Here is a 230686-nt window from a genome sequence, read left to right on the forward strand (position 1 = left end):
ATGAGGAATGGTTTTAATTTGTATATTTGGTTTTATTTAGAATAAATAAAAATATAATTTAAAGAAATCATTAATGAATACAATTTTGTCCATCTAATCCACATTTTCATTAAAAACTATGAAACTACAAAACAAAAGAATCCTTACTCTGGATGTAATAAAAGGTATAAGTGTCATCGGAATGATCATTATACATACCTTATTGGTGTATGCCAATGTAAAATCACAATATGAAACAGCTGTCGGCAGTTTTATTGTTTTTCTTGGAAGGGGAACTTCTATTTTCCTGATCTGTATGGGAATTACTTTCATGACTTCCAGTCATCAAAGTCTTAAAAGTGCTTTAAAACGGGGTGCTTTACTAATATTTGCAGGGTTGTTCATGAACTTTATGAAGTTTATGATTCCTGTCATTTTTAATTTTGCTCCCGATAATTTTATCCAAAAATATGGCTGGGGCGCACCTATAGAACAGCAGTATGTATATCTGGTACAGCTGGGTGATATTTTACAGCTGGCTGGGATGTCTTTATTATTTGTTGGATTTATCAGGGCGTATGTGAAAAATAAATATATCATTCTGGCAATAGGTTTATTCGTTGCGCTGGTATCCAGGGAAGTAAGCGGAATTAACCTGGATTATCCTGTGATCAATTATGTTCTGGATCTCCTTTTCAATACCGATTATCCGGCATATGTCTATTTCCCTGTTTTTCCATGGATGGCCTTTATCATCATCGGAATGTTTTTCGGGAAATGGTTTCAGGAGCTGAACTACAATACCCAACAGATATTTAGAAATATGCTGTATGCCGGACTGTTATTTATTGCCATAGGAGCACCGCTGGTCTTTCTGTATGGTGATTATCATTACAATGGTTTTTATCATATGGGCCCCGGAGGTGTTCTTTATTTTGCAGGCTGGACACTACTGTTTTTATGGCTGATTAATACGTTTATGGCAAACGCCAAAGAAAATGGTTTTATACGTGTTCTCAAATATTGCAGTAAAAACCTGACCTCAATGTACATGATTCAATGGATATTAATCTCGTGGGGAAAAGGAATTTTCGGATATCGGCAACATGAAATTGGATACGTGTGTATGCTGATCCCGTTGTATATTATTCTCACCTTTTCAGTACAGACTATGGTGGATGTCATAAGAAAGAAAAAAACGTTAATTGACTTCATACTGATATCACCTGATGAAACAGTTTTAAAATAATAATTCCATCCTCTTTAAAATTCATAAAAACCACGGTAAAAATTACCGTGGTTTTGTTTTGTAATCAGCTAAGAATTTCCACTTCTTCCGGTACAACAAAAAGAATGGTACAGCCATGTTCAGATTTCACGGAATGTTTGAAATCAGGCGGAGTATATAGATAATCTCCTTTTTCAAGCCGGGCTCCTGCAATAGTTGCATCACCTTCCAGTATAAATAATTCCTCTCCTGCAGGATGGTTATGATAAGGATAGCTGGCTCCTGGTTCAAATTTTAAAAGAATACTGGTAGAACGTTTTTTTTCAGGATCAAATTTTAAGGATTTTACAAAAATACCTTGATAATGAATTCCTTTTTCAATCAAAGGCTGCCATTCTTTCTGTTCTGTTTTTACGATGTAATCGTGGATGTTGGTGTTCATGTAATATAAATTTTAATTGTTATTGATGTAAGAAATGGTCAAAACTCCATTTATAATGGGAAAATGTACTCAGAAGAAATGCCCCTGCACTGAATGCGAAGACTGAATAGTCCAGAGGTTCTTTAATTCCAAAAGAAATGCTCATGGCTATGGCAAAAAATAAAGTGAGCACAGAGGCGTACCTTGCTGTTCTTTTTATCTGAAAACCCAGAAGAAGCATAAAGCCTATTGAAACTTCAGCTGCCGTTGAAAATAGGGCAATACAAGGTGCCCACGATGGTGGTAAAAATGAATTGGTTTCAGCGGTATAATGAACAAAATTTTTCCAGCCTGAAGATTGAGCCCCCCAAAGATTCAGCCTGCTTGCTACTGCTGATAAAAATCCGGCAGCCAGAGCAATTCTTAATAAAAAAACGGCGGTATCCTGTTGCGTTTTCATACGTATAATTTTTAGGTTTTAATTACAGTACAAAGTTCAGCGAAAGCCGCCGCCTAAAGAATAGACAATTCCGGGAAAAGCATGTAATATTGAAGAAGGAAGCTGAAAGTTTTTAAATTTCCTTTACCACTTTCTGATACTCTTTGGGAGACTGTGAAGTATGTTTTTTAAAGAAATTTGAAAAATAGAAAGGATCATTGAAACCAAGCTGGTAGGCAATTTCCTTTACAGTCAGCTTTTCATATAATAAAAGTCTCTTAGCTTCAGAAATAATGAGGCTGTAGATCACATTCTGGGCCGTTTTGTTGGTATGAAGTTTTGAAACCTCATTCAGTTTGGCTTCAGTGGTTCCGAGAAGATCAGCAAAATGAGAGACCTGATAATTATTTTTAAAATTTGCCCTTACAGTTTCAAGGAACTTTAAAAATAAAGCATCGGGTTTCCATATTTCATCGCCGTGGACAATTTTACTGCGGTTGATTTCTACCAGAAGCAATTCCACCAGAGAATGTGTAGAGATCAGATACTGGTAAGGCTGTTGCTGAATTTCTTTTTCAATAGTGTTCAATGTTTCAGAGAAAAATTCAGGGTGCTGTACAGTGATCATTTCATTCATTCCAAAATGACAGAAGAGACCATTGTGGAAGATAAGTTCAATATCACTATCACTTTTACAGAAAAAATCCAGCGTAAATTCCAATGCAGTCAATTCTCCTTCCACTGATTTTAACTGATGGAATTGTCCTGAAGTAATGGTTACAACCTGACCGGTTTTCATCATAAAAATATTTTCGTCAATCAGAATTTCTGCATTTCCGGATTGGCACCAGAATAAGGTGTATCTGATGACCCGTCGCGGTTCAGGATATCCTGCCTGGTTGGAGTATTTTCTTATTTTAATCATTTCAGATCTGTTAAAAGGTGGATATCAAATTGAACAGATAAGTTTTAGTTTGATTTTTTATTATCAATTTCTTCTAAATGCTTTTTAACTGAATTGACATTTTCTTCTGTAAGCTTGCCATAGCCATGGTCTCTGATTTGGCTTAATTGTAATTTTGACATTTCATCTTGCTTATCTTTATTTTTCAATAAATGATCCCGCAACGAAATATAATCCTGGGCAGAGTATACTTCATCTTTTAAAAATTCTGAAATATTTTTATTTTCTCCGACACATCCCAAAGTATATTTCATCATTAAAGGATTGTTATAATAGAAAGTATAGATAACTAAGAATCTTTTATCATTTCTTTTAAATAGCTCCTTGGCGGAATAAACCCTTAACGCATTGCTGCCATTCATCGCATAGTAATAGAGCTCATCATTACTTGCTGTTTTAGCAATTTTTTTAAATTGATTATAAATTTTACTTTCTTCACCTCCATAGCCAATATGGGAGGACTCAGCATAAGAAAGAGTACTTAAAGGCTGTGCCAGTTTTTTTACTGTATCAGAAACCTGGGCATTATATCCTGTGTAAATAAAAGTGATTAAAAATCCATAAAAATATTTATTCTTCATTATTTATAAATAATATCTAAAGTTAATAAAATAACTGAAGATATATTATTACAGAATATTTCTCAACGAAAACCTTCCGGATCTTGCAGGATGGGAAGTTGGTTTCTGAGTTAATAATTAAAAAATAAAAATGTAGCTACAATTATTTATAAGAATATTCAATATTGCTCCATAAAACCTGATCTCCTGTTTTGATCATTTCAGAAGGTTTGGAGAATATATTACCGAAAATATTTTCGTATTGAGTTGTTCCAAAATGAGAACTTTTGGTAATTAATAGTGCGTCCTGGTCATCTCGGGAAACTTTTTTAACGTATCGGTATGTTCTTTTTAAGGTGAATGAAGAAGTGTCTTTATGGAAATCACCAATGTAAGTTGGTTTATTATTGTTGTTCTCTTTGATCAGTACAGAATCATTCGCGATGGTAAAGCTGTAAGCAAAATCTGTAGATGAGGTTTCTGAGAATAACCTGATCGTTTTGTTTTTAAGATCAAGATTTATTTTTTCCCATGCAGGTTCCTGGTATAGGCTCCAGTAATCGGTAAGGTAAGATTCATCCGGAGTAGATTTTTCTCCGTTTGATCCTTTGTACAAAACCGTATTTTTTACAGTATAACTTTTAAATTGAAACGAGTAAACATTTTTATCAACAGGTCTCGGATCATCAATTATATTGTCGTTGTTTTCACACGATATTAATGACAATGCCATTATCAGGGCATAAAAAGAGTATTTCATGGTATATTTTATAAAAAGAAGTTTCACACCTATTTGTGAAACATATTAGAGTGGGAGTTATATCGATCAGGAATGAAAAGGCGAAAAGGTAAACGCGTATTTACCTTTTCGCTTTTTGACTTAATTTATTTCCCAAAATATATCTGATCCTGCTTCTGTTGTTCATTATAAATGATCTGGAAGCTGACAGGCATATATTGGTAAAGAAGTTTCCAATGTTGGATCTTTGCGTGTTTCTTGAAGCTTTCGAAAGATCTTACAAACAGGTTTTCAATCATGGTTCTTACATAAGAATTCCCGTTTCTGTAGATCCAGTCCATCAACTTGATGTGATGGGCAATGATATTGATCTTCGATTCCTGCAGCAGGTGCTTCAGATAATTTACGGTAGCCTGCATGATCCCGGCGAAATTGTCCTGTACAGACAGCTGGGTGATTTCATTGCGAAGTGGCGGATAGAAAAATTTTAAGTATTCAACAGCTATTTTTTGATTAATAGTTTGCATTTGTACTTTCATCATAATTAAGAATTTTTCAAACACTTTTTAGTGCAGCGAAATGTATACCAAAATTTAAAGACAGGCTGCAAAAATAAATACTCCGACGATCACAGCAATGTGAGTGAGTAATATCTCTGCATTGTGCCTGTTAGTCGTTGTTTTCCAGGTTTTCCAGTCTGAAATTTTTCTGATTTTGTTTTTCATAATCTATTGATTGTGAGTTATTTTTAATTTTGTTTAATTTAAACACTTTGTAATGAAACGGATAAAAAATGTAACAAAACGTTTATATGCCATGACTGTAAATTTGTCTTGAATATACTTTCTGAAGGTTGGCAGAAATATGACTAAAAATCACTTTTCTGTATTCCTCAGTGCAGAAAGCAGTACAATTGTCCAGAGAATAGATAAAGGTTGTCTCAATTGCATTCTTTAATACTGTATCTCCGTCAGTGTAAATTTTGTCCATTTTCTGTAAACTCCTGAACAGCAGATTTCTGTCATTCTGTCTGATCATATTTTTAATACGTTCCGTAAAAGTGCGGATAATGCTGTATGAGTTTTGAATTTTGATTTCCTGTACATCTTTTTCAAAGTCGGGAACCACGTCGGTGATTTCCTTTACGGCTTGTAAATAGTTCATCGTATTATATTTTAATGGTGATAGTGTTCTAGCATTTTGATGAAGGCACCAAAAATGAAAATGGTTAAAAAAGCAAAAAAGAGCATATGATAGGGTTTAAGCCATTTCGGAGTTGCAGGTCCTTTGCTTTTTAACCTTCTGAGCTTGTCGAGTCTGTTTAAAGTCTTTAAGTCCATTTTTCTATGTTTTCAAATCATGATGCCAATGGTATTCCGATGAAAATGGAATATGATTAAAGTGTTGATATATAATGTGTTGTGATTTTATGATTAAGTTTTTTAAACAGAAAAGCTTGTCAAAATGATAAGGTTCTTATCAATTTGGAAAAAATAAAAAGACAAAAATTGCTGCTATCACACCTTATTACTAATCTGAGGACTGATAATTCCCATCCTTTGGAGGGGGGCGAAAATTCAAAGAATTTTTGACGGGGTGGTTAAAAGAGAGTGTTATAAAATGACATTTTTTAAGTTTCGCAGAAAGAATAAGAATGAATATCTTTGCAGTCCAAATATTCAGAAAATGTTTTCAAAAATAATAGTACACAGAGTCGGAAATAAGATCAACGGAGATTCGCTGACACTTTCCCAGGAGGAGTTGAAGCTGGAAGAAGGAATGGCAGAAATGCTTGAAGACTACTTTTTAGGTTCTTTTAAATCGGAAGAAACCTTCCATTTTTACAGTGACACTTATCTGGTGAATAATCCGGTTTACAGTGCAGTATCTGAAATTTTTGATGATAAATCCAAGTTTATCTGGGAATCTGAGAATATTGCCAAACATCTTTTCGAGGCTGCTGAGAACCCGAGAGTTCAGAGTGGAGAGCTTTTCATCGTACTTTTCGAAGATGAAAGCGACCGTCCGGACAGAGTGGATAAAATCGGGATTTTTAAAACGGAGAAGAGAGAATCTTTCCTGAAAATCAATCCTGCTGAAGAGACATTTGATATTGAAAAAGATCAGGGAATAGGTTTGTCTAAAATTGATAAGGCTGCTTTGATCTACAACAACAATAAAGAAACAGGATATGTACTTTCTGTAGTTGATAACAACAAAAACGGGGATATGTACTACTGGTTCGAAGATTTCCTGAAAGTAAAACAGCGTGATGACGAATATTTCCACACGCAGGAAGCCCTGATGGTGTATAAAGATTATATCACCAAACAACTTCCTCAGGAATTTGAAGTTTCCAAAGCAGACCAGGCAGATTTCCTGAATAAGTCGATCAATTTCTTTAAGGAAAAAGAAGAATTTAAGCTGGATGAATTTGCCAATGAAGTATTGGGTGATGAGCATGTAATTGAAAGTTTCGTGAACTTTAAAACAGACTACGAACAGGACATGCAGGTGAATATTGCTGAAGAGTTCCCGATCAGTGAAGCGGCGGTAAAAAAGACTCAGAGACACTTTAAAAGTATTATTAAATTAGATAAAAACTTCCATATCTACATCCACGGAGACCGACAGAAAATTGAAATGGGTGAGGATGATAAAGGAAAATATTACAGACTTTATTTCGAAAAAGAGGTATAAAAAGAAGTCTCCGGTTCCATAATAATATCATAACTTTATTGCTGATTACAAAATAACAGCTATGAAATTGATGATCATTTTCTGGGGAGCTTTTCTCTTCTTTTTCTGTGTTCCTTTTCCAATTTTCATTTACATGATGACGGAGGAGCTGGCAACAGAACCGAGAAATTCATTAGCGGTGAGCTATGGGTATCTCGGTTTTTCTTTGTTAATATGGGGATATGTGATTATTTTCTTTATCAACAAGCTTTTCATTACAACTTTTAAAGAGAAAAATACGATCCGGTCCATTGTACAGAACGGAATTCCAAGAGAAGCGGGAATCATTGATTATAAACTCCTCAAATACATTCCTAAAAAAAACATGAATCTCATTCAGGTCGGGCTTTCATTTCCCAATCTCAGCAATACGGTGATAGAACATACAATGATGTTTCATGATTCCAGACCGCAGGAGAGAAGATTTGATGTAGGAAACAAAATCAAGGTACTGCTGAATCCTAAGGTATCACAGGAACCCTATTTTATTTTAAGTGATCAGAAAGTAGGATTCAATACATCAGGAATGATTTTACGAATCGTATTTCTTGTATTACTGATTGCTTATGTTATTGGCTTATACTCTTATTTCTATTGGAGAGAATCTTTTGATTTCGGCTGGAGGTTTCTGACATTCATGCACCCGATTATTTTCAGCGGGGTGATGACCATTATTTATGTCCTGGTTTTTCAGCTTATTTTCGGGAAGTTTTTAAAAAATACAAAAGAAGAAGGTATTCTTTTTTCAGGAAGAAATGCTGAAGCCAATATTATCAGTGTAAGCCAGACAGGCCTTACAGTGAACGATCAGCCACAAATCATGTTTCAGGTAAGTTTTAAAGATTTCAGAGGGACTGAACATATTGCTGTTTATAAGAAAATTGTGAGCCTTTTAAAGCTTTCTTCCATTCCTCAACAAGGAACTATTGAGATCATGTATGATGAGAATGATCCGAAGAAGATTGTGATTCCCAGAGGGTTGTAGAGAGTAAAAGACAAAACAGCAAAAAGCAAAAACGCTAAATCTGATAATAATACATCAGAACAAATACATATTTTCAGACTTTAGATGTAAAGTTTCTGTTTGACATTGACTATTTAACATATAAAAAAATCTCCAAATGCATTTTTTTAATAAATGCATTTTGTTTAAGTAACAGGATAAAAATCAATTCAATTTTATACAGAAATTTTTAAGCAAAAAATATTTTTTTAACAGATAAACAACTACTTAACATAACAAAAAATATCCTTCAGATGTGAGTTATTTGTATATATTTGAGACTCAATTAAAAAAACATATTTTATGAAACAATTAAAAAAATTGACTCGTGAAGATCTTAAAACTGTAAAGGCAGGCCAAGTTTGGTATGCTGAAACTTCATGTGGAGTAAAAGCTACAACTACTCAAGATTGGACCGCTGAGCAAGCAAATGCTTGGATTGATGCTCTTGAAGCAAATTATTGTAAGCCAGCTTCTCATTATGGACCTAGTAATAATCTAGCCTAATTAATGTAAATGCACTTATAGTAAAAGTTAATACTATAAGTGCAATTTATAATGAAAATATCTCTTATGCATTACCACAAAAAACTAATACAAATATTCATTTTATTTTATAGTGTTTTATTTTATACACAATCATACAAACAGGATACTCTGCGTGGGGAATTTACCTATCAATTAAAAGCAAAATTCGATACACGGACTGATTATCGGCATGAAGAACAATTCTCATTACAGATAGGAGATAAACGTGCATTTTTTGCAAGTGTTATATCGCTAAAAGGTGATTCGGTAATGGCCACTTCAGGAACAAGCACAAAGAATGCTGATGGCAGTATAACTCTTGGCTGGAAAAAAGGGGTAGTGATTCCAAAAACAGGTTTATCTTTTACCATAATTCAATCCAACGAAAATATACAATATTTTAGATCAGCTGGAATGTCTTTACTTACCTATAAAGAACCAATAATAAAGAATTGGAGGCTTGTGGATGAGACCAAAGTAATCAATACAATTATTTGTAAAAAAGCAGAAGTTACTTTTAAAGGGCGGAACTGGATAGCATGGTATGATCCCGAAATTCCGTTGCCTTACGGTCCATATAAATTTAGCGGATTACCAGGACTGATTGTTAAAATAACAGATGATAAAGGAGATTTTGATTTTGAATTGGTAAAATCTATACCTGCATCTAAATTAAATGGTAAATTAATTACCATTAAAAAGAGCAGATATACAGATGCGATAGAAACCACACAACAAAAATTAAAGCAAGCAGTTAGAAATAATGAAGCCAATGCCGCTGCTGTACTCGCAAGTTATGGAACAACCATTATACAAGGTCAAGAAATGATAAGACAAAGACAAAAAGAACGAGAAGAAAACAAAAAATATGAAAACCCGATAGAATTAGAAAACGATCAGTAATGGCTAATCTTTTTTTCGTTTGCTACTATCTATTCGTTTTTTTGCCTTATTCATTATCTTTGTCTTCTTAGCTAAATCATATGAAAACAACACTTGTCGATTTAACAAAGCCGATTCAGTATAATGCAGGAGACCCATGGTTCATGAGGGTGAAAATCAAACATAAAGCCCATAGAAAATCGCATTGGTTGATTCGTCTGGCATTGAGGCTTCCGTCAAGGCTTTTTCCTAAAAACTGGATAGGCTGGGCAGATGACACGATCAAAAATATGGGACTTCATGCTACAACACATATTGATGCTCCCTGGCATTATGGCCCTGTAGTAGAAGGAAAGCCTGCTAAAACGATAGACCAGATTCCGCTGGAGTGGTGCTACGGAGACGGAATTGTGATTGATTGTACGCATAAAGAAGATTTTGTTGCTATCACTGTTGAGGATTTGAAAAAAGATCTCGATAAAAACGGAATTACCATTCAGGAAGGAAATATTGTTCTGATCAGAACCGATCGTGATAAAATGATGGGAACTCCGGATTTTGTGGAAAAAGGAACGGGAATGAGTAAAGAAGCTACAGAATGGCTGATTGACCAGGGCGTAAAAGTAATGGGAATCGATCAGTGGGGCTGGGATCTTCCCCTGAAATATATGGCTCAGAAAGCCAAAGAAATGAATGACCCTGAATTCTTCTGGGAAGGTCATCGTGTAGGAATCGAAAAAGAATATTTACACATCGAACAGCTTACAAACCTCAGTGCATTACCTCCATCCGGATTTAAAATCTGTGTATTTCCGTTAAAAATTGTTGGCGGATCTGCAGCTCCGGCGAGAGTGGTGGCCATGATAGAATAAGAAATAAAAGGACGAATTTGAATTTACAAATTCGTCCTTTACTTATGATCATCTTTGTTTTCTCAGATTAATTTTTCTTTCTGAAAAACAAAGCTCTGTTGTATTCAAAATTCATTCTGGCAATATTCAGGACAGAAATTCCCTGAGGACATTCTACTTCACAGGCTTCTGTATTGGAGCAGTGCCCGAATAATTCCGTATCCATTTGGGCTACCATATCCAGTACTCTTTTGCTTCGTTCTTCTTTCCCTTGAGGAAGAAGCGCCATATGAGTGATTTTTGCAGAGGTAAATAAAGCTGCACTTCCATTTTTACAAGTGGCAACACACGCTCCACATCCGATACACGCAGCAGAATCAAAAGCTTCCTCAGCCGTCTGGTGAGTCACCGGAATTGCTGTGGCATCAGGAGCCTGGCCTGTATTCACAGATACAAAACCTCCTGAAGATATAATTCTGTCAAAAGCAGAACGGTCTACTTTTAAATCTTTCTTCACCGGAAATGCTTCAGCTCTGAATGGCTCTATCAGAATCGTTTCCCCATCTTTAAAGGATCTTAAATGAAGCTGGCAGGTGGTTGTATTTTTCAAAGGACCATGGGCAATACCATTAATCATCATTCCACATTGTCCGCAGATCCCTTCACGACAGTCATGATCAAACTCAACAGGTTCATCACCCTCAATAATCAGTTTTTCATTTAAAGTGTCCAGCATTTCTAAGAAAGACATGTGTGGATTCAATCCTTTCAGGTCGTAACCTACCAGTTTTCCTTCACTTTTTCTGTCTTTCTGTCTCCATATCTTAAGATGTAAATCCATAATTTTCTGTTTTTATTTGTAACTTCTTACCGTTGGCTGAATTTCTTCAAAGATTAAAGGTTCCTTAATCAATTCAGGTTCACCATTTTCACCTTTCCAGGCCCAGGCAGAAATAAATTGGTATTCCGCATCATTTCTCATGGCTTCCCCGTCCGGGGTCTGAAATTCTTCTCTGAAGTGAGCACCGCAGGATTCGTTACGGGTTAATGCATCATAGCACATCAGTTCTCCGATTTCGAAATAATCGGCTACACGGCCTGCTTTTTCCAGTTCGGTATTCATTTTATCTCCCTGTCCGGAAACCCTTACGTCTTTGTAAAATTCCTGTTTCAGTTTTCGGATTTCCTGAATGGCGTATTTCAACCCTTCTTCATTTCTTGCCAGTCCGCAATAATCATAGAGGAGCTTTCCTAAAGTTTTGTGGAAGTAATCAACGGTTTTGGTTCCTTTAATATTGATAAAATCGTTGATCTGATCTTTAACGGCCTTTTCAGCCTGTTCAAATTCAGGAGTATCCGGTGAAATTTTTCCGGTGTGAATTTCATCTGCCAGATAATTGGCAATCGTGTAAGGCGCAATGAAATATCCGTCTACAGACGCCTGTAAAAGAGAGTTGGCTCCTAATCTGTTGGCTCCGTGATCGGCAAAATTAGCTTCACCCAACGCAAACAGTCCGGGAACAGTAGTCATCAGTTCATAATCTACCCAAAGTCCACCCATTGAAAAGTGGGCAGAAGGAGAGATCATCATGGGTTCTTTATACGCATCATATCCTGTTATTTTCAGATACATATCGAATAAATTTCCATATTTTTCTTTGATCTTATCTTTTCCCTGTTCCTGTATTGCTTTTGAAAAATCAAGATAAACGGCGTTTTTCAAAGGCCCGATTCCGAAACCGGCATCAATTCTTTCCTTGGCTGCACGGGAAGAAATATCTCTTGGAGCAAGGTTTCCGAAAGCCGGATATCTTCTTTCAAGATAATAATCCCTTTCATTTTCAGGAATGTCATTGGGAGGTCTGGTTTCACCTTCCTTTAATGGTACCCAGATTCGGCCGTCATTACGTAATGATTCAGACATTAAGGTCAGTTTAGACTGATAATCTCCGGATTGTGGAAGTGAAGTAGGGTGTACCTGAATCCAGCTTGGGGAAGCCATTAAAGCTCCTTTTTTATGGGCTCTCCAGATGGCAGAACCGTTACATCCCATGGCAAGGGTTGACAGATAATAAATTTTTCCGTAACCTCCGGTTGCCAATATTACAGCGTGTGCTGCATGTCTTTCAATATCTCCTGTGTCTAAATTCCTTACGATAATTCCTCTGGCTTTCCCATCAACAGTAACCAGATCCAGCATTTCATGTCTTGAAAATAATTGCACGGAACCTTTTCCAACCTGTCGCATTAAAGCCTGATAAGCTCCCAGAAGAAGCTGCTGCCCCGTTTGTCCTCGCGCATAGAAAGTACGGCTTACCTGAACTCCTCCGAAGGATCGGTTGTTCAGATATCCGCCATATTCTCGCCCAAAAGGTACACCTTGTGCAACAGCCTGGTCGATGAGGTTCAAAGAACATTCTGCCATTCTGTAGACATTGGCTTCACGGGCTCTGAAGTCTCCTCCTTTTAAGGTATCTACAAACATTCTGTAGACACTATCACCATCATTTTTATAGTTTTTGGCGGCATTCACACCTCCCTGTGCTGCCACAGAGTGTGCTCTTCTCGGGCTGTCCTGAAAACAGAATGATTTGACATTATATCCCATTTCCCCTAAAGAAGCTGCGATTGAACTTCCCGCCAATCCTGTTCCTACAACAATCACATCCAGTTTTTTACGGTTGGCAGGGTTTACGAGTTTTGCTTTCTTTTTATAATTTTCCCATTTATGTTCCAATGGGCCTTGTGGTATTTTTGAATCTAAAATCATGATCGTTCCTTTTAATGATAAGTGAAGAATACATACACAGGCATCAATGCAAAACCTACACAGATAATGATTGAATACGCAATCCCGATAGTTTTGAACCATTGTACAAACTTAGGATGATATAATCCCAGGGTTCTTACAGCGCTGTGTATTCCATGAATCAGGTGATAGCACAAAGCGATCATTGATACAACATAAATGATAACGTACCACCATTCTTTAAAGACATTCACTACCAGAATGTAGAGGTCTTTATTTCCGTTTTCATCCAAAGGAGGATTTCCGAATTTATAGATATACCAGAAGTTCTGGAAATGGATCACCAGGAAAATCAGAATTAATGTTCCCAGGATTCCCATATTTCTGGAAGCCCACTTGCTAGCTCTTCCACGTCTGTCCGTTTGATAACCGCCTCCTGATTTTTTATTTTTTAAAGTAATCATCAGTCCGTCTACTGCGTGCAGAATAATACTGGCATATAAAACGTAAGAGACTATTTTGATAATGATATTTCCTGATAAAAAATGCGAATAAGCATTAAACTGCAGGTGCGCTTGTTCTTGTGGAAGAAAAAGCTGAAGATTTCCAAGGAAATGAATCAACAGGAAGAATCCCAGAAAGAGTCCTGTAAGGCACATCAGCATTTTTCTTGACAGTGTTGATAACATATTTTTGATGTATTGGTTAATAATATCCTAAGACTTTCATCCACAATCCTCCTACAACCATATAAATGATCAATAGAACGATTCCAATTTCAAGACCTCTGAGCCACCAGACTTTCAGGTCAACATATCCGCTTCCGAAGAATACCGGTGCAGGACCGTGGCCGTAATGAGTAAGTACCCCGTAAATTGAACCCATGAAACCAAGCATCATTGCCAGCAGCATTGGTGGGATTCCTAAAGAAACACCGACACCCAGCAAGGCAGCATACATGGCCGCTACGTGAGCAGTAGCACTGGCAAAAATATAGTGACTGAAGAAATATACTACAATAATAACCGGGAAAGCTACCTGCCAGCTCAAACCTCCAATCTGTACTTTGATAAGATTACTGAACCATCCAATGAAACCTAATTCATTTAAAGAACTTGCCATCATCACCAGTACGGCGAACCAAACGATAGTATCCCATGCTCCTTTTTCACCTTTTACGTCTTCCCAGGTTAGTACTGAGGTTAGTAGTAATAATGTTAATCCGATAAAGGCTGTAGTAGTAGCATCAATAGAAAGCGCTCCACCGAATATCCAAAGGGCCAGCAGAATGAAGAATGCCAGCAGCATCAGCCATTCGTTTCTGGAAATAGGTCCCATTTCTTTTAATTTCTCAGCTGCCATTTTCGGAGCATCACCTGTTTTTTTCAATTCTGGCGGATATAATTTGTACAATACCAAGGGAACGACAAAGAACGCTACTGCACCAGGAATGAACCCTGCAGCAGCCCATGACATCCATGTAATATCAATACCAAGGTTGGCTGCAAACTTCTGACACATCGGGTTACTGGCTGTCCCGGTAAGGAACATGGAAGAGGCGATGAGGTTCATGTAGTAGCTGTTCAACGTTAAAAATGAACCTAATTTTCTATGAGTTTCCGGTTTTTCAGGAACGGAATCAAAACTTATCGCCATAGATTTCATGATAGGATAAATAATCCCACCACCTCTTGCAGTATTACTCGGAATAGCAGGAGCAAGACAAACGTCGGCAAGTCCTAACCCATAAGCCAGTCCCAGTGAGCTTTTTCCAAAAACTCTGATGAATAAAAAGGCAATACGGTTTCCCAATCCGGTTTTGATAAATCCTCTGGCAATAAAGAATGAAATCCCAATCAGCCAGATTACTTTGTCTCCAAAACCGGAAAGCGCTTTGGTAATGGATTTTCCCGCGTCTCCCGGAGCTACCACTTGCGTAAGGGCTGTAAAACCAATGGCCATCATACACATTGTTCCCATTGGTGCTGCCTTAAGAATGATTCCTAAAATGGTTGCCGCAAAGATGGCAAACAGATGCCAGGCATTCTCTGCAACACCTTCCGGAGCAGGAATGAACCATATGATCAACGCAACAACAAATGTGATCGCTACGTTTTTAATATTAATTTCTTTCATGATACTACTATTTAATCGTTAAAATCTACTTTGTACCTGTACAATGAATAGATTATTGTTGTATTGTGATGTATTTTCTATCTGATGTTTATAGCGGTCAAACTGAACTCCCAGCTGAATTCTTGCCCCATAATTTTTCAGGAATTCCAATCCGAACATCGGGGTGATCGTCTGTCTTGGGTTGGAAGCCATTCTGAAATTGGTATCAAGGTATTCGTAACGGCAGGATAGTTCGAAGGCGCTGAGGTTTTTGTGGTTGATCTCATATCTTAGATTCGGAAGAAAATAGGCACCACGGATCAGATATTGATCTGGGTTTTCAGGACGAATTTCAGGAGCAATAGAATTGTACAGAACATGGTTGGTAGCCTGCTTAGCTTCCAGCTGCATATCAAGGCTCCATTTTGGATCAAACTGAATCAGTGAGCTCAGATCTACGCCCAGCGCATATACTTTTTTGCTGAAAACTTCCCCGATACCGCCATTCAGACCTACATTGAAATTGTATTTTTTTGATAATCCGAAAACAAGGCGGGTAGAATACTGTTTTCCGTTGTCATTATCATTAACCTGGTTTTTTCCGTTTCCGTTCACCACTGAAACCGCATATTGGAAAGGAATTTCTCCCAGCTGAAGCTGTCCTGTAGCAGACATTCCGATCTGGAAACTTGTCCAGCCCAGCTTTCCGAATTCCGTATACTGGTTAGACCAGTCTAAAGATTTAATAATATCAATAGGGTAAGTCTCTTCAATACCGAACCAGGGTCTGAACTGTCCTACAGTAATCGCTAATTTGGGATTGAAAGTATACTTCAGGTAAGCATTTTCAAGAACTCTGCTTTTGGGATCATTTTTAAAATCGGCAAGGTTGGCCAAAACTACAACTTCAGTACGTTTACTGATCTGCGCGCGAACCTGAACCCTCATGTATTTGAGCATGAAATTATTGTCAGTTCCGGAACCATCGGTGTGATGAAGTCCGTTTACGTCTACATCTTTACTCATCCCAACAAGGTAACGTGCCTGAAAAAGACCTTTGATCTGCAACTGCGGATATTTAACATCATTTTTTTCCTGTAGAGCAGAGGTGGTCTTAAGAGAATCCTGATTTTGTGCATAAGCAGATAACCCACAGGCCAGCATACACAGAATCAGGCTTTTCTTTTTAATCGAAAAAAAGGCCATATCTATTTTGTTTTTTTAATTGTGAATTTTATTTTACCACATGTATCTGATGCATTTTGAATGATCATACATTCACTCATAGTGCGGAATACTTAGGTCTTCATCTGCAGGGACCAGATTTACTTAAGCATAAGTAGTTTGTGGTGAAATATCTATTTTAATCCTAAGAATGTGAACGGAGCAGATTCTTTAAATTCTGCATTGGATTTTCCGTTGTAGGTGCGGTAATTACTAAGATCCAGTTTCATTACTTTACCTTTTGGACTTAAATCAAATTCTTTAAGATCTACCCAAAAAGTGTTTGGAGTAAAGACTGTTTCAAAATAATACACAAGGTTTTTCTGATCTGAAACCGAACGCCATCTTGTAGAAGAAATATTAGGCTCTGTGGCAGAAGTGATCCCGTAAGGAACGGAACAGTTTCTGATTACGCTGAAAACACTGGCTACAGCTGTGCGGGTATCTGCAGTCTGAGGAATCGCGTTGATATAGTAAGAAGCTCTTACGAAGCGGTCTGCTGCCCGGTTGGTTCCCGGAAGCATAACGGTCCCCGGAATACCTTTCCAGTAATTGTTAAGGGCAAGCTGCTCCTCAAAAATAGGAGAATTGGTCATTACCGTGTAAGACGGGTCATGATGAATGACAAGCTTTCCGTCAATATATTCAAATACTGCATTGTCTCCTGAAGCATCGGAAATGGAAAGATGGACGGTGGTAAATCTTTCTGTTCCCGGAATATAATCACTAACAATAACGAAAGGCTCTTTGCGTGAAAATTCTACGGCTTCTTTTACTGTGGCAAAGTTATCAAGATAATATTGGGCCCATAATGAAATGGCAATACCTTTTTTACTACCTTTTCCATCAAATTTAGGATATTGAGATTCTCCCAGCCAAAGCAGGTTGGCAACCAGCCCTTTTTCGTTCATGCCGTCAGCTGAAGCAATATCCCATGAAGAGCTTACAAGGCTTCCATATTTGGCGGTCCATTTCACAGATTTAGAGCCTACCAGTCCATTTCGTTCTATCCCTTTTGGGAGAACCCAGAGATTGACAGGGATTTCGTCACGCCAGTCCATGGAACGGGCTGTAATAACGGTATTCTGGGGACCTTTGTACACTACTCTTGTACATGCTTCAGAAGGATTCCATAATCCTATAGAAAGGATCAGAGAAAATAAAATTAATGGGAACTTTTTCATAATAGTATTATTTGAATTTAAATTTTATATTGAATTTGTTGTGAATAATTCAATGTATTTTAATCATATTCATTATTTAGTGATATAAATTTAGCAAAATTTGTTTAAATAAAGTAATCATTTGGATTAATAATATGTAATTTATGTTATGAATCATGGTTAAAGAATGATAATTGGATAGTTTAATTTTTTTTTGTATATTTTAATGATATGATATAAAAGGGATGAAAAAATAAAGAATGTTTTAATGTTTTTTTTCTTCTGTATTTTCACTGTTTTGTGTTGTAAAGTGTTGGTATTGTGTGTTTTAAAATTAGATACCACAAAATAGAAAGCTGTTCAGAAAAATCGTTATATTTGATTAACAGACTGAAAAGATATATGAGTTTTATAGAATGCCATGAAGAGCCTATCCATATTCCGGGTTCTATACAAAGTTTTGGCTATTTGATTGGCATTGACGCAGAGTTTCGTACCATTACTTTTTTTAGCAGGAATATTTCGGATCTATTTAAAATTGAGCGCTCAGAGGAGCTGTTCGGAAGAAAGATTACTGACTTTCCGGAAAGTTTTCAGGGCATTATTGATTCAGAAATCTATACTTCACTGGATAAGTTTACCAGACGTAAGAATGAAACTTATTTCGATAAGATTTTTATTAATGGTACAGAATATCATTTCTCTGTTTTCAGAAGTGAACTTTATATTTTTCTGGAGTTCGAAGAGGTTATCATTAATCCCAATAAACGAATTTCCAATAAATATGATAACTTTTACATCATCGATAATGAAAAGGAACTCTGGAACCATCTTCTGGAAACTCTTTCAAAGGTGGTGAATTATGATCGTATGATGGTCTATAAATTCATGATGGACGGTTCCGGAAAAGTAATCGCAGAAAAGAAAAACGAAAATATGGAAAGCTTTCTGGGGCTTCATTACCCGGAGTCTGATATTCCGAAACAGGCCCGCGATCTTTATCTGAAAAAAAGAAAAAGAATCTTCAGCAATGTATATGCGGATACGGTTCCTATTTTAAGCAGAAGCCCTGAAAATATTGATCTTACTTACTCCGCATCCAGGGGAATGTCACCGGTTCATGCACAGTATCTGAAAAATTCGGGAGTGGCGTCCAGCTTCAGTGTTTCCATTATTATTGATGATCATCTCTGGGGCCTGGTAACCTGCCAGAATGTTGAAGCTAAACATATTGATCTTGAAGATAGAGTACAGGCCGGAATTTTTACGGCTCTGGCAGCGAATGCCTATTCTTCTTTTAAATCAAAAAACGAACTGAATTACCGGTTGGAACTCAATGAGAGAATGTCTCAGCTGAAAACGGAATTTTTAAAGCATAACAATCTCTTTAATTCTCTTATTGAATGTAAAAAAGAAATCAGAAACTTACCGGAAGCTGATGGTCTTGCCATTGTTTCTGATGAAAATATAATAACAGACGGAAGTACTCCTGATCATGAAAATATTGGACGAGTTGCAGCATGGGCTCTTAGTAATACCAATGAACGTATTTATGTGAGCCGAAACTTCCTTAAAGATTATGGCAAAGAACTTGAACTGACTGAAAATGCAGCAGGAATTGCCATCTATTTTATTGAAAGGGATAAAAATGAAATGCTGATCTGGTTCAGAAAAGAGTTTGATGAACATATCAACTGGGCCGGAAATCCGGAGAAGAAAGTAAGTGTGTTTTCTCAGAACGGAGAGGAAAGACAAATGATATCTCCCAGAACTTCATTCCGCATTTTTACAGAAAATATCAAAGGGCATTCAAAAAGATGGAATTCCAGAAATGTAAGTGCAGTACAGGCTGTAAGGGATCTGATCTTAGAAACTTCCCATAAAAATTACAATGCGATTAAAAGGCTTAATGATGAGCTTAAAAAAGTAAATGAGGAACTTGACAGTTTTTCATACACTATTTCTCATGACCTGGGAACACCTCTCACCGTGATGAAACTGAATGCACAAATGCTTCTGGGAAATCTTGCTGATAATTCTGAAAAAAGTAAAGCCAAGATCAATGCAATTATTGAAGAAATTGATAATATGGCTGAAATGATGCATGACGTCCTGCAGCTGAGCCGTGCCAAGCACAGCGAAATTCAGCTTGAAAGTCTGAAAACAACGTATACTATTGAGAAGATATCTGAAAATGCCAAGATGACCTACGGAAGTGCCAACAGTGAGATTATCATCAAAGAGTGTCCGGATGTACTGGCTGATAAGACAATGCTTCATCAGGTGTTTCTGAACATCATCAACAATGCTGTGAAATATTCTTCCCATAAAGATCTTCCAAAAGTAGAAATTGAAGGGACAGAAGACGGGCAAACCATTATTTACAGGATCTCAGACAACGGTATTGGTATTCCTGTGGAGGAAAAACATAAAATGTTTAAAATCTTTAACAGGATGGATAATGCCAAAAAATTCAAAGGAAACGGAGTGGGACTATCTATTGTGCACCGCATTATGCAAAGACTTGGAGGAAATGTTGATTTTGAGAGTAATAATGAGGGGACTTCATTTATTTTAACGTTCAAAAAGCCTTACATTTGAGAAACTTTTAAAACGCTATTTATGGTATCAGAATATCTTAAACAGAATACAGCAGAGTATCACGATGCAGCAGAAAAACTTTTTAATTCTGAGAAGATTTTCAACAAAACCTTCACTTTAGAGGATTATAAAAAAATCATCCATACCAATTACCTGATGCTTCTTCACAGCGAAGATAAAATATTCAGCAGTCTTTCAGACAAGTATGCAGAAAAACTTCAGCTTGAGGAAAGAAAAAAGCTTTGCCTTATTGAAAAAGACCTGAAAAGCCTTTCCCTGAAAAATCAGGAAGCGTCCCACGACCTTGAATTCATTAATGAACATGAAGCGCTTGGAGCGATGTATGTGATTGAAGGGTCTACGTTGGGAGGAAATGTTATTGCTAAACAGCTTTCTAAAACGGAAGGTTTTGACGACGTTACTTTCAATTTTTTCGGATGTTATCAGGAAAATACAGGCCCGATGTGGAAAAATTTTAAAGAAGTTCTGGATACTGAGGTGGCAGAAGAAAGCTACAATGAAGTGCTTTCCGGTGCAAAAAAACTGTATTCGTTTTTACTGAATGTCAACTAATTATTTTAATTCTAATTAAATTCCTGAAAAATTGCGCAATTTTTCAGGAATTGTTAAATTTGGGGAGTTTCAAATTAAAATTTAACTAACAAAAAAATAATTTAAAAAAGTAACAATATGAAAGTAACTGTAGTAGGTGCAGGCGCTGTAGGAGCAAGCTGTGCAGAATACATCGCAATGAAGAACTTCTGTTCAGAAGTAGTTTTGGTAGACATTAAAGAGGGGTTTGCTGAAGGGAAAGCAATGGATTTGATGCAGACAGCATCTCTTAACGGATTTGATACAAAAATTACGGGTACAACAGGAGATTACAGCAAAACTGCAGGTTCTCATGTAGCAGTAATCACTTCAGGAATTCCCAGAAAGCCTGGAATGACAAGAGAAGAATTGATCGGTATCAATGCTGGTATCGTGAAAGAAGTTACTGAAAACTTAGTAAAACACTCTCCGGAAGTAATCATCATCGTGGTTTCCAACCCAATGGATACTATGGCTTACCTTGTTCACAAAACTTCAGGTCTTCCTAAGCACAAAATCATCGGAATGGGTGGTGCATTAGACTCTGCAAGATTCAAATACAGATTGGCTGAAGCATTAGAAGCTCCGATTTCTGATGTTGACGGAATGGTAATCGCTGCTCACAGTGATACAGGTATGCTTCCATTATTGAGCAAAGCAACAAGAAACGGGGTTCCTGTAACTGAGTTCTTAAGTGATGAACAACAAAAATATGTGATCGAAGAAACTAAAGTAGGAGGAGCTACGCTTACAAAATTATTAGGAACTTCAGCTTGGTATGCTCCAGGTGCTGCTGTTTCTGTAATGGTTCAGGCCATTGCATGTGACCAGAAGAAAATGATTCCTTGTTCTTTAATGCTTGAAGGAGAATACGGGCAAAACGATATCTGCTTAGGTGTTCCGGCTATTATCGGAGCGAATGGAGTAGAATCAATTGTAAATGTAACTTTAACTGCTGAAGAGCAATTGAAATTTGCTGAAGCTGCTAACGCGGTAAGAGAAGTGAATGGAGATCTTAAATTTTAATGATTTACCCGCTTTTAAGCAGGAATTAAAATAGATATAATCCGGCTGTTTCAAATTTGAAACAGCCGGATTTTGTTTGAATATTTGAATGGAGGAAGTTTTTGGCGCGGCCGGAGGCCGCGCCAAAACTGATTATAAAAATAAACAGCTGCTATTAATTCGTTGTTTTTACAAAATGAGTAACAGCCTTCACAAATTCTTTATTTTTCTCGTAGTACAAAAGATGTCCGCCATCAATAGAAACTACTTTCTGATTGGGAAACTGGAAAGTTTTATAATGCTGAGTTCCGACTGCTTTATCATTTTTTCCGGTAATGATAAGTACCGGAACACGAATGTCCCTGGTGATGGGTGCATAATCGGCATAATATTCAGGAAATTCTTTGGGTTTTGAGATCACTGCCATTCCAAAGTCGATGATGCGGGGATGAAGAGAATCTATTTTATCAGACTCTTTTATGGTTTCAATATCTTCGGTCAGGAATTTATATCCGATTCTTTTCTTTCTTAAAGCGCTGCTGACTTTTGAAAGCTCTGAAGAAAGACTGTCTTTAGGAATCACTCTGTTTTTTAACTGTAAAAGGCTGTTTCCGTATTCAATCTGTTCTTTGACAGATTCATCATTCAGAAAATGAAGGGTAACGTTCGCAAGAATGAGGCCTTTGGTATACTCTGGATATTTTTTTGCATAACCGACAGCAATGATTCCACCAAAAGAATGAGCCAGTAAAAATACTTTTTTCAATTTCAGATGCTGTCTCAGTTCTTCTATATCCTGAATCATTGTATCGAGATGATAATTTTCCGATGTACCGGATTCACCGGAACCCCGCTGGTCCATATAGATCATCTGTAAGTTTTTTTCCAGATTATTTCCACCCATCAGCTCAAAAGATGGATATCCCTGTCCGGGGCCACCTGGAATATAAATACAAGCTTCTCCTTTTCCGGAGACTTTATATTTGATCTTTACGTGATCTGAGGTTTCAACGAACCCTTCTGATGATTTATTCTGAGCGGAAACGACAGTCAGGAAAGTGAGAAAAAAGAGTAGGATAGCAATTGTTTTCATACCATTATAACAATTGTAAGGGGTTGTTTATTACTAAAATACCAAACTATCTTCCTTTGCTTTATCACCTCTTAATTCTTATGGTATTAAAGTTCTGCAATCTTTTCAAACAATTCAGGGTAGCTGGTGACTAATCCACTTTCATCCACCGAAATTTCAGCTTTAAAATCGGTTTCGATATTTTCATACAGGTATTTATTAACAGCTGTCCGGGTATATTGTTGTTGAACAGGTTTGATATTATGTTTTAACACGTCAATATATATAACATTAATCTTTTGAGAACCGCTCTCTGAAAGTTTTAAATTGTTGATTGGTAGAGTATTGGTGAACGGACTAAGAGGAATGTCTATGAAATTGAAATGATCAAATTCAGGATTTACAACACCATTAATTTCCCATTGGCCTTGATTTCTTTTGCCCGAAGAAATTCTTTTAATTGTATTGATCTCGGATTCGATCAGAAAATCCTGAACGATCCAGTTTTTATCAGTATGGATTTTATACTCTACATTGTATATTTTATCTTCAATACAACCGATGATTTTTGATTCAATAGTGTAATTTTTATCATTGGATAATAGATTGAAATATTCAAGGGACTGATAATAGATTCCTTTCCAGATTAATGTCTTCATAATGATATTCTTTGATGTATTATTAAGAGATGCAAGTTAATGAATGCTATGGCTGATTGCAAAAAAAGAGCGGTAAACACCGCCCTTCCAAAATTTTATCTAACAAAATGCATTTACATATAAACACATCCACATCCTGTTTCCCATTCCTGGCACAGACGCATTGGCTCATTACATCCGGGATTACCGCCACCACCCGAAACTCTGTAACAGGTACCATCACTGCAATAGTAGGAACCTATTGTCGGAGGGCAGTTGCCATCCAGATCACATAAAGCATAGGGAGTGTCACCACCACTGATCAGCACCAGCTGATTTCTCTTTAATTTTTTTAAATTTTTCATAGTAATCATTTTTAATTTGTTGATTACTAATGTAAAAAAAAATTAACACACCAGCAAGTGTTTTAATGAATGTGGTAAAATTACTCTATATCTAAAGTCATGAAAAGCGCAATTTCCTCTGGATTTTCATAGAATCTTGTATTCAGTCCGGTAATATTGAATCCCATTCTTCTATAAAATTGTATTGCAGGATAATTGGTATTCTGTGTTTCCAGTTCAATCACTCTGGAATTCAATTTTCTGGCTTCTTTAATGGCGCTTTTAATCAATTTAATTCCGATTCCCTGTCGTCTGTATTTTTCGTTGACCAGGATATTTTCAATATAAAAACTATTGTTCCATGTTCTTTGTTCACAGATAATCCAGCCTGCCAATTCTTCATTAACAAAAGCACCGAAAGAATTTCCCTGTTCAATGATGGTATTCAATTCTTCAAGATCTTCAGAAGTCGTTTCCCATATTTTGTGGTAAGGCAAAGACTTCTCTTTTAAAATAAACTCAAAAGAACCTCCAAACTCAATAGAGGAAACCACATATCTTACATCCGTTGTATACCCGTTATGTCCCCAATCCATACTTGGATTAGAGGTTAGTTTTTGTAATTTTTTTATTTCCACCCTTCCATATTTTTATTTTAGTGAATTTCAGTACAGATTTCTATTAGATAATTGTTGGGATCTTTAATATAAGCTGTTTTTTGTCCCCATGGTTTTAAAGCAATATCTTCATAAAGAACAGCGCCGTTTTGTATTGCCTTTTCTACCAAAGCCTCTACATTATCTGTCGTAAACCCAAGTTCCATTCCGAAAGGTTGGTCTTCAGTTTTTGCCGTTATAAATCCTTTTTTAATATTGGACTGAGCCAGGCTCACAGAAGCGAATGAGAGACTTGTTTCTCCGGTCAGGAGCTCACCATAATCTTTTTCGGGAGTTATGAATTTTATTTCAAAGCCAAAGGTGTTTTTATAAAAACTCATAGACATTTCTACATCTTCTACATAGAGAATGACATACTTGAATTTGATCATATGATTGAATTTAAATGTTTTTATTTCTTGTTGATAATATATTCTTCATCTATCATCAGTTTTATATGAGGCCCATGTAAAGGATACTCTTTAAAACTTCCAAAATGACCGAAATGAAGAGGGTATTTCTGGCTAAGCTGCCGCACTTTACGTCCAAATGAATTGATGTCAACCTTTTGAATGGTTTCTTTTTTCTGTCTGCCATTGGTGAAAAAGAGCATCAGATTACAATGATTTTTATAATCAAAATCATTATAATAAAATACATGGAGGTTTTCTTCTCTGGAAATCCGGGTCAGGTCATCAATCAATTCTTTTTTATGCTGTAAAGGCAGATTACAATCTATTCTGGCTGCATAATTTTCTGCATTACTTTTTTTGAAGTCAGAACCCACCATCTGAATGAAACGGTGCTGTATATTTTTGAATTCCTCTCTTTCCGGAGGATAGTTTTTGCTGGATTGAATGGCAAAAGGAAGACTTGCATCCAATAATACTGCATTTTCACGGATCAATAGCTCTTCAACCAATTTAGCAAACTGAAAATGAAAATCAAAAAGCATATGGTCTCCAATATTGATGATGATTTGATTTCCATCGATATTCAGGTGTAAATATGTTTTCTTGAAATCTGATTTTAGTGCTTCCAGTTTAGGAATAAAATCATCTGTATTTTCCACTTGTACTCTGGTTGTCAGTTCAGCAGGAGTATCGGCATGTCCTCCAAGTCCAGGAGAAAATTTGAAAAATTGAAAGTCATATAATTGTTCCGGAAATTTGAAATACCAGTATACGCCTAAAATCATAGAAGATTGGTTGATAATTGTACAATAATCAAAATTAAATAAAATTTCACACTCCAAAACTTTCAAAACCCTTAAATTTGTCATCAATAAAAATTTTACTTGGATGCTTAGGAACATTTCAATTGCGGCAGCTACTTTATTCTCCGTAGTTACAATCAATGCACAGAAGAACAGAAATACTCAACTGGAAAGACCCAAATTAGTCGTTGGTCTGGTAGTAGACCAGATGCGTTGGGACTATTTGTACCGTTTTTATGGTAAATACGGGAATGACGGCTTCAAAAGGCTTTTAAATACAGGATATTCTTTAAATAATGTACATATTCCTTATGTTCCCACCATTACGGCTCTGGGGCACACGTGTATCTATACGGGATCTGTACCTGCTATTCACGGTATTGCCGGAAATGACTGGACAGATAAGGAAACAGGTAAAGGAGTTTACTGTACCGCAGATGAGAACGTTCAGCCGGTAGGTACTACCAATACAAAAACAGGAAGCCATTCTCCGAAAAACCTTTGGTCTACCACAGTAACTGACGAATTGAGACTGGCAACAAATTTCCAGGGAAAAGTAGTCGGTGTCTCTTTGAAAGACCGTGCTTCCATTCTTCCTGCAGGCCATACTCCAAACGGAGCTTTCTGGTTTGATGACAGCACAGGAAATTTCATTACCAGTACATGGTATATGAATGATCTTCCACAGTGGGTAAAATCATTCAACTCTCAGAATCTTCCTGAGAAATTAGTAGCCAATGGCTGGAATACATTACTTCCAATCAATGAATATACAGAAAGCGCACCAGACAATTCACCTTGGGAAGGCTTGTTGGGAAGTGCAAAAACACCTACTTTCCCTTACAGTAATTTAGCAAAAGATTACCAGACTAAAAAAGACAATATCCGTTATACACCTTTTGGAAATACATTGACTTTAAAACTGGCAGAAGCTTCTGTAGAAGGTGAAAAGCTGGGTGGAGATAATATTACAGACTTCTTAGCGATTAATCTGGCATCTACGGATTATGCAGGACATAAATTCGGGCCGAATTCTATTGAAGTAGAAGATGTATATATCAGATTAGATCAGGATTTAGCTGAGTTTTTCAAGTATCTTGATTCAAAAGTAGGAAAAGGCGAGTACACGGTTTTCCTTTCTGCTGACCACGGTGGAGCACACTCTGTAGGATTCCTTAAAGAACATAAAATCCCTACAGGTTTCTTTGGAGAAGATGCGGAAAAGAATCTGAACCAGAAACTGAAAGAAAAATTCGGAACCGATAAACTGGTCAACGCCATTGATAACTATCAGGTTTATTTCGACAGAAAAGTATTGGCAGACAACAAGCTTGAATTGGATGATGTTAGAAATTTCGCTGTAAAAGAAATTGAGAAAGATCCTACTGTTTTATATGCTGTTTCTGTAGACAAAATTCAGGAGTCAAGCATTCCGGAGCCAATCAAACAAAGAATTATTAACGGGATCAACAGACAGAGAAGCGGAGATATCCAGTTAATTTCTCACGATTCTATGCTTCCGCCATATTCTAAAACAGGAACTACGCACAGCGTATGGAATTCTTACGATTCTCATATTCCATTGATCTTTATGGGTTGGGGAGTGAAGCAGGGAGAAAGCAATAAAGAATATCACATGACGGATATTGCACCTACGGTATCTTCTTTATTGAAAATTCAATTCCCGAGTGGAAATGTAGGAAACCCAATTACCGAGGTTATTGGTAAGTAAATTGAAAATTATAAAAAAACATTCCCAACCGGGAATGTTTTTTGTTTTTTACAGCTTATGATGTTCGTATCATTTGCTGTATCTCATGATGAAACTTCTTATTTTGCTTTCTGATTTTTATAATAAGATATAACAGTAGAATTATAAGAATACCTCCCAGGAAAACAGAACCTATTTTAATATAACGATCATCAGATTTTAGTTTCTCACTTTTTAAAACGGTTTCCCTGTTATGATTGTCGATCACCTGATTAATAGACTTCAGTTCATTCTGCTTTCTTTGAAATCGCATTTCCAGGTATTTTTTATTATACTGCTGATAAAGATCCTGTTGTCCTAAAGCAAGATAATTTTCTGCCAATTCCTTGTAAAGCCCTTCATTCAGGATGATATCTCCGGTATTTTTACAAAGTTCCCCGGCTTTTAGTAAGAGATCTATTGCGGCTTGATTTTCATGCTTTTGTTTGTGTATTTCAGCAATTCCTTTCAAAGCAAATGCTTCCAGACTTTTACCATAATTCTTCCGGGCATAGCTGACAGACTGTAAAAATGACTCTTGTGCTTTGTCAATCTCATTAAGGTTCAGATAACAGTATCCAATATTGTAGTATACCACACTCATATTGGAGTAAGTGGTTTTCTTTACAGGAACCTTTTCATAATTCTGTATGGAAATCAGGAACTTTTCCAAAGCAATTTCTGAATTAGACTGGCTTTTGTAAACCATTCCTCTTATCGCATAGCTTGCTGCAGTCTCACTATATTTTTCAGGATTTTTTTCAGGAATTTTTGCAATATACTGTTCAGCCTCATTCAGTGTTTCAAGACATTTGTTAAAAAGTTCCATTTGCTGATACTGGATAGCGACTGAAATGAGAACCCCGGCTTGGCTTCTGGGGTCATTGGTTTTTTGTAGAAGTTCTTTTGCTTTTAAAATATATTGTAAAGATTCCTCAAAATTTCTTTTAGCAATATTGGCTGTTGAAAGCAGCATATAGAGATCAATGGAGGTTTTTATATCATGAGATTTTTTTAATAATTGTTCCCCGATTTTGATGGTGTTATCGGGGTTGTCATAAATTTCAAGTTTTGCTTTTTTTATTAAGACACTATCGGGTGTCTTTTGGCCTTTCACACAATGACAAAAAACAGCCAGCAGCAGTACTATTTTTAAAATTGATTTCATAAGACTTTTGTTTTACTGATTTCCTGAATATAGGTGTTGGGAGACATGCCGGTAACAGATTTGAAAACAGTTGTAAAAGCACTGTGTGAAGAAAACCCGGAATATTCTGCAAGATAGCTCACTTTATAATTAAGAAAAGTAGAATCAGTTCTTAATAGCTGTACAATATGATTGATTCTAAGTTTATTAATGTATCCATTGAAGTTTTTTTCCTTACTGTTAATAATTTCGGAAAGGTACTTTGTATTGATTTCCATTTGAGAAGAAAGCAGCGACAGAGACATGTTTTTATTGAGAAACCTATCGGATTTTTCAAATTCTTCTAGCTTTTGGAGAATTTCATCTTCTTTTTCCTTCGATATTTTTGGCGTCCCGTTATCTTTTATTGTATTTGTTTTGTTTGAAATAGCCGGCTGAGTCTTTTGGCTGGTCTGCTTTTCAAAGAAATCAAACTGTTTTTTTAAATCTTTATTTTTACCTCTAATGACTAAAAAATAGGCAAGCAAGCCCAGGATTATCAAAGATAAAATGAAGATTAAAACCGAGGAAGATCTTAAAAGCATATACCTCTGAAATTCAATGTTTTTATTCTGATTGGTTTCCACAAGCTTCACCAGATATCGTATCCCTTCTTTTGAACCGGAATCTGTTTTTGTTTTTAAATCAGTGTAAAGTTTATTGTACTGATGATATTTTGCATCATTATGTACCGCGTAATAATTACGGGACAGTGATTCGTAAATTTTAATTTTTAAATTATTAAACGGAAGATTCTCGATCAATCGAAGACCTGCCTCCAATTTTTGAATAGAGGTTGCATAATCCTGCTTCAGAAAATAGTATTGGGACAGATTCTCATAAGCCAAACCTAAAAGAAACGGCTGGTTTTTCTGAGATTCAAGATCAGCAATCACATTTTCTATAAGTATTTTATATTCTATTGATTTATTCTGCTTCAGCAGATAAGAAGAGCGAAAAATTCTGTTTTCTATTTTTAAAATTCTGTTCTCTTCATTATGATTCCCAAGGTATTGGTTGCTTTTATCAAGATTTTGTAAGGCTTCAGGATAGTTTCTGTTGATTCCTGAGTTTAATGCCTGAAGCTGATACAATTTTGCAGTGGTGATTCTTAAGGAACGATCATTACTTTTAGGAAGTTTCTGATCGGATAAAAGATTGGTAATAATTGTCTTTGACTGATTGTATAAACCCAGATTCTGATACTGATCAGCAAGATTATAACCACTGAAGACCTGCATAAAATATGAAAGGTTATTTTTCTGATCAATATCTTCTTTTTGAGCAAAAATATTGACAGACTGTACATAGTCTCCCTTCAGGGCAAAAGCTTGTGAAATAATATTTTGAAGTACAATTTTGTGTTCCGCGTTTTGATCACTCACAAGAATTCCCTGGGTATAACTGATGCATTCGTCGGGATTCTGATACAATTTCAGAAATGCTTTATCTGCTAGCATATTGAAGTCGGGGCCGGACTGTCCTTTGGTAATAAGGAAGCAGAAAATAAACAGTAAGATTTGAAATAATTTTTGTCCTGATAAATTGTTTTTTGTGTTTTTTTGAATAATTCCGGTAAAATCCATATTCAAAATATTGTTTTATATCTATTTGGTTATTAGTATTTTAAAAATTAAACTCTTTTAAAATTCACGAATTATGAAAGTCAATTTCTTTTAATTGAGTGAATGTTGTATTAATATTGTTTTCACCAATTCAAAACGCTAAATATAATAAAATATGAAAAATTTTTACAGAATGTCAATGAAAATATTGATAGCTTATCTTTTCTTGAAATTTGGTTTTGCAGAAGCGCAGCTTACTGTAATCGGCTTGGGAAATTATAATGTAGGCGCAGTATCGGATAATGGAGTAGTAAGCTTGCACACCAGTGCAGGAAGTATATATAAATGGAATGCTGCAGGAGGACTCGTACAGATAGGTTCTATAACAAACGGATATCCGGCTGCAGGCAGAACCATTGTTTCGAATGACGGAACCAAAATATCGTCGTCGGTTACCAATGCCGCAACAGGATTCAATGAAATATCTACTTATGATGTCGCTACGGCCACATGGGTAAACAGAGGCGGGCTTGTACCTACAGGATGGGATGGCAGCGTAAGCTCTACCTGGGGAATGTCGACTGATGGAAATACTATTGTTGGTCTTGGTTTTCTCACCGCAGCGAATGCGCATGCTGTGAAATGGGATGAAGTAAACGGCGTGGTAGATCTGGGAAGTATAGTTCCCGGACGCAGCTCCAGAGCAAACGCAATCAATGCAGCAGGAACAGTGATTGTAGGCTGGCAGGATGAATCAACCGGAACAAGAAGCGGAGCAAAATGGCAGGATGGAGTGGAAAGTTTTATTACAGATAATAATGGGAATCATGTAGGAGAAGCAGGAGGAATTTCTGCTGACGGAAATACAATAATAGGTTCGGCAAATCCTAATCCTTATGTATGGAATGCTGTGAGCGGACTTACTTATATAACGCATCCTAATGCTTCTTTCAGCTTCAAAGGAGGTGCCACCGGGATTTCTGCTGATGGGAAAAAAGTGATCGGGTATTACAGAGCATTTGGGGCTCCTCCCATGTCAGGAGAAGGCTTTATCTGGACCTCTGCCGCCGGGAGAATTAACCTGAATGATTATGCGGCATCTTTAGGAATTGCCACTAATGGAGTAACAATGGGACTTCCTCTTGCAATTTCACAGGACGGAAAGAAAATTGCCGGGTCAGGGACGAATGCTTCAGGGCAGATGATTGCTTTTTACCTGGATACTTCTGAATTTTTATCGGTGAGTGATGCTGTGAAAGAGAAAAACAATACAAGTATCTATCCTAATCCAGTGGCTGACATCCTGTATTTTAAAGGAAAAGGAAAAATAGAGAAAGCAGAAATTTATAATATGGTTGGACAAAAGGTAAAATCATTGGATACTGTAGAAGGACAGATTGATGTTTCATCCCTGTCAAAAGGAGATTATATTTTACAATATTCCGTAAAAGGAGTACAACAGGAGTCTTATAAATTTATTAAAAAGTAACATATATAAATAGTAAAGTAGTGGGATGAATGGCTGTTTTCAATATTGAAAGCGGCCGTTCTTTTTTGTGTATATAACAAAAGGATAGCATATTTTGTATAGAAAAGTCTGGTTTTTGGCAAATACATATAAAAAACTATCTTTGCAAAAATTTTGGTTTCCAGTATTTTGGAATGAAAAGGGAATCGGGTGTAACTCCCGGACTGTCCCCGCAACTGTAAATCGCAACACAAGTTTCTGCAAAACGCCACTGTGTAAAAACGGGAAGGAGCAGAATGCGAAAGTCAGGAGACCTGCCAGGATTATAATTAAAAACATATTGCTTTCGGAGGAAAAGTAAAAAAGTATGGATATAAAAAGATCTTTAGTACTGCTTTTTTCATCTTATGGGTGTTTTCTTTTTGGACAAGAGAAAACTATTGACACTATTTATGTCTTCGACAACCAGATGAACAGGGTGAAACTTTTTCATCCCGTAAAAACAATTACAGCAGAAGATGCTGAAAAAAACTCCGGTAATCTTTCGGAGCTTCTGAGGTTTCAGTCGCAGGTTTTCATTAAAGAAAATGGCCGTGGTGCTGTTTCTTCGCCTTCTTTCAGAGGAACAACTGCCCAGCAGACTGCATTCGTATGGAACGGAATTAATATCAATTCTAATTTTTTAGGCCAGGGAGATATCAATAATATTGCTTTGTTCGGCTATGATCAGATCGGTATCAAAGCGGGTGGAGGAAGTGTAGTGTACGGAAGTGGTGCCATCGGGGGAAGTATTCACCTGAATAATACTCTTGATTTTAATAAAGGCTTCCATGGTTCTTTATTCTCTGAAGTGGCTTCCTTTAATACCTATAATAACTTTGTAAAAGGTTCTTACAGCAATGATAAGTTCAGTTTTAAAGCCTCCGGAAATTATTCTGTAAGTGAAAATGATTATAAGGTAAGCGATCTGAATTACATCAACAGAAACGGGAATTATTACAATACGACGTTCAATGTAGGAGCATCCTATAAAATTACAAACGATCATAAGGTTTCGTGGCAAAGCCAGTTTTTTGATTCTTCACAGCATTATCCTGTATATGAGGAAACGGGAACAAAAACAAAATATACAACTCAAAGTGTAAGAAGTCTTCTTTCTTGGGACTGGAACAAAGCGAAGTTCAGTAATTCCCTTAAAGCAGCCTATACGGAAGAGAATTTTCAGTATTTCGGTTCGTTAAACCAACCTAAATCCAGTGGAGGAACCGGGAAAAATTATATCTTTAAAAATGATTTTAATTATTTCCTGAATTCAAAATGGAATTTTAATATCATCGGAGAATTTCAGATTAATAAAGGAGAAGGGTACGAGAGCGGAATATCCAATGTCAGCAGGAATATAGGTTCTGTTTCAGGATTATTGCGGTATTTTGCAACAAAAGATCTGCGTTTTGAAGGAGGATTCAAAAAAGATTTTGTAGAAGATGTAAAGTCTCCTTTTATGTATTCATTCTCCGGAAAATGGAACGCCGCAAAATGGTATGATCTGAGTATTAACGTATCCAAAAACTTCAGATATCCTTCATTTAATGATATTTATTATGAACCGGGAGGAAATAAAGATCTGAGACCGGAAACCTCTACTCAGGTGGATATGACCAATGAGTTCAAAGTGGGAGATTTCAAACTTACTCTGTCTCCCTACTATATGAACATCACAGATCTTATTGTATGGCTTCCAACGGCTATGGGATACTGGCAGGCATACAATGTCAATAAATCCGAATCTTACGGGCTGGAATCCCTGTTGTCTTTCAGCAAGCAGTGGGGAAATCATAAATTCAGAGCCAATGCAGCATACTATTATGCAAAAGCTATCGATAAAGAAACGAAGATGCAGAGACCTTACGTTCCCATGCACAGGGGAAATGCCGGTATAGATTACGAATATGGTTTCTTCAGGTTTTATGCACAGGGACAGCTGAACGGTGTTACCTACACCACAAGTGATGAAAAGAGATCAGAAGCTATAGATCCTTATTTTCTTTTAAATATGGGAGTTTCTGCCACCTTAGCAAAAAAATATACCTTAGGGTTTAAAGTGAATAATCTAACCAATACCTACTATAAAACCGTTTCTTTCTATCCTTTACCAAAAAGAAACTATAGTGTGTATGCAGCAATAAATTTTTAATAAATTAAAATTGAATAAATTATGAAAATAACTAAACTTTTAACTGTCTTATTTGCAGTTGTACTATTGTTTAATATGTCTTCATGTACAAGTGACTCTGCCGAGTTTGAAATTTCTCCGATCACTTACCAGAACGGATATTTTATCTCTAATGAAGGTAATTTTAACAGCCAGGGTGCTAAAGTAACATTCCTGACAAGAGATTTAAGCTTAAAGCAGGATGACGTATATGGGTACAATAACAATAAAGAAATTCTGGGTGACGTTCTTCAGACCATTGGTCTTAATGGAAATAAGGCTTATCTTGTGATCAATAACTCAAACAAAATTGTTGTAGTAGACCGTTATACATTTAAGAAATTAGGAGTAATCACTAATCAGATTGATAACCCGAGAGGAATTGCTTTTGCTAATGATTTTATCTATGTTGCTAATCTAAACTTCTCTACGAATGCAACAAGTGTAACAAAATATAAGGCTTCCGACTATTCATTTGTAAGCAAAATCACGATGACAGGCGGGGCTGATAAAGCAGTAGAAGCAGGTGGAAATATTTTTGTGCAGAATGCTACTTCCGGATATGGAAATATGATTACTTATATCAATACTTCTAATGACAGTAAAACTGAACTTACTGTTCCGAATGGTAAGATTAACAGTACTATTTCATACAAATCCAATGTATATACAATTTCTTCTACAGCTACTGATTCTTATATCTATAAAATCTCCGGCACAGGGGCTATGACACCGGTAGTTACGTTGACAGGAATTCCAAGTGCTACCAATCTTCAGATTGATAATGATAAAATCTATTTCAGTTCTGCCAATAAAGTGTATACAACAAGTTTAGCTACACCAACAGTTCCTGCAAGCCCGCTATTAACAGCTGCAGATGGTGGTCCTTATTTTACGCTTTATGGATTTAATGTTATTGATGGTAGAATTTTTGCATCAGATGTTAAACAATTCACTCAGGAAAGCGAAATGACTGTATATTCAGCAACTACGGGTACCAAGCTTACTTCCCTTAAAACAGGTGGTCTTGGTGCTAACGGAACTTTCCTTAACCCGCAATAATTATTACTTCTAAAAATAATTTTTTATTTTTTCATCATTTGTGTTTTTTTCCGGCCGGTTTCGAAGAAACCGGCCGGCTTTGTTTCCTTAAGAAAAAAAATCCGGCGGGATGGAACATCCCGCCGGAATTTTTAATATTTTTCTAAATCGAATTATAAGGTTAATCCCAGTTTCTCAGCTTCAGCAATGACAAATTTCGTCGCTTCTTCTTTTTCATTGGGAATTTCACCTTCAAGAATAGCTTCTTTCACTTTCTCTTTCAGGATACCAATTTCACGGCCCGGCTTAAGATTAAACATTTCCATAATTTCTTCTCCGGTGATCGGCGGCTGGAAGTTTCTTACCTGATCTTTTTCTTCCACTTCCTTGATCTTGACCGCTACATATTCAAAGTTTCTTTTGAATTTCTCCTGTTTTTTAGAATTTTTAGTGGTAATATCTGCCTTGCAAAGGGTGAAAAGGTCTTCCAGATCTTCTCCTGCATCAAATAAAAGTCTTCTTAATGCAGAATCTGAAGCATCATCCGTAATCAGCGCAATTGGCCTTGATGAAAGCTTGACCATTTTCTGAACATATTTCATGTCACTTCCCAAAGGTAATTTCAATCTCTGGAAAAGTGTTTTTACCATTTTTGAACCTAAAAATTCATGCCCGTGAAAAGTCCATCCTGTTCCTTCTACAAACTTTTTCGTCGGAGCTTTCCCAATGTCATGAAGAAGGGCAGACCAGCGAAGCCAAAGATTATCGGTATTCACAGAAATATTATCCACTACTTCCAGCGTATGGTAAAAGTTATCCTTATGAGTTTGTCCTTCCACTTCTTCCACGCCTTTCAGTTCGATCAGTTCAGGAATAACAAGCTTCATAAGACCGGTTTGTTCCATCAGTCTCAATCCGATAGACGGTTTTTCAGACATCATGATTTTGTTAAACTCTACCATGATTCTTTCCATGGAAACAATCCTGATTCTTTCTGCTTCCTGTTGGATCGCTTTCAGAGAATTTTCCTCAATTTTAAAATTTAAAGTGGAAGCAAAACGTACTGCTCTCATCATCCTTAACGGATCATCAGAATAGGTTTGTGCTGGTTCCAGGGGAGTTCTTAAAATTTCTTTTTCAAGATCATCAATCCCATTGAAAGGATCAATCAATTCTCCGAAATTATTTTTATTTAAAGAAATAGCCATCGCATTGATGGTGAAATCTCTTCTTTTCTGGTCATCTTCAAGACTTCCGCCTTCCACTTCCGGCTTCCGGCTGTTTTCTGTGTAGCTTTCCTTTCTTGCTCCCACAAACTCAAGTTCAAGTTCTTTATACTTGATCATAGCCGTTCCGTAAGTTTTGAATACGGAAACCTTCAATTTCGGATCTATATCCTGAGCTACATGCTGAGCAAGCTCAATACCGCTTTGTTCCGTTACAAAATCTATATCGGTAGATGCTTTTCTGTTCATCAGCAGATCTCGCACATAACCACCCACAATGTATACGGACTGGTTATTCCTTTCTGCTGCTTCAGAAATGATTTTAAATAGTTTTAAATTCTTATTTTGATTAAGATTAATTTTCATCGTTGATAATAGTGACAATTTCTACGTATGTTACCCATTAATCATAATGAGCATACATTCTACTAATTTTTCCCTCTTCATTAAAAAACATGACTTCAACGGCATGTTTATCCATAATCGACTTATAAAATAATGCTACCGAATCTACTCCTGCTGTGGAATGGATCAGATCAAAATGGAGGTCAGGAAATTTATCCAATGCCTTTCTCCAATATTCACGAACAGCTTCTTTTCCTTTTAAAGAACTTTCTTTACCGCCCGTAGCCAGTGCAATCATAGGAGTTGTAATCTCAATATCATCTGAATAGTGGGAAAGTATATCCTCCAGATCATGAGAATTCCACGCATTGATCCACATTTGGGCAAATTCGTGATGATTCATAGCAAATAGTTTATGAGTTGAGTTTGCAAAGATAGAATTAAAAAAAAGAAATCCTGCCGATATGAACTGACAAGACTCTAAAAAGTAAACATAAAAGTTCAGAATTCTTATTCCCGAAGAACTTTTATTCTGTTGTCATTCCATATTTTGATCACCGAAGAACCTGAGTATTTTGAAACTTTTTCTCTGTCTTCTTCCACTGCATAATCTACAAGGCTGATTATTTCCTCAGAAATATCAGAGAATTTCAATGGACTTTTTTCACCGCTGAAATTGGCAGAGGTAGATACCAATGGTCTGTTCAGTTTTGTAATCAGTTTTTTACAGAAATCATTTTTTACAAGACGAATTCCGATACTTCCATCCTCTGCAAGAAGTTCTTTGGGTAAACCTCTTGGGTTTTCGTAAACGATAGTTACCGGTTTTTCACTGAGATCAATAATTTCCCAGGCCATTTCAGGAACATCCACAAGATCCTGAAGTCTTTTCTCAGATTCCACAAGGATGATCATGGATTTGTTTTTTTCGCGCTTTTTAATGTCAAAAATCTTATTGACTGCTTCTATATTGGTGGCATCACAACCAATTCCCCAGATAGTATCAGTAGGGTAAAGAATTGTTCCGCCGGATTTTAATATTTCGATAATATGTTCCATAATTGTAGTGAATTCAAAGAATGGATAAAGGTAGAAAATATAAGAATTTCAGGCAAAAAAATGGGGTTTAAATATGATTTTTCAGCTTGATTATTATGACAAGATGCAAAGATTATAATCCATGAAAAAATGAATTAAAATAAGTTGTACGCTTAATAGGCTCAATATAATCAGGATGTAGTATTTTTTTGAAATCTTTTTTGGTAAGATGTTGTGAAATCAAGACAGGGAAATTTGATCTTGAACCTTCTTTAATTAAAGTATAAAGAATCGCATTGTTTTTAAAAAATACAATGGTTGTCTGTTCATAATCTTTACCCAAACTGTAGAGATCTGTCGGTTCATTAAGGAAAATCAGATTCCCAGAAATCTTTGAAATTCTATGATGATGTTTTTTTCCATACTCAATGATTCTGCTTTTAGCTTCTTCTTTAGGAATTTCAAACTTAATTTCTTTCAAATGTTTTTCGGTGTATTTACAATACAGCACATATACGCTACAGATGAATAAACTTATAAGAATTGCACACTCGAAGCTGTTATTAAAAGAAAAATCTACTTCTTTTAATAACAGCAGAGAAGCTCCTGCCAATGCAGAAAATCCAAAATAGATCGAGATCGTATCAAACTTATCGTATGAACTTTCTTCAAAAACTAATTTTTCAGTTTGAATACTTTCTGTGATTCTTAAATTTTTTATAGATCTCATTGCACATCAGGATGAGAATTTATGATTGATAAATTTAGATTTTATGGATAAATATAATGAGCCAGCTATTAAAAATGCAATAGAAGCTATCCACAAAAAATAACCTGTTTCCAAGCTGTATATTCTTCCCATTCTTCCATTTTCTGCAGCCAGAATTTCCTTCCAGAAAAAAAATGTTCCTGCAATTAAAAAAGCTTTTGCAGCCAATATCATAGAAATTAAAAAATATTTTTTATAACAGAATACCACTGCAATAAAGAACTAAATATTAGCTGTCCATACCAGAAATTCAAATAAGCCCCCGCCTAAAAAGCTAATCGAACCTATAAGAAAAGTTTCAAATGATTTATAATCTTTAATCTCTCCCATATCTTCAACTTTAAAAGCTGTAAAACAAAAAGAAATTATGAAAATTAACAGGCTGGCAAGGGGAATTCGTTTTCTTACATCCATCCCAATTTCGATAAATACCTTTCCTCAATAATATTCAGGTGGTGATAATTGTGACCTATAATCAGTTTTCCGATAGTTTCTACAGATATTTCATGGCCATTGGCTGTTCCTGTATTCTGTAAAGCAGAAGGTTGAAGAGTTTCTAATAAAATCTGTGAAGATTTTCTCACCAGTTTGTATTCTTCCAAAAGAGATTCCAGGCTTCTTTCACCTGCAAAAGAATTTTCTGCATATTCATTTTCATCAAATCCGGGAAGATTGTTTTTTTCTCCTCTCGCAAAAGCTAATATTCTGTATTGGAAGACTCTTTCTGTATCAGATAAGTGGAGTAGAAGACCTTTTAAAGTCCATTTTCCTTCTGCATAAGCAAAATTAGATTGTTCTTCGGTAAGGTTGGAATAAATTCCGATGGTTTTGTCTGCTGATATCTGCAGTTCATTGATCCAGTTTCCTGATGGAATCTGATCTAAATATCTTTGGATGTATTTTTGAAAGTCGGTCATATTATTTTTTGTTTGGGTTACGGGTTTTCGGGATTCGGGGTCTTGAGATTCGGGATGGTGAGTGTAACGCATCAATTACTCATTAATCATGATTCGTCCACTCGTAGAAATTTACAGAGTCATAAAGCTCAAAACCGCTGGCTGGATACAATTGGTTTCCAATATCATTGCTTTTTCCTGTTTCTAAAAGAATTCCACATGCTTTTGAGGAACGGCAGAGTTGCTTAGATTCTTCAATCAGTTTTTTAGAGTATCCTTTTCCTCTGTGACTTTCATTTACATACAGGTCGTTCAGCAGCCAGTAACGCTGCATTCTTGTAGATGAAAATATAGGATATAGCTGTACAAAACCTGTCAGGTTACCATTTTCTTCCGTAACAAAAATTTCGGAATCTTTGTTTTCAAGTCTGTCCTGAAGAAAGGTTGTAGCAGCAGGAATATCTGATTCTTTGTGATAAAATATCCTGTACTGATCAAATAATTCTACGAGTTGTGGTAAGTCGGAAATAGTTGCTTTCCTTGAGTTTTTCATAATATCAGTTGGTGTTATAATAAATGAGAAGGATTATCAAAACCCTTCTCATTTAATGTATTGTATGTTAAGAAAAAGCTTTCTCAAGATCTGCAATAAGATCCTCTGCATCTTCAATGCCTACGCTTAAACGAACAAGGTCGTCTGTGATTCCCAGTTCAGCACGTTTTTCTGCCGGGATTGAAGCGTGAGTCATCAACGCAGGGTGGTTAGCCAAAGATTCTACACCTCCTAAAGATTCCGCAAGGGTAAATACTCTTACTTTTTCCAAGAATTTGACAGCATCTTCTTTCTTACTAGATTTAAAAGTGAATGAAACCATTCCCCCTGATTCCTTCATCTGGGATTTTGCCAGTTCATACTGTGGATGAGATTCCAATCCCGGATAAATTACCTTATCCACAGCTGGATGTGTCTCAAGGTACTTCGCTACAGCAAGACCATTGTCCGAATGTCTCTGCATTCTTAAGGCCAGTGTTTTAATTCCTCTCAATACAAGATAAGAATCGTGAGGACCTAAAATACCACCGCTTGCAAACTGAATAAAGTGAAGTTTTTCTCCCAGTTCGGCATCTTTAGCAATAAGAGCTCCTGCAATCACATCAGAATGGCCTCCTAAATATTTCGTTGCGGAGTGCATTACAATGTCAGCTCCCAAATCAATAGGTCTCTGGATATAAGGCGTAGCAAAAGTATTGTCTACTGCTACCAGAATATCTTTCCCTTTTGCAACTTCTACTACTGCTTTGATATCTACTAATTTCATCAAAGGATTCGTAGGAGTTTCTACCCAGATCAGTTTTGTTTTATCTGTAATGACATCAGCAATTTTAGAAACATCGTCAAAATTTACGAATGTGAATTTCAGCTGATATTTTTCGAAAAGTCTCGTGAACATTCTGTAAGTTCCTCCGTAAAGGTCATCTACAGCAATCACTTCATCACCAGGGTTTAATAATTTCAAAACACAGTCGATGGCTGCAAGACCGGAACCGAAAGCCAGACCTCTCGCTCCGTTTTCAATACTTGCCAAAGAATCTTCCAATGCCTGTCTTGTAGGATTGGCAGCTCTTGAATATTCGTATCCGGAATGTACTCCCGGACTCTTCTGTGCAAACGTAGAGGTTAAAAATACAGGTACATTTACAGAACCTGTTGCAGACTCGTGGTGCTGCCCTCCGTGAATTACTTTTGTATTAAAATTCATAATTTTTTGCTTTAGGCTTAGCATTAAACAATAAAGTATATTGCTTAAGCGGATTGTTTTATTAAAATTTGCTCTAGCTGAATACAAAAAGCTTACCGCTTACTGCCTGCAGCTTACTGCAATTATATTTTTTTACTTAATAGCAGATTTTACCGCAAATTCTTCTGCAATTTCTTCCATCCACTGCGCTACATCTTCTTCTCCGGTTGCTCTCTGATACGTATTTCCTAGAGATATTAAAATCTGGTGGATAAACATCTTCATCTGGTCTACAGGCATTTCTTTGGTCCAAAGATCAATTCTTAACGCTTCTCTTGTTTTATCATCCCATACGGAAATCATGGTTGCTTTGGTATCTTGTTTTTCAATACCGCCATCCTGAGCGTTCCATGTAATATTTTCCGGTACGTGATTTTCATCAAGCTCTACATCTATCGTAATCTGAGTCTTTCTCATTTTTCTATTTTTTCTAAATTCTAAAATTTCTATTATTTAAGTTTCGGTTTATAACCGGATTGATTAAAAATTGTGGTAGCATCCATTTTCAGGAACTCTGTTAACTTTGTTTCAGGCTTTTCTTTAAAGTATGCTTTACAGATCTGCCAGCCTGTAAAAATCCCGATTTGTGGTGAAGATTCATTGTCAATTTCTGTATAAAACTTCGAGAATGGGCCTGGGGAAATAAAACGTTCTCCCAGTCTCGGATCATCGCCGAAGATCAGATTACTTTCTACAAAATAATTCCAGATATTCGCCTCATTACTGGTTGCCCATTCATACTGCTTTTGAGTATAATTCATTTTCAGATAATCGGGAGTATCCGGAAGAAAAGCATCCTGAAGAATCATTACTTTTCCGTTCAGAATCATCTGATCAATGAATTTCTGATGATCAGGAGATTCCGTTACAATATTTTCTGCAAACAACTGTGATACTTTAGGAACAATATTCTGTGGATTCATTGATTTTTGGAAATACAACTCCAGCCCTTTGTAATTAGGATTTCCATCACCCATAAAACCGGTTACATCTATGAATAACAGATTGCCTTTTTCATCATAAAATATAGGATCCTGTACCATCTGTAGAGCAGATGAGAACAGATATACTTTTGGATTTTTAAATTGAGGAAAGTAATATTTGATATGAGAAAATAAGCTCTGAAGCTCATTTTGCAGCTTTGCCTGATCTATTTTCCCGATAGCTTCCTTGTAGATTTTTATCTCCTCAGCATCTGCTCTTCTTTTTTCGAAATCAGCATCAGAAACACTTCCCTGGAACCAAGGAAATTGAGCTTTAAACTGATCCAATGGAATGTTCTGATTATAGAATTCTTTGGAAATATCTGTAATGTCAACTTTTTCGGCAGTTTGTTTGACTTCGACCTTCCATTGATTTTCAGGTTCTTTTTTGCAGGAAACAAGCCCGGCAGCTAAAACGAAAGAAAGCGCAATATATCTAAAAATCTTCATTATTTTTACATGGAATTTAAGTTTACAAAAATAAGGATTAAATACACAATTCATGATGAAAATTAAAATATTTACAGCGGGTTGCCTTATTTCCGGGCTTTCTTTTTTCTGCGGGCAAAACCTTGAATTTAAAGATAAAAACTTTGAAAAAGCAGTGCTGGAAAATTTTGATCTGAATAGAAACGGAATACTTGAATCTCCGGAAGCAGGTAGGGTTACCAATCTGTTCCTGGTTCAGAAAGGAATTACTTCTGTAGAAGATCTGTCACTTTTTAAAAACGTGAAAATGGTTATTCTCGATGATAATAGAATTTCCAGCATTGTACTTAATGATTTGTCTCAGCTTGAATTATTTTCATGTACGGGATGCAAAATTTCTTCATTCAAAGCCGAAAACCTTAAAAATTTAAGTTCATTATATCTCGATAATAATTTGTTGGAAAGTATTTCGCTGATGGAGATTCCGAAAATTGATCAATTAACATTATCTTTAAATCAATTAAAAATAATAAATCTGCTTCAGTTTAAAGTATTAAGAAAGCTGAATGTACAGCATAACAAGCTTCAGAAAATTGATATTTCCGGCAACCCGGCTTTACAAACCCTTAATATCATGGGGAATAAGATAAGAGAAACAGATATAAAGAAGGGTGCTAAAACTAACGTAACCATTTTTGGAGCTGAAGAATAGACTAATATTATGATGATAGAAACAGAACGACTGATTTTAAGAAAACTCGAAGATGAAGATTTTGAACGCATATTTTTGCTGGATTCCAATCCTGAAGTTATGAAATACATTGGTGTACCGGCTTTGACGGATATCAATGAATCAAAAAAGGTCATCAGCATGATTCAGAAACAGTATGAGGAGAATGGAGTAGGAAGGCTTGGAGTAGTAGAAAAAGAGAGCGGACTTCTGATAGGATGGAGCGGCTTGAAACTGCTTACCCATGAAACCAATGGTTATAAAAATGTGCTGGAACTGGGATATCGTTTTCTGCCGGAATCATGGGGAAAAGGATATGCTGTGGAATCCGGAAAAGCTTCTCTGGATTATGGTTTTAATGATTTAAATGCAGAAGTCATTTATGCCTATGCCCATTCTGAACATGATGCTTCCAATCATATTCTAAGAAAATTAGGTTTTGAAAAAACCGACGAGTTTGAAGAACCCGACGGAATCTGTTTCTGGTATGAACTGAAGCGTGAAAAATACAGTAAAAAATGATAACAATACGAAAAGAAGAAAAAGAAGATCATCAAAAGGTCTTTCAGCTGACGGAAGAAGCTTTCAGAGAAATGGAATACAGTAATCATCAGGAACAGTTTCTGGTAGAAAAACTAAGACGTTCAGAAGCTTTCATCCCGGAATTATCATTGGTGGCCGAAGATGAAAAGGGTAGAATTGCAGGACATATTCTGTTTACTAAAATTAAAATTGTCAATGAAGAAAAATCGTTTGAATCCCTTGCACTGGCACCTGTTTCCGTAAAACCTGAGTTCCAGAATCAGGGAATCGGAACGAAACTGATTCTGGAAGGACATCGAATTGCCAAAGAATTAGGATATGAATCTGTAATCCTTATCGGACATGAAAAATATTATCCGCGCTTTGGTTACAAAAAAACAAGTAATTTTGGAATTTCTTTTCCATTTGATATTCCGGAAGAAAACGGAATGGCTGTAGAATTGGTAAAAGACGGATTAAAAGATAAAAAAGGAGTGGTAAAATACCCTCATGAATTTGGAATAGACTAAAAAATATAAATAATGCAGACACAAAAAGTAATAGATCATATTGTAAGCTGGTTAAAGGATTATGCTACAAATGCTAAAGTAAACGGATATGTAATCGGAGTTTCCGGAGGTGTAGATTCCGGAGTAGTTTCTACTTTAGCAGCAATGACAGGCATGAAAACATTACTAATCGGAATGCCGATCCGTCAGAAAGCTGATCAGGTAGATCGTGCACAGGATCATATGAATGATCTTAAATCCAGATTTCCCAATGTAGAAACAATATCTGTAAATCTGACCCCGGCCTTTGAAGAGATCTATAAAACCTTCCATGTAAATGATGAGGTGTATCCCAATGAGAATTTGACTTTTGCCAACACAAGAGCACGTCTCAGAATGCTTACACTTTATTATTACGGACAGCTGAACGGGCTTCTTGTTTGTGGAACAGGAAACAAAGTAGAAGATTTCGGAATTGGATTTTATACAAAATATGGAGATGGTGGGGTAGATGTTTCACCTATTGCAGATCTTTATAAAACTGAAGTATATGAACTTGCTAAAGGATTAAATCTTATCAAAAGCATTCAGGAGGCTATTCCTACCGATGGACTTTGGGATACGGAAAGAACAGATGAACAACAGATTGGTGCAAGTTATCCGGAACTGGAAAAAATCCAGAAAGAATACGGAACGAAAACGGCTGAAGATTACGAAGGGAGAGATAAGGAAGTGTTCCTGATCTTCGACAGAATGCATAAAGCTGCCAGACATAAGATGGATCCTATCCCGGTTTGCGATATTCCTGAAGAATGGAGAGCATAACAATACTATTCATTGGTAAGCTGACTAATACATCATATAGTAAATAATAGTTATGAACGGAAAAATAAGATCTGTATTTTTTATATGTCTGGGACTCCTTTTCGGAATGTCTGTAATGTATGTCTACAGAAACTTTATTGAAAATAAGAAAGATCGGTCAGATTCTGTAAAAAAAGAAGCAGTGAGTTACGGAAGTACTTCTTCCGATGGAAGTTCATCTGGTCAGGTTTCTATAGATCAGCTTACAGAGGAGAAAATGGTAATCAGCTATGTAAAGCAAAATCATAAGCTTCCGGATTATTATATCACTAAAAAAGAAGCAAGGAAACAAGGTTGGAATCCTTCTCAAGGAAATCTTTGTGATGTACTACCTGGAAAAGCTATCGGCGGAGATCATTTCGGAAACAGAGAAGGACGTTTGCCGGATGGAGAACGATACTTTGAAGCAGATGTAAACTATCATTGTGGTGGAAGAAATGCTGACCGTATCATCTACACTCAAAATGGCGATGTATACCTTACCAAAAACCATTATAAGAGCTTTGAAAAGCAATAACGTCATTGCGAGGAACGGAGTGACGAAGCAATCTCTATAAAAGAATCACAGATGAAAGCAGGTTTTGTCTACATTATGACGAATAAAAATCATACTACTCTTTACACAGGAGTGACTTCAAATCTGCCTAAACGTGTTCAACAGCATAAAGAATCATATTATTCTCAAAGCTTTACTTCAAGATATAATTTATATATATTGGTATACTGGGAATCCTTTCAGGAAATAGGTGATGCTATATATAGAGAAAAACAAATAAAAGCAGGTTCCAGGCAAAAGAAACTGGATTTAATCAATAGTATAAACCCTGATTGGAATGGTCTTGCGGAGGATGTGGAAGATATTATGGATGTTTTCTGAGATTGCTTCGTCGCTAAGCTTCTCGCAATGACTAGTGCATAATTTGTATTTAAGGGGTGATAAGTCGTAATTTTGAAAAATAAAATATTGTATGAGTGGCTCTGAAAAGATCCGCAAAAATGCAAGACTTTTTTAATCAATAAAAATTGGAAATTTAATTCAATATGAAGACAGTATATATAGATTTTACGGACATAGGTGACTATGAAGATTTTTACGCCCAGCTCAAGGAGAAAATTCAGCTTCCTGAGCATTTTGGGGATAATCTTGATGCCCTTTTTGATACCATCACCGGTAGTCTGGAAATGCCGCTCCATTTAGAATTCGTCAACATGACTGTAGATCAGCTTGAGATTTTTGAAGATCTTCTGACGACGCTGGAGGATGCGGAAGAAGAAGTTGAAGAATTTAGTTTTAGCTACTATCTTGAGCAGTACGAAGACGAAGATGATGATGTAGAATCTGAAGAAGAATAAAAAAGAAAGGTTGTCCCAATACAGGAGACAGCCTTTTTTATGCTGATCCTTATTCTATAGTATTCAAATCTTTATTCCTTATCATACAAACCTAACAGGTTTTCAAAACCTGTTAGGTTTCTTATTTTATTTCACTGTAACGTTTATTCAGGATGAGCCGATGTGAACTTTTTGCTTCATAGCCTGTCAAAGTTTCAAACCTGGGCAGGGAGCTAAAATCAGGTTTCATCTGGTTACAAAAACGTAGAATCAAAATAAAAAGGAAGCAGATCTTTCACGGCATGCACTTTTACAACCTCCTCATTCATGCTTGAGAAATAAAGGTCGATATTTTCATTCTGCTTGGTTTCATACTCAATTAAACTCTGGCGGCATGCTCCACATGGAGGTATTGGTGGGTTTTTCTCATGAAACTCTTTCGGACCTCCTACTACAAAGATCTTTTTTATTTTCACATCCGGAAAATTGGCAGCTACCCAAAAAACAGTCGTTCTTTCTGCACACAATCCTGACGGATAGGCTGCATTCTCCTGGTTGTTCCCGGAATAGATTTCTCCGTTTTCCAGTAATACGGAACATCCTACCAAAAATTGAGAATAAGGTGCATAAGCATTCTCACGAGCTTCTTTGGCTCTTTCAAATAATTGTTTTTCTATATCGCTCAGCTCACTGCTATTTTTAAAATATTCGTAACCGATCTGTATGTCTTTTTTCATATATTGTCAACTAAAAAAGGGGGGTAAAATTAGTTCTTTTTAATGAAGTGGGCAATATTTATTCTTCCCCTGAAAAGTTCAATTTTTTAATGTTTAAAAATGTTATACACACCGATAAAATTCAGAAATATAGAGTTGAAAAACAGATGGGTAATGTCACCCATGTGTATGTATTCATGTGAAAACGGAGAGGCTAACGACTTCCATTTTGTACACTACGGAAGCAGATCGCAGGGCGGTACCGGTCTTTTGATGGTAGAAGCTACAGGAGTAGAACCGAAAGGAAGAATTACCAATCACTGCATGGGAATCTGGAATGATGAACAGGCAGGAAAGCTGCAAAGAATCGTAGAATTTGTACACAAAAATTCAGAAAGTAAAATAGGAATCCAGCTGGCCCATGCCGGAAGAAAAGGATCAACATGGAATAATATACAGATTCCTGTGGAAGAAGGTTGGGAAACTGTAGCTCCAAGCCCTATTCCTTATCACCCTACGGAAAGAATTCCGCATGTACTGGGTACAGATGAGGTAAAGGAGATTGTTCAGAATTTTAAAAAAGCAGCCCGAAGAGCCGTAAAAGCAGGTTTTGATGTCATCGAAATTCACGGCGCTCACGGATATCTGATCCATCAGTTTCTGTCGCCGCTTTCCAATATCCGAACGGATGAATATGGAGGAAGTTTTGAAAACAGAATCAGATTTCTGCTCGAAATTGTAGATGCTGTTAATGAAGAACTGGACGAAAATACAGCCCTTTTCGTCAGAATTTCAGGAACGGAATATGCTGAGAATGGCTGGGATATTCAGAGTAGTGTAGCGCTGGCAAAAATTTTAAAAGAACATTCCGTAGACCTTGTAGATGTATCCAGTGGTGGAAATATTCATGGAGCTAAGATCCCGGTTTTCGATGGTTATCAGGTTCCTTTTTCTTCGCAGGTGAGAAATGAGGCTGAAGTGAAGACAGGAGCGGTAGGATTGATTACCAAGGTAGAACAAGCCGAAGAAATCCTTCAGAAAGGGGATGCTGATCTTATTTTCGTAGCAAGGGAGATTCTTAGAAATCCTTATATTGCTGTTCAGGGATCTTTTGAAATGAAAGAAGACTGCTTTTTCCCGCATCAGTATACCAGAGCCAAAATCTCTTCTTAGTGAAGTCATTAATCTGTAAAACCACAGAAATGAACATTGATGATTTCATGCTTACCTGCCCCAGTAAAAAATTCCTTGGGGTAGAATGTCTGGGATGTGGTGCTCAGAGAGCGATCCTGTTGGTATTTGAAGGAAAGTTTTCGGAAGCGTTTCAAATGTATCCGGCTGTATACACTTTATTGTTATTCTTTTTGATCCTTGGGGTAAGTTTTATCGATAGAAAAAGAAAATACAGTAAAATTTTAATGATTATGGTGGTCGTTAACCTGATTATTATGGTAATCGGGTATATGTACAAACACTGTTAACTATTAGAATTAACAGTAACCGTTTGATTATTAGTTGTTTTTGTGTTTTGATCTTCTTTGGTGTTATGTAGAAAAATTTTAATAAAAAATATAATTTATTAGATTAAAATTCCTGTATTGTTTTGTTGTGTAGAATTTTAAAATGTCGTAGAACTACTACAATTTATGAAACAGTGCCTTAAAAACTTTTTAAATTAGAACATGAACTTTATCTTTGTTATATAAATCCTATAGCAGGGATCTCGTTAATGATTAAAATTTAAGAATATGGCAGGAAATTCAAGAGGAATCTTAAAATTCAATGGAGGTGAAGGTCAGAAGTTGTTAAAGCTTAACTATAGTGTGTCAAGATCTACAGATGTTTCAGGACGTGTAGCCTCTGACCCGTCAAACGCATTGATCAAAGTAACAATTGAAGCAACAGAAAAATCTGATGTTTTAGAAAGTTTATTAAACAGTAAATATAAACCGACTAGCGGGGAAATCAACTTTAATAAATCTCACGAAGAAGGAACATTGATCTCTCTGAAATGGGAAAACGGATATGTAATCCAACATGAAGTAGACTTTGATGCCATTGATAGCAATAATATGCTGATCAGCTTTGTAGTAAGTGCTGAAAGCATCACATATGGAAACTCATCTTATGACGGACTTTGGCCGATGAGCTAAGTCTTTCATGAGCCAGAAATAAAAGACTGTCCTTACAAGACGGTCTTTTTTTACCTAGGACTATATTCTGCAGGATTTTTGTTTTTAATTTTTAAACTCTCTTTCTGTTGGATAATCGTTTAAAAAACAAATCAAATCACTAAAAATATGTCAAATACACCTGGAAACTCACAAGCGGCGTCTTTTCGTCCGACGCAGAATGCAGATGGTATTTCCGAAAACCATCACACAGGTATCAACCGTCTGGTAAAGCTTTCTCTTGTCATAGAAGGGAAAATTATCAAGTACTACAAGCATTTCAAGCTTAAACAAAGTACCAGACGACATCACGAATTTACACTGACACTGGCACACGATACCCTGGGAGACAGACAGACCCACTCACTGGAGGAAGCTAACAAGTTTCTCGGAAAAAGACTTACGGCGGTTATTTCCTATAAAGATATAGATAACAGTCCGGAACGAACTTTTGTAGGAGTGATTACCGGAGTAGGATTCAGTCAGGAGCATATGAGTCTGGGAAATATTGTACTTACAGGTTACAGTCCGACCATCCTTCTTGACGGAGCACCACACATCCAGAGTTTTGGAGGAAGCCAGCCGGTTAATATCGGAATTATTGCAGAAGAAGTGATCAAACAAGGGATTGATAAAAGCCGTTTTGATATCAGGGTAGATGCCAATAATTTCTCTCAGATCATCTATAGCAGCCAGTATGATGAAACCCATTATAACTATCTGGCAAGAATGGCCGAAGCATACGGTGAACAATTCTACTACGATGGTGAAGTTTTACATTTCGGAAAACTGCCGGCTCAGAATAAACCTATTACCCTTACTTACGGAAGCAGCGCCAATGAAATTAAAGTTGAGCTGAAAGCGGTACACACCAAACCACAATTTTACGGTTATAACAGTAATAAAAATGAAAAGCTGACTTCTGGGTCTACACCCATCAAACATGTGAGTGATCTTGCAAAAACAGCATACAGCCATAACGAAACTATTTATAAAACACCGGCTTTACAGATTGCTCCTATCAAAGCTGCCACACACCTGGATGTGGAGTATTCGCAGAAAAGCGCTTCAGGAAGTGAGGCGGTGAATGTTTTTTCCGTTTCAGGAAATACAACGGTTCCTTTCCTTCACCCGGGGTGCGTAGCAGACGTCCAGATGCGTAAACAGGATTCCAATGAAACCTCTTATTTCACCAGAATCATGATTACAGAATCAGAACATGAAATTGACACCATCGGTCATTATAAAGGAAGCTTTGTAGGAATAGCGGCAGATACAGGGTTTCTTCCAAAGCCGGAATACACCATTCCGAAGGCCGAGCCACAGACAGCCACAGTAATTTCCAATACAGATCCGGAAGGACAGGGAAGAATACAGGTAAGATTCGACTGGCAAACGAATGACACCACTCACTTTATCCGTATGATGAGCCCTGATGCCGGAGGAACAGATCAGATTACCCAAAACCGTGGATACGTAGCTATTCCGGAAGTGGGAGATCAGGTGATGGTTAATTTTGTGCACAGCCATCCGGACAGACCTTTCGTAATGGGAGGAATGTTCCATGGTGGAGTAGCGTTGGGAGGTGGCGTAAACAATCACCTTAAGTCTATTCAAACCAGAAGCGGAATCAGGATCCTGATGAATGATGAAGAAGGAAGTGTAACGATCCTTGATCCAAGCGGGAACACTTATTTTATGGACGGACAGGGAAATATCAGTATGAAAGCCCCTAAAAATTTTACGTTGAATGCGGGTGATAATATCAACATCACTGCAGGAAAAGAAATTTCTATAGGCGCAGGAGCAAGTATTACCAGTACCGCAAACGATAATATTGTTTCCATCGCAGGAAAAGATATGAAACTTACGGCTTCGGGAGATATTACGGAAACTTCCGATACCAGAACGGAAATGATTGAAAAAGAATTCAAAAGACAATCTGAAACCTCCAATGAAATTGCAGGTGAAATTTCCATGTTCAGCGAGCTGGAAAATATGACCATGCAAAGCGGAAAGATTGTAGAATTCAACAGTGCTGAAAAATCAAAACTTTTCTGATATGGCGATCATCAAAACAGCAACCAACCTGCGCATAACAGTTAAAGATTCTTACCATCTGAGCGTAGGAAAAAAGGTTGAAAAAATAGCAAAGAAAATCAATGTGGAAGCACATAAGGAAAATCTGGTTTTAGCGAGTAACAAGAAGATTATGTCCCATGGTCATAAGTAAATGTAACCTGCTGATTCTTTTTATATGGTGTTTTTCATTAACGAATTGTCAGAATAAAAAAATGGAAGAAAAATACAGTTGGCTGGGAACCGTTTCCGCTCCGGAGGAATACCCGATGGAAGTATATGAAGGAGCTATTGTTGCAGATGGTTTTACTTACAGTTTTGATGCCATCTGGGGAACACAGAATACAGGTTGGGGTAAAGAAGGCGGTACCATGAATGTCAATACCGAAAGCATGAGTGCTCCCCATAAACTGGAATTTACATGGTACTCTTTGGTAGAAAATAAATTCTATACCGGAAAATGGGACCTGGATAAAGAAAAGATCAAAAAACTTTTGGATAAGGGGTTTGTAGACCAGGACACAAAAAAGAAAGCCACTTACAATTCCTTTGTGGTAGGATTAGCTCCACAAGGAAGAGTTGTGCTTTGGATGAAAGGTCCGGGAAACCAGAAAGAAGTAGGTGCTTTTCAGGCTCATGATACCATTATCACCAAAGAAAAAGCATACGAGAATGCTCAGTATATGTTGAATGAAGGCTTTGCAGAAAGAATGCTGAAAGATCCGTCTTATAAGACATTCAAGCCGGAAATTCGTGAGAAAATTGAAAAAGAAGGCTATCCGCCAGCAGATATTTATAACGTTTATCGGGAAAGATACAGCTGGAAACCTTCCGTGATTCTCCCTGAAGGAGCCGCCTGGATAGATTTTGGTTTTACCAGTTACAACGGCGAGCAGGAAAATCTTTTTGACCAGAGTTTAAAAGAGAATACCTACAAAAGCAGGGCTATACCACGATTCTGCGGTTTTTACTGGAAAGATAAAAACAACAACAGGTATGCAGTATGGATAGACGCTTTTGATGATAAAGAGATATTTGATTTGTTTCAGAAATCAGGAAAAGACAAAAATATTGATCTGACCATTAAAGTAAACGAAGACAATACAAAAGTTTTGATCTCTTTAGAATCTGAAAAAGAAAAACTGGCAGTTACCAAAGCAAAAATAAGGGTATCCCGAAAGATAGAATGATAATATTCACTCAGTCAATTTAAAAACAAGAACGATGCACAACAATCAATTTGGAAGTTATACACCATCTGTATCCAAAGAGGAAGTACTGGATATTACCATTGGGATTTTTTTTGACGGAACCCTGAATAATAAAACCAATACAGAGGAAAGAAAAAAGGGAACAGATGCCCATAAAAAACATGGTGGTGGAGCTAAAGACAATACCAGTTATAATAATGACTGGAGTAATGTAGCCCGCATGTGGGATAACTATGATAAAAACTTCGGAATTTATATAGAAGGTATCGGTACATTGGATAAAGAAGGAGATGCAACGCTCGGATACGCTTTCGGGACCGGAGAAACCGGGATCAGATCAAAAGTGAGAAAAGGCTGCGAAGAAATTGTAAAAAAGGTGAAAACCATTAAAGCAGAAAAGAAAGCCGATAAGATTGCTGTTCTTACTTTCGATGTATTCGGATTCAGCCGTGGAGCTGCTGCAGCACGTAATTTTGTATACGAAATCGGAAAAGCAAAATATAAAGCCAGTTCACGCACCGTCGCAAACGAAGCTGTTTCAGTGACCACCTATTCAGATGATGATGGGAAAAATGTTGATTCCGAAGAACTTCCAAAATGGGGACATCTTGGCCTTAAGCTTGAAGAAGCAGGATTAAAGGTAGATGTTTTAAAAGTAAGATTTCTTGGAATCTACGATACCGTTTCTTCCTATTCAAAATATCTGTCACCAGTTCCCAATTTCAGCAATGATGTAGAAGAATTAAGCCTGAATGAAATCGGAAAAGCCCAGACTGTAGTTCACTTCATCGCAGAAAATGAGCATAGAGAAAACTTTGACCTGACAAGGGTACATATCGGAACTGAAAAAACTTTTCCGGGTGTACACTGCGACGTGGGTGGTGCCTATGAAAACGGACAGGAAACGTGGGAGGAAGTGGAAACATCCTGGACAACCAGTTCCAAATTAGAAGCATTAAAAGCAGAACTCGTATCAGAAGGTTGGTATGAAAAAGATATGCTTACCATTACCCCCGGATTCTATTTATCATTGAGAGGGTCCCGTTACCTGCTGAAAACTTACAGCTATATTCCTCTACATTTTATGGCTGAATACGGCATTGAGAAAAATCTTCCTATCACCTTGAAAAAAATGACTGATGATAAATATTCCATTTTGAATGATCAGTTTTTAATAGGAATAAAAGACCGTCTCAGAACTTATGTGATGGGAAATGGCAAACCTTATGCCTTCAAACATTTTAAAGCGCTGCGTGATGCTTATGGTGGAAACGAAGTCCCGGAAGACCGTCAGGATGCTTATCAGAAAGAAGTAAAAGAACAGAACGATTTGAGATTCCTTCGTCTTCATTACCTTCACTGGTCAGCAAGAAGAGAAAAAATAGGTATGGATCCGAGACCGAACAGAACAAGAGTTATCCATTAAATATTTAAATAAGAGTATTATACCAAGAAAGAAATTGAAGCAGGAACATTTATGCAGAAATATAATATACATACCGTTCAGAAAGATGAAACTTTAAAAAGTATAGCCTCGCTGTACGGGCTGGATAAAGATGCATTAAAACTCTTCCATAATAACCACTGTGCTGTGAAAGATATGATCCTGATCAATCTTAACGGGCAGAAAGAGCTTTTTGTTCCGAGAACAGCGGTTGCTGATCAAAAGAGTCTGGTTAAATTCGGAAAAGGAAACAGCCTTACTCTTCAGCCTGAAAACAAAGTGCGAAGATACAGTGTCGTTATTACCATTGAAAAAGGAGAATCGAAAAACGAATTAAAATATGAAACATCAGTTCGCTGGCTGAAAACAGAAAAAGGGCATCATTTTTTTGAGATAGACAGAACATCAAAACTCTATCTCAACGAAGAAGAAGTGAATGAAATTGCAGATCTGCTCGCTTACAGAACCTCCGGGATCTTATATCCTTTACAGATCAGTACAGATGAACATGGAAGGTTTGAAACCGTAGAAAATGCAGAGGTATTTTCCAAAAGATGGCCAGCTGTAAAAGAAGAACTCTATAAAGAATTTGATGGCGAAACGGTAGACGAATACTGCGGAAAGATTGAAAAAGTGATCAGCCAGCCCGAAGCAATCAATCTGTATATTAAAAATGATTATTTCATCCGCTCATTATTTTTTGGAATATACCAGCGTTTCGGAAATGAATATAGAACTGAGATGACAGAAACCTTTCCGGTAACAGATAATGCCATTGAACCTGCATATAAACTGACACTGGAAACAGATCCGGTGAAAGGAGAAACCGGCCTGATTACCATAGAAGGATATGGAAAGTTATATGAAGAAAGAAATATTGATGATTTTATAAGAAAATCACCTTTTTCATTGATTATAGAAGATCATCCTGTGATGAATGAAGAAGGAACTTTCAGACTCATAAGCTATCTGAAAGGAGAAACTTCACTTCCGGAATCTCTTTACCTGGAATGCAGTATCATGCTGCAGGAAGAGAAAAAGATTTCAGTATCAGTTTCAGGAATTGATGAAAACTAAATTACCATTTCACTAAAGATAAAATTAATATGGCAGAAAAACATATTGTAGTACAGGGCGCCCTATGCAAATGCCAGTTCGGACAGGCTCCGGACAAGCTCAAAGTACTTACACACCAAAAAGAATATGCCAATGATAAAAGCGCTTCCAAAAAACTGATCGTTACTACGAAAGAAATAGGAGCAGCCACATTTGAAAAAAACACATTCGGAAACTGTACCAAAATGGGAGGTCCGCCTCCACCATGTAAAATTATGGTTACAGAATGGCAGAATTTTTATGATAAAGTACAGCTCAGCAACGGCGGATATATCATTGTGGAAGACAGCAAAGCCGTGTGTGCTGTTGCCGGAACGCCATGCATCGAGATTATAGACCACGGGCAAAGAGCAGAAGCCAGCCAGCAGAACTTTAAAAATGCAGACAAAGATGTTCAGCAGCAGATCAATCCACTGGTAGATTCCGAAGAAATGTATAACGACCAGCCTTCAGGAGGAGGGCAGGATGGTGCAATCTAAATGATAAGAAAATGGCAAAAGGCGTAAAAAAAATAAAAGTTGTAAGCGGATTGTATTACCCCAAAATGTCTGTATTAGGGCAAAGGATTACCATAAAACCGGATCAGTGGGTGCAGTTTGGTGTGGATGAATGGCTGCCGGGCACCACAGATGCCGACAAAAAGAAACCTCTTACCTGGATGAGGCAGAACAGCAGCAAAAAAATTATCATCAATCAGATAACCTCTGCTACAGGATATAAATTTTTAATTGGTAAGCAGTACTGCGGAAGCTATCAGTTTTATATTGAAGCCAGTCTTTCAGGAGTAAGAGACCCTAAAGGTAATACAGGACTATTTGTAAAAGGCTGGTGTGAGCCCAAAATTGTAAGCAGCAAATGGTCTACCCAAAAGAACAGCAAAAGCATCAAAAACAATAAAAAAAACGAATATATTTCCTATGGACATATCGTTCATCTGAACCTCGTGACGGAAGGACTCAATGGAAATACAGTCAGCATTGAATTGTGGAATCAGCAGTCCGCAAAAGCAGATAAACTGGTGCATACCTATAACAATGTACAGGTAATAGATGGTGAAGTGAATCTGAAAATAGAAAATACCTTTGCCTGGATGGCTTATGTGGACAATATTCAGAATGTAGAGGAGTTCTATGTTAAAGTAAAAGATGTTGCATCCAAAAAGTACATTAAAGACAAGCTTGGAGATGACCTTCATGCCATCTATCTGAATGTAAAAAATAAAGTAGTTACTACCAATACCAACGGAGCCCAGAACCAGACACCAACTAAAGTGTATAAGCCGGATGTAAATTCCGTCAGACTGGAACCTTGTAAGTTTGAAGTGATCAAAATCACAGAAAGTGAAATAAAAGACGGAAAGGCTAATAATACAACCGTTAAAGTTTTTGATAATGGTAATGGTATAAAGCAAATACAGTCACCGGCGCTTCAGGAACATATTAAAAGAACCATCTTTTATAAATTCGATTCTACAGAAATTGATAAAGATGGAGTCGCCATCCTGAATAATGTACTCAAATTCCTTTTAGAACATAAAGATGCCACCATGAATCTGAGTGGCTACGCTTGTGTAATCGGAAAACAGAATTACAATAAAGGTCTTTCCCAGAGAAGAGCGGATGTTGTGAAAAAATTCTTTGCAGACGGTGGATTAGATCCAAGAAGAATCATCTCTGTGGGAAAAGGAGAAGTAGATCCTACTGACGATAAAAAAGGAAGAGATAATATAAAGTATAAAAATGAGAAAGACTATGAAAATAACCGTAGAGTAGACATCTCATTTGTATTCAATGCCCATGATGCACAAACGGTTAACTATGAAGTGACAGCACCTAGTGTATCCATGAAGAAAGATATAACGATTGATGTTACCGGTTTTCAAACCAATGAATGCTTCAGAGACAGCAAAGGGAAACATAAAAAACAGGTCCTGATGGTAGATGTAGGGCAGGCAATAGATAAAGGAGATACTGTAAAGACATTTACCACACCATCATTTAATTATGGAGTATACTCAGATCTATCACAATTCAATGCTTTTCCTATACAATATATCTGGCCGATGTGGACCACTCCCAATCAATTCCATCTTCACGCACATACATGCAGGTATTTTAGCAATGAAAAGAGAACAACCGTATTAATCAAAGCTTACCCGGACATTAAATGGACACTTACTTTCTTCGTTAATCTTACCAATGAACTGAGTGTGAAATGGCAGAACCAGCCAGCGGCAAAACATAAAGACCTACAGGCTAAAGCCGGTAAAATAGGTGCTGAAAGAAGATGGAAACAAAAGGATGCTTCCTTCGGATTCAGCCTGAAAAGTGAATGGGAAAAGAATAGAAGCGGCAGTTTTCAGAAAAGTAAGGAAGTTAAAGGAGAATACGAGACAAAATTCAAAAAGCTTTATGATCTTTTCGGATCAATGGGAGCAATGTCTGACGGTATTACCAACAAAACTAAAGGACAGGTTAGAAATATAGGTTTTAAAGGTCTTCCGGTAACTTTCGCAATCAAGCCTCCTAATATTAATCTAAAAGGTGAATGGTTTTTAGAAAGAGCCAAACAGAAAAATACCGAAATAGAAAGATTAGGAACAAAGGTTGATATATCTTTTAATGCAGAACCCCTGATAGGATTAGAAGTTACAATAGACCTCCTTTGTACAGCTGTAGGACTGGTGGCAGGAGCCGTGAGTGGTGGAACCGCAGCACCAGGTGCTGTAAGGTTGTATGGAGTGATCAAAGACCAGATGAATACAGGAGTTGAGTTTGGGAATGATGATTTCGGAGCTAAACTGAGTTCAGATGTTTACATTGATCTTGTTATTTCAAGTGAAATCAAAACATCAATTGGTTTTTCATTCAATACTGTAAGCGAAAAAAGTGATAAGCAAGGAAAAATAGAAGCTAAAAATACCCTTAAAATTGAATTAAAAGCAGGGGTTTGGGCAAAAGCAGAAGCCAATCTTGTCATTGTGAAAGTAGAAGGATATTTTGAAATGAGCGGAAAGGGATCAGCTTCCATTACATTCGGGCATGGTGTGAAATTTGATGATAAAGGATTAAATTACCGCCCGGAATTAGGATTTGATGGACTCAACGCTGAGTATGTGATTAAAGGAAAAGTAGGAATGTCTGCAAAAAAGAAAATACCTAGAGGTGGCAGTAAAAAACCGGCAGAACTTAAAGGAAGTTCAGAAGACGAAGGTATTATCGCAGAAGGTAAATTTAACGAAATTGTACCTAAATTTGATGTCATCAAAAGTCTTGAAGAACTTTTCGGATTCAGTGCCGATATTCCGTTAATAAGAAATTAGATCATATGAAAAAGATAGTTTTAATAATTTTGTGTTTTATCATGTTTGTATCATGCCAGTCACAACAAAAGACAGATCTGGAAAAAATAGATTTTTCCAAAGGATATAAAGAAGTTCTGAAAGACACCAAATATCAGACAGAAGCGAGGGAAATTGTAACTACATTGCCTGTAGCTTATACCAAAGATGTTTCCGGATATAAATTCGGAAATATATCGTTTCCCGAACACAAAGAAAATAATGTAAAAAACTCCACCGTAGGATTACTCATTAACAATACTACAGAAAGGCTTACTAAAGGTGTGAAAATAGAACTGGAAGATACTGCTGCAGGTAACGATCTTTTAGCCTATCTCAAATCACAATATAAAAATCCTAAAGTTCTTGCAGGAGTTCCGGCAAAGAACAGTGAAGGTAAAATATTGGGGAATGCAGCCTATGCCTGGGATCTGAAAGGTAAAACAATGGTATTGGTACAATATTATGAATACACCAATAATAAACCCAATACTTCCTCTGTTCTCTATATTGTAGACAATCAGGTGAAGACGGCAGACGGGCAGGAAACAGCAGCAGTACACCTGCTAAAAACGTATACTTCATAGCAGATTCTTATTGATGGATAATTATGATTATTATGCAGAAAAAGTAATTACGTATTTACCGTTAGTTATACTTTCTGTCATTGCAGTTATTTTACTACTTCCTAATTCTAGAAAAAGATTTTTAAGAATTCAGGCATCATTACCCACATCCAAAATAAAATCTGTGGCCATGGGGCTGGTAGAAATTCAGGGAAAACTTATTATGAAAGAACCTTTGATTTCACCCGTCGCGAAAGAAGAATGCATAGGATATTATTATACAATTGAAGATGTAACCAGAGATAAAGAAGGGAAAAATTCTTATACAACAATTCATAGAGAAACCCAGTGCAATCTCTTTCTGATGCAGGATGATTCAGGAACCATTGAAATACATCCCGAAGGCATAGAATTGATATTCATCGAAGAAACCAATGTAAGTTATAACGGACAGAAAAGATACAAGGAGACATTGCTTAAATCCGGCCAAGAAATGCTTCTTGTGGGAGCTGCCGACTCAAGAAACGGGGAAGCTTTCATCAGAAAAGATACAGGGCATAAGATTTTAGGAATTACCACTGTTGCAGGAATTTCAGTCTGGAATAAATACCAGCCCCTGTTGAGGTCATTTATTGTCACCTGTATTGTTATACTTATCGTAATGATTTTAATCTTATCACAATAATGAATCAAATTGTAGCAATTGTTATCGCCGTTTTTCTTATCGTGGCCATCGTGGCTTTTTTCATCAGTTTGTATAACAAGCTTGTCATGCTGAAATTCAATGTGGAAAAAGCATATGGGAATATAGATGTTATTTTGAAGCAAAGAGCAGACGAAATTCCAAACCTTGTCAATGTTGCCAAACAGTTTATGGCACATGAAAAAGACCTGCTTACCAAACTGACAGAACTAAGAACTTCCTATAGCAACACCAATGATTCCGACAGAAAAACAGAGCTTGCCAATGAGACATCAAAAGCACTTTCATCATTTTTTGCTGTTTCAGAAAACTATCCCGGCCTGCTGTCAAACAATAACTTCCTGGAACTACAGAAAAGAGTTTCCGGAATGGAAGATAAAATAGCAGACAGAAGAGAATTTTTCAATGACAGTGTAAACCTCTATAATATAGGAATTCATGAGTTTCCCAATGTTATATTGGCAAAAATGCTGGGCTATAAAGACAAAACCCTATTAGACGTTTCAAATCAGGAAAAACATTATGAAGGAGTTCAGTTTTAATACATTTTTCGGATATGAAAATATACTGATGGAAAAACCCGAAATTGTTTTGTTCGGGGCGATGCTTCTTCCCATAGGACTGATTATGGTGGTGAGTATCATAGGATGGGTGTTCAGGAAACTGAAATTCAATATGTATATCATTCAGGCAATACTGTATACCTTGCTTTTCACCTTCTTTTTTGGAACGGTTACCATGCTCATTCTTTTTTTTATAACAGATAAAAACGGAGTTAAACTTGCGTGGTGCTGGAGCTCTATTTTCCTTGGAATGTTTTGTTTTAGCATCATCAATACCAATACCATCAGTAAAATGTTTACAGACTGGTCTAAAATCATTAAAAACTAAAATTATGATACAACAACCTTATTATATGATCGACTTCAGTGCATCAGCCTGTTTGTTTGAAATAAGGATTAATGATTATCCTGTGATTCATATGAATGTTGAGGGACAGGTTGCCACCAATATTCCTATCAATTTTGCCATATTGAAAAGTGGTGTTCAGACGATATCAGCAACCATTTTACCTAATATTGGCGATGTACAGCTGCATCCTAAATCAGAACTGAAATTTAATGTCAAACTTTTTGATGTGGCTAATGATTTTGTTTTTGATAAACAGTTTGGAGACTATCATTCAGAGGCTATTGAAGACAAAAAGAAACAGGTTATCAAACATGTTGGCTCCTTTAAAGCAGAAGTTCCTTATCAGCTTTCGGCATGGCAGAACGGGAGAAACCTGCAGGATATTAAAGACAGCAGAAAAAAACTGGAGCAGGCTTATGATCATATATCAAGATTAATAAGAGAAAATAAATTTGAAGATTATAAGAAATCAATTTCCAGAAGAGAAGAAAATATGGCTGTTTCTATGTATCTGTCAAAAGCAGAATCGGAAGAACGCTTTACTGATCTTGTAAAAGATTTCAAGTCCGGATTTAAAATACAGCCTGTTTCCAAAGATGCCGTTATGTTTGTATGTGCGGAGAATAGAGTTGCCTTTTTAAAAAAAATAAACGGGGAGTCTGCTTTATATCTGGAAAATCCTGAAACAGAAGAAGAACTAATGCTTGATATTTCATTTTATATACCTGAAGGAAAAGAAGAATTTGAAATAATATAAGCGTTTTATATTCATGAAACAAATAGGAATTTGAAGTTAAAAAATGAATAAAAAACGTTTTCCGGATACTTGAATCATTTTTTTTCTGTTCTATTATTGATAACTGTATACTAGCACTAACATTATGAAAAGACTGAAATATATAGTAGTACCAATGCTCTGTCTGGCAGTTGCTTCATGCGGCCATCAGAAAAATAAAGATACTGAGTCTTTGGTTGAAACACAGGGAAGTACCCAGACCGAACCATTCAATCTTGCTAAACTGAAAGCAGGACAAAATATCAACGATATTTTAAAATCTGCCGGAGCAACAGCAAAAGAAGCCGTCCGTACCAGTGAAGTTACCCTGATCGGAAATGAAAAGCTGGCTTTTGCTTCAAAAGAATTATTGCACTTCAACGGAATTGATCTGGAAGGAAAAAATAATAAAAATACAAACAAAGTAATTTTACATTTCGGAAAAGTAGATCAGGAAATTGGCCCGCTTGCCAACGAAAAAGAAGACGAACTGGGAATGTATCAGCTTGATATTTATACAGAGCAGGAAAAAACAGCACTTCTGGAAAACTTAAACAAAACACTTCAGAAACCTAGCTTTGATACCATTCGGGAAGGTTTTGAATCAGAAGTTAAAGATAATGAGATCATCCGGACACATAACAAACTCAGACAGGAAGTCGCGATCTGGAGAAGTAAAGATATGCTCTATTATTACTGCGAAACCAAAATAGATAACAGACCGGACGAATACCGCTGCAACCTCTTCGTGTTCAGAAATAAAGAATGGAAAGACCTTTTAAAAGGATCAGGATATCCGGACCTGGATAAAATTTCTGCGAATTAATTAAGATAAAATAAACAGAGAATTTAGAACATTCGCTTAGTCAGATCAGCTTGCTGATTCCTCTCTGCCCTCTAAAATAAAACATTAGAAAAATAAAATCTCTGCGTTAAAAAGATCTGCTCAATCAACAAAATCTGCGAGAGTTTAAAAAATAAATGCCAGTCTAAAAAGACCGGCATTTTTTATATCAAATTACTATTTGAACTATTTCACTATAAACTGCATCGTCACCTGATCCAGTTTCAAAATATAAACTCCCTGACCAAGATTTCTGGTTTTAATAGAATTTCCATTTCTGAAAGGCTGGTCAATTGTCTGAAGAGTTTTCCCCTGAAGGTTATAAATCTCGGCTTTTTTTACTTTCTGAAGATCTCCTTTTACAAAAATCTCCTGGTTGGTAACAGGGTTAGGAGAGATCTTAAAGCTGTTGGATGTAGTTTCTGCTGCTGTATTTTGAGCCATTCTTGCTGTTGATCCTGAATAACATGTCCATGAAAGATCATCAATAGCAACTCTGTTACTTGATGAAGTATTAACCAGGCTTACCACTACATTTCCGGAAATATTGATATTATTGATAGTCGTGGTTGTAGATGAAGTACTGTAAGGAATAGTTCCTACGGTTGTTCCATTTACTTTTACATCAAAAGTACCATTGGTTCCTGAGAATTTAAGCTGTGTAGTTACTGTTAAAGAACCAATACCGTTTGCAGAACTGCCGGAAGTTAAAGAACCGTTTCTTACCGTAATTGCTTTATTATTAATAGTCTGGTCTGTTCTTGCATCCGTTGCGGTCCAGGAAATGCCGCCATTGCTCCATGTTCTGGTTGTATAAGTAGAGTTGGCTGCAGGAATGGTTTCAAAATTTTCATTGGCACAGCTGGTTCCTGGATTAGTCCCGCCAGAATTAGTAGTACCGGAAACTGTTGAACTGTTCGATGAAGAATTTCCAGCTGCATCTTTTGCTACCACGTAAAAACTGTAAGTTGTAGAAGGCGTAAGCCCTGAAATGGTTGTAGAAGTTGTACTCGTAGTCGTTTGCAGATTTCCGTTCATGTAAACATTATATCCTGTTACTCCTACATTATCGGTAGAAGCATTCCATGCAAGAGAAATACTGCTGGAAGTTGTCCCTGAAACATTCAGACCTGTTGCTGTAGTAGGCGCCTGGGTATCACCTGAAGGCTGCTGGGAACCCCAGATAAGGTTAACATAATTTGGATTGTCGATAAACGGGTTTCTGTTCCCCTGAAAAGTATAGGAAGTATTATTTCTTTTGATCTCAGCCTGGGAAACCGGATCCTGATTGTGCCATGCCAAAAGGACATTAAGTTCCCATGTCTGTAATCCCGGGAACGCAGAACTTCCTAACATATTTCCTGACGAAAAAGAAGAAAGCTTGCTTTGATAACGGGTTACAAAATAGAAAATCATACGGGCCACATCTCCTTTAAACTCGTCAATAGGCTCAAATACCGTTCCTGAATATCCTGAAGAAGCAGATGTTCCCAGCTTGGATCCGTTCTGTGAAGTAAAAGAAGCACTTCCTACCTTTCCGAAAGGATAATTACTTCTCATTCCGTTTACCTTTCCGTCTGTAGCTCTGATAAAGTGAATATCCGACACCATTGGAGAGGCCTGATTAAAAAAACTTTGAGGAACAATATGCTCTCTGTTATAACAATTTCCTTCAGTAGAATACGTTCCACACTGATCAGATCCCGGAGTATAAGTATAAGGATCACTACCTGCTGGTCTTTCAGAATAAATATCAAGGATGGTTCCGTCATTTTCATAGTCCTTATCGATATCAGTGGTTTTATAAGCTGTCCAAAGCCCACTGTACCCTTTATCAATATGTCCGTTGGTGATAATGCTGCTTAATTCAGTTTTCAGTGCTGCACCACTCAGTCCGTTGGCAGAATTGTAGTATCCTGCAGGAGCCTGGGCGTGGGCAAGTCCCGCAAATACAGAAAATAAAATGATTTTTTTCATAATTAATATTTAATATAAAGTTTCAGCAAGAATACCACAATTTTTGTGAATAAAAAATTACAAAATTGTTAATTTTAAACACACTGTATGTAATGCATAATGAGTAATAAATGATGAATGATGATGAACGATGAGGTTTCGTATGCGATTCAGTTTTTTATATCTTGAATTATGATTTTTCTATAATCTATCCTCAATATTGTAAATTCAATAGGATCGGGCTATAATCCAGAACGTAGACGAAGGAAGCCCAGTTTAAAATAAGACGTTTATCATCTGGCTTCAGCCAAAACTTAAATAACAGAAGACTATATCACGGCTATCTGTGTAATTCTGTGTTATCTGCAGGAAAAAACAAATAATTATCCATAAAAAAAGCCGATACCAAACGTACCGGCTATATAATGGATGACTTACATCTTATTTTCTTTGTGGCGGATAATTTTTCATAATCTCAGCCATAATTTCTGGAATCTGTCTCTGTTTTGCTTTTGGAGAATCTACAGAAATTCCGCTTCCGATACCCTGCCAAACCAATTTGTTGCTTTTTGCATCGATAAGATCAACGATCAAAGCGCCTTCATTGTAGTTGGTTGTCCATGTTCTGTTCATACCAACACCCCATCCGAATGGTCCGCCCCATCCCCACATTCCGTAAGGAGAAGAGGAATTGATATCAGTAATCTTTTTATGATTTGCTTTTACGTTGATAATCAGATCAGGGTTTTCTCCGGACTGAAGTCCTTTGCTCTGAAGCTGTCTCGACAGCTCATTCAGCACTCTGTCTTTATCAATATCATTCAGTTTTAGATCATCAATTCTTATTTTATAGGTTTTGTAAGAATTGAAATTGGCGGTTTCAGCATAATCCGAACGTACCTGAAAAGGGCTACAAGAAGTTAAGCCTAATGTAGCAGATGCCAACAAAATAAAAATATATTTTTTCATTTTATTTATTTTTTTTATCACTTTTAATGAATGTATCAGTCTTTTTATCGTACCCGTAAGGACAGTGTCTGCAGCCGCTTTTACAGCAATATCCTCTTTTCAGATGGAATTTTTCTGTAAAAACCTTGTACCCCTGTTCATTATAGTAGAAGTCTTCACCTTCTTTGATGTCATAATGGGCCATAAGTTAAATGCTAGTCAAAAAACTTTTTATATTTGTTACTATGATAATTGTATGCCAAAAGCCTTTAAAAAAATTAAAAATTAATGGCATCGCTCTCTTTCCCTTTATCTTCATTAGGAAACCCGAAGATAAGGAAAATAATGTATTGATCAATCACGAAAAAATTCATTTACGGCAGCAACTGGAAATGCTCGTTATTTTCTTCTATATTTTCTATGGTATTGAATATTATTACTGGTTTTTTAAACTGAAGGACGGTTATCTGGCTTACAGAAGAATCTCTTTTGAAAGAGAAGCCTACGCTAATGAAAACAACCTGAATTATCTCAGAAAAAGAAAATTGTGGAACTTCAGGAAATATCTTTAGAATAAGGGCATGATGCATTGGAGTTCCGGGTTACGAGATTCTGGTTCAGGCTTCTGGATTCTGGCTTCCGATTTATTCTTTGTAATGACAGAAGTATTAAGATCTTTCACATCAAGATAACCGGAATATTTTGACATTGCAGTACTGTATAATTCAATAGGAATGGGCTTTAGCCCTTTTATCAAAAAAATCAAAATTCATCCGGCTTTAGATTCTGTGTTAACTTCCAAATATTTTTTATACATTTATATTTATAAAAGCGACCTTGAGTTAGCTTGCGTAGGGTGAACGTCTTTGATTTTTACCCTACTTTCTTCAAAATCTATCTGGTAAAAAGTTTTATTTTTAAATAAAATATACATCAGTTCCAAGAGTTTTCTTTGTACAGCAACCAATCCCTTCATTTTAATTCCTGTTTTTTCTGTAATTCTTTGAAACAAATCCTGATGGTTTTTATTCATTTTGACGGCTGTCATGGCAGGAAAATGTAATGTTTTTCGAATATTTTTATTTCCTTTCTTACTAATTCTTGGCTTACCTTTTATTGATGTTCCGGACTGTTTCTCGCGGATATCTAATCCTGCATAACTTACCAGTTGTTTTTTATTTCTGATTAGCTCAAAACCATTGGTTTCAGCTAAAACAGCAATTGCCGTTGATTTTCCAATACCCGGAATACTGCTCAACAGATTAACTCCCCTGGTAGCCTCAGGACTTTTCTTTACCTGTGCAAGCATATCCTCATTAATTTCTTTCTCCTGTTTTTTCAATAGCGAAATACGCTCGGTCAGCCGTTTTATGGTTCTTGAATTCGGAAGAGCTTGAGTCTTTTCAGCATGCAGCTGATTCATACACCTTACCCTTTCCTGAATAACCTGGTTTTTCTCGCGGCTTAGCTGCTGAAGTTCTTTATACACAAGGTTTGCGGGTTGCCATAATTCTAGTTTTCTGCTTAAACCAAACTGTGTAATAGCTATGGAACAGCTTTTATCGGTAATGGTTTTGATATCCAGAGTCCTGATGAAATTACTGATCTTATTAGGCAGCACAATGACTGTTTTTTCTTCCTTTGCATAAAGAAAATGAGCAAATCTTTCATGATACACCCCTGTAGCCTCCATGACAAAAATAACCTCTATATTAAGTGTCTTTTTGCTGTACACCCATTTAAGAAGTGATTCAAAGCCTTTTTCGCTGTTGCTAAAAACTTTATAATCTTTGATTTCTGTACTTAGATCTTCCATTAATTTGCCAAAACTTGCCACCAGTTCATCTTTGGCTACATCTATTCCTACAACCTGTTTTAATGCACTCATATTTTTATCTTTAAATAAAAGCAAGTCTTCCTTCGTTTTGTCTCCTGATTATTATCCAAGATATCTTTTTCGATTCTTTAAATTCTGTTCAAACTCTAAAAGGAATAAAGAAGTGAGGACATTTCTAAAGCACAATATACTTCCTGAGTTATTTAGCCAAAACTGTTCTCTCACCCCTTTTGCTTTGTATGTAAATTTATTCTTTTGCAAACATAGGAGCCAAAACTTAAAAAAGTATCAAACAACCATCTATAGAAATCCGTGTTATCTATGGTAAAAAAACAATAAAAACAACAAATTGTCACAACACTAAATCTTTTCCTACTTTTGTAAAGAATAAACTCTGATTCGTAAAACTGAAATGCTATTAAAACTTCCCCCAGAACCTGTTTCCATCAAGGAAATTCCAATTCATAAAAACGTAAAGCTTTTCATTAAAAGGGAAGATCAGATTCATCCGTTAATTTCAGGAAATAAATACTGGAAGCTTTTTCACAATGTCAATAACTATCTCGAAAAAAATCAGGGAACCCCTTATATCATTACTTTTGGAGGTGCTTTTTCCAATCACATTGCTGCGGTTTCTGCCGTAGGGAATATGGCGGGTATTCCAACACTGGGAATCATCAGAGGAGAAGAACTGGAGCAAAAATGGCGCGATAACCCAACTTTACTTTTTGCGAAAAGAAATGGAATGAACCTGAAATTTGTCACCCGCGAAGAATACCGTCACAAAGAAAAACTCACGGAATTCCTTCAGCAGGAGTTTCCTGAGGCATTGATAGTTCCTGAAGGAGGTACCAATAAAGATGCTGTGGAAGGGGTAAAAATGATGCTCAACGAACAAACAAAAGATTTTGACTATCTTTGCACCGCAGTTGGAACCGGAGGTACTATTGCTGGAATTTCAAAATTTTGTGAAGAGAATCAGAAAGTTATAGGATTTAAAGCTGTTGACGATGCTTCTCTGGAAAATAAAATTTTTGAATTAACTTTGAGACAGAATTTTAATCTAATAAATTCATGTTTTGGAGGTTATGGTAAAATAAGTGATGGAAACGTCCGTTTTATCAATGATTTCAAGGAGAGATACGGTATTCCTCTGGAACCGGTTTATACAGGGAAAATGATGGAGAAGATTTTTGAACTGATAGAAGAAGAATATTTTCCTGAAAACAGTAAGATTTTGTGCTTTCACACTGGTGGATTACAGGGGATTGAAGGAGCTAATCTGCTGTTGGAAAAACAGAATAGAAATTTAATTATATAAGTAAAATTGAAAAACATGAAACACTTAGTGTTCCATCTTTCATTTTAAAACAATAAAAAATATAAGATGAAAAGACTTTTTCTATCCATAAGCCTTTTAGTTTTATCAAAATTTTCAGCCCAGACTTGGGCAACCGAAGATCAGTATATTCAGAAGTTTGCTAAATATGCAGTAGAAGAAATGGAAAAATACAAAATTCCGGCTTCTATTACCCTTGCTCAGGGATTATTGGAAACCGGAGGCGGGCAGAGCAGACTGGCACAGGAAGGTAAAAACCACTTCGGTATAAAATGTAAAGAAGACTGGACCGGTAGAACAATGAAGCATACCGATGATGCACCCAATGAGTGTTTCCGTGTATACGATGATCCAAGACAGTCTTATGAAGACCATTCTATATTTTTATCCACAAGAAAATATTACGCCAACCTTTTCAAACTGGATATGAAAGATTACAGAGCGTGGGCAACCGGCTTAAAAAAAGCAGGATATGCTACCAACCCGCGCTATGCTTCCATTCTTATCTCCAAAATTGAAAAGTATAAATTATATGAATACGACAATACCAATTCTAATGAAGTATTGTATGCTGTTCTTAAAATGTACCCGGATCTGAAAGACGACAGAACTTTCATGGCACAGCTGGAACCTTCAAAAGCAACCAGAAAAGTGAAAGAACCAGTTACCGTTGAAGTTCCTTACAAACAGACTTCTTATGCACAACAGCAAAAAAGAGTAGAAAGAATCAAAACGAAAGCTGAAATTCTTAATTCTATTCTTATCAAAAGTCACCCGAATGACGGGCTGAAATATATTATCATTCCTGAAGATACCGATGTGAAATTCATTGCCAACAAATTCAAAGTAAGCGAAAGCAGGCTGATGAAATGGAATGAACTGGAAAATGAGTCTTTAAAGAAAAATGATATCGTTTTCCTTGAATCAAAAAACTCTACAGGAAATACCGCAACCTATAAAGCGGTGTCTGGAGAAGATATGCATGATATTGCACAGAAATTCGGAATCAAGTTAAATAAATTATATGCTAAAAACAGAATGGATGAAGGGCAGCAGCCTTCAGCAGGACAGCTGATTTATTTAATAGACAAAAAACCGCGAAACTAATAACGATTCCAAAGCCATGAGAATATTAAATGTGAAATCTAAATATCTGTCGATATTTCTGATATTCATGTCGTGTACAATATTTTCACAGGATCAAAATTATATTCCTTACAGAAAAGGAAAGTTGTGGGGATTGTGTGATGTTAATAAATTTATAGCTGTACAGCCGCAATATAGCAGTATAAGCAGCTATGATGAATCCATAGGAGGATTTCATGCAGAACAAAATGGAAGATTTGGTATCGTAGATCGAAATGCTGTTATCATCATGCCATTTATTTCCAATACACCCATATCTGTAGAACGAGATAAATATCTGGTTTTTGATGGATGGGATTATTATTACTATTCCATCAAGACCAAAATGCGTCTTGACAAATATATTAAGCAAGAAAGTTATCCTGTAAGAGACAGTGGTTGGGAAAATTATAGTCCGCTTAACAGAAATAACGCAAAATTGACATTAAGCAGGGAAGATCTTGATGATGATGATCTGGATATGCTGGAGTCATATGATAATGATGGTTATCAATGGAATTACAAAGCTGATTTTCTGGAGATCATGGACGGAAATACCTATGTCGGGATGTATGTCCCTAAACTTAAGAAAGTATTTCTCAATACACAGGATATAGCATACGTAGGATGGCAGTTTTATAAAGGTAAACCTTATATTTTGACAACCAACGTTTCAGGTTTTTTGGGGTTAGCAGATGAAAATTTGCGGGAGGTTTATCCTATACGATATGAAACAATCAATCTGATAGATGACAGCCATTTAGTTGTTCTTTCAGAACCTGATCCGAATAACAGAAATAATGTGATTTTTAAGACAATTCTTCCCAATAATAAGGTTTTATACGGAAAATTTGAGCCAGCTATGATCGTTTTGAAAAATGGCAATCCTTTTCAGATATATTACATGATAAGTAATGGGCAGAAAAATTATGCAGGAGAAGATGGAACCCTTTACTTTGAGGGTTAAATAATAAAATAAAAGAAAAATGAAGTATCAAAGAAGTTCGGCTTTATTTGATGAAGCCTACAAATACATTCCGGGAGGTGTAAACTCTCCGGTAAGAGCATTCAAATCCGTAGGAGGAGTGCCCGTTTTCATGAAATCGGCAAAAGGAGCTTACCTTACCGATGCAGATGACAATACTTACATCGATTATATTAACTCATGGGGCCCAGCCATTTTAGGACATACACATCCTGAAGTATTGGAAGAACTGAAAATACAGGCAGAGAAAGGATTCTCTTTCGGTGCACCTACAGAGCTGGAAACAGAAATTGCAAAATTCATCATTGAAAATGTTCCTAATATTGACCAGATCAGAATGGTTTCTTCAGGAACAGAAGCATGTATGAGTGCCATAAGACTGGCAAGAGGATATACAGGAAGAGATAAGATTGTAAAATTTGAAGGCTGCTATCACGGACATTCAGATTCATTCCTGATCAAAGCAGGAAGCGGCGCCGCTACATTCGGAAATCCAAACTCTCCGGGAGTAACTTCCGGAACTGCAAAAGATACTTTGCTGGCCCGTTATAATGATTTTGAACAGGTTCAGGATTTATTCCGCCACAATCCGGGAGAAATTGCAGCTGTAATTATAGAACCTGTAGCAGGGAATATGGGCTGTGTACTGCCTGAAAACGATTTCTTACAAAACCTGAGAAAGATCTGTGATGAAAACGGTGCTTTGTTAATCTTTGATGAAGTAATGACCGGTTTCAGATTAGCTTTCGGAGGTGCACAGGAACTTTTCAATGTAAAAGCAGATTTAGTGACTTACGGAAAGGTAATCGGTGGAGGTCTTCCGGTAGGAGCTTTCGCAGGAAGAAATGAAATTATGGATCACCTTGCACCAAAAGGAGGGGTATACCAGGCGGGAACATTAAGCGGAAATCCTTTAGCCATGAGAGCCGGATTAAAAACTCTTCAGCTTATTAAAAATGATCCTGAGTTTTTCAACAGATTGGAGAAAACAACAGAAACATTGGATTTTGAAATAGGGAAAATTCTGAATGAAAAAGGAATCGCTCACAGAATCAACAGAAAAGGTTCTATGATGTCTGTATTCTTCCATATTAAAAGTGTTTCCAACTTTGATGAGGCTCAGGAAGCTAACCATTCATTGTTCAATAATTTCTTCCATCAAATGTTGCAGAATGGAGTATATCTTCCGCCAAGTGGTTATGAAACTTACTTCATCAGTGATGCGATCAAGGATAAAGAAATTGATATGACACTGGAAGCAGTAAGAAAATTTGAATATTCAAATAAATAAAAATAAATGAAGCCGGATTTTAGATCCGGTTTTTTTATGGAAAAGAAAATTGATTTGATGAGTTTAGATTGAAAAAAATCAACGCAATCTTTGTCACTGCGGTAGAAGAGTAAAAACAGCATAATCTGGATTTTTATGGAATGACAAGCGTTGTGGGATACTCTTAGTTGTAGTGTAGAAAGATAAACTGAGTATTTCAGCAGGGAATTACCACAAAGTATAAATCATACAGATTTTGTAATAAACCATACACCTCATTCAAGGGGCTTCTTTTTAATTTTGTCTTAAATAGATTGGAAATGAAGACCTCAGACAATACCATCTCCCGTAAAGATTTTATCCGGAATTCAGCGTTGGCTGTAGCGGGATTAACTTTAATACCTAATATCATGACTGCATCGCCTTTCGATGAGAAAAATCTTTCAGCAAAAGGAAAAATGAACCTTAAGAATGTTCGTTTGGAAACAGGATTTGAATACCAGGATGGGGAAGTGACTTCTACCAAAACGGATCTATTTTATGTTGAAGTTGAGAACGGAAAAATTATAAAGATTTCACCCAATCAACCTAATGCTAAAGCGGTAGATGCAAAAGGACTGTTGATGCTTCCTGCATTTAAGGATATGCACATCCATTTGGATAAAACCTTTTATGGTGATCAATGGCAGGCCGTTAGAAAAAGAACAGGAGGTGTCAAAGGAATGATAGAACTGGAGCAGAAAATGCTTCCTGAGATGCTGAAGAATTCAACTTTCAAAGCCGAAAAACTGATTGAGTTATTACAGTCTAAGGGAACTTCCTTTGCAAGAAGTCACGTGAATATTGAGCCCACTTCAAAACTTCAGTCATTAAAAAATCTTCAGAAAGCTTTAGAAAATAAAAAGAAGGGCTTTGGAGCTGAATTGGTAGCCTTCCCACAGCATGGTGTATTCTATACGGATTCCGTACCTTATCTGAAAGAAGCTGCGAAGATGGACATCGATTTTATTGGTGGAGTAGATCCGTTCAACATTGATGGCGATATTGAAAAAGTGGTAGACTTTACTGTTCAGCTTGCTTTAGACAATAAAAAAGGAATAGATATTCACTTACACGAAACCGGAGACTCGGGATTGAAAACGGTAGAATACCTGATTAAAAAAGTAAACGAAAACCCAGCTCTTAAAGGAAAAACATATGTAAGCCACTGTTTTGTTCTTGGAAAATTAGAAGCCGCAAAACAGGAAGAAATTGCTGAAAAATTGGGTGATGCACAGATTGGAATTGTTTCTACAATCCCTTTCGGAAGGCTGATTATGCCCATACCAACACTTTACAAGCATAATGTAACTGTTCTCACAGGAAATGACAGTATTGTGGATCACTGGAATACTTTCGGAACCGGAAGTGTCCTTCAGAAAGCCAATTTAATGGCTCAATTGTATGGATATTCAACAGAGTATTTATTATCAAGAAGCTTAAAACTGGCAACTGGAAATATTCTTCCGTTAGATGATAAAGGTACTCAACAATGGCCGAAGTCCGGGGATAAAGCAAATTTTGTATTGATCAACGCAAGTTGTTCTGCAGAAGCAGTATCACGAATTTCACACGTGGAGTCTTTAATTCATGAAGGAAACGTTGTTTTTTAATGTAGAAAAAAAAGATTAAATAAATTAATATATAATCTAGTTGTGTTTTTTCAACCATAATGGGGATGAAAAGTTTACGAAAAGTTACGAAACGAAGATGGAAATGAAGATAGCGTGATGCAGATAAAGCTTTTGTTCCTTTTGTGGTTGTTTTAGTTTTTTCTCTCATAAATTTTAGTAATTTTAGGAGAAAATCAGGCAGAGTGGCTTACCATACAGATCATTTTCCTATTTTGGGAATTCAGGAATTTAGTGAGAATCAGCTGAAGGGCTGTAATCTGCTGTTTAATGAACTTTCCGGAGCGCGCTCCATTGATGATCCGCACAAACATGATTTTTTTATCATCAATCTTTTTGAGAAGGGAGTAGGTTCACATACCATAGATTTTACAGAATATCAGGTTAAAGACCATCAGATTCATCTTGTTTTTCCCGATCAGGTACACCAATGGGTGATTGAAAAAGAAACCATCGGGTATCAGCTGATGATCAGCAGAGATTGGTTTGAAAGTTTTCTGCCCTCATTACGGTTTTCTGCCTCGTATTACCAGAACCATCCGGTGATCAATCTTTCCAAAGAAGTTTTTGAAACTTTTCTGTATGAATTTCAGGCTATCCAGAAAGAATTGAGTGGGGAAAAAGTCTTTTGGGAACTGATTCAAAAAAGAAGTGAATTGATCGGTTTGCTGGTGAGTCAATCTGTGGAAGGCGCTTTTAAAGACTTTGAAATCTATAACTCAAATCCTATTATTTCAAAATTTCTGCATCTTATTGACGAATATTTTAAAACAGAAAGATCTGTATCTTTTTATGCCGATAAACTGAATATTTCTGCCAACTACCTGAATATTGTCTGTAAGAAAAACCTCAATGCTTCAGCTTCTTCACTTATTCAGAACCGCATTTTACTGGAAGCCAAAAGACTGCTGAAAGTTTCCGAAATGTCTGTAAAAGATATTGTTTATGATCTTGGTTTCTATGATCATGCCAGCTTTTCAAAATTCTTTAAAGCCCAAACGGGAATGACACCTTCCCAGTTTAAAGAATAATCTGTACAAAACAAGACATAATTGATACACCGGTTTTACTCTCAGGCCGGCTTAATTTTGTATTGTTAAATTTTAAATCATGAAATTTCCCTATCAATTAACTGCAAAAGGAAACTATTCCCTGAAAAATGTCCGTCTGGAAACGGGTTTTGAATACGAAAAAGAAGAGGTTACCGGAACAAAAACAGGCCTTTTCAGTATTGAAATTGAAGATGGAAAAATAAAAACAGTAAAAGCCAATGATCCGGCTTCCAATGCAATCGATGCTAAAGGATACCTGATGCTTCCCGCATTCAGGGATATGCACATTCATCTGGATAAAACGTTATATGGTCTTCCATGGCAGGCCCTTTCTCCGAAAAGAAAAACAGTGAAAGATATGATCGCCTATGAACAGGAAATCATTCCTGAATTGTTGAAGACTTCGGTAAGCAGGGCAGAACAGCTGATCAGTTTACAACAGCATTACGGAACGCATTTTGTAAGAACGCATTTCAATATTGATCCTACCTCTGGACTGAAATCCCTGGAACATCTTGAGCAGGCTCTTAATAATAAAAAAGATTCTTTCAAAGCTGAACTGGTGGCCTTCCCGCAGCATGGAGTGTATTATACGGAATCTGCTCCGTTGATGAAAGAAGCAGCACAGTTGAAAAGTGTAGAATTCATTGGTGGGCTGGATCCTTTAAGTATTGATGGAAGTATTGAGAAAGTAATGGATTTTACCGTTCAGCTGGCTTTAGATCACAACAAAGGAATTGATATTCACCTGCACGAAGCAGGAGAGTCTGGAATGAAAACCATCAGTTATCTGATTGATAAAGCGATGGAAAACCCTGCACTTCAGGGAAAAACGTTTGTAAGCCATGCATTTGCTTTAGCTCATCTTTCTCCTAAAGAAACTGAACAGATTGCAGAAAGACTGGCTGCCGGAAAAGTAGGAATCGCTTCTTCCGTACCTTTTAAAGGAAAAGTAATGCCTATTCCAACCCTGAAAAAATACGGAGTAAACGTATTGATTGGAAACGACAATGTACAGGATTACTGGAGTACGTTCGGTTCCGGAAGTATGCTGCAGAAAGCGAATCTTATTGCTGAACTGTACGGTTATACTACAGAATATGCCCTTTCAAGAGCTTTGCAGTTTGCGACTCAAGCCATTCTTCCTCTGGACGAAAAAGGAAAGCAGCAATGGCCAAAAGCCGGTGATGAAGCAGCAATTGTTCTGACAGATGCTTCATGCTCTGCAGAAGCTGTTTCCAGAATGTCTGAAATAAAAGCCCTGATGAATGACGGGAATTTATTTTGGAGAAATTAATGTGAAGTATATATATTTTTATACACTTGTTTTTTGTAACTGCCATCGGAAGCTTTTCTGGTGGCTTTTTTTGAATTATGAGTTATGAGTTTCGGGATTCGGGTTTCGGGGTTCTTCTTTATCAATAGGAACGGGCTTTAGCCCGTTTGAATGGAAAAAAATATACCTCAGGCTTTAGCAAAACTTATGAAAGAATATCTGTATTCAAACCCCAAAATTACTGTTCATATTCCCTTTATATGTTTTACAATGTGAACATCTATTCATATTCAAAATTCCTACTATTTGTAATATCCCGTAATAACGATAAAAAAAGCCCCCGGAAATTACTTCCGGAGGCCTCTATTTGAAATTAAATCTAGGTACTTATATGATGATGTTATAAGTTAAAGTTAGTCCATCCTGCATACCATGTATCCGTAGCATCTTTTACAGCACCTCTGTAAGTAACCTGCGTAAACCAGGTTGCTAATTTAGCGTTTGTAAATGCTCCACCTGTTAATAATGGAGAACCTGAAGTAGGGGTAAAGTTTGGAGTAGTTCCTGCAGGAGCCCAAGCACCGGCAAGTTTTACATCAGCTGTAGAAGCAAGGATGGTGTTTCCTTTAGCATTGAACCATGTAGTAAGGTCAGCTAAAGTATATGTTGTCGGAGTAGAAGTTGATGGCCCGAATTTTAAAGGAGTTGTAGTTCCGGCCAATATGTTGTTTTCGAAGAATAATTTGTTACCAACAATATTGTTATCTGTTGGAGAACCTTTTGTAGCATCGATGAATAAACCAACCGGGAACCCTGTGAATACAGAGTTGAATACAGAGATAGAAGAGTTTCTTCTGATCTGTAGTGCATTCTGGAATAACGCATTGATTGATCCAGGATTTGCAGAGTTGATTGGCCCGATAATCGTCATGTTAGAGAACGTAGCGGATGTCTGAGGGGCTAAAGTAGAACCGTTGGCATCATTATCAGATTCAAATGCATTAGAACCTGAAACGTCTGCTACCTGAGAATCTCTTACTGCGATACCAAACTGTACCTTTCCTGAATACCCGTTGTCAGTATCGAAATCGTCATCAAGACCTTTGTAAGAAATAAGGTGAGAACAGTTTACTGTTCCTCCGAACCACTCAAAACTGTCATCGTTAGCATAAGCAACCTCTACATAATCTACTGTAGTTCCGTTACCTACACCACCGAATGTAAGTCCGTTAACCTCTTTATCTGGTAAAAATGCATATCCTGCATATTCTATTCTTACATATTTTAATACACCACTGTTGTCCGCAGCGTTGGTTCCGCCATAAAGTCCAAGACCTTCAGAGTTGTTGATTCCTCCTTCAATTTCTCCAACTCCGTTTGCACCTCCGAAAGATGCATTGGTAGGAGCATTTCCTAAAATAACTAAACCTGCCCAGTCTCCTCTTTTAGGACTTGGTTTTTCTGAAGTGAAAATAATAGGGTTGGCAGCAGTACCTTCTGCCATGATTTTACTTCCTCTTGTAATGATCAAAGCTCCGTTTTTATCAGCTTCACCTACAATCTTTGTACCTGGCTCGATCGTTAAAGTAGCTCCGTTAGTTACATATACCAGTCCTCTCAGCTTATAGATTTTATTGGCTTTAAGTGTAGTATTGGAAGTGATTTTTCCTGAAAGAATAAGGTTTTCAGTTTCTCCGTTTCCGTTACCTCCATTTTGAATAATGGTAGGTCCATCTTCTTCTATATTTCTACATGCGGTAGTTGATACTAGAGCGCCAAGCATTAAAGAATATAAAACGAACTTTTTCATGTTATAAAGAATTAAATTATTTATTAGATTATTTGTTGAGTGAATTAAAAATTGTATCCCAGTGTTAAACTGATATTGGTTCCTGTAAGTCTTTCAATAGCAAGAGCATCTTTGCTGTCATACTTGCCATTGTCGTTCAGGTCATGGTAGAATTTCGCACGACGGTTCAGGATGTCTGAAACATTCAGCTTGATCTCTCCTTTGTTGCTCCATAATTTTTTAGAAAGCTGGAAATCTAAAAGAGGTCTTGGTGCTTCCCAGATTGGTGGAACCTGATCGTTTCCTACATAAAGGATTCTTCTTCCGATCATGTTGAACAATAGCGTTGAAGACCATCCTGATTTTTCAGTATCATACTGAAGACTTAAATTGACCGTGTATGGAGATTGCCCCTGCATTGGTCTGTCTATGTTAGTCGCTTCGTCTGTTACTCTGTTTTTAATTAGTGCTACGTTTCCACCCAGCGTAAAGTTTTTAAGAGCGCTTACAAAATCCAGTTTTTTTCTGGCTTCCACTTCCAATCCATAAGCATCAGCTTTATCTACGTTAAGATAGTTGAAGGTGTTACTCGTTCCTACCCCTGACTGGTTGAAGTATAATTCGATCGGTTTTTTAAAGTTTTTATAGAAACCTGCCACGGAAATAATTTCCCCGTTTCTTGGGTAGAATTCCCAGCGAAGGTCGGCACTCGTAATTTTGGTTCTTTCGATAGATTTGTTACCGATTACAGTTGCTCCAAGGTCAAAATCATAATATGCCAAAGGAGAAACCTCTCTGAATTCCGGTCTTACAACAGTTTGCGAACCTGCAAGACGGATATTCATTTTAGGATTTACCTTGAATGTTAAGTTCACAGCAGGTAAGAAATCTGTAACACGAGTGTTTACAAAACGGTCATCGCTTTTCTTCGTGCTTCCTACCAACTGGTCAAAGTTCTCCACTCTTAATCCCCAGACAGCTCTTAACCATGGTGTGAAGTTATTGTCAAACTGTAAGTATCCTGCGTTAAGGATGGTGTTGGCAATATATCTGTACTGGTTTCCTGCAATTTCATCAAATGTGAATCCACCGTTAGTTCCGAAGTTACCAGGATTGAAGATGGTTTCAAAAGGCTGGGAAAGTAATCCCTGATTGAAGTTTTCAAGCCTTACAGAGAATGGTCTTGAGTTGTATATTCTGTCTTTTACCTGGAATAAATAACCTCCTTTGATCGTTTGTTTTTGTCCAAACATCGTAAACGTCTTGGAAACATCACCTCCTGCATTATATAAATAGTCGCTTAGGGTGGAGTAGAATACACTTCCTGATTTTTGAGAAAGACCATTAGAAATTAATGCTAAATAAGGGCTTCCCGGCATATTCGTATATTGGTTATACTGTAAACGCTGCAGCAAAGGAATGTATTGATCAAGGATTCCGAAACTTCCGTACCAGTTCACGGTCAATCCGCCAAGTACATCAATTTTATGATTACCGGAAAGGGTAGAGTTATAGAAAGTTGTTTCTTTAAATCCAATTTCCCTTGCCATGATATTGGTACCGTTGATCGGATCAAATTCAAAGTCCTTTCCTGTTCTGAAGGACATGTGATTTACCGTATTGTTGGTGATGATATTCTTTAAGGAGATTTTATTATTGTTGTTCAGCTTTAAAGAAAGGTTCAACATCCCTCCTAAAATAATATCATTGCTGTATTTTTCTGTAAAATAATCGAAGTTGGTATCAGCAAGCTGGTCGTTGATAGTAAAGAAACGGTTGGTAGATTCGGTTCTTCTTTTGTTGTTACTATAGTTTAAAACAGCAATTACTCCTAAATCTTTTCCGAATACTTTCGTGTTGAAACCTCCGTCTAATTGTAAACTTAAGTTTTCAGGATAACCAATGCTGTTGTATCCCAGATTCTTGGTATATCCTTTACCAATCTCTGTTTTTTGTGCTTCAGTCAGAATACTGAAAGCATTTTTCGCAGGCATATTGGTAGGAAGTTTTCTGTAACCGTCATCAATTCCTAAAAAGTCCCATTTTCCTCCTTTCTGCATATGGAATTCCTGTCCCATAGTAGCAGTGTTTCCACCTACACCTACCTGTACATTGAAGAAGTTTTTATTAGGAATATCCTTCGTATTTACCTGAATCAAAGCACCTCCCCATTCTCCTGTATATTCCGGAATGAACGTTTTGTTGATAACAAGGGTTTCGATAACGTTAGCAGGGAAAAGATCAAAAGAGAAAGTCTTTCTGTCAGGCTCCGTACTGGATAACTGAATACCGTTCAGCATGGCCTGGTTATAACGGTCTGATAAACCTCTTACTACAATATATTTTCCGTCGAATAAACTCACCCCTGAAACTCTTTTCAGAACTTCACCGGTGTTTCTGTCCGGACTTCTTTTAATCGCTTCAACACCGATAACCTGAGAAACTACACCGGCATTCTTTTGTAAACCGATGGTAGAGGCTATGGTTTCTTTTCTTGCGTTTGATTTTATGACAACTCCCTCAATTTCTTTCTCTTTGGTAGAGGGCTTATCCAGAACGATATCAAGATGGGTGTTACCTTCATTTTTGATAATAACTTCACTGATCTCTTTTCTGTTATACCCGTTGGAACTTACGGTTACAATGTAATTGGTGCCAGGGGAAAGGTTGATAGAGTAGTATCCGGAAATGTCAGTGGTTACTTCCTGACCATTTACTTTTACCTTTACACCTTCTATTGGAGTATTATCTTTCTCGTCCAATACCCTACCTTCCAAAATCTGACTTTGTGCAAAAGCATAGCCAGCAGAAAACAAGGCAAGTAGCATGATGCTCTTGTGGAGTTGTTTTTTCATTATTACTTCTTTTACTTCTTTTTCAAGGGCAAAATAAAGGCTAAGTTTTTAAGAAAACTTTAGGAGAATCTTAATTAATTATGAAGTTTGTATTAACGAAAGAACATATTTTATACTTATCGATGTTTAATTTATATAATTATAATTTTTGTTTTAATGTTAATTATTATTCCTTATATTTGATTTGTGTATATTTATTTATTGATTTTTTTATTGATTTTGTAATTAATGTGTAAAATGTAATTTTTTAATAATTAGTTAACATTTGGCGGATAGATGAAATCAATTGAAATAATTAATTTTGTGGGAATTCTTAAACTAGAAGATGAGCAAAAAAATTCTTTTAATAGACGATGAACTGGACATTTTAGAGATTCTGTCTTACAATTTGGAAAAAGAAGGGTATGATATCTATACCGCTACCAATGGTAACGAAGGTATAGAAAAAGCAAAGGAAATTGTTCCGGATCTTATCTTATTAGATGTCATGATGCCTGAAAAAGATGGTATAGAAACCTGTCAGGAACTTCGTAAAGTGAAAGAACTGCAAAAAACACTTATCGTGTTCCTTTCTGCAAGAAGCGAAGAGTTTTCTCAATTAGCAGGTTTTCAGGCGGGTGCTAATGATTACATTGTAAAACTGATCAAACCAAAAATCCTTATCTCTAAAGTGAATGCATTATTACAGCTGACCTCTCAGGTGTCTGACAATGCTAAACTCATCGAAATCGGAGACCTTGTTATCGACAAAGATAACTTCAGGGTTTCCAAGAGCGGACAGCAATTTCTTCTTCCTAAAAAAGAATTTGATTTGCTTTACCTTTTGGCTTCCAATACGGAGAAGGTTTTCAAAAGAGAAGAGATCCTGGAAAAAGTTTGGGGTAATGATGTGATCGTAGGAGAAAGAACCATTGATGTTCACATCAGAAGACTAAGAGAAAAACTGGGAATCAATACGATTCAGACATTGAAAGGGATTGGGTATAAACTGATCGTTTAATTATTTAAAAATCCTAACTTTACGTTCAATCATTAAAACGTTGTAAAATTGAAATTTTACAGACTTACCCTCGTTGCCTCCTGTCTGCTGACACTGGTAATGCTCCTTTTAGTAGTCGTATTCGATTCGCTGAAAGATATCTATTATGAGACCCCTTTGTTCAAAACGGGTCTTTTCATCTGTATTATCCTGATCTTTATGATCAACTGTGTGGTGCTGGAGCTGCTCTTTAATTATTACGGAAGAAAGCAGGTGAAAGGACTTTCCGGAATCCTTCCTCAGGAAATGGTTCATGATAATGATGAAAATATAACCATTAAAGAATTGGGAGAAAGATTTTCAGACCTTAATCAGCAGAGAGCTTCCGAAATTGATATGATGAAAGAGATGGAAAGTTACCGTAAAGAATACATCGGAAATGTTTCCCATGAGCTGAAGACTCCTCTTTTTTCTATCCAAGGATATGTAGAAACCCTAAGAGACGGCGGCGTGGATAATCTTACAATCCGTGACAAATATCTGGAGAGAATTGATAAATCGGTAGAAAGACTGATCGCTATTGTGACAGATCTTGATATGATTAACAGGCTGGAAGCCGGTGAAATCAATCTTACCGTTTCAAAATTCGATGTGAATCTTCTGATCAAAGAGATTTTTGACCTTCTTGATCTTGAAGCTGAAAAACGAAATACAACATTACAAATTCAGACCCTTCATCCGCAGATTTTTGTGGAAGCCGATAAACAGAAAATCTCCCAGGTTTTTATTAATCTGATTTCCAATGCTATTCATTATGCCAACAGGCAGGAAGCAAAAGTGATCGTAAAAACCAGTGTCCTTAAAAATAAGGTTCTGATCGAAGTGATAGACAATGGAATGGGTATCAAATCTGAAATTCTTCCAAGAATCTTCGAAAGATTTTATCGTGTGGAAACCAGCAGAAGCAGAAGAGAAGGCGGCTCCGGACTTGGTCTGGCTATTGTAAAACACATCCTTGAAGCTCACAACGAAAACATTACGGTAGAAAGCGTTTACCTTGAAGGGACGAAGTTCAGTTTTATGCTTGAAAAAAGTAAATAATTCCGGCAAAATGTAAGAAAAAAAAATATTTTAAAAAATCCTGAAATATTTTTTTGTCACATGTCATTTATTATATATTTGCAACAGAGATTTATCATAATTATAAAGGCAAAAAGTAATTTAAGAAACTGATATGGTTTACAAAATCCGCGTAATATTAGATGCGAAAGAGGATATTTTCCGTGATGTCGAAGTTAAGGGAAAACAAACGTTATGGAACTTACATTTAGGAATTAAAAGTGCATTCAGTCTGCAGGGAGATGAACTTTCTACTTTTAATCTGTTGGAAGATGACGGAACGATCGTAAAAAGTGTCCCATTGGAAGATATGAGTGATGATGGTGATGGTGAGATCATGTCAGATGTTTACATTGATGAAGCTTTTGAAAATGTAGGTGACAAAGCGCAATTCCAGTATGGACTTCTTGATCTTTGGGAATTCTTCTGCGAGCTTGTGGAAGTAATTGAAGAAACAAAAGGCGTGAACTATCCGATCACCGTATACCGATTTGGAAATGTTCCATTAAAAGCTCCCAGCAAAAACGGAAGTGCCGGAGGTGGCAAAAAGAAATCAGCAATGCCATTGGTAGATGATGAGTTCGGTTTTGATGATGATTTCGTAGCGGGAGGAAACTTTTCAGATGAAGATGATGACAGCTTTGATGATGAGGAAGAAGAAGACTACAATGACGATGTCTTTGATGAGGAAGATGACAATGATGATGAAAGATAGTCAACAAAAATATCTCAGCCCTGGATTTTAATCCGGGGCTTTTTTATGGAGTTTTACTTATGCTTTTTTTACAGAATTTCTTTAAATTTTTATTTTGAAACATTAATATTGGTATTAAGTTGTTAATATAAGCTTCGCTTTAAGCTTAAAAATCAGAATGATTCATCTTAACTAGACTTTATTTCTTAAATCCTTCTTAATGGTTTTAATAGATCCAGCATTTTTTATAAGTCTAAATACTACTTATCCTTTTTCTCCAAAAACAATCCTTACTTTTGTTAAAAATAGTTTAATGAAAAAAATAATTTTGTTAGCTGTAATTGGTCTGGGAATTGTTTCCTGTACCACTCAAAAAAAAATCCGGAAGATGACAGAACTGCCAAAAGATTGGAAACATAATACAAATATTTACGAAGTAAACATAAGACAATACACTCAGGAAGGAACTTTCAAAGCATTTGCAAAAGAAATGCCCCGACTGAAATCTATGGGAGTAAAAACACTCTGGTTTATGCCTGTTACTCCGATTGCCCGGCAAAATAAAAAGGGAAGTCTGGGGAGTCCTTATGCCGCAGCAGATTATACTTCCATCAATCCTGAATTCGGAACCCTGCAGGATTTTAAAGATATGGTGAATGAAGCTCACAGGTTAGGATTCAAAGTCATCATCGACTGGGTAGCCAATCATACCGGCTGGGATCATCTATGGACAAAAACACATCCTGAATTTTATCTTAAAGATCCGGATGGAAAATTCCATATTGCTTCCGGAATGGATGATATTATTGAATTGGATTATAAAAACCAGGAAATGCGCCAGGCAATGATTGATGCTATGAAGTTCTGGGTACAGGAAACCAATATCGACGGTTTCCGGTGTGACCTTGCTTCATGGGTAGAAGTCGATTTCTGGGAACAGGCACGTCCTGAAGTGGAAAAAATAAAGCCTCTTTTCTGGTTGGGAGAATTTGATGAACTGGAAAGTCCGGAGTACGGTAAAGTTTTCGACGCCAGTTATTCCTGGAAATGGATGCATAAATCTGCTGACTATTACAAAAATAATGAACCTCTTCAGGAATTAAAAGATCTTCTGAGACAATATTCCAATATCGGAGACGCTTCAATGAGAGCCTGGTTTACCACCAATCACGATGAAAACTCATGGAACGGAACAGAATATGAAAAATACGGAGTCATTACAAAACCTATGGCAGTATTCTCTGCAACATGGAATGGCATTCCGTTATTATATTCCGGCCAGGAACTTCCAAATATGAAGAGATTGGAATTTTTCGAAAAAGATGCTATCAAATGGACCAATACCTATCAGGCTGCAGATTTCTATAAAACATTATTGGATTTAAAAACATCAAATCCTGCATTAAGAGGAGGTGATTCCAATGTGACCACCTATCTTCTTAATACGACAGCCAATGATAAAATTCTTGCTTATGTAAGGAAAAATGGGAAAGATGAAGTGCTGGTAGTCCTGAACATGTCAAAAGAACCGCTTAATTTCTCCATTGAAGACGAACATCTGTCCGGAACCTTCAGAAATGTTTTTGATAAAACCAAAAGAGATTTCAGCAATGGAAAAGATTTTAGTTTTAAGGTATCTGATTTTGCCGTATTTGAAAAGTAATATTTAAATCTTTGGCTTTATCTTAATGCATAGTCACTAAGCAGTACCTAATTCCCCTCCGCTGGAGGGGTGTCAAAATCTATGATTTTGACGGGGTGGTTTATCTGCCCGCAATAAAAAAGATCATCCAATGAACAAACAGGAAATAATCAATATCATTAAAGCAAAAGCCGCAGATAAAATCCGGTATTTTGAAAATCTTATTGCAGAAACACGGGCTTCCAACAATGACACCAAAAGCTCGATGGGTGATAAATATGAAACCGGAAGAGAAATGCTTCAGCAGGAAATCAATAACCTGCAGAGGCAGCTCAATGAAGTGTTGAATCAACAGGCTGTTTTGCAGAAAATAACTTCTGATCCTTCGGAAAAAGTTCAGAACGGAACATTGGTGAAAACCAATAAAGGAATGTTTTATGTTGCGGCGTCAATGGGAGAGATTATTGTTGAGAACCAGAAAATCATGACGGTTTCTGCAGAATCTCCTTTAGTGAAGGCTATGTTTGGCAAGAAAATGGGAGAGACATTTACCATCAACAATATCAGTCAGGATATTGAGCATATTTGGTAATAATCTTTAAAATAATATGAAAATTAAAAATTTATTTTTCCTTGCCTTTTTATTGGTAGGTTTGGCGGTCAATGCACAGGTTCGTGCCTCCGTTTCGTCAAAAACGTATGATCTGGAAACAGTTAAATTTACTGTAGATGGTTTTGTGTTTACACTTAATGCAGACGGGTCAATTGCTGATTTTAATGCTCCTGACCTGAATGGCAAGCTGGAATACTATGATGATCAGGTTTTTGATAAAGTGAAATATGGAAAACTTAAAAGCATTGGAAACGTTAAAATAGATTACTGGGAAGATTCTGCTTTCACTAAGGAAAAAGCCGGTAAGCTGAAACGTTTAGGGAATATTTCCGTAGACTATTGGGAAGATTCGGCCTTTACTGAAGAAAAAGCAGGTAAGGTAAAGAAAATAGGAAATCTTGCTATAGATTATTGGCCTAATGATATCATAGATAACAGCAAGATGGGCAAGCTGAAAACGATAGGATCTATTGCGATAGATTATGGAGCAAAAGACGTGATTGATCAGAGTAAGTATAAAAAGCTTGTAAAATTCGGTCCTGTGAGTCTTGATTATTATACTGATAGTTTTATAGACGAAAACAGAAACGGACAGCTGAAATCCATTAACGGAAACAGTGAAAAAATTAGTGTCTCTGTATTGTAATCCATCTGTTGTCTTAATTGGCTGAGAGTGTAGTCTATACATTCATTTATCGAAAAAAACATAAATCTCTTATAAAAAGTATCCATAGGCAGGATGCTTTTTTTTTACTAAATTTGGTCCATAAATTCCTTATCAAAATGCAAAACTACCTGGACCTTTTACAGCATATTTTAGACAACGGAACTGATAAAACAGATAGAACAGGCACCGGAACAAGAAGTGTTTTCGGATATCAGCTGAGATATGATCTGTCTAAAGGATTTCCCTTGGTAACGACCAAAAAAGTGCATTTGAAATCCATTATCTATGAGTTGCTTTGGTTCCTGAAAGGAGATACCAATATTAAGTATCTTAATGATAACGGGGTAAGCATCTGGGATGAATGGGCAGATGAAAATGGAAATCTGGGACCTGTTTATGGTGCACAATGGAGAAGCTGGAATGGAGCAGACGGAAAAGTAGTAGACCAGATTACAGAAGTAATTGACCAGATCAAAAAAAATCCGGATTCCAGAAGACTTATCGTATCAGCATGGAATGTTGCAGAAATTCCTAACATGGCTTTGGCTCCTTGTCATGCCTTGTTCCAGTTCTACGTAGCTGATGGTAAATTATCGCTGCAGCTGTATCAGAGAAGTGCAGATGTTTTCCTTGGTGTACCGTTCAATATTGCAAGTTATGCATTGCTGCTGATGATGGTAGCTCAGGTATGTGATCTTGAAGTAGGGGATTATGTTCACAGTTTTGGAGATGTTCATATTTATAACAATCATTTTGAACAGGTAAACAGACAGCTTGGAAGAGAACCACGATCACTTCCTACAATGAAATTAAATCCTGACGTTAAAAATATCTTTGATTTCGATTTCGAGGACTTTACGCTGGAAAATTATGATCCGCATCCGGGGATCAAAGCTCCTGTAGCCATTTAATTTTTTATATCTTTTTATTTTTTAAATTTACTTCTATTACTTTCATGTGAATAGATGATATTGTCTGTGGTCATAAGTCAGGGAATTAGAATATAAATCCTTTACTACGCTTTCTTTTGGCAATAGTTTCTTACATTTGGAAGAACAATGCCCGTTCACCGGATTTCTTTTGTAAGATGATCCGTTGGGAGGCAATATATCATAAATGTCAAATGCTTAAGAACAGATTATGAAATATTTAAAAATTAATATTGAAGAAAATGCAGATATTGAAGTACTGAAGAATGCTGTACTTCAGCTGAAAGGTGTGGCATCCGCAGAAATAGTGGATGACGAAAATCCGGAAAGTGAACTCAAAAAAGCGTTTGCAAAAACGAAGGAACAACTTAAAAAGGGCGACTATGAAACCCTTGTTAATGATATTTTCGACATCATCATAAAAAAATAATTCTAAAAAATAATAAAGCAAACCGATGAGAAAGGCTATTTTATCAATTGCTATACTTGGAATTTTATTTTCCGCCAATGTATCAGCACAAACCGAAACTTCAGGAAGAGAAAAAGTATACAGAGCTACCCACACGAAAGTAACGGAGCTTAAGCACACAAAACTGAAAGTGAATTTCGATTATCAGAAAGAACAGATGAATGGGGAAGAATGGCTTACCGCTTCACCTTACTTCTATGCCACCAATGAGCTTACCCTTGATGCAAAAGGAATGCTGATTCATGAAGTGGCTCTTGATAACAACGGTAAAAAGTCTCCTTTAAAATACGAATACAAAGATGATGTTCTAAAAATTACGCTGGATAAAACTTATCAGAGAAATCAGGATTATACCGTTTACATCAAATATACCTCCCGCCCGAATGAAGTGAAACAACAGGGAAGTATGGCAATCAATGATGCAAAGGGTTTGTATTTCATAAACGCTCAGGGAACAGATCCCAACACACCAACACAAATCTGGACACAGGGAGAAACAGAATCTTCTTCAGCATGGTTTCCTACTATTGATAAACCCAACCAAAAGACAACACAGGAAATCTTTATGACAGTTCCTGATAAATATGTAACGCTTTCCAACGGTCTTATGAAAGATTCTAAAAAAGAATCCAACGGACTTAGAACCGATCATTGGGTGATGGACAAGAGACATTCTACTTATCTTTTCTTTATGGGCGTTGGAGAATATGCCATCGTAAAAGACAAATGGAAAAACATTCCTGTTGATTATTATATTGAAAAGGAATACGAGCCTTATGCTAAACAGATCTACGGAAATACTCCGGAAATGATCGACTTTTTCTCCAAAAAGCTGAATTATGACTATCCATGGGCGAAATATGCCCAGATTTCCGGAAGAGATTATGTAAGTGGTGCAATGGAAAATACCACAGCCACTCTTCATGGAAGTGATATCCTTCAGAAACCCGGTCAGCTTATCGATGAAAATACATGGGAAGATACCATTGCCCATGAACTGTTCCATCATTGGTTTGGAGATCTGGTAACGGCAGAAAGCTGGAGCAACCTTACCGTCAATGAATCTTTTGCTAACTATTCCGAATACCTTTGGAATGAATACAAATATGGAAAAGACCAGGCAGATTATCACCTGATGACGGATGTGAATAATTATCTTCATAATCCGTCCGATTTTAATAAAAATCTGGTGAGATTCAATTACGAATCCCGTGAAGATGTTTTTGATCTTGTAACATACCAGAAAGGAGGTGGCATTTTAAATATGCTGAGAAACTATCTTGGAGATGATGCCTTCTTTGCCGGAATGAATGATTATCTGAAAACCAATGAATACCAAAATGCTGAAGCCCACCAATTAAGATTGTCTTTTGAAAAAGTTTCCGGGAAAGACTTAAACTGGTTCTTTAATCAATGGTATTTTGGAAGCGGAAACCCAAAGATTAATTATTCATCCACCTTTGAGCCGGTAAAAAAACAGGTTGCCGTAACCATTAATCAAACTCAGGAAAAACCATTTGAATTTCCTCTGGCTATTGATGTCTATGACAATGGAAAACCTAAAAGATATAATGTCTGGGTAAATGCAGAAGCAAAAAATACATTCAGTTTTGATGTTTCTAAAACACCGGATCTTGTCAATATCAACGCAGACGGAGTTTTACTTGCTGATATTACGGATACTAAAACTCCGGAACAGAATCTGATGCAGTTTACCAACTCCAAGGAATTTAAAAGCAGATATCTGGCTCTAAACGGAATTAAAGATCAGGCCGGGAAAAACCCTGCATCTGTAAAATTATTGGCTGCTGCATTAAAAGATCCTTTCTTCAGAGTAAGAAAAAAAGCATTAAACTTAATGGACCTTACTAATCCTGAACAAATGAAAGCATTGGGTGCTGAAGTTGAAAAACTGGCTTCCAATGATCCTAAAACATTGGTACAAGCGGCAGCTATTACGGCTTTAGGAAAAACAAAAGATAAAAAATACCTTCCTTTATTTGAAAAAGGTGTAAATGCTGTTTCAAATGCAGTAAAAGGAAGTTCAATGGGTGCGCTTCTTTCTATTGATCCGTCAAGAGCAAACAGTCTTGCTGATAAAATTGATATGAAAGGTGCTTCAGAAGAATTGCAGGCACAATTGCTTCCTGTTATTGTAAAGAACAGAATTACTTCACAGATAGAAAATATTGCACCTCTTGCCACTTTTTATCCATTCATTAAATTCCAGAATCCGGAATTGGGAAAAGCAGCAGAAGACGGTTTCAACTGGATCATGACTTCCGATAACCTGAAAGCTACTGAAAGTGTCACTAAAATAGCAGGATATGCCAAAAACCAAATGGCAGGCAATCCACAGGCTAAAATGATGATGGTTCAGACGCTGAAAGATGGCTTGAGCAAAAAAATGGAACTGCTGAAACAGAATCCGCAAAACGCCGCAAGTATCAACAAGCAGATTGATGTCATCAATAAAGCAATTGAAAATTATAAGTAAAATAGATAAAGCCGGCAAATATGCCGGCTTTCTTTTACTGTTAAAGGTTTCTGGATTACTGTATTATATTTTAAAACGCATTGGTTTTTAATGATGTTGCAAAAATTAGCATTTTTTACCACTGTTTTTTGCATTATCTTTCATAAATTCGTTTAAAATTTAGACAATTATGAGTTTTGGAATTGAAGCAGCGGGTTATTATGTGCCTGGTTTATATTTGGAGATTAAGGATTTAGCAGAAAAAAGAGGGATAGAGCCGGCGAAATTGGAAAAAGGCCTGGGTCTTCATAAAATGGGACTTTCTGATGTTCACGAAGACGCTGCCACTTTTGCAGCAGAAGCGTTACTGAAGCTTATAAAAGATTATGAGATCAACCCTGAGGAAATGGCAAGAGTATATCTGGGAACAGAAAGTGCTGTAGATGCGGCAAAACCTACAGCTTCCTATGCTGTACAAATGGTAGAAAAAGTATTGGAAGAAGAATTTGGAACAAGATGTTTCAGAAACTGTGATGTGCTTGATATGACTTTTGCCTGCGTAGGGGGAGTAGATGCTTTACACAATGCTCTGGACTTTGTGAGGGTAAATCCTGATAAAAAAGCAGTTGTGATAGCCAGTGATTATGCAAAATATGAATTGGCTTCTTCAGGAGAATATACACAGGGAGGTGGCGCGGTAGCCCTTTTGGTTTCATCCAAACCGGACCTTCTTGAAATTGAAAATAATTGGGGAGTTGCTTCAGAAAGTGTTTTTGATTTTTTCAAACCCAGAAGATCATATAAAAAAGAAGACTTGAATGGGGCTCCTGAAACATATCCAGAAAAGATTGAAATTTTTACAGATGAGCCTGTTTTTGACGGACAATATTCTAACCAATGCTATCAGGATAGAATAAAAGAAGCTTATTATCATTATAAAGAATTAACAGGACAGGATAGACCATATGAAAACTGGGAGTATATTATCTTCCATCTTCCTTATGCCTTCCACGGAAAAAGAGTTTTCACAGAAATCTACAGTCTGGAGAATGGTCTTTCCTATGAAACGGCTGATGAACAGAAAGCAATCGCTAAATCAGAAAATTATCTGAAATTAATCAATGATAAGATAGAAAAGACCCAGAGAGCTTCTTCTGAGATCGGGAATATGTACACCGCTTCTATTTTTATGGCATTTCTTTCTGCTTTACAGACATCTTTTAATGAAAATGAAGAACTTTCAGGAAAAGAAATTGGCTTTGTGGGATATGGAAGCGGATCGAAATCAAAGGTGTTTGCCGGGAAGGTATCCGGAAACTGGCGAAAAGTAGCAGAAAAATGGAATTTATTTGAAAATTTGAACAGCAGAACTGCTGTGGACTTTGAAACCTATGAAAAGCTTCACAGAAAGCAGCTGAAAGATTCTGTAAATAAAAATTACAAAGGCTTTGGACTTGTCTCTATTGAAACAGAAAATCCTGTTTTAATCGGAGCAAGATACTATCATTACCAGAAGTAACTATATTCTCAGTAAAATTGTATAAAAGCATCTCATACTTCGGGATGCTTTACTTTTTTATCTATAGAGATATTATGGTATTTTACAGTTGGATTATTTGTAATTTTAATAATGAGACAGTCAAAAAACGACAATAAATGCTGTGTGAAATTCTCTACAATTCATTTGAACTCAGTAAACAGTAAATGAACGGTTTTTTTAATTGTTATGATGAATAAAAAATTCTGAAACAGGAATTCTCTGTTGGCAGAAGGCTGTTTTTTATATAAAATTTAAGAAGAAAGCCTGTTTTTCACTCCATTTTCTTTAAATTGGTGAATTATTTATATGTATTTTTTACTTCACAATTTGTTATTAATGTTTATTTTTTTAATCATTTATTTTAAATTAATGAAAATTGATTTTAATTTTAAAATTTATTAAAATTTCGTTAATATACAAATTGACTTATTTTTTGTTAATTTTTTAAATATTTTCAAAATGATTTCTCATCATTTTTTTTAGATGAATGTGAATCTCTCTGTTCTGGAAGCGTGTTTTCAGCATTCAGCGAATTGATGTTATAGATATTTATCGACATATTTGTCGCTTGAATATATTAAAATCTGTTAATATGAATGTGAAGTTACATGTATTAAGTGCAGGAGCTTTGTTTTTTTTGGGACAAGCTGCTTTTGCGCAAAAATCTAAGAATGATTCTGTTCTGAAGGAGAATAAGATCGATGAAGTAATCGTTACTGGATACCAGAAGAAAAAAGCAGATGAAATTACCCAGGCTCAGGCTGTTGTTGGTGGTGATGAAATCAGAAGAAACTCTCCTACAACATCTATCGGTAACTCTTTACAGGGTAGAGCTTCAGGGGTATTTGTACAAAGTACTACCGGGCAGCCAGGTGCTGCTGCTACCATCCAGGTAAGAGGGATTGCCGGTGTTGGTGGTTCTTCAGAGCCTACTTATGTAGTAAACGGGATGTATATGACTGCAAGACAGTTCAGTGCAATCAACCCTGCAGACGTAGAGTCTATTTCAATTCTTAAAGATGCCGCTGCTACAGCACAGTATGGTGCGAGGGGAGCAAACGGGGTAGTAGTAGTAACTACTAAAGCCGGAAAAGCTGGGAAAACTCATTACTCATTTGAGACTAAATTTGGTTTTAGTGAAAGGCTTAAGGATAATAACTACACCATGATGAATTCAAGAGAGTTGATGGATTTCCAAAATCAATTGGGATACCTTGGATTTAAACCAAGATCTCAGGAAGAAATGGATAGATTGGCTGCTTATGATCATAACTGGCAAAAAGATCTGTTGAAGCCTTCAAGCATCCAGTCTTACTTATTCAGTGCCCAGGGTGGTTCCAGAGAGAGTACTTTCTATTACTCTTTAGGATATGATTCTGATAACGGGATTATCAGAGATATCGACGGACTTAAGAGATATACAGGTAACTTTGGATTTACCAATAAACTGAGTGAAAAACTGAACGTAGGGATTAACCTGGGGGTTCAGTATCAGGAAACTCAGAATTTTATGGACAGAAACAATACGCAGAACCCATTCGGAGCCATGTATAAATATGCTCCATATGAACCGGTTTATAATGCTGATGGTAGCTATAATCAAACAATGAGAGCGGGTTCTAACGTTGTTGAGCAGATCCGTAATTACAGACTGGATGATCAGAGGTTAAGAATCCCGGTTACTTTATTCGCAGAATATAAAATTATCGATGGTCTGAAGTTTAAAACAAACTTTAACGGACTTTTCGATTGGTACATGGGAACTCAGTGGTTGAAGAAAGGCTCAAACCTTGATTTAACGTTAAACAACAAAATTCCTACAGGGTCATTGAACAAAAATTCATTCTACACATTTAACTATACCTGGAACAACTCCATTAACTATAAAAAGTCATACGGAAGCCACAACTTCGATTTCTTAGGATTTATCGAATATAACGATAACTACAACGAAACGATGAATGGAGGGGCTTACGGATTGAAATCTCCGGTAATCAATGTTCCATCTATTACTACACCTTCAGATAGAAATACATTTACTGGAGTTAAAGTAAGAAATACTTTATTCAGTTTAGCGGGGATGTTAAACTATGACTATGAAGGTAGATATTTGGTAACAGGATCGTTGAGAAGAGATGCTTCTTCAAGATTTGGTGCCAATAACCAAAGTGGTATTTTCTGGTCTGCAAGTGCAGCCTGGAATATCGCGAAGGAAGACTTCATGAAAGGTGGGTTTATTAATGATTTAAAGCTTAGAGGATCTTACGGTACTACAGGTAATGATGGTACTTTACCTGATTATTATAATGTCAATAATATCAGCTACGGTTTATATGGTGCTAACGGTACTTCTTATCCGGGAACAGTTTCAAAAGGTGATTATATTATTGGTAACAGCAATCTTAAATGGGAGTCTAATGCGATTACCAACTTAGGAGTTGATTTTACGATGTGGAACAGAAGAATTCGCGGATCCGTAGAGGTTTACAAAAATAAGAGAAAAGATTTCGTACAGCTTGTACCTTTGGATAAGCAGGAAGGTGGATACTACCAGTATATCAATGCAGGAGATATGTCTCAGAAAGGACTTGAAGTTGAACTTAGTGTGGATGTGATAAAGCAAAAAGATTTCCAATGGAATCTACATGCTAACATCTCTTTCCAGAAGTCTGTTCTTGACAGGCTAGCAGGTGACCAGACAGAAAGAAATTTAGGATATACTTATCTTAAAGTAGGTGAAACTCCATATGTATTCTATAATGTTAGGTTTGCAGGAGTAGATCCAAGTAACGGAAAAGCATTATATTATGATAAAGCTGGAAACGTTACGGATGTTTACAGTGCTTCAAATGCTGTTCCTCTCACTGATAAGTCTCCATTCCCAAAAAGTTTTGGTGGATTCGGAACTACAGTTCAGTACAAAGGACTTGATTTCAGTGCAGATTTTGCATTTAAGCTAGGCGGATATACTTATAACAACATGTATTTTGCCGCTGTTAATCCAACTTTGGCTGTTGCAGGTAGAAATATGGCACAGGCTGCTGCTCAGGTTTGGCAAAATCCTGGAGACACAGGAGTATTCCAGAAAGTTGACTCAAATGGTATGCGTGATTCTGATCAGTGGATTGAAAAATCAGATTACCTGAGATTAAGATCACTTACATTAGGATATACATTTGATAAAGCATTCCTTGGAGAAGGATCGCCAATTAATAAGCTAAGAGCATATGTACAGGGGCAAAATTTATTTACGGTAACTAAATTCCACGGAGAACCCGAAGTTTCTGTAGGATCCGCTGACTCATCATCATTATTTGTTCCCGGATCATTTAACCTTTATACTTATCCTGCTGTCAGAACAATCCTGGTAGGATTGCAATTAGAATTTTAATATTGAATAGCTTTATGAAAAAGAATATAATAAAAATAAGTTTAGCTGCGTTAACTGCCTTTGTATCGTTAACGTCTTGTGACAGAAATTTAGATCAAATCTCATCAATCAATGAAGATCAGGAGCAGGCAATGACGAGACCTGAGACCTTCAGACAGGCCATGGACGGTGCCTATACAGCGCTTAAAGGAGCTGGGTATTATACGAGTGATACAGGAAACCAACTTATCATGGGTGATCTTACCACTGATAACCTGGTTCGTACAACTACAGGAAGAAATACCAATTTTGCGGCGTCAAACTTCGAATTCTCATCCGATAATTCACAGACAACAGGTTTGTTTAGTGCAGCTTATCTTGTAATCAGCAGAGCTAATTTTGTTTTGAAATATATCAATAACGGAGTATTATCCGGAACACAGAAAACAAATTTGGAAGCTGAAGCAAGAGCATTAAGAGCAATAGCTCATTTTGATATTGTGAGAGCGTATTCCCAAATCCCAACTCAATCTGCAGGAGCTAAAAATACGATCGGAATTTATTATTCTGAAACATATTCTCCTTTAAATAATACATCATCCCGAAATCTTACTGTTGATCAGGTATATGATAAAATTACAGCAGATCTATTATTTGCTGCTGATAATATAACTCAGAATGATGCTGATAAAGGAAGATTGAGCAAAGCAGCTATATACGGATTATTGTCCAGAATTGATCTTTATAGAGGAGACTATGTTAATACTATCAAATATGGTGAATTAGCATTAAACCTTTCTCCAAGTATCACAACATTGGATAACTTTACAAGAATCTGGAAAGAAAACGAAGGTATATCCAGAATTACTGATGGAGTATTATTCCAGATATCGAATTCTGCAGCCGAGCAAAATACGGTAGGAGTTGCATACAACCAGTCAGTTCCGGCTTTAAGATCAGAATTTGTTGTAGATTACGATTTATATACAGCTTATACATCAAATGATGTTAGAAAAGGAGCTTACTTTACTGTGGGTACATATAGCGGACAAAAATACAACCACGTTACAAAATATTCTGGTAATGGTGGTCCTTCTAATATTGTACCGGTTAAATATCTTAGATCTGCTGAAGTATTATTGAATGTAGCTGAAGCATATTTCAGAACAGGTAATGGTGCACAGGCTTTGGTTCTATTAAATAAATTAAGAGCTGAAAGATATTCATCATTTACACCTGGTACAGAAACAGGACAGGCTCTTTTAGATGCTATCCTGAAAGAAAGAAGACTGGAGCTTGCATTTGAAAATGACAGATGGTATACATTGAAGAGATTAAACCTTGCCGTTCAGAGATCAGGTAAAGGAGATCTTTTTGATGGTACCGGTACCCCTGCGGTTGCACAGACTCTTGAAGCTGGAAGCTACAAGTGGCAGTGGCCAATTCCTATTTCTGCTATTCAGGCAAACCCGAATATTAAGCAGAATGATCAGTATTAATCATATTTAATTTTGAGGGATCCTATTCTTATGGGAGTAAAATTGTATACTCGAAAATAATATATTTTAATATTAAAAGTAAAGGCATTTCATTATATGGAATGCTTTTATTTTTTGTCCTGTCCTGAAATAAGTTGACAGTTAGTTCGCTTATGTTATGGAAGATCAGGAATTAAAAGTTGAAAAGCGAATGCAATGAAATGATGATATTGGCTTTAAATTATGAGTCGTATTTGTGATATAAGGATAATTTTATTACTATTTTATATGGATTTTACCTGGGTGAAAACAGTATTTTATTTATTACAATTCATTTTTAAACTGATTTTTTTAGTTAATTGTTTGCATTAAAGCTGACCTTACGAAATTTTTAAAACTTCTTAATATTGTGTTAATATTATGTTGTCCGGGATTTTTTTTACTTTTTTTCAAATCACTTCTTGTTTGATTTTTTAAAATTGCTTTTTTAACGAAATTATTGCACTTTAAATTGTTGTTTATCAGTTGTTTAATGTTTGTTTCTGCTTGCATTTATTAACATATTTGTCTATGGATATTAAAATGTGTTAAATATGAATGTTAAACTTTATGCATTAAGTGTAGGTGTTTTGTTCTTTTCGGGACATACGGTGTATGCACAGAAAACGAAAAATGATACCATCCGGAAAGAAATCGAAGGAGTTATTGTAACAGGGTATCAAAAAAAGACCAAAGATGAAATTGCCCAGGCTCAATCTGTTATTACGGCTGACGAGTTAAAAACCCAAACTCCCGCAACTTCTATAGGTAATATGCTGCAGGGGCGTGCTTCTGGAGTATTTGTACAGGCTAAAAACGGACAACCGGGAGCTGCTGCTGAAATTAATATTCGAGGTATAGCAGGTTTTAGCGGAAGTTCAGAACCTTTATATGTCGTGGATGGTATATATATGACAGCCAGACAATTCAGCGCAGTTAATGGAAATGATATCGAAAGCATGGTAGTGCTTAAAGATGCTGCAGCAACTGCCCAGTATGGCTCAAGAGGAGCAAATGGAGTGATTGTTGTCACTACAAAAAAGGGTAGAAGTGGCAGAACCCAGTATTCATTTGAAAGCAGGCTCGGATTTTCAGAAAAAATTTCTGATAAAGAACTTAATTTCGAAATGATGAATTCTGCCCAAAAACTGCAATATGAAAGAGAAATGAATGCACTCGGGCTTGGTGGGCTGCCGGTTTATACCCCTGCGGATGAAGAAGCTCTTCTGAAGCTAGACCATAACTGGCAAAAAGATATTTTAAGAACTTCTTTTCTTCAGAGTTATCTGCTTTCTGCAAGAGGTGGAGGTGCTAAAAATAAATTCTACTACTCTCTCGGATATGATAAAGATGATGGTATTGTACGTGATATAAATGGTCTTGACAGATATACAGGAAGGTTTAATTTTGAAAATAACCTAAGTGACAGACTAAAAGTAGGATTAGACCTGGGGGCTGCCTACCAGAATACTCAGAATATTCGCGACAGAAATAATACCCAAAGCCCGTTTGGTGCAATGTACAGGTACAATCCGTTTGAGCCGGTATATAATTCTGATGGATCCTACAATATAAAACTGAGAGCAGGATCAAATGTGGTTGAATCATTAAGAAATGTGCCCGATATTGAACAACGATTAAGGGTATCCGGAAATATATTTGGGGAGTATAAATTCAATGACGGATTGTCCTACAGAATGTACTTTAATTCTTTATATGACAATCTGGTAAATACTACAAATGTTAAAAAAGGTTCACAGTTAGATATTACGACCAACGGAGCCAACGGATTAGGCAAACTGACCAAATCAACATTCTACACATTCAATTATATTTATGGAAACCGGTTGGATTTCAGGAAACAGTTGAACGATCACTATGTGGGTGCAACAGGTATTGTAGAGTTTAGCAATGAATTTACAGAAGATATTACAGCAAGTGGTACCAACTATAAAAATCCCAATTCTGATGTACCTTCTAATACAACTCCGTCAGATAAAAATACCTTTACAGGAAATAAGATAAGAAGTACCCTGTTCTCATTATTAGGCCTTTTTGAATATAATTATCAGAAAAAATACTTAGTCACAGCTTCTATTCGTCAGGACAAAAGCTCGAAATTCGGTGCCAATAACAAATCAGGGATTTTCTGGAGCAGCAGTGTAGCATGGAATATCGGCAAGGAAGATTTTCTCAGCCAAAACTTTTTTAATGATCTTAAGCTAAGGGCATCTTATGGGATAACCGGTAATGACAGAAATATACCCAATTATGCCAATATAGGATATGTTGCTTATGGAGATTACGGAACAGGAGGAACAATGATTCCTACAGATGTTATAGGAAATCCTGATATTAAATGGGAAACCAACAGAACAACCAATTTAGGAGTTGATTTTGCATTTCTGAAAAGCAGATTCAGAGGTGCTGCAGAAGTATACCGTTCAGACCGTAAAGATTTTATCCAGCTCCTGCCTATGCCTTATGAATCGGGAAATTATTCTATATACCAAAACCTTGGTAATATGCGTACTGAAGGAATTGAGACAGAATTTACCTTTGATGTCATCAAAAAGGAGAATATAAAACTCTCATTACGAGGCAACGCTTCCTGGCAAAGAGCTAAAATAATTTCTCTTGATGGCATAAATACACGGAGAAATTTAGGTGAAACTTCTTTAATGGTAGGAGAAACACCTTATTTCTACAGGCTGGTAGAATATGCCGGAGTGAATTCTGCTGATGGAAAAGCACTATACTATACAGACAGAACTACACCGGATAAAGGAGAAAATTTTTATTCAGTGAATGGAAGAACAGCCACAGATGTTTACAATGCCACTTTGGATAAAAAAGATATCACAGATAAAAGCCCGCTGCCAAAATTTTTTGGTGGATTCGGGCTAAGCCTTGAAGCTTATGGATTTGACCTTTTCGCAGACTTTTCTTTCAAAACAGGTGCATATACCTATAATTATCAGTCACAAATGTTGCAGAATCCTTCCAACAGAAAAAATAATATGAGTGTAGATGCATTTAATTACTGGAAAAATCCCGGAGATACCGATGTTCTGCCGAAGCCGACAACTTTAGGACTGAGAGCATCTGACCAGTTTCTGGAAAAATCAGATTATCTGAGATTCCGGACCTTGATGATTGGCTATACTTTCAGTAAAAAAAGTCTGGGCAATAAAGTTCCGCTCAACTCATTAAGAATATATGTGCAGGCTCAGAATTTATTAACGTGGACCAGTTTTAAAGGAGATCCGGAGGTAGCAGTAGGATCCGGAGAGAGTCAGCTGCAGGCTGGTCAAACCTATGTGGCAGGTTCATTTGCACAATTTGGTTATCCGGCTGTCAGACAGTTTATGTTCGGTATTCAGGTAGAATTTTAAAATGTAAAAAAAATGAAAAAGTTAATTATATCGGGATTATTCCTTTCTCTGTTGACTGCAGCTTCTTGCGAAAGAGATTTGGATCAGTATTCAAGTAAAAATACATTGTCTGATCAGGCATTTCAAACCTCCTCGGATTACAGATTGGCATTAGACGGAATCTATGATGTCATGAAAGAAACAGGCTATTTCTCAGGCGATAGTGGAAACCAGAATATTATGGCAGATATCACATCTGATAATTTAATTCAGAGCCCTTCAGGCAGATTATCCAATAACAGAGCCTGGATTTTAGAATTTGGTGCCGACGACGGTCAGACCACAGCTCTGTATAGCGCAGCATACCAGGCAATTTCGAGAGCTAATTTTGTTTTGGAAAACCTGGGTAAAGGAATCCTTTCCCCTGCAGATGCCTTGAAAGTTGAGGCAGAAGCAAGAGCCCTAAGAGGAATTATTCATTTTGATCTTGTAAGAGCATATTGCAAAATACCTACTCAGTCTGCGGATGCCAACAGTTCTTTAGGAATAGCATATATGACAACTACCTCCAATAGTCCGGTAACGAGAGATCTGACCGTAGCTCAGGTTTATGATAAAATTATAGGAGATCTGGAGTTTGCAAGAATCAATATTCCACAGACAAATGACACTGCTGCACCATTTACGAAAGGCAGGCTTAATAAAGCTGCAATAGATGGGTTACTCTCAAGAGTGTATCTTTACAGAGGAGATAATACAAAAGCGCTTCAGACAGCGGAAGAATCCATTGCTCTTTCGCCAAGTGTAGGGTCAATTGATAACTTCCCGTCAGTCTGGAACAATACCAATCAGGACGGAACTTTGCTTGAAATACTGAATTCTGATGCAGAAAAGGTTACAGTGGGCGTTTCATATAATCAGATTGTGGGAGGTGCTATCAAATCTGAATTTGTAGTTTATAAAAATTTTTATGATATGTATACCTCTAAAGATATCAGAAAAAGTACCTATTTCCAGGTAAGTTCCTATTCAGGCCAAAGCTATATAAATGTTATAAAATATAATACCAGAGAATCTTTACCAAATGTTGTAAATTACAAATACCTCAGAACGGCAGAAGTTTACCTTAACGGTGCTGAAGCAGCTTATACCTCTAATCCTGCCCGAGCTCTTGCATTGCTTAATATTCTTAGAAAATCAAGGTATTCTGATTATACCCCACTAAACCTTACAGGGATAGCGTTGTGGAATGAAATTCAGAAAGAAAGAAGATTGGAACTCATGGGAGAAGATGACAGATGGTACACCCTCAAGAGATTAGGACTTGGTTTGACGAGACCTGCTCTGGGCGCCTTAAGTACAGGAGGAGGTGCTCCTGCTCCCACACTTAACCTGCCTTCTTCAAGCTACAAATGGCAATGGCCGATTCCATTGGGAGCAATTAATATTAATTCTTCTATTCAGCAAAATGAAGGTTATAAATAAGGACCTATGGTAGTTCGCTGATCAAAAATTAACGGGACTGTACTTTTGCGGACAGTCTCGTTTTTTTTACAAATTCACCATTTTATTTAGGAAATATTATTTTATCCTGATAACTTTTCGGAGTCACTCCTTCCAGTTGTTTAAATACTCTTGTAAAATAGTTCGTATCTGAAAATCCCGTCTGAAAAGCAGTTTCCTTTATGCTGGTCCGGCTTGCCAGCAATTCCTTCGCTTTGCTGATTCTTTCCTGCAAAATGAAATCATTGGGAGATGTTCCCAACTCATCTTTGAACATTTTAAAGAAATTCGACTTACTTACATAAGCCAGCTTGGCAATACTGTCGATCGATAATTTCTGATGCAGGTTTCTTTTAATATAATCTACTGCAAAACCTATCCTGGATTTATTTTTTACAATATTCTTTTCCACCATTCTCCTTGCCTGAGTCTGCATCAGCCTTATCAGAAGTTCTTTCAATGCAAAATCAGCCATGATATCTTTTTGAGAATTATCATCCATGGCAATTCTCATAATATTGTTGGTGGCAGAAGCAAGTGCTTTATTATTAAACAGAAAATACTCATCAAGCTGAATGTTCCATTGGGAAGTTTCATCTACTTTAGGAAGATGGTAATTCAGATAGTTGAGAGAATCCTCAATAAAATCAGGATTAAGGCTTAAAGAAATACATTGGGTAGGAGTTTCATCCGCCTCAGGAAAATCAATCACCATTGTTTCTCCCGGGGCTACCAGAATGCTTTCTCCCGGATAATAATCAAAGTAACTGGTCTTATTATCCAGTTTCATATGTTTTTTACCCCTCAGCATTGCCGTAAATGCAATGTTTTCAAAATGAAGTTTTACATCAAAAGCGGCCTGGTGAGTCTCATAAATGCTGAACTCACAATTGTTTAGATTGAATTTCGTCTGGTTTTCAACAAGACTCAATAGTTGGCTCTCCTTTCGTAATTCAGGAGTGTTTAATAAAATCTTACTATTGTTATTCATTTCTAAATTTTTTTGAAAAAGAGGTAACTCAAATATAGAAAATTTGAGTGTACGTTGCTGTTAATAAAATACTAAAATTGAACCTCTTGCACTATTTTCCACTTTTTTTATACGATTGTGCTATACTCTTTCTGGCTTCTCAGTGTAATTTGGCGTTATCGAAAAATAAAAACAATACTAATATGAGCACTATTACAGAACCAAGATCAACAACGCTTTTACAGCGCCCGGAGTTTAAAAACAGATACGATAATTATATTGACGGGAAATTCACTCCACCCGTTAAAGGACAGTATTTTGACGTGGTTTCCCCGGTAGATGGCAAAAATTTCACCCAGGTAGCACACTCGTCCAAAGAAGACCTGGAACTGGCTGTAGATGCAGCTGAAAAAGCATTTCAAACATGGAAAAATACTTCTTCTACAGAAAGAAGCATCATCCTGAACAAAATTGCAGACAGGATGGAACAGAACCTGGAATACCTTGCTACAGTAGAAACAATAGATAACGGAAAAGCTGTAAGAGAAACACTGGCAGCAGATCTACCTTTAGCTATTGATCATTTCAGATACTTTGCATCTGTGATCCGCGCTGAAGAAGGATCTCATAACGAACTGGACAAAGATACCGTGTCCCTCATCGTGCATGAACCTCTTGGAGTGATTGCACAGATCATCCCATGGAATTTCCCGATCCTGATGGCAGTATGGAAACTGGCTCCCGCATTGGCTGCAGGAAACTGCGTCGTGTTGAAACCGGCAGAAAGTACACCTGTTTCTATTATGGTTTTAATGGAATTGATCGGTGATCTTTTACCGGCAGGAGTTATTAATATTGTTAACGGATTTGGAGCAGAACTTGGAAGGGCGCTCGTTACCAATCCGAAAGTTGCCAAAGCAGCATTTACAGGATCTACTGCAACAGGACGTCTGGTAATGCAGTACGCTACAGAAAATATTATTCCGGTAACGTTGGAATTGGGAGGAAAATCACCCAATGTTTTCTTCAATTCTGTAATGGATGCAGATGATGAATTTTTAGATAAAGCCATAGAAGGAGCTGTTCTTTTTGCCCTTAACCAGGGAGAAATCTGCACATGTCCTTCAAGATTACTGGTTCAGGAAGGAATTGCAGATGCCTTTATTGAAAGAGTAATCGAAAGAGTAAAAGCTATTAAAGTAGGAAATCCTTTGGATAAAACCGTAATGATGGGAGCGCAGGCTTCGCAGATCCAGAAAGATAAAATCCTTTCCTATATCCAGTTGGGAATAGATGAAGGAGCAGAAATATTGGTGGGTGGAGATGTCAATCACCTGGGAGAAGATCTTGAAGACGGCTACTACATTCAGCCTACCATTTTCAAAGGAAACAACAGAATGAGAATTTTCCAGGAAGAAATTTTCGGGCCTGTGCTGGCATTTACCACTTTCAAAGATGAAGAAGAGGCCGTGAAAATTGCCAATGATACGATCTACGGACTGGGAGCAGGTGTATGGACCAGAGATGCCCACCAGCTGTACAATATTCCAAGACAGATTGAAGCAGGTAGAGTATGGGTAAACCAATATCACTCTTATCCGGCAGGAGCTCCTTTCGGAGGTTACAAACAATCAGGAATAGGAAGAGAGAATCATAAAATGATGCTCGACCATTACCGCCAAACCAAAAACATGCTGATTTCTTATAACAAGAATAAGCTAGGTTTCTTTTAATATTATTATTTAGGACGTGCCCGATTGCCTTGGCTTTATCCAGGGCAAAACGGTCGGGCTATCCAGGGCTGCACTTCGTTTCGGTGCTCCATTGCATTGCGCACCGGCTCGTTCCTCGCCGCCCTTCCTATCCCTCACGCAGGGAAATTTACCTGTTCAGAAGCAGAGATAAAAACTGATAACCTTAAATAACTCAATCCAAAAAAGAAAATATGATTCCAAAAACAATGAAAGCGGCAGTAGTTCAGGGCTACGGCCAACCTTTGAAAATAGAAGAAGTACCTGTAAGAGAACCCGGAAGATATGAAGTCCTGGTTAAAGTCATCGCCTGTGGAGTCTGTCATACAGATTTACATGCTGTGGATGGCGACTGGCCTGCCAAACCTAAGATGCCGCTTATCCCCGGACACGAAGGAGTAGGGATCGTGGTAGCCTGCGGACCGGAAGCTTTTGTGAAAGAAGGAGATGCGGTAGGAGTTCCATGGCTGTACAGTGCTTGCGGATGCTGCGATTATTGCATTACAGGATGGGAAACCCTTTGTGAAGCACAGAAAAACGGAGGGTATAGTGTAGATGGCGGATTTGCAGAATACGTCATTGCAGACTCAAGATATGTGGGACATTTGAAATCTGATGTTAACTTTTTGGAAATTGCCCCAATTTTATGTGCCGGAGTCACAGTTTACAAAGGATTAAAAGAAACAGAAACAAAACCCGGCGAATGGGTAGCCATTTCAGGAATCGGTGGACTGGGACATGTAGCAGTTCAATATGCAAAAGCTATGGGAATGCATGTTGCTGCTATTGATGTAGCAGATGATAAGCTTGAACTGGCGAAAAAATTAGGTGCAGACCTTGTAGTCAATGCAAAAAACACAGATCCTGGAGAATATTTGCATAAAGAAGTCGGCGGAATGCATGGTGCATTGATTACTGCGGTTTCACCTATCGCTTTCAAACAGGGAATAGATGTACTGAGAAGAAAAGGTACCATTGCTCTGAATGGCCTGCCTCCCGGCTCTTTTGAACTCCCTATTTTTGAAACGGTTTTGAAAAGGATCACCGTGAGAGGTTCTATTGTAGGAACCAGAAAAGACTTGCAGGAAGCATTGGATTTTGCCAATGAAGGACTGGTAAAAGCCACCGTTACTCCTGCAAAACTGGAAGATATCAATGATGTATTCGATAAAATGAAAAAAGGACAGATTGACGGCAGAATCGTTCTGGATATTGCCGGCTCAAATTAATTTGATGATGTATAGATGATCCCGGTTAATTTATTGTACCGGGATCTTTTGTCAATATAAGGTTTACATTAAATCAAAATAAAAACAATGGAAACAAAAAGATCAAGACTTTCCGCTACGGAGCAGGCACTTGAAGTAATTGACAAGCTGGAAGATCAATACGGCCCCCTGATGTTTTACCAGGCAGGAGGATGTTGTGAGGGTACACAGCCGCAATGTTTTGAAAAAGGAGGCTTCTTTCCCAGAATGAATGATGCCATGATAGGAACCATTAACGGACATGAGTTCTGGATAGACCGCGATTTGTTTGAATACTGGAAATATTCACATTTTACCCTTGATGTTACAGAAGGTTTCGGACCCGGTGGGTTTTCACTGGAAACTCCCTTGGGAAAAACATTTAAAGTTCATTACAGGCTTTTCACTCCTGAAGAATATGAAAACCTCGAACCGGTAAAACGTAGTGAATAGTGTACTTTAACAAAAAAGTCAGACCTTGACAAACCGGTTGACAAACATAGCCGCCACAATATCTCCCACAGCGTTCAGAACGGTAGCCAACGGATCTACCAATGTCCCGATGATCATTACGGCAGGAATCGCTTCCTGGGGTAGTTTATAAACAGAAATCATCAGCATTTCCCCAATATACCCGCCGTTAGGAATTCCTCCCGCTACAATACTCACAAAAACAGTAATCCCCAAAGCTAAAAGAAGATTGGCAGGATCAAAAAAATCTTTCCCAATAATTAAGAATGCCACGTAGATCTTGATAATAGATGACATGGAAGATCCGTTTTTATGCAGTGTCGTTCCAATAGGAATCACCAGATTGGCAATAGAATTCGGAATCCCGATTTTGGAAGCCGCCTGTAAATTAGCAGGCATTGTTGCAAAACTGCTGCAAGTGCTTATGGCGGTTAAAGTAGGGTAGATGGCATTGGTCCAGAAACTTTTGACTCCATTTTGTCCATTCGCCATAAACGCATAGATAGAAAAGAACACAAGGAAATAAATAACTCCTGCAATATAATATAACCCTAAAGGTTTAGCATAAAATCCAAAAAGTTGTGGCCCTAAAGTAGCGACCTGATAAGCAAAATAAGCGCCCAGACCAATAGGAGCAAGCTTCATCACCAGCAGAAGAAGTTCTTTCATCACTTCATATCCTGAAGCGATAAACACTCTGAAAGGCTGTCCTTTTTCTCCTGTTTTTCTGGCTGCAAACCCTGTCAGGAAAGCAAATACCAGAAGAGCCAGCATATTCCTTCTTGAGAAAAGCTCTGTGAATTCTCCCACGGTAAAGAAACTTACAATTCTGTTGCCCCATGTATCCTCATTGGCTGCTTCAGAAATAATCTCAGAACTTCCAGAAACCCCTGAAACCGGAAAAAGGTAGACCGCACAAATTGTGAAAACAGCTGCTGTGAGAATAAAAAATAAGAAAGTAAGGGCCATTACAAGGATGATCTTTCCAAATTTAGATTGCTGCTCCAGAGAGGCAATAGAATTGGAAACCGCAAAAAATACCAGAGGAACCACACTCACAAAAAGAAGATTCAGAAAAATATCTCCCAAAGGTTTAATGTATTCCACAAAACCGGGTGCAACAATTCCTATGATGCTTCCAACAATAATTCCTAAAAGTAAAAATATGATTCCGGAGTAGTTTTTCAATACATCTTTCATGTATGGCTTTTTATCAAAGATAGGTTTATTTTTAACATTCTGTTATACAATTTTCAGACCTAAAATTCATAAATTTGAGTAAACCTCATTTCTATGGCTTATATAGATTATTATAAAATTTTAGGCGTAGATAAAAACGCAACACAGGATGATATCAAAAAAGCCTACCGGAAATTGGCAAGAAAACATCATCCCGATCTCAACCCCGGAGACAAAGAAGCAGAAAAGAAATTCAAAGAACTGAATGAAGCGAACGAAGTGCTGAGTAATCCGGAAAACAGATCAAAATATGACAAGTACGGAGAACACTGGAAGCACGGCGAAGAATACGAAAAAGCCCAGCAGCAACAGCAAAGACAGTATCAACAACAAAGTTATAACGGAGGTTATTCCGGTGCAGACTTTGGTGGAGGTGAAAATTTCTCAGATTTCTTCCAGGATATGTTTGGCGGTGCAGGCGGTGGATTTGGCAGAAGTTCCAGAGGAAGAGCCTCTGGCAAGTTCAAAGGACAGGATATTCATGCTGAACTGAACTTAAATTTAAGGGACGCCGCAACTACTCATCCGCAAACTTTTGAAATCAATGGTAAAAAAGTAAGAATCACGATTCCTGCAGGAGTATATGACGGGCAGCAGATCAAGTTAAAAGGACATGGAAATCCAGGCGTAAATGGAGGACCCAATGGAGATTTATACATTACCTTCAATATCCCGGCTGATCCGGATTTTGAAAGAATCGGCGATGATCTGAAAACCAAAGTCACCATTGATTTGTATACTGCCGTTCTGGGCGGAGAAGTAAAAGTACATACGCTCCATGGAAGTGTAAACCTTAAAGTGAAACCGGAAACCCAAACCGGAATGACGGTAAGACTTAAAGGAAAAGGTTTTCCAGTCTATAAAAAAGAAGGAGAACACGGAGATCTTTTTGTAACCTATGAAGTGAAACTGCCAACCAACCTTACCGAAAAGCAGAAAGAACTTTTTGAACAACTAAAAAATTCCTAAGCTATGAGTGAAAGAATATCACGGGAAGAACTCGTAAAAATCTATAATATAGAAATTACTTTTTTTGATGAACTTGTAGATTACGGGCTGCTGAATATTCAGATTGAAAACAATATTCATTATCTGATGTATGAAGATCTGCCTGACCTGGAAAAATTTGCCAACTGGCATTATGATCTCGAAATTAACCTGCCCGGCCTTGAAGTGATTCATAATATGCTGAAAAAACTGGATGCGCTGAACCGCAGAAACAGAGAACTCATGAATAAACTTTCTGCTATAAGTGATCAATATGAAGATATTTAGTTTAGTTTTGTAGCTTTTTAAAGCAAACTCTATAATTATGAATGAAGAAAAGGTGATTACACTAAAGCCGGACAGGAAGATTTTTGAAGATATTTATTTTAGCGGTAATCAGGGAAGTCTGCTTTTTTCACCCACTACAAAAAGTAAAACGATTGCCACCATTGCAGCAGCAGTAGTTGTTTTTATTGTTTTTCTTTTCAAAGATCTTTTAAGTAAAGAAAGTGTAGGGATTTTATACTTTTTAAGCTTTATATTTCTGCTTTGTGCTGTTTTTTTATCCGTAAGTGTTAATAAAGTTTCAAGATGGAAAAAACAGGTGAATCATTATTTAAGCGGGCTTGAAAGATGTAAAGTATATGAAATCAGGTTGGATAAGAACTTTTTCACCGTCAATATTGACGGCGATAAAGAAACCAGCGAATGGAAGGATTTTGAATATTTCGACAGCACTCATGAATTTATTTCTCTGGAAGGAAAATACAGCTATATGTTTCCCAGAAAATCAATGAATGAGAAAGAATACAGCTTTCTCAAAAATACATTGAAAGAGAAAGTTAAAACCGATTAATAAAAACAAAAACGGAGCAAAATTTTGCTCCGTTTTTTATGATTAACCAATTAGTCTTTTTGAATTCTAACTAATTTGTTTATTTGCTTTCTTCCAGCCATCCCATTTCCTTCATCCACTCGTCATTGTAGATTTTTCCTACATATCTTGAGCCATGGTCATGAAGTAAAACAACAATGACATCATCTTTTGTGAACTGATCTTTCATCTGAATCAAAGATGCAATAGCACTTCCGGCAGAATATCCACAGAAAATACCTTCCTCTTTCGCCAGTTTTCTGGCATAGATAGCACCGTCTTTATCCGTTACTTTTTCAAAATGATCAATTACAGACATATCATAGTTTTCAGGAATGATATCTTCCCCGATTCCTTCTGTGATATAAGTGTAAGCGTGATCATAATGAAGCTCACCTGTTTCGTGGAATTCTTTCAGAATAGAGCCATAAGTATCCACTCCGATTACTTTGATGTCCGGATTTTTTTCTTTGAAAAATGTTCCGCACCCGGTGATTGTACCTCCTGTTCCGGCTCCTACTACAAAATGAGTCAGTTTTCCTTCTGTCTGTTCCCAGATTTCCGGAGCGGTAGATTCGTAGTGAGCAGCTCTGTTGGACAGGTTATCATATTGGTTGACATACCATCCGTTTTCCGTTTCTTTTGCCAGTCTTTTGGAAACTGAATAATAAGAACGCGGATCGGTAGGTTTTACGTCGGTAGGGCAAACAATTACTTCAGCCCCTACAGCACGAAGAATGTCACATTTTTCCTTTGACTGTTTTGAATTGGTTACAAAGATACATTTGTACCCTTTGATGATGGCTGCCAAAGCCAGTCCCATTCCTGTATTTCCGGAAGTTCCTTCAATAATGGTTCCTCCAGGTTTTAATCTGCCGTCTTTTTCGGCATCCTCTATCATTTTAAGAGCCATTCTGTCCTTTACGGAGTTTCCGGGATTGAAGGTCTCTACTTTTGCTAATACCAATGCCGGAAAATCTTCACCTAATACTTTGTTAAGCTTTACCAGCGGTGTGTTACCTATCGTTTCAAGGATATTTTTTGCGTATTTCATAAATGTTTTATAAGCGGCACAAAGATAAGGCTTTTAAAATTATCTGTGCTGTGGATAACGTGTGGATAAGTTGTGGATAACACTGAAATCAACTGATACACAATCAATAACTTTCAATTATCAATTATCAATTATCAATTATCAATTATCAGGTTAGTTGTACTTAATCGCTTTCACCGGAGAAATCTTACTGATCAGGTAGCTCGGAATAATCAAAGCCAGTCCTGAGATAATAAGAATTCCTACTGAGATGGAGACAATAGCAATAGGGTTAAGATCTACCGGAACGGTGCTTACATAATAATTTTCAGGATTCAGCTTGATAACTCCAAAGAATTTCTGGATTAAAATCAATCCCAATCCGATAGCATTTCCGTACAAAAGCCCTGGAATCATAATAATCAGGGTATAATTGATAAAGGTAGCTCTTATCTGTGAATTGCTTGCGCCTAATGTTTTGAGAAGACCAATAGAATTGGTTCTTTCGATAATAAGGATCAGCAAAACCATAATGATATTGATGACCACTACGATAAGCATAATAATAATGATCAAAGCAATATTGGTATCAAAAATACTGATCCAGTCTGTAATCTGCGGGAATTTTTCTGTCGCTTTCTCAGCATAATTTTTATACCCGATCAGTTTCTCAATGTCAGGAAAATCTTTGTCGATATCATTCACATTCTTCAGGAAGATATCGATTCCGCCAATTTCATCAGGTTTCATATCCTGAATTTTTCTGGCATGATTGATACCGCCGATAACGAATTGCTCGTCAATGAGCTTGATATCCGTTCTGTAAATTCCGATAACTCTGAACTTACGGTAAAGCGGTTTCTGATCAGCTTTTAAAAATACGGTTACAATGCTGTCATTCAATTTAAGATGAAGGTCATTGGCTACTTTCTGAGAAATCGCTACATCACTATTGAATCCTTTTTCTGTTACCTTCGGAGTTGTTCCGGCTATAAGGAATTTTTTAAATCTTAAACTATCAAAATCCTTACCGATTCCTTTAAATATAATGCCTGCGAAATTGTGCTCATTACGCATAATTCCGGTAACTGTTACATATTTTTGAGTGCTTTCCACATCGGGAAGTTCTTTTATCTTGGCAATATTCAGTCCCTGATTGTCCAGTACAGAAGTATTGTATGAAGAATTGGATCTTGTGGATCTTACGGTAATATGTCCGCTGAAATCAGCCAGCCTTTCTTTGATAGCTTTTTTTGAACCAAAACCGGTGGCTACGGTAATGAGGGAAACAATAATTCCCAATGCTACGGAAAGCCTGCCAATGAAGATGATAACCCTTGAAAGGTTATTTTTGTTATCTTTGGAAAATGCTATTTTTCTAGAGAAATATAAAGGAAATTTCAAGCTTATGAATTTAGATTTCAAAATTAAAAATTTACTTCTGATTTGCCTAATTTTTTTAGGAGTATTCAACCAATATTATTCTCAGACTCAAGTTCAACCGGATTTTAAAACGGGTGCCGACCAGCCTGAAATTTACTTGCCGCTGTTAAAAAATAAAACAATAGGGGTGGTAACCAATCAGACAGGTTTAATGAGTGATAAAACCCACCTGGTTGATTTTCTTGTAAAAAACGGAATTAAAATCAAGTCTATTTTCGCTCCTGAACATGGTTTCAGAGGAGATGCAGATGCAGGTGCAAAAGTGAAGAACGGAGTAGATGTGAAGACCGGAATTCCCATTGTTTCACTATATGGAAATAATAAAAAACCAAAGCCGGAACAGCTTTCCGGAATTGATGTAGTTGTTTTTGATATTCAGGATGTTGGAGTGAGGTTTTACACGTATATTTCCACTTTGTCTTACCTGATGGAGGCCGGCGCTGAAAACAATGTGGAGATCATGGTTTTAGATCGTCCCAATCCGCATGACGGATATACCGACGGTCCTGTATTGAGGAAAAAATGGGCAAGTTTTGTCGGACTTCACGAAGTTCCTGTAGTATATGGACTGACAATAGGAGAGTATGGAAAGATGGTAAACGGAGAGAAATGGCTTAAAAATCAAGTACAGGCGAAATATACGCTTGTTCCGATGAAGAATTATCATAAAAAACAGCGTTACCCAATACTTGATAAACCTTCTCCTAATTTACCCAATGATAAAGCGATTAATTTATATCCAAGCCTTTGCTTTTTTGAAGGTACTCAGGTTTCTGTAGGAAGAGGAACAGATCTTCCTTTCCAGATTTATGGTTCTCCATGGACGGAAAACCTGCCCTATCAGTTTACGCCGAAACCAAGCTATGGTGCCAAAGATCCTTTCCTGAACGGGAAGCTGTGTTATGGTGAAAACCTTTCCAGTTATCCTAAAGATTTAAGAGAACTGAATCTTGAATGGGTAATCAAAGCCTATCAGAATTATAAAAATCCACAGCAGGATTTCTTCCTGAAAAATCTGTGGTTTGATACTTTATCCGGAACTGATGAATTGAGAAAACAGATCATCGCAGGAAAATCAATTCCGGAAATTAAAGCTTCATGGAAAAAAGATCTGGAAAGTTTCGAAAAGATCAGAACCAGATATGTGGTGTACGAAGATTAATTAATCAAAATTTTGGGGCGGATTTTTATCATTTCTGCCCTTATTTAATATAAATAGTCCGATAGTTAATCCAACAACTCCTGCAAAAGCCGTCATTAAGGCTCTCTGTAATTTGTCAGGTAAATCATTCCCGATATAATTCATTAAAAAAAGAATCACAAAAGTGATGACTGAAATGATAATATGATTTCTTCCGAATGGTTTCATTGTATTATTTTAATTTATAAGAAATCATGACACCGCCTCTGTAGGGGATGATTTCACCGCTTTTATTGAATTCCTTGGCAGAATCGTAACGCCTTCCTGTAGATTTGTCGTACCCTTTATAAAATCCTTGTGATGTTCCGATTGTTCCGTAAATATCAAGATTCCAGCGCTCGGATAATTGAAACTGGTATCCTGCTGTAACTCCCAGCATTACAGAAAATCCTTTCTGGTACAGGTTGGAGTTCTTAAGGATTTCCCCATTCCAGTTTTCAAAGGTGTTGTCATTCCAATAACTCCATTTTGTGGCATTGTAAGCAGCAACAGCTACGTTTGCACCTACATACCAATGTTTGAAAGCTTCAGTAAAGTAATATCTTCCTTCTGCAGAAACTGAGTAAAACTGTAGTTTATGTCCTGCGAAAGATTTCCATGGTGAAATGAAAACATCTCCCTGAAGGGTATATTTTGGACTGATCTGTTTTTCTATTCCCAGGTTTAAAATCCCTATCGGAGCAAATAAAGCATTCCCTTTTATGTATAAACTTTTATCCTGTCCTCCTTGTTCCTGTTCCTGAGCGCTCAACGTAGTTGTAGACAGGAAAGCTAAAATGCCTGCTGCTAATAATTTATATTTCATCCGGTTTATAATGTTTATTTTATCTGCTTTAATAGTTCATCTGCCAGTTGAGAATCCTTATTGCCCTGAACTGCCATATTTTTAGACATTTCAGCATAGTTTTTTGCCATCTCTTTATTTCCGGTAAGGTGATAAAGCTTGGCAAGAATATAAGTGTTTTCCGAAGTTTCGCTTCTCATAACAGATTTTTCTGCCCATTCTGTAGCCTTCTTTAATGAAGATGGAGTTTTCACATGATCTGCAAATATCCATGCTGCTCTCAGGAGCTCATTCGGATCAAAGGCATCAGAATTTTTATAATAATCTAAAGCCGCTTTCTCGTATTCAGGAAAATTACTGTTCTGTTCATAATAGCTGAGTTTAGTCTGATTCAGCTTTTTAACAGCAGCTTCTTTCCCTACCAATGGTTCGGCAGCTTTCATAAAATAGTCATCATTGATTTTTTTATTTTTATCATCAATAGACTGTTCTACTATTTTTCCCAGTTTCAGCTGGGCATCAAATTCATTGTAAGTTTCTTCAGGAAGGAATTTAATAATCTCTGCTTTTCTGGATGCAAAAACAGGATAGTTGATATCTTCCGATGATTTTACGAAGTAAAGAAGAAATCCAATTTCATCCTTTGACAATTCTTCGGTTTTCTTTTTGTTCTGGAAGTATCTTTCTGAAGCTTTTTTGGCAAATTCATAATCTGAGTTGGCATTAAGCTTCATAATATTGATCAGGAATTCCGGGTCTTTTTCCCCGCCGGCAAAGCGGTCTTTAAGAGATCCTTTTTTGTTTCCCGGTGAATTGATATCCTGAGCCATTGCTACAAACAGGCTTTCTTCCATATATCCGGTATTTCGGGAAACAAGCTCACCTTCACCGTTCAGGAAAAGATAAGTAGGATATGAGCGTACTCCGAATTTCGAAGCGATATCTCTGCCTTCTCCTTTTTCCATATCAAATCGCGCATTAATGAAGTTGGTATTGTAATAATCACTCACGGACTTCTGTGTGAAGACATTTTTTTCCATCATTTTACAAGGGCCGCACCATGATGCATAGGCATCAATAAAAACCAATTTCTTTTCTTTCTTGGCTTTGGCAATAATGTCCTTGAATGGCAGTTCCTGAAACTGGATGGCTTCCTGAGCTGAAATAGCGATGGCACAAAAAATAGATATCCCGGAGATGATCTTCTTCATTTTTAAATAAGATTTGTAGGCGAAGATAATTAATTTTCAAAATATAGCGTGATGAATAGGTGGTCTCAATGACGATATTAACGAACTTTAAGACTTAAGCGTATCTGATTTTTGTTTTTTACTTTAAAATATGAAATCTAAATTTAATTCACTTTACAGTCCTGAAATCTTTGTTATATCTTTGCAAACGAATAATTTATATGTAGAGGAATCCATAATTTAGAGAATTTGATTATTAATTTTAAGCACGCCTTATCCAAAAAATCCATTTATATCACCGCTTTATCTGCCTGCCTGATCGCAGTAGCAGCATTTGCTGTTTTGAGTCTTTTGATCACAGAAGACAGCCGTAAGAATACCGATGATTTTGCAAAGAAAACATTCTTCCGAAAGTATGAATCGATAGAACATGAATTCAGAAATATTGAGGATTATCAGTATCTGCTTCGCGCACTAATTCAAAAGGACGGACTGAAGAATTACAAGGATTATTCTTCGGTTTTAAATGAATTAAATAAAAAAAGAAATCTGCTGCCCTATAGCTGGTATTATTATGAAAACACCACTTCAGGAAAAACAGATAGTAATAATCCTTTATCCGGTATTTTCAGGAAGACAGATCGTAAAGAGAATTCTATTGTGATAAAGAATAACGGACCGGGACATTTTAAAGACCTTTTGCTTACCAAAAAGGACAGCATGTATTGGATTAGTTACGATTCTTTGATACTACCTGATAAAAACAAATTGTACTATGGCTCTACCGTAAGCCTGGATGATCTTCATCAATATTTTATTAATGTCGATAAAAGTTCCAATACCTACGCTTATGTCTTTACCAAAGAAGGAATCTGTATTACCCATCCTGAGAAGAAGTATATCGGAAAGAATATTTTTGACTTTACAGATATTAAAGCTAATGATACACTGACCAGCAAAACTGAAGCAGGATATACTAAAGGAACAGCCGTTTCAGAATATCTGGGAGTGGAGGTAACACGCTTTATAAAACCATTGAAGACTGATAATTTTGATGGATACACGGTAGTGAACCATGTAAATTTTATTATTGACGAAAATATCAGCAAGATAAAAACCTATACTGTTTATATTTTTCTGGCAGCGTTGTTTCTCATTGTAACGGTCTTTATATTGTTTCAGAGAGCAACCAGCCTGGCTTATCAGGAAAAAGAAAAAATACAGTCTGAGAAGAATTTATTGTTGGTAGAAAACGAAAAGATGCACAAAGCAGAAGTGATCAATCAGCTTCAGCAGCTTAAAAATAATATCAATCCCCATTTTCTTTTCAATTCATTGAATTCCCTTTATATGTTGATCGGGATCAATAAAGAAAATGCACAGAAATTTACCATGAATCTTTCCAGGATTTACAGGTATCTTATAGTGCCTCCAAAAGACAATATTGTTCCTGTTTCGCAGGAAATTAAATTTATACAGCACTATATGGAACTTCTGAAAAGCAGGTTTGATGAAGAACTGAAGTTTGAATTGATTATTAATGCTCCTGAAAGTCTTGAAAAAAGAATTCCCTATTTATCCCTTCAGATAGTCACGGAAAATGCGACCAAACATAATATTGCAACGATGGATCAGCCTTTGGAAATTATCATTATCGTTGATGAGGACGGGATCACGGTAAAGAATACCTTGCAGCCTAAGACGGAAACGGTACAGGGAGAGAAATTCGGAATTGAATATTTGAATCAGGTTTATGGATATTTTAAGAATAATCTTCTTCATATTTCTGTAGATAGTGAATATTTCGTATGTTTTTTGCCTTTAATGAAGTAAAATAAAAATCCATTCACTCCCGAATTAGCGCCATTCACTCCCTAATATTATATATATGATTCATGATACCTATAGCTTTGCTGGCTGAAACTAAGATATTTACTATTTGGAATGAATCGGACTATTTTAATGAAGAATTACAGGCTGGCACTGTATCTCGGTCTTGCTATGGCCTCACCAATGGCAATAGCACAGAAAAAAGATAAAGATACGGTAAAGGTCAACAAAGAAAAAACGGATAAGACAGAAACCTCTTCCTCCAAGAAAACCAAAAAGATTGAAGACCTGATCAAAAAAGGAACCTATAAAAAAGGACTTTTTAATACCATTCAGGTAAAAACGGATATTTATTTTGAAATCCCGGACAGTTTGATGGGGCGTCAGTTTTTGGTGGTCAATAAACTTTCTCAGGTACCCATGCAGGTCAATGAGGCTGGTTTGAACAAAGGAATGAACTATGAGAATAAGGTCATCTCTTTTTACCGTGATCCTGTAGCTAAAAAAGTATGGGTAAAAACGATGGTACCTAAAGTGTCATCCCCAAAAAATGACGCCATTACAAAATCTGTGAAAGATAACTTTTCAGAATCTGTGATTGAAGTCTTTGATATTGAAGCACAAAACAACGACTCTACGGCTGTAGCCATTAAAGTGAACAAAGTTTTTGACGGAAATCAGAAAAGTTTTAATGATGTTTTGGCTAATGTAGGATTGGGTGGATCTGTGAAGTCAAGTCTTTCTTACATAGAAGGTGTGAAGACTTTTCCTAAAAACCTTGTGGTGAAGTCCCAATTGTCCACTTCTGTCAATGAAGGCGGGGTAGATCTTCCGGTAACTTTAGGCGTTACAACCAATCTGGTTCTGCTTTCTAAAATACCGATGAAACCAAGAGTATCGGATTCAAGAGTAGGATTTTTCTCCGAAAAACACTGGTCGTTTAATGACAACCAGCAAAAAATGGATGAGAAATTCTTTATTACCAAATGGAATCTTGAACCGAAGGACGAGGACAAAGAAAAATATTTAAAAGGTGAGCTGGTAGAGCCTAAGAAACCGATTGTTTATTATATCGATCCGGCAACTCCGAAACAATGGCGTGAAAAGATTATCGCCGGAGTACATGACTGGCAGGCGGCGTTTGAGCAGGCAGGATTCAAAAATGCAGTGATTGCGAAAATGCCGGATGAGAAAGATGAAGATTTTGATATTGATGATGTAAGATATTCTGTAATTACTTACGCCGCGTCGCCAAAGTCAAATGCAATGGGGCCATCAGTAGTAGACCCGAGAAGTGGGGAAATTATCGAAGCAGATATAATCTGGTGGCATAATGTAATGACTTCTCTTCATGACTGGATGAGAATTCAAACAGGACCTATTGACCCTAAAGCAAGAGGAAATAAATTCAGTGATGAACATATGGGAGAAGCGATCCGTTTTGTTTCATCCCATGAGGTAGGGCACACTTTCGGACTGAAGCACAATATGGGAGCATCCTTTGCATTCCCGGTAGAGTCGCTTCGTTCCAAAGAATTTACAGACAAAATGGGTGGTACGGCACCTTCCATTATGGATTATGCCCGTTACAATTATGTAGCTCAGCCGGAAGATGGTGTTACAGCAATCACTCCGAAAATTGGTCTTTACGATAAATATGCCATCGAGTGGGGGTACCGTTGGTATCCGGATGAATTCGTAGAGAAGAAAGCGCTGAAAAACTTAATTGAAAAACATGAAGATGACCCGATGTACTTCTATGGAGAGCAGCAGAGCTACCTGGAAACCATTGATCCGCGTTCGCAGTCTGAAGATTTAGGTGATGATGCGATGAAAGCCAGCGAGTACGGAATCAAAAACCTGAAAGTGGTAATTAACAACCTCCTGAAATGGATGTATGAAGATGGTAAAGAATACACAGATGCCGGAAAACTGTATCTGGGAGTAATCGGGCAGTGGGATTTGTATACAGGTCATGTGATGGCGAATGTAGGAGGAATTTATCTGAACAATACTGTTTTTGGTAACAAGAAGAAAGCCTATGAAGCTGTACCTGCAGAAATTCAGAGAAGAGCAGTTGATTATCTTGTTAAAAATGCCATCAACCTTCCGGAATGGTTATTCTTTAATCCGATTACAGAAAAAACGTATCCGGTTAAGGATTCACCAATGGGACCATTCGAGCAGACACCATATACCATGGCAAGAGGAATGCAGTATGCAAATATCTATTCTTTGTTTATGGATGACAGATTGTTGAGGTTACTTGAAAATGAGCTGAAACATCAGGTGTCTGGCTCTAAAGAAGAAATCTATACGGTTGAAAATTTATTTGATCAGGTTAGAACTGCCATTTTCAGTAAAAAAGGAAGCCTTACGATGCTTGAGAAAATGACTCAGAAAAATTATGTGGATGCTTTGATTGTCTCTGTGAACAAATTATTTGAAAAAACAGCAGTGAAAGGATTGAAAGTAGATGATACTTTGAATATGCCTACCATCTGTAATTTTCATGAAGATGATCATGGTTTGAGGAATATCAATTATTCATCCATGAAAAGAGTATCTGAAGTGACAACTTACAAGAGAGCAGAACTTCAGAAAGTTCTGGATTTACTGAACAGAACAAGGTACAGAGGTGATGATGCTTCCAGAGCACATTACACAGATTTAATCATTCGTATACAAGAGGCTTTAAACAAATAAACGGCAATGAAAAAAACTCTAATACTTTTACCTCTTTTGGCTGCTAATATAGCAATGGCCCAGCAAAAGAAAACCATCACCGGGAAAATAGAAGACGGAAATACGTCTCAGGTTATCACCGGTGCGTCTATAAAAATCGAGACCCAATCGGTCTCTACAAAAACAGAGTTGGAAGGAATTATCGAAAGTGTATCAGTAGGTACGGTAACCGATAAGGACGGAAAATTTATATTGGAAATCCCTGCTGATACAAAAACGGTATTGGTAAGTTATCCTGGGTATGAATCCAGAGTCATTCAGCTGAATGAAGGACAGACTAATTATACTATCAGACTGACTTCTGAGGTTTCAGAAAAAAATAAAATCCAGGAAGTTATTATCACAGGGTATCAGAAAATTGAAAAGCGTAAGCAGACTTCAGCGGTTTCTACCGTTAAAATGGACAACATCAGCCAGGCTGGTGTTGCCAGTGTAGACCAGATGCTGGCAGGGCAGATTGCCGGTGTGGCAGTAACTCCTGAAACGGGAGCTCCGGGAAGTCCGGCGAAGATCAGAATCAGAGGGACAGCTTCCCTTTCCGGTCCCCAGGATCCGCTATGGGTCATTGACGGTCTTCCGTTAGAAGGAAATGATGTTCCGAATTTTACGGATAAAGACAATATTGATCAGCTCCAGAACTTCTCTATCGCAGGCTTAAACCCTAACGATATTGAAGATATTACCATCCTTAAAGATGCAGCGGCAACAGCTATTTATGGAGCAAGAGCAGCCAACGGAGTTATCTCTATCACCACCAAAAAAGGAAAGAAAGGAAGTCTGAAACTGAACTTCTCAGCAGACACTTTCGTTACCTCTCGTCCTGATTTTGATAAATTAAATCTTTTAAATGCTTCTGAAAAAGTAGACCTGGAACTGATGCTTGCCAAGCGTGCAGATCTTACGTACCGTGCCGATAAAGGAGAAGTAATGAGAATCCTGACGCAGAATAACCAGCTTGATGCTTTCAGAAACGGAGGGTTTGATGCTTTGAACTCATTCACACGCCAACAAATTAACGGTTTAAGAAATAACAATACAGACTGGGGCAAACTGTTATACAGAAATGCCATCAACAAACAATACGGATTAAGTGTTTCAGGAGGAAGTGATCGCGCAGATTACTATTTCTCCCTGGGATATTATGATGAAGAAGGAACAACTATCGGTACAGGTTTTAAGCGTTATAACCTGACTTTGAAAAACAATTATAAACTAAGCGATAAGTTAAATGCAGGAATCTCTATTTTCGGAACGCAGAGCGAACGTACATCTTTTGTAACAGATGCTGATGCTTCAATCAACCCCGTGAATTATTCAAGAAATGCCAATCCTTACATGAAGCCTTTCAATGCGGATGGAAGCTACAATTATGATAGAGATATGGATGGTTTTGAAGATCGTTATATTCCTTTCAACTTCCTTGAAGAACGAGAGAATACCAACTATTCACTGAAAAATAACTCTTTGAAAGCAATTTTAGATTTAGAATATAAAGCTTCAAAAAGTTTAAGATTTACTTCTCAGTTGGGACTTCAGTATGATGCTAATAAAACAGAGAAATTTGCAGCGGAGAATACCTATTTTACCAGAAAAATGAAAGAAAATACCCGTTACTACAAAGACGGTAAATACAATTACTTTCTGCCGGCTGGTGCGGTAAAACAAAACTGGGATAATGATTTCTTCCAGTACAACTGGAAATTACAGGCGGCATATAGCACGAAGATCAATAAACATGAAATTGATTTGATGGCAGGAACAGAAATCCGTAAAACAGAAGATAACACAACCATCACGAGGGCTTTCGGATACGATCCTTCAACAAGAAGAGCCACAGCAATCGTTTTCCCGAATTCAAGTTTTGCAGCTGATAAAAGATATGAAACCTACCGTGAAGCAGCTCCTATCGAGAATGCCTATGCATCTATGTTTGCTACAGCTTCTTATACGTATGATCAGAAATATACATTCTTTGGAAGTGTGAGATATGACGGTACTAACCTGTTTGGAGTTAACAAAAAGTATAAATACCTTCCGATATGGGCCGTTTCAGGATCATGGCTGGTAACGAAGGAAGACTTTATGAAAAATATTTCTGCTGTATCCAACCTTAGATTGAGAGCATCTTACGGTCTTCAGGGAAATATCGACAGAAACACCTCACCATTCTTTATCGGTGAATATAATGATGCCACCATTCTTCCTGGAGGAAAAGAATCGATTATCAATGTTCTCAGCCCTCCTAACGATAAACTGAGATGGGAAAAAACAACCAATACCAACTTAGGTCTTGATTTGGGATTGTTCAATAATCGTGTAAGCCTTACCGCTGATGTCTACAGCAGAAAAGGTACGGATATGATCAGTATGAAAGAAACTCCTTTGGAAACAGGATTCGAATATACGATGATGAACTGGGGAAGCCTGACCAACAAAGGTTTTGAACTGGCGATATCTACCAGAAACATCAATCATGATAATTTCAAATGGACGACTACCATTAACTTTGCACATAACAAGAGCAGAGTATTGAGTGAGCAGCCGCGTGATAATGCATTGCTTCCATCAAGAGAAGGACTTCCGGTAAATGCTGTTTTTGCTTTGAAAACAGCAGGAATGGATGAACAGGGAAACCCATTATTCTGGAAAGGAGATCAGAAGGTTTCAGCAGCAGAATTCTTTAAGTTATATGATGTGTATGCAGATTTCCTGCCAGGGCAGCTTGTTGATACCAAACTTTCAAATGCTGAGCTGAGAAGCCTGTTTACTTATGTAGGAGACAGAGATCCGAAATTTACCGGAGGGATTATCAACACCTTTAAAGTAAGTAATTTTGACCTTACCATCTCTGCAACATTCAACCTGAAGCAGACAGTAATGAGAACTCCTTCTTACCGAGGTATGGAGTTAGACAGAGGAAGAAACTACACAAGAGATATTTATGAAGCTGGAGGTTCGCTTCCGGGAATTACAAGTCCTGATATGGAAGCTAACCCGGACGGATGGATGGCCAATAAATGGTTTACAGGAAACCGTTCCAATGCCTACAGCTTACTGGATGTATGGGCAAAAGAAATCAGCTATATCAGAATCAGTAGCATCCGTTTAGGGTACACACTTCCTAAAGAATTTACAAATCCTATGGGGATTTCGAGCCTGAGACTGAGCGTTGAAGGACGTAACCTGTTTGTATTCAGCAACGGATACAAAGGATATTTCGATCCGGAAACGTATGGTAATATTTATGCACAGCCTATCACCAAGTCGGTGACCGTAGGATTTAATGTTTCTTTTTAAAACTTGAGAAAAATGAGAAAAATTACAGCAATCATAGCTCTTGCAGCAATCAGCTTTATCAATATCGGATGCGACAGGTTTTTAGATATTCAGCCGGAAGGAAAAGTGATTCCTACGACTACTGAAGACTATAGAAAAGTCCTTACATCTGCGTATTCAAAATATCCTGTTCACAAATCACTGGTGGCACTTCGTACCGATGAGGTGAATATCGATGATAATTCAACAGATTTTATTTCCTATCGTGAAATTGCGATGTGGAAAGACGCTAATAATGATCAGGCATCTACGGAATTTCCATGGGTAAGCTTTTATTCCGTGAACTTTTATCTGAATCAGATTATCAATGAAGGAAGCAAAACCATGCAGGATTCTCCTGAAAAGAATCAGATTTTAGCAGAGGCGTATGCTCTTCGTGCTTACCTGTATTTTGATATGGTGAATTTATATGGTAAACCGTATAATAGTGCTACAGCTTCTACCGACAGAGGAGTTCCGATCAGTCTTGAAATCGATCTTGAGCAGGTATTGAAGCCATCATCAGTACAGGAGGTGTACAATCAGGTTCATGCAGATCTTAAAAAAGCTGAGGATTTGATGATTGAGCAGAAGCAGCCGCTGGGAGTTAATTACAGGTTCTCAAAAACAGCATTGCTGGCTTTTGAAGCAAGAGCAGCGCTATATGAAGGAGACTGGAACAAGGCTTTAAACTATGCAGGTCAGGTATTGGCAGTAAAAGGAGATCTGAGCAATTTAAATACGGTAAACACACCACCTAACCATTATGCTTCCCCGGAGTCGATCATGGCTTTGGATAATACATGGGATAATTCAATCAAAAATTTATCTTTTGCATCTCCGGAACTGATTTCTTCATACAATTCCACGGCAGATAAAAGGTTTGGCATGTATTTTGAAAAAAATGGTAGTAAGTATAAAGTCACCAAAGGAGGAAGTTTAGAATTCAAAGTGTCTTTCAGAACAGCGGAGCAGTACTTTATCAAGTCTGAAGCATTATTAAAGCTGAATAAACTGGCTGAAGCTAAAGAAACATTACTGAAAGTATTAAAAAACAGATATACGCCGGAGGGATATACTTCAGTACAAAATGCAGTAAACACAATGGATTCTGCTGCGTTTATGACATTTATTCTGGATGAGAGATTCAGAGAATTTGCTTTGGAAGGCCAAAGATGGTTCGACTTAAGAAGAGCAAATCAGAAAAAAATAAGCCATACTATTAGTGGCAACGAGTATATTCTTCAGCAGAATGATCCGCGATATACCATTGAATATCCAATGAGTGCGAAGAAGAATAACCCTAATTTATAAAACTTCATATCAAATTCAATACAGAGGAAACCGCTTGAACTTAATCGTTCTAGCGGTTTTTTTGTACTTTTGCATCGTTATGAAAATTGCCATTATAGAAGATGAACTGCTGGCTGTGAATTATCTGAAAAATCTTTTGGATACACAGAGCATAGTCCCTGTTACAGAGACTGTTATTCTTCGTTCCAAAAAACAGGCAATCGATTTCTTTGAAAAAGATTCGGCAGATCTTATTTTTATGGATATTCATCTTGGGGATGGAATGAGTCTGGAAATTTTCGAACAGATAGAACTTTTTACCCCGATTATTTTCATTACTGCATTTGATGAATATGCCATGAGGGTTTTCAGACATTTTACCATTGATTATCTTCTGAAGCCCTTTGAAGAAGAGGATCTCCATAAAGCTTTACAAAAATTTATTTCTATAAGAAACAATTTTGATCCTGAACCGGTTCTTAAATCTATGTCCTCATTACGACAGGCAGAAGATGAGGTGATGAAACGTTTCATGGTAAGAGAAGGAAATAAACTAAAATCAATAGACGAGCATAACACTGCCTACTTTTTTGCCTCCGGGAAATACCTTTTCCTGACCACAAAAGATCATCAGACCTATATTTATGATGATACCATTAAAGATATTATTCAGAAACTGAACCCTGAAATTTTCTTTAAGATCAACAGGAAATTTATCATTAATAAAGACGCGGTTTCCGAAATTATCAAGCATTCCAGCCAGAAAGTAGAGCTTAGGCTTTCACCGGAACCGGAAGTGAATACTGAAATTTTTATCAGTAAAATGCAGATTACTGAATGCCTGAACTGGCTGAACAGTTGATTTACTCATTTACTTATTTACTACATCATCGTACTTCTAGTCGTGCTAAGAAGGTCTATGATTATGATCAGGCTTAAAAAAATCAATGAAATTGATCCCACTTTTTGCTCGGTCCCCAACTTTTGCGCTTGATCCCCACATTGGTTTAGGAAAATAAGGTAACAAAAAAACCTCTAAAATAAATTAGAGGTTTTAAAGTGGTTTCTCCAGGAATCGAACCAGGGACACATGGATTTTCAATCCATTGCTCTACCAACTGAGCTAAGAAACCATTATGTTTTTGTTTATTACTTCGTTGTTTTAAAGTGATGCAAAAGTATAACATTTTATAATACCGCGCAAGTATTTTGTTTTATTTTTTCAAATAAATATCCTGATAAAGCTGGTTTCAGTATTCAATGTACTGTTCATCAGTATTTTGGTACTTTAATTTTTTCTGTTTTTTTTGAAAATTATTTTCACAGCGTTTTATTAAAAGGTTTTTAGCCCTGGTATTTAAGATTTTTCTTACGGTTGCTTTGGGAATATATTATTGTTTCTTTAACCAATTTTAAACAGCCAATACAATTATCCGATTTTCAGTGATAAAAAACAGCAAACACCTGATTTATAAGAGTTAATTTACCTAACGGGTGTTAGTCGTATTATTACTACACTTTTCGAAATTTAATAATAAATGCAATTTGCTTTTTGTAAATACATCTATATTTGGTGATATAGAAAGCAAACAATCACAATATATTAACCATTAAAATTTACAATCATGGCAGAAAGAAATTCAAGAGGAATTTTAAAATTCAACAACGGTGAAGGGCAAAAACTGTTAAAGCTTAACTACAGTGTATCAAGATCTACGGACGTTTCAGGGCGTGTGGCATCAGATCCTTCCAATGCTCTTATCAAAATCACAGTAGAAGCTACTGAAAAATCAGACATCCTGGAAAGTTTACTGAACGGAAAATATAAGCCTACAGTAGGAGAGATTACTTTCAACAAATCTCACGAAGAAGGAACATTAACAACATTGAAGTGGAACAACGGTTATGTAATCCAGCATGAAGTAGATTTCGATGCTGTGGATGACAACAGTATGTATATCAGTTTTGTGGTAAGTGCAGAACAGATCGATCTGGGGAATTCATCATACTTCGGAGCATGGCCTTCTTAAGCACATTCAGAATTTAAATATCAGGCAGAATAGTACACCCGTTTCAAGGGATGCTGTTCTGCCTTTTTTAACCTTATAGAACGACTGTTTATTTCAAATAAAGTTCTGAAAAAACCTAATCACTATGAATAAAAATATCTCGAATTCAGATAAGATTTCTGAGAATCATATTCCCGGAATCAACCGTGTGGTGAAACTGGATATTGTGATTGAAGGCAAAATTATCAAACACTTCAAACATTTCCATCTGCAGCAAAGTGCCAGAAGACACCACAATTTTGAGCTGATCTTAGCTCATGATTCTCTCGGGGAAGCTCAAAACCATACCCTGGAACAGGCACGCCAGTTTTTGGGAAAACGAATCACCATTGTTTTCAAATACAAAGATTACGAAAGTGAAAGCCCGGAAAGAACTTTTGTAGGAGTTATCACCAAAGCTGCATTCAGCCAGGAAAAAATGAGCCTTGGAAATATTGTGCTGAGAGGCCAGAGTCCTACCATATTGATGGATGCAGCTCCCCATACTCAAAGTTTTGGAGGTGATCAGGCTGTGAATACAGGAATTATTGCCAACAAAATACTTAAAGAAGCCCTGGGATCAGAGAAATTTGATTTCAGAGTAGATACACAGAATAAAAGCTATATCAATTATAGCTCACAATATAATGAAACCCATTATAACTATCTTGCAAGAACAGCCGAAGCCTACGGAGAGCAGTTCTACTACGATGGCGAGGTGCTTCATTTCGGCAAACTTCCCCCTTCAGAAAAACCGATCCGGCTTGTATACGGAAGCAACGCAACAGATGTGCAGGTAGAACTCAATGCAGTTCATACCAATCCTGAATTTTTCGGTTATAACAGCAGCAGCCATACCAAAATGGAAGGCTCTGAAAATAATATCAGACATTTGGGCGAAATACCCTCCAAAGCATATGAACTGAACAATAATATCTTTAAAACCCGTTCACTTTCTCCGGCTCCCATTAATGCCAATATGTTTGTGGATGTAAGCGATTCTCAGAAAAGTGCTGCAGGCAGTGCTGCTGTAGAAGTATTTACGGTTTCAGGAAATACAACTGTTCCGTTTTTATATCCGGGATGCCTTGCAGATATGGAAATGCGGAAACCGGATACCAGCCAGACTTCCTATTTTACAAAACTTACAATTACCGAAGTCTCACACGAAGTCAATGCCAGAGGATATTATACAGGAAGTTTTGAAGCTATTGCTGAAGGCACTGGCTTTATGCCAAAACCGGATTTTAAACAGCCTAAAGCCGAGCCGCAGGTGGCTACCGTTATTTCCAATACAGATCCGCTTAATCAGGGAAGAATACAGGTGAGATTCGACTGGCAGCAACATCCTGATACCACTCATTTTATCAGAATGATGAGCCCCGATGCAGGAGGAACAGATATGGTCACTCAAAACAGAGGTTTTGTTGCTGTGCCGGAAGTAGGAGATCAGGTAATGGTAGGTTTTGAATACCATCATCCCGATTTTCCGTTTGCGATGGGAGGAATGTTCCACGGACAGGTTGCATTGGGAGGAAGCATCAATAATCATCTTAAATCGATTCAGACCAGAAGTGGTAATAAAGTGATCTTTAACGATCAGGAAGGAAGCATCTTTATTGAAGATCCAAGTGGTAATACTTATCTCATGGATGGAAAAGGAAATATTGTGGTGAATGCTCCAAAAAATATCACCTTCACAGCCGGGGAAAATGTGCAGATCAATGCAGGTAAAAATATCATTGCTTCTGCTCAGAGGAATGTCAATATTATGGCTGGGGAAGATATCACGGAAACGGCTAATGATGATTATAATCTGACAGCAAGCAATATTATTGAAACCGCAGAAGCTGGCAGAAAATCTACAGCCAAAAATATTACAGAAAATATGGAATCCGGCTCTTACATCAGTACAAAAGATGCCATTAATGTTGAAAGTGCCAGGGAAGTGCTTATCAATAGCGGTAAACAGGTAAAAATGCAGTAATATGGCAGGCGAAGGCGGAAATATTATAAGAAATGTCTTTGGGAAATCCTATAAGGAAGCAGAACATATCATGAAAGATGCTTCCAAGGGAACTCTGGATTTTAAATCTCCTCAGGAGAACACCTTTTATGGGAAAAAAGGTGGGAAAAAATTTGATGAATACCAGGGGAAAGGCGAAATTCAGTCATTACTTGTGAAGGCAGTGAAATGTTATGAAGATATAGAATGTACAAAAGAAGTTAAGATTATAAAAAAGGGAGTTAAGTATTATTTTAAAGCAACACAGTATAGCAGAACTCCTTCGAAATCAGAATTAAAAGCTCTTAAGTGGGCGATACAGTATGATGATACAAATATAGCCAATGCCCCACAGGTAACAGGCGAAGAAAAGATTTCTTATGTAGTACCGAAGGATAGGAATATCGCTAAGCTGAGAGTATATGCCTTTTTTAAAGAATATAGCCCGAATGTAAAAGCAGAAGTATATTTAATAAAAGAAGAGATAGTAATAATTATAGGTACTGAGCAGCACTCAACAAATATTGCAAATAAACTGATGTTTCCAGGAGAGGCAGTCAGAAAAGTCCGTACCAAATATCCTAATTACCCCTTTGTAAAAGTAGCCCTGTTTACCGATGGATATTCTGAAAATCAGTTATCAACAATAACCAATGATTTAATTAAGCATAATAATGGCTTAACAGTAATAAGAGTTACTACGATAGATGATGTTATTAATATTATTAATTCTGGGAACAGGGATAGTGCAGCTTTTGATAATAAAAGAAGAGTAAAGGAAATTTTTGCATACTCTCATGGTTATGTAAGAAACGCAACCAATGAGGGAGTAATAGCATTTGGGTATGAGGGTAAAAATGCGGATAAACAAGAACTTGATGCCAAAAGCTTTTCAAAAGTTAATCCGGCTGTGTTTTTAGATGGAAATACATCTGTATTTTATTCTTATGCATGCAGAACCGGTATCGGAACAAGTTCGGAGACAACTACAAATGCTTTTAAAGATAAAAGCTTGGCACAAAAAATGGCTAACCATGGGAAAATAACAGTCTATGGCTATATGAGGAGATCACTGTATGAAGATGCATGGGGAACACAGAATCATAGGGATACTTATGCTTCTGATCATGATGAGGGTGGTTCAACTTGGGAAAACTTTAAAACAGATTTAAAAGATACGTATCAGTCGGATCCAAAAGATATGGATACTTATAATAAATACAGAAAAAAAGAAATAAAATTAGATAAAGCAATCTGGAATCCGGATGGGGCATATTTGGATGTAAAAGCAGGTACCTGGCCCGTTGGTGTACCAGCAACTTATGAAAAATTTTTACCAAAATAATTATGAAAATAAAAACTCTTCTCACATTAATTTTTACAGCCCTAATCTTAATAAGCTGTAATAAAAATAAAGATTTGGGCGGATATAGGGAAAATTATAGTTTAGAAAGCGGCTCTGTCATTATTGATACAACCGCATTTAAAAATTTTGTAGGAGAGATTCCCCAATCATTTAATAAAAATGTACATCAGCTTAGCAAAAAAATAACCTTTAAAATAAACCATTCAGACGGTATTGATCTGAAAGGAAACAGGATATTAATTACTCTGGAAAATGAAAATATTTATTTTGGAGAGTATCATCAGGATATAGCGGTCAATGTTGGCTATGATCAGCCTTATTATGCAAGTTTAAGGTTTTATATCATAAATGATAAAAATAAAACTATTAACAAGTTTACTTCAGATCTTCACTATCCGATTTTTAAAAAACAATATAATGAAGCAGATGTTAAGCTTTTGTCTGACTCAAAAAGGATATACACTGATTTACAAACATCATATGAAATTACTAATATCCCGGATGAAATAGCTGAGAAGAAATAAAGCACTGAATCATAAGTAATACAATTAATAAAATTTTTATTCCGGAAATATGAAGAAAAGAATAATAACTGCAGGAGGATTTATAGGAATATTATTCTCAATATGGGATTCAGTAAGTGATAGAGTGGATTCTGCTTTATCAAAGGATCATTTAACTGGATTTATTTTCCATTCGGTTTTTAGTATGAAAACATTGAGATATCTGTTGATTGGTGGGATCTCAGGATGGATAATAAGTTTAATGATTCATAAAATAAATGAGCTGTATCGTGAATGGAATGACTTTTAAACAGCCGGTAATAACAAAACAGTATGGTAGAAACAAGAGTAAAACCTTTTCAGAAATATACTTCAGAAACCCACCAATATCAGGTGGAAAATGCTCTTGAGATACAGTTTGGAGAAGCAAAAGGATTCTATTCATCTTTTAAAATTACCCTTCAGGAAAAGGTAAATGAGCATCATACAAAAAACTGGAAGATAGAGAAAATGGAAGATTCTCCTTTCCCATCAGAAAATAAATTTATGGAAATCCTACATGTGCTGGAGCAGAGTTCCTATCCTGTGGAAATAAAAGTGGATGAAAAGGGTAGTTTTCTTGGCGCTGCAGATCATCAGAAAAATATTGAAGACTGGAAATTCAAAACAGCCGGACTTCAGGAAAAATACCAGAATGCAGATGTTTTCAGAAACCAATATCTGACCACATTTGAAGATGAAGCGGTCTTTTATAAAAATAAACTGAAAGAGCCCTTTTGGAACCTGTTGCTGTTCGCTCCTTATTATGTTGATAATGGAGAAAGAAATGATGAATCCATTGTTTGGAATATCAAAGGAATCGGGGATGTAGAATGTACTGGAATTATCATTGCCAAACAGAGAGAATATGGATTTGAAGCCTTTTTTACCTCTGAAATCAAAGTTCCGGTTCATATAAAAGAAGAATTGGACAAAAAATACCTGTATCAGACGGGATCGTATCAGGTAAAATTAAATATACAAATGGAATATAATTCCCGAAAAAAACAGTATTCCAAAAAGAGCGCTGACTTTATATTGTCAGATGGAGAAAAAACAGTATACCGGGAAACGATCACAATGACTTAATCTTTATGAACAAATGACATGGCGGATAAAGGATACATCATTATAGAAGGAGCCACTGCGTACTGCAGCAGCTCTGTAACCAACAACTCCAATGGTACGGCCGTTCCGATGGAAGTGAAAAGCCAGAAAAAAAAACTGGGCAAAAACAAATATTTTGCACAAAATAAACCTGTAGCGACTTATCTTGATGATAAAGCAGATAGTTTCGGAGGCGGAAACGGATTCGGGAACTGCAAAGGTTCAGACGGGAAAACCTATCCTTGTAAAGGCAAATGCAATATCAAATATAAAGACTACTACGAAAACGTAGAATTCAATAAGAGTATGAAAATCCTGTTGGATGCTTCTACAGGGAACTGTCCGGGATATGGTGTTCCCGGAACAATTGCTTTTGCAACCACCGGGCAGGCCAATAATGTTTCACAGATAGATGTCAAAGAAGCTGATGAGTTTTCAGTAGCCAATACTTCGCCACAATGGCCGTCATCCTCTGCTTCTCAGGCAAGCATAGCAGTGTCATCCATTTCAATGGTAAGACCGATACCGAGTGATAAATTAAGTGGTACTTATTACTATATCAAAGGAATGAATGGCCCGCTTCTTCCTATTATGAACCCTTTTGGTGGTGATAACCTGGACTTAAAAGCCCAGTTCAAAGGTGATGAGAAAAAAATCATCTGGGCGTTGTTCAAAGGGGAAGGAACAAAAGATAAAATAAAAACATTTATTGGATTGGGAAGCAGTTTCAGCCAATCCATGAGTAAAATATTCGATGGACTTACAGAAGGAAAGTACCGGCTGGAAGCTTATGGTAAAAAAGCAGGCGATGCCAAATGCTCTCTCAATGTGGAAGTTATACAGGATTTTGTTAAGAAAATTGTTAGTCCAGGTTCTTCAACGTTGATTAATATTCCTTTACCTCTATCCATTGAACGTAAACTCAACAGTACAACAGATCAGGCAAAAATACTGAACAGAGGATTCTTTATGCCTGTAAATACCGTTCACTGGACTGTAAAGCAGGGAACAGCTGTTCTGTATAACAGTTCTTCCGGAGCTTCTTCATCACACCTTGTTTCTGTAACGGGTGCTGGCGATCGTGTCATTCTTACCTTTAAAAATGCCGGTAAATATACGGTAGAAGCATTTACAGATCCCACAGATCCCAAACCGCAATCTGTGGAGATTAAGATTGAAAACAGTCTGGGTGTCATGGGAGTAAAAGGAGAACCGGGTCTGGTGAGATTCAGTGATACCATTAAAGTGCAGGCTTCGAAGTTTAATGTCAATTATATGCCTTCGGGCACTTCCGTATATTGGTATCTTAAAAAGGAAGGTATAGGAAGAGTAGCTTTATTTGAAAACTCTCCTTCCTTCAGAACAGGTACAATCAATAAAAAGGTAGCTGAACTTCTGTATAATGATGCAAAACTGGGCAGCAATCAATATTTCGGGAAATATATACTCGAAGCTTATGCTAATCCTTTGGGAGCGGGAAAGCAGCCTGGTTTTTCCGGATCAGACTGTTTTAATTTTGAGGTGATTCAAAATGTCATAGATAAATTTACCCTTCCGGCAGCTAATATTCCGAAAGGAACAAAAATAAAATATACGGCAACGGCAAGAATTGCTGCGCTGGCTGGCAATGAAGCCATAAAAATAGAAGTTCCTGATACAGTGACCAATAACGGAGACGGGACCATTACATTCAATGATCTCGGCGAATACACTATTTCTGCCTATTTAACAGGAGATTATACCGATGGAAAGAAAATAGAAGCGAAAGTAAAAGTTTCTGAACCTGCTGTAAAAAGGGCGCTGTGGGCTTATGGAACCGGTGTGAAACGTACCGAAACAGGATTCGGAGAGGAAACCTATGGATTTATTGAAATTGACGGACTGCAGAATCAGACGTTAAAAGTAAAAATCTGGGTAAAAGGCGAAGGTGATGATTTCTATAAAGAGAAAGATAAATACATGCTGGAAGAGAAAACAGTTACTCTTAATAACGAAGGCAAAGCTTCATTCCTTATCATCACGAATGATGATTACAAGAAAAAATTGCTGGCTGCTATCCCTAAAACGACAGAAAATCCGAACCCGTCTTACCGTCTGGTATTCACGGTAGAGCTTCAGGCAGCTTCATCTGCGGATATTGTACTTCCGGGAAATATTACCATTCAGGGAACGAAACCTGTGGTGGTAGACAGCACCACAACTTATCTTGAAGTTTTGGATTCCAATGAAGAACTGACCATCACTTCCGAACAGAAAATTGTATCGATTATGTTCTCTACCGAAGATGGTAAAGATATTCAGCGGATGCAGACTTTCTATGGCAAAACCCATAAGCTTTGGGTTCATACCGTTAATATGACGGAAGAAACTCTGAAGATTGATGTGCTGAAGGAGATTCCCAAAGAAGGATTAAACGAAAAAGATCATATCACCTATACCCACGAAAGCAAACAAAGTTATAACGAGGAAAAAACAGGAAAAGACGGCCTGCTGGAAGTGGCCTTCACCGCAAAAGAAGAATGGAAAAATCCACCGAAAAACTTTGACTATTACATCGCGCAGGTTTCCCGCCAGGTACAGGATCCCGCAGATCCCAAAAAGAAAGTCTGGAAAATAGAAAAAAGCCAGTTTACGATCAACAGTACACTTCCGGCCGATCTGGTTAGAACAGAGGATATGGAAAAACTGGGGATTAAAGCGTATAAAAAAGACGGAACCCCCTTTACAAAAGAAGAAATGCTGGAACTAAGAAAGCAGTTTATCTTCTACGAAAGTGGCTGTCTTAAAGTATCTCAGAAAGAGACCCCCGAAGCTATTGATAATGATGTGATGCCTGTGGTGGTGGAAATGGCGGAGGTACAAAAAGAGGGTGAAAATGGTTGCCCAAGATGTAAAGCTGAAATTACAGTTGATATCCTCAAAAGAGTGTATAAAAATGCTAAGAATGAAGATTTGCAAGAATTAGCATTAACTTTAAACAAATACAGAAATATTTTCGAATTAAACACTTGTGCAAGAAAAGCTCATTTTTTTGCACAATCATTACAAGAAGCAGGAACCAGTTTGAAAGGAGGTCTCCATGGTGAGAGTTTGGATTATGCAGCGGAAGATCTACCAAAACATTTTAAAAATTTTAGAGCAAATCCTGAACTAGGTAAACAAAGTCCACCTAATGATCTAGCATATGAATATGGTAGAAGCTCAAAAAATGGATATAAATCTAATGAAAAGAAAATTGCAGAAATAGCATATGGAGGCAGGCTTGGAAATGAATCTGTTGATGATACCTGGAATTTTAGAGGCAGGGGATTGCTACAAATAACAGGAAAAGGTAATTACAAAGAAATTCAGAAAAAAATAGATGAAAAAGCTAGCGATTCTGGGGTTATGATTGCTGACGGGGTAGATAGAGATTATAGCCCTAAGGAAGCTGCAATAACTGGGATGGCAGATTGGTATAAGGACGCTATGTATTTTAAAGCGGATGATACAGGCAAATCACCGGATGATGTGGTAGTTGATTCTGTAGTTGACATATTGAATAAACTTACACCATCAAGATTACACAGAAAAATTTGGTATCGTGGAGGTAAGCTAGATAATTGGGAAGTTAAAGCTAGTGATTCTATGAAAGCAGTATTTAGAGTGGAAGAGTGTGGAAAAGGGGCAGGATTGAACTTGGTAGGAGATGCTCCATGGTTTCAAGTTGCATGGAAAGAGTATGAAAAATATAAAGGACTAAGAGAAATTGATAGTCCTTTAAAGGAAAAGATTACAGAATACTTTGATGTGTCTTCTGCTGCGGGGCTAGGTTATGATTATACAAATCCTTGGTGTGGAGCATTTCTAGCATGGTGTTTCGATCAAACTCAGGATTATAAAAGGATTAATACTGCCAAAAGTGCAGCAGCTTTTGGGTGGAAAGGAAGTACATGGGAAAATGGAGAAGATTGTGAAGCTTTTGTAGGAGCTTTAATAGTTTTTGATTTCTCACACGTGGCATTGATAGCCGGTGAAAATTTAGATGGTACAAGATATGTATATTTGGGAGGAAATCAGGGGAATGGCGAAAAAACGGCAGGGCATCAAAAAATAATTTTGGGCTCTGTTGATAAAAAGAGTAAATCAATTATTGCGATTACTAAGCCTAAAAAATATACAATATCTGACAAAGACAAACAACTTCCAAAGTATGATGTAAATGCTGAAAACTCTAAAGAAAGTTCCAGATAATAAAATATAATTTCTATGAATATAAAAAGTAAAATTAGACTAACAATATATTCCTTATTAATAATGAGCAGTTTAAGCTGCCAGGAAAAAAAGTCCAGTTCAGAAAATAATCAAAAAGCAATAATAAGTATGAATGATGATACTATAATACCAAAAGTTCTCAAGAAGCAGTTGCAGGAGGGGGCAAGTCAATCAATTGATGAAGCAGGAGCTGAACTAGTTAAAATACCATTTGATATTGAAGAACTAGATGCATCAGCTGAAACTGTACAAAAAATATTATTTTCAAATGGATTTAAGGAAATATCTAATAACGAATTTATTGATAAGATTAAAACTGTTTTTGGAAGAATAATAGGTATTAATTCAAGTAATCCATTCTTATACGTAAACTATTTTGATAAATGTGACAGAAGTTTTGTAACTTATAGTAATAATAGTGTTGATTATGAAGGAGGATATATTGACAAAAAAAGAAAACTTTTCACCGACTTTTACTATTTACCTGAAATTATTGATTATCAAAAAGAATATCCCACATTAAGTGATATCGAATCTAGTAAAATTATTAGAAAATCAAGCTCACAAGTCGACGTTGAAATTCCACACTGGAAAGATGTGGTAAATCTAAAAGAGCAAAGAAAAGTAAATAATCAAAGAATTATTGCCAGAAATATGTACTTGTTCAATGATAACAAAACATATATCATTTGGTTAGTAACTCATGATAAAAACTTTATAAAATTATTGGTTAAAAATTTCGGTTATGATAAAGAACCTAAATTTAATGAAATGCTTATTAATGAATATATTCAATCTAAAGATCAATATAAAATAGGTGAACTTATATTTGCCAAAAATTGTAATAAAGAATTAGAAATACGGGATGGGATATTGCAGAGTTTGACTGATACTTATCAAAAGAGCTCTAATCCTAAAGATTTATATGGATTAATGGAGTTTGTTTCCAAATTATTACAAACAGATGAATACAATAATTATTCAGAGAATGAAAAAATTAAAATGGTAGCTTATCTTGCAAATACTTATGATTTCCTGTTCAAAAAAAATCATAGGAATCAGGATGGTTGGGATCTTAGATGGAATATTTTAGGAGCATATTTTGAAGATGATTCAAGAAGTGAGATTAAATGGCCTAAGTTGAAAGGAGAAATGCAGAAAAATAATTATTATAATCTTCCAAATTTAAAAGAAGTAATTAGTTATGCAGAAGGATTTGATAGTGTAGGCGCTCCGGATTAAATTCATAATTAAATATGCTTCTTTTAATTTTTAGACACAATTAGTGATGCAAACTTCAAATATTTTCACAATTATTCTACTACTCATTGCTTGTAATAGTATGGGACAAGATAACAGCATGAATACTATAAATAAGCAATATACAAACTCACAAAATTTAGTTGAAAACATTAAAAAACATATTAAACTACAAGAGAAAATTGAGTCTGATGAAGTGGAATATGATGATTCTTATAATTTGAATGTAGAAGATCTAAAATTAGCTTCTTCTATTATCTATGATGATCTGATCAGTAATGGTTATATTGAACCAAAAGCTGAATCCTTCAACAATAAGATTGAAACTATTTTTTCAATCAGTCATAGTTCTAATAAATGCGTGAGTATTGATCAAACGAATGGGTACATAACAGTATTTGGTAATCACCTTGATGGTAATCCTGGGACACTTGAACAAAGTAAGTATGAACTTTATTCAACTACTCAGAATACTTTTATCAATACTAATAATCAGTTTATTTTTCCAATACTTTTATTAAAGGAATTAATAAATATTAATGGTGATAATTCTTTTAAAATTAAAGTTCCACGATATATTATTGCACGTAATATGTACCTTTTTAATGATAGTAAGCCACAATTCAAATGGCTTATTTTAAATGATCAAAGTTTCATGGAAAGTTTAGTTAAAACTTTCGGATACACAAAAGATCCTGATTTATTAAAATGGGTTATTGAAAGAACGAAATTTGATGAAAAGGATCCCCGGAATTTTGGTAAGCTCTTTTGGGTTAAAGTGTGTAATGGAAAATTCAAACTGCATGCAGATACATTCAAGCTTCTTCAAAAACTCCATATACCAAATGACCCATCTGAAAATAGATTTATTATTGATAATATCAAAAGCTATTTAGAATTTTTAGGACGTGATAAATCCACTGACCTTACAAGAAACGAAAAATTAAAACTAATGGCAAACTTGGCATATTTTGCTGAACAATATAATTATGATAAAAAATTTAATGATGATAATAAGATGATGGCTAGACTTCGTTATTTTTTGAATGATGATGATTTTAAGGTTATAAAAGAAAATAATTTTTTCAGTCTTCCAAAATTTAAAGAATGGTGGGATAGTGCGGATTATGATGCTTATTATGTAGGTGAGTGCGAATATGAAGGAAGTTGCGGTTCGGGATACCAACCTATGGATTATGCAGAATGGAGAAAACAACATCCTAAGAAATAAATATTGAGAGCACAGTTTAAAAGCTGTGCTTTTATTAAAAACACAACGATGATAAAAAGAATTTTATTTTTCCTGGCGGTATTGTTGTTAAATAATTTTCACTCCCAAAATACAGCTGTAAATCCCGATATCTCATTTTTATCCGTTCTGAAATCACAATTGGCAGCTGGTGTAAGTGGAGAGAAAAGTGAGACGGATTATCCAACCTATAACTTTGCATTGAAAGATTTACAAGCTACAGAATCTGTTATAGCAAAAGAATTAGATGATAATGGATATAAAAAACCAAGTGCAGAAGAATTCATTACTAAAATTAATATGATCTTCAAAAGAGTAATTGATCCTAAATCAGAGTCAAAGTATTTACATATCAATTTTGAAGATAAATGTTCGAAGGACCTGAAATTGTATAAAAATTCAAACAGTATCGATGTAAATCCATATAGTACTTATATTTTTAAGAATGGATCTTTCATTTCAGATTTATACAGTATTCCTGAAATAATGGATTATACTAAAAATCCTGAATTATTTCAGTTTGAAAAAGATGCTGAGAATAATAATCATGCAGTAGAGGTGAAAATATATTACTGGAAAGATTTTACAGATTTAAAAGAGATTCGTGAAAGAAATATTAAAACAATTCTTGCCCGCAACCTCTATCTGTTCAATGATAATAAAGCTTGTTATAAATGGCTTACTCTTAATGATTCATATTTTATGGAGGCTTTAGTAAAAACTTTTGGCTACACTCAGGATATGGATTTATTGAAGTGGGTTATTGAAAGAACAAAGTTTGATAAAAAAGATCCGTCTGATTATGGGAATTTGTTTTGGGTAAAGCAATGTGATGAAACAGTAAAAATACATGCTAATACTTTTAAAATTTTACAAGAGATTTATACTCCGGATATAACAAACGATATGTCAAATGAAAATAGATTTTTACTTGATTATATCAAAGGATATATTGAATATTTTGCTGATTTTAATAACAAAGAAACGGGTGTTTCAAAGGAAGATAAAGTTAAAATACTAGCGAATATTGTTTATTTTGCTGAACAATATAAGTATGACAAAAGATTTGTTTCTGGATATGGAGATAACTCTAAGATGATGGGAAGGTTAAGATTCTTTTTAGATCAGGAAGAAGTAGATATTCTACAGAAAAATAATTATTTCAACCTTCCAAAATTTAAAGAATGGTGGGATAATGCAGACTATGATGAATATTTTGTCGAAGAATGTGAGTACAATAGTACTTGCGGCCCGGATAACCGACCTATGAATATTACAGAATGGCGAAAACAACATCCTAAAAAATAATATATCAAGCACAGTCAGAAATGGGTGTGCTTCTTTTTAATTGTGAAACACAAATTTATACGATGAAAATACTAAATGTTTTGATGGTATCTCTACTATTCGTTAGTGGTAATAATAACGGGCAAGAAAAAAAAGATATTCATTCTATTATTGGTACAAAATATAAGAGTGATAGTATCGTCGAAAATGTCTTAAAAAAAACTTAAACAGGGATCAACCTACACTATTGGTGCAGGACTACCAAAAATTCAATTTGAGACTAAAGAATTGGAAGCAACAGCCATAGTAGCTCATGAATTATTAAATTCAAATGGCTATAATACTCTTGGTACTGAAGATTTTAATAAAAAAATCAAAAATATTTTTGGAAGAATCATTGACTCAGATTCTCAATCACATTTTTTATACGTTAGCTTTTTGGATAAATGTGATAAAGAGTTTGTTATGTATCGTAATAATGGAGTTGATTACTAAACTGAAATTTTAATCATTTTGTGAACTTCCCGAACATTTTTGCTTTGAATGTACCTATGATTTCTACCGGAAACAGTTTGAGAATACAGTTGAACTCCATATAAATAGATATTGCCAATCTTCCGAACGCCACAAATAGACTTTATCTTTTTAACTTTAAAGTATTGATAATTAATTATATAATGATATGATGTATATATGAAGTATCTCTTTTATTTGTTTTTTTTATTGAAATTAGAAATACAAGTTCTATATATAATTTAATTTTATCACTTTCCAAAACCAAATTACTATGTTAAAAAGCACAATAGATTCTTCTACAGGATTTGAAAAAAGATTTGAAAAGATAGAAACGGTTATTTTCACGGATTCACTTTCAGCTTCAAAATCAGTAGCAAAAGAGGTTTCAGACCTTATCCGTGTAAAGCAGTCTCAAAAACAACCCTGCATTTTAGGTTTGGCTACCGGCTCCTCACCCAAGAGCTTATACGCTGAATTGGTACGCATGCACAGAGAAGAAGCATTGAGTTTCAAAAACGTAATTGCTTTCAACCTTGACGAATATTATCCTATGGAACCGGATTCCGTACATAGTTATGTTCGTTTTATGAAAGAACTGTTGTTTGATAAAGTAGATATTCTTCCTGAAAACTATCACATTCCTGACGGAACATTATCTAAAGAGGAAATAGCAGATTACTGTACAGAGTACGAACTTAAAATAGAAGCCTTAGGTGGGATAGATTTGCAGATTCTGGGTATTGGCGGTAATGGTCATATCGGGTTTAATGAATCGGGCTCCCTACAAAATTCCAAAACCCGTCTTGTAGCTTTAGATCATATCACAAGAGTAGCAGCAAGCAATGAGTTTTTGGGGCTGTCAAATACCCCCAGAACAGCTATTACATTGGGAGTGAAGAAAATAATGGAGGCGAAAAGAGTAATACTATTAGCGTGGGGTGAATCTAAATCAAATATCATCAAAGAGTCTGTAGAAGGTCCTGTTACCAACCTGGTGCCGGCTTCTTATTTGCAGGAACATAAAAACGCAACTTTTGTATTGGATCAGGCAGCAGCTCATAAACTTACCCGAATTAATACGCCATGGCTGGTAGAAAAAATAGAATGGACTGATGCATTAACCCGAAAAGCAGTTTTGGGATTAGCCCAAAAAATAGAGAAACCTATATTAAAGCTTACCGATTCTGACTATATAGAAAACGGAATGAGCGATTTGTTAGCAGACAAAGGTCCTGCTTATAATATCAATATCGAGATTTTCAATAAATTACAACACACCATAACGGGTTGGCCGGGAGGTAAGCCGGGAGCAGATGACAGTAACAGGCCAGAAAGGAAAGCCCCCGCCAAGAAAAGAATCCTGATATTCAGTCCGCATCCGGATGACGATATTATCAGTATGGGCGGAACTTTCATACGGCTGCACCAACAGGGGCATGAAGTTCATGTAGCTTATCAAACTTCCGGTAACATAGCCGTAGCAGATTCTGAAGCATTGCGGTTTGCCAATTTTGTGTGTGATTACAATGAAATGTTTGGCATCGAAAATAATGCAGCGCAAAAGATTTTTGACAAAGCCATCAAATTTTTGCAAAATAAGAGAAACAGTGATATAGATATTCCTGAAGTAAGACATATAAAAGGCTTAATAAGAAAAGGGGAAGCAAGATCTACTTGTTATTACGTGGGAATACCAGACACCCATATTCATTTTTTGGAAATGCCATTCTATGAAACAGGCAGAATAGAAAAAAAACCATTGAGTACAGAGGATATAGAAATTGTAACAGATATTATAGATAGCGTAAAACCACATCAGATATATGCGGCAGGTGATTTAGCAGATCCTCATGGAACACATAAAGTGTGTCTGGATGCTGTTTTTGAATCTGTTAAAAATTTAAAATCCAAGGAATACATGAAAGATTGTTGGTTATGGCTATACAGAGGAGCATGGAAAGAATGGTCTATAGAAGAAATAGAAATGGCAGTACCATTAAGTCCGGATCAAATTTTGGAAAAACGCTATGGGATTTTCAAACATCAATCTCAAAAAGATGGAGTAGTATTTCAAGGGACAGATACGAGAGAATTCTGGCAGAGAGCAGAAGAAAGAAACAGAGAAACGGCAGAGACCTACCATAAAATGGGACTTGCTACCTATGCTGCCATGGAAGCTTTTGTAAGATGGAAGTTCTAAAAACAGTTCATGTCCTTTAAAAGAAAGAATTTTATCACAAAAATGCAGGTATTGAAATCGAATTTTGATAAATACTTTGGAAGCTACAGATGGAAATTCCCATATTTTGTGTGGGAATTTCTCTACCTACAGCTGTTGGCAGAATATATCGGACAGATTAACTAAACTTTTTGTATAGCCCTAATAATTGTGCTTGATCATTACTCCATAAAAACAAAAAAACCTCTGACTAATCAGAGGTTTTAAAGTGGTTTCTCCAGGAATCGAACCAGGGACACATGGATTTTCAATCCATTGCTCTACCAACTGAGCTAAGAAACCATTATATTTTTGTTTGACTTACTTCGTTGTTTTAAAGTGATGCAAAAGTAGTAAGTTTTAGTATACAAAGCAAGTATTCATCGTACTTTTTTTAAATAAAGTTAAAAACTTACTGATTATCAGTCGGATTATTTTCCTGCTCTTTTCTGATCTGTTCACTCATCTCTTCCAATACCGGTTTAATCGTGTTTTCCGGAAGATCACTGATTCGGATATACATCAATCCATCGATCGCATCGTTGAAGTTTGGATCTACGTTGAAAGCAATTACTTTAGCATTTTGTTTAATGTATTTTTTGATCAGAACAGGAAGTCTCAATTCAGGTTCAAGATCATCAATAATCTTGTCCAGCTTATTCAAATCAGACTCCATTTCCTCAAAGAAAATGTTTTTATCTCTGTCACGAAGCTTTACTTTATATTCATTCCTTGGAGTGATATACTGAGCTACTGCAGAATCAAAATAATTGGAACGCATAAACTCAATCATCAGCGATTTTGAGAACTCAGAGAACTTGTTCGAAATACTCACGCCACCCATAAGGAATTTATGATCAGGATTTCTCAGACATACATGCACAATCCCTCTCCATAAAAGGAAGAGTGGAAGAGGTTTCTGCTGATATTCCTGGCAGATGTAAGCACGACCCATTTCAATCACTTTTTTGAAGAAAGGATGAATGTCCTGTTCAAACTCAAATAAAGAGCTTGTATAGAAGCCTTTGATGCCGTATTTCTTCATTACCTCTCTACCCAATGCCATTCTGTAAGCACCAGCCAGTTTTTTCTCACCGTTATCCCATAGGAAAAGATGGTGGTAATGTTTGTCATACTCATCAAGGTCAAATGGAAGATTACTTCCCTCACCTACTGCACGGAAAGTAAGCTCTCTCTGACGTCCGATTTCCCTCATAATAGAAGGGATTTCTTCGTAAGTCGTAAAGTAGATCTCATAATTTCCGTTACTGAAAAGCATTTTATCAGTTCCTCTCAGTTTATCAACATCTTTGATAATGTCTTCCAGAGGTGTTTCATCAATGATATTCTGAACAATATTTTCCTCCTTGAGTAAAGGAAATTTGACAGATAAATTCTGAAGGTTAATGCTTTGAGCAAGGGATTTTCTTTTTTCATAGTAAGATTTCATCATATACACCTTACGTTTCAGAAACTCTCCCAATTCCTCAATCGTTTCCATGTCGTCCATTGCCTTTACGGTAATAGGACGTCCGATTCTGATTCTGATAGGTTTTTCCCTGTCATTCATCATTTCTGCAGGAAGCATAAGAGTTTGTAAATTCGGGTGAAGCTTGGCTACCTGATAAAAAAGTCTGCTGTTCTTGGCATGGAAATACATAGGAACTACCGGCACTTTAGCCATTCTGATAAGCTTAAGTGCCGTCTTTTCCCAATCTTTATCTAAAATCTCTCCGTAAGGATTGTTTTTGTTGGAAACTTCTCCTGCCGGAAAAATACCTACACAGCCTCCGTTTTGTAAATGCTTGAGGGTTTCACGCATTCCCGAAGAGCTGCTGTAAGCTTCTTTTCTGTTTTCAAAAGGATTTACAGCGATTACATACGGCTCCATAGGTTTGATCTTTTCCAAAAGGAAATTCCCCATTACCTTGAAATCCGGACGAACCTCTGTCAGGATCTTGCACATCAGAATACCGTCAATAGCACCCAGCGGGTGATTGGAAACGAGAATAAACGGTCCCGTTTTCGGAATCTTTGCCAGATCCTCTTCAAAAGCTACATAGCTTAGGTTTCTTTCTCTCACAAATGAGTCGAAAAAGTCTTTGCCTTCCTTGTCTTTTAATTTATCGTATAATTTATTTACTTCGTTTATTTTAGCAATGCTCATCACAGCAGATGCTACCGGGTTCTTGAGAAACCCAATTTTATTTAAGCCGGAAGCTTTGATCAGATCGTTTTTCGAAATTAAACTCATGTGTGTTTAGTCGCAATTAATATTATTGTGTTACCATTTGAAGAGTATTCTTGGAGATTTGTTCCAATAATACATTTTTTTCATGGTAAAATTTATCAATGTGATCCTTCTTCGCATTTCTTACTGTGAATAAAGATACATTTTTAATTGCTTCGGTTTTAAAAATTTTTTGAAGCTCTTCATTGAGCTCATCAATATGATTAAATTTATCCTCAAGGCACAGTGCCAGAGAGATAGCAGAATTCTGCATAAGGGAAACTTTAATTTTGTATTTGGATAAATATCCAAAAATAAGGCTCATGTGATCTTCTGCAATGAAAGAGAAATCTCTTGTAGAGATTTTCAAAAGATCCTGATTTTCTTTCAGAATATAAGATTCTTCCTGTTGATTTTTATCAGAAGCACCCACTTTTGTTCCTTCTTTGGTAGGCTCTACAAAAGATTTTACATAAAAAGGAATGTTTTTTTGCTGTAACGGCTGTAATGTTTTAGGGTGAATTACACTGGCACCATAATAAGCCATTTCTATAGCTTCCTCATAAGAAATATTGGAAAGAAGGGTTACATCACTGAACTTTCTCGGATCTCCGGTCATTACTCCCGGAACATCTTTCCATATCGTCATTGCTTCAGCATTTAAGCAGTAAGCAAAAATGGCGGCGGAGTAGTCGGAGCCCTCTCTTCCTAATGTTACCGTAAAATTGTTGTCGTCAGAACCGATGAATCCCTGAGTTACATAGCAGATTTCAGGATTAAGATGGGAAATAAATTCTTCCGTTCTTGTCCAGTCTACCGTACCTTCCCGGTATGAATTATCCGTTTTTATATAATCCCTGGCATCCAGCCACTGATTTGTAAATTGGATCTCATTCAGGTATTCACTCACGATTTTAGTAGAGATCATTTCTCCACAGCTTACCACCTGATCGTATACGAAGTTGTAGTTGGGAGATTTATTTCTTCGTAAAAATGAATCAATATCATCAAAGAAAAGATTGATTTCCGCAAAAACCGCATGATTTTCAGGGAAAAGTCCTTCCGCAATCTCAATGTGCTTTCGTTTTATCTTTTCAATCTCAGTTTGATAATTATCTTTTTTGAAATAAAGTTCTACAACTTTTTCCAACTCATTTGTCGTTTTACCCATTGCTGAAATCACCAGCAAGCATTTGGCAAATCCCTGGCTTTTTAGAACCATGGACACGTTTTTTACACTGTCAGCATCTTTTACCGATGCTCCACCAAACTTGAAAATTTTCATTAAATTGTTAAAAATAAAATTGTTAGATAAAAAATTACATGAGTTTTTTACGGACGTCAAAATTATAAATTTACAACGAGATATGAAATAGCCTTATGCGGAGATAGAATTAAGATTTCCTTAAAATCAACAATTCATGAAATAATCTCAAATTTTTATAAGCATGAAACAGCAAATTCGGAGGCATAATTTTCAATAAATGGGTTGGGTAATGTTATGTTTTGTTTGTATCTTTCTGAAATACAGTAACTAATCTCTTTTTTAATTTAATTTTCTCAATGCGATAAATTTTCCGAAATTTGGGCAAAACGTAAAAAGAAAAATATGTCAAATCAACCATTACAGACTTTAGGAGAATTTCTTATAGATAAACAGGACGATTTTCAGTATTCTACAGGTGAATTTTCTCGTCTTCTAAGTGCAATAAGATTGGCTTCGAAAGTGGTAAACAGAGAAGTAAATAAGGCCGGAATTGTAGATATAACAGGAGCTGCAGGAAACCAGAACATCCAAGGAGAAGAACAGCAGAAACTTGATGTAATCGCTAACGAAATTTTTATTACGGCTTTGTCTCAGAGAGAGGTTGTTTGTGGTATTGCTTCTGAAGAAAATGATGATTTTATTGATATCAAATGCGGTGAAAACGGACATTTAAGTAAATATGTTGTACTGATTGATCCTTTGGACGGATCTTCCAATATTGATGTAAATGTTTCTGTGGGAACTATTTTCTCCATCTACAGAAGAGTTACAGAACCTGGAACTCCGGTACAGCTGGAGGACTTTTTACAGAAAGGTATCAATCAGATTGCTGCGGGATATGTTATTTACGGTTCATCTACCATGATTGTTTATACAACTGGTAATGGAGTAAACGGATTTACATTAGATCCGTCTCTAGGAACATATTATCTTTCCCATCCTAATATGACTTTCCCAAAAACAGGTAAAATCTATTCTATCAACGAAGGAAATTATATCAAATTTCCTCAGGGGGTAAAAAATTACCTTAAATACTGCCAGATGGAAGAAGGTGACCGTCCTTACACTTCAAGATATATAGGTTCTTTAGTAGCGGATTTCCACAGGAATATGCTGAAAGGGGGAATTTATATTTATCCTTCTTATTCACAGGCTCCGAATGGTAAACTAAGGTTGTTATACGAATGTAACCCAATGGCATTCCTTGCAGAGCAGGCCGGAGGAAAAGCAACTGACGGATTCAGAAGAATTTTGGAGATAGAACCTACAGAACTTCACCAGAGAATTCCTTTCTTCTGTGGAAGTATCGACATGGTGGAAAAAGCAGAAGAGTTTATGCGTATCGACAGCGTAAAATAATGGAAGCAACTTACGTACAATATTTATTACAATTTAAGCGCCCGAGTGGAACATCTCGCGGCGTTTTGCTTGATAAAGAGACCTTCATTCTGACAATTTCCAAAGAGGGAAGAAAAGGAGTAGGGGAATGTGCTGTTTTCAGAGGGCTGAGTTTTGATGACAGACCTGATTATGAAGAAAAACTGAAGTGGCTTTGTGAAAATATTAATCAGGACAGCGTTTTTTTGAAGCAGGAACTGAAAGAGTTTCCTTCAATCTGGTTTGGATATGAACAGGCCATTCAGAATCTAAAATATGGAGGCAGCCTATATTTTCCAAGTGAATTTACTGAAGGAAAGTCTGCCATTACCATCAACGGTCTGATATGGATGGGCGACGCAACGTATATGGAAGAACAGATTCAGGAAAAACTGGAAAAAGGCTTTCACTGTATCAAATTAAAAATAGGTGTGGATTGGAAATCTGAGCATATTATTCTTCAGAAATTAAGAGAAAAGTTTTCCAAAGATCAGTTGGAACTGCGTGTGGATGCCAATGGAGGTTTCAGTAAAAACGAGGCGGTGATGGTTTTACAGCAGCTTGCTGATCTTCATATCCATTCCATTGAGCAGCCTATCAAGGCCGGAAATTGGGATGAAATGGCTGAGTTATGTGAAAAAACACCTACTCCGATTGCATTGGATGAAGAACTGATCGGAATGATAGATTCTGAAAAGAAGAAACAGCTTTTGGAAACAATCAAGCCGCAATATATTATCTTGAAACCTGCATTAGTAGGAGGTTTTTCAGGTTCTGATGAATGGATTTCCCTTGCAGAAAATCAGAATATAAGCTGGTGGATTACTTCAGCATTAGAAAGTAATATTGGATTGAATGCCATTGCTCAGTATACTTTTACCAAAAAAAATCCAATGCCTCAAGGTTTAGGCACTGGAGCTTTATTTGTCAATAATTTTGAATCCGTTTTAGAACTCAGAAATGAGCTGCTTTGGTTCAAAATATAACTGAAAAAGTTAATTAGCATAATGGTGGAGGTGAATCCGGACATGTAGTTTGCCCACAGTAGTCAGGTGCCCATGCTCTGCAGCACATCGCTGCCGGATCCCAGTTGTTGCACCCAAGAGGTGGTCTTCCCCCTTTGACTTTTTTATTTTCCTCTTTTTTTTATTACATATCTCCTTGAATTATTAATAATTCAAGGAGATATGTAATAATTCCACGAATATTTAGATAGTATTGAATATGGATTTGGTTGGTTTCAGTTTTTCACCTGCAATCCCTTCCTGTTCAGAATATTTGAATTTTTTTTAATCCGGTCTGTAGGAGGACCTGGCAGTTATAGATCGAATATTTTGTTGATTTAGAGGTTGTTACTCAATTAAATCACATCTTTTACGAAAATGGCTTTCTTTATATAGTTTAATATATTAGAAAACCTTTTTTTAATCTGTCCCATAATTAAAAATTGTAATTCCCTAACAAATGAATTAGCAATCATTGTGCCATACTGATATTTTTTAGCTGATTTTTAACGTATAATTCATTTTTTGGAGATTATTTTAATTATTTGTTAAGAAAAAATTGTGAAAATGTTTTCATTATCTTTAGACCTGTTGGAAATAAGATTTCTGTCAATTCCATATAAATTTTGGAAAATATCATGCTGTACCTGCGAACTGGAAAGATATCCCCAATGGTTTCCTGCTTCATATTTAAAATTGTTAAGCAGATCATCTTTTACAAAGGTACAGTCGATGACAGACACAATATCTTTATATTGATCAATACCGCTCGGACCATTTTTACCCAGCCTTGGGGTGAGAATATTTTTCGTAAACTGAGAAGCCGCCAGAATAATATCCTGTCTGTTTAAGTAAATAGAAATCCTGTTAGCCAGTAAGGGCAGCTTATTAAATGAATCCTCAGCATCTTCAAATACTTTATAGCTCACATCAGCATTTAACAGGAGAACCTGGTCGATAACACGAAGGATATTTTCCCTTTTAAGGCTGTATAACATACTTTGAAGCACTCTGTTTCCCATAGAGTGAGCCACAAGATGTATTCTTTGATTGCAGGGAGCAAGATCCCGGTTGGAAAAAATATCTTTTAAAAATTGAGTATAGAAATAGAACAATCTCATCAAAGATGTTCCCGAATTGATGCTGGAAGCTTTATCATCAAAATAACTCAACGGAATTATACTGCCGGAGGCGGGCCAGCTCACAAATAAAATATGCTCTACAGGCGATGCCGGATTATCAATAAATATTTTTTTAAGGTCAAGTATAGCTTTTAATTCATCATCAAAATCATATAAATAACCATGGATGAATATCATTACATCACTTCTGTCTTTGGTGGAAGACATGTTTTTGTACAGTTCATAAAACATTCTTTGGGTTCCGCCAAGATTATTGGTTGTTAGAGAGGATTTTTTAATTCCTTTTTCGCTCAGCAATACCTCCAGAACTTCTTCATAACCCTGTTTTTCGGGTTCAGAAAAAAGCTTGTAATTTAAAATATTTCTGTTGATATAATCCTTTTTCTTTTTGACTTGTTCTGAAGGCTCCTTGTAGTTCTCAAAATCGCACTTGGCGATTCTGAAATTAGGAATCGAGTATTCTTCATTGGAAAAAGAGTCTACTCTTTCACCTTTATGCCGGATAATTTTCCGGTTGCTTAGGATATAAACAGCCATAACGGTTAATGGTTACAATGGTATTAGCTTTCCGAAATTAGTGAAAAAATATCGAAATACAACAGGTAAGGCATTTAAATTACCACTTTTACAAAAGCTTATTTTTCCGTAACTTTGTAAAACTTTTTTTGCTAAAAAATAAAAGCTACTTTAATGGAAGAAGAAAAAAAATCACTCAATTTTATTGAGCAAATTATAGAAGATGATCTGGCAAACGGTCTGAAAAGAGAGCAGATTCGTTTCCGTTTTCCGCCTGAACCTAATGGTTATCTGCATGTAGGGCATACAAAAGCCATCTGCATCAACTTTGGACTGGGCGAAAAATACAATGCTCCCGTAAACCTTCGTTTCGACGATACGAACCCTGAAAAAGAAGAACAGGAATTCGTAGACTCTATTATGAAAGACGTTGAATGGCTGGGTTTCAAATGGGATAAAGTTTTGTATGCATCCGATTACTTCCAGCAGCTTTACGATTGGGCAGTTCAGTTGATTAAAGAAGGAAAAGCTTATGTAGATGAGCAGCCTTCTGAAGTGATTACCGAGCAAAGAAAAAATCCTGCAGAGCCGGGAATTGAATCTCCATACAGAAACCGTCCTGTTGAAGAATCGTTAGATTTATTCGAAAGGATGAAAAACGGAGAGTTTGAAAGCGGTTCGATGTCTCTTCGTGCAAAAATCGACATGGTTTCGCCTAATATGAATATGCGTGACCCTGTGATGTACAGAATTTTGAATAAACCTCACCACAGAACAGGTACAGCCTGGAAAATTTATCCGATGTACGACTGGGCTCATGGTGAATCCGATTATATCGAACAGGTTTCACATTCACTTTGCTCTCTGGAGTTTGAGAACCACAGACCATTGTACAACTGGTATTTAGATCAGGTATATGAAGAAGGAAGGGTTAAAAACAAACAGAGGGAATTTGCAAGGATGAATGTTTCCTATATGATTACTTCCAAAAGAAAGCTTCAGAGACTTGTAGCTGAAGGGGTAGTAACCGGATGGGATGATCCTAGGATGCCTACTATTTCGGGGATGAGAAGAAAAGGATTTACTCCGGCTTCTATCAGAAACTTTATTGAGAAAGTAGGGGTTGCGAAAAGAGAAAACCTTATCGAAATTCAGTTACTGGATTTCTGCGTGCGTGAAGACCTGAATAAGGTTGCCAAGCGTGTAATGGCAGTAGTAGATCCAGTGAAATTAGTGATCGAAAACTATCCGGAAGATAAGGAAGAATGGTTAGAAACTGAGAATAATCCTGAACAGGAAGATGCAGGGACAAGAGAAGTACCATTCTCAAGAGAAATCTATATTGAACGTGAAGACTTCAAGGAAGAAGCTAACAATAAATTCTTCAGACTTAAATTAGGAGGAGAAGTTCGTTTGAAGTCTGCTTACATCATCAAAGCCGAAAGAGTGGAGAAGGATGAAAATGGTGAGATTACAACGATCTACGCTACTTATGATGAGAAGAGTAAGTCGGGAAGCGGAACAGAGGAAAGTTTAAGAAAAGTAAAAGGAACTTTACATTGGGTATCTGCAAAACATGCTATTCCTGTAGAAGTAAGAATCTACAACCAACTGTTTACAGTGGAACAGCCTGATGCGGAAAAAGATGTAGATTTCTTAAACTTCATCAATCCTGAGTCTGTAACTACGGTGAAAGGATTTGCTGAACCAAGCCTGAAAGAGGTTGCTGTAGGAGAACCATTACAGTTCCAGAGAATCGGATATTTTACAAAAGATCAGGATTCTACTGAAGATACCTTGGTATTCAACAGAACAGTAACATTGAAAGATTCTTATAAACCTGAATAATTTTCAGGAACAGATCATAAAAACAAAAATCAGGACTTCAATTGAAGTCCTGATTTATTTTAATAGCTAAAAATCTGAAATTTAAGATTCTACTTCAGGAAATCCTTGTCCTGATAGGCGGGGTTTGGATATTTATAAAATCCTTCCCCGGTCAATACTCCCAGCTTTCCTTTATCAATATATTCTTTTTTTAATTTTTCTACAGCTTTTATCTTTAGTGGATCCTGAGTTTCTTCAGCTTCCATCTTATTGATATTATAAGCCGTCGTAATTCCTACAATATCCAGAATACCAAATGGCCCTGCTGGTGCTCCGGTTGCTACCATCCATGTCTTGTCAATTGTTTCTAGATCTGATACTTCATCAACCCATAGATTGACTGCAGCGCCAAGCAGCGGAACCAATAATGAATTGACAATATACCCGGGCTGTTCCTTTTGGATAGGCAGTGCTACCATTCCAATCGCTTTCGCAAATCTGATCACAGAATCAAATACCTCCTGAGAAGTTCCCGGATGACGCATTACCTCTCCGGTATTATGCTTCCAGATTTCATTGGCAAAATGGAGGGCTACAAATTTCTCCGGTCTTCCTGTAGCCTCAGCAAACTGACTTGGAAGAAGAGTAGAAGAATTCGTTGCAAATACTGTTTTTTCCGGGGCAACCTTAGCCAGCTTATGGTAGAATTCTGTTTTAATTGCTGGATCTTCTGGAACTGCTTCTATCAGAAGATCGGCATCCTTAACTGCTTCAGCAAGGTCTGATGAATAATTGATATTTTTAAATGTGGCATCAAGTTGTTCCTTCGTTGCGCCCAGATCTTTTTTGTAAGCTTCACTTAAAGCGGTGAATTTACCTTTGGCTTTTTCCAATACTTCATCATTGATATCATATACGGTAACGTTGAAACCGTGATAGGCCGTCTGGAAAGCGATCTGATATCCTAATACGCCGCTTCCCGCTATCGTTATATTTTTAAAATCCATGAGATTTATTTTTAGTCTTTTACTCCTTTTACCCATTCCTGAAATCTGGTTAAGAAAGATTCATGTTCTTCTTTTTCTTCCGGACGGTTTACAAGGATGTGTTCAAAATAAGTTCCTTTTAATATTTTTCTTAAAATCCCTTCTCCTAAGAAAGGTTTATAGTCATTCAAAGCCTGGGTAGCTTTTAATAAATGTCGGATGTCATATTGTAACGGATTGATATCCGGCACTTGTTTGTTAAGATTAAGAAGGCTGTAAACAGCTATTCTCGCAGTTCTCACAGAGCTTTCCATAGTGAAGACAACATCGTTATTGGTTTCTACAAACTGTCCTACAAGACCTAAGTTGGTACATCCTTCAGGAACCACTCTCGGACGGTCTCCCATCGCTCTAGGCATAAACATAGACGTGATATATGGCATGAATGCAGTACGTACAATGGTATTTTCAGTGACATTATCCAGCTGATCTGCTATTCCAAGGTGGTAGCAAAGCTCGGACAGAATCTCGTTTCCGGTACACTGAGGCATTGTTTTTTTGATATAATTACCTTCTTTATCCATCAGTAAAGCATATACCCAAACTACAAGGATGTCATCCGGCTGAGTAGGGAAGTGCGGTTGCCTGTTGCAGGTAAAGCTCATTACCCAATTAGAATCTGTAATGGTAATAATACCTCCTGTGGCTGTTCTTCCTGAATAAGGATCATTTACACACAGTTCTTTGAGTTTCTCTGTGAAAGCAGAAGGACGGCAGGTTAAGGTAGCAGACTCCCATGAAGATTTTTCAATGTGGCTACAGAATTTTTCAGGTTTTCCGAATACTTCAGATTTTGCAGCAAGATTTTTCCAAAGCTTCCATCCTGCACTTTGTCCTGCACTGCTGTTGTCTATCGTAACCTCAGGAACGGTATTGTTGTCACCGTAGAACGTACTTTCTGTCATAGATCCGGTAGTTACAATAACGTAGTCGTCTTTACCAACCGGTATTCTTACTTCTTCGCCATTTTGTTCAGTGATAATTCCTTCTACAGTTTTTCCTTCCGTATTAATATGAATATCAAGATCTTTTACCAAAGTATTAAACTGGATCTGCACCCCTTTTTCCACCAGGAAGTTTTTTAATGGAGTTACATACGTGTCGTACTGGTTATATTTGGGGAATACCAGACATGAGAAGTCTTTCATTCCGTCAATGGCGTGAAGGAATCTGTGCATATACAGTTTCAGTTCCAGTAAGCTGTGCCAGTTTTCGAAGGCAAACATAGAACGCCAGAAGAACCAGAAATTACTGTTGAGGAAAGATTGAGAAAAATAATCTTCAATTGTAAGATCATCCAGTTCTTCTTTTTTCTTAAGCAATAGTTTTACAATCGCCAGCTGATCTTTTTTCTCAAGTCCGAATTTGCTAAAATCCTTGATCTGTCCTTGATTGTGGATCAATCTTGCTTTAGAGTAATTCGGGTCGTTGTCATTAACAAGACGGTATTCATCCAATACACTATAAGGAGCAGGCAGCTCCAAAGCAGGAATATCCTGGAACATATCCCATAGATTTTCATAAGTCATATCCATTTCTCTACCTCCACGGATGATGTAACCGTCTTTTGCGTTACCAGCTCCATCCAAAGATCCGCCTTCCACATTCAGCTGGTCGAGGAAAATAATATTTTTGCCGGGTACACGGCCATCACGGATAAAATAATACGCTGCCGACATGCCGGCAATTCCGCTTCCAACAATATAGATTTTACTGTTTTCGTAAGATTGTAAAGGGATGCCTTTATTACGCTGGTAGTTTCCGATCTGGTCGGAAAAAGGCATCGTCTTTTCAGGAGTGTTAATCTGAACTTCTTTGCTTGAATCCGGTTCGTGGTTTACATTTCCAAACTGCTCAGAGGCATTTAAAACTTTATCGAATTTTGAATTGATCGTACTCATCTTTTATTGTTTTTAATTAACAGTATAAAGGTACCTCTATTCAGAAAGCGATATATATCCCCAAGTTCAGAATTATTATCCCCAAATTCTCATGACTGAATATTTTCTTTAGTTCTGTACTCCGAAGGGGAAAGTGCCGTATGTTTTTTAAAGAAACGGCCGAAAGCTGATGCTGAGTTAAACTGAAGCTCAAAGGCGATCTCCGATATGGTGATTTCAGGGTTTCCAAGCATGACATACGCTTCCTTCAGTAATGCTTCATCAATCACTTCATGAGGTGTTTTTCCGCTTGATTTCTTAATGATTTCGATGAGGTATTTATTGGAAACATGCAGTTGATCCGCATAAAACTGAACCGTTCTTTCCCGGGTGATGTTTTCACGGATCAGTTTACTGAATTTGAGATAAAGGTCTTTTTTTCCTTCTTCCTTTTCCGGATTTGCAGCATTTTCCTGTTCCATAATCTCAGCAGTCTCCAGCAGAAGATTGAAAATAATGGTACGGATAATCTCCTCTGTAAATTTTCCTTGCTTTTTCGATTTTTTATCGAGGTAATCCAGAAGATTTTGCAGAAGTGAAGAATTGGTTGCCGTAGTTTTTACAATACTGTATGAGCCTTTGGAGAAAAGATTCATTTTCTCAATGATAAAAGGATTGGAAATATTTTTAATCAGAAAGTTCTTGTCGAAGAACAGCAGTTTCATCGTAAAATCATCACTGGTTTTTCCAAATTTCACAATGGTAGAAGGTGCTGCAATAAGAAAGCTGTCAGCATCTACTTTGTATTTCTGACGGTCTATTTCAATATTGATTTCTCCGGCAGTACAGATACATAGTGCATAATAATCCATTCTGAAAGGAGCTTTTGGAAATTCAAAAATGGGTTTTCCGGAAGAAATGTAATAGGATTGGCAGCAGTCAATACTGTAAAAAGATAGCGTATCATGTAAATTTTCGTAGGTTATCATTCTTCAGTATTGGTTAAAATTTTATTATGTTTCTAAGTGAATTTAGTATAAAAGCATCTGTTTTTACTGCAATTTACGATTTTTATAAAAGTTTATTGTTTTTATATAGCAGATAAAACTGTTTTTTCAGATTAAAGTTGATTGTCTGTTGAAGGTTATTGATAAAAATAGGGTTTAAACAAAGACTTTTGGGTTATTTTTATCTAATTTTGCACTGTCAAATTTCCCCAAAATATTATTGTGAGATTAATTAACGTATATACGAGTTCTTTCAAAGGACTCTCGCAGGAGAGTTGGATGCTGGCGTTGGTAATGCTCATCAACAGGGCCGGCTCTATGGTACTTCCGTTTCTGGGAGTTTATATGACGAATCATTTGCATTTCAGTATTGAAAATTCCGGAATTGTACTGAGCTTTTTTGGAATAGGTTCGGTTATCGGATCATGGCTTGGAGGTATGATTACGGATAAAATAGGAGAGTACAGGGTGCAGAGTCTGAGTTTGCTGCTCAGCGTTCCTTTATTCTGCTTGATTCCGCTTTTTACAACAGAAGCCGGATTGGCAGGAATTATTTTAGCCCAAAGTATTGTAAGTGAAACGTTCCGTCCCGCAAACTCGGTGGCGATTACTAAATATGCAAAACCTGAAAATATTACCCGTGCTTTCTCGCTCAATCGTATGGCCGTCAATCTTGGGTTTTCCATTGGTCCTGCACTGGGTGGTATTTTGTCGGCTATTTCTTATGAATTTCTGTTTTTCAGTAATGCACTGGCTGCTTTGCTGGCGGGATTGATGTATATCTGGTTCTTTAAAAACCGGGCACGATTAGCTAAACTGAAAGCAAAAAAGGTAAAAGAAGCTATTATTATTAAAAAAGAAAGTTCACCCTACCGCGACAGTAAATTCCTTATTTATTGTGTATTCTGTATGCTGTTTTCCATATGTTTCTTCCAGCTGTTCAGTACCCTGACGATATTTTATAAGGATACAGCTCATCTGAGCCAGCAGAATATCGGATATATTCTGGGATACAGCGGTTTTCTGATTGTACTGCTCGAAATGGGACTGGTACAGATTGCTGAGAAGTATTTTACTTTAGCTTTTACTATGCTGATCGGGACTTTCCTGTGTGGTATTTCCTATGCCATGCTCGCTTTCGATTACAGTCTGATTACCCTTGTGCTGTCTATGACATTGCTTTGCGTGGGAGAAATATGGACACTTCCTTTTATGTCAACGATTACGGCATTACGTTCGGGAGAGAACAATAAAGGCGCTTACATGGGACTGAACGGAATGTCATTTTCCATTGCGTTTATTGTAACACCTTATATAGGAACACTGATAGCAGAAAAATTAGGTTTCAATACATTATGGATCGGAACAGGAGTTCTGGCGGCAGTTATCGCTATTGGTTTTTATTTTATCGTTCCATGGATGCTTAAGGATAAAAATAAGGTAGAAAAAGAGATGATATAGCGCTTTTGATTAAAAGCAAAAAGTTTCGGGCAATTTCGTAGAAATTGCCCGAAACTTTTTTTAATATCTGTAATCATTTACGATGAAGATCTGGAAAGAATCGAATTAATAATCATATTGGCATGAATCCTTGAATTTTCAATGAACCAAAGGTGAGTATCTTTTCCTCCGCATACCACACCGGCAAGATAGAGGTTGGAAATATTGGTTTCCATGGTTTCAGGATGGTAAAAAGGATTCAGGCAGTCTCCATTGAGTTCTATTCCTGAATTTTTCAGAAAATCAAAATCAGGAAGATAGCCTGTCATGGCCAGTACAAAATCATTGTCAATTTCATGAATAGCTCCGTTTTCATCTTTAAAAACAACAGAATTTTCTTTAATTTCGATCATTTCTGCATTAAAATGAGCTTTAATACTGCCCTCTGCAATTCTGTTTTCAATGTCTGGTTTTACCCAATATTTTACACTTTTGGAAATCTCAGCATGACGGACAATCATCGTTACATCAGCTCCTTTTCTGTACGTTTCCAGGGCTGCATCTACAGCAGAATTACTGGAGCCTACCACCACAATTTTCTGCTTTGCGTAAGGGTAAGGTTCCGTATAATAATGCTTAACTTTAGGAAGGTCTTCACCGGGAATATTCATCAGGTTAGGAATATCATAAAACCCCGTAGCGATGACTACATTTTTAGCCTGATAATTTGCTTTGGTGGTTTTGATCTCAAATATCTCATCCTTCTTTGAAACGCTCAGAACTTTTTCATACAGGTTAATATTCAGGCTTTTTTGTCTGGCAATTCCCTGATAGTATTCCAGAGCTTCCTGCCTTCCAGGTTTTGGAGCAGTAGAAATAAAGGGAATCTCATCAATTTCCAGCTTTTCAGCAGTGGAGAAAAAACGCATGTACAAAGGATAATTGTACAGTGAATTGACAATGGTTCCTTTTTCTATGATTACATGACTAAGATTGTTTTTTTGAGCTTCAAGGGCGCAGTTCAAACCGATGGGTCCGGCCCCGATAATCAGAATATCCAACATTTCCATCTAACAAATGTACGATGTAATTTTTAAAATGAGAAGCCGAAACCTCTTAACCTTCATCGTCTTTATCTCTTTAGATTATGTATCGCTTGGCATCAGTTTTGGTGTTTTTACCTATTGCAAAATGTAAAATATGAAAAAATTACTGATCGCGGTATTCGTTTTGAGCCTTGTTACAGCCTGTAAGAAAGAGGCTGGGAAACCTGTTCCGAACGAAATAGATTCTATTGCACAAAATAAAACAGACACTGCAGGTACAGTTCAGACCCATGCGGATAAAGAAGCCGCTTTAAAGCTGGTTAATGATGAGGTTTTGAAAGCACTGAAAGCTAAAGATTATGCAACTTTTGCCTCCTTCATTCACCCACAAAAAGGGATCCGTTTTTCAATGTACGCTTTTGTTAATCTGAAGGAAGATAAACATTTTTCTAAAGCAGATTTTGAAAAATATCAGCCTACCAAAACCTTGTTTACCTGGGGTACACAGGATGGTTCAGGAGATCCTTATAAAGCAACCATCAATGATTATCTTGGCAAATGGGTTTTTTCTAAAGACTTTACAGCTTCACAATATTCAGTGAATAAATTTATCGGCGGAGGAAACTCCCTGAATAATTTAAAAGAGATATATCCAAAAGCTGATTTCACAGAAAACTATATTAAAGGAACCGAAAAATCCGGTAATATGGATTGGAAAACGGTTCGTTTCGTATTTGAAGAATTTGAGGGTAAATATTATCTGATTGCCGTTGTGAATGACCAGTGGACAATATAGAAGTTAGAAGTTAGAAGTTAGCGACTGGAATAAACTTCCAGCCTCTAACTTCCTTTCTTTTTTATTTCAAAACTTCAGTCAGCTGTTGAGTAAGATTTTTTCTTGAAAACCGTTCAATATGCTGGGTATTTTCAATAAGGCTGTCATTTTTCCACAGTTCATATTTTTCAAGAATAAACTTTTTAATGTTTTCTGTATCCTGATAACTGAAATGTTTTCCTGCCTGCGTTTCTTCCAGAATTTTTGCGACATCCGCTTTGTCCGGACCGAAAGATAGAATCTGCTTTCCTGAAGCCAGATATTCAAATATTTTTCCGGGGATAATTCCTTTTGAAGCTTCGTTCGGGAAATTGGTAATAAGAAGCATATCCGAGTTTTGCATTTCTTCAACAGCTTTCCCATGGGCAAGATATCCAAGATTCAGAATATGATTTTTCAGACTTGAATTTTCAATGGAGTGGAGGACTTTATCATCTATTCGTCCTACAAATTTCAACTTAAAATCAGCCGCAAATTCAGCATTTTCTTTCACCAGTTCGTCGAGTGCTTTCCAAAGATTTTCAGGGTTTCTCAGCTGTTCCAAAACTCCGATATAGCTTAGCGTAAATGCTTTTTCAATTTGTGAATTTTTATTTTCAACTGCTTTTTTGCTTGAATCGCTTTCATCAAATCCATTCGTAATACAAAATGCATTAGCTCCGGCCTTTCTGAAGTTTTCAGCATCAGTGTAACTTGTAGCCAAAGTGATGTCTGCATTCTTAAATACAGCACTTTCCAGCTGCCGGTGTTTTTTATCTGAACTTTTAGTTAATTTCAGATGTTTGTAGTAGGAAATCTCTGTCCATGGATCACGGAAATCAGCAACCCATTTCAGGTCCGGCATTTTATTTTTAAGCCCTAAACCAATCAGATGCAGAGAGTGTGGCGGACCGGAAGTAACGATGGTGTCTATTTTATTTTCTTTCAGGTATTTTTCCAGAAATGTAACGGATGGTTTTACCCAAAAAACTCTGGCATCAGGAATGAAAAAATTACCTCTTACCCAAATTGAAAGTTTAGATTTCCAACTTTGGTTTTTGCCTACATCAAATTGTCCGGCTTTGAATTTTTTATTGCTCTTATTCAGTTTTTCAGCAAGCTGATAAGGTTCCCAGATTTTGGTTCTTACCATCTCGATATTTTCCGGAATATCTTTCATCAGTGTTTCGTCCAGCAATGGATAGCTTGGATTTTCCGGAGTATAGATGATCGGTTTCCAACCAAAATCAGGTAGATATTTTGCAAACTTCAGCCATCTTTGAACACCAGGACCTCCCGCAGGAGGCCAGTAATAGGTGATAATCAATATTTTCTTCTGTTCCATTTTTTACTTAATGGTCTTTGTCATTCTGAACGAAGCGTAGCGCAGTGAAGAATCTCACTCTATCTCTTCATTGAGAAATTTCCAATCTGGATTGAATTCTTTAATTAAGTTTTTTTTCTTTTGTCTGGTCCAGCCTTTTATTTGTTTCTCTCTATTTATTGCTGTCTCAATGTCACCAAAATGTTCAAAATATATTAAATAAAAGCATTTATATCTTGAGGTGAAACTTTTTTCAACAGCTTCTGGATTTTTATGACAGTATAGTCTATTCTTCAAATCGTTGGTGACTCCTGTATATAATACTGTCTTTGTTTTATTAGTCAGTATATAGACATAGTAATTATGAGTACCTAATGTTTTCATTTGAGATTCTTCATTACGCTATGCTTCATTCAGAATGACATACTGCAATAATTATTTTAAGCTTTTTGTTCAGTTACAATCTCTTTTTTCTTGTTCTTATTCATCCAGAAAATTCCAAATGCAGCCAACAGGATAAATAATCCGAATGAAAGAAGAGAAAGCCATTTTCCTTTTTCAATCACTTCAGGTTCAAAAACCATTCTGATATGGTGGTTTCCTGCCGGAACATGTACGGCACGAAGCAAATAATCTGCTTTGATATAAGGAACTTCTTTCTCATCTACTAACACTTTCCATCCATGAGGATAATAAACTTCAGAGAATACGGCCAATTGAGGTGTTTTCGACTGAGATTTAAATTCAAGTTCGTTAGGCTGGTATTTCGTAAGAGTGATAAATGCTGTAGAATCTGCCTGAACAGGTTTGTTATCAAAATATGATTTGTCAGATGAAGCAATGACAGCTGTTTTCTTGTTGTCAATAGTCCCGATCGCTTTTATTTCCTGATTAGGAGTATCTACAAATTTTAAATCGCTTACAAACCATGCATTGCCATTAGCTTTAGGATTAGGAACAACCTGTGGCTGCTCAGGACCTCCGAAAACCATGTATTTGGTATTCAACAGGTTTAATACATTAGGTGTTTTTATACTATCAATACTATTGATGTATTCATTCAGTACATCGTCATATCTTCTTAATTTTACAGCGTGATAACCGCCGATGGAAGCCTTAAAATAAGAGGTATTGGTTTCGCTGGTAACTCCTAATGTCTGGTTGTAAATTCTGTAGTGTGTTTTGTCTTTCTCAGCAATAGTCTCCAATGTTTTGTTGATGTTGACATTGGATAAAATAGATTCAAGATTTGGATTTCCCTGCACTTTTTCAGCCAACAGGTCTGAACTTTCAGTCTGGAAAGGATTTTCAGCGAAGATTTTATCAACATAGTTTTCATCGTTTAAGTAACGTTTGTTTACCGACCAAAGATCAAATAAACTTACAAGCCCAATCACTACCAAAGCAATATTCTGATTAAGCTTTTTCTTTAAAGTTAAGAATAGAGCTGCCGCAGTAATCGCTACATAAATGAATGCTTTTATGGCATCTATTCTGAATAATTTATATCTTTCATCTACAAGATAATCAAGCAGGAAAGGAGGGAAGTAGGTTTTCTCGTTTTCTGTAGCAAAACCTAACAATGATTTTCCAAAGATTAAAAGAATCAATAAAAATCCTAACGTTCCACCTCCTACATACATCAGAATTTTCTGCTTATATTCTTCAGTCAACTTTTCATCTGTAAAGAATCTGTATAATCCCAAAATGGCAATTAATGGGAATAATAACTCTACTACCACTAAGATTGAAGAAGGAGCTCTGAATTTATTATAGAACGGTACATAATCGATAAAGAAATCCGATAATGGCATAAAGTTACTTCCCCAAGCCAGTAAAATGGTCAGGATGGAAGCTCCTAAAATCCAGTAACGGTATTTTTTCGAGGCAAAAAAGAATCCCAATAAAGCAAGAAAACAAACAATTGCTCCCTGATAGGCAGGTCCTGAAGTTCCCGGCTGGTCTCCCCAGTAAGTAACCCCGCTGAAACCTTTGGAAATTCTGTCCATTTCAGCCTGTGAACCTACATTTTCCTGCACCAGCTCCTGAACTCTGTTCATGATTTCTTTTCCTTCAGGTTCCTGGCTTCCGCCTCCCATTAATCTTGGAATAAAAAGGTTTAAAGTTTCCAGTTGCCCGTAGCTCCACATCAGCATACTTTCTTTGTCCATTCCGGATTTTCCTGAAGTATGGCTGTCGTTATTTAAAATCTGCTTTCCACGAACCGTTTCTTTTACATATTCTGAATTGGCCATGATTCTTTGTGAATTCATTCCAACCCCGATAACACATGACGCTGCGATAATCCCTGATGAAATAAGGAAGTGCTTCATCGGTGTCTTTTTCTGGATGGCTCTGATCAATTCAGAAAGGAATAAGAATCCTAACGCAATGAACAGATAATAGGTCATTTGTGGGTGGTTTGCAGCAATTTGAAGACCCATAAAAAGGGTAGTGACAATGAACCCCCAGATGTATTGTTTCCTGATATACACCAGTAAAATTCCGGCTAACAGCGGTGCGAAATATTCAATGGTATTTACTTTACCATTATGTCCGGCTGCAATAATGATATAAAAATAGGTGGAAAGTCCGAAGAAAGTAGCTCCCAAAAGAGCATATTTCCAGTTTCTGACCACTACCATTCCCAAAAGGAAAAAACCTGCAAACAGCAGGAAGAGATAATTAACCGGCCTTGGCAGGAAATTCAGATTGCTGTCTATTTTTTTGATGATATCACCTTTGAACTGGCTTCCCATCTGATAAGTCGGCATTCCCCCAAACATGGAGTCACTCCAATAGGTTTCATTTCCGGTATTGGCTCTGTAGTCAAGCAGTTCTTTTGCTCCTCCTCTGTACTGTACAATATCATGCTGGAAAAGCTGTTTCCCTGAAAATACAGGAGTGGAATATAAAAATGCTAAAACTATAAATACTACTAATGAAATTGCAATATAAATTAAGTTTTTATTTTTTGCCATGCTGGTTATTATCTTTTATTTCTTGGAATTTTTACCTTTTGTCATTACTCTCTTTCACCTCTTCGTAGTCTACCGTTTCTGCATCCCACTTAAGGTTCTTTTTGTTATTCTTATTCGAGTTGTTGATGTCCTGCTGCCCGTTGTTTTGATTATTGTTATTAAAACGGTAACTATAGAATGTCTTAAAGAAAATTCTTTTCAGAATATTCCAGACAAAGAAAATAATAATGGCAGTGAGTACTAACTCAAGAATGTACTTCATAATTTTTTTGTTTAAAGTTCAGGGTTTAATATGTAAACTTTAAACCCTGAATGTTTATTCAAGTTATTTAGCAGATGGGTTTACCATTACCGAAGAATTGGAAATACTTTTCATAGACTGAGACTGTTTTCCATCGGAAATGGTTTCTATCTGAGTTGTTTTTACGTTGATATTCTGGTTGGTAATCCATCCCGTGCTTTCGTCAAACTTAATGGTTCCGTTCTGAACAAGCTCACTGCTCAGGCTGTGTGTGATAGGTCCCTGAGTTTTCTTTTCTGTTTTTTTGGGAATACCTCCGGTTACTGCAATTTCTGCAGCTCCGTTTCCTAAGCTTTTCATTACATAATTAGAGGTTACTTTAACAGCTCCGCTGGCGTCAGCATTTTCAGAAGTTGACCATTTTTCTCCGATTTTAACTCCTTTTTTAGGAATAATCATCAGGTTTTTATGGAACTGGTCTTTCAGTACTTTTTCGTTGAAAGACTGCTTAAGGCTTGCTACTACGCTTGCTTTTTCATTGGCATCTTTGATAAGTGTACCAACTGCGTTACCTACTTTTGTGTAAACAGCATCAAATCCTGTAATAGAAATTACATTCCCTTTTGTATCCATCTTCATCTGAAGTTTGTTTCCGGTAAGCGCTTTGTTTACATTCCAGATCATTTTAAGATCATCTTCTTTAGGAAGAGGAAGTTTGGTGTCTACTACTACCGTTTTTCCCTGTGCCGACTGAGAACTTCTCTTTGCTACAAGGTTAAGCGTCATTTCATATACGTTTCCTTTGATGTCATCCACTACAAAATTCATCTCATCTGTAGATTCGCTGGTAGCGGTGATGGATTTCCCCTGAGGGTCAGTCATAGTCTTCACATCTCTCTGATAAGTGGTAAGAGGATATGTTTTACCTTTTTCCAGCTTGAAAGTCTGTGTAATAACTCCCGCAGAATCTTTGATAGCAGGGTTTTCTGAAACTTTCGCTACAGAATCAGCAGGAACTTCTACCGTTACTGTTTTTCCGGTTTTAGGATCTACTTTCGTTATTTTTGCTGTTTCTTTTTTACAAGATACAAGAGCTATTGATGATATAAGCGCAAGCGCTGCAATATTCTTCATTCGATTTTTTTAACTTTATTTTTTACTACTGTTTCTTAATATATTATCTGCGATGTCGTGCAGTTTTCCCTGAGATTCTCCATCCGATTCATTGGAAAGTACTACGACTCCCATGTTTTTTGATGGATATATCTGAAGAACACTTGAAAAACCAAATGTACCTCCTGTATGATAAACGGTTTCAGTTCCATCTTCATAGGTGTGCAATCTCCAATATAATCCAATAGCATCTCCTTCACTTTTTACAAAAGGAGTATGGGATGCTTTCACATATTTATTGTTCTCATCCAGATGATACTGCATGTATTTCACAAGATCTCCTGTAGTAGAAATGATTCCTCCTGCAGGAGCAAAAATGGTTGTGAAATTTCTGGGCATTATCTTTCCTTTTTCGTTATAACGAGTCAATAGCTGTGCAGAATTCGTACCAATAATAGTATGATTCATTTTCAGAGGCTTTGTGATATACTCTGAAAGCAGGTTTTCATAGCTTGTATGATATACTTTTTCCAGGATATCCCCGGCAATCTGTGTTCCGACATTGGAATATTTATATTCTGTTCCGGGTACAAAATCCACTTTAGCCTGATGAAGATCCTCATAAAAATTCTTTTTTGAATAGTTTTTATAAAAATCCGACAATGCGAGGGCAACAGAGTCCATCGGTTTTTTGAATGTTTCAGACTGATCCGGTAAAAACTGAGGCAATCCTGATGAATGATTGGTTAGATTACCGATTGTTATCGGGTGCTTTTCAAATTCAAGATTAGGATAATTTCCATCCAGATATTTCCGGATATCATCATCCATTTTGATTTTACCATCTACTAAAGCATGAGCCAGAAGTGTTCCGGTAAAGGTCTTTGTGATGGATGCAATCTCATATGGACTTTGGGAGGTTGGAAGTTCTGATTTCCCTATTTCTGTTGTCCCATAATTATAAAAATAACTTTTACCATCTTTAAAAATGCCTATTGAAATTCCTACACGTGCAGGATCCTGCATATAAGCAACAGCTTCTTTCTGAACCATCTTATAAAGATCAGTGGCAAGACGGTTGTCTGTTGCTGTTTTTTTTGTCTGGGCATTAAAAGCCAACGGGACAAAAAATAAAGGTAAAAGTGATTGTATTTTCATGGTTATGGATTAGGTATCACGGACATTTTCTGTCTTACCGCTTCATACAAAATCGCTCCACATGCTACAGAAACATTCAGGGATTGTGTTTTTCCTTCAATAGGAAGTTTTATTTTTTCATCAGCATGATGCAATACTTCTTTAGAAATTCCGGTTTCCTCATTTCCCATAACGATAGCACATGGCTCAGTCATATTAACATCATAGATTAACTTCTGCGCTTTTTCGCTGGCTGCATATACGGAAATTCCGCTTTGCTGAAGGAAGTCTACCGTGTGGGCAAGATTGTTTTCCTTACATATTTTGATATTATAGATCGCTCCGGCAGAAGTTTTTATCGCATCGGAATTGATAGGAGCAGCTCCTTTTTCAGGAATAATAACTGCATCTATTCCTACGCATTCCGCTGTTCTGCAGATGGCTCCAAAGTTTCTTACATCGGTAAGTCTGTCCAGAATTAAAAGGAAAGGTGTTTTTCCCTGTTCGAATAACTGTGGAACAATATCCTCCACTTTATGAAACGGTACGTCCGAAATAAAAGCAACCACACCCTGGTGGTTCTTTCTTGTAAAACGGTTCAGTTTTTCAACCGGAACATAATTGGGACGGATTTTATTTTTCGCTAAAATGGCTTTTAATTCAGCATAAATAGGACCCTGAAGTGCATTCTGCACAAAGATCTTGTCAATCGTTTTTCCCGCTTCAATTGCTTCAATCACGGGACGCAGCCCGAAAATAAAATCGTCTTTCATTGAGTTGTTAAAATTTTATGTTTAAGGTTCAAAGTCTAAAGTTCAAAGTTTAAAGTTTTGAATTTAAGGTTTGTACTTTGTTCCTTTTAAATCTGTTGTATTTAAATATTTTATAAAAGAGCTGATCTTTTTACTTAACGTTTCTGTCTGCTCAATTAATGTTTCAAATTTTTCCTGCGAAATAAAGCTCCTGTCAAAAACTCTATACAATTGTGATCTGGTTTCTCCACAGGAAGCTTTCGCGATAGAAAGAAATTGTATAAATTCTTTATTCCCGTTTCTTTCAAATCCTTCGGCAATATTATCCATTACAGACCCCGAAGATCCATCAATTTGATTGCTAAGTTTAAAATTATTCTTAAGGTTTGTAGATTCAATAATATTATAAATCTCGTTACATAGTTGTCGGGATAATTTCCAGATCTCTAAATCCTCAAATCTATTAATAGTCCCCATAACCTTAAACTTTAAATCTTAAACTTTGAACTAATACTTCTCTCCTAAAATTGCTCTTTTTTGTGCCATCACATATCCATAGTGAAGGGTTTCGTGCATATTGTTGAAGATGATGGCATCCTGAATGCTTTTCAGATCCATTCCGAAACTTGTGGTGTAAGGAGTGTAGTCTGAGAAGAAATCACTGTCATAATCCTTCATTAAAATCTTTGAAGTTTCGGTAAGTAAAAATTCTAAATCTTCCACTTCTGATTTCTGAACATTTAAGTTGGGCAAAGTCCCTTTCTTGTATGTTTCAATCCAATACTTATCTATACGGAAAGGATTTCCGCTCAGGTAATAGTGCAGTAGCTGCTGTGTGGCAACAGTATGGGCAATATTCCAGTAAATATTGTTGTTGAAACCATCCGGAATCAGGATCAGATCTTCATGAGAGGTATTCTGAAGGATATCTAAAAGGTTCTTTCTAACCTGTCTGTGTGCTTGAAAATGATAATTCATTTTGCAAAATTTTTAATCACCAAAAATAGTTTAATAAACTGGAAATGACAATTTTTTTGGGTAGAGGATTAAAGTTAAAATTTTTTAACTATTTGAAAAAAGAGCAAATTAAGGTTGTTCTTTGGCTAATTTTTATTGATAACAGAGTGTTTTAGATGTGTATTAATATGTGATAATTAATGAAAAACCTCCCGTGAAAAGCTTCAGGGAGGGTATGTTTTCATTATTTCTGAAAAATCTGCCCGCAATTATTTTTTGATTATTTTGTGGGTAAAGGTCGTTCCGTCTTTTAAAACAATATGTAGAAAATAAACCCCTGTGCTGTATGACGAAAGATTTATTTTGTTTTCGTTATAAGTTTCGGAAAGTTTTCGGCCTTCTGTATTAAAAACACTGATTGAATTGACTTCTGCTTTTGATTTTACATTGACAAAGTCCGTAGTAGGATTGGGATATATGTTCACGTCAACTGTTCTGATATCTTTTGCATTCAGTGCTGTATTGCTCTTCCCCTGCATATAAACCGATAACCTTACTTCTCCCTGCTGTTGGTTGAAAACGGCAGTTGGAATTGTGTGTTTCAAGGTGTGATTCCCCGCAGTTAAGCTCGGTAATGTAAATTTTCTGATGGGAACAGAATTTCCCGGACACCAGTTATTCCATGAAGTCCAGTCAGCAAAAGTTTTAGGAGTAGAACCATAGATTCCGTTTCCTTGAGTATTGTATACACGGTACGGTTCACATGAAATACCTCCTGGAGTATAGGTGAGAACCTGTACATCATCTATATAGGTATAGTTTTGTCTTCTGACATATTCTTCACCGCCACTGTTGGCCCCATGGGGAGTAGAAATTACAAAAAAACGGGCATTTGTAACAGGGCTTGGCAGATTAAAAGTAACAATTCTAACCGTTTCTCCGGTAACATCGGTGCTGTTGTAGTTATTAAGACTGCTGTAAGTTAGAAGAGGTAAAAGATTATTGCTGTCTGTAGGTGCTGCTCCTGTATCCGTTGAGAAAAAAGTAAGGGTGCCTGAAAAAACATCAGTTCTGTTTGTGCAGCCTGAAACCTGAGTCTGTGCTGCATAAGGAACCCCGAAAACATCCAGTTCCATATACAGATCGTACATGCCACGCAATGTTGTATCATGAAATATGCTGTACAAATTGCTGACATCATAGGTGTAAGGAACTTCAGAGGGTGTTTTGTTTTTATTCATAAAAGGAGTAATATATCTGCCTACTTCTATTCTTTTGACATTAGAATCATTGATGGTGTAAATAGATTGGTTTTTAGGTACCATTGCTAAAAAGACTTCTCCGAGACGGTCATAATTGTCACACAATGCAGCGATTGTTACCCGCATCGCAATCTTAGCTTTGAAAGAGTCTAGTTCTGCGTCAGTAAGCTTTCTGGTGTATCTGGAGTTATTCAATCTGGTCAAACCCACGGGCGTAGGATTGGATACCGTAGCTGCATAGCCATCATAGTAGACAGCATCAGAAATTATATTGGTCATGGTCGTTTGGGCGAAAACGAAATTGGCAATGAAAAAACTGCAAAAGGATAGCTTTTTATACATAGTATTGATGTTTAGTGTAAATGTATTAAATATTTATTAAAATCAAATTTAATTTATCTTATTTTGTGTAATTGTCTTGTATTATTGTTAAATGTTTATTGTTTTTAAATTTTAGTTTGTTTTTGTTTAAATTATTTCTTAGTATAGGGTTATGTGATGAAATATATTTATTATTGCTGTAATCAAAGTATTTATTATTAAATTAGCACTATATTTTACCTAAATGTTATTAATGATGAAAAGAATTTTACTTTTAGCTTTATTTTTTATATTTGCGATAATGGATGCGCAAATCAATATCAATATTGGTAGTTCAAATGTTGGTGTTGCTCCGGTAAGCAGTTTTTTTTCCTATTCCTATGTACAGCAGATATATCGTAAACAGGAATTAAATGCCAGTACGGCAGGTTCTATTACCGGCCTTACATTTTATGTGGATTCTTCCTCTACTATTACTGAATCTTCAAACTGGACCGTATATCTCGGGCATACTTCAAAAACAGTCTTTTCTTCCGGCACAGACTGGATTCCTGCTTCGCAACTGACACAGGTATTTACGGGAGCTGTCACCAAAAACAATAATAAAGTCGAAGTTGTTTTTACTACGCCATTTACTTATAATAATGTTGATAATTTAGTTGTTGCAGCAAAAGAAAACTCTCCGAATATTGATATTAATAATTTTGATGAAGCTTTCCATGTCTATCCTCATTTTCCATATTCAACACTGTACTATAAAGGAGACCGCGCTGTAGTGGATATTGCATCTCCTCCTGGAGGAATAAGTGCAGATTATAAATCAGCAGTTACAATTTCAGGTCTTACACCAAATGTCAGCCCTGCCTGTCCTTTTGTTATTTATCCTGTAAATAATGTTCAAAACGTTTCTCTATTTCCTGATTTCAACTGGTATCCTGTTTCAGGTGCTGCATCCTACAAAGTTTCAGTGGGGACAAGTTCAGGAAGTTCAGATATTATTAATCAGCAGATCGTATCCGGAAATAGCTTTACCCCTTCTGCAGCTCTTCCGGCCGGAACAACTTGCTATTTAAGAATAACATCAGTTTCAGGAGGTATTGAATCTTCAGGATGTTCAGAACTTGTTTTTAAAACTGTTCCTCCAATACCTGTAAATGACGCATGTGCGGGAGCATTGCTGGCATCAGTATTTCCTTACACCTACACTCAGAATGATGCTATATCTACAACTAATAATGCCGGAAATATAACGGTATGTACAAGTAGTGGAGATGCAGGAATGAATGATGGTACATGGTTTAAGTTTACGGGTGATGGCAGTCAGTATACGATTAAGGTGACTATGCCTTCCGGAAGTAGCTATGATCCGCAGATAGCTGTATATAGTGGCAGCTGCAGTAATCTGTCATGTACAGGAACTGTAGATACTGGTGGCAATGGTACAGCAGAAACCCTTACTATTACCACTACGGGAGGAACTGATTATTTTATAAATGTCGGTGCTTATGAAGATACTACTGATGCTCCTGAAAATATATTTACCATTACTATAACCAAGCTTTAAATACTAAGAAACAGCTCTTGATTGATAATTTAGACAAACAATTAAAAAAATGTTGCAGAAGTAATTTGTGACATTTTTTTTCGATAATATGAAAAAAATAAAGAATGGTTTAATAGTAATAATTTGAATTTCTGGATTTATATATAGATAAGAAATACAGTATTATAGCATTGAAAATATTGTTAATGCCGGATTTTTTAACAAACTTTAACTCAAAAATGGCATTTATTATGTTGATTAATGCAAGTATTTATCAGAAATTTACCACTTATTTTAAATCGAGCTATGTCAGAGATATATCAAGCTGAAGATATCCGCCAATTGACGGAAAAAGTAAAAGAAAAAAACTACTTATTTACTCTTCTGAGACAGGAAATCAACAAAGTTATTATTGGGCAGGAATACATGGTAGACCGTCTTTTGGTAGGGCTTTTGGGAAACGGACACGTTCTTCTTGAAGGAGTACCGGGACTGGCTAAAACCTTAGCGATAAAAACATTGGCAGATGCTGTTCATGGAGATTTTTCAAGGATTCAGTTTACACCGGATTTACTTCCTGCAGACGTAGTGGGAACGATGATTTTCAATATCAAAGACAATGATTTTTCTATAAAAAAAGGGCCGGTATTTGCGAATTTTGTTTTGGCGGACGAGATCAACCGTGCGCCGGCAAAAGTACAGTCAGCGCTTCTGGAGGTCATGCAGGAAAAACAGGTGACGATTGGTGACGAAACCATGAAGCTTCCAAAACCGTTCCTGGTATTGGCGACACAAAACCCTATTGACCAGGAAGGAACTTACCTGCTTCCTGAAGCACAAAGCGACCGTTTTATGCTGAAGTGTACCATAGATTATCCTGCTTTTGAAGATGAAAGACAGGTGATGAGAATGGTTTCAACCTCACACCAGCCAACGGTTAAGCCTGTAATCTCCCTTCAGGATATTGTAGATGCAAAAGAACTGATCAATCAGATTTATCTCGACGAGAAAATTGAAAAATATATCCTGGATATGGTGTTCGCAACACGTTATCCGGAAAATTACGGTCTTTCTGAACTTAAAAATTATATCAGCTTCGGAGCTTCTCCAAGAGCATCCATCAACCTTGCTATTGCTTCAAGAGCCTACGCCTTCTTAAAAGGAAGAGCATTTGTCATTCCGGAAGATGTAAAAGCATTGGCAAAAGATGTATTGAGACACAGAATGGGATTGACCTTTGAAGCAGAAGCGGAAGAGATCACAACTGAGGAAATTATCAATAGAATTTTAGCAAAAATACAGGCACCATAATGAGTGATGTGATCATAAGAAAAGCAGTTCAGCAGGACTGTGCTGCCATGCTGGATTTGATAAAAGAATTGGCAGAATATGAAAAAGCGCTGCATGAAGTAACCGTGACTTTAGAGGATTTTACTCAGGATGGTTTTGGAACTTCTCCCGTGTGGGGAGCTTTTGTAGCGGAATATGAAGGAGAAATAGTTGGAATATCCCTGTATTACGACAGATATTCAACCTGGAAAGGAAGAAGACTGTATCTTGAAGATCTTGTAGTAACTGAAAAGCTAAGAGGAAAGCAGATTGGAAAAAAATTATTTGATGCAACACTGGAATATGGTCAAACGAATAATTACAGTGGAATGGTGTTTCAGGTATTGAACTGGAATGAGCCAGCCATCAATTTTTATAAAAAATACAACACAAAGTTTGATAATGAGTGGTCGAACGTATCCATTGAGTTTAATGACTAGCCCAAAACCCAGATACCTCACCCAACATGAAACTTTGAATGTTAAACCTTGAATTTTGAACTCGTCTATGCAGATAAAAGATATTGTAAAAAAAGTAAAGCAAATTGAAATCCGTACCAGAAAAAAGACGGAGGCTGCTTTGATGGGGCAATATCACAGTGCTTTTAAAGGGCAGGGGATGACTTTTTCTGAGGTACGTCCTTATCAGTTTGGAGATGAGATCAGAAGAATCGACTGGAATAAAACCGCACGTTTCCGTGAACCATTCGTAAAAGTAATGGAAGAAGAAAGGGAACTGACAATGATGATTCTTGTGGATATTTCCGCTTCCATGGATTATGGAACAAAAGTCCAGCTGAAAAGGGAATATGTAGCTGAAATTGCCGCCAGTTTAGGATTTTCAGCAGCTGGTAATAATGATAAAGTAGGATTGATCCTGTTTGCTGATAAAGTATATAAAGTCATTCCTCCTCAAAAAGGAAGAAAACATATCCTTTCTATTATCAGCAATATTCTCACTGCAGATTATGTTCCGGCAGAATCTAAAATAGACAAGGCAATGGAATATATGATGGGAATTTTTAAAAGAAAATCTCTGGTATTTCTGTTTTCAGATTTTGAGGATGCCTATGACTCCAAAATGCTGAGAGTAGCTTCAAAGAAACATCAGTTGCTGGGAATGAGGATTTATGATGAAAAAGATAATGAAATCCCTGACGTCGGATATGCCCGATTACTTGATGTAGAAACCGGAAAAGAGATCTGGGCCAATACTTCCAGTGCAAGATGGCGGTATACCTTCGCAGAAGCTCAAAAACAAAAACTCAGAGCGCTGGAAGAAGACTTTGCCAACAGCTCTGCCAGTTTTATGAATATCAATACCGGTTCGGATTATTCAAAATTATTGTATAATTACTTTCAGAAAAAATAACATCGGGCTGAGCCCGTAACTTAAAAACATCAGGCGTTTTGCCTTATTATTTAACATTGAGAAAAATACTTTTAATATTATCTTTTCTGATCTGTGCAAATGCTTTTTCACAGATATTATCCTCTAACGTAGAAAAGAAAACTCTTGCTCTCGGAGAAATCAATCATCTTACCATAAAGATTGATAACCTTAATGAGCAGCAGGTAACTTCAGCAGCCAAAAATGAGCTGCTTCCTTTTCATTTTGAAGAAACCAAAGACAGTATCGGACAAACGGCTAACACCTATGAAAGAAAAATCGAATTTGCTGTTTTTGAAGAAGGAAAATTTACCATTCCGGAACTGGAATTCAAAGTGGGTGACAGAATACTTAAAACAATTCCTTACGAAATAGATGTTATTAATACGGCTCAAAAAGCAGATCAGATCAATGATATCATGAATAATAAGCAGGTGAAACTTGAACCCAAAGATTATTGGGAGCTTTATAAGTTTTATATCCTTGCTGCATTGGCTGGTATTGCACTGGTTATTGCTATTATTATGTTTGTAAAATGGGGAAGAAAATCAAAGAGTTCTCCTGTAGTGGCAACCAACCAGACCTTAAAAGAGCTCGACTCTCTTAAAAAGAAAAAATATATTGAAGGAGGAAACTTCCGTTCGTTTTATGTGGAACTGATCGATATTTCCAGAACCTTCATTACAAAACAATACCGCCTTCCTGCAGATGTACTTCTTACCGATGATCTTATTGAGGTCATGAAAAAAAATAATACCATCTCGCAGGACAACGAAAAAATAATAGAAGATGTTTTCCTTAGGGGAGACCTGGTGAAATTTGCCAAAACATTTCCTGATCAGGAAACCATGGAAAGAGATTTTGCCAATATCAGGGATTTTGTGAAAAGATCATCCAAAGATTTAGAATTCGAAAACTTAAGAAAGGATGTTTAATTTTGAGTTTTACAGCCCATGGTTTTTGCTGCTTTTTCTGCTGTTTATCCCACTTTTAATTAAAGATATTGGAAAAAATAAAAGAAAAGGTATAAAAGTTCCTACCGTAAAAAATATGGATCACAGCGGGAGTATCCAGGGTGTGCTTTTTTTGCTGAAAATATCAAAATATATCATTCTTTCTGCGTTGATTATTGCGATGGCAAGACCGAGAACGTTTACCATTTCTCAGGACAGAGATGATACAAAGGGAGTCGATATTATGTTATCCATTGATGTTTCTCTAAGTATGCTGGCGAAGGATCTGAGCCCGGACAGAATTACCGCCCTGAAAGATATTGCCGTGAAATTTGTCCAGAAACGTCCCAATGATAGGATAGGCGTAGTAGCATACGCTGCAGAAGCTTTCACAAAAGTTCCGGTTACCTCAGACCATCAGGTGGTTATTGATGAAATTAAAAACCTGAATTCCGCAGGTCTTGAACCTGGAACAGCTATCGGTGAAGGACTCTCTGTAGCAGTGAATCATTTGATTAAAAGTAAAGCCAAAAGTAAAGTGGTGATCCTGATGACGGATGGGGTAAGCAATATTCAGAATGCGATTCCACCACAGGTTGCTGCCGAACTGGCAAAAAATAATAATATAAAGGTATATGCAATCGGAATTGGAACCAATGGTTATGCACTGATGCCTACATCGCAGGACATTTTTGGTGATTTGATTTTTACTGAAACAGAGGTGACGATAGATGAAAATACCTTGAGAGAAATAGCTCAGACAACGGGAGGCAGATATTTCAGAGCTACTTCAAACAGCAGTCTGGAAGAAGTATACAATGAAATCAACCAATTGGAAAAATCTGATGTAAAGGTTTCCAAGCTGTACAATTATGAAGAGTATTTCAAAATATTCCTTTGGGTTGCACTGGCCATGCTGGTGCTGGATGCATTGTTGAGATGGGTGTTTTATAAAATTTTAAGCTGATGAGTTGGTCTTTAGGAAATTATTGGTATTTATTTTTACTGTTGCTTCTGCCGCTGTTAGCTTCTTTTTTAATCCGTTTTTTACAATGGAGAAATAAAAAAAGAGAAATTTTTGCTGCCAGCCAGTTTCACGAGAATTTATTTGAAAAAAGATCAGGATTTACAAAGTTTTTTCCTGCATTATATTTATTGGGAACATTATTTCTGATATTCTCTATCATTGACCTTTTGAACGGTTCAGAAGAAGTGAAAAGTACCCAGAAGCTGAACAATGTAATCTTTATGCTGGATGTATCCAATTCTATGAATGCTGAGGATATAGAACCAAGCCGTCTGACGGAAGCCAAAAATCTGATGCTGGCTACCATGAAGAAAATGAATAATGATAAGGTAGGTATTGTGATTTTTGCAGGGAATGGAATGTCTATTATGCCTCTGACAACTGATTATAATTCTGCGGAAACTTATATCAGCGGTATTGAAACCAGCTCTATGCAGATTCAGGGAACAGATTTTCTGAAAGGAATGCAGGCTGCTGCTGAAAAATTTAAAAATGTAAGCAAAGGATCCAGAAAAGTGATTCTGCTGAGTGATGGTGAAGATAATGAAGGAAATGATAATGCTGCCATCAGATTAGCTAATAAAGAAGGAATAAGCATTACTTCTGTAGGAGTAGGTACAGATGAAGGTGCACCGGTTCCTGAATATGTGTTCGGACAGCTGATGGGGTATAAAACCGATGCCAACGGAGGTACGGTGATTTCAAAAAGGCAGACGGAAGCATTAAAGAAAATGGCGGAATCTACAGATGGAACTTATATTGACGGAAATAATATCAATGAAGCTCCGGACAGGATTGTAGATGCAGTAAATAAAAAATCTGCCGGTGCGGAAACTATGGTAAAATCACAAAATGCCAACCATTATTATCAGTATTTTCTTGCAGTATCTCTTCTGTTTTTCTTTTTAATTTATATTTTTAATCCTAAAAAAGATTTTAATGTGTAGAATTCCTTTATTTATAGAAGAAATTCTACAAGTACTTTAACCGAACTTTAACAATTAAAACTCTGTTTCTTAACATATAAAGGAATAATTTTGCAAGTGATGAATACTAAAATCATATTTTTATCGTTTATTGTTGCCATTTCTTTCTCAGGCTTCATGTTTGGGCAGGAAAGCTATAAGAATTTAGTGTATGAAGGCAATCAGAAATTTGACGGTAAAGATTATGAAGGTGCCTCTTCGAAATATATGGAAGCGATAAAATCCAATGATAAAGATTTTACCGCTCACTATAATATGGGGAATGCATTGTATAAAAGTAAAAAATATGAAGAAGCAAAGGCTGAGTTTGAAAAAGCAGAAAAACTTTCACAGACACTTCCTGATAAAGCAGCTGCTCTTCATAATTTAGGGAATGCTTATATGCAGATGAATCAGCCGGAAAAAGCTGCTGATTATTATAAAAAAGCCTTGAAGCAGGATCCCCACAGTGAGGTAACCCGAAAAAATTATGAGATTGCCAAACTGAAAGAGAAAGAAAAACAACAGCAAAAAAACGAACAGAATAACTCAGGAAAAGGTGGCGGCGGAAATGATCAGAACAAAGGAGATGATCAGAAAGGCGACAAGGACAAAAAACAGGATCAGGGTAACGGCCCGCAAAACGAAGGTAAAAGTGACCAGGGTGACAATCCTAAGCAGAATCAAAATAATGAAGGCAGAATGCCCAAGAATCTTGAAAATGCGATCTTAGATAAAATAAACGAAAAAGAAAAAGAAACCGCCAGAAGAATTTTAAACAAAAATTCTTATTCGATGCCTGAAAGCAACGAGAAAGATTGGTGATGCAGCATAAATTGATTTACATATTGCTAACGCTGGCATCCGTAATTACTTACGGACAGGTAAATCTATCTATGGATGCAGATAAAACCGAATATGCAGGTAAGGATATCATCAACCTGACCATCGTTCTTGAACTTAACGGAAGTGACCTTGTACAGCAGACAGGTTTCCAGCTTCCGGATCTTTCAAAATTTAATATTATAGGAAGCGGGTCTGTTACGAATACCGTGATTGATCCTGCTACCAATACTTTAATTACCCAAAAAGTCTCCAGAATTGCTCTGGAACCTAAGAAAAAAGGAAAAATAAAAATCGGTTCCGTTCTCGTTACCGTCAACAACAGAATCTATAAAACAGAACCTTTTGATGTCAATATCCGTGATATTGTCGACAGAAGATCTCTGGCAGCAAATACTTCCAATGATGTGTATCTGAATATGGAAATTGATGACAGGGATGTATATCAGGATCAGCCTACTGTAGCTGTTCTGAGAGTCTATTCCAGAAATATGGATAACCTGAGAAAGGTGAAAAATATTCACCTTCCGCAGCAGGACAATATCAACGTACATCCTATTAATTTTAATAAGTCTGAGATAGATCCGTCCGGATATGGAAATATGCCTTCGCAGGTTCTGGCCATGTTTATGGTATTTCCTAATGAAGCAGGATATGTGGAAGTTCCCGGAGTATCTGCTTCAGTAAGTACCTATTCCAATAAAACAAAAATTGTTTCCAATAAAGTCAGAATCAACGTAAGAAGGCTTCCTGAAGGAGCTCCCGAATGCTTTAAAAATGCTGTTGGAAACTTTAATGTAAACGTATACAATGCTTCCAAAGAAAAACCGGAAGCCAAAAAGCCTCTGAATATAGTGGTGAAAGTTTCAGGAGAAGGTAATTTACCTGATATGGAACTTCCCAAGATTGCTGCTTCTCCGGATTATGAAGTTTTTGCCCCCAAAATTACCTCAAAAGTTGCTCCGGGAACTTCCGGAATGAAAGGTGAAATCCTGGCTAATTATGTGATTATTCCTAAAAAATCAGGAGTAATTTCAATTAAAACGGAACAATTTGCTTTCTTTGATCCAGCAAGCAAAGAATATGTAGATCTTGGACAGAAAACACTGGATCTGAACGCATTTTCCCACGATCAGATTTTGGAAGCACGTTCTACAGTGGAGAAAGTAAATGAATATACCAATAACCTTTTAGAGACGGTAAATACTCCGGTATTAAAAACCACTTCTTTTAAAGTAAAAGAAAAAAGCAAATTCCACTGGAATATTCTTCTGACCAATATTGCTATTCTGATCAGTTTATTTGTTGCATATCTGCTATTTAAAAATTGGCAAAAAAAACGTACATTAGTTAGGGAAACTGTACCTTCAAAACCTTTAGGTTCAGTGGCTGAAACAGAAAAAGAGATCAGAGAATTGATGAAAACAGATATTAATGATTATTTTGGATATCTGGAAAATCTTAAAGATAACGGAGAGTATGAAAAGTTCTTTGTAACGCTGGAAGAATTGGACGAGGAAGTAAGAAGCCAGTATTACAAAGGCTCTACTCCCGAGTTTAAAACTTTTCTTGAAAAACACAAGGGTTCTTCAGTTGCAGATGAATACAGCAGACTGCAGCAGAAAGTTCAGATGGAAAAATACAATCCTGTGAAATCTGCTGAAGCTTTGGAAGAACTTTTGAAAACTATTGTTAATTTATATTCACAAATTAGCAAATAATCAGTTTATTTTCATATTTTTGCGAAATTTTTAATTACAAAGAGATGGAAATTTTTGAGGGTTTTTCTTTTAAAGAGATTGTTACCAGCTTTATGGTTCTTTTTGCCGTTATCGATATCATCGGCTCAGTTCCTATTATCGTAAGTCTTCAGCAGAAGTTTGGACAGATTGAAGCCGGAAAGGCTGCCATTACTGCGGGAGCAATTATGATCGTTTTCCTGTTCGTAGGAAATAAGATTCTGAAGCTTATCGGAGTGGATGTAAATTCCTTTGCCATTGCCGGAGCTTTTGTGATTTTTGTCATAGCCCTGGAAATGATTTTAGGAATTGAAATCAATAAAACCACTGAAGCAAAGGCTGCATCCATTGTACCCATCGCATTTCCGCTGGTTGCAGGAGCTGGAACCCTAACAACCGCACTGTCTCTGCGAGCTGAATTTCATGATATTAATATTATCTGCGGAATCATTCTTAATACAATTTTCGTATATTTGGTGCTGAAATCAGCGAAATGGCTGGAGAAGAAAATTGGGGATGCTACTTTGATGATCCTTCAGAAAGTTTTCGGAATTATCCTTTTGGCAATTTCAATTAAATTATTCACCGCAAATTTTGCTCAACTCGTGCAGAATTATATTAATTTTTAAGAGTCATGAAGAAGTTTTATAAAGTATTTTTAGTACTGTTTATCGTATTCATCGCCATCAATCTTTATGCTATCAACTGGCAAGCGACAGATATCCTTGGAGATGAAGATAACATTAAGTTTGTATTCTCTGCTGGCGCTGCTGCCATAGGCCTTATCCTGCTTTTTGTAATGGATACCTGGAGCAGAATCGGTGTTAAGAAATAAATTGATTATTTCAATATAGATATAGACCTCTTTCTTTTTGAAGGAGGTTTTTGTTTTTTAGGTGGTAGATAATAGGAATTAGGTAGCAGCGATTAGGAATAAGGGATTAGAAATTAGGTGTCTTAAATGCAATACTGTTTTTTTGTATCAATAGGAACGGACTTTAGTCCGTTTAAATAAAACATATGATTCAATTGGCTTCAGCCAAAACCTAATATTATCACGCAAAGCCCGCAGAAGGACGATAAATGGCTTTAAAATTGTTCGCAAAGGCGCTGCACTCAGCAAAGAAAATATATATAGATATCTTTTCCAAATCTGTGCGATCTGTGGGCAAATCTATCAATATCAATGCCTATTTTACATAAATAATTGACCTGATTAATTCAAAATGAGTGGGCTTTAGCCCGTTCAAGAGAAGGAAATATATTTTATCCTTGAAAATCTGCGGAATTTATGGGAGAATCTAAAAATATCAGGAAATAACCAGGTTTTTCAATATCGCCTCAGACTTTAGTTCTGTTTCTCTCCATTCTTTTTCCGGATCACTTTGAGCTGTTATTCCGCCTCCTACAAAAACATGTACGGAGTCTTTATAAAGTCTTGCACAACGCAGATTGACAAAATACAGGATACTCTCATCCGTTTCAACCTTGATATAACCTGCATAAAATTCACGGGGGAATTTTTCATATTTACGGATATTCTCATTGCAAAAATCTTTTGGAATACCACAGACTGCAGGAGTAGGGTGCAGATCCTGAATAATTTTATCAAGATCTTCAGGTTGTATACTGGTTTTAAAATCTGTTCGTAAATGTTTGATATTACCGGAAATATGGTCATAGGTTTCCGATTGTTCTACATGGTCAGAATAGTTTTTAAGAATATCCTGAATGTAGGCAGTAACCGGCTTTTGTTCTTCAATTTCTTTCTCAGACCATTCCTCAGACACAGGAAGAGTTCCGGCAAGAGCCATGGTTTCAAATTCGTGAGTCGTTTTATTAAACTTCCCTAATACTTCTGAGAAAGCTCCCATCCATGCATTTTTCCCATCATTAAACAGATATCTGAAAGCATTGGGGTAATTTTTACATACATTTTTGAAGCTCTCTTTATAATCGATGGAACTAAAGTCTTTGAAAATCTTTCTTCTGGAATAAACCAGCTTTGGCAGGTGATTTTCTTTAATCACTTCGATCACTTTCTGTAATGTTTCGCAGTATTCATCTTTTGTTTCGGCAGAAGAATTTGTAGAATCACTGATCAGATTTTCATTGGTAATAGAAGTATGAGCAAATTCAACAGCATCAATTTCACAAATTTCTCCGTTGAAGCTGATTTGATCCAGGCCGTTATAAGAAAAAAAGTTGACAGCATTTTTTGTATTATTTTCATCAGCAGACAGGAGTCTCTCGTCAAAAGGAAGTTTGAAATAAATCATGAGTTATGAAAGATTTTGAAAAATCATCATGGAAATACATAGAAATTCCCGTTGTGATTTTCCTTTTTACAAAGGTATTACTAGTCTTAAAGATGTCAAAATAAAAAGAGCCTAAATTCAGTTTAAGCTCTTTTTATTTTATGTTGTTGCAACTTATCTGTGAATGATATTATTCGTCATTGTAGTATGATTAATCAAAACGCCTTTTTCATCACGGATTTCAATTTCAGAGACATGCATGGTTTTGCCTTTTCTGATAAAACGTGCAGTAGCGGTTACAATACCATCTTTTTTGCTTCTTAAATGATTGGAGTTGATATTGGTTCCCACTCCATAATATTTTTCACCATCGATAAAAATATTAGACAGGCTTGACCCTAATGTTTCCGCTAAAACGCAGCTTGCTCCTCCATGCATGATGCCAAACGGCTGGTGGGTTCTTGGGAGAACAGGCATTGTTGCTGTAAGGGTTTCATTTTCCAGATCAATATCGATGAATTTGATTTCAAGCGTTTTAGCAAGAGTTACGTCTCCCCAGTTATTGATGAATGCTAATATTTCTTCTTTTGTCTGACCTTTCATTTTAATAGTTGATAAATGATGATTAATTTTGCTTCTAGCTTCTAGCTTCTAGCTTCCAGCTCGGTTCCCATAATATTGGGATTCCAGTTGGCCGGAACTTTTGGAACAATGTCATTTTTTACATAATAGTCCTGGATTTCCTGCATGATTTCTGAAAAAGGTACTGAGGCTATTCTTTCATAAGGAATGGTGTAACCCAGGTACACAATTTTTCTTTTAAAATCCCCTGCTGCCAGAACGATAGGAACTTTTGCAGCCAAAGCCATATGATAGAATCCTTTTCTCCATTTCGGTACCCAGCTTCTGGTTCCTTCCGGAGTAATAACAAGACTGAAATCTTCCTTTGAAAACTGGTTGGCCACGAAATTCACAAGGTCGTTTTTCTGGCTTCTGTCGATTCCGATACCTCCAAGTCCTTTTACGATACTTCCATACCAGGCTTTGGTGTGTGCATCTTTGATGATAATTTTTAAAGGTTTTTCCAAGGACCAGTAGGCGAAATTTCCTAAAATGTACTCCATATTATGAGTATGTGGTGCAACCACAAGGATACACCTGTTCAGGTTGTTGACATCGCCCTGCAGGACGACCTTCCAACCTAATAATTTTAACATTGCTTTGCCTAATAGCTTTTTCATAGATTTCCCGGATTAAAAACAAAAAAGTATAACCAAACTTTGGTTATACTTTACAAATATATTGAAATATTATCGCTCTTAAAACAAACCGCTAATTAAATCTACGATTTTCATTACGAATTCCATTGCAAATTGTATCATGATAAGGCTGCGTTTTTGATTGGTTGGTTATTAAATTTTAGCTTTACGAAATTAAAACTTTTTTTTCACATAAGAAACTAAATGGAGCTTTATTTTCACTTTTCTGAGAGAAGAAGGGTGTGAATTTCAAACGGTTGCCATCCACCCACACCTTCTACCACTCTCTGAAGTTAATTATTTAGTTTGTATGGAAATTTCATTTTTCCCGTCTTTGATTTTGATGTCCATATCTTTATTTGATTTTTTAATATTGGACACTGCAGAATCAATTACTTTCTTTGCCTGGTTGTTCGGAACTTTTTTACCGTTTACAATGATGCTGTCTTTGTCATCAGAGTTGTACTCAATGCTGGAGCCGTTTACCGTGATTTTATTTTTTTCGATTCTGACACCGTTGTTGTCTTCATCACTGTCCTGATCATTATCATTGATTCCGTCTCCGTCTAAATCTCCATCCATGTTGATACGGTCTTTTTTCATCGATATAACCACCATTTTCTGAGGAACTACAAGTTCATAATCAAGTCTGTAATCTCTGAATCTGTGCTCATATGGATACTTGATGTAGTTTGGAAGTAATACTTTATTGTTGACCACTTCTACAGGAACTGTAAGCTGGATAGGGAAGTTATATCCTTTTCCTTCTTTTTTGATGATCAGATACGGTGTTTTGATGTCCGGTTTTCTGGTTACATCTACAGAAATATAATCTTCTTCATACACTGATTTTTTATCAGAATAAATATCATTGTCATACGCTTTGAAGCTCTGAGGAATGTTGATCTGTTTTACATCCACATAAACAGTATCTGAAGTAGTATTGATGGCAACATTTTCTACATCTTCCTTACTTCCTCTGTAGATCATATCTTTCTTAGCCATGCTGATACCGAAGTAAGTTCCAAGTCCGATCAGAAGAAGGAATAAACCTCCTACAACCCATCCGATATTTCTCAGTTTTGTTTTCGGAGAGAATATTTTGATGCTTAACAAGCTGAAAAGGATTGCCGGAATTAAACTTCCGATCACCATCATCGCAGCCAGTACTTTATCCAATCCCTGATCATCCATATAGAATCTGATCTCATTAGCTCCCGGGAAGTCTGTGTCCATTGCGAAAAGGGCAAATAATACAAACACTCCGATAATGCTGCTTACAGCCATCAATACGAAGAATCCTCCTACAATATACTTAAATACATTCCAGATTCCGCTTCCTGCATTGTTGATGTACGGCTTGTTTTCGTTATAGATTTCTCCGACCCTCTGAGTAGATTCATTGGCAAACTGTACCAATTTATTAGACTCATTCTTAAGATTGTCGAAGTTCATAGGCTTTCCCTGCATTTTCAGGAAATCTGCTGCTGTTTCAGCTTTTGGAAGTACGATCCAAAGGATTACATATAGAAGACCTATTAATGAAGAAGAAATGGCTGCTGTAAAAATTCCTAATACGAAAATTCCCAGCCAGATTGCTCTCATGGTAGTAATATCCATTCCTACGTACTGAGCTAAGCCTGCGCAGACTCCGGCAACTTTTTGTTTTTCCGGATCACGGAACAGCTGCTTTTTATCGGTATAATGAGTTCCTGAATTATAGTTTCTGGCAGATGTTTTTTCAGAATAATACGCTTCTTCCTGCTCTTCGATTTTTTCAGGGCTTCCGATCTGTGCGATTACCCTTTCTACATCGGTATCGTTGATCACTTCACGTTTTCCTAAAGAATCTTTGAAAATTTCCACCATTCTTATTTCTATGTCATGCATTACTTCATCAGCCTCAGAAGCATCCAGAGAGCTTCTCAGTGCGTTCAGGTAATCGCTGAGCTTTATATATGCGTGTTCTTCTATGGTAAAAGAAAAACCTGCGAGTCCTATTGAGAGTGTCTTGTTCATAGCTTTGTTTTTTAATTTTGTTGGGTGATTTGGTTTACTGAGGCTGTCAGTTCATTCCATGTATTGAGAAGTTCATCCAGGAAAAGTTTTCCTTTTTCTGTGATCTGATAATATTTTCTGGGTGGTCCTCCGGTAGATTCTTCCCATCTGTAAGAGAGAAATTCTCCGTTTTTAAGTCTTGTAAGAAGAGGGTAGAGGGTCCCTTCCACTACATCCAGTTTTCCTTTTTTCAGTTCATCAATAAGATCAGAAACATACATTTCTCGGTTATTGATGAGACTTAGAATACAGAATTCCAGAATTCCTTTTCGCATTTGCGCTTTGGTATTTTCGGTATTCATCTTTGATAAGTTTTGTTAATTAGTTATATTTTTAGAAAAATGCCCCTAGCTAGCTGAGCCTATTCTAATTTTACATTACAAAGATATGTAAATAAAATGGTATTATGCAATACAAAGTAGTGAAATTTTTAAAATAAATTGTTTAAAATATTGAAAATCAATTAAATAAATTTTATCTTGAATTTTACGTAAAATAAATTTTAGTTGAAAATGCCTGAAAAATTTAAATTTTTTTAATGAGATTGAGAGAAATCAAGAGAAAAAAATAAACTTTTATTAATTATTATTACTCATTACCCATTACTCATATTATAGCCCCGATAGAAGCGGTTACCCCACAGCAGCACTGATATAAGAAAGGCGCGAGGAGTATGAGCGGATAGCGGGAGAAAGCTTCTTATCTGTGAATACTGTTTTATAGAAAGGGAAATTCTGGCAGATAATAAGACATGGATTTTGAGATCGGTATTATGATTCGTACTTTTGTTAGAAATAAAAAAACACCCAAATCATTCCTATTACCATGAATATTTTAAATAAGTACAGGCACTTATTAACATTTCTTTTGGGGCCGCTCTGTTTCGGGCAATATCAGTTTGAAATTAAAAATGTATCAAAAAACTATGATGCAGTCATTCAGACAGAAAACTGTTACGATGACCGATGTGGAGGAAAAGGAACGGTGGAACTGTTTGACCATAAAAACAGCAAAGTACAGACTTTTGTTTCTGATGATCTTGTTGTATATGCGGAGCAGGGTCAGAAACTGGTTCGAGGGAAATTGATTCCGCTTTCAAAGGATCAGCGTAGTATTATTGTAGATGATTTTAATTTTGACGGCACCGAAGATGTAGCGATAAGAAACGGAAATATGGGAAATTACAGTTCGGCTTCTTATGATGTTTATGTATTCAATACTACAAGAATGGCATTTGTAAAAAGTGAAGAACTTACAGACCTGGGCTCAAACGGTTTTGATTTTTTTGAAGCAGATGCTAAACGAAAGCGTCTTATTTCCTACGGTAAGTCCGGTTGTTGCAGGATTTTTACAACAGAATATGCCGTTATTCCGAACAAAGGACTGGATAGAGTGCTGGAAAAAGAGGAAGATATGACCAATGAGGATCAGGTAAAGGTCATAACGAAAGAAAAGATCAATAATAAATGGATTACCAGAACAAAGGTATATCCGGCAGATCAATATAACAGAAATAAAAAGTAAGATGAAAATTCAGAAAGAGATAGATTTTATTCTGGCAGTAGATGCGCTTAAAAATGTACAACGAAGAAATTATAATGCAGACGATTCCCGGAGAGAGAATACGGCTGAACATTCCTGGCAGATCATTATTCTTGCCCAGATCCTTTATCCGTATGCTAAAAACCGTGCTGATATTGATTTGTTAAGGGTGATAAGAATGCTTTCCATTCATGATCTTGTGGAAATAGAAGCCGGAGACACTTTTATTTTTGATGAAAAAGCTATGGTCGGAAAGTTTGAAAGAGAGAAAGCTTCAGCCCAAAAGATCTTTGGAATTCTGGATGAGCCTTTACGTACAGAATTTTTTAACCTGTGGCTGGAGTTTGAAGAAGAGAAAACTCCGGATGCTATTTTTGCCTGTGGAATCGATAGAATTATGCCGTTTATTTTAAATTCCCATACTACAGGAAAGAGCTGGACAGAAGCCGGAGTGACGGAAAGACAGATCCGGAATATGCTTGAAAATGCAATCAACAGAGCATCAGACGAGATGGGAGAGGCTTTTGAACTTTTATTGAACAGAAGTCTGGAAACAGAAAAGGTTTTGAAATAATGTCAATGAAAATATAATAAAGAATTCGGGCGGCCAAAGGCCGCCCGAAGCTTTATTGTTTATAGTATCTGGATTGGTTTCTTGAATTCGTCGATGGCTACAAAAGTAAAATCACCGACAATAGCTTTTTCTCTTTCATAGGAGTACATCTGTTCAGTGTAAATTTCAACATTAACCTTCATACTGGTTTTTCCCACGTAGGAAACTTTCCCGATCAGTTCCACAATAGTTCCGGCAGGAATAGGTTTTTTGAAATCGATCTTATCACTGCTCACGGTTACCACTCTTTTTCTGGCAAAACGGGTTGCGGTGATAAAAGCTACTTCGTCCATCAGCTGCATGGCAGTACCTCCAAAAAGGGTATCGTAATGATTGGTTGTGTTTGGGAAAACCGCTTTAAAGATTCTGGTTTCGGATGCTTCAATTCTTTCTTCTGTAGTCATATATCATTATTAATTAAAGCGAAATGAAATGATACTAAAACAACAGAATAATGACAGGAACTTATAGAATTCCTGAAACAATCCATCAGATCAATACAACTTCAAATCGCGAAAGTTACATGTTTAAGAAAAAGGCAGGTCTCCTGACTTGTAACATCATTTATCTCCTTCCCATGCCTCGCACAGTGGATCTTTGATAAAGACTTCAGTTACTTTACAGTTGCGCGACAGTCCGTGATTTTCACACGGTTCCCTTTTAATCTGCAGTGATGCAGAACCAATTTCTGTGATGAATAAGCGTAAAAACTTTTCGAATGCAAAAATAATGAATTTATTCCGGATTATGATAAATAATCTGGCTGATTACTCTTCCCTTCTTAATTGTCCAGAGTGTTGTATATCTGTTTTCCCCTGAACCATTGATCATATAAAGGAAAATATTATCATTGTCGAGAGAAGTTACCCCGATGTTCTCAAAATCCATGGTAGGCTGGAACATGTTTTTGATGGCTTCCCTTACAAAAACAGATCCTCTTCCGGGCTGCTGTACTCTGATGGATTTGATTTCGGTCATTCCCTCAGGAAGGTCATTTCCAATTCCCCATGGTTTTACTTTATCAATCGTAAGAATTTTTCCATCTGCATCTTTTTCCTTTTTACGGTATCCTGCATTGGAAGGGTAAATATCAATGACTACTTTGCTTCTTTGGGCGGTAGGGATTTTAGGATCGGAATTATCGGTAAAAATAAGGGATCTTCCATTTTTGGATTTGGATGGAGTATAGGCGGGAAGCTGGTCTACATAAGCAATACGTCCTTTATTCACCATTCCTTCTTTATCAAGAGTTTCATAACGCACAAAAGGCTTGTCGTCATCCTGTTTCTCAGGATATTTGATCCAGATCCATTCTGTTTCTCCCGGAGCCGGTTTTACATAAACAAATACATCACCTTTGCGCATACGGATCTTATCAACAATTTTTCGGTAGTCGTCTTTATGTACACGTACGTTGGCATATCCTTCCTCAGCTTTTACCACTCCAAAAGGAACTTTAGTTTGTCCTTTTACAAAGACAACAGATAAGATACTGAATGCAGATAAATAGAATACTTTGTTTATGAAAGTCATCATGAAATTTTTTTGATCCCTCAAATATATAAATTAAATGCTTTTCGGAAGATAATTATACCGTTGCAGTTCATTTAAATCTTGTATTTGTTTCAGATAGCCTTCACGCAAAAGAAATATTTGGTGTGAAATATCAAGAACTTCCTGATAATTATGGTCAGAAATAATGAATCCCTTATACGCAGACTGTTCAATGATTGCAGCTTTCAATGCTGCAGAAATTTTCGGAGAAAGACTATGGAAAGGTTCGTCCAGTAAAACAAAATCAGCTTCAGAATAAATAATCATCAAAGTTTCAATAATTCTCTGTTCACCTTTGGAAAGGTTTTTAGGCTTTTCATGAAGGAAAGGCTGTACGAATTCTGATGTAAAAAGCAGCTCAGTATTCTTTTGATTACAAAAAAGAGGAACCAGGTTTTTTATTTTTATATTTTTGGGTAAAAAAAGATCTTGTGGCAAGTAAGCAATTCTGTTTTTTCTGTCGGAAATGCTTTTCAGAATAGTGTTGTCATATTTTATAAACTGAGTATCGCCATATTCAGTTCCGAAGATAATTTTTAACAGGGTTGATTTCCCGCTTCCATTTCTGCCCAACAGGCCTATGATTTGTCCTGTTTCGCATCCTATATAAATATCCTGCAGAATTTTCCTCTCATTAAAAGATTTGGTTACGCTATCAACATGCAGTCTGCTCATAAAAATAATGTTATAATTTTTACAATAATCCCCGATACTATTGTTCCTGTCCAGAGAAACATCCTTGAAAAGCCTGAATTGGCATAAAAGTAATATTCGCTTTTAAGCCTTACTTCATATATAAAATAATGAAGAACAGGTAAAATCAGAAGAAAACTTAATCCAAATGTTTCAATACTGAAGGGAAGCAAACAAGAAATAAGTAATGAAAACAATAAGGCGGGGATCTGTATTTTTTTATAAAAGATCCAAAGAATAGTAAAGTTTCTTGCCATGTTCAATACTTTATGAATTCAAATATATTAAAAACCTTTATACAAGAGAGAATGAAAAGCTTCATTAAAAAATAATAAAAAAGAGAGAGCTCCGAAAAGTGCTCTCTCTGTATTTACGTAACTAAATCTTCGGATAGATTAATTAAATTCTCTCAAGTTCATCTGCGTCAATTGTGGTTTTGAAAGTTCCGTAATTGACAATCACTTTGTTTCTGGAAATTTTCTCAATGGTTCCGACACTGGTACTTCCTGTAATACGGACACGTTGTCCGATTTTCATCCATACAGCACGATCGGTTTTACGCTTTTCTTCCAGTTTTTCATTGGTTTCAGCAATTTTTTCAATTACTTCTTCTTTTTTCAGCTGTTGAGTGATTTTTCTCTTGACAACCTGCAGGCGTTTGGATTCATCCTTATCTGTTCCCAGTTTTCGGAATTTTTCCTGTTCAAGAAGCTTTACAAAATCTTTTACCACATCCTTTCTGGATTTTCCTTTGGTATAGCTGTCGATGAATGCTTCAATCTTATTTCCGAACTGAAGTCTGCGGTGTTCCTCTTCATACAGCTTCTGGAAATTGAAAAGTTTCTGCTGAAGCTGGTCATTCAGTTTCTGAAGGTTATCGCGTTTATCTTCTACGGATTCTTTTCTTTCGGCAAGATCGGATTTCAGTTTCTCAACCTCAAATTTTTCCTGCTGCAGTTTTACAATCGTCTTATCAAGATTCACAATATCATGCTCTACCTTTTTCTTGGCAGAATGGATGATAAATCTTGGAATTTTATTCTTTTCTGCAACTTCAAAAGTAAATGAACTTCCTGCCTGCCCCACTTCAAGCTTATACATCGGCTCCAGTGTTTCTTCATTGAAGAGCATAGCTGCATTCTGGGCATTGGGAAGCTGTTCTATCACCAGTTTAATATTGGTATAGTGCGTTGTGATAATGGCAAAACTCTTTTTATCATAGAAAAACTCCATGAAACTTTCTGCCAGGGCACCACCAAGCTCCGGATCAGAACCTGTACCGAACTCATCAATAAGCAATAGCGTATTGGCGTCTGCTTCACGGATGATTCCTGACATTTTCTTCAATCTTGATGAATAGGTGGATAAGTGGTTTTCAATAGATTGGTTATCGCCAATATCCGTCATAATTTTCTCAAAGAAAAACATTTCAGATTTTGGATGAACCGGAACCAGAATACCACTCTGAATCATCAGCTGTAATAATCCTACCGTTTTCAGGGTAATTGACTTTCCACCGGCATTCGGACCGGAAATACAGATGATTCTGTTATGTTCTGTTAAGGTAAGTGTTTGAGGGTGAATGGTTTTGTTCTCTACTTTGTTTCTTAACCATAAAAGAGGATGATAGGCATCTTTTAATCTCAGCGTTTTATGATGATTGATTTTTGGAAGAACGCCGTTAATCAGTTCACCAAATTTCGCTTTAGCTCTCGTAAGATCAAGGTCAAAAATATACACCTGATATCTCCACAGCTGAGGCTGAAATTCTGCCAGTTCAGCTGTAAGCTTACGGAGAACTTTATCAATTTCTTTTTTCTCTTCCTCTTCATTCTCACGGAGTTTGAAATAGTGCTTTACAACACTGTCCGGCTGAATATATGTGATGGAACCTGTTTTGGAAATTCCTAATGTTCTTCCGGCAACTCTTTTTTTGAATCCTGACTTTACTGCCAGAACCCTTTGGTCGTCAATAATTGTTTCCCGGATGTCATCCAGAAAGTCACTCTGTCCGTACGTGGTAAGCGCACGGTTGAAATTTTCCTGAATCGCCTTTTTAGCCAGCTGAATTTCAGTTCTTATCCCTTTCAGAGCTGGAGAAGCTTCATTTTTTACTTCACCAAAACGGTTAAAAACCTTATCTACCTTCTCAATGATCTCTTTTCTGAATTCCAGTACAGAAACTTCGTCCAATAAAGTAGGAAACGTTTCCGGCATGGTTGGGAAGAATTTCTGAAGTCTTCCGATCTGTTCCGTGATGGTTTTTATTTTGATGAAAGCAGCATTTTCCAGACGGTAGTTCTCGATCAGCATCAATTTCAGCTCACTTTCAATATCTTCATACTCATCAAACGGAATCGCATTTGAACTTTCAAAACTCGACAGATATTCTGACGTTTTTTTTAATGAAAGTTCCGCCTCGTCAATTTCCATCGGACGAAGTTGAAGAATTTTTTCTCTTGTTTTCGGAGAATACGCAAATGGGGAGATTTCCGCGAGCAATTGCGGAAACTCTAATTCGTCTAAATCTTCTTTATCTATATACACAGTGCAAATTTAGTGAGAATTTTGATTATTACGTATATCTGAGAGATTTACAGAATAAATTAACCGGGATTTAAAGTTTTAACGCTAAAAAATAAACCGATGATATTCTTTTATTAAATTTGAAATATGAAACTGGAAACCCAAAGAGTATTACTGAGAGATATCAACGAAAGCCACGTTGATGATATTTTGCGAATCCGAAGCAATGAGGTGATCAATCGGTTCGTTATAAGGAAGTCTCCTAAAAATAACTACGATGCGCTCCAGTTTATTCTGACGATTAAAGAAAATACTAAAAATAACCAAACCATCTATTTGGGAATTTCTTTAAAAGATCAGCCGAACCTTATCGGAACCATCTGTCTCTGGAATTTTTCTGAAGACCGTAAAACAGCGGAAGTCGGTTATGAATTACTACCCGAATACCACAGGCAGGGAATCATGTCTGAAGCTTTGAAGGCCGTTTTGGATTTTGGATTTAACGAATTGCATTTACAGGACATTGTAGCCATTACCAACAAATTCAATGAAAGCTCAAAAGGACTTCTTTTAAAACATCATTTCATTTTGCAGGAAGGAAAGCAGGATGAAGGTTTTCCGGATAATATTATTTTCAGACTGCAAAAAGCCTCTCGCAGCTCTTATCAAATCTAGCGGGTTTTTCTCTATCTTTATTGCCGATTGAAAGTACATATGAAAAATGAAGTAAAATCTTTAACGGGGCTTAGAGGAGTTGTTGCATTATGGGTAGCTTTTTTTCATTTTAGTTTTTTCAGGAACGAATTTATTCAGGATATAGTAGGAAAAGGATACCTTGCTGTTGATGTCTTTTTTGTATTAAGTGCTTTTCTGCTAACAGTTTCCTATTCCGGAAAGTTGAAGGATCTGAACTATAAAGGAGTTGAGGTTTTTTATAAAAAAAGAATCAACAGGATTTATCCTGTGTATATTGTATCAGTTATTTTTATTGCATTGTTTTTAGTGAAGACTTCTGTAGCAGGATTTCTCATTAATGCTTCCTTATTACAATGTTTTTTTAATCCGGATTATCTGTTGAATGTTGTCTACTGGTCGCTGAGCACAGAATGGATTTGCTATCTGATATTCCCTTTTATGCTATGGTTTGTTCTGCAGTATAAAATACGGAGCGAAATTTTAATTATTACCAGTTTGGTTTTGAGGTTTTCACTTCCTTATATTCCCGGCCATTTATATATAGGTTCTGAGCATCCCATGGAAGTAGGAGAATCACCAAGATACCTTGATCTTCCATACGGCCTTGTTTCTCTTCTAAGGACAATTTCTTCTTATTTTCTTGGTATTGGGGCTGCCCTTTTACCACAATTTAAAATGAAGAAAGAAAATCTGATCATGTATATTATTCTCATATTATTTGCATCCATGTTGTTTGTGGAAAAAGGATTATTGTTTATTCCTTTGCTATCAGCATTGATGATCAAATACCTTTATGAGGGAAAGTCAAATCACCTAAAAGCATTTTTAGAAACCAAAGTCATTTATTTATTGGGAAATATCTCTTACTCATTATATATTATCCATTATATGGTGAAGAAACAGGATTTTGTTATTGTGAATAATTATCATCTTAATAATTTGTTGTTAATCTCTTTTTCATTATTGCTGTCTTACTTTTCCTATATGCTGATTGAAAGAAAAGTGAAGATATTTAAGGTATAATGGAAGCCCTTATTTTAATATTATTATTTTTGCACTATGACCTGGACAGAAATTTTAGCCCCGATAAAAAGTACGGAATACTTTACGACCCTTTGGGAGAAAGTGAAGAATGAATATGCAACAACCAAAGTTTTTCCACCAAAAAATCAGATTTTCAGAGCATTGGAACTTACTGCTTTTGATGATGTTGAAGTCGTGATTATTGGGCAGGATCCTTACCATAATGATTATCAGGCGAATGGTTTATGCTTTTCTGTTTCCGAACAGGTTGCCGCACCGCCATCCCTTAAAAATATTTTTATTGAGTTAAAAGATGATCTGGGAGTTGTAAGAACTTCCAAAGAACTTGATGATTGGGGAAGACAGGGTGTTTTACTGTTGAATGCTACCTTAACGGTTCGTGCGCATTCACCCAATTCCCATAAAGACCTTGGCTGGGAAAAATTTACCAACTTTATTATTAAGGAAATTTCAGATAAAAAAGAGAATGTCGTGTTTGTATTGTGGGGCGCTTTTGCACAAAAAAAAGCCGAACTCATAGATCCGGCTAAACATTTTATTCTGAAATCGGCACACCCTTCACCCTTTTCTGTGCACAGAGGTTTTTTTGGAAGCAAGCCTTTCTCAAAAATTAATGAGTATCTTGTTTCCAAAGGGAAGAAGCCTATTTCGTGGTAGAATCAGCTGATGGTTCAGCTTTTTTTATTGTAATTCCGATTTTATATTTTCCGGCTAGTGCTTTTGTTCCGTCCTGTGATTTTGGATAAGGAGCAATGTCCTGTAATGTAATCGTGTAACCATTAAATTCTGTCGACTGGTGGTAATTTCTTGCCGGAAAATCTCCGCTGGCAAGGTTCAGAATCATCGGCCGGGTAGAAGTTCCCATGACTTCCACCTGAGCAAGAGCAACGCCCGCCCAGATACAATTGACTCCTTCAGGACAACGGCTGTCTTCAGAAACCCCTTTGAATGTCACATTCATCTGGTATTCTCTTAAAAACTTATTCTCTCCTTCACTCAGGTAGATAATACCATCTTTCTGATTATCAGGACTTGTTGATTTTGTACCTGCAGACATTTCAGCGGCTTTTGTATTAATTCTGGATTTCTTTTGGGCATCGCATCCTGTTAATGCAAATATCCCCAGACTGAGTATGATAGCTTTATGGAACATAGTTTCTTATATTTAATTAAATGATGTTGAACATATCAAGTAATACTACCAAAAACATTGCCACTCCTACCACAAAGCTGAATCCGGTTCCATAAATGAATCCAATCAGCGCTCCTTTGGTAGATTGTAAGGCCTTATTCATATCCTTACTGTCGTGAAGTAATTCACCAATAAATACCCCTGCAAACATTCCTATCAGAAATCCCAATGGAATCGGAATAAATATTCCCACAATGGTTCCGATAACAGAACCAATACTTCCCCAACGGGTGCCCCCGTATTTTCTGTTGGTCTTTGCCGGAATCACATAGCTTAGCACTACAGAAGCTGCCGTAAGAATTCCGAAGGCCCAGATATAAATCATCGGAAGATCCGCATCTGTCCCGAATTTATAGATCAACAGTCCGCAGATACTCAGTAAAAGACCAGGTAATACAGGAAGAAAAGTTCCCAATATTCCTATAAATAATAAAATAAGGCAGAAAATATTAATAATCGTTGTATCCATTCTTTAAAAAAATATACATGCAATATAAAAAAAGTGGCCTTATAAAAAGCCACTTTGAGAACTGAGTTATAAAATTTTATTACAAATTTAAGATTACGTATTCCAGAATCGGTCCTGCTTTACCGATATTTCCGCTTGCGTGGTTATGGAAAGTGGTATAATAGATATTTCCGCTGGTAGAGTTTCCTGTGCAGGATCCCATGGTATCTCCATGTGCCTGATGGGCGTTCCAGGCATTCTGGTTGATGGTAATGGTGATGTTATTTCCACTGGCTGTGTGATGACAGATGGTGATGTGGTTGTTGTTTAAAGAAGTTCCTACAGGAGTTTGTGGGGCTGAGGGATTGGTATAATGTGCTGTTCTTATCATCAACGGTTCATTGCCTTTCTTTACGAGAACATCCCAGAATGAAGGATCATAGTTTTGAATTTTTTCCCATGCGCCCATATCATATTGAATGTCCAGGGTATTAAATCCTAATGCAGTTGCCAAAGCCGTGTTTGAAACGTTACAGCCCATATAAGTAGTGGCAGTGCCTGTATCCTGCAGACAAAGAAGGTTATCATTGATAAAACCTCCCGGTGCATTACAGTTTTCGGTATTAGTATTTCCTCCTACCAGATAAGCCGAAGCCCAGTCTGAGCTGTAAAGACTTCCGCCATTGGTTACAAAAGTGGAAAGATTGGTATAAACATTAACGTCATTGCTCGGCATTGAAGTTCCTGTTTGGGCGTAGGTACGGGATCCGCAGTTCAGAAAGATAATGTCATACTGGGAAATGGTGTTGATATTTTTTAAATCCTGATACGTAATTTCAGTGGCAGTATATCCGAGAGAGGTTATAATGGCTTCAATTTCATCATAGCTTCCTTTTATATAAGCCATTTTTGCTATCTGATCCAATTTTGAATCTGTGGCAGCTACAGTAACTGTTTCATTCTTCTTAATGGTAAGAGGAAGTTCTGTTCTGAAGTTTTTACCATCACCTGTCTGAATGTGAAGGGTTGTCTTGCCTTCAGGAGCTGTTAAGCTGAAACTTCCGTCAGCATTGGAATAGGTATGGTAAACATTGCTCTGGTCGTCAGTAGTAAATACAAGAGCCCCTCCAATCGGTTTGGTCCCGTTTTTTGCCAATACTCTGCCTTCCACTGTTCCTGTGGATATTACTTTTGTGGGGTTTTCTTCGGGAGTAACAGAGTCGTCTCCTTTACAATTAGCTAAGAGCAGAAGGCTGCATAGCGTGATCAACAAGTAGTTTTGTTTCATATTTAATTGATTTTGATGGGTTTAGTTTTAATCAAATTTAATCAAATTTAATAAAATTTTAATATTAATACATTAAAATTGAAATTTGTTTTAATTTTTTTTACTTAAATGTATTGTTTGTGGTTTATTTTTCAATTGTAATGGTGGACTGTAGAAGATTTATAATTTTTATTAAATATTTTCTGATGAATCCCTTTTGGGATGAAAATTGATTGCAAATAATAAAATGATGATTCTTAATTTCATAAATTTGCTGTAATGAATGACCAGTTACAAGAAACCAAAAACTTTATACAGGAGCTGAGCGAGCAGCTTTACATCTATATCACCCGGATTTCGCCAGCCGGGCTCGACTGGGTTTTTCATATCATTGTAAAACTGAGCTTACTTCTTGTCCTGTTTTTAATCACTGATTTTATTTTTAAATTCATTATCAATTCAGTATTCAGGTTATTTCATAATGAACAGAAGTTCCCGATCGTAAAATCTATTTATCAGTCGAAAATCACCAATTCTGTAGCCCATTTTGCTGCTTTGATTGCGGTTGCCGGGATCCAGGGATCTATATTTCCTGAAAATGCACTGCCCAAAACCACCATTTTTATCATAAGATGTATCAATCTTGGATTGGTATTGATAGTAGCGGGAATGCTCTACAGATCACTGACCGCTTTCAGAAATTATTTCAGTATTAAACAGGATTTCTACAAAATAATGGCACTTAATGCCATTTCAGAAACTGTAAAGATTTTAGGACTCTTCATATTTACAGTAGTAGGACTTTGTGTGATTTTCGGGATCAAAGGAACCACTATCGTAGGAAGTCTGGGGGCTATTACAGCTGTTCTGGTATTGGTTTTCAGAGATACTATTTTAGGATTTGTTACAGGTCTTCACGTGGCTACTTCTAAAAACTTAAAAGTAGGGGATTGGGTAAGTATTCCCAAATATAGTATTGAAGGGAATATCACGGAGATCAACCTTTTGACGACTAAAATCACCAATTTTGATAAAACGGTTTCCACAATTCCAACCTATGATCTGATGACCACTGAGATCAAGAATATGCAGGTGATGTCTGAATCCAATACAAGAAGAATAAAAAAATCAATCTACTTTAATATCAATTCTTTTAAGTTTCTGACGGATGAAGATGTTGAGCGGTTAAAGGAGATTAATCTGATCTCAGATTATCTTGAAGAAAGAACTTCAGAAATTAAAAAAGAAAAGGAAAGTCTTGAGCATAAAGATAAAATTGTGAATGGAAGACAGCTTACCAATATTGGTGTATTCCGCTATTATGCACAGAAATATATTGAAAATGATCCTGATATTGATAAAAACGGAACCCGGATGGTCCGCCAGCTGGAGATCACCCCACAAGGGCTTCCGCTTGAAGTATACTGTTTTGCCAATGATTCCAAATGGGAACGTTTTGAGCAGATACAGGCCGATATTTTTGACCATTTACTGGTGGCTTCAAAAGAATTTGAACTTCAGGTGATGCAGGTAAGCGTGAAAGTGTAGAAGCAGGAAGATTGAAAAGGGAAGTGGGTATTTCCAGTCTCTTTTAACCCAAATTTTAAATTAAATTTTTAAATGATCATAAATGTGGAAGACCAATAAAAGTACGAAGTCTGGATTTACTTCCAACTCCATGCTTCCAGCTTCCAACATCTTATATCTAACATCTAAAATAACAATGACAAAACTAAGCGTAAACATTAATAAAATTGCGACGTTAAGAAATGCAAGAGGAGGTGAAACTCCAAGTGTTACAGAAGCTGCTGTAAAAATTCAGGAATTCGGAGGACAGGGGATTACCATCCATCCAAGACCTGATGAAAGGCATATCACAAGAAAAGATGTCTATGATCTGAAGCCGTTGGTTACGACTGAGTTTAATATTGAAGGAAATCCTCATCAGGATTTTATTGATATGGTATTGGAAGTGAAACCTGAACAGGTGACTCTTGTACCGGATGCTGATGATGCCATTACATCCAATGCCGGCTGGGATACCAAAAAACATCTCGATTACCTTACAGAGATCATTGCAGAATTTAAAAAAGTGGGAATCCGTACTTCTGTTTTCCTTGATCCTTTACCGGAGCTTGTAGAATATGCGGCCAAAACAGGAGCAGACAGAATAGAGCTGTACACTGAAGCTTATGCAAAAAACTATCTTACCAATAAAGAACAGGCTATAAAACCTTATTACGACACTGCTGTTGAAGCGACAAAGTTCGGGTTGGGAATTAATGCAGGACATGATCTGAGCTTAGAAAACCTGAAGTATTTCTCAGATACCATTCCGAACCTTCTGGAAGTATCTATCGGACATGCTTTGATTTCTGAAGCACTTTATATGGGATTGGAAAATACAGTTCAGGCTTATCTGAAGAGACTGGCAAAATGGTAATGAATAAGAAATCAGAAGTTAGAGATGAGAAGTTAGTACAACTTCAATTATATTAAAAATAGCATAAACAGATGATGCATAATTTATCTAACTTCTAGTTTCTCACATCTAACTTCTAAAAATATGGAAATTTTAAACTCAAAAATATTCGGCGAAAATGTAACGAATACGCCGCTTCTTGTATTTCACGGACTATTCGGAATGCTCGACAACTGGGGAAGTTTCGGAAAGGATCTGGGAGAATATCTTCCGGTACACCTGATCGATCTTCGAAACCACGGAAGAAGTTTTCACTCAGACAGCATGTCGCATGATGACCTGGCCGATGATATTGCCCGTTATATGGATCATTACGGAATTCAAAAAGCGCATGTTTTAGGGCATTCTTTAGGCGGAAAAGCAGTGATGCAGTTTGCCATAAAATATCCTGAACGTGTTGAAAAACTGATTGTTGTAGATATTTCACCTAAGGCATATCCGCCACATCATCAGGGAATTATCAAAGCACTGGAAACCGTTGATTTCAATACGGTAACTTCAAGAAACGAGGTGGAAGCAGTTCTGAACCAATATATTCCCGAAAGATCTACCGTACAGTTTCTGACGAAAAATCTGTATTGGGATGACAATAAAAAACTGGGCTGGAGGTTCAACCTTAAAACATTATCTGAAAAATATACTGAGTTTGTTTCCAATGCCATCAAATTCGGAGTTTTTGAAGGTGAAACCTTGTTTATAGCAGGGGCAAAATCCAATTACATCCTTCCACAGGATGAATTCGGTATCAGGCAGCAGTTTCCTAAAGCTAAAATAGTGACGGTGAAAAATGCAGGACACTGGGTGCAGGCAGAAAATCCGGTTGATTTTGCAAATGTTGTTAAGGAATTTCTTGGTTTAAATTAATTTTATACTTTGATTTTTAATATTATGTTAAAATTTTATTAAAAACATATATTATTTCTCCATGAGTTGAAATTTTTGTACTTTGGATTTTCAAAAAACAATAAAAATATTAACTTATGGAAAACAAAAATTCAAAAAAGAAGCCGTTTTTTGCATCATTCTTAGAAAAACAGGTTAAAGATCCTGAAACAGTAAAAGGTGGAGGTATTACTTCCGTATTGGCAGATCAGATCACTACAGCCCTGCAGGATCAGATCACGACTCCTCTTAAGGATAATGTTACCAAGCCTGATAATGATAATGTAACCATGAAATATCCTTCTGACGGTGATGAGGATGTTTTAGAAGTATGATAATGTACAAGCATAAGCTAAATTATAATCCAACCAAAACTAAAACATTATGAAAAGCAACAACTCAAAGAAGAAGCCGTTTTTCGCATCATTCCTGGAAAAACAGGTGAAGGATCCTGAAACTGTAAAAGGAGGAAGTGACATCACACTTGCTGAAACAGATTTGATTACAAAGCCGACAATAGATACGGTAACCTCTCCAAAAGATGATATGATGCACACGCTGAAATATCCATCAGACGGTGATGATGATACAATCACTATTCCACTATAATAAGTAGAATATTCAATAGAATAATAGGGGAAACTTAAATAGTAAGTTTCCCTTTTTAATAAAAAACCGGCAAATGATTCTCTGCATCACCCACTCACAGGATTTTTATAATATTGATCTCTTTTTCGAATATCTTACCTCTAAAAATATTCCCTTTTTCAGACTGAATTCTGACCGCCTGAACCATCTTCAGAAAATCAGTATTCATGAAGATTCATTTGAATTGACTGACGAAGCAGGAAATACCATCCATTCTGATGATATCAAAGGCGTATGGCACAGGAAAGCCTGGAAGATCAGTGCTCCCGTAGAACTGGATCAGGATTATGAAAAAATCTTTCTCAACGAATATGGAAGCCTGAGATATAACCTGATAACCGCTTTAGAACATATTCCCTGGATCAACCCTTATGAAAGTGAAAAAAAAATCGACGGTAATAAGATCTTTCAGCTGAAAATTGCACAAAGAAATAACTTAACCATTCCCAAAACCATTTTTTCTAATGATGAAGAAAAAATAACCACATTTTTCCATCAGTACTGCCAGGGAAAAGCCATTGCGAAGCTTCACGGAGTTACCGCAAAAACAATGTCAGGGGAAAATATGATTTCCACTACGGTTATTGAAGAAGAATCCCTGGAGCACCTTTCAGATATTGCATACTGTCCGATGATTTTTCAACCCTATATTGAAAAAGAATATGAATTACGAATCGTGTATGTAGATGGTGATTTTTTCACAGGAAAAATCAATAACAGTGAAAATGCGGACTGGAGAGTAGCCCGTGAAGGATATTTCTGGGAAGAATACGAATTACCTGATGCCATTAGAGCCAATCTCACTTCCATGATGAAAGAAATGGGACTTTATATAGGCGCGATCGATATGATCAAAGGAAGAGACGGGGCGTATTATTTCCTTGAAGTCAATCCTCAGGGAGAATGGGGTATGCTTCAGAAAGAACTGGGATTTCCCATTGCAGAAAAAATTGCCGATAACCTTATCAAAAGAATTAATTTCCATGAATAAAATTTTAATAATTACCCATACCGCAGATAACTTTTCCATTGAAAAAGTAACAGAATACATTGAAAAAAATAATTGTGAAGTCATTCGCTTTGATGTAGACGTTTATCCATTACAAAACAAACTGTCTACTATTTTCCAGGACGGAGAATGGGTAAGCTACCTTGAAACGCCTGAAACAAAACATCGTTTGGATGATATTTCAGCCATCTGGTACAGAAGAGCCTACAATATCGGAAAAGGATTAAAGGAAGAAATGGACTCTAAATTTTACGGTGCGGCTATGGGAGAAATCAGAAATACCCTTTTTGGTTTCTTCGAATCTGTGGATGCTTATTCTCTGGGAAAACCAAGTGTTTACAGAAGACTCGACAGCAAGGAAGAACAATTGAAAATTGCAGATAAATTAGGTCTCACCATTCCGGCAACCTGTCTTACCAATAATCCTGATGAAGCAAGGAAATTTATTGTAAAACATCAGAATGTGGTGGCTAAAATGCAGACCGGTTTTGCCATTTATGAAGATGGGGTAGAAAATGTAGTGTTTACGAACGTTGTTGGCGAAGATAAAATGGAAGAACTGGATTCATTGCTGTATTGTCCGATGCAGTTTCAGCAGATGATTCAAAAGAAAAAAGAACTTCGTATTACTATTGTGGGAAGAGATGTGTATGCATTCGAAATAGATTCCCAACAGTCTGAGGATGCCAAAGTAGACTGGAGAAAAGACGGCGTTAATTTGATTGATAAATGGAGCAGAACAGAACTTCCGGCAGATGTAGAAGCAAAACTGCTTGAACTGCTTGATACTTATAATGTAGATTACGGAGCCATAGATATGATTGTATCCCCTGAAGACGAATATTATTTTATCGAGATCAATGCGGCAGGAGAGTTCTTCTGGCTGGATAATCTTACAGAAGGAAACCTTATTTCCAAAAGCATTGCAGATGTTCTCTGCGACAAAGCGCCAAGAAGAAATAATGAGGTAATGGCGTAAGCAATAAAGAATTTTAAATATAAAAAGTCCTGAAAGTTGTCAATTCTTTCAGGACTTTTCAGTTTATATTGAAAAACACTCTTTAAATATAACAATTTGATGCTGTTTCAAGATAAAAGAATAATTGTTTTGTCAAGAAATTTGTAATTAGAGACTTAAGATATAATTGATATTTTAATCATATATTTGTATATATATCTAAGAATCAAATGTCAAAATTAGAAACTATATATAAAGTTCTATCTTTAAAGCAATTAAGCGTAGATCAATTAGATGAATATTATTGTGATTTATTTTCTTCAAGAGGTGATAATCCAATAAAAAAAATTAAGAGAAGACTTTTACAAGATAAAATTGGAGAATTACACTGCCTTTTAGCTGGTTTTGCAGGATGTGGAAAAAGCACAGAACTTAATAAAATGCAAAAAGAGCTAGAAAATGATTTTTTTGTTTTAAATATTTCTATTCAAGATGAATTAGACCCTGTTAATTTTAATTATACAGATTTAATTATACTTATAATGCAGAGGTTATTTGAGTATGCTAATGATAACAATCTTCATATAGTACCTTCATTACTAGAGAATATTAAGAATTGGACAAACTCAGAAGAAATAAGTAAGGTTAAAGAATTTTCAAATGATTTTGAAGCATCAGTAGAGGCAGAGGCTGGTTTTTCAATACCTCTTTTGTCAAAATTTTTTACTACATTAAAGAATGTAACTAAGCTAAATTATTCAGCCAAAAAGACTATTAATGAGGTTGTAGAACATAAGCTTGCAGACTTGTTAAGTTTGTGTAATGATTTAATTAGAGAAATTTCACTTGCATTATTGGCTAATAATAAAGGTTTGTTAGTAATTGTAGAGGATACAGACAAATTAAATATTGAAATAGCATCTAAACTTTTTCATATTCACAGTTCTGTATTTACTAGTTTAAGAACAAATATGATTTTTACATATCCTATAGCTCTTAAATGTAGTCATGTATCAAATATAATTAGTGGAGCCTTTGATAATAATGTTTATGAATTACCAATGGTAAAAGTTTATCATAAAGATGGTACAGAAAATACAGAGGGAATTAATGATTTGATAGAATTAATAAAGAAAAGAGATGTTTATGACTGTATTAAAGACGAAGATCTTTTAGTGAAATTTATTAAATCGAGTGGTGGTTGTATTCGAGATTTATTTAGGATGATTATTGATGCTGCTGATTATGCTTTAGATGATGACTTAGAGATTATTGAAGAAAAGCATTTCAATAAAGCTTTTATTAAGTTAAAGCGTTCTTATAAAGAGACTATAGCAGAAAAAATAAAAGAGGATGGAAGTGTTATTAGTGCTAATGATTATTATGAAGCATTAGAGAAATTAAATAAGAGTACAATAAAACAGTTGGATAATTCCGAGGTTGATTTGGATTTGAGACACAATTTGTCAATTTTAGGATACAATGGAGAGGGTTGGTACGATGTACATCCTGTTGTGAAAGAAATTTTAAAAGAAAGGGAAATAGAACGAGGAAGTGAAATTTAGTACAGAATATCATCAAAACTTACGTTCTCTGGAAAGATACTTTATAAATACTATAGGAGGATCTTTCCTATTCTGTATTTCTAGTGATGAAATATTAAGAAAACAGGTAAATATTTCTCTTGAGAAAGTTTTAGAAACAAAAGCAAAAAAAATTATTTATTTTTCCTTTAAGGACAACTTTAAAAATGAATTATCAATTTTTGATAATATTGTCAATTTTATTAACAATAGAAATGTTGAAGGCTTAATTATTAATGATTTGGATAATATGCTTGAAAAAGACATTGGCTTTTTAACATTGTTAAATTTTTCAAGGGAAGATTTATTATCATTAAATATTCCTATCCTTTTTTGGATAAATCCGACTACACCATCTAAATTAAGCTACTATGCTAGAGATTTATATAATCAAAGAGCAACAAATATTTATTTTGATGAAATATTTAATGATGAAACAGAAAATTTAGGAAATGTATATATACTAGAGAAAATTGCTGAAGGGAATAAGGATATTGAACATCTTGCATTAAGAGTTAATACATTAAATGAACAATTATTAAAAGCAAAAGAATTAAATATACCCATTAAAAAACAGGCAAATGATATTGTTGTTGACTTACTAGAAGTATATTCTTCAATTCCATTTTCTGGGAAGGAAATATTACGTTTATTAAATGAATACAAGTCTTTTTTTGATATTGATAATCCAACAATAGCTTTCACATTAGCAACTGCAAATAAATCTATAAATAATTATGCAGAAGCTGAAAGATTTTATAATATATCCTTAAAAGGGTATAAACTTTTAGCAGATGAAAAAAATGATATCTTCTCTGAAAAAGTTGCTATTGTATTAAATAACTTTGGAAATCTAAAGACCCAAATGAATGATTTTATAGAAGGGGAAGATTTTTATAAGGAAGCACTAGATATATATAGAAATTTAGCAATTAGAGATCCGAAATTTAATTCGTCAGTTGCAATTACTTTAAATAATTTAGGTAATTTACAGCTTAATATGAATAATTTCTCAGAAGCTCTAAAATCCTATTCTGAAGCTCTAAAAATACGTCAAAAGCTAGTAGAAAATGATTCTGAAAAATTTCAGTTGGAATTAGCAAACAGCTTATGTAGCATTGCCAACTTAGAAAAAAGGATGAATGAGTTTTCAAAGGCTGAAAAATCGTATACGCATGCTCTTAAAATTTTAAAGTCTTTAGCAGAAAAAAATCCTCAAAAATATCTTGTTGATGTTTCACTTATATTAAATAATTTAGGAAATTTATATTCAGATAATAATGACTTTGTAAAAGCAGAGTCCAATTATAAAGAATCATTGGAGATTCGGAAAAGAATTGCTGAAGAAAATCCAAATAAATATTTGATAGAAGTTTCTGCAACACTAAATAATCTGGGTAGTCTATATAATAGAATGGATAACTTTTCAAAGGCTGAAAAATACTACCTTGAAGCTTTAGGAATTAGAAAAAAATTATCAAATGAAAATCAAAAAATAATTCTTCCTATTATTGGAAACGTATTAAATAACTTAGGAAATATATATGCAAGAAAGAATCTATTTTCAAAAGCTGTAAAATTTTATACTGATGCATTAATTATAAGAAGAAAATTAGCTAATGAAAATCCTCAGAGATTTTTGTCTGATGTTGCTACCACACTAAATAATTATGGGAATTTATTAACAATAAAAGGCGAGCTATTAAAAGCAGAAGAAACCTATCTTGAAGCAATAAGTATTAGAAGAAAACTTGCCAATACAAATCCCAAAGTATTTTTATCTAATGTTGCTAGTACATTGTCAAATATTGGTCAGCTTTACACTAAAAGAAACGAAAAAATAAAAGGAAAAAATGCATTTATAGAAGCCTTTGAAATACAGTCTGAATTAGCAAAAAAGAATCCTCAACAATTTCTTTCTAAAAAATGGGAAACATTATATAATTTTTGTCTCTTAGTAATTGATGATAACGAAGAATTAAAGACATATTTAAAAATACTAGAAGATGACTTAAAGAAACTTAAATATCACCCAAATTATGATAAATATGTAGGTACATATAATCTTTTAAAAAATAAAATTGAAAATAATTAATGATTTTTGTAACGGGTGCTACCGGAATTCTGGGAAGAATAATTGTACTGGAACTTCTTAAAAGAGGGGAAAATGTACGTGCTTCCAAACGGCCGGGCAGCAATTTAAACGAAGTAAAGCATTCATACAGCTTTTATACGGAGAATCCTGACGATTTTTTCCATAAAATTGAATGGATAAACGTAGATTTTGATGATCTCGATTCTTTAAAAACTGCACTGCAAGGCGTAGATGAGGTGTATCACTGTGCTGCCAAAGTAAGTTTTCATCCGAAAGATGAAAAAGAAATGTACCATACCAATATCAAGGGTACGGAAAATCTTTTGTTTGCCTGTGAAGGATCCGACGTTAAAAAATTTCTCCACGTAAGTTCTGTTGCCGTTCTTGATAATTTCAATGAAAAAGGAGAACTGGATGAAGATTCTGACTTTAATCCAAAACTGGAACATTCTGCCTACGCCATCTCTAAGCATTTATCCGAAATGGAGGCATGGAGAGCATCAGCAGAAGGACTGAATGTGGTGATCATTAATCCCGGCATGATCGTAGGAAGCGGAAACTGGAACCAAAGCAGCGGCGAGCTTTTCTCAACCTTTGAAGACAATAGCTTTACCTTTTCAGGAGGCTCTGCTTATGTCGACGTAAGGGACGTAGCCAATACGGCTATAGGATTAATGGAAAATAACCTTTTCGGAGAACGTTTTATTATTGTCGCTGAAAACAACAGATATGCTGAACTTGCCAAACAGGTAAGATCACGCCTGGGACTTAAAGATGCGAGAATTCTTTCACAATCTGTACTCAATATCGGAAGAATAGCCAACACCCTTTTCGGATGGCTGATTCCCAAACTAAGGATGGTAACCAAATCAAATATTGAGGCCATCTCTTCATTCAACACCATTTCCAATCACAAAGTCAGAGAAAAGCTGAATTATCAGTTTATTCCCGTAAAAGAAAGTATAGACTTTCACCTGAACAATTATATTAACGACAAAAAGCTGAAGAAATGAATCTTGCAGAGGCAATTATCCTTAAAAATGTAGAAAAACATCCTATAAAAGCGGCCATCGGATTTAAAAAGAAAGATGCCTGGAAAGAGCTGAGCTGGAAAAAATTCAGTGAAATTATTTTTAAAACAGCCAATGCTTTAAAAGAATCCGGAGTTCAGGAAAATGACAGAGTGGCGATTTATTCAGACAATTCATCAGAATGGATGATCATGGATCTGGCTTCTCTGGCTATCGGGGCAGTTACAGTACCCATTTATTCCACGAATAATGCTGAGCAGGCAGAACATATCATAAACGATTCCGGTGCTAAAGCCGTTTTGGTAGGAAACCAGATGCAGTACGATGCCTGTCTTGAGTTTTTACATAAAGAAGAAAACAATCTTGAAACCATTATTGTTTCTAAAAAAGCAGTGTGGATCAAGAAAGAGTTCAATAGTTTTTATCTTGAAGATTTTATCGCAAAAGCCTCGCCGGAGCTGGAGATCTGTAAGAAAGAAAATGATGATACCGCTACATTAATCTATACTTCCGGAACTACCGGAATTCCAAAAGGAGTAATGCTTACCCATGGAAATTTCATCAAAGCATTCGATTCTCATTTTGAATTTTTTAAGTTTAAAAACTTTGAAGAAGAACTTTCACTGGCATTCTTACCCTTAAGCCATGTTTTTGAGAGAAGCTGGAGTTTATTATGCCTGTATGGCGGTGCCCGTGTGTATTTCCTTGAAGATCCGAAAAATGTTGCCAAAGCATTGGAAGAAGTAAAACCTACTGCCATGTGTGCCGTACCAAGATTTTTCCAGAAAGTATATGCCGGAGTTCTTGAAAAAGCGGAAGAAGGTTCAGTTCTGAAAAAGAAAATCTTTGACTGGGCCCTTAAAACCGGATGGGAAACCGCAGAATTAAGAAGAAATGAAAGGCCGGTTCCTTTTGGATTAAAATTCAAAGAATCTATAGCTGATATGTTGGTTTTCAGTAAAATTAAAAATAAAATGGGTGGGAGATTATGGTTTTTACCTTGTGGTGGAGCTTCATTGTCACCCGAAGTTACCCGTTTCTTTGAGTCAGTGGGCATTCACGTAACTGTTGGATACGGATTAACGGAAACTACTGCAACATTGACCCTTTTCCCTTTAACTCACTTTGAGCATGGAACCAGTGGAAAGCCTCTTCCGGGAGTAGAAATGCGTATCGGAGAAAATGATGAGATTCAGGCCAAAGGGAACGGAATCATGAAAGGATACTACAAGAAGCCTGAAGAAACCCAAAAAGTATTCACAGAAGACGGATGGTTCAAAACCGGTGATGCCGGAAAATTTGATGAGAAAGGAAACCTGATCATTACAGACAGAATCAAAGACCTGATGAAAACTTCCAACGGAAAATACATTGCTCCGCAACAGATTGAAAACCTTCTGACCAATAATAATTTTATCCAGCAGATTATGCTGATTGCAGAAGGCAGACAGTTTGTTTCAGCACTGATTGTTCCTAATTTCGAATTCTTACAGGATTATATTAAGAAAAATAATATTCCTTTTACCAATTGGGAAGATGCTGTAAAAAATGAGAAAGTAATCGATCTTTATAAAGAAAAAATCAAAGAATTACAGAGCCACCTGGCAGATTATGAAAAAGTGAAGAAATTCACGTTAATGCCGGCAGAATTTGACATCAATACAGGAGAAATTACTCCTACCCTGAAAGTCAAAAGAAATGTGGTGATCAAAAAATATGCGGATATTATAGAGAAGATGTATTAAAAATTTTAATCACCTTTTTCACATCAATTACAACTGAAGACGTGAAAATTCCCCTCTTTTGGAGGGGGGCGAAAATTCAAAGAATTTTTGACGGGGTGGTTCAAAATAACGACTTAAAGTAAACTATGACAACACAGGATTTTATAGGAAAAGAAAATTTCACCATTCATACCCAAACGGTTTCGGAAAGCTGTCCGTCCAATATTGCCCTGATTAAATATTGGGGAAAATATGCTGATCAGATTCCTGCTAACCCAAGCATCAGCTACACGTTAAACCATTGTAAGACCAATACTTCAATGGAATTTACTGCGAATGAACCTTTTTCAGTACAAACTTTTCTGGCTGGAAATGAAGAAGTGAAGTTTGCCGAAAAAATTGAAAAATATTTCAGAAATATAGAACAGTATCTTCCATGGATTCTGAAAGGAAAATATATCATCAGAACAGAGAATACATTTCCGCATAGTTCCGGGATTGCAAGTTCGGCTTCTGGATTTGGAGCGATTGCAAAATGTCTGATGGCGCTGGATGCTTCGTTTACAGGAAAAACGTCTGGAGAAGAATCTTTGAGAAAAGCTTCATTCCTGGCAAGATTGGGAAGTGGAAGCGCATGCCGGAGCTTGTATAACGGACTTGTGGTGTGGGGTGAAACCGATGAGGTAGAAGGAAGTTCAGATTTGTTCGGAGTACAGTATCCCGATGCTGAAATTCATGAAGTATTCAAAAATTTTAATGATTGGGTTCTGTTAATCCATGAAGGGCAGAAAAGTGTTTCTTCAACAGTAGGACACGGCCTGATGAAGACGAATCCTTATGCAGAAAGAAGATTTCAGGAAGCAAGGGAAAACTTTGTTCCCATGAAAGAGATCCTGAAAAACGGAGATATGGAACGTTTTATCAAACTGGTAGAACACGAAGCACTTACCCTGCATGCCATGATGATGATGAGTGATCCTGCTTTTATCCTGATGAAAACAGGAACATTGGAAGTCATCAATAAAATCTGGGACTTCAGAAGAGAAACAGGACTTCCACTATTCTTTACACTGGATGCAGGAGCGAATGTTCACCTTCTATTCCCGAATAATGGGTCTGAAGAACAGATCAAAACCTTTATTGAAGCTGAATTATTACAACACACTCAAAAGAATGGAGTAGTGAAGGATATAATGAAATTTTAATAAGAATAAATATTCAATAGGAGTGGGCTTTAGCCCACTTTTTTTATTAATCTTCAGTAACAACAGCTTCGCGTTCTCCATCTTCTTTCTTTCCTTCCTCAATCATGATTTCAGCCTCAGCTTTCTCTTCAGCAGTTGCTGTTTCTATCAGTTCTTCCTGTTCATCATTGTGATGATCTATGAAAAACTCACAGTATACCGGAAGGTGGTCTGAACCAAAATTTTCCAAGGTCTTCAGCTGTTTAATAAAAATATCTTCACTGTGAAACATCAGATCGATAGGAAACCTTAAAAGACGGTATTTTGCATGAAAAGTAGAAACGAAAGAATGCCCGATTCTGGGATCTATCAGGTGGCTTGTTTTTCTGAACAAGACAGATGATCTCGACCAGGCAACATTATTGAAGTCTCCTACGACAATAACAGGCTTTTTAATATCTTTTACACGCTTGGCTGTACTTAGAAGATCGCCGTCTCTTTCCTTTGATGTTTCTTCTTCCGTAGGACTTGGTGGCGGCGGATGAACTCCAAAGAAAACAAAAGAAAAACCATCAGCGGTTTTCATATGGATCTCAATGCTCGGGATGTCATCAGCAACGAAATAATGGGTTTTTGCTTCCTTAATCTCCACTCTTGAATAAAAATGCATCCCATAGGTATTTTCAAGAGTCACTTTGTGCTGGTAGGAATATTTTTTTTCCAGAGGTCTCATTGCTTTTTCCCAGTCACTATTGCTTTCCATCGTCATGAAAAAATCAGGATTGTACTTTTTAACGAGTCCGATGAATTTCTCATAATCTTTATTGAACTGATAGACATTGGCCGAAATAAAATGCAGTTTATCAGAAGATCTGTGAAGCTGTCTGTGTTTTTTTACAGGATAAAAGTGGGTGTATTTGATGAGTGTTTGACCATGATGAATAAACATGACCAGCAGAAGGCCCTGATAATACCAGAAATATTCTGTAGAATCTGTGAAAAAGCCTAATAAAAAAGTAAAGAATATAAGGTAGGTAACCTGTATTTTGGCAAATTCAGGAACTCTGAATATCCAGTGGGAATGCTGAATTTTCGGCAGTATTGTCATGACCATAAGAAGTATGGCCAGAGTCAGGTAAATAATCCACATATAAAAAGCTCTGAAATAATTTTGACCACAATTTAAGGAAAATGAATTTTAAAATTTGTTAATCAATTTAAATTTTATTTTATCTATTTTTAATTATCTAAATCTATACTATGAATAAAATAATGGCATTTCTTGTTCTGATTAGTATTTCGTGCTTCGGCCAGCAGAATACAGATATTGAAAAACCTATCCGAAACCTGTTCCTTGGTATGAAAAATGCAGATCCTGAGTTGGTAAAATCCGCTTTTGCAGAGAGTGCAGTACTTCAAACCATCACAAAAGACGGTACTGTAAAAAGTGATGGTATTTCGGATTTCATCACTTCGGTTTCCAAATTTACAAAAGGAGATCTGGATGAAAGAATTATAGTAGAAGCCATTCATACAGATGGCAATCTGGCAACTGTGTTTACCCCGTATTCTTTTTATTTAAAAGGAAAATTATCACACTGCGGGGCAAATAGTTTTCAGCTGGTAAAACAGAATAATGAATGGAAGATCCAGTATATTATTGATACGAGAAGAAAGGATAACTGTAAAGAAATACAATAATAAAGTTCAATTGAAAATCAGGTTAAAATAAAAATGAAGATTCACCATATTGCCATCATCTGTTCAGATTATGCCGTTTCAAAAAAGTTTTATACGGAAATTTTAGATCTGAATATCATCCGTGAAGTATACCGCGAAGAAAGACAGTCTTATAAACTTGATCTTGCTATAGGAGATCATTATGTGATTGAGCTGTTTTCCTTTCCCGATCCTCCCCAACGTCCGTCACGTCCCGAAGCATGTGGTTTAAGGCATCTCGCTTTCTCGGTAGAAAATGTTATGGAAAAAAGAAATGAGCTGGTAGAAAAAGGATTAATCTGTGAAGAAATCCGCATAGACGAATTCACAGGAAAAGAATTTTTCTTTACCCAGGATCCCGACCAGCTGCCGTTAGAGTTTTATGAAATGTAAAAAATTAGTGTGCGTAACCGGCAAAGAAACTCACCGCCATAATCGCTAAAACAATAGAAGAAATGACTACATATACGTAGTCTTTTTCTTTTAAATAACCTATTAAAGCGAAAACGATTCTCATCAGAGGAGTGAAGATCAGCAAAAGAATACCCAGCTGAATAATAGCTGTACCTTCTCCTTTACATAGAGAGTCCCAGAAATGTCCCCAGACCTTTTCAGAAGAAGTACCTACGACAAGGCTGGTATATTTTTCGGGCATTTTAAAGCCTTCAAAAAATAACTTGATAAAACCGATCAATGATGTAGCCACAGACAGAATAACACCCAGTCTCAGAAGATTTCCTACCGAACGGTTCAGATCTACATCTGTAAAATTCTTTTTCATTATCTGAAACTTTTGTTGATACCGTTATACATCATATAAATGGAAAGAATGGTAATCACAATGGCAAAAAATACTTTTAATTTTTTGGTCTTCGATACCATCAGCGTTTTTGAACCGATAAAACTTCCGATCACAACTCCGATCAGTACGGGAGCTACAATTACCGGAATGATTTCTCCTCTCTGGAAATAGATCAGGGCACTGGCCACTGCCGTTACTCCGATCATGAAATTACTGGTGGTTGTAGATACTTTGAAAGGAAGCTTCATCATATTGTCCATTGCCAATACTTTCAATGCACCGGAACCTATTCCCAGAAGTCCGGACATGGCTCCTGCAAACATCATCATCAAAAATCCGGGAACTGTATTTCTTGCAGAATAGCTTTTCAATACTCCTTTATCGGGAAATGTTCCGTACAGTTTCAGCTTTTCCTCCAGACTTCCTTTTACCAAAGGTTCCTGGTGATCAGGTTTCCCTTTAAGATTTAAAATAACGGTTAAAAGAAGGATACTTGCGAAAATAATTCCGATTGTATTTGGGTTAAGCATTCCTGAAACAAGGGCCCCAATAATAGCGCCTGCTGTGGTGGCTATTTCGAGAAACATTCCGATCCTCATATTGGTAAAACCTTCTTTTACGAAAGCTACAGCCGCACCGGAAGAGGTCCCGATCACAGAAATAAGTGAAGCACCGATAGCGTAATGCATTGGAACGCCGAATCCCAGCGTTAATAAAGGAATGATGATAACTCCTCCTCCTAAACCCGTAAGTGAACCTAAAAGACCCGCTGAAATTGCGCCAAGGAAGAGTATGATGATTTCTGACATACTACAAATAATACTACAAATATAAAATTATTGTGATAGTCTGCCAAACATTTGAAAAAGATAAATTTAACGTATTTTTGTATGCATGAAAAATGTAATGAAATTATTTTATGTCATTCTCGGGGCAACACCCAAAGGCAGAAATATAGAGCAGCACGATGTTTTCTTCGGAATTGCGGAGAATCTGAAAGATCTGATTCCTGATATGAAAGAATTTTGGAAGGAAGCAGAAGGAAAAATTCACCTGGATTGTTACCAGGAAGTGAAATTTGCAGACGGTTACAAGGTGAAAATTGTAGAAAAGGGAGAGAAGACATCAGAAAACCAGTTGTTTTTTCTGAATCTGGGAGGTTATAAGCCAGGTTTCTTTGAAGAATTTCATGAGCAGCACTTAATGGTAGGACAGTCTATGGGAGAGATTGTGAAAAGAGCAAAAGCTACCGAATTCTATCAGACCATGGGGTTTGAAGGCGCTGTAAGCCATATTGATGATAAGCATGGAGTGGATATTGATGATATTTTCAATGTAAGTGATATCCTTCCTGCCTCCATGAAAGAAAAATATTCTATCGTTCTTCATAAGTCTGATGAAGAAAATCAGGAGAACCCAATGGGGTTAGGCTATTTAAAAATTGATAAAATTCAATAAGAGTAAATCTAATAAAAATAAAAAATGAAAATAGGAATTCTGGGAGGCGGACAGCTGGGAAGAATGTTGATACAAAGTGCACTGAAGTATGATGATGAGTTTTATACTCTGGATCCGGCCTCTGATGCACCATGTCATAATATCTCGTATTTTACACAGGGAAATTTCAATGACTATGAAACAGTTTTGAATTTCGGAAAAGATAAAGATGTTGTAACCATTGAAATAGAACACGTAAATGCTGATGCACTGGCAGAACTTGAAAAGCAGGGAATAAAAGTGGTTCCTAATGCCAATATCATCAAAACAATTCAGCAAAAAATCCTTCAGAAAGAATTTTATAAAGCTCATGATATTCCAAGCCCGGAATTTCAGGTAGTATGGAACAGTGATGAGAAAATCATCATGCCATTGCCGTTTGTTCAGAAGATGAATACCGGAGGCTATGATGGAAAAGGAGTACAGGTGATCAAAACGGAAGAAGACTATCAGCAACTATGGACTGAACCTTCTGTCATTGAAAGTCTTGTTGATATTGAAAAAGAACTTTCTGTCATTGTAGCAAGAAACGAAAAAGGAGAAACCAATATTTTCCCGGTAACGGAAATGGTTGCCGATCCAAAACTGAATCTATTGGATTTCAATGTATGTCCGGTTCTGCTGACGGAAGATGTTCAGAACCAGATTGATTCCATTACTGAAAAATTTCTGGCTGCAGTGAACTCTCCGGGGTTGTTTGCCATCGAATTATTCCTTGATAAAGAAGGAAAAGTATGGGTAAATGAAACTGCTCCAAGGCTTCACAATTCAGGACATCAGAGTCAGGAAGGAAATACTAATTCCCAATTTGAGCAAATGTACCGCGTGGTTAAAAATTTACCATTAGCGGATACTGACGCCATCACTTACAGCGGAATGCTGAATCTTGTAGGAGCAGAAGGATATTCCGGAAAAGTAGTCTATGAAGGAATGGAAGATGTTCTTAAGCTTCCCGAAACATACATCCACTTATACGGAAAAACTGAAACCAAGCCGGGAAGAAAAATGGGACATATCAACGTTCTTGCAGATTCCAGAGAAGAGCTTATGGAAAAGCTTGTACAGGTAAAAGGAATGGTAAGAGTAATTGCTGAGTAATATCGATTTAAGATAGATAAAAGGGAGCTGTTTTAACTTTAAAAACAGCTCCCTTTTATTTTTGAACTCATTCAATAGGAACGGGCTTTAGCCCGTTTAAAAATAATTGTCAACTCAATTGGCTTTAGCCGAAGCTTAATTTTAGGTTTTCGGCTAAAGCCAATTTTATTTTGATTGTTCACATCGGGCTAAAGCCCGATCCTATTGATAATGTAATGCTTTCATGATTAAGGATTTTTAACCACCTCAATATTATCCTTTTTATAATTGTATTTAATATAACTTCCTAAAGCGGTTGATAAAACAGAAAATTCTTCCAGCGTTGTAAGCGGTGCATAGAGTTTAAACGTACAAATGTCCGTTGCAGAAATAAAAGGATTGGTTACTAAATGGCTGTGGGTAGACATAGTTACCGTTCCTCCATTTTCTAAGGCTGTAGAGGTTGGAATAAGTCTTGAGTGAAATTTTTTATGGGAAATAATATTCCCTTTTTTATCCGAAACAAAAAGATAATCATTTCCGAAAGGAATTATACCAGACTGGACAGTACCAGGTATCAAATACACCTTATAGTTTTCATTAAACGGAATAATAATCATATTAAGACTATATCCCTGTGGTACCGTTACCGAATACTTTGGGTCGGATAACTGTGGAATAATGGCAGAACGGATATTTTTTAAAATACTTTCAGTTTCATTAAGTCCCCTTTCTTTAAAATTTTCTTTGACAGGTTTTGTCTGGTTATTTTTGAAAGACAGTTCTGCAATAATCATATTACCTGCTTTATTAAGAAAGGAAGTTTTGATGGTATCGTTTTTCTGGTACGTGACATAGCTTCCTGTATTTTCAGCAAGTCTTTTATTGCTGCCTACAAGATCTCCCGCATGCCATGATGCATTTTCGTAAGAATAGAGTAGGTTTCCTTCAGTTTTGATAGAATCCAGTTTTTGTTTCAGTTCTTTATCCGAAAGGGTAAGGTTTTGTGCAGAAAGAATGATGGACACAAAAAAGAAGAGAAATCCGATAATTTGTTTCATAGGTTATTTTTTTGCCAAAATACAAAATTCAATAGGAACGGGCTTTAGCCCGTTTAAAAATAATTGTCAACTCAATTGGCTTTAGCCGAAAACTTAAAATTAAGTTCGGTTAAAGCCAATTTTATTCCTATGGAGCCCGACGCTATTGATGATTTAATTGTTTAATCATAACGAAGAATTAATTATTCGCAGAGAAGAAACTTCCGGCACCCTTCTTCCTTCTTCCAGCCTTTTTATTTAAAAATCTTCTGAATCACATTTCCAATCTCCACAAAATCCCCGTGATTTCCTACAGAACGTATTTCCGGGCTGTTTTTGTCATACTCCGAGAAAGGGAAAATCAGAAGGTAATTATTGTCTTTCAGATTCCTGTTCAGCAGTTCAGGGATCAGTCTCATTCTTGGAATATATGACTTCATACCGCGCTTGGCCATCAGAATAATCAAGGCTTCATCATCTTTCAGCTGTGCTGCGGTTCTTTCTCCGTCCTGCCATGTGCTCATGATAATGAATTCAGCTTCTATATTGGCTTTCTTTATGATTTTCTGAAGAATATCAATAATATTTTCAGGAGCATAAAAAACAACTGTAGCACCGGAATTTCGGGCAATATTCCAGACTCTCAGCAGTGCATGGAAGAACCCTGCTTCCTGATGAGCATTTTCAGGAATCATCACCGCATATTTCTTAATGGTGGAAAGCGGTTGTGCAGCATGGTAAACCAGCACATTCACATCATCATTCTGCAGATAACCATTGTAAAGGTTATACACAAAAGAAGGGGAGAACCCTTTTTCATCTTCCAATCCGATGATAAGATCCGTTATTTTCTGTTCTTTAATCACATTATTGACCCCGTTGATGACATCATTGTCATATCTTTTTAAAGCCTGTAATTTCACATCTGCCGCCGCAGCTGCATCTGCTGCCTGGTGAAGAAGTTTCTCCGCATTCTTTACCGAAGATTCATTTTTGTCTTCGTTGATGACATTCAAAGCAAAAAGATCTTCTGTATTCGAATGTGCTTTGATCAGAATTCCCAGATTCACCATTCTCTCAACAGTGGCTTCGTGGTTGATGGCTAAGAGAATATTTTCTTCCTCATGGGTATTTCCGGAAACGGTATCTTCGTTATCACTCTCAGCAATTTTCTGGGCACTCGCCATGGAAATAAAAGACGAGATCGTACATGAAATGAGGATAAGAAGAATACTTCCGTTCAGTACGTGTTCGTTTAATAATCTTACAGGTTCTCCGGTTTCGGTTTCAGAAAGGATGATGTTATATCCAACCATTACGGAAGCCAGTGTTGCTGCTGCCGAAGCGGAACTTAATCCAAATATCAGTTTTCCTTCCTCTTTGGTTAGTCTGAATGTTTTCTGAGTGGCCACCGCAGAAAGGTATTTTCCTCCGATAGAGGCAACCAGCATAATTGCGGCAACTTCAAGTGTTTCCCAGCTTTTAAAGAAAACTTTAAAATCAATCAGCATTCCTACACTGATCAAAAAGAACGGGATAAATATGGCATTTCCTACAAACTCAACCCTGTTCATCAAAGAAGAAGTGTGAGGGATAAGTCTGTTTAACGCCAGTCCGGCAAAGAATGCTCCGATGATAGCTTCTACACCAGCCAGTTCAGCAAGCATAGCAGCCAGATAAATCATAACCAGTACAAAAATATACTGCGAAATTTTATCATCCACTCTTTTGAAAAACCATCGTCCTATAATAGGGAATACAATAAGTACAATGAGGGCAAAAACGACAAAAGAGACCGATAATTTAACCCAGAATTCTGTTCCCACATCACCTTGAGACATTCCCACAATCACAGCAAGTACCAATAAAGCAAGAATATCTGTGATCATCGTACCACCAACGGTGATGTTAACTGCTTTATTTTTCGCAATTCCCAACTTACTCACCAATGGATAAGCGATAAGCGTGTGAGATGAAAAAAGACTGGCAAACAGAATGGAAGTCAGCATTGAAAAGTGAAGAAGGTAATATCCTCCCAGATATCCCAGTACAAAAGGAACTGTAAAGGTATAGATACCAAAGGTGAGACTTTTCCATTTATTCTTCTTAAAATCCCCCATGTCGATCTCAAGCCCGGCCAGAAACATAATGTAAAGAAGTCCGGTGGTTCCGGTTACTACAATACTGCTGTCTCTGGACAATACATTGAATCCGTTCGGACCAATGATGGCCCCGGCAATAATAAGTCCCAAAAGGTGGGGAACTTTAATTTTATTAAGCAGCAATGGTGCTGCAAGGATGATGACCAGTACTAACAGGAATTTCAGTACCGGATCTTCTATGGGAAGACTCAGGTTGTGTATACTCAGTAAAATCATATGTGTTTATTTTGTGGAACGTACTAATTCAACAGAGAACTTGGCGGTACAGCCATCAGAGGTAATGGTTCTGGTTCCTTTGATCTTGTTGTCCGAAATATCATTAAGAAGAACGCTCATTTCTACATTCTTTTTGGCCGTAGAATCGGTTTTGAAGGACAGTCTGATCTCATTGTTTTCAAACTTGCCTGTATAAAGCCTTACCAGATTATTATTGTTGATGATTTTGGTAATAGGCTGGGTAGAATCATTATCAAATTCCCAGATATCGGTACGCTGGTCGCCTACAGCATATTCGCTGCAGTTGGATTCTGTACAGATTACTTTACCGTTCCATGGTCCGGAAATTTCTGCAGGCCATGCAGCGGTGATCACTACAGAATCTTTTTTCGCAAAAATACTGTCTCTCATTTTCAGCAGAGACTGATATTCGGATTCTTTTTTTGCGAATACTTTTTCTTTCTCTAATAATTGTTTTTCCCTGTCTGTCAGGTTCTTTTCCTTCTCTTTGTAATCACAGCTTACCAATAGAAAAGTGGCAGCCAGCAATAAAAAAAATGTGTTTTTCAGCATATTGTATCGGTTGGAGTATACAATATAAGAAAAAATGAAGGAAATAGAAAATCCCCATATAACGGATCTGCTTTTAATTCTATTTAATACATTAAAAAGCAGCGGAATAGATGGGTTGAAATAATGAATATTATTTTCTGATTTACGACTCGATTCTTTGTTTTTTAAACATGGCCGGATTGTAATTGATCACAAAAACCCCAACAATAATAAGTATGGCAGCAATGATGAATTTGGCAGAAATCTTTTCATCAAGAATCAGCCAGCTTAAAAAAATGGAAATTACCGTATTGATGTAGGCCAATATGGATACCTGAACCGGAGAAACTTTGGTCAATGCATAATGAAAAGCAAAAAATGCAGCTACAGAGCCGAAGCACGATAAATAAAGCATCGCAGAAATACTTTTCAGACTCCAGTTTCCGAAATTATAGTCTTCTGAAAAAAGGAAGGCAAAAATAATCTGGATAATTCCCGCAAAGGCAAACTGGTAAAAGAGGTTCAGTGAGATATTCCCGCTTTGAATGTTCAGTTTTTTGGTGAAAATAGTTCCTGAAGCCCATCCCGCAATGGCAATGAATAAAAATAATATTCCCAGTGCATAATCCGGATTTTTCAGATCATTAATGCCATCCCAGAAAATAAAAAGAATGCCGCTGAAACACAGAACAACTCCGGTAAAAGCCCGCCAGCTGAATTTCTGCAGGCCTAAAGCCATACTTCCGAAAAACACCAGGATAGGAGAGCAGGCACTTATCAGTGAAGTAAGGCTGCTGGTAACTTCCTCTTCCGCTACTGTAGTCATTCCGTTTGCAATCACAAGCATTAATAAAGAGAAGATCAACTGATACTTCAGACTTGTCCAGCCTATCCATTTGAATTCTTTTCTATAGGTAAGAATAAGGAACATGATAATCGCTGCAAGAAATTGACGTATTCCTGCGACAAACCAGGCGGGTATTGTTTCTACCGCAACCCTTATCGATAAAAACGTAGTACCCCAGACAATAGCAACGGTACATACAGCCAGTGTAAGTTTATAATCTTTCAATTTAATGTGGTGTAACAACAAATATATCTATTTTCCCAGGAATTGTTATGGATACAGATGCTGTAATTTATAGGAGTACAGATGAAAAATCTGAGCCAACAAGATCTTTATTTATTCTTTACATTTTAAATGGAAGATCTATTGAAAGATTAAATTATTTTTAGGAATTATAATCATAAATCGTTTCCCGGATTTTTTGTAGTCTTTCCTCTTTACATTTTTATTTTTTATCTTTGAACATCTAATAAAATTGAAGATGGTAGGAATTATTATGGGCAGTCAGAGTGATCTGCCGATTATGGAACAGGCTGCAAATTTTCTTAAAAGCCTCGATATCCCTTATGAGTTAACAGTAGTTTCAGCGCACAGAACACCGGAAAGAATGTTTGATTATGCAAAAACTGCTAAGGAAAGAGGGCTGAAGGTCATTGTAGCCGGAGCAGGTGGAGCAGCACATCTTCCGGGGATGGTGGCGAGTTGTACTACACTTCCGGTAATCGGGGTTCCTATTTTGTCCAGTAATTCTATAGACGGATGGGACTCTGTTTTATCTATCCTTCAGATGCCCGGTGGGATTCCGGTAGCTACCGTAGCTTTGAACGGAGCTTTGAATGCCGGGATTTTAGCTGCAAAAATTTTAGGAAGCGGTAATGAAGAAGTCGCTGCAAAACTTCAGAAATATCAGGATTCTTTAAAAGATAAAGTACTGGGAACGGTAGATGATATCAAAGCCCAGCATCCTAATTATTTTGACCAATAGATTATTTTTCAACTCAAAATAAAAGCCTCACTTTTCAGCGAGGCTTTTTACTTTATTTTTTAATGAATTTTGAAGAGATGGTCTGATTTTTCAAAATGAGCTGTAAAATATAATTTCCTTTCGGTAATGATCCTACATTGATCATTTCTTTATTAGGATTTCCTTCCAGTACAAGCCTTCCACTTGCATCAAAAATTCTGTACTTTTTAATGTCACTTAGTCCTTCAATATGAATATCATCCACAGCGGGATTGGGATATAGTGAAAGTTTTTTATTCAGCCTGACTTCTGATGAGGACAGTAAACAGTTTCCTACCGTATCACCAGACATCGTCCATCCTTTATTAATAAGAATATCCCTTTTATCTGTTGCATTGGAAGCATAAGTCAAAGGGGCTACAATGTCTAAATCAACATTATTGGCAGTATTAGGATTATCTGCCCATCCTGCCAGTGTTTTACTGAAATTTTCACAATCCATTCCTGTCTGCATCAAAGCCTGAGCCCCGTTATTAACGCTGGCAAGATTCCAACTTGCAAGGGAATGATTAAAGTTGGGTGTTTCCTTAAGAATCTGGTCTATTCTGGTAACCTTGGTCATATCCCAGTTTTCAAGGGAATGACTATAGGCCGTGCAGCCATGAATAGCATGGGCCATATTGGTAATTTTAGAAGTGTTCCAATGGTTTAAAGATTGATTGAAAGCAGAATCAAAATGGAACATAAAACGAATATCTTCAAGGCTTGAGGTATCCCAGTTATCCATTGGTTGATTATAGTTTGGGCAAAGAGCAAACATCCATTTCATATCCGTTACGCTCGAAACGTTCCAGTTGTTTAAGGTCTGGTTAAAATGTGCTCTTCCCGCAAACATAAAACTGAGATCAGTTGCAGAGGACATGTCCCAAGTATTAAAATAAGGAGGATTGAACTGATCAGAAACTGAGCTGATAACGGTGTCAAAGATCAAAGCAAACATAAATCTGAAATGCTTAACCTTAGAAGTATCCCAGTTTTGCATGGAGCTTGCGCCTGTAAAGCTTTTTGTACCATAAAACATATAAGAAGCATCTTCAACATTACTTAGGTCGGGAGTGTCTGTAGCCGTGATCTGAACAAGTTTACATTGGCTGAAGGCATTGTTCATCGATGTCCACACAATGTTTCCCCATTGTTCTATTTCCAGTATCTTATCAGCGCTTCCGTTGACCTGCCAGATCGGGAAAATCTGATCTGGAAGCTGAGTTTCCTGTACATCTCCGAATTTTATTTGTTGAAAAACGCCATTTCCGTTACTTACTTTTACTCTGTACTTGGCATCATTTTTTTCTGCGATCGACGTACCAAAGTCAATAAGAACCTGTTTTGTGGAGGTTACGTCGAGGAGGGAACCGCTGTGTTGGGGATATCCTACTTCTTCCCAATAGATATCATAGTTTTCACCAATTCCTGGAAACCATATCTGTTGGGAACTTGCCTGATAAGGAGCACTTACAGTAATTGGCTGTGTTATCGTGGAAGCGGGTTTCCAGATCGTGATAAATTCATTCTGGGCTTTAGCTATGAATACCAGTGTAATACAAAAGCTTACCAAAAAATTTCTGAGTAACATAGGGAAAAATTTATGGTTATTTTTTAATGAATTTTGAAGAAACCGTTTTTTCTTTCATGACAAGTTGTATCACATAATTTCCTTTTGGCAGAGTGCTTACATTGATGATATCATTATTAGGATTTCCTTCTTTTACAAGTCTTCCGCTGGCATCATAAATTTTATATGCCTTAATATCAGCTATTCCATCAATGTGAATATCATCCACTGCAGGGTTAGGATAAAGCAGAGGCTTTTTGTTCAGCTTTATATCCGATGAAGATAATAAGCAGCTTCCTGGAGTATCACCTACAAATGACCACCCTTTATTGATCAGAATATCTCTTTTGTCTGATACATTGGGAGCATATTTTAGTACTGTTAAGGAACCTAATGAGATATTGTTCGCTGTATTCGGATTGTCTGCCCATCCGATGAGTGTTTTGCTGTAATTTTCACAATTAAGTCCTGACAGTGTTAAAGAGCCTGCACCATTAATAAGTGAAACCAAATTCCAGTTTCCTAATGGCTGATTGTAGTTCGTTGCACCATTCAGTATATCATCTATTCTCTTTACTTTGGTCATGTCCCAATTTTCTAAAGACTGATTAAATGATGTACAGCCATGAAATATATGCGCCATATTGGTCACTTTTGAAGTATTCCAGTTTAAAGGCTGATTGAAGACAGGAATCATGTGAAGCATAAAGTGCATATCTTCAAGGCTTGAGGTATCCCAGTTATCCAGACGTTGATTAAAACTTAAACACTGCCCGAACATCCAGCTCATATCGGTCACCTTGGAAACGTCCCAGCTATTAAGAGACTGGTTAAAAACTTTTCTGTTTCCAAACATATAGCTGAGGTTGGTAGCAGAAGACATATTCCAGCTGTCAAGATAAGGCGGGTTGAATTGCTCAGTCAGCCCGGCTGCTGGGGGCGTATCAAATAAAAGTGAAAACATAAAGCTGAAATTCTTAATTTTCGATGTATCCCAGTTTTGCATAGAACTGGCACCCTTAAAGCTGGTTGTGCCATAAAACATGAAAGAAGCATCCTCCACATTATTAAGATTGGGAGTATCGGTTGCCGTAAGCTCCATAAGCCTGCACAGGCTGAAGGCTCCGTTCATCGTAGTCCATGAAATATTACCCCATTGCTCTATTTCCAGTATTTTATCTGAACTTCCATTGATCTGCCAGATAGGAATGATTTGCTCAGGACCAGGAAATAATTGAGCAGTTCCGAATTTTATCTGCCTGAACATTCCGTTACCATTCGTAACTTTCACCCTGTATTTGGCATCATTTTTTTCTGCGATTGATGTACCAAAGTCGATAAGAACCTGTTTTGTGGAAGTTACATCGAGGAGGGAGCCATTGTGCTGAGGATAGCCCACTTCCTCCCAATAAATATCATAATTATCGCCAATCCCGGGAAACCATATCTGTTGTGTGGTTGCCTGGTACGGAGCGTCTACATTTACCGCCGGTAATACAGTAGAGGCCGGCTTCCAGATAGTGATAAATTCATTTTGTGCCTTTGCGAGAAATAGTAACAAAAGAAAAATGAGTGTTGGAATTTTCTTTAGAATCATGGTTATCGTTTTATGGGTATTAGTTGTTGTCTTAGGCTATTGTTTAATAAATAGAAAGGAGAGATCCTCTTATCCGCCAGAACTTGTTACTGAACGGATATGGAATTTTGATCATGTTCCTATATGACTTTACCGGAAGTGTTTTTTGCGAAATGAAATGATAATATATGGAGAGAAAAAAGTGAAAATTTTTGTGCATGTCATTAGTTTGTGAAATAAGCACAGCTAAAATAGCAAAAAACTTAATATATTTTTAACTTAAATGTAAATTTTGTAGTAATTTATAAATTTCAATGAGATTATTTAAATAAAAAACTCTCCGTTTTGGAGAGTTTGCTTTATTCCTGAATCATATTATCACGGGTGTTTTTCTGCACTGCGATGGCTCCGAAGAGTGCCAGTAGAAAGGCAAAGGCATAAAAACCTTTTTCACTTGGAAGGATGGTGGCATTCCAAAGTCCGATGGCCAGTAGTACAATAGATGATAATGTTGCAAACCAGCAGATTCCATAATAAATATCGGTCACCTGAATGTTTTCTAATCTGTCACGTACTGCTTTCTGTAACGAAACCACAGCAAATAAGCCATAAAGAAGGATGGTAAAATAATATCCTTTCTCATTCAGCAGCATTTCTGCTCTTGCAAGACCGACAATAAAGCCGATCATTCCTGCTCCCAATGCTACCCACGACGCAGCCACAAATGCATTTGATACTCTTTGTTTTTTCATAGTTTAATGTTTTGTTTAAGAGGGCTAAGATATTCATTTTTTATAAATAGAGCTCTGACAAAGGGAAAATATGGGAAAAATACTGGATAGAAGGATGAAGTAGGTGTATGTTTCAGGCTCCCTTCGTCTAAACTCAGGATATAACCCGTTACCATTGAATAATATAAATCTATTCATCATTCATCACTCATCATTTATCAATTATAATTCATCATCTTCTCCTAGCCCCGATAGCAGCGTTTACCCCGAAGCATGAGTGGGAGAGTTGGTGGGTAAGAGGCTGGGGCAGGTTGGAGCGAGGAGTATGAGCGGATAGCGGGAATCAGCTCATAAAAAAACTCTCCAAAATGGAGAGCCTTGTTTTACAGAGTGATATATTCGTAAGTATATTTTGCATAATCATTATTATCCAGTTTTACCATGACCTGAGTTGGCAGTTGATTACTATTATATTCTATCTGATAGGTAAAATTCATAATTTGACTCCAGTTTCCAGTGCCATCTTTGCCACTTATTTTTACTGTGGTATAATTATTTTGACTTAAAAACTCTGCTCCTCCCATAATCATTCTAAAATATTTGCCCATCAAAGAATAGGGATTTACCTTATTATCATATGAAAATTCTTTTTTATTAGTATGTGGACCGCCGATACCATCACTAACCGAAATTTCTTCCGAAACATTATCACCACTATAAGTATATGACATGGTAGACGGAATGGGACAACTGGAAGACTCACAAGTAGAAGTAGCAGTAACTTTACCATAAGTATAAGTCATTGTTGTATTATAGTGAGTATCTGGATCTATTTTCTTGATCATCGTAAGCTGATCACCATTATAAGTAAAGGTTTTATAATAAGCTACGGTACCATCTGCTTTCTGGTAAGTGATTTTTGAAGGTTTTCCGGCACCATCATATTCCAGAACGGAGGTTGTAGTTTCTGATGTAATTTTAAGTAATTGTTTCTGACTGTTATAATCTAATTTTGTAATACTGGTGTGCGGCCCGGAGGGACTTGTATAATAAACTGTAGTGACTTTACTTAATAATATTTGAGAATCAGAAGGATTGGGTTCATTATTTTCGTCATTATTGCTACTGCAGTTGAGGAATAAAAATGAGCTCATCAACCCGATAAATAATTGGTTTTTCATGTATTTAAAAGTTTTATTAAATAAGGATTAAATATATTCATTATTTATAAAAACAGGCTTAATTGATGACGAATATATCAGATAAAAAAACTCTCCAAATTTTGAAGAGTTAAAGCCTTATTATTGAGTGATATATTCGTAAGTATACTTCGCTGAAAGATTTCCGTTGGCTTCTTTTGAAATCACCTCAGTAGGATAACCAGCGCTGTTGTATTGAATGGTGGAAGTTCGGGTTTGATTTTGTGTCCAGACTCCATTACTTTTATAGCTGATTTTTTCCGACAGATAATTGTTTTGACTTACAGCGTAGGCTCTTCCCATCATAATTTTTAAATATTTGTTGATATTGATGTATGGGTTCTGTTTATCATCATATGAGTAAACAATTTTTGTGCTGTAGCTGGATCCTCCACCTTCTGAAATTTCTGTTGAAATATTGTTTCCATCATAAGTATAAGTATCCACGATGGGGTTGGAACAGGCTGGTGACTGGCAAAGAGATGAAGAAATTACCTGTCCGTTGGTATTATAATTATAAGTAATGGTTCTGTTATAATCCGGATTAGTAGTATAAATGGCTTTAACCGTCGTAAGCAGATCTCCATTGTAACTATATGCTGAGTAATAGTCTACCGTACCATCTGGTTTATAATATGTGGTTTTAGTTGGTTTTCCGTTACTGTATTCAAACTTGGAAGTTCCTAAAGCTGACGATGTTTTGATAAGTTCACCCTGATTATTGTATTCCAGAGTTTGTATGCTTGTCTGCGGCTGCAATGGATTGTCATAATAAACTATTGTGACTTTGCTTAATAATACTTTAGAAGAGGTATTGTTTCCCTCATTATCATCATTACTGCTGCAGCTGTTAAAGAAGATTACAGAGCCCGCGAGCCCCAGAAATAAGAATTTTTTCATGTTATTTTTTTAGGGGACAAAAATAACGAATGCTTTATTTCTCCGCATAAAAAAATCCCACTATCTTACCAATAGCGGGATCATATCATGTTTTATTAAGATCTTAGTATCTGTAGTATTCAGGCTTGAATGGCCCTTTTACGTCTACACCGATATACTCAGCCTGCTCAGGAGAAAGAGTTTCAAGCTCCACGCTTAATTTCTTAAGGTGTAAAGCAGCTACTTTTTCATCCAGGTGCTTAGGAAGCATATATACTTCGTTTTTGTAAGCTGCAGAGTTATTCCATAGTTCGATCTGAGCTAACGTCTGGTTAGAGAAAGAGTTAGACATAACGAAGCTTGGGTGGCCAGTAGCACATCCTAAGTTAACCAATCTACCTTCTGCAAGGATGATTACTTCTTTTCCTTCGATTGTATAGATATCCACCTGAGGCTTCACTTCAGATTTAGTATGACCATAGTTTTTGTTCAACCATGCCATATCGATTTCATTATCGAAGTGACCGATATTACAAACGATCGCTTTATCTTTCATTTTAAGGAAGTGTTCTCCTCTTACGATATTGAAGTTACCTGTTGTAGTGATGATGATATCAGCATTGTCTACCACAGTATCTAATCTTTTTACTTCATAACCGTCCATAGCAGCCTGAAGTGCACAGATCGGGTCGATTTCCGTAACAGTAACGATAGAACCAGCACCTCTGAATGAAGCAGCAGTACCTTTACCTACGTCCCCGTATCCGCAAACTACCACTCTTTTTCCAGCAAGCATTACGTCTGTAGCTCTTCTTACTGCATCTACAGCAGATTCTTTACATCCGTATTTGTTGTCGAATTTAGATTTAGTAACCGAATCATTTACGTTGATGGCAGGCATTACTAAAGTTCCGTTCTTCATTCTTTCGTAAAGTCTGTGAACACCTGTAGTGGTTTCTTCAGAAAGACCTTTGATATCCTTTGTGAACTCAGGGTATTTATCAAAAACCATGTTTGTTAAATCTCCGCCATCATCCAAAATCATGTTTAATGGCTTTCTGTCTTCACCGAAGAATAAAGTCTGCTCAATACACCAGTCAAATTCCTCTTCATTTAATCCTTTCCATGCATACACCGGAATTCCAGCAGCAGCAATAGCAGCAGCAGCGTGATCCTGTGTAGAGAAAATATTACAAGATGACCATGTAACTTCAGCTCCTAAAGCTACAAGAGTCTCGATAAGCACAGCCGTTTGGATGGTCATGTGAAGACATCCTGCGATTCTTGCTCCTTTCAGCGGCTGAGATGGTCCGTATTCTTCACGGATAGCCATCAAACCTGGCATTTCTGCTTCTGCAAGGGTAATTTCTTTTCTACCCCATTCTGCAAGGGAGATATCCTTAACTTTATAAGGAACGTATTGTGTTGTAGTACTCATATGTAATGAATAGTTTTAAAATTCAATTGATAACGAAAGGCAAAATTACGATTTATAATTAAGATATAAAAACGGCAAACCAAGTTCGGTTTTATGAGATTAAACATGGATTAATGTTATTTAGTCTTAATATAAATAACTAATTTTATCTGATAAACAAATATATTATGAATCAAACCCATACAGAAAAGAAAATCAAACCTGTTGCTCCCAAAGTACAGGAACTGATCAATGCTTCAAAAAGTGTAATTCTTGCTACTGTTGATGCTGAAGGAAATCCTAATTCAAGCTATGCACCTTTTGTACAGGTTGATCAGACATTCTATATTCTGGTATCTTTCATGGCAAAACATACTAAAAACCTTGCAGACGGAAGAAAAACATCCATTATGTTTATTGAAGATGAATCTGCCACCAAACAGATCTATGCCCGCGAACGTCTGACCATTGAAGCAGCCACTTCTCAGATTGAAAGAGATTCTGAAGTATGGAATGCTGTTGTTGGGAAACTTAGAGAAACTCATGGCAAAGTAGTAGAGGTAATTTCCGAAATGGGAGATTTTATTTTAATTGCATTGCAGCCTGTAAAAGGCTCTTATGTAAATGGTTTCGGAAGTGCTTATTTTGTAAATTCAAAACTTGAAATTATAGAGCACAGAAATGATGTGAATCATCAGTCTAAATAATTAGCTGGAAGATGGAAGAATGATGCTGGAAGTTATAAAGATTAAGGAAACAAAGAGTTTGTTTTTTCCTCAACGGAAAATTATTTTTACGATGAATAGTAACTTCCATCTTCCGGCATCCATCTTCCATTCCTTTCAACTTCCGCATCTTTTCACTATTTTTGTCCAATAAAAAAAGAATGCCCCTCTACAGAGATTTTTCAGATGATAATGCCACCATTCTGGTTTGGAAGTACGATGAAAGTGAAGAACTTGATATCAACCAACTTCTGGAGCCTGAAAATGCTGAGAAGGTAAAAGATTATCATCCTAAAAAATTGCTGGAAGTCCTGATGGTTCGCAAGCTCCTGAAAGGATTAAAGCCTAATTCTAAAATTTTATATAAAGAAAGAGAGCCTTTTCTTTCTCCCTACGATGCGGAAATATCTATTACGCATTCTTTTCCTTTTGCAGCGATTGCTGTTTCTAAAAATAAAATAGGAATTGATATTGAGAAATTCAATCCTAAGATTTTAAGAGTGATTGATAAATTTACCTATGAGAATGAGCGTGGATTTATTCCGGAAGACAAAGCGGATACTTTCTATACCATTATATGGAGTGTAAAAGAAAGTATGTACAAAATTCATCACTCAAAATATTGGTCTTTAAAAAAGAATTATGAAGTAAAGCCTTTTGAGCTGAAGCACCTTCATAAAATCAGTTGCCGTGTTTACGATGATCAGTTTTCAGATGAATTCAAAGCCAGGGTGGAATTCTTTGACGATTACTGCTTTACGATTGTGGAGGAGTAGGCTCAGTTTCGTTTTTATATTTTTCGATCACTTTTCTCTGCTCTTTTGCGACATCATAGATCAGCTCAAGAATATCGTGGATATTTTTAAGCTCGGTTAAATGTGAAATTTTATCAGGATCTCTTCGGTCAACAATTTCATTTTCTTCAATCTCTGTTTTTCTTTTCAGGAGCATATCTTCAATGGAGGAATCTTCCGGCTCAAGACGGCTTTCCATTTTCAGTGTTTCGTTAATATCATTTCCGTTGAGAAGGGTAGAGGTTTGCTGCATTTCGGCCTCAATCTTTCTGCTCCAGCTTTCAGCATCTATTTCAGGATACTGCTCATTACTTTTTGCATATTGGGATAGGGAAGCCGTATAGGCAGTAATCAGGTGAGATGTTGCCACAAACTGGTGAACCACTTCCAGTTTTTTCTGCTGATTTTTAGGATCAGAAATCATTCTCTGGAAATTATCGGAAAGGTTAGCCAAAGAAATAATGGCATTTTTTCGCTTTACCTTATAATCTTCGAGATCGAAATTTCCCTGTAGGAATTTGGAAATCACGCTCTGGAAGTAGATAAGGTTGTCCGCGGCAGACTTCTTCATTAGATCCAGGTTTTGCGTATGTTCCCAAACCGGCAGTACAATATATGACACGGCAAAGGCAATGATCCCGGCAATAGCAGTATCCAGGATTCTGTCTTTAAAAATAACATTGACTTTCCCTGGGTTTAAGAAATTAAAGCTGAGGAATACATAGATTGTCATAAATAATACCGCCCAGAAATATCTTCCTTTCAGAAAGCTGAAACACATGATCATGCTGATCAGAAGGATCGCAAATAAAACGCCATTAATATGGACAAAATGGAGAATGGCATAAGCTATACTTGCTCCGGCAATGGTTCCATAGAGACGGAGAAGGTTTCTCTGTTTAGTGATGGAATATGCGGGTTTTAAGATCGCTGTAATGGTAATTAATATCCAATACGTGTGTCCAAGTCCCAGAAAATCGAACATAGAAAAAACGTATCCCAATAGCAGAGCTGTTGTAATTCTTATAGCATGGCGGAAATGGGAAGATGATAAGGAAATATTATTTCTCAGAACCTTAGCATTCAGTTTAGGTTCATTGGGCATAAATTTCTTAAGATCCAACCCTGTAGATAAACTTTTCGCCAGCTTGATATCCTGTGAAAATACTTTATATATTTCGTTGATTTCTTTCGTGATTTCATAGATACGCATCAGGATCTGGCGCAGGATCATGAAATTTTCCAGATTGTCGGGAGAAAGCTGTTTATTTCTGAGTTCGAAATAATTATAATTTAAGTTTTTTAATTCCTCTTCCAGATTAAACATCGGCTTGGCTCTGGTACCACTTTGCAGGGCGATTCCGATATTGGTGATCTCTTCCGCCAGAAGGTTAAGATAATCATGGATATTCACCAGGATCATACTGTCTTCAAAGCTCTGCTGTAACTTTTGATAGTCACTTTCCGAGGTCATCAGTTTTTCATGAAGGTCCATCGAATTAAGAAACATCAGCATTAATAAGCGGCTGGTGGTCGTAGATTCATTGACAATAGTTCTGGTTTTGAAAACGGTTTCTCTGGTATCTTCCTGAAGGTTTTTTATTTCAATCTGCTTGGCAATAACCTGAGTGGTCAGCTTATTAAAATCCGGATTTTTCTGATAATAATTGGCTTTGATCTTTAAAAACTCAGCCAGCTGAAGATAATTTTCGCCAATCATCTGGCTTGCCAGTTTATAAGGACGAATGGTAGTTACAATAAGGAATATCAACAGAAACCAGATACAGCCTGAAGCAAATATCAGCAGACTTTTAAAAATATTGCTTCCTGTAAGATGCCCGTCAATAAAGATGGCCAGTACTACCAAAGATAATGAGCCTACTGCAGCCAATCTCTGGCCATAAACGCCAATCAGGGAGAAAAACATCCCGAAGACAATGACTTCCAGAATGACCAGCACTTTAATATTCATCACAAGACTGGCAATAAGTGCTACAAAGACAAAACAGCAGATCGCAAAAGTAAGAGCATTTCTTCTTCGGATAAATGGACCTGGCTGGTCGGTAAGGGCTACAAAGCTGGTTCCTAGTGGGAAAAGGAAGTATTCTTTCAAAATCCCGAAGTGGGCGAGGACTAAACAAGGCAGAACAGTAGCTAATGTAATTCTGATCGCAGAATATACATACTGACTG

The 230686-nt window shown here is 36.6% G+C and carries 213 protein-coding genes, 2 tRNA genes and 2 riboswitches (1 of these 217 running past the window's edge); of the genes, 122 read left to right on the forward strand and 93 right to left on the reverse strand.

Annotated features, from left to right (window positions below; translation table 11 throughout):
• The first annotated feature begins 118 nt into the window (after positions 1-118).
• Positions 119-1228: a heparan-alpha-glucosaminide N-acetyltransferase domain-containing protein gene (locus AB1278_RS06250; protein WP_202838826.1), complete on the forward strand. Its 1110-nt coding sequence runs from the start codon at positions 119-121 to the stop codon at positions 1226-1228.
• 64 nt (positions 1229-1292) lie between these two features.
• On the opposite strand, the gene AB1278_RS06255 is transcribed toward AB1278_RS06250, so the two are convergent.
• The 8 genes from AB1278_RS06255 to AB1278_RS06290 form a co-directional block, all read right to left on the reverse strand.
• Entirely contained in the window at positions 1293-1649 is a 357-nt protein-coding gene (locus tag AB1278_RS06255) for a cupin domain-containing protein (RefSeq protein ID WP_202838827.1), read from the reverse strand.
• A gap of 19 nt (positions 1650-1668) precedes the next feature.
• Positions 1669-2088, reverse strand: coding sequence for a DoxX protein (locus tag AB1278_RS06260; RefSeq protein WP_429813090.1), 420 nt, complete (start codon positions 2086-2088; stop codon positions 1669-1671).
• A gap of 112 nt (positions 2089-2200) precedes the next feature.
• Complete coding sequence (locus tag AB1278_RS06265) at positions 2201-2992, reverse strand: helix-turn-helix domain-containing protein (RefSeq protein WP_429813093.1); 792 nt, start codon at positions 2990-2992, stop codon at positions 2201-2203.
• Positions 2993-3036: 44 nt separating this feature from the next.
• The gene (locus AB1278_RS06270; protein ID WP_429813096.1) at positions 3037-3612 is read right to left on the reverse strand and encodes a hypothetical protein; all 576 of its coding nucleotides are present in this window, start codon (positions 3610-3612) and stop codon (positions 3037-3039) included.
• Between the two features lie 142 nt (positions 3613-3754).
• The gene (locus AB1278_RS06275) at positions 3755-4351 is read right to left on the reverse strand and encodes a hypothetical protein (protein WP_429813099.1); all 597 of its coding nucleotides are present in this window, start codon (positions 4349-4351) and stop codon (positions 3755-3757) included.
• Between the two features lie 125 nt (positions 4352-4476).
• Positions 4477-4872, reverse strand: coding sequence for a DUF7674 family protein (locus AB1278_RS06280; protein WP_110011329.1), 396 nt, complete (start codon positions 4870-4872; stop codon positions 4477-4479).
• Positions 4873-4923: 51 nt separating this feature from the next.
• Positions 4924-5055, reverse strand: a complete 132-nt coding sequence (locus tag AB1278_RS06285; RefSeq protein WP_262510407.1) for a hypothetical protein — start codon at positions 5053-5055, stop codon at positions 4924-4926.
• A gap of 82 nt (positions 5056-5137) precedes the next feature.
• Positions 5138-5494 carry a DUF7674 family protein gene (locus tag AB1278_RS06290; protein ID WP_429813103.1) on the reverse strand — a complete coding sequence of 119 codons (357 nt, stop codon included), beginning with the start codon at positions 5492-5494 and terminating at the stop codon, positions 5138-5140.
• 522 nt (positions 5495-6016) lie between these two features.
• Between AB1278_RS06290 and AB1278_RS06295 the strand changes: the two genes are divergently transcribed.
• The 5 genes from AB1278_RS06295 to AB1278_RS06315 all read left to right on the forward strand — a co-directional run bounded on the left by AB1278_RS06295 (position 6017) and on the right by AB1278_RS06315 (position 10354).
• Positions 6017-7030, forward strand: a complete 1014-nt coding sequence (locus AB1278_RS06295) for a nucleoid-associated protein (protein ID WP_062674158.1) — start codon at positions 6017-6019, stop codon at positions 7028-7030.
• 61 nt (positions 7031-7091) lie between these two features.
• Entirely contained in the window at positions 7092-8054 is a 963-nt protein-coding gene (locus AB1278_RS06300; protein ID WP_343642007.1) for a hypothetical protein, read from the forward strand.
• A 321-nt stretch (positions 8055-8375) separates the two neighbouring features.
• Positions 8376-8579, forward strand: a complete 204-nt coding sequence (locus AB1278_RS06305) for a bacteriocin-like protein (protein WP_202838835.1) — start codon at positions 8376-8378, stop codon at positions 8577-8579.
• 66 nt (positions 8580-8645) lie between these two features.
• Positions 8646-9503: a GLPGLI family protein gene (locus tag AB1278_RS06310; RefSeq protein ID WP_202838836.1), complete on the forward strand. Its 858-nt coding sequence runs from the start codon at positions 8646-8648 to the stop codon at positions 9501-9503.
• Positions 9504-9583: 80 nt separating this feature from the next.
• Positions 9584-10354 (forward strand): cyclase family protein, encoded by a 771-nt coding sequence (locus AB1278_RS06315; RefSeq protein WP_202838837.1) that lies wholly within the window; start codon positions 9584-9586, stop codon positions 10352-10354.
• A 67-nt stretch (positions 10355-10421) separates the two neighbouring features.
• Here AB1278_RS06315 and AB1278_RS06320 read toward each other — a convergent pair whose 3' ends face one another.
• The 6 genes from AB1278_RS06320 to AB1278_RS06345 all read right to left on the reverse strand — a co-directional run bounded on the left by AB1278_RS06320 (position 10422) and on the right by AB1278_RS06345 (position 17605).
• Positions 10422-11174, reverse strand: a complete 753-nt coding sequence (locus AB1278_RS06320; protein ID WP_202838838.1) for a succinate dehydrogenase/fumarate reductase iron-sulfur subunit — start codon at positions 11172-11174, stop codon at positions 10422-10424.
• A 12-nt stretch (positions 11175-11186) separates the two neighbouring features.
• Positions 11187-13103, reverse strand: a complete 1917-nt coding sequence (locus AB1278_RS06325) for a fumarate reductase/succinate dehydrogenase flavoprotein subunit (RefSeq protein WP_202838839.1) — start codon at positions 13101-13103, stop codon at positions 11187-11189.
• 11 nt (positions 13104-13114) lie between these two features.
• Complete coding sequence (locus AB1278_RS06330; protein ID WP_062674167.1) at positions 13115-13771, reverse strand: succinate dehydrogenase cytochrome b subunit; 657 nt, start codon at positions 13769-13771, stop codon at positions 13115-13117.
• Positions 13772-13787: 16 nt separating this feature from the next.
• The gene (locus AB1278_RS06335; protein WP_395974675.1) at positions 13788-15218 is read right to left on the reverse strand and encodes an anion permease; all 1431 of its coding nucleotides are present in this window, start codon (positions 15216-15218) and stop codon (positions 13788-13790) included.
• Positions 15219-15236: 18 nt separating this feature from the next.
• Positions 15237-16403, reverse strand: coding sequence for a porin (locus AB1278_RS06340; protein ID WP_110011338.1), 1167 nt, complete (start codon positions 16401-16403; stop codon positions 15237-15239).
• Positions 16404-16555: 152 nt separating this feature from the next.
• Positions 16556-17605 (reverse strand): linear amide C-N hydrolase, encoded by a 1050-nt coding sequence (locus AB1278_RS06345; protein WP_110011339.1) that lies wholly within the window; start codon positions 17603-17605, stop codon positions 16556-16558.
• A gap of 381 nt (positions 17606-17986) precedes the next feature.
• Here AB1278_RS06345 and AB1278_RS06350 point away from each other — a divergent pair, with 381 nt between their 5' ends.
• The 3 genes from AB1278_RS06350 (at position 17987) to AB1278_RS06360 (ending at position 21802) form a co-directional block, all read left to right on the forward strand.
• Positions 17987-20185: an ATP-binding protein gene (locus AB1278_RS06350; protein ID WP_429813112.1), complete on the forward strand. Its 2199-nt coding sequence runs from the start codon at positions 17987-17989 to the stop codon at positions 20183-20185.
• A 21-nt stretch (positions 20186-20206) separates the two neighbouring features.
• Positions 20207-20758, forward strand: a complete 552-nt coding sequence (locus AB1278_RS06355) for a biliverdin-producing heme oxygenase (RefSeq protein WP_202838841.1) — start codon at positions 20207-20209, stop codon at positions 20756-20758.
• Between the two features lie 117 nt (positions 20759-20875).
• Positions 20876-21802 (forward strand): malate dehydrogenase, encoded by a 927-nt coding sequence (locus AB1278_RS06360; RefSeq protein ID WP_034699354.1) that lies wholly within the window; start codon positions 20876-20878, stop codon positions 21800-21802.
• Positions 21803-21956: 154 nt separating this feature from the next.
• Here the strand turns inward: AB1278_RS06360 and AB1278_RS06365 are convergent, their stop codons facing one another.
• The 6 genes from AB1278_RS06365 to AB1278_RS06390 all read right to left on the reverse strand — a co-directional run bounded on the left by AB1278_RS06365 (position 21957) and on the right by AB1278_RS06390 (position 25689).
• The gene (locus AB1278_RS06365; protein WP_429813116.1) at positions 21957-22874 is read right to left on the reverse strand and encodes an alpha/beta fold hydrolase; all 918 of its coding nucleotides are present in this window, start codon (positions 22872-22874) and stop codon (positions 21957-21959) included.
• Positions 22875-22960: 86 nt separating this feature from the next.
• On the reverse strand, positions 22961-23512 hold the full coding sequence (locus AB1278_RS06370; RefSeq protein ID WP_429813119.1) for a putative glycolipid-binding domain-containing protein: 552 nt from the start codon (positions 23510-23512) through the stop codon (positions 22961-22963).
• 113 nt (positions 23513-23625) lie between these two features.
• Complete coding sequence (locus tag AB1278_RS06375; RefSeq protein WP_343642025.1) at positions 23626-23856, reverse strand: hypothetical protein; 231 nt, start codon at positions 23854-23856, stop codon at positions 23626-23628.
• Positions 23857-23936: 80 nt separating this feature from the next.
• Complete coding sequence (locus tag AB1278_RS06380; RefSeq protein ID WP_429813122.1) at positions 23937-24473, reverse strand: GNAT family N-acetyltransferase; 537 nt, start codon at positions 24471-24473, stop codon at positions 23937-23939.
• Positions 24474-24490: 17 nt separating this feature from the next.
• Positions 24491-24883 (reverse strand): VOC family protein, encoded by a 393-nt coding sequence (locus AB1278_RS06385; RefSeq protein WP_062674185.1) that lies wholly within the window; start codon positions 24881-24883, stop codon positions 24491-24493.
• Positions 24884-24903: 20 nt separating this feature from the next.
• On the reverse strand, positions 24904-25689 hold the full coding sequence (locus AB1278_RS06390; RefSeq protein ID WP_429813125.1) for a hypothetical protein: 786 nt from the start codon (positions 25687-25689) through the stop codon (positions 24904-24906).
• A 103-nt stretch (positions 25690-25792) separates the two neighbouring features.
• On the opposite strand from AB1278_RS06390, the gene pafA reads away from it, so the two are divergent.
• Positions 25793-27439, forward strand: a complete 1647-nt coding sequence (pafA, locus tag AB1278_RS06395; RefSeq protein ID WP_395974658.1) for an alkaline phosphatase PafA — start codon at positions 25793-25795, stop codon at positions 27437-27439.
• 55 nt (positions 27440-27494) lie between these two features.
• Here the strand turns inward: pafA and AB1278_RS06400 are convergent, their stop codons facing one another.
• Together AB1278_RS06400 and AB1278_RS06405 are read right to left on the reverse strand one after the other, a co-directional pair.
• Positions 27495-28625, reverse strand: a complete 1131-nt coding sequence (locus tag AB1278_RS06400) for a tetratricopeptide repeat protein (protein WP_343642035.1) — start codon at positions 28623-28625, stop codon at positions 27495-27497.
• Entirely contained in the window at positions 28622-30229 is a 1608-nt protein-coding gene (locus AB1278_RS06405; protein WP_202838851.1) for a helix-turn-helix domain-containing protein, read from the reverse strand. The genes AB1278_RS06400 and AB1278_RS06405 overlap by 4 nt, the downstream gene beginning before the upstream one ends.
• Positions 30230-30383: 154 nt before the next feature.
• Between AB1278_RS06405 and AB1278_RS06410 the strand changes: the two genes are divergently transcribed.
• The 3 genes from AB1278_RS06410 (at position 30384) to AB1278_RS06420 (ending at position 34950) form a co-directional block, all read left to right on the forward strand.
• Positions 30384-31697 (forward strand): T9SS type A sorting domain-containing protein, encoded by a 1314-nt coding sequence (locus tag AB1278_RS06410; protein ID WP_343642038.1) that lies wholly within the window; start codon positions 30384-30386, stop codon positions 31695-31697.
• Between the two features lie 137 nt (positions 31698-31834).
• Positions 31835-32012, forward strand: a riboswitch (cobalamin riboswitch).
• Positions 32013-32043: 31 nt separating this feature from the next.
• Positions 32044-33870 (forward strand): TonB-dependent receptor plug domain-containing protein, encoded by a 1827-nt coding sequence (locus AB1278_RS06415; RefSeq protein ID WP_202838853.1) that lies wholly within the window; start codon positions 32044-32046, stop codon positions 33868-33870.
• A gap of 21 nt (positions 33871-33891) precedes the next feature.
• A complete protein-coding gene (locus AB1278_RS06420; protein ID WP_202838854.1) occupies positions 33892-34950 on the forward strand; it encodes a YncE family protein in 1059 nt (352 codons plus the stop codon).
• A gap of 152 nt (positions 34951-35102) precedes the next feature.
• Here the strand turns inward: AB1278_RS06420 and AB1278_RS06425 are convergent, their stop codons facing one another.
• The 10 genes from AB1278_RS06425 to AB1278_RS06470 form a co-directional block, all read right to left on the reverse strand.
• Positions 35103-36521 (reverse strand): CCA tRNA nucleotidyltransferase, encoded by a 1419-nt coding sequence (locus AB1278_RS06425; RefSeq protein ID WP_137905791.1) that lies wholly within the window; start codon positions 36519-36521, stop codon positions 35103-35105.
• Positions 36522-36558: 37 nt separating this feature from the next.
• A complete protein-coding gene (locus tag AB1278_RS06430; protein ID WP_395974651.1) occupies positions 36559-36903 on the reverse strand; it encodes a nuclear transport factor 2 family protein in 345 nt (114 codons plus the stop codon).
• A gap of 107 nt (positions 36904-37010) precedes the next feature.
• On the reverse strand, positions 37011-37559 hold the full coding sequence (locus AB1278_RS06435) for an L-threonylcarbamoyladenylate synthase (protein ID WP_110011358.1): 549 nt from the start codon (positions 37557-37559) through the stop codon (positions 37011-37013).
• Positions 37560-37671: 112 nt separating this feature from the next.
• Positions 37672-38268: a hypothetical protein gene (locus AB1278_RS06440; RefSeq protein WP_110011359.1), complete on the reverse strand. Its 597-nt coding sequence runs from the start codon at positions 38266-38268 to the stop codon at positions 37672-37674.
• Positions 38269-38274: 6 nt separating this feature from the next.
• Positions 38275-38481 (reverse strand): hypothetical protein, encoded by a 207-nt coding sequence (locus tag AB1278_RS06445; protein ID WP_429813133.1) that lies wholly within the window; start codon positions 38479-38481, stop codon positions 38275-38277.
• Positions 38482-38711: 230 nt separating this feature from the next.
• Positions 38712-39224 (reverse strand): DinB family protein, encoded by a 513-nt coding sequence (locus AB1278_RS06450; RefSeq protein WP_343642051.1) that lies wholly within the window; start codon positions 39222-39224, stop codon positions 38712-38714.
• A gap of 82 nt (positions 39225-39306) precedes the next feature.
• Positions 39307-39756, reverse strand: coding sequence for a GNAT family N-acetyltransferase (locus AB1278_RS06455; RefSeq protein WP_343642053.1), 450 nt, complete (start codon positions 39754-39756; stop codon positions 39307-39309).
• A gap of 67 nt (positions 39757-39823) precedes the next feature.
• Positions 39824-40963, reverse strand: a complete 1140-nt coding sequence (locus AB1278_RS06460; RefSeq protein ID WP_343642055.1) for a cystathionine gamma-synthase — start codon at positions 40961-40963, stop codon at positions 39824-39826.
• A 132-nt stretch (positions 40964-41095) separates the two neighbouring features.
• Positions 41096-41419 carry a gliding motility protein GldC gene (gene gldC, locus AB1278_RS06465; protein ID WP_002977443.1) on the reverse strand — a complete coding sequence of 108 codons (324 nt, stop codon included), beginning with the start codon at positions 41417-41419 and terminating at the stop codon, positions 41096-41098.
• Positions 41420-41451: 32 nt separating this feature from the next.
• Entirely contained in the window at positions 41452-42435 is a 984-nt protein-coding gene (locus AB1278_RS06470; RefSeq protein WP_202838859.1) for a gliding motility protein GldB, read from the reverse strand.
• A gap of 52 nt (positions 42436-42487) precedes the next feature.
• Between AB1278_RS06470 and AB1278_RS06475 the strand changes: the two genes are divergently transcribed.
• The 7 genes from AB1278_RS06475 to AB1278_RS06505 all read left to right on the forward strand — a co-directional run bounded on the left by AB1278_RS06475 (position 42488) and on the right by AB1278_RS06505 (position 46392).
• The gene (locus tag AB1278_RS06475) at positions 42488-43126 is read left to right on the forward strand and encodes a leucine-rich repeat domain-containing protein (RefSeq protein WP_202838860.1); all 639 of its coding nucleotides are present in this window, start codon (positions 42488-42490) and stop codon (positions 43124-43126) included.
• 9 nt (positions 43127-43135) lie between these two features.
• The gene (locus AB1278_RS06480) at positions 43136-43666 is read left to right on the forward strand and encodes a GNAT family N-acetyltransferase (protein ID WP_202838861.1); all 531 of its coding nucleotides are present in this window, start codon (positions 43136-43138) and stop codon (positions 43664-43666) included.
• Positions 43663-44196, forward strand: a complete 534-nt coding sequence (locus AB1278_RS06485; RefSeq protein WP_202838862.1) for a GNAT family N-acetyltransferase — start codon at positions 43663-43665, stop codon at positions 44194-44196. The genes AB1278_RS06480 and AB1278_RS06485 overlap by 4 nt, the downstream gene beginning before the upstream one ends.
• A 12-nt stretch (positions 44197-44208) precedes the next feature.
• Complete coding sequence (nadE, locus tag AB1278_RS06490) at positions 44209-45000, forward strand: NAD(+) synthase (RefSeq protein ID WP_202838863.1); 792 nt, start codon at positions 44209-44211, stop codon at positions 44998-45000.
• Between the two features lie 52 nt (positions 45001-45052).
• Positions 45053-45556, forward strand: a complete 504-nt coding sequence (locus AB1278_RS06495; protein WP_202838864.1) for a ribonuclease domain-containing protein — start codon at positions 45053-45055, stop codon at positions 45554-45556.
• A 51-nt stretch (positions 45557-45607) separates the two neighbouring features.
• Positions 45608-45916 (forward strand): GIY-YIG nuclease family protein, encoded by a 309-nt coding sequence (locus AB1278_RS06500; RefSeq protein ID WP_202838865.1) that lies wholly within the window; start codon positions 45608-45610, stop codon positions 45914-45916.
• A gap of 164 nt (positions 45917-46080) precedes the next feature.
• Positions 46081-46392 (forward strand): barstar family protein, encoded by a 312-nt coding sequence (locus AB1278_RS06505; RefSeq protein ID WP_202838866.1) that lies wholly within the window; start codon positions 46081-46083, stop codon positions 46390-46392.
• Positions 46393-46625: 233 nt separating this feature from the next.
• On the opposite strand, the gene AB1278_RS06510 is transcribed toward AB1278_RS06505, so the two are convergent.
• Positions 46626-47108, reverse strand: coding sequence for a cytidine deaminase (locus AB1278_RS06510; RefSeq protein ID WP_110011371.1), 483 nt, complete (start codon positions 47106-47108; stop codon positions 46626-46628).
• 99 nt (positions 47109-47207) lie between these two features.
• Here AB1278_RS06510 and namA point away from each other — a divergent pair, with 99 nt between their 5' ends.
• From namA to AB1278_RS06580, 14 genes are all read left to right on the forward strand, one after another.
• On the forward strand, positions 47208-48260 hold the full coding sequence (namA, locus tag AB1278_RS06515) for an NADPH dehydrogenase NamA (protein ID WP_343642067.1): 1053 nt from the start codon (positions 47208-47210) through the stop codon (positions 48258-48260).
• A complete protein-coding gene (locus AB1278_RS06520) occupies positions 48260-48568 on the forward strand; it encodes a DUF2752 domain-containing protein (protein ID WP_343642069.1) in 309 nt (102 codons plus the stop codon). The genes namA and AB1278_RS06520 overlap by 1 nt, the downstream gene beginning before the upstream one ends.
• Positions 48569-48835: 267 nt before the next feature.
• Positions 48836-49240, forward strand: coding sequence for a type VI secretion system tube protein TssD (tssD, locus tag AB1278_RS06525; RefSeq protein WP_002977458.1), 405 nt, complete (start codon positions 48836-48838; stop codon positions 49238-49240).
• Between the two features lie 147 nt (positions 49241-49387).
• Positions 49388-51319, forward strand: a complete 1932-nt coding sequence (locus tag AB1278_RS06530; protein WP_343642071.1) for a type VI secretion system Vgr family protein — start codon at positions 49388-49390, stop codon at positions 51317-51319.
• Position 51320: 1 nt separating this feature from the next.
• Positions 51321-51491 (forward strand): hypothetical protein, encoded by a 171-nt coding sequence (locus AB1278_RS06535; RefSeq protein ID WP_153816338.1) that lies wholly within the window; start codon positions 51321-51323, stop codon positions 51489-51491.
• A 61-nt stretch (positions 51492-51552) separates the two neighbouring features.
• Entirely contained in the window at positions 51553-52527 is a 975-nt protein-coding gene (locus tag AB1278_RS06540) for a DUF2931 family protein (RefSeq protein ID WP_343642074.1), read from the forward strand.
• Positions 52528-52561: 34 nt separating this feature from the next.
• On the forward strand, positions 52562-53974 hold the full coding sequence (locus AB1278_RS06545; RefSeq protein ID WP_395974635.1) for a T6SS phospholipase effector Tle1-like catalytic domain-containing protein: 1413 nt from the start codon (positions 52562-52564) through the stop codon (positions 53972-53974).
• A 51-nt stretch (positions 53975-54025) separates the two neighbouring features.
• Entirely contained in the window at positions 54026-55069 is a 1044-nt protein-coding gene (locus AB1278_RS06550; RefSeq protein ID WP_429813149.1) for a hypothetical protein, read from the forward strand.
• A 29-nt stretch (positions 55070-55098) separates the two neighbouring features.
• The gene (locus AB1278_RS06555) at positions 55099-55587 is read left to right on the forward strand and encodes a DUF4280 domain-containing protein (protein WP_395974631.1); all 489 of its coding nucleotides are present in this window, start codon (positions 55099-55101) and stop codon (positions 55585-55587) included.
• Positions 55588-55598: 11 nt separating this feature from the next.
• Positions 55599-58430, forward strand: coding sequence for an OmpA family protein (locus AB1278_RS06560; RefSeq protein ID WP_202838873.1), 2832 nt, complete (start codon positions 55599-55601; stop codon positions 58428-58430).
• Positions 58431-58435: 5 nt separating this feature from the next.
• Positions 58436-59035: a hypothetical protein gene (locus AB1278_RS06565; RefSeq protein ID WP_429813152.1), complete on the forward strand. Its 600-nt coding sequence runs from the start codon at positions 58436-58438 to the stop codon at positions 59033-59035.
• A 13-nt stretch (positions 59036-59048) separates the two neighbouring features.
• Entirely contained in the window at positions 59049-59699 is a 651-nt protein-coding gene (locus AB1278_RS06570; RefSeq protein ID WP_429813155.1) for a hypothetical protein, read from the forward strand.
• Entirely contained in the window at positions 59699-60259 is a 561-nt protein-coding gene (locus tag AB1278_RS06575) for a LemA family protein (protein WP_429813158.1), read from the forward strand. The genes AB1278_RS06570 and AB1278_RS06575 overlap by 1 nt, the downstream gene beginning before the upstream one ends.
• Positions 60240-60608: a hypothetical protein gene (locus tag AB1278_RS06580; RefSeq protein WP_429813161.1), complete on the forward strand. Its 369-nt coding sequence runs from the start codon at positions 60240-60242 to the stop codon at positions 60606-60608. Before AB1278_RS06575 ends, AB1278_RS06580 begins: the two co-directional genes overlap by 20 nt.
• Positions 60609-61231: 623 nt before the next feature.
• On the opposite strand, the gene AB1278_RS06585 is transcribed toward AB1278_RS06580, so the two are convergent.
• Complete coding sequence (locus tag AB1278_RS06585) at positions 61232-61528, reverse strand: hypothetical protein (RefSeq protein ID WP_429817343.1); 297 nt, start codon at positions 61526-61528, stop codon at positions 61232-61234.
• Between AB1278_RS06585 and AB1278_RS06590 the strand changes: the two genes are divergently transcribed.
• Positions 61511-62230: a hypothetical protein gene (locus AB1278_RS06590; RefSeq protein ID WP_429813164.1), complete on the forward strand. Its 720-nt coding sequence runs from the start codon at positions 61511-61513 to the stop codon at positions 62228-62230. The two genes, AB1278_RS06585 and AB1278_RS06590, sit on opposite strands and share 18 nt — an antisense overlap.
• Positions 62231-62434: 204 nt before the next feature.
• Here the strand turns inward: AB1278_RS06590 and AB1278_RS06595 are convergent, their stop codons facing one another.
• The 3 genes from AB1278_RS06595 to AB1278_RS06605 all read right to left on the reverse strand — a co-directional run bounded on the left by AB1278_RS06595 (position 62435) and on the right by AB1278_RS06605 (position 65357).
• The gene (locus AB1278_RS06595; protein ID WP_429813167.1) at positions 62435-64225 is read right to left on the reverse strand and encodes an endonuclease; all 1791 of its coding nucleotides are present in this window, start codon (positions 64223-64225) and stop codon (positions 62435-62437) included.
• A 420-nt stretch (positions 64226-64645) separates the two neighbouring features.
• Entirely contained in the window at positions 64646-65173 is a 528-nt protein-coding gene (locus AB1278_RS06600) for a DUF4136 domain-containing protein (protein WP_110011388.1), read from the reverse strand.
• Position 65174: 1 nt separating this feature from the next.
• A complete protein-coding gene (locus AB1278_RS06605) occupies positions 65175-65357 on the reverse strand; it encodes a DUF5522 domain-containing protein (protein ID WP_047434227.1) in 183 nt (60 codons plus the stop codon).
• Positions 65358-65397: 40 nt separating this feature from the next.
• Here AB1278_RS06605 and AB1278_RS06610 point away from each other — a divergent pair, with 40 nt between their 5' ends.
• Positions 65398-65724: a hypothetical protein gene (locus tag AB1278_RS06610; RefSeq protein WP_202838881.1), complete on the forward strand. Its 327-nt coding sequence runs from the start codon at positions 65398-65400 to the stop codon at positions 65722-65724.
• On the opposite strand, the gene AB1278_RS06615 is transcribed toward AB1278_RS06610, so the two are convergent.
• Together AB1278_RS06615 and AB1278_RS06620 are read right to left on the reverse strand one after the other, a co-directional pair.
• Entirely contained in the window at positions 65721-65861 is a 141-nt protein-coding gene (locus AB1278_RS06615; protein WP_429813172.1) for a hypothetical protein, read from the reverse strand. The genes AB1278_RS06610 and AB1278_RS06615 overlap by 4 nt on opposite strands.
• A 114-nt stretch (positions 65862-65975) precedes the next feature.
• On the reverse strand, positions 65976-67040 hold the full coding sequence (locus AB1278_RS06620) for an IS110 family transposase (protein ID WP_227944447.1): 1065 nt from the start codon (positions 67038-67040) through the stop codon (positions 65976-65978).
• 361 nt (positions 67041-67401) lie between these two features.
• Here AB1278_RS06620 and AB1278_RS06625 point away from each other — a divergent pair, with 361 nt between their 5' ends.
• The 7 genes from AB1278_RS06625 (at position 67402) to AB1278_RS06655 (ending at position 75727) form a co-directional block, all read left to right on the forward strand.
• Positions 67402-68310, forward strand: a complete 909-nt coding sequence (locus AB1278_RS06625; protein WP_429813175.1) for a 1-aminocyclopropane-1-carboxylate deaminase/D-cysteine desulfhydrase — start codon at positions 67402-67404, stop codon at positions 68308-68310.
• Between the two features lie 66 nt (positions 68311-68376).
• Entirely contained in the window at positions 68377-69435 is a 1059-nt protein-coding gene (locus AB1278_RS06630) for a glucosaminidase domain-containing protein (RefSeq protein ID WP_202838884.1), read from the forward strand.
• A 16-nt stretch (positions 69436-69451) separates the two neighbouring features.
• Entirely contained in the window at positions 69452-70420 is a 969-nt protein-coding gene (locus AB1278_RS06635) for a hypothetical protein (RefSeq protein ID WP_202838885.1), read from the forward strand.
• 19 nt (positions 70421-70439) lie between these two features.
• Positions 70440-71729, forward strand: a complete 1290-nt coding sequence (gene hemL, locus AB1278_RS06640) for a glutamate-1-semialdehyde 2,1-aminomutase (protein ID WP_411414670.1) — start codon at positions 70440-70442, stop codon at positions 71727-71729.
• A 299-nt stretch (positions 71730-72028) separates the two neighbouring features.
• The gene (locus tag AB1278_RS06645; protein WP_202838887.1) at positions 72029-73360 is read left to right on the forward strand and encodes an amidohydrolase; all 1332 of its coding nucleotides are present in this window, start codon (positions 72029-72031) and stop codon (positions 73358-73360) included.
• Between the two features lie 203 nt (positions 73361-73563).
• Positions 73564-74409 carry an AraC family transcriptional regulator gene (locus tag AB1278_RS06650; protein ID WP_202838888.1) on the forward strand — a complete coding sequence of 282 codons (846 nt, stop codon included), beginning with the start codon at positions 73564-73566 and terminating at the stop codon, positions 74407-74409.
• Positions 74410-74488: 79 nt separating this feature from the next.
• Positions 74489-75727 (forward strand): amidohydrolase, encoded by a 1239-nt coding sequence (locus AB1278_RS06655; RefSeq protein ID WP_429813181.1) that lies wholly within the window; start codon positions 74489-74491, stop codon positions 75725-75727.
• A 379-nt stretch (positions 75728-76106) separates the two neighbouring features.
• Here the strand turns inward: AB1278_RS06655 and AB1278_RS06660 are convergent, their stop codons facing one another.
• Positions 76107-77516: a hypothetical protein gene (locus tag AB1278_RS06660; protein WP_202838890.1), complete on the reverse strand. Its 1410-nt coding sequence runs from the start codon at positions 77514-77516 to the stop codon at positions 76107-76109.
• A gap of 44 nt (positions 77517-77560) precedes the next feature.
• On the reverse strand, positions 77561-80350 hold the full coding sequence (locus AB1278_RS06665; protein ID WP_202838891.1) for a TonB-dependent receptor: 2790 nt from the start codon (positions 80348-80350) through the stop codon (positions 77561-77563).
• A 325-nt stretch (positions 80351-80675) separates the two neighbouring features.
• Between AB1278_RS06665 and AB1278_RS06670 the strand changes: the two genes are divergently transcribed.
• From AB1278_RS06670 to AB1278_RS06735, 14 genes are all read left to right on the forward strand, one after another.
• Positions 80676-81350, forward strand: coding sequence for a response regulator (locus AB1278_RS06670; RefSeq protein ID WP_002977493.1), 675 nt, complete (start codon positions 80676-80678; stop codon positions 81348-81350).
• 48 nt (positions 81351-81398) lie between these two features.
• The gene (locus AB1278_RS06675; RefSeq protein ID WP_110010193.1) at positions 81399-82430 is read left to right on the forward strand and encodes a sensor histidine kinase; all 1032 of its coding nucleotides are present in this window, start codon (positions 81399-81401) and stop codon (positions 82428-82430) included.
• A 133-nt stretch (positions 82431-82563) separates the two neighbouring features.
• On the forward strand, positions 82564-83163 hold the full coding sequence (locus AB1278_RS06680; protein WP_137905915.1) for an IS1096 element passenger TnpR family protein: 600 nt from the start codon (positions 82564-82566) through the stop codon (positions 83161-83163).
• 292 nt (positions 83164-83455) lie between these two features.
• Complete coding sequence (locus AB1278_RS06685; RefSeq protein ID WP_202838892.1) at positions 83456-84805, forward strand: alpha-amylase family glycosyl hydrolase; 1350 nt, start codon at positions 83456-83458, stop codon at positions 84803-84805.
• 130 nt (positions 84806-84935) lie between these two features.
• Entirely contained in the window at positions 84936-85376 is a 441-nt protein-coding gene (locus AB1278_RS06690; protein ID WP_110010190.1) for a hypothetical protein, read from the forward strand.
• A 16-nt stretch (positions 85377-85392) separates the two neighbouring features.
• The gene (locus tag AB1278_RS06695; protein WP_429813189.1) at positions 85393-86043 is read left to right on the forward strand and encodes a hypothetical protein; all 651 of its coding nucleotides are present in this window, start codon (positions 85393-85395) and stop codon (positions 86041-86043) included.
• Positions 86044-86180: 137 nt separating this feature from the next.
• Positions 86181-86975 carry a thymidylate synthase gene (locus AB1278_RS06700; protein ID WP_110010188.1) on the forward strand — a complete coding sequence of 265 codons (795 nt, stop codon included), beginning with the start codon at positions 86181-86183 and terminating at the stop codon, positions 86973-86975.
• Between the two features lie 229 nt (positions 86976-87204).
• Entirely contained in the window at positions 87205-87423 is a 219-nt protein-coding gene (locus AB1278_RS06705) for a hypothetical protein (RefSeq protein WP_110010187.1), read from the forward strand.
• Positions 87424-87448: 25 nt separating this feature from the next.
• A complete protein-coding gene (locus AB1278_RS06710) occupies positions 87449-89959 on the forward strand; it encodes a M1 family metallopeptidase (protein WP_343643649.1) in 2511 nt (836 codons plus the stop codon).
• A gap of 169 nt (positions 89960-90128) precedes the next feature.
• Positions 90129-91457 (forward strand): hydroxymethylglutaryl-CoA synthase family protein, encoded by a 1329-nt coding sequence (locus tag AB1278_RS06715; protein WP_202838894.1) that lies wholly within the window; start codon positions 90129-90131, stop codon positions 91455-91457.
• Between the two features lie 613 nt (positions 91458-92070).
• Positions 92071-94869: a SusC/RagA family TonB-linked outer membrane protein gene (locus AB1278_RS06720; RefSeq protein WP_429813194.1), complete on the forward strand. Its 2799-nt coding sequence runs from the start codon at positions 92071-92073 to the stop codon at positions 94867-94869.
• A gap of 14 nt (positions 94870-94883) precedes the next feature.
• Positions 94884-96347, forward strand: coding sequence for a RagB/SusD family nutrient uptake outer membrane protein (locus AB1278_RS06725; protein ID WP_429813197.1), 1464 nt, complete (start codon positions 94884-94886; stop codon positions 96345-96347).
• Between the two features lie 572 nt (positions 96348-96919).
• Positions 96920-99760 carry a SusC/RagA family TonB-linked outer membrane protein gene (locus AB1278_RS06730; protein WP_429813200.1) on the forward strand — a complete coding sequence of 947 codons (2841 nt, stop codon included), beginning with the start codon at positions 96920-96922 and terminating at the stop codon, positions 99758-99760.
• A gap of 12 nt (positions 99761-99772) precedes the next feature.
• Positions 99773-101224: a RagB/SusD family nutrient uptake outer membrane protein gene (locus AB1278_RS06735; RefSeq protein ID WP_429813203.1), complete on the forward strand. Its 1452-nt coding sequence runs from the start codon at positions 99773-99775 to the stop codon at positions 101222-101224.
• Positions 101225-101306: 82 nt separating this feature from the next.
• On the opposite strand, the gene AB1278_RS06740 is transcribed toward AB1278_RS06735, so the two are convergent.
• A complete protein-coding gene (locus tag AB1278_RS06740) occupies positions 101307-102233 on the reverse strand; it encodes an AraC family transcriptional regulator (protein WP_202838899.1) in 927 nt (308 codons plus the stop codon).
• Positions 102234-102415: 182 nt separating this feature from the next.
• Between AB1278_RS06740 and AB1278_RS06745 the strand changes: the two genes are divergently transcribed.
• The 3 genes from AB1278_RS06745 (at position 102416) to AB1278_RS06755 (ending at position 105663) form a co-directional block, all read left to right on the forward strand.
• Positions 102416-103945: an aldehyde dehydrogenase family protein gene (locus tag AB1278_RS06745; protein ID WP_343643752.1), complete on the forward strand. Its 1530-nt coding sequence runs from the start codon at positions 102416-102418 to the stop codon at positions 103943-103945.
• A gap of 212 nt (positions 103946-104157) precedes the next feature.
• Complete coding sequence (adhP, locus tag AB1278_RS06750; protein ID WP_110010178.1) at positions 104158-105192, forward strand: alcohol dehydrogenase AdhP; 1035 nt, start codon at positions 104158-104160, stop codon at positions 105190-105192.
• Positions 105193-105279: 87 nt separating this feature from the next.
• The gene (locus AB1278_RS06755) at positions 105280-105663 is read left to right on the forward strand and encodes a DUF779 domain-containing protein (protein WP_202838901.1); all 384 of its coding nucleotides are present in this window, start codon (positions 105280-105282) and stop codon (positions 105661-105663) included.
• 18 nt (positions 105664-105681) lie between these two features.
• Here the strand turns inward: AB1278_RS06755 and AB1278_RS06760 are convergent, their stop codons facing one another.
• Complete coding sequence (locus AB1278_RS06760; RefSeq protein ID WP_137905907.1) at positions 105682-106881, reverse strand: dicarboxylate/amino acid:cation symporter; 1200 nt, start codon at positions 106879-106881, stop codon at positions 105682-105684.
• A gap of 93 nt (positions 106882-106974) precedes the next feature.
• Here AB1278_RS06760 and AB1278_RS06765 point away from each other — a divergent pair, with 93 nt between their 5' ends.
• The 3 genes from AB1278_RS06765 to AB1278_RS06775 are packed head-to-tail and all read left to right on the forward strand — an operon-like array spanning position 106975 to position 108763.
• The gene (locus AB1278_RS06765) at positions 106975-107889 is read left to right on the forward strand and encodes a DnaJ C-terminal domain-containing protein (protein ID WP_429813209.1); all 915 of its coding nucleotides are present in this window, start codon (positions 106975-106977) and stop codon (positions 107887-107889) included.
• 3 nt (positions 107890-107892) lie between these two features.
• On the forward strand, positions 107893-108195 hold the full coding sequence (locus AB1278_RS06770) for a chaperone modulator CbpM (protein ID WP_079242769.1): 303 nt from the start codon (positions 107893-107895) through the stop codon (positions 108193-108195).
• A gap of 37 nt (positions 108196-108232) precedes the next feature.
• Positions 108233-108763, forward strand: coding sequence for a hypothetical protein (locus AB1278_RS06775; RefSeq protein WP_110010174.1), 531 nt, complete (start codon positions 108233-108235; stop codon positions 108761-108763).
• 79 nt (positions 108764-108842) lie between these two features.
• On the opposite strand, the gene AB1278_RS06780 is transcribed toward AB1278_RS06775, so the two are convergent.
• Positions 108843-109835 carry a PLP-dependent cysteine synthase family protein gene (locus AB1278_RS06780; protein ID WP_202838904.1) on the reverse strand — a complete coding sequence of 331 codons (993 nt, stop codon included), beginning with the start codon at positions 109833-109835 and terminating at the stop codon, positions 108843-108845.
• A 153-nt stretch (positions 109836-109988) separates the two neighbouring features.
• Complete coding sequence (locus AB1278_RS06785; protein WP_110010172.1) at positions 109989-111218, reverse strand: ABC transporter permease; 1230 nt, start codon at positions 111216-111218, stop codon at positions 109989-109991.
• 4 nt (positions 111219-111222) lie between these two features.
• On the opposite strand from AB1278_RS06785, the gene AB1278_RS06790 reads away from it, so the two are divergent.
• Positions 111223-112419, forward strand: coding sequence for an exo-beta-N-acetylmuramidase NamZ family protein (locus AB1278_RS06790; protein ID WP_202838905.1), 1197 nt, complete (start codon positions 111223-111225; stop codon positions 112417-112419).
• On the opposite strand, the gene AB1278_RS06795 is transcribed toward AB1278_RS06790, so the two are convergent.
• The 3 genes from AB1278_RS06795 to AB1278_RS06805 are packed head-to-tail and all read right to left on the reverse strand — an operon-like array spanning position 112420 to position 114453.
• Positions 112420-112626, reverse strand: a complete 207-nt coding sequence (locus AB1278_RS06795; RefSeq protein WP_089690129.1) for a hypothetical protein — start codon at positions 112624-112626, stop codon at positions 112420-112422.
• A gap of 4 nt (positions 112627-112630) precedes the next feature.
• Positions 112631-113263, reverse strand: coding sequence for a DUF3575 domain-containing protein (locus tag AB1278_RS06800; RefSeq protein ID WP_202838906.1), 633 nt, complete (start codon positions 113261-113263; stop codon positions 112631-112633).
• Positions 113264-113277: 14 nt separating this feature from the next.
• Positions 113278-114453, reverse strand: coding sequence for a thioredoxin family protein (locus AB1278_RS06805; protein ID WP_202838907.1), 1176 nt, complete (start codon positions 114451-114453; stop codon positions 113278-113280).
• Between the two features lie 228 nt (positions 114454-114681).
• On the opposite strand from AB1278_RS06805, the gene AB1278_RS06810 reads away from it, so the two are divergent.
• The 5 genes from AB1278_RS06810 (at position 114682) to AB1278_RS06830 (ending at position 124477) form a co-directional block, all read left to right on the forward strand.
• Positions 114682-116265, forward strand: coding sequence for a histidine kinase (locus AB1278_RS06810; RefSeq protein WP_202838908.1), 1584 nt, complete (start codon positions 114682-114684; stop codon positions 116263-116265).
• A 129-nt stretch (positions 116266-116394) separates the two neighbouring features.
• Positions 116395-118968: a zinc-dependent metalloprotease gene (locus AB1278_RS06815; RefSeq protein ID WP_238349592.1), complete on the forward strand. Its 2574-nt coding sequence runs from the start codon at positions 116395-116397 to the stop codon at positions 118966-118968.
• Between the two features lie 6 nt (positions 118969-118974).
• The gene (locus AB1278_RS06820; protein ID WP_202838910.1) at positions 118975-122304 is read left to right on the forward strand and encodes a SusC/RagA family TonB-linked outer membrane protein; all 3330 of its coding nucleotides are present in this window, start codon (positions 118975-118977) and stop codon (positions 122302-122304) included.
• A gap of 12 nt (positions 122305-122316) precedes the next feature.
• A complete protein-coding gene (locus AB1278_RS06825; protein ID WP_202838911.1) occupies positions 122317-123636 on the forward strand; it encodes a RagB/SusD family nutrient uptake outer membrane protein in 1320 nt (439 codons plus the stop codon).
• A 79-nt stretch (positions 123637-123715) separates the two neighbouring features.
• Positions 123716-124477 (forward strand): LytR/AlgR family response regulator transcription factor, encoded by a 762-nt coding sequence (locus AB1278_RS06830; protein WP_202838912.1) that lies wholly within the window; start codon positions 123716-123718, stop codon positions 124475-124477.
• Between the two features lie 198 nt (positions 124478-124675).
• Here AB1278_RS06830 and AB1278_RS06835 read toward each other — a convergent pair.
• Positions 124676-124748 (reverse strand) — tRNA-Phe (locus AB1278_RS06835).
• Positions 124749-125240: 492 nt separating this feature from the next.
• Between AB1278_RS06835 and tssD (AB1278_RS06840) the strand changes: the two genes are divergently transcribed.
• The 13 genes from tssD (AB1278_RS06840) to AB1278_RS06900 all read left to right on the forward strand — a co-directional run bounded on the left by tssD (AB1278_RS06840) (position 125241) and on the right by AB1278_RS06900 (position 141614).
• The gene (gene tssD, locus AB1278_RS06840; protein ID WP_047421063.1) at positions 125241-125645 is read left to right on the forward strand and encodes a type VI secretion system tube protein TssD; all 405 of its coding nucleotides are present in this window, start codon (positions 125241-125243) and stop codon (positions 125643-125645) included.
• Positions 125646-125769: 124 nt separating this feature from the next.
• Entirely contained in the window at positions 125770-127650 is a 1881-nt protein-coding gene (locus AB1278_RS06845; protein ID WP_202838913.1) for a type VI secretion system Vgr family protein, read from the forward strand.
• 1 nt (position 127651) lies between these two features.
• The gene (locus tag AB1278_RS06850; protein WP_202838914.1) at positions 127652-129013 is read left to right on the forward strand and encodes a hypothetical protein; all 1362 of its coding nucleotides are present in this window, start codon (positions 127652-127654) and stop codon (positions 129011-129013) included.
• Positions 129014-129015: 2 nt separating this feature from the next.
• Positions 129016-129558 (forward strand): hypothetical protein, encoded by a 543-nt coding sequence (locus AB1278_RS06855; protein ID WP_202838915.1) that lies wholly within the window; start codon positions 129016-129018, stop codon positions 129556-129558.
• A gap of 49 nt (positions 129559-129607) precedes the next feature.
• Positions 129608-129847: a hypothetical protein gene (locus tag AB1278_RS06860; protein WP_202838916.1), complete on the forward strand. Its 240-nt coding sequence runs from the start codon at positions 129608-129610 to the stop codon at positions 129845-129847.
• 23 nt (positions 129848-129870) lie between these two features.
• Positions 129871-130665 (forward strand): hypothetical protein, encoded by a 795-nt coding sequence (locus AB1278_RS06865; protein ID WP_429813223.1) that lies wholly within the window; start codon positions 129871-129873, stop codon positions 130663-130665.
• Positions 130666-130683: 18 nt separating this feature from the next.
• Positions 130684-134916 (forward strand): hypothetical protein, encoded by a 4233-nt coding sequence (locus AB1278_RS06870; RefSeq protein WP_411413918.1) that lies wholly within the window; start codon positions 130684-130686, stop codon positions 134914-134916.
• A gap of 15 nt (positions 134917-134931) precedes the next feature.
• Positions 134932-136179, forward strand: coding sequence for a hypothetical protein (locus AB1278_RS06875; protein ID WP_411413919.1), 1248 nt, complete (start codon positions 134932-134934; stop codon positions 136177-136179).
• Between the two features lie 46 nt (positions 136180-136225).
• Positions 136226-137428 (forward strand): hypothetical protein, encoded by a 1203-nt coding sequence (locus tag AB1278_RS06880; protein ID WP_429813227.1) that lies wholly within the window; start codon positions 136226-136228, stop codon positions 137426-137428.
• A 48-nt stretch (positions 137429-137476) separates the two neighbouring features.
• Positions 137477-138754 carry a hypothetical protein gene (locus AB1278_RS06885; protein WP_238349594.1) on the forward strand — a complete coding sequence of 426 codons (1278 nt, stop codon included), beginning with the start codon at positions 137477-137479 and terminating at the stop codon, positions 138752-138754.
• A gap of 267 nt (positions 138755-139021) precedes the next feature.
• Positions 139022-139228, forward strand: coding sequence for a hypothetical protein (locus AB1278_RS06890; protein WP_202838919.1), 207 nt, complete (start codon positions 139022-139024; stop codon positions 139226-139228).
• Between the two features lie 292 nt (positions 139229-139520).
• A complete protein-coding gene (gene nagB, locus AB1278_RS06895; protein ID WP_202838920.1) occupies positions 139521-141449 on the forward strand; it encodes a glucosamine-6-phosphate deaminase in 1929 nt (642 codons plus the stop codon).
• A 9-nt stretch (positions 141450-141458) separates the two neighbouring features.
• Entirely contained in the window at positions 141459-141614 is a 156-nt protein-coding gene (locus AB1278_RS06900) for a hypothetical protein (protein WP_202838921.1), read from the forward strand.
• 83 nt (positions 141615-141697) lie between these two features.
• Here AB1278_RS06900 and AB1278_RS06905 read toward each other — a convergent pair.
• The 3 genes from AB1278_RS06905 to AB1278_RS06915 form a co-directional block, all read right to left on the reverse strand.
• A tRNA-Phe gene (locus AB1278_RS06905) sits at positions 141698-141770 on the reverse strand.
• Between the two features lie 109 nt (positions 141771-141879).
• A complete protein-coding gene (locus AB1278_RS06910) occupies positions 141880-143721 on the reverse strand; it encodes a lysophospholipid acyltransferase family protein (protein WP_202838922.1) in 1842 nt (613 codons plus the stop codon).
• A 22-nt stretch (positions 143722-143743) separates the two neighbouring features.
• Positions 143744-144982, reverse strand: a complete 1239-nt coding sequence (locus AB1278_RS06915) for an aspartate kinase (protein WP_202838923.1) — start codon at positions 144980-144982, stop codon at positions 143744-143746.
• 324 nt (positions 144983-145306) lie between these two features.
• Here AB1278_RS06915 and fbp point away from each other — a divergent pair, with 324 nt between their 5' ends.
• Positions 145307-146323 carry a class 1 fructose-bisphosphatase gene (gene fbp, locus AB1278_RS06920; RefSeq protein WP_110010152.1) on the forward strand — a complete coding sequence of 339 codons (1017 nt, stop codon included), beginning with the start codon at positions 145307-145309 and terminating at the stop codon, positions 146321-146323.
• A complete protein-coding gene (gene menC, locus AB1278_RS06925; protein ID WP_429813234.1) occupies positions 146323-147327 on the forward strand; it encodes an o-succinylbenzoate synthase in 1005 nt (334 codons plus the stop codon). The genes fbp and menC overlap by 1 nt, the downstream gene beginning before the upstream one ends.
• Positions 147328-147893: 566 nt before the next feature.
• On the opposite strand, the gene AB1278_RS06930 is transcribed toward menC, so the two are convergent.
• Positions 147894-149024, reverse strand: a complete 1131-nt coding sequence (locus AB1278_RS06930; protein WP_429813237.1) for an alpha/beta hydrolase — start codon at positions 149022-149024, stop codon at positions 147894-147896.
• Between the two features lie 153 nt (positions 149025-149177).
• Between AB1278_RS06930 and AB1278_RS06935 the strand changes: the two genes are divergently transcribed.
• Positions 149178-150851: a glutamine--tRNA ligase/YqeY domain fusion protein gene (locus AB1278_RS06935; RefSeq protein ID WP_227942948.1), complete on the forward strand. Its 1674-nt coding sequence runs from the start codon at positions 149178-149180 to the stop codon at positions 150849-150851.
• A gap of 89 nt (positions 150852-150940) precedes the next feature.
• Here AB1278_RS06935 and AB1278_RS06940 read toward each other — a convergent pair whose 3' ends face one another.
• The 3 genes from AB1278_RS06940 to AB1278_RS06950 form a co-directional block, all read right to left on the reverse strand.
• Positions 150941-151837 (reverse strand): 3-hydroxyacyl-CoA dehydrogenase, encoded by an 897-nt coding sequence (locus AB1278_RS06940; RefSeq protein ID WP_429813240.1) that lies wholly within the window; start codon positions 151835-151837, stop codon positions 150941-150943.
• 11 nt (positions 151838-151848) lie between these two features.
• Positions 151849-153777, reverse strand: a complete 1929-nt coding sequence (locus AB1278_RS06945; RefSeq protein WP_429813243.1) for an oleate hydratase — start codon at positions 153775-153777, stop codon at positions 151849-151851.
• 89 nt (positions 153778-153866) lie between these two features.
• Positions 153867-154745: an AraC family transcriptional regulator gene (locus AB1278_RS06950; protein ID WP_120231945.1), complete on the reverse strand. Its 879-nt coding sequence runs from the start codon at positions 154743-154745 to the stop codon at positions 153867-153869.
• Positions 154746-155042: 297 nt separating this feature from the next.
• Here AB1278_RS06950 and AB1278_RS06955 point away from each other — a divergent pair, with 297 nt between their 5' ends.
• On the forward strand, positions 155043-156224 hold the full coding sequence (locus AB1278_RS06955) for an MFS transporter (RefSeq protein ID WP_110010204.1): 1182 nt from the start codon (positions 155043-155045) through the stop codon (positions 156222-156224).
• Positions 156225-156301: 77 nt separating this feature from the next.
• On the opposite strand, the gene AB1278_RS06960 is transcribed toward AB1278_RS06955, so the two are convergent.
• Complete coding sequence (locus AB1278_RS06960; protein ID WP_137905742.1) at positions 156302-157273, reverse strand: YpdA family putative bacillithiol disulfide reductase; 972 nt, start codon at positions 157271-157273, stop codon at positions 156302-156304.
• Positions 157274-157403: 130 nt separating this feature from the next.
• On the opposite strand from AB1278_RS06960, the gene AB1278_RS06965 reads away from it, so the two are divergent.
• Positions 157404-158045 carry a hypothetical protein gene (locus tag AB1278_RS06965; protein ID WP_411413927.1) on the forward strand — a complete coding sequence of 214 codons (642 nt, stop codon included), beginning with the start codon at positions 157404-157406 and terminating at the stop codon, positions 158043-158045.
• Between the two features lie 61 nt (positions 158046-158106).
• Here AB1278_RS06965 and AB1278_RS06970 read toward each other — a convergent pair whose 3' ends face one another.
• The 10 genes from AB1278_RS06970 to AB1278_RS07015 form a co-directional block, all read right to left on the reverse strand.
• Positions 158107-159408, reverse strand: coding sequence for a glycosyl transferase family 1 (locus AB1278_RS06970; protein WP_429813247.1), 1302 nt, complete (start codon positions 159406-159408; stop codon positions 158107-158109).
• Positions 159409-159462: 54 nt separating this feature from the next.
• Entirely contained in the window at positions 159463-159771 is a 309-nt protein-coding gene (locus AB1278_RS06975) for a GIY-YIG nuclease family protein (RefSeq protein WP_429813250.1), read from the reverse strand.
• Between the two features lie 56 nt (positions 159772-159827).
• Positions 159828-162368: a YfhO family protein gene (locus tag AB1278_RS06980; protein ID WP_429813253.1), complete on the reverse strand. Its 2541-nt coding sequence runs from the start codon at positions 162366-162368 to the stop codon at positions 159828-159830.
• A 31-nt stretch (positions 162369-162399) separates the two neighbouring features.
• The gene (locus tag AB1278_RS06985) at positions 162400-162630 is read right to left on the reverse strand and encodes a hypothetical protein (RefSeq protein ID WP_110010142.1); all 231 of its coding nucleotides are present in this window, start codon (positions 162628-162630) and stop codon (positions 162400-162402) included.
• 63 nt (positions 162631-162693) lie between these two features.
• Positions 162694-163743 (reverse strand): DUF6263 family protein, encoded by a 1050-nt coding sequence (locus tag AB1278_RS06990; RefSeq protein ID WP_110010141.1) that lies wholly within the window; start codon positions 163741-163743, stop codon positions 162694-162696.
• A 15-nt stretch (positions 163744-163758) separates the two neighbouring features.
• Positions 163759-164880 carry a serine hydrolase domain-containing protein gene (locus tag AB1278_RS06995; RefSeq protein ID WP_429813256.1) on the reverse strand — a complete coding sequence of 374 codons (1122 nt, stop codon included), beginning with the start codon at positions 164878-164880 and terminating at the stop codon, positions 163759-163761.
• Positions 164881-164882: 2 nt separating this feature from the next.
• The gene (gene rlmB, locus AB1278_RS07000; RefSeq protein ID WP_062674398.1) at positions 164883-165632 is read right to left on the reverse strand and encodes a 23S rRNA (guanosine(2251)-2'-O)-methyltransferase RlmB; all 750 of its coding nucleotides are present in this window, start codon (positions 165630-165632) and stop codon (positions 164883-164885) included.
• Between the two features lie 63 nt (positions 165633-165695).
• Positions 165696-166088 (reverse strand): four helix bundle protein, encoded by a 393-nt coding sequence (locus tag AB1278_RS07005; protein ID WP_227942938.1) that lies wholly within the window; start codon positions 166086-166088, stop codon positions 165696-165698.
• A gap of 30 nt (positions 166089-166118) precedes the next feature.
• Positions 166119-166589 (reverse strand): DinB family protein, encoded by a 471-nt coding sequence (locus AB1278_RS07010; protein ID WP_202838931.1) that lies wholly within the window; start codon positions 166587-166589, stop codon positions 166119-166121.
• 248 nt (positions 166590-166837) lie between these two features.
• The gene (locus tag AB1278_RS07015) at positions 166838-168172 is read right to left on the reverse strand and encodes a peptide-N-glycosidase F-related protein (protein WP_429813260.1); all 1335 of its coding nucleotides are present in this window, start codon (positions 168170-168172) and stop codon (positions 166838-166840) included.
• A gap of 232 nt (positions 168173-168404) precedes the next feature.
• Between AB1278_RS07015 and AB1278_RS07020 the strand changes: the two genes are divergently transcribed.
• The 11 genes from AB1278_RS07020 (at position 168405) to AB1278_RS07070 (ending at position 178774) form a co-directional block, all read left to right on the forward strand.
• Positions 168405-169715, forward strand: a complete 1311-nt coding sequence (locus AB1278_RS07020; RefSeq protein ID WP_429813263.1) for a hypothetical protein — start codon at positions 168405-168407, stop codon at positions 169713-169715.
• Positions 169716-170000: 285 nt separating this feature from the next.
• On the forward strand, positions 170001-171005 hold the full coding sequence (locus AB1278_RS07025) for an AAA family ATPase (RefSeq protein WP_202838932.1): 1005 nt from the start codon (positions 170001-170003) through the stop codon (positions 171003-171005).
• Positions 171005-171463 carry a GNAT family N-acetyltransferase gene (locus AB1278_RS07030; RefSeq protein ID WP_110010135.1) on the forward strand — a complete coding sequence of 153 codons (459 nt, stop codon included), beginning with the start codon at positions 171005-171007 and terminating at the stop codon, positions 171461-171463. Before AB1278_RS07025 ends, AB1278_RS07030 begins: the two co-directional genes overlap by 1 nt.
• A 67-nt stretch (positions 171464-171530) precedes the next feature.
• A complete protein-coding gene (locus AB1278_RS07035; protein ID WP_076597442.1) occupies positions 171531-172394 on the forward strand; it encodes a DUF58 domain-containing protein in 864 nt (287 codons plus the stop codon).
• A 56-nt stretch (positions 172395-172450) separates the two neighbouring features.
• Positions 172451-173347 carry a BatD family protein gene (locus tag AB1278_RS07040; RefSeq protein WP_227942933.1) on the forward strand — a complete coding sequence of 299 codons (897 nt, stop codon included), beginning with the start codon at positions 172451-172453 and terminating at the stop codon, positions 173345-173347.
• On the forward strand, positions 173340-174332 hold the full coding sequence (locus AB1278_RS07045) for a VWA domain-containing protein (protein WP_429813268.1): 993 nt from the start codon (positions 173340-173342) through the stop codon (positions 174330-174332). Before AB1278_RS07040 ends, AB1278_RS07045 begins: the two co-directional genes overlap by 8 nt.
• A complete protein-coding gene (locus AB1278_RS07050) occupies positions 174332-175339 on the forward strand; it encodes a vWA domain-containing protein (RefSeq protein WP_429813271.1) in 1008 nt (335 codons plus the stop codon). Before AB1278_RS07045 ends, AB1278_RS07050 begins: the two co-directional genes overlap by 1 nt.
• 99 nt (positions 175340-175438) lie before the next feature.
• Positions 175439-176182 (forward strand): tetratricopeptide repeat protein, encoded by a 744-nt coding sequence (locus AB1278_RS07055; RefSeq protein WP_202838936.1) that lies wholly within the window; start codon positions 175439-175441, stop codon positions 176180-176182.
• Positions 176182-177921: a BatD family protein gene (locus tag AB1278_RS07060; RefSeq protein ID WP_429813275.1), complete on the forward strand. Its 1740-nt coding sequence runs from the start codon at positions 176182-176184 to the stop codon at positions 177919-177921. Before AB1278_RS07055 ends, AB1278_RS07060 begins: the two co-directional genes overlap by 1 nt.
• Before the next feature lie 44 nt (positions 177922-177965).
• Positions 177966-178568, forward strand: a complete 603-nt coding sequence (locus AB1278_RS07065) for a MarC family protein (protein WP_411413932.1) — start codon at positions 177966-177968, stop codon at positions 178566-178568.
• 5 nt (positions 178569-178573) lie between these two features.
• The gene (locus AB1278_RS07070) at positions 178574-178774 is read left to right on the forward strand and encodes a hypothetical protein (protein ID WP_110010130.1); all 201 of its coding nucleotides are present in this window, start codon (positions 178574-178576) and stop codon (positions 178772-178774) included.
• 475 nt (positions 178775-179249) lie between these two features.
• Here AB1278_RS07070 and AB1278_RS07075 read toward each other — a convergent pair whose 3' ends face one another.
• The 5 genes from AB1278_RS07075 to AB1278_RS07095 all read right to left on the reverse strand — a co-directional run bounded on the left by AB1278_RS07075 (position 179250) and on the right by AB1278_RS07095 (position 183816).
• Complete coding sequence (locus AB1278_RS07075; protein ID WP_429813279.1) at positions 179250-180218, reverse strand: chorismate-binding protein; 969 nt, start codon at positions 180216-180218, stop codon at positions 179250-179252.
• 153 nt (positions 180219-180371) lie between these two features.
• On the reverse strand, positions 180372-180800 hold the full coding sequence (locus tag AB1278_RS07080; protein ID WP_002977570.1) for a PaaI family thioesterase: 429 nt from the start codon (positions 180798-180800) through the stop codon (positions 180372-180374).
• Between the two features lie 41 nt (positions 180801-180841).
• Positions 180842-181438, reverse strand: coding sequence for a 1-acyl-sn-glycerol-3-phosphate acyltransferase (locus AB1278_RS07085; RefSeq protein ID WP_110010128.1), 597 nt, complete (start codon positions 181436-181438; stop codon positions 180842-180844).
• A gap of 315 nt (positions 181439-181753) precedes the next feature.
• Positions 181754-183475 carry a PspC domain-containing protein gene (locus AB1278_RS07090; protein WP_202838940.1) on the reverse strand — a complete coding sequence of 574 codons (1722 nt, stop codon included), beginning with the start codon at positions 183473-183475 and terminating at the stop codon, positions 181754-181756.
• 11 nt (positions 183476-183486) lie between these two features.
• A complete protein-coding gene (locus AB1278_RS07095; RefSeq protein WP_002977573.1) occupies positions 183487-183816 on the reverse strand; it encodes a PadR family transcriptional regulator in 330 nt (109 codons plus the stop codon).
• 523 nt (positions 183817-184339) lie between these two features.
• Between AB1278_RS07095 and AB1278_RS07100 the strand changes: the two genes are divergently transcribed.
• Positions 184340-185038, forward strand: a complete 699-nt coding sequence (locus tag AB1278_RS07100) for an XAC2610-related protein (protein ID WP_343640132.1) — start codon at positions 184340-184342, stop codon at positions 185036-185038.
• 1 nt (position 185039) lies between these two features.
• Positions 185040-185630, forward strand: a complete 591-nt coding sequence (locus AB1278_RS07105) for an HD domain-containing protein (protein WP_343640130.1) — start codon at positions 185040-185042, stop codon at positions 185628-185630.
• 59 nt (positions 185631-185689) lie between these two features.
• Here AB1278_RS07105 and AB1278_RS07110 read toward each other — a convergent pair whose 3' ends face one another.
• The 4 genes from AB1278_RS07110 to AB1278_RS07125 form a co-directional block, all read right to left on the reverse strand.
• On the reverse strand, positions 185690-186073 hold the full coding sequence (locus AB1278_RS07110; protein ID WP_002977578.1) for an acyl-CoA thioesterase: 384 nt from the start codon (positions 186071-186073) through the stop codon (positions 185690-185692).
• 116 nt (positions 186074-186189) lie between these two features.
• A riboswitch (cobalamin riboswitch) is annotated at positions 186190-186370 on the reverse strand.
• Positions 186371-186404: 34 nt separating this feature from the next.
• The gene (locus tag AB1278_RS07115) at positions 186405-187205 is read right to left on the reverse strand and encodes a hypothetical protein (protein WP_202838942.1); all 801 of its coding nucleotides are present in this window, start codon (positions 187203-187205) and stop codon (positions 186405-186407) included.
• Between the two features lie 30 nt (positions 187206-187235).
• Positions 187236-187898, reverse strand: coding sequence for an ATP-binding cassette domain-containing protein (locus AB1278_RS07120; protein ID WP_202838943.1), 663 nt, complete (start codon positions 187896-187898; stop codon positions 187236-187238).
• A 417-nt stretch (positions 187899-188315) separates the two neighbouring features.
• On the reverse strand, positions 188316-190463 hold the full coding sequence (locus tag AB1278_RS07125) for an endonuclease MutS2 (RefSeq protein WP_429813289.1): 2148 nt from the start codon (positions 190461-190463) through the stop codon (positions 188316-188318).
• 126 nt (positions 190464-190589) lie between these two features.
• Between AB1278_RS07125 and AB1278_RS07130 the strand changes: the two genes are divergently transcribed.
• From AB1278_RS07130 to AB1278_RS07140, 3 genes are read left to right on the forward strand one after another with little or no spacing between them, the layout of a single operon-like run.
• The gene (locus AB1278_RS07130) at positions 190590-191117 is read left to right on the forward strand and encodes a GNAT family N-acetyltransferase (protein WP_429813292.1); all 528 of its coding nucleotides are present in this window, start codon (positions 190590-190592) and stop codon (positions 191115-191117) included.
• A gap of 39 nt (positions 191118-191156) precedes the next feature.
• On the forward strand, positions 191157-192161 hold the full coding sequence (locus AB1278_RS07135; protein WP_429813295.1) for an acyltransferase family protein: 1005 nt from the start codon (positions 191157-191159) through the stop codon (positions 192159-192161).
• 36 nt (positions 192162-192197) lie between these two features.
• A complete protein-coding gene (locus AB1278_RS07140; protein WP_227942919.1) occupies positions 192198-192839 on the forward strand; it encodes a uracil-DNA glycosylase in 642 nt (213 codons plus the stop codon).
• Here the strand turns inward: AB1278_RS07140 and AB1278_RS07145 are convergent.
• The 3 genes from AB1278_RS07145 to AB1278_RS07155 form a co-directional block, all read right to left on the reverse strand.
• Positions 192826-193335 carry a hypothetical protein gene (locus AB1278_RS07145; protein WP_343640120.1) on the reverse strand — a complete coding sequence of 170 codons (510 nt, stop codon included), beginning with the start codon at positions 193333-193335 and terminating at the stop codon, positions 192826-192828. The genes AB1278_RS07140 and AB1278_RS07145 overlap by 14 nt on opposite strands.
• 16 nt (positions 193336-193351) lie before the next feature.
• Positions 193352-193843, reverse strand: coding sequence for a DUF456 domain-containing protein (locus AB1278_RS07150; RefSeq protein ID WP_343640118.1), 492 nt, complete (start codon positions 193841-193843; stop codon positions 193352-193354).
• A 79-nt stretch (positions 193844-193922) separates the two neighbouring features.
• Positions 193923-195110, reverse strand: coding sequence for a carboxypeptidase-like regulatory domain-containing protein (locus AB1278_RS07155; RefSeq protein WP_411413940.1), 1188 nt, complete (start codon positions 195108-195110; stop codon positions 193923-193925).
• Positions 195111-195368: 258 nt separating this feature from the next.
• Between AB1278_RS07155 and AB1278_RS07160 the strand changes: the two genes are divergently transcribed.
• The 12 genes from AB1278_RS07160 to AB1278_RS07215 all read left to right on the forward strand — a co-directional run bounded on the left by AB1278_RS07160 (position 195369) and on the right by AB1278_RS07215 (position 208706).
• Positions 195369-196637: a mechanosensitive ion channel family protein gene (locus AB1278_RS07160; protein ID WP_343640114.1), complete on the forward strand. Its 1269-nt coding sequence runs from the start codon at positions 195369-195371 to the stop codon at positions 196635-196637.
• Positions 196638-196812: 175 nt separating this feature from the next.
• Positions 196813-197532, forward strand: a complete 720-nt coding sequence (locus AB1278_RS07165; RefSeq protein ID WP_202844327.1) for a pyridoxine 5'-phosphate synthase — start codon at positions 196813-196815, stop codon at positions 197530-197532.
• A 123-nt stretch (positions 197533-197655) separates the two neighbouring features.
• On the forward strand, positions 197656-198435 hold the full coding sequence (locus AB1278_RS07170; protein ID WP_411413941.1) for an alpha/beta fold hydrolase: 780 nt from the start codon (positions 197656-197658) through the stop codon (positions 198433-198435).
• A 116-nt stretch (positions 198436-198551) separates the two neighbouring features.
• Positions 198552-198788, forward strand: a complete 237-nt coding sequence (locus AB1278_RS07175) for a microviridin/marinostatin family tricyclic proteinase inhibitor (protein ID WP_202838953.1) — start codon at positions 198552-198554, stop codon at positions 198786-198788.
• Positions 198789-198837: 49 nt separating this feature from the next.
• Complete coding sequence (locus tag AB1278_RS07180; protein ID WP_110010111.1) at positions 198838-199062, forward strand: microviridin/marinostatin family tricyclic proteinase inhibitor; 225 nt, start codon at positions 198838-198840, stop codon at positions 199060-199062.
• A 73-nt stretch (positions 199063-199135) separates the two neighbouring features.
• Complete coding sequence (locus AB1278_RS07185; RefSeq protein WP_429813303.1) at positions 199136-200092, forward strand: MvdC family ATP-grasp ribosomal peptide maturase; 957 nt, start codon at positions 199136-199138, stop codon at positions 200090-200092.
• A complete protein-coding gene (locus AB1278_RS07190; protein WP_429813306.1) occupies positions 200085-201089 on the forward strand; it encodes an MvdD family ATP-grasp ribosomal peptide maturase in 1005 nt (334 codons plus the stop codon). The genes AB1278_RS07185 and AB1278_RS07190 overlap by 8 nt, the downstream gene beginning before the upstream one ends.
• Positions 201090-201298: 209 nt before the next feature.
• The gene (locus tag AB1278_RS07195; RefSeq protein WP_429813308.1) at positions 201299-202633 is read left to right on the forward strand and encodes a P-loop NTPase fold protein; all 1335 of its coding nucleotides are present in this window, start codon (positions 201299-201301) and stop codon (positions 202631-202633) included.
• The gene (locus AB1278_RS07200; protein ID WP_429813311.1) at positions 202623-204746 is read left to right on the forward strand and encodes a tetratricopeptide repeat protein; all 2124 of its coding nucleotides are present in this window, start codon (positions 202623-202625) and stop codon (positions 204744-204746) included. The genes AB1278_RS07195 and AB1278_RS07200 overlap by 11 nt, the downstream gene beginning before the upstream one ends.
• Positions 204746-205759 (forward strand): NAD-dependent epimerase/dehydratase family protein, encoded by a 1014-nt coding sequence (locus AB1278_RS07205; RefSeq protein ID WP_429813314.1) that lies wholly within the window; start codon positions 204746-204748, stop codon positions 205757-205759. The genes AB1278_RS07200 and AB1278_RS07205 overlap by 1 nt, the downstream gene beginning before the upstream one ends.
• On the forward strand, positions 205756-207522 hold the full coding sequence (locus AB1278_RS07210) for an AMP-dependent synthetase/ligase (protein WP_429813316.1): 1767 nt from the start codon (positions 205756-205758) through the stop codon (positions 207520-207522). The genes AB1278_RS07205 and AB1278_RS07210 overlap by 4 nt, the downstream gene beginning before the upstream one ends.
• Before the next feature lie 125 nt (positions 207523-207647).
• Positions 207648-208706, forward strand: a complete 1059-nt coding sequence (locus AB1278_RS07215) for a diphosphomevalonate/mevalonate 3,5-bisphosphate decarboxylase family protein (RefSeq protein ID WP_429813319.1) — start codon at positions 207648-207650, stop codon at positions 208704-208706.
• A gap of 46 nt (positions 208707-208752) precedes the next feature.
• Here AB1278_RS07215 and AB1278_RS07220 read toward each other — a convergent pair whose 3' ends face one another.
• On the reverse strand, positions 208753-209793 hold the full coding sequence (locus AB1278_RS07220; RefSeq protein ID WP_429813322.1) for an endonuclease/exonuclease/phosphatase family protein: 1041 nt from the start codon (positions 209791-209793) through the stop codon (positions 208753-208755).
• A 152-nt stretch (positions 209794-209945) separates the two neighbouring features.
• On the opposite strand from AB1278_RS07220, the gene AB1278_RS07225 reads away from it, so the two are divergent.
• Together AB1278_RS07225 and gloA2 are read left to right on the forward strand one after the other, a co-directional pair.
• Positions 209946-210386, forward strand: coding sequence for a nuclear transport factor 2 family protein (locus AB1278_RS07225; protein WP_330747229.1), 441 nt, complete (start codon positions 209946-209948; stop codon positions 210384-210386).
• A gap of 33 nt (positions 210387-210419) precedes the next feature.
• Positions 210420-210797 carry an SMU1112c/YaeR family gloxylase I-like metalloprotein gene (gene gloA2 / locus AB1278_RS07230; protein ID WP_429813325.1) on the forward strand — a complete coding sequence of 126 codons (378 nt, stop codon included), beginning with the start codon at positions 210420-210422 and terminating at the stop codon, positions 210795-210797.
• A 4-nt stretch (positions 210798-210801) separates the two neighbouring features.
• On the opposite strand, the gene AB1278_RS07235 is transcribed toward gloA2, so the two are convergent.
• Together AB1278_RS07235 and AB1278_RS07240 are read right to left on the reverse strand one after the other, a co-directional pair.
• Positions 210802-211185: a DUF1634 domain-containing protein gene (locus AB1278_RS07235; RefSeq protein ID WP_034699869.1), complete on the reverse strand. Its 384-nt coding sequence runs from the start codon at positions 211183-211185 to the stop codon at positions 210802-210804.
• Positions 211185-212015, reverse strand: coding sequence for a sulfite exporter TauE/SafE family protein (locus AB1278_RS07240; RefSeq protein WP_076597404.1), 831 nt, complete (start codon positions 212013-212015; stop codon positions 211185-211187). The genes AB1278_RS07235 and AB1278_RS07240 overlap by 1 nt, the downstream gene beginning before the upstream one ends.
• Before the next feature lie 97 nt (positions 212016-212112).
• Between AB1278_RS07240 and AB1278_RS07245 the strand changes: the two genes are divergently transcribed.
• The gene (locus AB1278_RS07245) at positions 212113-212664 is read left to right on the forward strand and encodes a DUF1543 domain-containing protein (RefSeq protein ID WP_429813329.1); all 552 of its coding nucleotides are present in this window, start codon (positions 212113-212115) and stop codon (positions 212662-212664) included.
• A gap of 24 nt (positions 212665-212688) precedes the next feature.
• Positions 212689-213801, forward strand: coding sequence for a 5-(carboxyamino)imidazole ribonucleotide synthase (locus tag AB1278_RS07250; protein WP_123279428.1), 1113 nt, complete (start codon positions 212689-212691; stop codon positions 213799-213801).
• A 227-nt stretch (positions 213802-214028) separates the two neighbouring features.
• Here the strand turns inward: AB1278_RS07250 and AB1278_RS07255 are convergent, their stop codons facing one another.
• The 4 genes from AB1278_RS07255 to AB1278_RS07270 all read right to left on the reverse strand — a co-directional run bounded on the left by AB1278_RS07255 (position 214029) and on the right by AB1278_RS07270 (position 218822).
• Positions 214029-214841 carry a hypothetical protein gene (locus AB1278_RS07255; RefSeq protein WP_202838962.1) on the reverse strand — a complete coding sequence of 271 codons (813 nt, stop codon included), beginning with the start codon at positions 214839-214841 and terminating at the stop codon, positions 214029-214031.
• 233 nt (positions 214842-215074) lie between these two features.
• Entirely contained in the window at positions 215075-217198 is a 2124-nt protein-coding gene (locus AB1278_RS07260; protein ID WP_120231911.1) for a cation:proton antiporter, read from the reverse strand.
• A gap of 6 nt (positions 217199-217204) precedes the next feature.
• On the reverse strand, positions 217205-217771 hold the full coding sequence (locus AB1278_RS07265; RefSeq protein WP_202838963.1) for a hypothetical protein: 567 nt from the start codon (positions 217769-217771) through the stop codon (positions 217205-217207).
• A gap of 142 nt (positions 217772-217913) precedes the next feature.
• The gene (locus AB1278_RS07270) at positions 217914-218822 is read right to left on the reverse strand and encodes a DMT family transporter (protein WP_202838964.1); all 909 of its coding nucleotides are present in this window, start codon (positions 218820-218822) and stop codon (positions 217914-217916) included.
• A 256-nt stretch (positions 218823-219078) separates the two neighbouring features.
• Here AB1278_RS07270 and purE point away from each other — a divergent pair, with 256 nt between their 5' ends.
• A complete protein-coding gene (gene purE / locus AB1278_RS07275) occupies positions 219079-219582 on the forward strand; it encodes a 5-(carboxyamino)imidazole ribonucleotide mutase (RefSeq protein WP_123279431.1) in 504 nt (167 codons plus the stop codon).
• A gap of 52 nt (positions 219583-219634) precedes the next feature.
• Here purE and AB1278_RS07280 read toward each other — a convergent pair whose 3' ends face one another.
• The 6 genes from AB1278_RS07280 to ahcY all read right to left on the reverse strand — a co-directional run bounded on the left by AB1278_RS07280 (position 219635) and on the right by ahcY (position 226996).
• The gene (locus tag AB1278_RS07280) at positions 219635-221194 is read right to left on the reverse strand and encodes a BspA family leucine-rich repeat surface protein (protein ID WP_429813335.1); all 1560 of its coding nucleotides are present in this window, start codon (positions 221192-221194) and stop codon (positions 219635-219637) included.
• Positions 221195-221210: 16 nt separating this feature from the next.
• A complete protein-coding gene (locus AB1278_RS07285; protein ID WP_429813339.1) occupies positions 221211-222770 on the reverse strand; it encodes a BspA family leucine-rich repeat surface protein in 1560 nt (519 codons plus the stop codon).
• A 338-nt stretch (positions 222771-223108) separates the two neighbouring features.
• Positions 223109-223501 carry an inner membrane protein YiaA gene (yiaA, locus tag AB1278_RS07290; protein ID WP_089790546.1) on the reverse strand — a complete coding sequence of 131 codons (393 nt, stop codon included), beginning with the start codon at positions 223499-223501 and terminating at the stop codon, positions 223109-223111.
• A gap of 362 nt (positions 223502-223863) precedes the next feature.
• Positions 223864-224661 (reverse strand): hypothetical protein, encoded by a 798-nt coding sequence (locus AB1278_RS07295; RefSeq protein ID WP_202838967.1) that lies wholly within the window; start codon positions 224659-224661, stop codon positions 223864-223866.
• A 120-nt stretch (positions 224662-224781) separates the two neighbouring features.
• Positions 224782-225579 (reverse strand): hypothetical protein, encoded by a 798-nt coding sequence (locus AB1278_RS07300; RefSeq protein WP_202838968.1) that lies wholly within the window; start codon positions 225577-225579, stop codon positions 224782-224784.
• A gap of 103 nt (positions 225580-225682) precedes the next feature.
• Entirely contained in the window at positions 225683-226996 is a 1314-nt protein-coding gene (gene ahcY / locus AB1278_RS07305; protein ID WP_123843016.1) for an adenosylhomocysteinase, read from the reverse strand.
• A gap of 167 nt (positions 226997-227163) precedes the next feature.
• Here ahcY and AB1278_RS07310 point away from each other — a divergent pair, with 167 nt between their 5' ends.
• Both AB1278_RS07310 and AB1278_RS07315 read left to right on the forward strand, forming a co-directional pair.
• Entirely contained in the window at positions 227164-227682 is a 519-nt protein-coding gene (locus AB1278_RS07310) for a pyridoxamine 5'-phosphate oxidase family protein (protein WP_216444136.1), read from the forward strand.
• A gap of 179 nt (positions 227683-227861) precedes the next feature.
• Complete coding sequence (locus AB1278_RS07315; protein ID WP_216444137.1) at positions 227862-228476, forward strand: 4'-phosphopantetheinyl transferase family protein; 615 nt, start codon at positions 227862-227864, stop codon at positions 228474-228476.
• Here AB1278_RS07315 and AB1278_RS07320 read toward each other — a convergent pair.
• Positions 228457-230686: the 3' portion of an FUSC family protein gene (locus tag AB1278_RS07320; RefSeq protein ID WP_343640060.1), read on the reverse strand. It continues 35 nt past the right edge of the window; 2230 of the gene's 2265 nt are visible here — the last part of the coding sequence; its start codon lies off the right edge, out of view — the gene reads right to left on this strand; it ends in the stop codon at positions 228457-228459. The two genes, AB1278_RS07315 and AB1278_RS07320, sit on opposite strands and share 20 nt — an antisense overlap.

This window comes from Chryseobacterium sp. NRRL B-14798 (genome assembly GCF_050470705.1).
In the GTDB taxonomy this organism is placed as follows: Bacteria; Bacteroidota; Bacteroidia; order Flavobacteriales; family Weeksellaceae; genus Chryseobacterium; species Chryseobacterium cupriresistens.

Excerpts from the sequence above, each read along its gene's own strand:
- AB1278_RS06250 (WP_202838826.1), top strand. The coding sequence starts at position 119 with ATGAAACTACAAAACAAAAGAATCCTTACTCTGGATGTAATAAAAGGT.
- AB1278_RS06255 (WP_202838827.1), bottom strand. The coding sequence starts at position 1,649 with ATGAACACCAACATCCACGATTACATCGTAAAAACAGAACAGAAAGAA.
- AB1278_RS06260 (WP_429813090.1), bottom strand. The coding sequence starts at position 2,088 with ATGAAAACGCAACAGGATACCGCCGTTTTTTTATTAAGAATTGCTCTG.
- AB1278_RS06265 (WP_429813093.1), bottom strand. The coding sequence starts at position 2,992 with ATGATTAAAATAAGAAAATACTCCAACCAGGCAGGATATCCTGAACCG.
- AB1278_RS06270 (WP_429813096.1), bottom strand. The coding sequence starts at position 3,612 with ATGAAGAATAAATATTTTTATGGATTTTTAATCACTTTTATTTACACA.
- AB1278_RS06275 (WP_429813099.1), bottom strand. The coding sequence starts at position 4,351 with ATGAAATACTCTTTTTATGCCCTGATAATGGCATTGTCATTAATATCG.
- AB1278_RS06280 (WP_110011329.1), bottom strand. The coding sequence starts at position 4,872 with ATGATGAAAGTACAAATGCAAACTATTAATCAAAAAATAGCTGTTGAA.
- AB1278_RS06285 (WP_262510407.1), bottom strand. The coding sequence starts at position 5,055 with ATGAAAAACAAAATCAGAAAAATTTCAGACTGGAAAACCTGGAAAACA.
- AB1278_RS06290 (WP_429813103.1), bottom strand. The coding sequence starts at position 5,494 with ATGAACTATTTACAAGCCGTAAAGGAAATCACCGACGTGGTTCCCGAC.
- AB1278_RS06295 (WP_062674158.1), top strand. The coding sequence starts at position 6,017 with ATGTTTTCAAAAATAATAGTACACAGAGTCGGAAATAAGATCAACGGA.
- AB1278_RS06300 (WP_343642007.1), top strand. The coding sequence starts at position 7,092 with ATGAAATTGATGATCATTTTCTGGGGAGCTTTTCTCTTCTTTTTCTGT.
- AB1278_RS06305 (WP_202838835.1), top strand. The coding sequence starts at position 8,376 with ATGAAACAATTAAAAAAATTGACTCGTGAAGATCTTAAAACTGTAAAG.
- AB1278_RS06310 (WP_202838836.1), top strand. The coding sequence starts at position 8,646 with ATGCATTACCACAAAAAACTAATACAAATATTCATTTTATTTTATAGT.
- AB1278_RS06315 (WP_202838837.1), top strand. The coding sequence starts at position 9,584 with ATGAAAACAACACTTGTCGATTTAACAAAGCCGATTCAGTATAATGCA.
- AB1278_RS06320 (WP_202838838.1), bottom strand. The coding sequence starts at position 11,174 with ATGGATTTACATCTTAAGATATGGAGACAGAAAGACAGAAAAAGTGAA.
- AB1278_RS06325 (WP_202838839.1), bottom strand. The coding sequence starts at position 13,103 with ATGATTTTAGATTCAAAAATACCACAAGGCCCATTGGAACATAAATGG.
- AB1278_RS06330 (WP_062674167.1), bottom strand. The coding sequence starts at position 13,771 with ATGTTATCAACACTGTCAAGAAAAATGCTGATGTGCCTTACAGGACTC.
- AB1278_RS06335 (WP_395974675.1), bottom strand. The coding sequence starts at position 15,218 with ATGAAAGAAATTAATATTAAAAACGTAGCGATCACATTTGTTGTTGCG.
- AB1278_RS06340 (WP_110011338.1), bottom strand. The coding sequence starts at position 16,403 with ATGGCCTTTTTTTCGATTAAAAAGAAAAGCCTGATTCTGTGTATGCTG.
- AB1278_RS06345 (WP_110011339.1), bottom strand. The coding sequence starts at position 17,605 with ATGAAAAAGTTCCCATTAATTTTATTTTCTCTGATCCTTTCTATAGGA.
- AB1278_RS06350 (WP_429813112.1), top strand. The coding sequence starts at position 17,987 with ATGAGTTTTATAGAATGCCATGAAGAGCCTATCCATATTCCGGGTTCT.
- AB1278_RS06355 (WP_202838841.1), top strand. The coding sequence starts at position 20,207 with ATGGTATCAGAATATCTTAAACAGAATACAGCAGAGTATCACGATGCA.
- AB1278_RS06360 (WP_034699354.1), top strand. The coding sequence starts at position 20,876 with ATGAAAGTAACTGTAGTAGGTGCAGGCGCTGTAGGAGCAAGCTGTGCA.
- AB1278_RS06365 (WP_429813116.1), bottom strand. The coding sequence starts at position 22,874 with ATGAAAACAATTGCTATCCTACTCTTTTTTCTCACTTTCCTGACTGTC.
- AB1278_RS06370 (WP_429813119.1), bottom strand. The coding sequence starts at position 23,512 with ATGAAGACATTAATCTGGAAAGGAATCTATTATCAGTCCCTTGAATAT.
- AB1278_RS06375 (WP_343642025.1), bottom strand. The coding sequence starts at position 23,856 with ATGAAAAATTTAAAAAAATTAAAGAGAAATCAGCTGGTGCTGATCAGT.
- AB1278_RS06385 (WP_062674185.1), bottom strand. The coding sequence starts at position 24,883 with ATGATCAAATTCAAGTATGTCATTCTCTATGTAGAAGATGTAGAAATG.
- AB1278_RS06390 (WP_429813125.1), bottom strand. The coding sequence starts at position 25,689 with ATGATTTTAGGCGTATACTGGTATTTCAAATTTCCGGAACAATTATAT.
- pafA (WP_395974658.1), top strand. The coding sequence starts at position 25,793 with ATGCTTAGGAACATTTCAATTGCGGCAGCTACTTTATTCTCCGTAGTT.
- AB1278_RS06400 (WP_343642035.1), bottom strand. The coding sequence starts at position 28,625 with ATGAAATCAATTTTAAAAATAGTACTGCTGCTGGCTGTTTTTTGTCAT.
- AB1278_RS06405 (WP_202838851.1), bottom strand. The coding sequence starts at position 30,229 with ATGGATTTTACCGGAATTATTCAAAAAAACACAAAAAACAATTTATCA.
- AB1278_RS06410 (WP_343642038.1), top strand. The coding sequence starts at position 30,384 with ATGAAAAATTTTTACAGAATGTCAATGAAAATATTGATAGCTTATCTT.
- AB1278_RS06415 (WP_202838853.1), top strand. The coding sequence starts at position 32,044 with ATGGATATAAAAAGATCTTTAGTACTGCTTTTTTCATCTTATGGGTGT.
- AB1278_RS06420 (WP_202838854.1), top strand. The coding sequence starts at position 33,892 with ATGAAAATAACTAAACTTTTAACTGTCTTATTTGCAGTTGTACTATTG.
- AB1278_RS06425 (WP_137905791.1), bottom strand. The coding sequence starts at position 36,521 with ATGAAAATTAATCTTAATCAAAATAAGAATTTAAAACTATTTAAAATC.
- AB1278_RS06430 (WP_395974651.1), bottom strand. The coding sequence starts at position 36,903 with ATGAATCATCACGAATTTGCCCAAATGTGGATCAATGCGTGGAATTCT.
- AB1278_RS06435 (WP_110011358.1), bottom strand. The coding sequence starts at position 37,559 with ATGGAACATATTATCGAAATATTAAAATCCGGCGGAACAATTCTTTAC.
- AB1278_RS06440 (WP_110011359.1), bottom strand. The coding sequence starts at position 38,268 with ATGAGATCTATAAAAAATTTAAGAATCACAGAAAGTATTCAAACTGAA.
- AB1278_RS06445 (WP_429813133.1), bottom strand. The coding sequence starts at position 38,481 with ATGATATTGGCTGCAAAAGCTTTTTTAATTGCAGGAACATTTTTTTTC.
- AB1278_RS06450 (WP_343642051.1), bottom strand. The coding sequence starts at position 39,224 with ATGACCGACTTTCAAAAATACATCCAAAGATATTTAGATCAGATTCCA.
- AB1278_RS06455 (WP_343642053.1), bottom strand. The coding sequence starts at position 39,756 with ATGAAAAACTCAAGGAAAGCAACTATTTCCGACTTACCACAACTCGTA.
- AB1278_RS06460 (WP_343642055.1), bottom strand. The coding sequence starts at position 40,963 with ATGAATTTTAATACAAAAGTAATTCACGGAGGGCAGCACCACGAGTCT.
- gldC (WP_002977443.1), bottom strand. The coding sequence starts at position 41,419 with ATGAGAAAGACTCAGATTACGATAGATGTAGAGCTTGATGAAAATCAC.
- AB1278_RS06470 (WP_202838859.1), bottom strand. The coding sequence starts at position 42,435 with ATGAAGATTTTTAGATATATTGCGCTTTCTTTCGTTTTAGCTGCCGGG.
- AB1278_RS06475 (WP_202838860.1), top strand. The coding sequence starts at position 42,488 with ATGATGAAAATTAAAATATTTACAGCGGGTTGCCTTATTTCCGGGCTT.
- AB1278_RS06480 (WP_202838861.1), top strand. The coding sequence starts at position 43,136 with ATGATGATAGAAACAGAACGACTGATTTTAAGAAAACTCGAAGATGAA.
- AB1278_RS06485 (WP_202838862.1), top strand. The coding sequence starts at position 43,663 with ATGATAACAATACGAAAAGAAGAAAAAGAAGATCATCAAAAGGTCTTT.
- nadE (WP_202838863.1), top strand. The coding sequence starts at position 44,209 with ATGCAGACACAAAAAGTAATAGATCATATTGTAAGCTGGTTAAAGGAT.
- AB1278_RS06495 (WP_202838864.1), top strand. The coding sequence starts at position 45,053 with ATGAACGGAAAAATAAGATCTGTATTTTTTATATGTCTGGGACTCCTT.
- AB1278_RS06500 (WP_202838865.1), top strand. The coding sequence starts at position 45,608 with ATGAAAGCAGGTTTTGTCTACATTATGACGAATAAAAATCATACTACT.
- AB1278_RS06505 (WP_202838866.1), top strand. The coding sequence starts at position 46,081 with ATGAAGACAGTATATATAGATTTTACGGACATAGGTGACTATGAAGAT.
- AB1278_RS06510 (WP_110011371.1), bottom strand. The coding sequence starts at position 47,108 with ATGAAAAAAGACATACAGATCGGTTACGAATATTTTAAAAATAGCAGT.
- namA (WP_343642067.1), top strand. The coding sequence starts at position 47,208 with ATGTTATACACACCGATAAAATTCAGAAATATAGAGTTGAAAAACAGA.
- tssD (WP_002977458.1), top strand. The coding sequence starts at position 48,836 with ATGGCAGGAAATTCAAGAGGAATCTTAAAATTCAATGGAGGTGAAGGT.
- AB1278_RS06530 (WP_343642071.1), top strand. The coding sequence starts at position 49,388 with ATGTCAAATACACCTGGAAACTCACAAGCGGCGTCTTTTCGTCCGACG.
- AB1278_RS06535 (WP_153816338.1), top strand. The coding sequence starts at position 51,321 with ATGGCGATCATCAAAACAGCAACCAACCTGCGCATAACAGTTAAAGAT.
- AB1278_RS06540 (WP_343642074.1), top strand. The coding sequence starts at position 51,553 with ATGGAAGAAAAATACAGTTGGCTGGGAACCGTTTCCGCTCCGGAGGAA.
- AB1278_RS06545 (WP_395974635.1), top strand. The coding sequence starts at position 52,562 with ATGCACAACAATCAATTTGGAAGTTATACACCATCTGTATCCAAAGAG.
- AB1278_RS06550 (WP_429813149.1), top strand. The coding sequence starts at position 54,026 with ATGCAGAAATATAATATACATACCGTTCAGAAAGATGAAACTTTAAAA.
- AB1278_RS06555 (WP_395974631.1), top strand. The coding sequence starts at position 55,099 with ATGGCAGAAAAACATATTGTAGTACAGGGCGCCCTATGCAAATGCCAG.
- AB1278_RS06560 (WP_202838873.1), top strand. The coding sequence starts at position 55,599 with ATGGCAAAAGGCGTAAAAAAAATAAAAGTTGTAAGCGGATTGTATTAC.
- AB1278_RS06565 (WP_429813152.1), top strand. The coding sequence starts at position 58,436 with ATGAAAAAGATAGTTTTAATAATTTTGTGTTTTATCATGTTTGTATCA.
- AB1278_RS06570 (WP_429813155.1), top strand. The coding sequence starts at position 59,049 with ATGGATAATTATGATTATTATGCAGAAAAAGTAATTACGTATTTACCG.
- AB1278_RS06575 (WP_429813158.1), top strand. The coding sequence starts at position 59,699 with ATGAATCAAATTGTAGCAATTGTTATCGCCGTTTTTCTTATCGTGGCC.
- AB1278_RS06580 (WP_429813161.1), top strand. The coding sequence starts at position 60,240 with ATGAAGGAGTTCAGTTTTAATACATTTTTCGGATATGAAAATATACTG.
- AB1278_RS06590 (WP_429813164.1), top strand. The coding sequence starts at position 61,511 with ATGAAAAGACTGAAATATATAGTAGTACCAATGCTCTGTCTGGCAGTT.
- AB1278_RS06595 (WP_429813167.1), bottom strand. The coding sequence starts at position 64,225 with ATGAAAAAAATCATTTTATTTTCTGTATTTGCGGGACTTGCCCACGCC.
- AB1278_RS06600 (WP_110011388.1), bottom strand. The coding sequence starts at position 65,173 with ATGAAAAAATATATTTTTATTTTGTTGGCATCTGCTACATTAGGCTTA.
- AB1278_RS06605 (WP_047434227.1), bottom strand. The coding sequence starts at position 65,357 with ATGGCCCATTATGACATCAAAGAAGGTGAAGACTTCTACTATAATGAA.
- AB1278_RS06610 (WP_202838881.1), top strand. The coding sequence starts at position 65,398 with ATGATAATTGTATGCCAAAAGCCTTTAAAAAAATTAAAAATTAATGGC.
- AB1278_RS06615 (WP_429813172.1), bottom strand. The coding sequence starts at position 65,861 with ATGTCAAAATATTCCGGTTATCTTGATGTGAAAGATCTTAATACTTCT.
- AB1278_RS06620 (WP_227944447.1), bottom strand. The coding sequence starts at position 67,040 with ATGAGTGCATTAAAACAGGTTGTAGGAATAGATGTAGCCAAAGATGAA.
- AB1278_RS06625 (WP_429813175.1), top strand. The coding sequence starts at position 67,402 with ATGCTATTAAAACTTCCCCCAGAACCTGTTTCCATCAAGGAAATTCCA.
- AB1278_RS06630 (WP_202838884.1), top strand. The coding sequence starts at position 68,377 with ATGAAAAGACTTTTTCTATCCATAAGCCTTTTAGTTTTATCAAAATTT.
- AB1278_RS06635 (WP_202838885.1), top strand. The coding sequence starts at position 69,452 with ATGAGAATATTAAATGTGAAATCTAAATATCTGTCGATATTTCTGATA.
- hemL (WP_411414670.1), top strand. The coding sequence starts at position 70,440 with ATGAAGTATCAAAGAAGTTCGGCTTTATTTGATGAAGCCTACAAATAC.
- AB1278_RS06645 (WP_202838887.1), top strand. The coding sequence starts at position 72,029 with ATGAAGACCTCAGACAATACCATCTCCCGTAAAGATTTTATCCGGAAT.
- AB1278_RS06655 (WP_429813181.1), top strand. The coding sequence starts at position 74,489 with ATGAAATTTCCCTATCAATTAACTGCAAAAGGAAACTATTCCCTGAAA.
- AB1278_RS06660 (WP_202838890.1), bottom strand. The coding sequence starts at position 77,516 with ATGAAAAAGTTCGTTTTATATTCTTTAATGCTTGGCGCTCTAGTATCA.
- AB1278_RS06665 (WP_202838891.1), bottom strand. The coding sequence starts at position 80,350 with ATGAAAAAACAACTCCACAAGAGCATCATGCTACTTGCCTTGTTTTCT.
- AB1278_RS06670 (WP_002977493.1), top strand. The coding sequence starts at position 80,676 with ATGAGCAAAAAAATTCTTTTAATAGACGATGAACTGGACATTTTAGAG.
- AB1278_RS06680 (WP_137905915.1), top strand. The coding sequence starts at position 82,564 with ATGGTTTACAAAATCCGCGTAATATTAGATGCGAAAGAGGATATTTTC.
- AB1278_RS06685 (WP_202838892.1), top strand. The coding sequence starts at position 83,456 with ATGAAAAAAATAATTTTGTTAGCTGTAATTGGTCTGGGAATTGTTTCC.
- AB1278_RS06690 (WP_110010190.1), top strand. The coding sequence starts at position 84,936 with ATGAACAAACAGGAAATAATCAATATCATTAAAGCAAAAGCCGCAGAT.
- AB1278_RS06695 (WP_429813189.1), top strand. The coding sequence starts at position 85,393 with ATGAAAATTAAAAATTTATTTTTCCTTGCCTTTTTATTGGTAGGTTTG.
- AB1278_RS06700 (WP_110010188.1), top strand. The coding sequence starts at position 86,181 with ATGCAAAACTACCTGGACCTTTTACAGCATATTTTAGACAACGGAACT.
- AB1278_RS06705 (WP_110010187.1), top strand. The coding sequence starts at position 87,205 with ATGAAATATTTAAAAATTAATATTGAAGAAAATGCAGATATTGAAGTA.
- AB1278_RS06710 (WP_343643649.1), top strand. The coding sequence starts at position 87,449 with ATGAGAAAGGCTATTTTATCAATTGCTATACTTGGAATTTTATTTTCC.
- AB1278_RS06715 (WP_202838894.1), top strand. The coding sequence starts at position 90,129 with ATGAGTTTTGGAATTGAAGCAGCGGGTTATTATGTGCCTGGTTTATAT.
- AB1278_RS06720 (WP_429813194.1), top strand. The coding sequence starts at position 92,071 with ATGAATGTGAAGTTACATGTATTAAGTGCAGGAGCTTTGTTTTTTTTG.
- AB1278_RS06725 (WP_429813197.1), top strand. The coding sequence starts at position 94,884 with ATGAAAAAGAATATAATAAAAATAAGTTTAGCTGCGTTAACTGCCTTT.
- AB1278_RS06730 (WP_429813200.1), top strand. The coding sequence starts at position 96,920 with ATGAATGTTAAACTTTATGCATTAAGTGTAGGTGTTTTGTTCTTTTCG.
- AB1278_RS06735 (WP_429813203.1), top strand. The coding sequence starts at position 99,773 with ATGAAAAAGTTAATTATATCGGGATTATTCCTTTCTCTGTTGACTGCA.
- AB1278_RS06740 (WP_202838899.1), bottom strand. The coding sequence starts at position 102,233 with ATGAATAACAATAGTAAGATTTTATTAAACACTCCTGAATTACGAAAG.
- AB1278_RS06745 (WP_343643752.1), top strand. The coding sequence starts at position 102,416 with ATGAGCACTATTACAGAACCAAGATCAACAACGCTTTTACAGCGCCCG.
- adhP (WP_110010178.1), top strand. The coding sequence starts at position 104,158 with ATGATTCCAAAAACAATGAAAGCGGCAGTAGTTCAGGGCTACGGCCAA.
- AB1278_RS06755 (WP_202838901.1), top strand. The coding sequence starts at position 105,280 with ATGGAAACAAAAAGATCAAGACTTTCCGCTACGGAGCAGGCACTTGAA.
- AB1278_RS06760 (WP_137905907.1), bottom strand. The coding sequence starts at position 106,881 with ATGAAAGATGTATTGAAAAACTACTCCGGAATCATATTTTTACTTTTA.
- AB1278_RS06765 (WP_429813209.1), top strand. The coding sequence starts at position 106,975 with ATGGCTTATATAGATTATTATAAAATTTTAGGCGTAGATAAAAACGCA.
- AB1278_RS06770 (WP_079242769.1), top strand. The coding sequence starts at position 107,893 with ATGAGTGAAAGAATATCACGGGAAGAACTCGTAAAAATCTATAATATA.
- AB1278_RS06775 (WP_110010174.1), top strand. The coding sequence starts at position 108,233 with ATGAATGAAGAAAAGGTGATTACACTAAAGCCGGACAGGAAGATTTTT.
- AB1278_RS06780 (WP_202838904.1), bottom strand. The coding sequence starts at position 109,835 with ATGAAATACGCAAAAAATATCCTTGAAACGATAGGTAACACACCGCTG.
- AB1278_RS06790 (WP_202838905.1), top strand. The coding sequence starts at position 111,223 with ATGAATTTAGATTTCAAAATTAAAAATTTACTTCTGATTTGCCTAATT.
- AB1278_RS06795 (WP_089690129.1), bottom strand. The coding sequence starts at position 112,626 with ATGAAACCATTCGGAAGAAATCATATTATCATTTCAGTCATCACTTTT.
- AB1278_RS06800 (WP_202838906.1), bottom strand. The coding sequence starts at position 113,263 with ATGAAATATAAATTATTAGCAGCAGGCATTTTAGCTTTCCTGTCTACA.
- AB1278_RS06805 (WP_202838907.1), bottom strand. The coding sequence starts at position 114,453 with ATGAAGAAGATCATCTCCGGGATATCTATTTTTTGTGCCATCGCTATT.
- AB1278_RS06815 (WP_238349592.1), top strand. The coding sequence starts at position 116,395 with ATGAAGAATTACAGGCTGGCACTGTATCTCGGTCTTGCTATGGCCTCA.
- AB1278_RS06820 (WP_202838910.1), top strand. The coding sequence starts at position 118,975 with ATGAAAAAAACTCTAATACTTTTACCTCTTTTGGCTGCTAATATAGCA.
- AB1278_RS06825 (WP_202838911.1), top strand. The coding sequence starts at position 122,317 with ATGAGAAAAATTACAGCAATCATAGCTCTTGCAGCAATCAGCTTTATC.
- AB1278_RS06830 (WP_202838912.1), top strand. The coding sequence starts at position 123,716 with ATGAAAATTGCCATTATAGAAGATGAACTGCTGGCTGTGAATTATCTG.
- tssD (WP_047421063.1), top strand. The coding sequence starts at position 125,241 with ATGGCAGAAAGAAATTCAAGAGGAATTTTAAAATTCAACAACGGTGAA.
- AB1278_RS06845 (WP_202838913.1), top strand. The coding sequence starts at position 125,770 with ATGAATAAAAATATCTCGAATTCAGATAAGATTTCTGAGAATCATATT.
- AB1278_RS06850 (WP_202838914.1), top strand. The coding sequence starts at position 127,652 with ATGGCAGGCGAAGGCGGAAATATTATAAGAAATGTCTTTGGGAAATCC.
- AB1278_RS06855 (WP_202838915.1), top strand. The coding sequence starts at position 129,016 with ATGAAAATAAAAACTCTTCTCACATTAATTTTTACAGCCCTAATCTTA.
- AB1278_RS06860 (WP_202838916.1), top strand. The coding sequence starts at position 129,608 with ATGAAGAAAAGAATAATAACTGCAGGAGGATTTATAGGAATATTATTC.
- AB1278_RS06865 (WP_429813223.1), top strand. The coding sequence starts at position 129,871 with ATGGTAGAAACAAGAGTAAAACCTTTTCAGAAATATACTTCAGAAACC.
- AB1278_RS06870 (WP_411413918.1), top strand. The coding sequence starts at position 130,684 with ATGGCGGATAAAGGATACATCATTATAGAAGGAGCCACTGCGTACTGC.
- AB1278_RS06875 (WP_411413919.1), top strand. The coding sequence starts at position 134,932 with ATGAATATAAAAAGTAAAATTAGACTAACAATATATTCCTTATTAATA.
- AB1278_RS06880 (WP_429813227.1), top strand. The coding sequence starts at position 136,226 with ATGCAAACTTCAAATATTTTCACAATTATTCTACTACTCATTGCTTGT.
- AB1278_RS06885 (WP_238349594.1), top strand. The coding sequence starts at position 137,477 with ATGATAAAAAGAATTTTATTTTTCCTGGCGGTATTGTTGTTAAATAAT.
- nagB (WP_202838920.1), top strand. The coding sequence starts at position 139,521 with ATGTTAAAAAGCACAATAGATTCTTCTACAGGATTTGAAAAAAGATTT.
- AB1278_RS06900 (WP_202838921.1), top strand. The coding sequence starts at position 141,459 with ATGTCCTTTAAAAGAAAGAATTTTATCACAAAAATGCAGGTATTGAAA.
- AB1278_RS06910 (WP_202838922.1), bottom strand. The coding sequence starts at position 143,721 with ATGAGTTTAATTTCGAAAAACGATCTGATCAAAGCTTCCGGCTTAAAT.
- AB1278_RS06915 (WP_202838923.1), bottom strand. The coding sequence starts at position 144,982 with ATGAAAATTTTCAAGTTTGGTGGAGCATCGGTAAAAGATGCTGACAGT.
- fbp (WP_110010152.1), top strand. The coding sequence starts at position 145,307 with ATGTCAAATCAACCATTACAGACTTTAGGAGAATTTCTTATAGATAAA.
- menC (WP_429813234.1), top strand. The coding sequence starts at position 146,323 with ATGGAAGCAACTTACGTACAATATTTATTACAATTTAAGCGCCCGAGT.
- AB1278_RS06930 (WP_429813237.1), bottom strand. The coding sequence starts at position 149,024 with ATGGCTGTTTATATCCTAAGCAACCGGAAAATTATCCGGCATAAAGGT.
- AB1278_RS06935 (WP_227942948.1), top strand. The coding sequence starts at position 149,178 with ATGGAAGAAGAAAAAAAATCACTCAATTTTATTGAGCAAATTATAGAA.
- AB1278_RS06940 (WP_429813240.1), bottom strand. The coding sequence starts at position 151,837 with ATGGATTTTAAAAATATAACGATAGCGGGAAGCGGCGTATTAGGATAT.
- AB1278_RS06945 (WP_429813243.1), bottom strand. The coding sequence starts at position 153,777 with ATGAGTACGATCAATTCAAAATTCGATAAAGTTTTAAATGCCTCTGAG.
- AB1278_RS06950 (WP_120231945.1), bottom strand. The coding sequence starts at position 154,745 with ATGATAACCTACGAAAATTTACATGATACGCTATCTTTTTACAGTATT.
- AB1278_RS06955 (WP_110010204.1), top strand. The coding sequence starts at position 155,043 with ATGCTGGCGTTGGTAATGCTCATCAACAGGGCCGGCTCTATGGTACTT.
- AB1278_RS06960 (WP_137905742.1), bottom strand. The coding sequence starts at position 157,273 with ATGGAAATGTTGGATATTCTGATTATCGGGGCCGGACCCATCGGTTTG.
- AB1278_RS06965 (WP_411413927.1), top strand. The coding sequence starts at position 157,404 with ATGAAAAAATTACTGATCGCGGTATTCGTTTTGAGCCTTGTTACAGCC.
- AB1278_RS06970 (WP_429813247.1), bottom strand. The coding sequence starts at position 159,408 with ATGGAACAGAAGAAAATATTGATTATCACCTATTACTGGCCTCCTGCG.
- AB1278_RS06975 (WP_429813250.1), bottom strand. The coding sequence starts at position 159,771 with ATGAAAACATTAGGTACTCATAATTACTATGTCTATATACTGACTAAT.
- AB1278_RS06980 (WP_429813253.1), bottom strand. The coding sequence starts at position 162,368 with ATGGCAAAAAATAAAAACTTAATTTATATTGCAATTTCATTAGTAGTA.
- AB1278_RS06985 (WP_110010142.1), bottom strand. The coding sequence starts at position 162,630 with ATGAAGTACATTCTTGAGTTAGTACTCACTGCCATTATTATTTTCTTT.
- AB1278_RS06990 (WP_110010141.1), bottom strand. The coding sequence starts at position 163,743 with ATGAAGAATATTGCAGCGCTTGCGCTTATATCATCAATAGCTCTTGTA.
- AB1278_RS06995 (WP_429813256.1), bottom strand. The coding sequence starts at position 164,880 with ATGAAAATACAATCACTTTTACCTTTATTTTTTGTCCCGTTGGCTTTT.
- rlmB (WP_062674398.1), bottom strand. The coding sequence starts at position 165,632 with ATGAAAGACGATTTTATTTTCGGGCTGCGTCCCGTGATTGAAGCAATT.
- AB1278_RS07005 (WP_227942938.1), bottom strand. The coding sequence starts at position 166,088 with ATGGGGACTATTAATAGATTTGAGGATTTAGAGATCTGGAAATTATCC.
- AB1278_RS07010 (WP_202838931.1), bottom strand. The coding sequence starts at position 166,589 with ATGAATTATCATTTTCAAGCACACAGACAGGTTAGAAAGAACCTTTTA.
- AB1278_RS07015 (WP_429813260.1), bottom strand. The coding sequence starts at position 168,172 with ATGTATAAAAAGCTATCCTTTTGCAGTTTTTTCATTGCCAATTTCGTT.
- AB1278_RS07020 (WP_429813263.1), top strand. The coding sequence starts at position 168,405 with ATGATGAAAAGAATTTTACTTTTAGCTTTATTTTTTATATTTGCGATA.
- AB1278_RS07025 (WP_202838932.1), top strand. The coding sequence starts at position 170,001 with ATGTCAGAGATATATCAAGCTGAAGATATCCGCCAATTGACGGAAAAA.
- AB1278_RS07030 (WP_110010135.1), top strand. The coding sequence starts at position 171,005 with ATGAGTGATGTGATCATAAGAAAAGCAGTTCAGCAGGACTGTGCTGCC.
- AB1278_RS07035 (WP_076597442.1), top strand. The coding sequence starts at position 171,531 with ATGCAGATAAAAGATATTGTAAAAAAAGTAAAGCAAATTGAAATCCGT.
- AB1278_RS07045 (WP_429813268.1), top strand. The coding sequence starts at position 173,340 with ATGTTTAATTTTGAGTTTTACAGCCCATGGTTTTTGCTGCTTTTTCTG.
- AB1278_RS07050 (WP_429813271.1), top strand. The coding sequence starts at position 174,332 with ATGAGTTGGTCTTTAGGAAATTATTGGTATTTATTTTTACTGTTGCTT.
- AB1278_RS07055 (WP_202838936.1), top strand. The coding sequence starts at position 175,439 with ATGAATACTAAAATCATATTTTTATCGTTTATTGTTGCCATTTCTTTC.
- AB1278_RS07060 (WP_429813275.1), top strand. The coding sequence starts at position 176,182 with ATGCAGCATAAATTGATTTACATATTGCTAACGCTGGCATCCGTAATT.
- AB1278_RS07065 (WP_411413932.1), top strand. The coding sequence starts at position 177,966 with ATGGAAATTTTTGAGGGTTTTTCTTTTAAAGAGATTGTTACCAGCTTT.
- AB1278_RS07070 (WP_110010130.1), top strand. The coding sequence starts at position 178,574 with ATGAAGAAGTTTTATAAAGTATTTTTAGTACTGTTTATCGTATTCATC.
- AB1278_RS07075 (WP_429813279.1), bottom strand. The coding sequence starts at position 180,218 with ATGATTTATTTCAAACTTCCTTTTGACGAGAGACTCCTGTCTGCTGAT.
- AB1278_RS07080 (WP_002977570.1), bottom strand. The coding sequence starts at position 180,800 with ATGAAAGGTCAGACAAAAGAAGAAATATTAGCATTCATCAATAACTGG.
- AB1278_RS07085 (WP_110010128.1), bottom strand. The coding sequence starts at position 181,438 with ATGAAAAAGCTATTAGGCAAAGCAATGTTAAAATTATTAGGTTGGAAG.
- AB1278_RS07090 (WP_202838940.1), bottom strand. The coding sequence starts at position 183,475 with ATGAACAAGACACTCTCAATAGGACTCGCAGGTTTTTCTTTTACCATA.
- AB1278_RS07095 (WP_002977573.1), bottom strand. The coding sequence starts at position 183,816 with ATGAATACCGAAAATACCAAAGCGCAAATGCGAAAAGGAATTCTGGAA.
- AB1278_RS07100 (WP_343640132.1), top strand. The coding sequence starts at position 184,340 with ATGAATATTTTAAATAAGTACAGGCACTTATTAACATTTCTTTTGGGG.
- AB1278_RS07105 (WP_343640130.1), top strand. The coding sequence starts at position 185,040 with ATGAAAATTCAGAAAGAGATAGATTTTATTCTGGCAGTAGATGCGCTT.
- AB1278_RS07110 (WP_002977578.1), bottom strand. The coding sequence starts at position 186,073 with ATGACTACAGAAGAAAGAATTGAAGCATCCGAAACCAGAATCTTTAAA.
- AB1278_RS07115 (WP_202838942.1), bottom strand. The coding sequence starts at position 187,205 with ATGATGACTTTCATAAACAAAGTATTCTATTTATCTGCATTCAGTATC.
- AB1278_RS07120 (WP_202838943.1), bottom strand. The coding sequence starts at position 187,898 with ATGAGCAGACTGCATGTTGATAGCGTAACCAAATCTTTTAATGAGAGG.
- AB1278_RS07130 (WP_429813292.1), top strand. The coding sequence starts at position 190,590 with ATGAAACTGGAAACCCAAAGAGTATTACTGAGAGATATCAACGAAAGC.
- AB1278_RS07135 (WP_429813295.1), top strand. The coding sequence starts at position 191,157 with ATGAAAAATGAAGTAAAATCTTTAACGGGGCTTAGAGGAGTTGTTGCA.
- AB1278_RS07140 (WP_227942919.1), top strand. The coding sequence starts at position 192,198 with ATGACCTGGACAGAAATTTTAGCCCCGATAAAAAGTACGGAATACTTT.
- AB1278_RS07145 (WP_343640120.1), bottom strand. The coding sequence starts at position 193,335 with ATGTTCCATAAAGCTATCATACTCAGTCTGGGGATATTTGCATTAACA.
- AB1278_RS07150 (WP_343640118.1), bottom strand. The coding sequence starts at position 193,843 with ATGGATACAACGATTATTAATATTTTCTGCCTTATTTTATTATTTATA.
- AB1278_RS07155 (WP_411413940.1), bottom strand. The coding sequence starts at position 195,110 with ATGAAACAAAACTACTTGTTGATCACGCTATGCAGCCTTCTGCTCTTA.
- AB1278_RS07160 (WP_343640114.1), top strand. The coding sequence starts at position 195,369 with ATGAATGACCAGTTACAAGAAACCAAAAACTTTATACAGGAGCTGAGC.
- AB1278_RS07165 (WP_202844327.1), top strand. The coding sequence starts at position 196,813 with ATGACAAAACTAAGCGTAAACATTAATAAAATTGCGACGTTAAGAAAT.
- AB1278_RS07170 (WP_411413941.1), top strand. The coding sequence starts at position 197,656 with ATGGAAATTTTAAACTCAAAAATATTCGGCGAAAATGTAACGAATACG.
- AB1278_RS07175 (WP_202838953.1), top strand. The coding sequence starts at position 198,552 with ATGGAAAACAAAAATTCAAAAAAGAAGCCGTTTTTTGCATCATTCTTA.
- AB1278_RS07180 (WP_110010111.1), top strand. The coding sequence starts at position 198,838 with ATGAAAAGCAACAACTCAAAGAAGAAGCCGTTTTTCGCATCATTCCTG.
- AB1278_RS07185 (WP_429813303.1), top strand. The coding sequence starts at position 199,136 with ATGATTCTCTGCATCACCCACTCACAGGATTTTTATAATATTGATCTC.
- AB1278_RS07190 (WP_429813306.1), top strand. The coding sequence starts at position 200,085 with ATGAATAAAATTTTAATAATTACCCATACCGCAGATAACTTTTCCATT.
- AB1278_RS07195 (WP_429813308.1), top strand. The coding sequence starts at position 201,299 with ATGTCAAAATTAGAAACTATATATAAAGTTCTATCTTTAAAGCAATTA.
- AB1278_RS07205 (WP_429813314.1), top strand. The coding sequence starts at position 204,746 with ATGATTTTTGTAACGGGTGCTACCGGAATTCTGGGAAGAATAATTGTA.
- AB1278_RS07210 (WP_429813316.1), top strand. The coding sequence starts at position 205,756 with ATGAATCTTGCAGAGGCAATTATCCTTAAAAATGTAGAAAAACATCCT.
- AB1278_RS07215 (WP_429813319.1), top strand. The coding sequence starts at position 207,648 with ATGACAACACAGGATTTTATAGGAAAAGAAAATTTCACCATTCATACC.
- AB1278_RS07220 (WP_429813322.1), bottom strand. The coding sequence starts at position 209,793 with ATGACAATACTGCCGAAAATTCAGCATTCCCACTGGATATTCAGAGTT.
- AB1278_RS07225 (WP_330747229.1), top strand. The coding sequence starts at position 209,946 with ATGAATAAAATAATGGCATTTCTTGTTCTGATTAGTATTTCGTGCTTC.
- gloA2 (WP_429813325.1), top strand. The coding sequence starts at position 210,420 with ATGAAGATTCACCATATTGCCATCATCTGTTCAGATTATGCCGTTTCA.
- AB1278_RS07235 (WP_034699869.1), bottom strand. The coding sequence starts at position 211,185 with ATGAAAAAGAATTTTACAGATGTAGATCTGAACCGTTCGGTAGGAAAT.
- AB1278_RS07240 (WP_076597404.1), bottom strand. The coding sequence starts at position 212,015 with ATGTCAGAAATCATCATACTCTTCCTTGGCGCAATTTCAGCGGGTCTT.
- AB1278_RS07245 (WP_429813329.1), top strand. The coding sequence starts at position 212,113 with ATGAAATTATTTTATGTCATTCTCGGGGCAACACCCAAAGGCAGAAAT.
- AB1278_RS07250 (WP_123279428.1), top strand. The coding sequence starts at position 212,689 with ATGAAAATAGGAATTCTGGGAGGCGGACAGCTGGGAAGAATGTTGATA.
- AB1278_RS07255 (WP_202838962.1), bottom strand. The coding sequence starts at position 214,841 with ATGAAACAAATTATCGGATTTCTCTTCTTTTTTGTGTCCATCATTCTT.
- AB1278_RS07260 (WP_120231911.1), bottom strand. The coding sequence starts at position 217,198 with ATGATTTTACTGAGTATACACAACCTGAGTCTTCCCATAGAAGATCCG.
- AB1278_RS07265 (WP_202838963.1), bottom strand. The coding sequence starts at position 217,771 with ATGCTGAAAAACACATTTTTTTTATTGCTGGCTGCCACTTTTCTATTG.
- purE (WP_123279431.1), top strand. The coding sequence starts at position 219,079 with ATGGTAGGAATTATTATGGGCAGTCAGAGTGATCTGCCGATTATGGAA.
- AB1278_RS07280 (WP_429813335.1), bottom strand. The coding sequence starts at position 221,194 with ATGTTACTCAGAAATTTTTTGGTAAGCTTTTGTATTACACTGGTATTC.
- AB1278_RS07285 (WP_429813339.1), bottom strand. The coding sequence starts at position 222,770 with ATGATTCTAAAGAAAATTCCAACACTCATTTTTCTTTTGTTACTATTT.
- yiaA (WP_089790546.1), bottom strand. The coding sequence starts at position 223,501 with ATGAAAAAACAAAGAGTATCAAATGCATTTGTGGCTGCGTCGTGGGTA.
- AB1278_RS07295 (WP_202838967.1), bottom strand. The coding sequence starts at position 224,661 with ATGAAAAACCAATTATTTATCGGGTTGATGAGCTCATTTTTATTCCTC.
- AB1278_RS07300 (WP_202838968.1), bottom strand. The coding sequence starts at position 225,579 with ATGAAAAAATTCTTATTTCTGGGGCTCGCGGGCTCTGTAATCTTCTTT.
- ahcY (WP_123843016.1), bottom strand. The coding sequence starts at position 226,996 with ATGAGTACTACAACACAATACGTTCCTTATAAAGTTAAGGATATCTCC.
- AB1278_RS07310 (WP_216444136.1), top strand. The coding sequence starts at position 227,164 with ATGAATCAAACCCATACAGAAAAGAAAATCAAACCTGTTGCTCCCAAA.
- AB1278_RS07315 (WP_216444137.1), top strand. The coding sequence starts at position 227,862 with ATGCCCCTCTACAGAGATTTTTCAGATGATAATGCCACCATTCTGGTT.